The organism is Saccharopolyspora sp. SCSIO 74807 (assembly GCF_037023755.1).
Taxonomy (GTDB): domain Bacteria; phylum Actinomycetota; class Actinomycetes; order Mycobacteriales; family Pseudonocardiaceae; genus Saccharopolyspora_C; species Saccharopolyspora_C galaxeae.
In genome coordinates this window covers 1,705,156-1,933,224 of record NZ_CP146100.1, presented here as the reverse complement: position 1 = coordinate 1,933,224, position 228,069 = coordinate 1,705,156, and the positions used below count along the sequence as shown (strand labels likewise).

Genomic DNA, 228,069 nt, shown 5'->3' with positions numbered 1-228,069 from the left:
GGCCTGGATCAAGGACTTCAGCGACACCTACTTCGCCCGCACCGGGCGGTATCCGGTGATCTACACCAGCACCAGCTGGTGGAACCAGTGCACCGGCGGGGACTTCGGCGCGACGAGTCCACTGTGGATCGCGCGGTACGCGGACTCGCCCGGTGCGCTGCCCGCGGGCTGGGGCTTCCACACCTTCTGGCAGTACAGCTCGTCGCCGATCGACCAGAACTCGTTCAACGGCGCCTACGAGCAGTTGCAGGCGCTGGCCACCGGCTGAGCCCGGCGGCGCCGGGCCGCGGGCTCGGCACCGCGATTCCGCGAACCGGGCCCGCACCGGCACCGCCGGATGCGATGATCCCCGCGATGGGTGAGGACCGCGCGCGCAACCGCAGGGTGGGCTTGGCTCTCACCATCGCGCTGGCCGTGCTCTCGATGACCGGGGTGAGCACGGCGCTGCTGCTGTACGACCCGCGAGCCACCGGCGCGGACGCGCTGCGCACCGGAGGGCTCGCCGCGGGCTCGATCGTCGCGCTCTACGCGCTGTGGCTCAACGACCGCAGGCGCCGGGTGGAGGAACGCAGGCAGGAGCTGGACCAGCGCCGCCAGGAACTCGACCGGGAGCGCTACGAGCTGGAGCGGCAGCGCCAGGACCTGGAGGACCGCCGCACCGACCACGACCGCGACCGCGCCGACGACGAGCGCTTCGCCCGCGCCGTGGAACTCCTCGGGCACGAGACCGACCAGGTGCGGGTCGGCGCCATGCACGCGCTGGCCGGGCTCGCGCGGACGCGCTCCCAGTACACCCAGACCGTGCTGGACGTGCTGTGCTCCTACCTGCGGCGGCCGTTCGACCATCCGAAGTGGATGGACCCGGAGGAACTCGCCGAATTCGCGGACCTGCCGCCGATCCCGCCGGAGATGGAGCGCGAGCGGCACGCGCGCCAGACCGCGCAGCGGCTGATCATCGAGCTGCTGCCGACCCGGGACGAGCCGGACCCGCCGACCTACGACCTGGACCTGACGCGCGCCTGGCTGGAGCGGTTCAACCTGTCCGACCGCGTGGTGGGGCGCATCGCGGCGTACCGCTGCCGGTTCCGGCACAGCACGAACTTCAGCCGCGCGGTGTTCCGCGGTCACTTGGCGCTGCGGGATTCGGTGTTCCTGGGGCGGATCCGGGCGACGGAGGCGGTCTTCGAGCACGGCTTGCAATTGCGCGGCATCCGCGCGCTGGAGACGTGCGATTTCGACCGGGCGCGGTTCGAGCACGAGGTGGACTGGAAGCGGATGGATTGCGCGGCCAAGTGGTACGTGCGCGGGGCCGAGTTCGGCGCCGGCCTGGACCTGCGGCACGCGCGGTTGCACGGCGGGATCGCGCTGGGGCCGGACGAACCGGCCGGTGCGGTGCTGCTCGACGACTTCCGGGCGGGCACCGGATCCGACCTCCCGGCGTGGGCGACTCCGGAAACCCATGTGCCGCAACAGGAGAGTTCACGTGCGTAAGTTCGGACTGGCCGCGACCATCGCGTTCGCGGTGCTGGCGGTGTTCGGGGTGAGCCTGGCGCTGCTCGTCTTCGATCCCCGTGTCAACGGCGCGGACGCGCTGCGCACCGGTGGTTTCGCCGGGGGTTCGGTCGTCGCGCTGTACGCGCTGTGGCTCAACGACCGCAGGCGACGGGTGGAAGAGAACCGGCAGCTCCAGGAAGGCCGGCAGGTCCGGCTGGATCAGGAGCGGGTCAGCGACGAGCGGTTCGCCCGCGCCGTGGAATTGCTCGGGCACGAGGCCGACCAAGTGCGGGTGGGTGCGTTGCATTCACTGGCCGGGCTGGCGCGCAGCAATCCCGGACTGACGCAAACGGTTCTGGACGTGCTTTGCTCGTACTTGCGGAGACCGTTCCTGCATCCGCGGTATGACGACGGCGAGTGGCAGCGCGACGAACAGCACGAGGCGGAGCGCAAGCTCCAGGTGCGGCGCACTGCGCAGCGCCTGATCGCGACGCTGCTGCCGCAGGCGACCGACACCGCGGCGCCCGCCTACGACCTCGACCTGACCAACGCCAAGCTGGAGTACCTCGACCTGTCCGGGCGGCGCATCGGCACGTTGACGGCTCGGCACGCGCGGATCTTCCGCGACATCAACCTGAGCCGGTGCGAGATCACCGGTCCGGTGTGGTTCACCCGCGTGGTCTTCGCCGACGACGGCAAGTTCCGCTGCAAGGACACCGTTTTCCACGACCGCGCCCAGTTCTCCGGTGTCGAGTTCGGCGGGCCCGCGGCGTTCGACCGCTCCGAATTCCGCGGGCGAGCCCGCTTCGACCAGGCGAAGCTGCACTCGGGCGTGACCTTCGACGGCGCCAGGTTCGCCGGGCCGCTCGAAAGCGACGGCGCCACGGTCGCCGACGCGGACCTGGATTCGCTGCTCGCGTTGACGACGCGCGCCTGCGCCGAGACCGAGTAGGTCGGGCCCGCGGCTGCGTCGGTGCGGGCCCGGCACCGTTCGCGGGCTGCGGTCACTCGGCGCCGCCGAGGGTGATCGGGGGTGGCTGTCAGCGTCGAACCCTTGAGCACCTCGTCGGCTCGCCACGCAGCGGTCGAACCGCTCGACGAGCGGGGCGGACCGCGAAGTGAACGGACCGCTCGTCCCGACGGATCAGGCGAACGGTCCGTTCACTCGGAGCCGAGCGGTCAGCCGAACAGCGCGGGAAGAGTGCCTTCCCAGGCCTCGCGGAGTTCGGCCAGCGGGACGTCGGCGACGTCCTGGATGTCCAGTGTGGACACACCGGCGTCGGCGACGCCGATCTTCGCGCAGGGCAGGCCGCGGGCCGAGCACATCTCGGTGAACCGCAGCTCCTCGCTGCGCGGCACGGCCACCAGCACGCGGCCCGCGGACTCCGAGAACAGCTGCACGAACGGGTCCGCGTCCTCCGGCAGGACCACGCGGGCACCGCACTCACCGATCAACGCGGTCTCGACCAGCGCCTGCGCCAGGCCGCCGTCGGACAGGTCGTGCGCCGCGGAGATCATGCCGTCGCGGGAACCGGCGAGCAGCACCTCGGCGAGCAGCTTCTCCCGCGCAAGGTCGGGCTGCGGCGGGGTACCGCCGAGGTGGCCGTGCACGACCTTCGCCCACTCCGAGCCGCCGAACTCCTCGCGGGTGTCGCCGAGCAGCAGCAGCGTCTCGCCCTGCTCACCGCCGATTCCGGTGGGGATGCGGCGGGTCACGTCGTCGATCGTGCCGAGCACCCCGACGACCGGCGTGGGCAGGATCGGACGGCTGCCGGTCTGGTTGTAGAAGCTGACGTTGCCGCCGGTGACCGGGATACCGAGTTCCGCGCAGCCGTCCGCGAGCCCGCGCACCGCCTGCTGGAACTGCCACATCACACCCGGGTCCTCGGGCGAGCCGAAGTTCAGGCAGTTCGTCACCGCCATGGGGGTGGCGCCGGTGGTCGCGACGTTGCGGTACGCCTCGGCCAGCGCCAGCTGCGCGCCCGCGTACGGGTCGAGCCGGGCGTAGCGGGCGTTGCAGTCGGTGGCGACCGCGATGCCGCGCCCGGTCTCCTCGTCGACCCGCAGCACTCCGCCGTCCGAAGGCTGCGCCAGCACGGTGTTGCCGCGGACGTAGCGGTCGTACTGGCTGGTGACCCACTCGCGGGAGCACAGGTTCGGCGAGGCGGCCAGCTGCAGCAGCGCCTCCCGCAATTCGTCCGGAGTGGACGGACGCGCGAGGGTGTTCGGGTTGTCCGCGGTGATCAGGTCCTGCTCGGCGGGCCGCTCCACCGGGCGCTCGTAGACCGGACCCTGGTGCGCGACGGTGCGCGGCGGCACGTCCACCACCAGCTCGTCGTGCCAGTAGATCGCCAGGTTCTCGCCGTCGGTGACCTCGCCGATCACCGTGGCGGTCACGTCCCACTTGGCGCACACGTCCATGAACGCGTCCACGCTGGACGGTTCGACGACTGCGCACATGCGTTCCTGGGACTCGCTGGAAAGGACCTCCGCCGGGGTCATGCCCTCCGCGCGCAGCGGCACCCGGTCCAGGTCGACGCGCATCCCGCCGTCCCCGGCCGAGGCCAGTTCCGAAGTGGCGCAGGACAATCCGGCGCCGCCGAGATCCTGGATGCCCACGACCAGCCCGGAGTGGTACAGCTCCAGGCAGCACTCGATCAGCACCTTCTCGGTGAACGGGTCGCCGACCTGCACGCTGGGCAGCTTCTTGCGCCCGGAGCCGGAATCCGCCGAGTCGCCCTCGAAGGTCTCCGAAGCCAGCACGGACACGCCGCCGATGCCGTCCAGCCCGGTGCTCGCGCCGAACAGGATGATCTTGTTGCCGGTGCCGCTGGCGTGCGCCAGGTGCAGGTCCTGGGTCTTCATCACGCCCACGCACATGGCGTTGACCAGCGGATTTCCCGCGTAGGACGAGTCGAACGAGACCTCCCCGCCGATGTTCGGCAGGCCCAGGCAGTTGCCGTAGCCGCCGACCCCGGCGACCACGCCCGGCAGCACCCGGCGGGTGTCGTCCGCATCGGCGGGGCCGAACCGCAGCGGGTCGGCCACCGCGACCGGGCGCGCGCCCATCGCCATGATGTCGCGCACGATGCCGCCGACGCCGGTCGCGGCACCCTGGTACGGCTCCACGTAGGACGGGTGGTTGTGCGACTCGAGCTTGAACGTGACCGCCCAGCCGTCGCCGATGTCCACCACGCCGGCGTTCTCGCCGATGCCCGCCAGCATCTTCGAGCGCATCTCGTCGGTCGTGGTCTCGCCGAAGTACTTCAGGTGCACCTTGGAGGACTTGTAGGAGCAGTGCTCGCTCCACATCACCGAGTACATCGCCAGCTCGGCCTCGGTGGGGCGGCGGCCCAGGATCTCGCGGATCCGCTCGTACTCGTCGTCCTTGAGTCCCAGCTCGCGGTGCGGCTGCGGAGTGTCCGGAGTGGACTCCGCGGCGAGCACGGTGTCCAGCGCGGCGGCCTTCGCGGCGGGGACCTCCGCAGCGGGGGCGTCCTCGGAGAACCGCTCACCGGTGCCGGTCTCGGTCGTCGGGCCGCCTGCCACGGCGTGGGTGCCCGAACCGCTAGCGGTCACGTCTTCGGGATCGTTCGTCACGCTGCCACCAGTGCGTCGAGAGCGGACAGGAACATGCCGAGCCCGTCGTCGGTAGGCCCGGTCAGCGGGTCGATGGCGTGCTCGGGGTGCGGCATCAGGCCGGCCACCCGGCCGCGCGCGTCGGTGATCCCGGCGATCTCGCGCAGCGAACCGTTCGGGTTGTCCTCGACGTAGCGCAGCAGCACGCGGCCTTCGCCTTCGAGCTCGTCGAGCACGGACTCGTCGGCCATGTAGGCGCCCTCACCGGACTTCAGCGGCACCAGCAGCTCTGCGCCCGCGTCGTAGCGGGTGGTCCAGGCCGAGGTGTTGTTCTCCACCTTGAGCCACTGGTCGCGGCACACGAAGTGCAGCGCGCAGTTGCGGGTCAGCGCGCCCGGCAGCAGGCCGGCCTCGCAGAGGATCTGGAAGCCGTTGCAGATGCCCAGCACCGGCATCCCCTGCCCGGCGGCGCGCACCACCTCGCCCATCACGGGGGCGAACTTCGCGATCGCGCCGCAGCGCAGGTAGTCGCCGTAGGAGAACCCGCCGGGCACGATCACCGCGTCCACGCCGCGCAGGTCGGCATCGGCGTGCCAGAGCGCGACCGCCTCGGCGCCCGCGCGGCGCACGGCGCGCTGCGCGTCCACGTCGTCGAGGGTGCCGGGGAAGGTGATGACACCGATCTTCGCGCTCATGACTCCACCCGCCGAACCGTCCAGTCCTCGATCACCGGGTTCGCCAGGAACGTCTCGGCGATCTTGGCGAGGGTGGCGTCGTCGACGTCGTCGGCGACCTGAAGCTCGAACCGCTTCCCCTGGCGGACTTCCGAAACGCCCTCGAAACCGAGCCGGGGCAGCGCATTGGCCACCGCCTGACCCTGCGGGTCGAGGATCTCCTGCTTGGGCATGACGTCGACGACGACTCGGGCCACGGGCGATGCTCCCCCGGTTCGTGCAGATCCACCTGCTCGGTGCCGAGCCCCGGTGGATGTCCAGCAGTACTTCCAAAGGGTAACTGAGCTGCGAGTTCACCCGTCCGGACAGGGGCGGCGAGTGCGCTGTGGAACACACCGGTCGCGGCGGAGCGGCTCACCGGCGTCGCGGCGATACCGGTTTCGCGGGCCCGAGAGGGTTCCGCGGCGGGGCCTGTGCCACTCTGCCGGTACCTGTCGCCGCCGTGATCGAGGACCGACCAGCGCGCATGAGCAACACTGCCTTCGAGCCCACTCCGGCTGCTGAACCGTCGGCGAAGACCACGGCATCCCTGCGCCTCGCGCGGACCGTCACCGAGATCTTCGCGCCATGGGTGCTGATCACGCTGTTGCCGATCGGAGTGGCGTGGCAGGCCACCGGCTACCGCTGGTGGCCAGCGCTGGGATGGGGAGTGCTGGTGGCGGCCACCAGCGCGTTGATCCCGCAGGCGGTGATGACGGTCGGTGCCGCGCGGGGACGGTGGGACGGGCACCACGTGCGCGACCGCGCCGGGCGGCTGATCCCGTTCATCGCATTGATCGGCTCGGGCACGATCGGACTGGTGCTGCTGGTGACCGGTGGGGCACCGCGGGCGATGACCGCGCTGGACGCCGGAATGCTCGCGCTGGTGATCGTCGCCGGGGCGATCACCACCAAGTGGAAGATCTCGATGCACGCCGCGGCCGGCGGCGGCGCCACGGTCGTGCTGGCGCTGTTCTACGGACCTGCGTGGTGGCTGCTGGGCCTGGTCACGGCCGGGATCGGCTGGTCGCGGGTACGACTGGGGGACCACACGACAGCCCAGGTCGTCGCGGGCGCGCTGGCGGGAGCGTTGATCATCGGCGGTGGTTTCGCGGTCCTGGCCTGAGCGGTCCGGCCCGCTCGCGCGGTCGCTGCGCCCGCGGTCCGCGGTGGCCGGTCGTCCGGTCCGGAAGATCTTGTATTCACCGTGCGGGCTGTGCGCATACTCTCGCAGCGTGCGAGGACTGCTGTGCTGGCTGGGAACGTTGGGCGGTACCGAAGTGCCGGGTGGGCGCGCGGAGCTGCGCCGGATCCAGCAGCTCGAACGGGAATGCCGGCGGCTGCTGCGGCGGCTCGATCTGCCGGTACCGCTGGACATCGGCCAGCTGTGCACCGCGCTCGGCGAAGATCGCGGCCGCCGCATCGAGCTGATGCCGTTCGGCGCTCGCCCCGGCGGTCCGGTCGCCTCGTGGTGGCGCACCGACGAGATGGACGTGATCCTCTACCCGGACAACACCGGTCCGCTGCACACCTTCCAATGCATCGCGCACGAGCTCGGCCACTTGATCGCCGGGCACTCGACGACCACGAGCGACGTCAAACCGTCCGAGCTGCTGCACGGGCTGTTCCCCACGGTCTCGCCCGAGCTGATCGACCGGATGTTCGGCCGGCACCGGCACCAGTACCAGGACGACTTCGCCGAGTACGAGGCCGAACGGGTCGCGACGACGATCCGCTGGTGGGCCGACGTGACCGGTGATCAACCGGTTGCCCGGCTGGCCGGGCAGCACGACGCCATCGCGCGGCTGGCCTCGTCCTTCACCGAACGACGAGGCTGGGCGTAATGGCGCTGATCACCCTGCTGTATCCGGTCGTCGGCGTGTTCCTGCTGTGCACGGCCGCGTTCAAGGCGCGCGACGTCGCCCGCGATCCGGACAACCGGGCGGTTCGGGCGGTCGTGCACACCGCGCTGGCCCTGGGGCTGGTGCTCATCATGATCGCCTCGACGCCGGCGCTGCGGACGATCCCCGGCGCGGAAGCCGCCGCGAGCACGGTCTGGCACATCGGAGTGCTCTGGGCGGCGACGAGCTTCCAGGTGTTCCTGCTGTTCAGCACCCGCGACCGGCTCGCGGCCACGCGGGCCGCGCGGGTGCGCCGGGGGCTGTTCGCCGCCGCCGCGGTCGTGCTCGCGCTGGCCTGGCTCGGCGCCGACGAGCGGACGAAGGACTACGGGTTCCGGGTCATCGACAGCTCGCCGAGCGCCGCGGCCTGGCAGATCACGTTCCTGGCCCTGTGCGGCTGGGCCATGATCGACGGAGTGCTCCTGGTGGCGCGCTTCGCAGGGCACGCCCCGGCGCGCGACCTGCGGGTGGGCCTGCGGGTGATGGGCGCCGGATGCCTCGGCGGGCTCGCCTTCTGCACGGCCAAGATCGTGACCGCCGCGATCCAGACCTTCGACCTGGCGCACCGCATCGTTCCGGGTTCCGTCCTGGTGGTGCTGGTGGTCACGACATTCACCTTGCTGTTCGCCGGAGTGCTCTGGGCGGCGGTGGCGCCGCGCGTGCGCGCCGTGCCGCGCTGGTTCCGGCGGCGCCGGGCGCACCGCGACCTGTGGGCGTTGTGGAACGACCTCCGCCGGACGCCGGGCCTGCAGAGCTACGTGTTCGGCACCCGGGCGCGCTCGGCGTCCGGGGACGTCCTGCACAGCCGCCACCTGCACTGGCGGCTGTACCGGCGCGTCATCGAGGTCGAGGACATGGGCTTCCACCTGCGGCCGTGGTATTCCCAGGACGTCGCCGACACCGCGCGGCAGCGCGGGCAGGAGGCGGGCTTGGCGGGCGACGAGCTGGCCGCCCTGGTGCACGCCGCCGTGCTGGAGGCCGCGATGCGCGCCTGCCGCGCCGGGACGCCGGGCGCGGACGCGGCCACCGCTCCGGTCCTCGAAGTCTCCACGCGCGACAGCCTCGACGACGCCGCGGCGTGGCAGCAGTCGATCCAGCGGGCGCGGCGCTGCGCGCTGCTGCGCGAGGTGGTTCCCGCCTGACCTGCGGTCGTGAGCCGGCGCCCGGGCCGCGGTCGCTCGGAACGACGGCCGCTGCGAACGGATCAGGGGTCCGGCCATCGGCGACCTCGCGTGCGACGGCTACTCCGCCGGATCGTCGCGCTGCTGCTTGGACCGCAGCGCCTTGGCCACGTTGAGGAAGACCTCCAGGTCCTCGGCGGCGACCTCGTGCCCGTGCCGGAACGCCATTTCCTCCACGTTGGCGCGGCCCAGCAGTGCCAACGCCTGGACCTCCCGCACGTGCTGGCGGGCGTCGGCGCCGGTCGCGTCGAAGAACTCGAGACCGACGCCGAACAAGTCCGCCAGTGCCCGCGCGACCGGCAGCTTCGGCTCGTGGTGGCCGTTGAGCACCGCGCTCAGCGTCGCCCGCGAGACCCCCACCCGCGCCGCGGCTTCCTGGACCTCCCAGCGGCGGTCCTTGTCCGCGCCCGGCGCGGGCACGTTGTCGAACAGCCAGCGCAGCCGCTGGCTGAAGGTCTCGCCGACCTCCGCGTCGAAGCCCTCGGTCGCCACAGTCCCCACATCCCTACCGCCGACACCGACCGCACACCGGGCGGCGTGTCGATTTTCCTTGACGCGCCAGCCGGGAACCGCTTAGGTTTCCCGTACCGCGTCGAGATTACTTGACGCCGCCTGCTGGGGGTAGGTGGCATCGGTGGCACGACGGGGAAACCATCGGACCGGCGGGACGGGAGGTGATCAGCGAGCGGGCCCGGGCGGATCAGTCGTCTTGCAGGTCGTCCGGATCAGCGCCGGGGTCGTCGTCGCGGTGCTCGCGCGGGCCGTCGGGGATGTCGTCGCGGTCGTCGTGGTGCTCGTACCGGTCGTCGTCGCGGTCATCGCGCAACTCGTCGTCCCGGCGGTCGTCGAGCCGATCGTTGCGATCGTCGTCGGCATCCTCGCGGACGTCGTCGGCATCCTCGCGGACGTCGTCCACGGAGTCTCGCGGGCCGTCGTCGAGGTCGCGATGCCCCGGCAGATCGTCCCAGTCGTCGTCCCAAGCCGGCGGCAACGGCTGCGGGGCAGGTGCGGGTGCGGGCGAAGCACCGGCCAGTGCGACGCCGGTGCCGCCCACGCCGAGCGCGCCGATTACCGCGGCGGTCGCGAGCAGCTTCTTCCCGGGCCGAGTGATGCGCATGGTTCTCCTCCGTCGTGAACCCGCCGACGCCCGGCTCGCAGCTGCGCTGCTCCGGAACTCGCGGCGGTCCTGGCGTCCTGACGAGAACCAGCTTCGGACCCGCTGATGAGGTTCGGCTGAGACGGACGTGAAGTGCTCTTCACCCGCCGACCGCGGTCAGCTGGAGAGCGGGTCGAGGTTCCGCGCACGCGGCTCCTGCCGCGGCATGGGCACGCGAGCACCCGCGAACGAGTCGTACGTGGCGGGCTCGGCGCCGTGGTGCAGCGCCAGGTCGATCGCGTCGAGCACCGCCCGGCGCGGTCCCGGCCTGCTCAGGTCCGCGGAGTCCACCGCGAGCCGCACCATCCGGCCGCGCCGGGCCGCCCGGCCGACGCCGAGCACGAGGGCTCGGCACCACCACTGCTCCACTCGCGCACCAGGTCCGAGCGCGTGCACCCGTGCCCGGTGCACCTCGCCGGTACCCAGCTCGTGCACCGCGAGCGCATCCGCGCACACCGCGAACCCGCGCCTGCGCAGCGCGGTCACCGTGCCCGGCGAGCAGAGCCAGCGCGGCGGCACGAACAGGTCCGTTCGCAGGCCGAAGGCGTCCAGTGCCGCGGTCGCCGCGGACAGCCGCAGACCGGCTTCGTGCGCGGGCAGCGCGGCGAACTCGGCGCCCCGGACCGCCGCCGACGCGCGGCCCGCGCTCGCGACCCTGGGAAGCAGCCCTTGTCCCGAAGGAGCGTGGTCGAAACCGTGCAGCGCGGACACGTCGCCGCGGTGCAGCCGTCCGCGGACCCAGCCCACCGCGGGACCGTCCGGCGCGGGCCGCTCCGAACCTTGCGGGCGCGGAGCGACCAGCAGCGTCAACGGCACGTTGCGCCGGTCCAGCTCGGCGGCGAACTCGGCGCAGCGGTCCACGGCCCGGTCCCCGAGCCCGGAAAGCGACACGACCAGCGAGTTGACCACGGCTCCCCATTGGGCGGGTCGTGGATGTCCACCCCCTGACCCCGGCCTGACCCGCAGGTGACCACCGAGCACAAATCCGGCGAACCGGCCCGGCAAGAGCAGGCGAACGGGCCGTTCAACTCCGCGAGGAACGGGCGGTCAGGCCGGTTCGGGCCAGTCGGCCAGGTCGCGGCCGGTGATCCGGTGGTAGGCCTCGACGTAGCGGGAGCGGGTGGCCGCCACGATCTCGTCCGGCAACGGCGGCGGTGGCGCATCGGACGCCCGATCCCAGCCCGACGCCGGCGAGGTGAGCCAATCCCGCACGAACTGCTTGTCGAACGACGGCTGCACCCGGCCCGCTGCGTACTCCTCGGCGGGCCAGAACCGGGACGAGTCCGGCGTGAGGACCTCGTCGGCCAGCACCGGCGCGCCACCGGCGAGGCCGAACTCGAACTTGGTGTCGGCCAGCACCACGCCCCGGCCTCGTGCGTGTTCGGCGGCCCGGCGGTACACCCGCAGCGTCAGGTCCCGCAGCTGCTCGGCGCGGTCGCGGCCGACCTCGGCGGCGACGGCGTCGAAGCTGACGTTCTCGTCGTGCGCGCCGAGTTCCGCCTTGGTGGCCGGGGTGAAGATCGGTTCCGGCAGCGCCGAGGACTCCACCAGCCCGTCCGGCAGCGGGATCCCGCAGACCGCGCCGGTGCTGCGGTAATCGGCCAGGCCGGAGCCGGTGAGGTAGCCGCGCGCCACGCACTCCACCGGCAGCATCTCCAGCCTGCGCACCAGCAGCGCGCGGCCGCGCACCTCAGCCGGGATGCGCGGATCGTCGGCGGCGACGAGGTGGTTCGGCACCAGGTCGGCCAGCAGCTCGAACCAGAACACGCTCATCGCGGTCAGCACCCGGCCCTTGTCCGGGATCGGCGTGTCCAGCACGTGGTCGTAAGCCGAGATCCGGTCCGAAGCCACCATCAGCAGGTGCTCGTCGTCCACGGCGTGCAGCTGGCGAACCTTGCCCGCGGCGATCCGCGGGTAATCGGAGAGTGCGACCACGCCGGAATTCTCCCCCACCGCCCGCGCGCGGCCGCGCGCGGGCGAGGCGGTCAGCGCGAACGCGGCACCATGTGGGCACGGCGATGCGAGGAGGACTCGGTGAGCTTTACCGACTGGCTGCGCGCCCGCAGCGAACCGGACTGGACCGCGGTGATCACGCACCCGTTCACCGACGCGCTGTTCGACGGTTCGCTGCCGGACCCGGCGATGCGGTCATACCTGGTGCAGGACTACCAGTTCGTGGACGACTTCCTGGCGCTGCTCGGCGCGGCGCTGGCCAAGGCCGACCGGTACACCTCGCGGCTGGCGATCGCGGGCAGCATCGGGGTCGTCACCAGCGAGGAGAACACCTACTTCGAGCGGTCCTTCGACGCGCTGGGGGTGTCCGCGGCGGACCGCGAGCAGCCGGTGCTGGACGAGGCGACCAAGGAGTTCCGCGCGCTCATGACCGACACCAACGCGCGCGGCGACTACGCCGAGGTGCTGACCGTGCTGGCGGTCGCGGAGTGGAGCTACCTGGCGTGGGCGCAGCGGGCGCCGGAGGCCGAACCCGCGGGCGGCACCGATCCGGCGGGGAACTTCGTGCAGGCCGAATGGGTCTCGCTGCACAACAACGACGGGTTCGCCGAGTGGGTCCGCTGGCTGCGCGCCGAACTCGACCGCGTCGGAGCCGAGCTGGACGAGCGCGATCAGGCGCGCTGCCTGCGGCTGTTCCAGCGCGCCACCCGGTGCGAACGGGACTTCTTCGACGCGCACTGGCCCGGCGGGGCATCGACCGGAACGAGCTGAGCGGCACCGGCCGAACCGCACCTGGCGAAGCCGTTGCACCCGGGCCCGACACGCCGACGCGACGTCCCCTCAGCGCAGCTCCTCCGCGAGTGAACGGCCTCTTCGCCCGATCTATTCGGACGAGCGGGCCGTTCACTCCTGGAGGAACGCCGGGATCAGAGGATCGGGGAAGGGGTGTAGGCGGCCGCGTCGGGGTGGCGGGCGAGGACTTCGTCGACGGCCGCGACGACCGCGGTGACCTGGTCGGTGGCGGCGCCGGTGAACGAGAGCTCGTCCGCCAGCAGATCCGCCAGCTCCGACTTGTCCAGCGGCAGCCGCTCGTCCGCGGCGAGCCGGTCCAGCAGGTCGTTGCGCTCGATGCCCTGCTCGCGCATCGCCAGCGCCACCGCCACCGCGTTCTCCTTGATCGCCTCGTGCGCGGTCTCCCGGCCGACCCCGGCGCGCACCGCGGCCATCAGCACCTTCGTGGTGGCCAGGAACGGCAGGTATCGGTCCAGCTCGCGAGCGATCACCGCCGGGTAGGCGCCGAACTCGTCGAGCACCGTCAGGAACGTCTCCAGCAGCCCGTCCAACGCGAAGAACGCGTCCGGCAGCGCGACCCGTCGCACCACCGAGCAGGACACGTCGCCCTCGTTCCACTGGTCCCCGGCCAGCTCCCCGGACATCGACGTGTAGCCGCGCAGCACCACGGCGAGCCCGTTCACGCGCTCGCAGGAGCGGGTGTTCATCTTGTGCGGCATCGCGCTGGAACCGACCTGGCCGGGCTGGAACCCCTCGGTGACCAGCTCGTTCCCGGCCATCAGCCGGATCGTCTTGGCCACCGACGACGGCGCGGCCGCCAGCTGCGACAGCGCCGTGACCACCTCGAAGTCCAGCGAGCGCGGGTAGACCTGGCCGACGCTGGTCAGCACCCGGGCGAAACCGAGGTGATCGGCCACGCGGCGCTCCAGGTCGGCGAGCTTCTCGGCGTCGCCGAGCAGGTCCAGCATGTCCTGCGAGGTGCCGACCGGCCCCTTGATCCCGCGCAGCGGGTAGCGCGCCAGCAGGTCCTCGACCCGGCCGAACGCGACCAGCAGCTCGTCCGCGGCGCTCGCGAAGCGCTTGCCGAGCGTGGTGGCCTGCGCGGCGACGTTGTGCGAACGCCCGGCCATCACCAGCTCACCGTGCTCGGCGGCCAGCTTCGCCAACCGCGCCAGCACCGCGGCGGTGCGGTCCCGGACGTGCTCCAGGCTGCGGCGCACCTGCAGCTGCTCGACGTTCTCGGTGAGATCGCGCGAGGTCATGCCCTTGTGCACGTGCTCGTGCCCGGCCAGCGCGTTGAACTCCTCGATGCGCGCCTTCACGTCGTGCCTGGTCTGGCGCTCGCGGGCGGCGATGGAGTCCAGGTCGACCTGCTCGATGACGCGCTCGTAGTCGGCGACCGCGCCCGCGGGCACCTCGACGCCGAGGTCGGCCTGCGCGCGCAGCACCGCCAGCCACAGCTGCCGCTCCAGCACGACCTTGTGCTGCGGGGACCACAGCTCGACCAGCTCCGGCGAGGCGTAGCGGGCGGCGAGCACGTTCGGGAGGTGGGGCTTGACCGTCACGGCGGGCAACGATACTTGCGTGGGGGCGGTCACCCGTCTTCGACGTCCTCGGGAAATCGGTCGCCGCGGGACTCGGCGGCCGACTAGTTTCGGGTCTGTATGAGTCCGGATCCGCGTAGCCCCTCCCGCTTCCTGTGGTCGTTGCTGCGCGCGCGGCCGGGCCTGCTGGTGTTCGCGCCGATCACCGGCTCGCTGTGGCTGCTGCCGCCCGCCGTGCTGCCGCTGGTGCTCGGCCGGGCGCTGGACACCGGCATCGGCGGCGGGGACTTCTCCGCGCTGTTCGGCTGGATCGGCGTGGTGCTGCTGCTCGGCGTGGTGCAGGCGATCGGGGCGAGCTCGCTCGGCTGGGTGGACCACACGTTGTGGCTGCACGGCGCGGGGTCCTCGGAGCGCGCGGTGCTGCACCACGTCGCCGGGCTCGGTGGCGCGCTGACCCGCAGGGTCCGCACCGGTGAGGTGGTCGCCGTCGGCTCCTCGGACATCTACCAGGTGGGCAAGGCGTTCGAGATCCTCGGCCGCATCTCCGGTGCCCTGGTGGCGTTCCTGGTTTCCGGGACGGCGTTGCTGACGATCTCGCCGGTCATGGGTGTGATCGCGTTGGCGGGAGTGCCGCTGGCGACGCTGGGCATCGGCCCGCTGCTGCGCCCGATGCGGCACCGCGAGGAAACCCAGCGGGAGAACCTCGCCGGGTTGAGCACGCTGGCCGCCGACATCGTCTCCGGCCTGCGGGTGCTGCGCGGCATCGGCGGCGAGTCCCGCTTCCGCGCGCGGTTCACCGAGGCCAGCGCCCGCGTGCGGGAAGCGGGAGTCGCCGCCGGGCGCGTCTCGGCGTGGCTTGCCGGAGCCGAGATCCTGCTGCCGGGGCTGGTCACCGTGCTGGTCACCTGGGTCGGTGCGCGGATGGCGCTGGCCGGGACGATCAGCCCGGGCGAGCTGGTGGCGTTCTACGGGGTTTCCGGTTTCCTGGTGATCCCGGTGCGCACCGCGACCGAAGCCGCAGGCACGTGGGCCTCCGCGATCGTCTCCGCCGGGCGCGCCTGCGCGCTGCTGCGGCTGCGGCCGGAACCGGCTGAGCCCGCCGAGCCGCGGTCGCTCCCGGACGGCCCGCTGACGCTGCTGGACGAGACGACCGGCGTGCGCGCCGAAGCGGGCGAGCTGACCGTCATCGACGCGCTCGGCAAGGGCGAGGAGCTGGCCGAACGCCTCACCTGGCACACCGCGCAAGGCCGGGTGCTGGCCGGTGACGTGCCCCTCGACGAGGTCGGCACCGCGGAGCTGCGCCGCCGGATCGTGCTGGTGCACAACCAGGACCTGCTGTTCTCCGGGCCGGTGCGGGACGAACTGGACCTCGGGGGGATCGACGTGCCGAGAGCGCTGCACGCCGCGGACGCCGAGGACGTGCTCGACGCGCTCGAGGACGGCGTGCTCAGCGAGCGGGCGCGCACCCTCTCGGGCGGCCAGCGCCAACGGTTGCTGCTGGCCAGAGCGCTGTGCGCGGACGCGGACGCGCTGGTGCTGGACGAACCGACCTCCGCGGTGGACGCGCACACCGAAGCGCGCATCGTGCGGCGGGTGCGGGAACTGCGCAGCGGCCGGACCACGGTGGTGCTCAGCCAAAGCCCGCTGTGGCGGACGGTGGCCGACCGGATCCGCGCCGTCGAGGGGAGTTCCGCGTGAAGCTGCCGCTGGCGAGCACGGCCGCGGTCCGCCGGTGGATGCGGGCGACGGCCGCGGCGCACCGCAGCGAGTTCACCGCGATGATGTTGCTGTTCGGCCTGACTACGCTGGTCGGGCTGATCGGGCCGCAACTGCTCGGGCACCTGGTGGACTCGGTCACCCGCGGCACCGAGCCGTGGCGGGTGGACGTGCTGGCGCTGGTGTTCCTCGGCGTCCTCGTCGCGCACGCGCTGCTGGCCCGCGCCGCCCGCTACCGCGCGGCGGTGTTCGGCGAAGCCGTGCTGGCCGAGACGCGCGAGGACGTGATCGGCCGCGCGCTGCGGCTGCCGCTGGGCACCGTGGAAGCGGCGGGTACCGGGGAGTTGCTCAGCCGTTCCACATCGGACGTGGACCGGCTGGACTTCACCGTGCGGCACGCGGCGCCGGAACTGACCGCCGCCGTGCTCACGATCCTGCTCACCGCCGCCGCGATGATCGCGACCTCGCCGCTGCTGGCCTGCGGGATGCTGGTCGCGGTGCCGCTGCTGGTGGTCTGCTGCCGCTGGTACTTCCCGCGCGCGGGCAGGTTGCTGCCGCGGATGCTGGACGCATGGGCCGGGGTGCAGTCCAGCATCCACGAAACCGTGCAGGGCTCGCGCACGATCAACTCGCTGCAGCTGGCCGGGCGGCGCCGCGCGCACAACGACCGCGCCATCGGGCGGGCGATCGATCTGGAGCGGCGGTACCGCGGGCTGCTGTCGGTCTTCTTGCCGACGCTGGAGCTGTCCTACGTCGTGCCGATCGCGGCGATCCTGCTGATCGCCGGATGGGGGCACGCGGCCGGGATCGTCGACCTCGGCACCGCGACCACCGTCGTGCTGTACGCGGCCGCGCTGTCCTCGCCGATGGACGAGCTGTTCAGCTGGCTGGAGGAATTGCAGGTGGGGCACGCGGCGCTGCGCCGGATCCTCGGCGTGCGGGAAGTGCCCGCGCCGCGCGGTCCGGACCGCGCGGCGGGCGGTGGTTCCGGCCACGACCTGGTGATTCGCGACGTGCGGTTCGCCTACCGCGCGGACCGGCAGGTGCTGCACGGCATCGACCTGCAGGTACCTGCCGGGCAGCGGATGGTGATCGTCGGCCCGTCCGGTGCGGGCAAGTCCACGCTGGGGCTGCTGGTCGCCGGTGTGCACGCGCCCGGTTCCGGATCGGTCGCCTTCGGCGACGTGGAGATCACCACGCTGCCCACCGAGCGGGTGCGGCGGGAGGTCGTGCTGCTCACCCAGGAACACCACGTGTTCGGGTGCAGCCTGCGCGACAACCTGTCGCTGCCCGGCGAGTTCGGCGACCGGGAGCTGCTGGACGCGCTGGCGACCGTCGGTGCGCTGGAGTGGGCGCGGAGCCTGCCGGAAGGGCTGGACACCGTGCTCGGCACGGGCGGTCACCCGGTGCCCGCGGCGGTGGCGCAGCAGATCGCGCTGGCGCGGGTGGTGCTGGCGGATCCGCACACGCTGGTGCTCGACGAGGCGACTTCGCTGCTGGACGGGGACAGCTCGCGGGACGTCGAACGGTCGTTGTCGACGTTGCTGGCCGGGCGCACGGTGATCGCCATCGCGCACCGGTTGCACGCCGCGCGCAACGCCGATCGGGTCGCGGTGCTGGTGGACGGGAGGATCGTCGAGCTCGGCACGCACGCCGAGCTGCTCGCGGCCGGTGGTTCCTACGCCGAGCTGCACGCCGCCTCCGGTGCTGCGGAGTGATCGCGGCACGAGCTGCGCACTCCCGAACGATCGCTGCGCAGCGAAGGCCGGTGGACCTGATGTGACCGGGCACTCCAGCAGTTCGCGGTCGAGCACCCGGGGAATTTTGGTACGGTCGTGCCAGTAATTCTCCTTGGGAGGTGCGCACATGGCCTGGGTGGTCCTGATGATCTCCGGCGTGCTGGAGGCGGGCTGGGCGATCTCGCTGAAGCTCTCCGACGGGTTCAGCAAGCTGTGGCCGTCGGTGTCGTTCCTGGTGCTCGCGACGGCGAGCTTCGCCGGGCTGGCGTGGGCGATGCGCGAACTGCCCGCCGGACCGGCGTACGCGGTGTGGACCGGCATCGGGGCCGCGCTCACCGCTGCGATCGGGATGGTGTTCCTCGGCGACGGCGTGTCCGTGCTCAAGATCGTTTCGCTGGTGCTGATCGTGGGCGGTGTGATCGGGCTGAACCTCGCGGGCGCGCACTGATGCGCTGCATCGGCGCGTTCCCGGCCGGCCGCGGCGCTCCCGCGCGAGGGGGCGGCACCGGGCGGCACCGGATGCCTAGGATTCCGGCATGACGGCAGCCAGCACCCCGAAAGGCGAACGGCGACGGCAAGCGCTGGTCGCAGCCGCGTCCGAGCTGCTGTCCGAGGGCGGTTTCGAGGCGGTGCGGCACCGCGCCGTGGCCGACCGCGCCGGGCTGCCGCTGGCGTCCACGACGTACTACTTCTCCTCGCTGGACGACCTGGTCGCGGCCGCGGTGGAGCACGAGGGGCGTGCCGAGCTGGCCACCGGCCGCGCCCGGCTGGCCGAACTCACCGACGAGCCGCACAGCACGGCCGCCGTGATCGGATTGCTGCTGGACATGCTGCTGGGCAGCGACTCCCGCGACGGCGGGGCGGAAACGGTGCTGCTGCGCTACGAGCGGCTGGTGGGCTCGCCGCGGCGGCCGTACCTGGCGCCGCTGATGCGCGAGCTGTCGGCGGAACTGCACGGCCTGCTGGCGGAGATCCTGCAGCGCTGCGGGATGCCGGTCGGGCGGGACCGGCTGCTGGAGCTGATCGCGCTGGTCGACGGCGCCGTGGTGAACGCGCTGATCGAAAGCGATCCCGATCCGCGCGGCGCCGCCTACCGGATGCTGCACGCCCAGCTCGCGTGACCGGCGTTCCACAACGGCTCGCGGCCCCGGCGGCTGCTCCGAGCGAAACGATCCCGAGCGAACGGACCGTTAGACCAATCTAGTGGGACCAAAGTTCCGTTCACTCCGAATGCACGCGGCTGATCGCGTGGCGCGCGGGCGTGTCACCGCACCGGCCGCATCAAGATTTTCCGAGTGAACGGACCGTTCGTCCAAGCTAGTGGGACGAAAGTTCCGTTCACTCCGAACGCATCCCCCTGATCGCGTAGCGCGCGGGCGCGTCGGCCGGGGAATCAGAAGCGCGGCGCGAGGCCTTCGGCGATCGCCGAGATGCGGTCGGCGTACGGCGCCTGGGAAGCGCCGACCGGTTCGCTCAGCACCGTCACCGTGCCGCCGCTGCGCGTGGGCAGCTGCGTGATCGCCGTGCCCTTCGGCCGGTCTTCGGCCGCGTTCGCCGACCCGGGCGGCGTCACCAGCACGGCGACCTTCCCGTTGGCCGGGCCCTGCCGCACGGTCACCGCGGCGGTGCGCGCCCCGTCCGGACAAGGCGGCTTGGCACCGATCGGCTGCGTGCCTGCCGCCTCCGGGAACTCGCTGCGCAGCGCGGACGCCACGGCCTGGTCCGGCGGGCCGCACTCCGCGCCGCCGCCGGGATCGCCGAGCACGATCGGGCCCGAGCGCGGCGTGGCGGGGCTCTGCGGGTCCGGCAGCGCCATCGGCGACTGGTCCATCGGCGCGCTCGGCTCCTGCCGCGGCGGCTGCGCCACCGTGCCGGACGGCCCGAACGCACCCGTGCCGAAACCGACCCCGCCCGCCAGCAGGGCCGCGGACACCAGCGTGCCGCCCGCCAGCGCCGTGCGGCGGCGCGCGGTGACCCGGCGCGAGCCGCGCCGCACGTCCTGCTCGTCGAACGACGCCGCGGGACCGCCGTGCGCGGCCTGCCGGAAAACCTCGCTGAGCTCTGCCTCGTCCACTTCCCCGCACCTCCTCACGACGTCGACCGCAGATCGTCGAGCTGTCCGCCCAGCGCGGCCCGCAGCGCCTCCAGCCCGCGCGCGGACTGGCTCTTCACGGTGCCTTCGCTGCACTTCATGACCTCGGCGACCCCGGCGACGTCGAGCCCCTCCAGGAATCGCAGCACCAGCACGGCGCGCTGCTTGGCAGGCACCTGCCGCAGGCCCGCCACCAAGGTCTGCCTGGTCGCGATGCCGTCGTCGACCTCCGCGCCCTCGGCGGGCCGGTCCGGCAGCACATCGGTGAAGCGTTCCCGCCGCCACGGGCGGCGCGATTCGTCGATCACCGCGCGGCTGAGCGTCCGGCGCACGTAAGCGTCCAACGCGCCCTTGTCCCGCACCTTGCGCCAATGCCGGTGCAGCGAGATGAACGCGGTCTGCGCGAGGTCGTCCGCGCGGTGCCAGTCACCGCACATCATGTACGCCATTCGACGCACCGCCTCCCGCCGGGCCGCGAAATACTCCGCGAACTCCTGCTCTTCGCGCTGGTCCACGCGGACTCTCCGCTCGTCCGTGCTTGCACTGACTAGGACGGTGCGCCCGCCTCCCACCGTTGCACGAGGCCGGGTCACGGTGCTGTTCGCCACCCCGGCGGACCGCACCTCGCCCGCCGGAACCTGCCCGTCGGCACGTGCCGGGCACCTTAGTGCCGACGGGCGCACCGATGTCGCGCACCTGCCTCCGCAATGCTTGACGCTCGCGCGGGGGGCCGGGTTGGCCGCGGACGGCGCCGTTCCACGGAGCGGACCCGCGTCGCTGCGAGTTCTCCGGGAAACCGACCGGCCTGGATCACGCAGTTGCCTCTCCCCCGCACGGATGTGGTGTGATCGGTTCGTGACCAAAACGGCATCCATCGATCTGCGTTCCGACACGGTCACGCGCCCCGACGAGAAGATGGCGAAGGCGATGGCCGCCGCCGAAGTCGGGGACGACGTGCTCGACCACGACCCCACGATGCGCGCGTTGGAGGAGAAGTCCGCGCAGCTGCTCGGCACGGCCGCGGCGCTATGGGTGCCCAGCGGCACCATGGGCAACCTGATCGCGCTGTCGTTGCACCTGCACCGGGGAGATCGGTTCCTCGCGCCGCGCGGCGCGCACGTGCTCACCCACGAGCTCGGGTCCGCTGCGTGGCTCGCGGGCGGGATGCCCGAGCCGCTGGAGTGGAACGCCGGTCCGGGACGGCCCACGGCCGACGTGATCCGCGCCGAAGCGAGCGACGGGGAGCGCTACGACGCGCTGCGCACCACGCTGCTGTGCCTGGAGAACACGCACAACGGCGCAGGCGGCGCCGTGATCCCGCCGCACGAGCACGCGCAACTGGCCGCCGCGGCGCGCGACTGCGGCTTGCGGGTGCACCTGGACGGGGCGCGGTTGTGGAACGCCGCGACTTCGCTCGGCGTGCCGCCTGCGGCGCTGACCGTGGGCGTGGACACCGTGCAGGCGTGCCTGAGCAAGGGCCTCGGCGCGCCTGTCGGCTCGGTGGTGGCAGGCACCAGCGACTTCGTCCGCGAGGCGCGCCGGGTGCGCAAGATGCTCGGCGGCGGGGTGCGCCAGGGCGGGGTGCTCGCCGCGGCCGGGCTGGTCGCGCTGGGCCGGGTCGAGGCGCTGGCCGACGATCACACGCACGCGACCAGGCTCGCCGAAGGGCTGACCGAGCTGGGCTGGCAGATCACCACGCCGCAGACGAACATCGTGCTGGCCGAGGTGCCCGACGTGCGGCTCACCCTCGACCGGCTGCGCGATTGCGGGGTGCTGGCGGTGCCGATGGACGGGCACGTCCGGTTCGTCACCCACCGCAACGTCGGCAAGCGCGACATCGAGGAAGCACTCCGCCGGATCAAACGCAGCAAGCACTGAGCCGCGCGACCGGTCACGCGGAACCACGCTCCAGGCGCTCGCGCCGGTGCGCGGCCATCCGGACCGGCGCGTTGCTCTCCCCACGCCCCCGGTAGCCGCCGATGCGCTGCACCACCTCGAAGAACACCCGCGCACCCGGCACGGCCACCGAGAAGTGCAGGTATTCGCCCGCGGCGTCGCGGTCGTAGAGCACCGAGTTCGCGCGCAGCTCGGCCAGCAGCTCCGCCCGCGGCTCCAGCCGGGCGTCCAGGTCGTCGTAGTAGTTGTCCGGGATCTGCACCACCGAGGCACCCGCGTCCCGCACCGCGCGCGCCGTCGCGAAAACGTCTTCGCTGCGCAGCGCCACGTATTGCGGGTGTCGCACAGCGGGCGCCCACGGCCCGCGGCGCAGCACCGCGGAGTCCAGCGCGATCCGCACCGACTCTTCGCGGTCCACCACCATCCGGCTGCGCACCAGCCCGAACGGCGCCGCGAACTCCACCGGCGGCATCGGGTGCAGGCCGAGCACCGACCGGTAGAACAGGATCGCCTCGTCGTAGTGGTCGAACGGCTGGGTCATCGTCACGTGGTCGATCCCGGTGATCCCTGCGCTGGTCACCGGCGTGCCGGTCGGCTCGAAGTCGCCGAGCCACCCGGCTTCCTCGGACGCGCCGGTGCGGCAGAAGAACAGCGCGGTGCCGTCGGGTGCCGCGACCGAGGACAGGTCGGCCTCGTCCGGCCTGGCCGTGCGCGGCAGCACCGGCGCCAGCAGTCCTTCCGACCGGCGCACCGAATCGGTCGGCGCGTCGCTGTGCACTCCGAGCGCGGCGAGTTGCCCGCCGTCGTGCTCCGGTCCCGTGTTGACCAGCACCCGGGCGTCGCCCTGGGTCCACAGCCGCACCGGCTTGGAGCGGTGCGTGCCGGTGTGCCGGAAACCGAGTGCGGACAAGGTGCCGCTGAGCCGCTGGGCACCGGCGTCGTCCGCGCCGAGCTCCACGAATGCGGTCCCGGACAGCGCGGGCGGCGCAGGCAGCGCCGGATCTGGCCGGGGCGCGGAACCGGACAGCGGCCCGTCGACCGACTCCTCCAACGCCCGCAACGACCGCATCGCGTCCACCGCCGCGGGCCCCGGATCGGACTGCCGGAACACGTCGTTGAAGACCTCCAGCGACAACGGCCCCGCGTAGCCGGCCGCCAGCATCGTGCGCACGAATCCGGCCAGGTCGAACTCGCCCTGCCCGGGGAACAGCCGGTGGTGCCTGCTCCACTGCAGCAGGTCCATGTTCAGCCTCGGCGCGTCGGCCAGTTGCAGGAAGAACAGCTTCTCCGCCGGGATGGTGCGGATCGGGGTGAGGTCGCTGCCGCGGGACAGGATGTGGAAGCTGTCCAGGCAGACCCCCAGCGACGGGTGATCGGCCCGGCGCACGATCCGCCAGGCGTGCTCGTAGGTGTTCACGAACCGGCCCCAGGCCAGCGCCTCGTAGCAGACCCGGATGCCGCGACCGGCGGCGAGCTCGGCCAGCTCGCGCAGCTGCTCGGCGGCGAGGTCGTCGTCGTCCACCGCACCCGGCGAGGTCGATGAGCAGACCAGCACGGTGTCCGCACCCAGCTGGGCCATCAGGTCGAACTTGCGCTCGGCGCGGCGCAGGTTGGCCCGCAGCACGTCGCGCGGCACCGACTCGAAATCCCGGAACGGCTGGTACAGGTCGATCGACAGGCCGAGGTCGGCGCACTGCGCGCGGACCTGCGCGGGCGAGCAGGCCGCGGCGATCAGGTCGTTCTCGAAGATCTCCACGCCGTCGAAGCCCGCGGCCGCCGCAGCGGTGAGCTTGTCCTCCAGCGGGCCGGACAGGCAGACCGTGGCGATCGAGCGGTCGCGGTCAGCGGGCGGCGTGGACATCGGAACCTCCAGTACCGGCCACCAGGGCCTCGAAGTGGTCCAACATGCGGTCCGCGTCCGGTTCGTGCCCGGTGAACAGCCGGAACGCGTCGGCGGCTTGGAACACCGCCATGCCGCCGCCGTCCAGCACCCGGCATCCCCGCGCCCGCGCGGTGCGCACGAGCTCGGTGCGCAGCGGCCGGTAGACGACGTCGGCCACCCACAGGTCCGGGCGCAGCGCTTCTTCCGGCACCGGCAGGCCGGGATGCGCGGCCATCCCGACCGGGGTGGCGTGCACGAAACCGTCCGCAGCGCGCAGCGCCCGCACCGGCGCACCGCCGGACTCCGCGCGGTCCGCGCCGAACCGTTCGCGCAGCGCGGCGGCGAGTTCGTCGGCCCGGTGCCGCTCGAGGTCGAGCACGTGCACCGTTCCGGTTCCGACCGTGAGCAGCCCGTGCGCGACGGCGGCCCCGGCGCCTCCGGCACCCAGCAGCACGACCCGGTCCAGCGCGACGTCCGGCAGCCCGCGGCTGAGGCTGCGGGCGAACCCGGACCAGTCGGTGTTGTGCCCGACGGCCCTGCCCGCGCTGAACACGACGGTGTTCACCGCGCCGAGCGCAGCGGCGTCCGCGGACAGCTCGTCCAAGTGCTCGATCACCACCTGCTTGCAGGGGTGGGTGATGTTGAGGCCGGTGAAACCCGTCAGCCGCGCGGCGCGCAGCAACTCGCCCGCGGCCTGCGGGGGCAGTCCGAGCAGGTCCAGGTCGATCCTGCGGTACAGGCAGCCGAGCCCGAGTTCGGCGGCCTCCCGCTGGTGCATCGCGGGGCTCAGCGATGGGCCGATGCCGGCGCCGATCAGCCCGGTCAGCACGCCCTCGTCGCCGTCGTGGCCGTCGATGGGTTCCACCTCCCGGTCGGGAAAGTTATGAACGAACTAGCTAGTACATACTAGGGCGCCAGCAGCCCGCCGGGAAAGCCCGGCGGATTAGGGTGGACTCCCCGACCCGGCGACCAGGGAGTCCTCGTTGGCATCGTCCGCACCCGCCGATGGCCCGGCTGCCGCGGAGAATTCGCCGCCCCGGCAGCGGGACGCCGCGCGCACCCGCGAGGAGATCTTGGACCTCGCCACCGAGGAGTTCGCGGACAAGGGCTACGCGGGCGCCCGGGTCGACGAGATCGCGGCGCGCACCCGCACCACCAAGCGGATGATCTACTACTACTTCGGCGGCAAGGAGCAGCTCTACGTCGCCGTGCTGGAACGCGCCTACGCGGTGATCCGCAGCATCGAGCGCGAGCTCGACGTCGAGCACCTGGACCCGGTGCAGGCGATCCGCAGCCTCGCCGAGCTGACCTTCGACCACCACGAGTCGCATCCGGCGTTCATCCGGCTGGTCACCATCGAGAACATCGACCACGGCGCGCACCTGGCGAAATCCGCCGAGCTGCCCGGGCTGGCCACGCCCGCGCTGGAAGTGCTCACCGGCATCCTGGAGCGCGGCCGGGCCGAGGGCCGGTTCCGCTCGGACGCGGACGCGCTGGACGTGCACATGGTGATCAGCTCGTTCTGCGTGTTCCGCACCGCGAACCGGCACACGTTCCGAGCGATCTTCGGCCGCGACATGCTGGCGCCGCAGCGCCGCGAGCAGTACCGGCGGATGGTCGGCGATCTCGTGGTCCGCTACCTCGGCGCGGCGTGAGCGGGCGGCCGGGCCGCAGCACGGCGAAACCTTGACAGGGCGGAGATGTGGTCGCAAGGTAGCGGACTAACTAGATGGTACATAACTGCTTCGCATTGTTCTGACTGCCTGTTCTGCAACCTGTCTGGTCGCGTTCAGTGTTCTTGTTGAAGCGGCGAAGCCGCTTGCCGGCGACCACCTGAGCAACCGGCACCGCCGCGGGTTCTCAGGCGTCTGCTCGCGAGGACAGCTCCGACGCCTAGTAGGGCGCTACTTCAGGAGGAGATCCCGCAGCGAGCAGACGTCTGAGGTTCCGCCACGCAACCAGCTACGCAAAACCAGACGAGGAACAGGCACTTAGCAATGGAGCACGGATGTCAGGAGCCTCGGTGACCGAGCCTCGCAAGCCCGGGGATTCCGCCCCCGGCACCCCACGGACCGCCGCGATCGCCGCCTGGATCGGCAGCGCGCTGGAGTACTACGACTTCTTCATCTACGGCACCGCCGCGGCCCTGGTGTTCAACGACATCTTCTTCCCGGACGCCTCACCGGCCACCGGCACGCTGCTGGCGCTGGCGTCGTTCGGCGTCGGCTACGTCGCCCGCCCGGTCGGCGCGCTCGTGCTCGGGCACGTCGGCGACCGGTTCGGCCGAAAGCGCGTGCTGGTCATGACGGTGCTGCTGATGGGCTTGGCCACGGTCGGCATCGGCTGCCTGCCCAGCTACGACCAGATCGGGGTGGCCGCGCCGATCCTGCTGGTGACGCTGCGGCTGCTGCAGGGCTTCTCCGCGGCGGGGGAACAGGCGGGGGCGAACTCGATGACCCTCGAGCACTCCCCGGAGCACCGCCGCGGCTACTACACGAGCTTCACGCTCAGCGGCACCCAAGCCGGGCAGATCCTGGGTACCGCGGCGTTCCTGCCGGTCGCCGCGCTGCCGCAGGAACAGTTGATGAGCTGGGGCTGGCGCGTGCCGTTCTGGCTCAGCGCGATCGTGGTCGTCGCCGGGCTGCTGATCCGCCGCTCGCTGGACGAGACGCCGGTGTTCGAGCGGGAGACCGATCACTCGAAGCTCCCGCTCGTCGTGCTGCTGCGCGAACACTGGGGCGACGTGCTGCGAGTCGTGGTGGCCTCCGCGGTCGCCACGGTGAGCACCATGTTCACCGTGCACGCGCTGAGCTACGCGGTGAACACCGTCGGCCTGCAACGCACACCCATGCTGTGGGTGGGCGTGCTCGCGAACGTCGTGGCTCTGGCGGCGATCCCGCTGTGCGCGCTGTTGTCCGACCGGGTCGGGCGCAAACCGGTGTTCATCGGCGGGACGGCGGCCTGCGCGGTGCTGATGTTCGGCTACCTCGGGTCGATCTCCACCGGCGACTACACGCTGATCTTCGCCAGCGGCATCCTGCTGTTCGGCGTCGCCTACAGCGCCCCGAACGGGGTGTGGCCCGCCTTCTACGCCGAGATGTTCCCGCCGAAGGTGCGGCTGTCCGGGATGGCCATCGGCACCCAGATCGGCTTCGCCATCGCCGGGTTCTCACCGACCATCGCCGAGGCGATCGGTCCCGGCCACGACGGCTGGATCGCGGTTTCCGCGTTCACCGCGGGCCTGTGCCTGCTCAACATCATCGCGGTGGCCACCGGGCGCGAGACGCACCGCGTGCGCACCGCGGACCTGGGCACGCGTCCCGTCGAAAATCCCGTGCCCGCATGAGCCGACTGCGGCCGGGCCCGTCCGGCCCGGCCGCAGCGGTCCGCGCGACTACTTGGCGTCGAGCTTCTTGCCGTTCGAGCCGAGCTTGTTCTTGTCACGGGCGTAGCCGACGGCCGCCGTCGCGACGAACAGCACTCCGCCGATCACGGCGAGCCAGAACACGCCCTTGACCACGAATCCGATCACGGCCCCGGCCACGCTGAGGACCAGCCACAGCAGCAACAGGCCGCCGACAACCTTCCACCACATCTTCGCCCCACCCCGGTTCCACAGGCCCGGCAACGCTGCTTCCACCGTAGCCGCGCCGCGCCGGGCCGCGGGCCCCGATTTGCCGGACCTCCGGGAAAAATCAGGGTTGCCGCAGCCAGGAAGCCAGCCGCGCGAGCGCTTCGGCCATCTCCTCGGTGGCGCCGGCGAACGACATCCGCACGAAGCGCCGCCCCCGCTCCGGGTCGAAGTCGACGCCGGGAACGACCGCCACCCCGGTGTCCTCCAGCAGCCGGTGGCACCAATCCGCCGAGTCGTCGGTGAGGTGCCCGATGTCGGCGTAGGCGTAGAACGCACCGTCGGCGGGCGCGACCTTGTCGATGCCCAGCTCGGAGAGTCCGGACAGCAGCAGTTCCCGGTTCGTCTCGTACCGCCGGACGTGCTCGGCGACTTCGTCGTAGGCGCTCGGGGTGAACGCGGCGACCGCGCCGTGCTGCGACATCGCCGGTGGGCAGAGGTTGAAGTTCCCGGTCAGCGAGTCCACCGCGCGCAGCAGCCGCGGCGGCACCAGCATCCAGCCGAGCCGCCAGCCCGTCATGCACCAGAACTTCGAGAACGATTGCATAATCACCGGTTCGGCCGAGTACTCCCGCGCAGTGTGCGCAGGCTCGCCGAAGGTGATGCCGTGGTAGATCTCGTCGCTGATGAGCTGCACCCCGTGCCGGTCACACCAGGACACGAGCCCTGCGAGCTGGTCAGCCCGGAGCACCGTGCCCGTGGGGTTGGCCGGGCTGGCGAGTACCAGGCCCTTCACCGGCTCATCCAACTCCTCCAGCATCTCCACCGTGGGCTGAAACCGAGTAGAGGCGTCGCACGGCAGCTCCACGACCTCGCATCCCAGCGCGGACAGGATGTTCCGGTAGGCCGGGTAGCCGGGGCGTGCCAGTGCCACCCGGTCGCCTGCGTCGAAGGCCGCGAGGAAGGCGAGGAGGAAGCCGCCCGAAGCCCCAGTGGTCACCGCGACCTCGTCCCGCCGGACGGCAACCCCGTAGGTTCGCTCGTAATGAGCTGCGATCGCTTCGCGCAGTTCGGGCAAGCCGAGCTGTTCGGTGTAGCCGAGCGGGTAGCGGTGCAGGGCCTCTGTTGCCGCTTCGCGCACCGCCTTGGGTGCAGGCGCGGAGGGCTGTCCCGCAGCGAGGGAAACGACGTCACCGCGGGTGCGCTGGCGCGCGGCAGCGGCCGTCAGCACCTCCATGACCTGGAACGGCGGGATGTTCGCGCGTTTGGCTACAGCGAGTGCGCCGGGCTGCTCAACCATGCACGGGAGCGTGCCAGATGGGGTACGTCATTCCTGCGGCGCTTCCGGGGCGAACGCCCGCCAGCTGACTGCGGTCGGCCGCTCGGCGGTGCGCAAGAACTCGGTGACGACAGCGGTGAAGGTCCCCAGGGGTAGGCCCGACCCGGGCGGGAAATCGTCGTCGTCGAACTCGCAACCCTCCGACGCCGAGTCGCCCACCGGGTACGCCTTGCCGCGGGTGGCGTCTTGGTAGCTGAGGTAGCCGAACCCGTCGACGACGGCGGCGAACACGTCGTGATCGGGAAAGTTCGTTTCGGCATCCCACAAGGGTCGGCCGTTGTGCACCAACCGGGCCGAGTCCGCTTGTGGGTCGGCGAGCTGTTCTGCGAACCCGGCGATGTCCTCCGGGGTCTCCAGCGTGTTGTTCAGACCTTGGTACGAGCCGTCGAGACCGATCACGGCCCAACCTGCGGTGATGCTCATTCCTCCGCCTTCCGCCCGATGTAGGTGTTGCCCGCCGGGCTCGATCCGTCCTGCACTGTCAGTTTCCATCCTTCCGGTAGGAACCTTGATAACCACTGGTGGCAGGTATTCGGCCACTGCTGGTCTTTCGGTGTCGTACCGCAGACCGGGCGGTTGATCTCGATCTCGGCCTCAGTGATGCCCTGATCGAGCATCCGAGCGACGAACTGCGTTTCGACGTGGCGAGCAATCGCCGGTTCGGCGCTGACGTTACCTCGGATGAGCCCGTGTTCGACCGCGAGCTGCCGCGTCGCCTCGTAGTATTCGCCGCCCTTGCCGCTTTCCAGCAGCACCGCCTCACCGTCGCCGGTGATCCACCGGCCATGTGTCTTACCGGGGCGGGGTGGACGTGGTAGCTCAGATCGCCTCGCTGCTGACGAGGTGGGCCGAGCAACCGCACCGGTTCGCGGCGTGGCTGGCGTGGGATTCGGTGTTGGTTCAACTGCGGGCAAACCGATGTTCTGCCGGTAGGCGTCGATCAGTGTCGCCGCGAGCCGCATCTGTTCGCGTTGCGCCGCAAGTTGCTGCGGCACGGCCCGCTGTTGGTGTGCTGCGGCAACCGCGTCGTCGGCAGCGGCGCCCTGCAGCGCTGTCCCGAGGTGTTCGTTGGCGTCGTCGGAGTGGCTGATCGCTTGGGTGAGGTGATCGGCGGCTTCACCGATCTTGCGGATCGCTGTCGCGATCCCCTGGGCGAGTTGTTCCATGGCGGAGGCCATCGGCGCCCCTTCGACCGGGCGGAACACGGATCAGGTCACCGATCATGCCGGTGCCCCCTGACATCCTGTCCGCTCGCAGCCGCTCGGCGAGCTTCGTACTGCTGGTCCGCGCACTTTCCGGCGAACAGCGGATCAGACCGGGTCGTCGAGGTATCCGGACTTCGCCGCGGTGAGGAACGAATTCCACGCCGCTACCGGAACCACGAGCGGCGGGCCGGAGCGGTCCTTCGAGTCACGCACGCCTACGTGATCAGCGGATAACCGGACTTCCACGCAGTTGTCGCTCGCGGCAGCGCTGTAGCTGCTCTTGAACCAACCGCGGTATCGCACCTGGGACATGCTCATTCCTCCGAAATGCCTTCGATCAGCGCGAGGGATTCCGCCGTGTTCAGCGACGAACCGGTAAGCCTTTGAAAGGCCCGATGCAGCAGCTCCACGTCAGACTCTCCGTCGAAGTACATCGACGGACCGAAGGTCGCCGAGCAGAAGCCGACCGGAACGCCTCGGTCGCCGAAGTCGAACAGCGTGAAGCCGCCACCTCGGGCCGGGTTGCCGGAACCAGCGGGAAGCACCTGAAGTTGCAGCTGCGGGCGTTCCCGGACGAGACCGGCGAGATGTGCGAGCTGCCCGTTCCGGATCTTGACCGAACCGACCACTGCCCGCAGCGCTTCTTCCGTGACGATGAAGTGCATCTCCCTCGCCTCCGAAGATTCCAGGAACCGGGCTTGCCGTTCCAGCCGGGCCGCGGTTCGCTGCTCGACCTCATCGGCCGATGCCGTCCACCAGACACCGTCACCATCCGACATGACCGCGCGCACGTAATCCCGCGATTGGAGCAGGCCAGGAACGATCGATGCCTCGTAACTGCGTACCCGCAGCGCGCTGGCTTCCATGTCCGCGAAGCGCTGGAACGAGCGCGGCAGCACATCGGTATAAGGCCGCTTCGGCTGACGCTTCCGTGCTTCCGCAGCAAGGGCGAGCACGGTGGAACGTTCGTCGCTGCCGACCTCGTAGTAATCGAGCAGCGCCGCAAGATCGGTCGGAGCGATCGTGCTCTTGCCGTCTTCCAGTTCGGCGATGCGGGAGCGGACCTTGCCGAGGCGGTCAGCGGCCTCTTGTCGGGTCCGGCCGGAGTCGACGCGCAGTCGCCGCAGCGCAATGCCCAGTTGTCGACGTTCCAGAGTCTGTCGAACTCGGCCCATCAGCCGACCTCCTCGCGGGACAGCACGTCGTCATCCGATCACGGGATACCCAAGTCCGATATCTGACCAATAATCTTCAAGTCCGACATCGGATCTATAGCAACCGGGAGACTCATGGCCCTCTACGACTCATCGAAGGTGTCCGTGGAGTCCTTTGTGGACATGGCGGCGGACGTGGCGGTGCGGCAGGAGGTGGACGAGCTGAACGAAGTCGTCACGCTGTTCTTCGGCAGGGACGAGTTCATCCTGCTGCTCGGCCGGGAAGCGCTCGCCCGCATCGTCGAAGCCGGCTCGCACGCACTGGCCCGGTTCGCCGCCACCCCCGACTGATCTCGCCGAGCGAACGGACCGCTGGTCCCAATGGATCGGGCGAGCGGTCCGTTCACTGCTGGAGAAGCTGCTAAGCGGTGATCTCGCCGCGGGCGGCGCGCAGGGCGATGTCGGTGCGGTGGTGGGAGCCGGGCAGGTGGACCTCGGCGACCCGCCGGTACACCTCGGTGCGGGCCGACTCCAGGTCCTCGCCGGTCGCCACAACCGACAGCACCCGGCCACCGGCGGAGAGCACCGCGCCGTCCTCGCGCCGCCGCGTGCCGGAGTGCAGCACGCCGATGGCGTCGCCGCCGGTGAGCACGTCGTCCAGGCGCGGCCTGCCGGGGTAGCCCTCGGCGGCGAGCACGACCGTCACGGCCGTGCCCGGTTCCCACTCCAGCGGCGGCTGCTCGGCCAGCTCACCGCGGGCGACCGCGTCCAGCAGCCCTGCGAGCGGGGTGTGCAGCAGCGCGAGCACGGCCTGCGTCTCCGGGTCGCCGAAGCGGCAGTTGAACTCGATGACCTGTGGTCCGGCCGAAGTGAGCGCGAGCCCGGCGTAGAGCAGCCCGGAGAACGGCGTGCCGCGCTCGGCCAGCTCGTCGACCACCGGCTGCACGACCGTGCGGACCACGTCCGCGGCCAGTTCCGGCGGCGCCCACGGCAGCGGCGCGTAGGCGCCCATCCCGCCGGTGTTCGGCCCGGCGTCCTGGTCGCCGACCCGCTTGAAGTCCTGCGCGGGCAGCAGCGGCACCACGGTGGTGCCGTCGACCAGGCAGAACAGCGAGGCTTCCGGACCGTCCAGGAACGACTCCAGCAGCACCGGGTGCCCGTCGTCGAGCAGCGTGATCGCGTGCGCGCGGGCGGCGTCGAAATCGGAGGTGACCAGCACGCCCTTGCCGCCGGCCAGCCCGTCGTCCTTGACCACCCAGGTCGGGCCGAAGCGGGACAGCGCGGCGTCGAGCTTGGCCGGGTTGTCCACGGTCTCGCTGTGCGCGGTCGGCACGCCTGCCGCGTCCATGACGTCCTTGGCGAACGCCTTGGAACCTTCGATGCGGGCGGCCTGCTTGGACGGGCCGAAGCAGGCGATGCCCGCGGCGCGTACCGCATCGGCGGCACCGGCGACCAGCGGGGTTTCCGGGCCGAACACGACCAGGTCCGCGCCCCAGCCGGTGGCCAGCTCGGTCACCGACGCCGGGTCGGCGACGTCGACGGGGTAGGACTCGGCCAGCGCGGCGATGCCGGCGTTGCCGGGGGCGCAGGCCAGGGCGGTCACCGACGGGTCGCGGGACAGCGCGAGCACGATCGCGTGCTCCCGGCCGCCCGCGCCGATCACGAGGATTCGCACGTCCGGAAGCGTAGAACCTGCCGCGGCCGGGCGGTTCAGGACCCCGGCGGCCGGTGGCCCTCGCGACACCCGGTGTCTCCCGCTCGGTCACCTGCCTGCCGACTCGCCCGCTGCGCGCGCTGGGTATGCGTCCGGTGAAGAGCCGCGGGTGCGCGGCGTCCGACACGCGCCGACGCCGACCGATCGGGCTGGGCTGAGTCGAGTGATGGGGCCGTTCGCCCCGCTGGGCCGATGACGGGACCTGCACTCCGCTCGGGTTCGCCGAGGCGGCGTTCGGGGTGGTGTGGGCGCAGGGAGGCGGGGCGCGTGCGAACCTTCCGGGCGGCCGTGTCGCCGTCCCTTCACCTGGCGGTCGGCGCGACGTCGGGCATCGGTGCCCGGATCGTCGCTCGTGGCGGCGAAGGTCACCGTGCCCGAACCATTGGAGGTCTGATGCAGATCCGGACACGTGCCGTTGCCGTCGCGGTGATCAGCGCGGCCGCGTTGGCCACGCTCACGATCCCGGCTAGCGCTGAGCCCGCCGGCGGTCCCGGCACCGGCGAGGCCGAGGTCTTCGGCCACCGCGGCGCGTCCGGCTACCGCCCCGAGCACACGCTGGCCGCCTACGAGCTGGCCGCGCGGATGGGCGCCGACTACATCGAACCGGACCTGGTCAGCACCAAGGACGGCGTGCTGGTCTCGCGGCACGAGAACGAGATCAGCGGCACCACCGACGTCGCCGACCGCCCCGAGTTCGCCGACCGCAAGACCACGAAGGTCATCGACGGCGTCGAGCTGACCGGCTGGTTCACCGAGGACTTCACCCTCGCCGAGCTCAAGACGCTGCGCGCCAAGGAACGCATCCCGCAGCTGCGCCCGAACAACACGGCCTACGACGGCCAGTTCCAGGTCCCGACGTTCCAAGAGGTCATCGACCTGTCGAAGCGGCTGTCCAAGGAACTGCACCGGGACATCGGGGTGGCGCCGGAGACCAAGCACCCCAGCCACTTCCGCCGCATCGGGCTGCCGCTGGAGCCGGGCGTGGTGCGCGCGCTCGACGACAACGGGCTGAACCGGCCGGACGCGAGGGTGGTGGTGCAGTCCTTCGAGGTCGGCAACCTGCGCGAGCTGGATCGCTCGTTGCGCGTCGACCTCGTGCAGCTGATCAGCGACAGCGGCGCGCCGCAGGACTTCATCGAGGCCGGCGACCCGCGCACCTACGCGGACATGGTCGAACCCGGCGGGCTGCGGCAGATCGCCGAGTACGCCGACGTGCTCGGCCCGGACACCAAGGTCCTGCTGCCGGTCGACGAGAACGACCACCTCACGAAGCCGACGACGGTCACCGCCGACGCGCACGCCGCGGGGCTCGAAGTCGTGCCCTACACGGTGCGTGCGGAGAACGACTTCCTGCCCGCGGACCTGCGCTCCTCGGCCGACCCGGCGCAGCACGGCGACGTGTTCGGCTACTTCGGCCTGCTGCTGGACCAGGGCATCGACGGGATCTTCAGCGACTTCCCGGACCTGGCCGTGCAGGCGCGCGATGGAATCAACTGATCCGGGCACATCCGAGCGAATTTCCTCGACGTGTCCGATTCGACGCTGATTCGGCGATCAGCCCTTCCAGTTGTGCCACTTCGCGGACGAGTAAGGCACGACTTCCTTGTTGGCGTAATCGTTCTTGATCTGGTTCACGACGCCGGTTCCTTGGACTCCGTCGTAGACCGCGAGGAAGTCGCCGCCGTAGTCCTCGGTCTTGCCGTCCTTGGAGAACGTGATGTGGTAGCCCGCGTAGCCGGGAGCGGTGGTCGTCTTGCACTCGCCCGGCTTGGCGAAGTCGGTCGCGTGCGCACCGTCGTTCGTGACCGCCTTGGCATCGTAGCCGGAGCCTTCGTTGCAGACGGTGAGCTCGTTGTTCTCGCCCGCGCTCGCAACACCGGCCATGCCGGTGAACGCCAGCGCGCTCAACGCCAGACTCGCGCCCATCAAGCCGAGCACGGACGCGCGGCGACGCGGGCGGGACTGCGCATTCGTCGAATTCACAACATCTTCTCGCATGCCCCGAGCATCGCATCACGAGCGCGACGACGTACCCGGCCGGCGCACCGGCGGACGCCGTTTCAGGGAATTCCCCCGGTGCTTTCCGTCGACCTTTTCGGGTGTTCGACATTTCCGGTTTCAGGGAGATCCCGCACGAAGCCGGAATCGGGTCCGGGCCGAGCTGTACGGGGCCGGCCAGCAGTCCGCGGCGGGCCGGCACCATGCGCACACGCGCTCTCGAACCAGTACGCCTCCGCCGGGTGCGCCAGCGAACACGAATTCCTCGTCGACGGGATCTTCAGCGACTTCCCGGACCTGACCGTGCAGGCGCGCGAGGAGCGCGCCGCGGGCCGAGCCCGACCAGCGGCCCGACGGGCCAGGGCGATCAGCCGGTAGCCCTGACCCCGGTCACGCGCGGGCGGAAGAACCCGTTCGACGCAGGCACGAACAGCAGGACCAGACCGCCGAGCACGGCGACGACGTGCACCGCCCGCAGCGCCGCGAACGTCCAAGCCCACGCTCCCGAACCGTCCAGCCACGCGTCCGACCAGGCGACGCCCTGCGCAACGGCGAAGATCGGTTGCCCGATCATGCTCAACGTGCCGACGCCGCCGACCAGTACCGCCACGGCGAGCCGCACCGCCCGCTCACCGCGGCGCAACCGAAGGACCAGCAACAGCACCGCGGTGTAGACGAGCACTCGCATCAGAACCTGCACCGCGAGCCCGTCCGGTGGCAGCGCTCCGAGCGCGGCGCGGGCGACCTGCACCAGGGTCTCGCCGACGCCCGCCGCAACCGCGCACACCCACAGCGATATCGACCAGCGCACCGCCCTCGGCCGTGCGCCGTCCAGTCCGTAGTTCCGCTTCATCACCGCCCCCTCCACGCTCTTGCGCCCGGAGCAGACGCTATTCCGCGGCGGACGACCCGCTCGTCCGGAATCTCCCCGAACCGCCCACCGGGATCGCCCGGATCAAGAAGCGGGGGCGCGGATCAGTGGATCCGCCAGGGGGTGCGGTCGTAGTGCTCGTAGCTACCGGTGATGTCCACCCGGGTGCCCTCCTCGTAGACCTGGAACCCGTCGCCGTCCTTCTGCTGACCGTCGTCCTTGCGGAAGGTGAACTTGTAGTCGTCGCCGGCCGCGGCCTTGATGGCGGCGCTGCACTTGCCCGGCCCGACGAAGTCGCTGGCGTTCCCGCCGGGGACGAAGACCTTCACGTCGAAACCCGATCCCTTGTTGCAAACGACCAGGTCCTTGTCCGCCGCGGCGTTGGCGACGCCGGTGGTGGCGGTGAACGCGAGCGCGCTCATCGCCAGGCTCGCGCCCAGCAGTCCCAATGCGGAGCGGCGCGGGCGCGATCGCGGGGTGGCCGAGCGGCCGGTGTTGTTGATCTCCATGCTGTCATCTTGGCGGTGAATCCCTGTGCAGGGCACCGGCGTTCCACGCCGGCGCAGAATCACGAGGGATACCCCGCACAAGTGGTCGCGGACACACCGGCGCCGAACTTCCGGTGCCTGCGGGGAATTCGCCCGTCCGGCTCCGCCGCGCCGATTCGCGGCGGACGAGTCAGGAGGCCGGAGCCGGAGCACCGGCGAGCGGCCCGGCCGGCGCAGCCGCCACCTCGTTGAGCAGGCCGCGGCGGGCGAGCACCGGCCGCACGCCCTCGCCGAACCAGTACGCCTCCTCCAGGTGCGGGTAGCCGGAGAACACGAACTCCTCGACGCCGACCGCGTGGTACTCGGCCATCAGGTCCGCGACCTCCTCGTGGCTCCCGACCAGCGCGGTCCCGGCACCGCCGCGCAGCAGCCCGACGCCGGACCACAGGCCCGGATGCACCTCCAGCTTCCGCGCGTCGCCGTGCAGCACCCCGCCGTGCAGCTCGGCCATCCGGCGCTGCGCGGTGGACTCGGTCCTGGCGAACTTCGCCTGCGAGGCCGCGACCTCGGCCGGATCCATCTGCTCCAGGAACCGTTGCGCGGTGGCCCAGGCATCCGCCGAGGTGTCGCGGGTGATCGTGTGCGCGCGCAGCCCGAACCGCAGCGTGCGGCCCTCGGCGGCGGCCAGCTCGCGCAGCCGCGCGATCCGCTCGCCCACCTTCGCGGGCGGTTCGCCCCAGGTCAGGTGCACGTCGGCGCGCCGGGCCGCGATCGGCAGCGCGGCATCGGAGGAGCCGCCGAAGTACAGCGGCGGCTGCGGATCGGGCACGTCGAACGCCGTGGCGCCGCGCAGTTGGAAGTGCTCGCCGTCGAAGTCCGCGGGCTCGCCGGACCAGATCGCGCGCATCGCGGCCAGGAACTCGTCGGTGCGCTCGTAGCGCTTGTCGTGGTCCAGCCAGTCCCCGTAGCGGCGCTGCTCCACGGACTCGCCGCCGGTGACGATGTTCAGCAGCAGCCTGCCGCCGGAGACCCGCTGGTACGTCGTCGCCATCTGCGCCGCGAGCGTCGGAGTGAGCGAGCCGGGCCGGAAGGCGACCAGGAACTTGATGCGCTTGGTGCGCCCCAGCAGCGCGGCCGTGGTGACCCACGCGTCCTGGCACCAGCTGCCGGTCGGGGTGAGCATCCCGGTGAAGCCGAGGTGCTCGACGGCCTGCGCGACCTGCGCCAGGTAGTCGACATCCGGTTGCCTGGGCGTGTTCGCACCGGTGGCGGTGACGTGCGGACGGTCCACAATGGACCGCCCGTCGCCGTGGGTGGGCAGGAACCAGTGCAACGTGATGCTCATGGCGGCGTCCTCCCTGCGTTCGGAGATCAGGTCGACGAGCGGCGGCTCAGTGGAATGCGGCGAGCTGCGGCTGGAAGCGGGTGTCGACGTAGTCGGCGAACCGGAACGGGCGCGGGATCTCCTTGGCCTGCACGAACGCGTCCGCGAGTTGCTGCGAGGACCGGATCACCTCCGCGTCCAGCGGAATCGGCAGGTTCGGCCCCGCCTCGGTGGCCGGAGTCGTCACCTCGATCGGCAGTCCGGTGTCCTGCGCCCAGGCCCGCGCGCGTTCCGGCCGGTGCCGGTCCGAGAAGACCTGCGCCTTCGCCAGCCGCACCGCGAAGTCGGCCAGCGCGGTGTTGCGGGCCGGGTCGGCGAGCGCCGCGGTGCCCGCGATCAGGAAGTCGTAGCCGTTGGCGATGCCGGTGCCGTCGGTGAGCACCCGCGCGCCGGTTTCCAGCCGCACCTGCGAGAAGTACGGGTCCCAGATCGCCCAAGCGTCCACGTCGCCGCTGTTGAACGCGCCGAGCGCGTCGGCGGGTTGCAGGATCACCAGCTGCACGTCGTCCGGGCTCATGCCGATCTTGCGGAGGTTCAGCAGGACCTGGCCGTGCGCGGAACTGCCCCTGGCCACGGCGATCTTCTTGCCGCGCAGGTCCTCGACCCGCTGCAGCGGGGAGTCCTTGCGCACGACCAGCGCATCGCTGGTCACGTTGCCCCTGGACACCGAGATGGCCTTCACGTCGCGCTTCGCGGCCGCGGCGAACAGCGGCGGGGTGTTGCCGACGCCGCCCGCGTCGACGGCGTCCGCGGACACCGCCTCCAGCAGCGGAGGGCCGGAGGTGAACGTGGACCACTCGATGGCGTAAGGCGCGCGGTCCAGGCCCGCCGAGCGCAACAGGGACTGCGAATTGCCCTTCTGGTCGCCGACCCGCAGCCGCACCCTGCGGAGCTCTTCGGGTCCGACCCGGTCGGGCACCGGAACCGGTTCGTTTCCGCTCGGTGTGCTCGCGCACGCGGTGAGCGCGCCCGCGGAGGTGGTCAGTACGAGTGCGGACAGGAAGTCACGACGGCGCAAGGTCGTTCGCTTTCGTTCGGCGACGGCATCTCCCGGCGGTGCGGAACTGCTGGGCACCGGCCGGTGAGCGGGAACATGCGGCCGCCGAGCGGCGACCCTTCAACGCGGTCTTCGCCGGGAATCAGCGCATCCCGGCGCGAAGGATCAGCCGCGGTGACAGATCGCGCTGGCTTGGCGCCGGAGGTCGACGTGCAGGCGCCCGGTGAGGGCGGGGCGCTCGGACATGCGCGGAAGGTTCGCAGCAGCGCGATGGACCGTCAACGTGGTCCCAGCCAGTGATATCAAGCCGGAGTGAACGGAACTTTCGTCCCGCTAGATTGGTCAAACGGTCCGTTCACTCGGAAAGAAGTTGCGCGTCGGGGGCGACCGCGCGGCCCCGCGCGAGCACCAGCCGCTGCCGGTGCAGCGCGGCGAAGTCCGCCAGCGGATCGCCATCGAGCGCCAGCACGTCCGCCGCGCACCCGGGAGCGAGCCGACCGACCCCGGTCAGGCCGAGCGCCTGCGCCGCACCGGTGGTGGCCATGTCGAGCACCCGTTCCGCGCTCCAGCCGACCGCCTCGACGTAGTAGTTCAACGCGCCCGCGTAGTTGTCGAACACCGAGGTCGGCAGCCCGCCGTCGGTGCCGGGCACGAACCGCACGCCGAACTCGTCCATCCAACGCACCCGCTCGACCGCGGCTCGGGCACCCGCCTCGCCGGTGATCCGGGCGAAACCGGCCCAGTCCGGCGGGTAGGCGTGGCAGACGGTGATGCCGCGGCGGGCGATCTCGCGCGCGACGTCGTCGCGCAGGTCGGCTCCCTCGCCACCGGTGGCCTGCCACGAGCAGTGCTCCAGGGTGTCGACCCCGGCCTCGACCGCGGCCACGATCGCGTCGGTGCCGTGCGCGTGCGCGGCCACCGGAAGATCGAACTCGGCGGCCGTTTTGACCACCAGCGCCAGTTCGTCGCCGTCGAACTGGTTCTGCCAGGTGGGCGCCGATTCCCGGGTCATCTGGCCGCCGCTGGACATCACCTTGATCACGTCGGCGCCGAGCTCGGCGTTGCGGCGGATCCGGTCGCGGATCGCCTCCGGGCCGTCCACTTCGCCGCCGAAGAACCAGCAGTGCCCCTTCGGCGGAGTGAGCGGCGGGCCGGAACCGAGCAGGCGCGGACCGGTGATTTCCCCGCGGTCGATCGAATCGCGCACCCGCAGCACGAGCCCGCCGCGATCCCCCAGGTCCCGCAAGGTGGTGACCCCGGCGCGGAGGGCCTGCTGCGCGCGACCGGCGATGCCGAGCAGCAGCTGCTCGTCACCGGCCTCCTGATACCGGTCCAGCATTCCGAAACCGGCATCCCAAACCAGGTGCACGTGGCCGTTGATCAAGCCGGGCAGCACGGTGGCTGCGCTGTGCCGCACGGCTTCGGCACCGGCTTGCGCTTCGACCTCGGCGCGCGGGCCGACCGCGGTGATCGTGTCGTCGTCGACGAGCACCGCTCCGTCCGGGATCCGTTCCCCGGCCGGGCCTACCAGCACTTGACCTGCGGTGATGAGTCGCTGCACCGGAACCTCTCATTCCTGCTCGGGCATGGCCTGGGCGAGCCGGACGAGCTCGGCCACGTCGCTGTCCACCGTCGTGTTCGCGGCAGCCGGCGCGGCGACCAGCAGCGGCGCGTCCGAGGAGGGCGTGTGCCCGCGCTCGCGCAGCCGCAGGGCGCGGCGCACCGCGGCCGCCTGCTCGCCCGGTGGGTCCGCGCTGCTGTAACCGACGTCGCGCAGCCAGGGCGAAAGCTTCGAAAGCCCGTCCCGGCATTCCACCGACCGGCGCCAGTACTCCCGGTGCAGCTGGCCGGGGGAGAGCCGGTCGCGCCACAGCCTCCCGGGTTCGCGCCTGGCGTGGTCGTCCAGCGCGTCCTCCGGGAACGCCGCGTGCAACGGCTCCCACAGCGGCCGCAGGGCGTGGAACGCCCGCCGGTGGCGCAGCCGCACCCGCAGCGCCGCGCCGCGGGCCGCGATCCCCACGGCCAGCAGGCCCGCGATCCACAACGTCGCGCCGAGGTCGATCAGCACCGTCGCAACGTTGGTCACCGGGGCGGGCGCGGTCATCCCGAGTCCGCGCAAGCCGACGTAGAGGCCGCGGCACGCCGAGGCGACGCCGAACAGCACCATGCCCGCGGCGGCCATCCACAGTCCGATCCGCGCGCGCACGCTGGACTCGCGCCCGTAGCGGGCCGCCCACACCGCGGAGCAAGTGGCGGCGTAAGCGAAGTAGCCGACCGCGACGAGGTAGAACGCGACCACCTCGGGCCGCCCGAGCGCGGCGTCCTGCAACCGGCCGCTGCTCGGGTAGGCGCCTTCCTGCAACGGCGCGGGGGTGCGGGCCATCGCCACCGCCAGCACCGCGCACACCACCAAGACCACGGCGCTTTCCCACCACACCCGCGCAGGCAGCCGCTGCTTGTGCAGCCCGCTGTCGAACCGCGTTCCCGAAGCCGAGAGCAGGAAGAACACCATGACCGCGCAGAAGCCAACGGCCAGCGAGCAGTTCTGCACGACCTTGCCGAGCCCCGGCGTGATCAGCTCGGCGCTGAGCACGCGCAGCGCCGCGATCACGAACCCTTCGCCCAGCAGCATCGCCAGCAGCGCGATGACGATCACGCGCAGCCCGCGGTCCTGCGGACTGCGCACGAGCCGGTAGGCGAACCACGCGGTCAGCGCGAGTTCCAGGTAGTCGATGACCTTCACAGCCAGTCGACCCGATCGCCGAGGGCGCGCTGCACGCTGCGCGCCCGGTCGCTGGCCGACGGCAGCGCCACGCCGGATTGGGCAGCCGCGCTGCCGAGCAGCAGCGTCGCGATCGTCTCGGCCTCCCGCTCGATCCCGGTCGTGTAGGAGGTCCGGCGCAGCGCCCCGGCGCTGTCGTCCGGGTCGATCTCGCTGAGGTCGCGCACCGTCTTGAGCGGGTGCTTCGCCAGCACGTGCCCGAGTTCGTGGGCGATGACGTGCTCCTGGTGCAGCGCGGTCGCGACGGCTTGGTAAAGGATGTAGAACGCGCCGGGGTCGTCCGGATCGGGCGCGTAGCGGACGGTGAGCCCGAACGGGCCTGCCGCCGGGAGGTCGAACGGCGCGGCGACGATCGGCGCCTCCCAGATCTTCGAGATCCGCTCGCACACCTCGGTCATGCTGGTCGGGCTGTCGATCCGGGCGCGTCGCATGATCTGGCGCAGTTCGCGGCGCAGCCTGCTCTCCTCGCGCCTGCGCCGCCATCCGCTGGGCGAACCGTTGACCATCGTCCCTCCGCTCGCGCTCGTCCGGGGCCGGTGCCGAGCCCCCTGCTCAGCCGGATGAACCGCGCTGCTGGTGCAGGAACCGGATGAAGTCGGCGACCTGCTTGCGCTCCGGTTCCGGGAGCTCACCGGCCCGGTTGAGCAGGACCGGGAGCTCGTCGGGAACCCCTCGCCCGGAATCGCCGCGGCCGGTGAACGAGTCGGTCGTGGTGCCGAACAGGTCCGCGAGCGCGCGCACCAGGTCCCACGCGGGCGCGTGGTGCTTGTTCACCAGACCGGACAGGTGCTGGCGCGAGATCCGGTATCCGCGCTCGGTCAGCGCCGTGGCCACCGCGGGGATCGTCCACGGTTTGCCGCTGTCCTGAACTCCTGCGTCCATCAGCTCGCGCAGCCGCGCGGCGAACGCCTCGCGTGCGTCATCCGCCTCAGCCATCACGACGCCTCCCATCCGTACCCCCCGAGCTTGTGTCAAGCATGTACGACAGTACCGTCTTGAATGTTTGACACGCTAGGTGCCCGCACGTACGGTTCACACCGAGGCGCGTCAAAAATACCTGACGCGCTGCGGACGCCACAACGAGTCCGGATCCGGTGCGGGCCCCCGGAGCGACCTGGGGGTTTCCGGGGGCCCGCACCGCTGGGCGCCGGGAGGGGCGCCGCGCGACCGCGGCGGAGGCGTGCACGCCGGTCCGAGCCGGCGCGCGGAACTCAAGCCATGGTGTGCCGGACGATCGTGTGATCGCGGCCGGGACCGACGCCGATGGCGGACATCCGGGCCTCGGTGAGCTCTTCCAGCCGCAGCACGTAGTTCTGCGCGTTCACCGGCAGGTCCTCGAAGGTCCGCGCGTGGCTGATGTCCTCCCACCAGCCCGGCATCTCCTCGTAGACCGGCACCGCGTGGTGCACCCCGGTCTGCGTCATCGGCATCTCGGTGACCCGCTGCCCGTCCACGTCGTAGGCCACGCACACCGGGATCGTCTCCAGCCCGGAGAGCACGTCGAGCTTGGTCAGGAAGTAGTCGGTGATCCCGTTGACCCGCGTCGCGTAGCGCGCGATCACCGAGTCGAACCAGCCGGTGCGCCGCGAGCGGCCGGTGGTGACGCCGAACTCGCCGCCCTGCTTGCGCAGGTTCTCGCCGGCGTCGTCGGTGAGCTCGGTCGGGAACGGACCCGCGCCGACGCGGGTGGTGTAGGACTTCAGGATCCCGATCACCGCGGTGATCTTCGTCGGGCCGATGCCGGAACCGGCGCAGGCCCCGCCCGAGGTCGGGTTCGACGAGGTCACGAACGGGTAGGTGCCGTGGTCCACGTCCAGCAGCGTGCCCTGCGAACCCTCCAGCAGCACCGTCTCGCCGCGGTTGATCGCCTGGTTGACCAGCAGCTTGGTGTCCGCGATCCGGCCTGCGAAGCGCTCGGACTGCTCCAGCACCGTGTTCACGACCTCGTCCGGGTCCAGCGCGCGCCGGTTGTAGACCTTGACCAGCAGCTGGTTCTTGAACTCCAGCGCGGCCTCGACCTTCTGCCGCAGGATCTTCTCGTCCAGCAGGTCCTGCACGCGCACTCCGACGCGGGCGACCTTGTCCTGGTAGGCCGGGCCGATGCCGCGGCCGGTGGTGCCGATCTGCTTCTTGCCCAGGTAGCGCTCGGTGACGCGGTCGATCGCCACGTGGTACGGCATGATCATGTGCGCGTCGGCGGACAGCAGCAGCCGCGAGGTGTCCACGCCGCGCTGCTCCAGCCCTTCGAGCTCGTCGAGCAGCACGCCCGGGTCCACCACGACCCCGTTGCCGATCACGTTCGTCACGCCCGGGGTGAGGATGCCCGAGGGGATCAGGTGCAGCGCGTAGTCCTGACCGTCCGGCAGCACCACGGTGTGCCCGGCGTTGTTGCCGCCCTGGTACCGGACGACCCACTGCGCCTGCTCGCCGAGCAGGTCGGTCGCCTTGCCCTTGCCTTCGTCGCCCCACTGGGCTCCGATCAGCACGATCGCCGGCATGTGAAACTCCAACCTGACTGTGGGTGCGTACCGGGCGGTCCCCGCCTCGACGCGGCACCGATGCCGGTCGATCAGGATAAACCAGGAGCGGAACGTGAGTACGACTGCACTGTGCTGCGGAAACGCCGGGCACGCCACGCAATCGGCCGGTGACGGCGTGCAGTGGCAGCAGGTGCCCGAGATGCCCGGCCGGGCCGATGTCGATCCGCTGCTGCCGGACGGTCCGGGACGGGTCGTGGTGCGCGGCTCGGACGCCGACCTGGCGGCGGTCGTGCTGCGGTTGCTGCGCAAGAACCGGATCGCCGACCTGGCCGTGGGTTACGTGCCGGTGCGGAAGTCGCCGGCGACGAGGCTCTGGGGCCTGCCCGTGGGACCGGATGCGGTGCAGGTGGCGCTGCACGGAGCGGCTCGTCCGGTGCCGCTGGTGCGGGACGACTCCGGCGGACTGCTGATCGCCTCCGGGCTGATCGCCCCGATCACCGGACAGGTCTACTGCGACGACCAGCGGGTGCTCAACGGTCCGGCGGTGCGCCTGGAGGTCTCACCCGACCCGGCCGCCGAGCCGCTGGCGGAACCGACCTCCGACCCGATGTCGGCCATGCTCGAACCCGCCGCGGACGGGCTGCTGGTGACGACCGTGCGGCGCGGGCTGCTGCGGCAACGCCGCGAAACCACCAAGGCACGCGCGGTGCAGGCGGGCTTCCGGGACACGACCGTGCACCGCGACGGCGCCGAACATCCGCGGCCGGTCGGCAAGTGGGTCTGGTACCGGCACACCGAAGATCTGCAGCTCGCGCTGCGGGCGGCGCCGACCGGCAAAAGGTGAACATCGTGGCGCTTTCACGCCAAGTCACTCCATAGTCACTTTGCGGCATTGCCACGGCCACTTCGCTCCGTGAAGGTCAGGATCGACACCGCCGAGCAGCCTTGCGGAGGACTCGATGACCACGAAGCAATCCCTGCGCGCGGCGCTGACCGCGCTCCCGCTGGCCGGCGTGCTGACGCTGGGCCTGGCGACACCGGCGGGCGCCGAGCCGCCGGGCATCCCCGACCCGGCGACCGCGCAGGCCGAACTCGGCGAACTCGTCGTCGCCCCGGAAGGTTCGCTGGACGGCTACGACCGCGACAAGTTCCCGCACTGGAACGAGGGTTCCGACGGCTGCAGCACCCGCGAGGCGGTGCTCAAGCGGGACGGCGAGAACGTCGAGGTCGGCTCGGACTGCTACCCGACCTCGGGCACCTGGAACAGCCCGTACGACGGCGGATCCTGGACCAAACCGTCCGATTTGGACATCGACCACGTGGTGCCGCTGGCCGCGGCCTGGCGCTCCGGTGCCGCGCAGTGGTCCCAGGAGCAGCGCCAGGCGTTCGCCAACGACCTGGAGAGCCCGCAGCTGATCGCGGTCACCGACAACGTCAACCAGGAGAAGAGCGACCAGCCCCCGGACCAGTGGCTGCCGCCGGAGGCCGGCTACCACTGCACCTACGCGTCGATGTGGATCGGCTCGAAGCACAAGTACGAGCTGACCGTCACCGAGGCGGAGAAGGGCGCGCTGGAACAGGCGCTCGGCACCTGCTGAGCATCCCGGCGGCGGCGTTCCGCAGTGGACGCCGCCGCCGGCTCAGCTGTGCTCGCCCTCGCGGCGGGGGTGCAGCGGCGGCAGCGCCGAGATCGCTTCGGTGCGGGTGAGCCCGCTGGCCTGCAACAGGTCCACCGCGATGGATCGCACCTGCAACACCACGACCTGCATCGAGAAGTCGCCCTCGCCCAGCAGTTCCACCGATGACGCGCGGGCGACCGAACGCGCGGTCTCCCGCGCCTGCAACGGTTCCACCCCGCTGGCCAGCTCATCGCGCAGCAGCACGACCGAACCCGCCAGCTCCTCCAGCAGGCCCGGCAGCGGGTGCGGAACGGGCTCGCCATCGCGCAGCGCGGCCAGTGCGCGCCGCGCGAGCACGCGCGTGTTGCGCAGCGCCCGGTCGATCGGCGTGGCCGCCGACTCGTAGCGCTCCAGGTCGCCGCGGCGCCGCCAGCGGATCGGCGCGAACTTGGCGATCTCGCCGCCTGCCGTGAGCGCGGTGCGGAACTCGTCGACCAGCTTCTGGCTCTTGCGCGCCCCCGCCAGCGTGTCCGAAGCCAGGTCCGGGTCCCGGCGCGCGACCGCGCCCGCGACGCCGCGCAACCCGTCGGCCAGCGCGCCCAGCACCAGCCGCCCGTTGCGGTGCGCCACCGCGAGCGGGTTCGCGGGCAGCAGCACGGCGACGACGAAACCGACCATGCCGCCGATCGCGGCGTCGATCATCCGGGTCCACCCGCCCGCGCTCAGCGGCGGCAGCAACGTCGCCACCAGCACCGACGACGAGGCCGCCTGCATCACGATGACGCCGCCGCTGTCGGTGAGCACCGCCGTGCTCATCGCCAGCGCGACGACCAGCGCGATCTGCCACGGCCCGGTGCCGATCTGCGAGATCAGCACATCGCCGACGCCGATGCCGATGCTGACTCCGACCACCAGCTCCAGCGACCGCCGCATCCGCTGGCCCAGCGACACCCCCAGCGAGATCACCGCGGCGATCGGCGCGAAGAACGGCTGCGGATGCCCCGCCACGTGCTTGGCCAGCCACCAGGCGAGCCCGGCCGCGACCGCGCACTGCACGATCGGAGTGCCGGTGCGCAGCAGGCGGCGCAGCCGGCGGATCAGTTCCTGGCGAAGTCGATGCACGGGCGAGATTCTCCGTCACCCGAAAGCCGACCTGAAGTGATCAGGGCGCGCCGGATCGGCGGTTACTCGGACAGACCGGTCGCGTCGAGCGAGGCCGGGTCGCTGTCGAGGAGGAGTTGCCTGCAGCGGTCGTACTCGTCCTGCTCGCCGATCGAACCCGCCGCTTTGGCCAGCACCGCGACCGCGCGCAGCACGCCCTGGTTGGGGCGGTGCCGCCACGGCACCGGGCCGAAGCCCTTCCAGCCGGACTTGCGCAGCGCGTCCAGCCCGCGGTGGTAGCCGGTGCGGGCGTAGGCGTAGGCGGCGATCACTTCGCCCCGCTCCAGCGCGGCCTCCCCGAGCTGCGCCCACGCGGCGCTGCACGTGGGGTGCTCGGCGGCGACCTGGGCCGGGTCGTTCCCGGCGTCCAGCGCGGACTGCGCCTGAGAGTTCTCCGGCAGCAGCGTTTCCGGCGGTTCCAACAGGTTCGTCATGGCGCCATCCTGTCACCCGGCGCACGAACGCCGCCCCAGCCTCGGCCGGGGCGGCGTTTCGGATCAGCGAGCTGCTGCTCAGCCGGCCAGCATCCGGCCCGCGGACTTGAGCGTCTCGCAGCCGTTGGCGACGCGGGCGGCCATGGACTGCTCGGCGGCCTTGAGGTAGCTGCGCGGGTCGTAGACCTTCTTGTTGCCGACCTCGCCGTCGACCTTGAGCACGCCGTCGTAGTTCTTGAACATGTGCTCGGCGATCGGGCGGGTGAACGCGTACTGCGTGTCGGTGTCGATGTTCATCTTCACCACGCCGTAGGAGACCGCCTCGTGGATCTCCTCCAGCAGCGAACCGGAACCGCCGTGGAAGACCAGGTCGAACGGCTTCGAGCCGGCGGGCAGGCCCAGCTTCCGGGTGGCGACCTCCTGGCCCTGCTTGAGGATCTCCGGGCGCAGCTTCACGTTGCCCGGCTTGTAGACGCCGTGCACGTTGCCGAAGGTCGCGGCCAGCATGTAGCGGCCCTTCTCGCCGCCGCCGAGCGCGTCCACGGTGTGCTCGTAGTCGCCCGGCGCGGTGTAGAGCTTCTCGTTGATGTCGTTGCTGACACCGTCCTCCTCACCGCCGACGACACCGACCTCCAGCTCCAGCACGATCTTCGCCTTGGCCGCGTTGTCCAGCAGCTCGCTGGCGATCTGCAGGTTCTCGTGCAGCTCGATCGCGGAGCCGTCCCACATGTGCGACTGGAACAGCGGGTTCTCGCCGCGGGCGACGCGCTCCTGGCTGATCTGGATCAGCGGCCGGACGAAGCCGTCCAGCTTGTCCTTGGGGCAGTGGTCGGTGTGCAGCGCGATGTTCACCGGGTACTTCGCGGCCACCACGTGCGCGTACTCGGCGAGCGCGACGGACCCGGTGACCATGTCCTTGACCTTGGTGCCGGAGGCGAATTCCGAGCCGCCGGTGGAGACTTGGATGATGCCGTCGCTCTCGGCCTCCGCGAAGCCGCGCAGCGCCGCGTTGAGCGTCTCCGACGAGGTCACGTTGATCGCGGGGTAGGCGAACTCGCTCGCCTTGGCCCGGTCCAGCATCTCCGCGTAGACCTCGGGGGTGGCGATGGGCATCGGTCGTCCTCCTCGGGGTGGAGTGAATCTTGGCGGCGGGAGATGCGCCGAATCCTACGAGGGCGCGCTAGGTCCGCGCGGCCCTCTTTCAGACAGCGCTACCCGTTCGCGTCACAGTGAAAACAACTTGATCGGTCTGGTACTGCACCGTTGTCGGAATCCTCACACGAGCAGCGGTCCGGCCTGCCGATCGATCAAGAAACCCAGGCACCGGTGACGGTGTTCCACTCGCGGATGGTGGCCGAGGCCAGCGCGCCTTCCTTGAGGTACGGGTCCTCGTCGAGCAGGGCCTGCACTTCCGCGTCGTCGGCGGCCTCGTAGATGATCTGCGCGCCCCTGCCGTCCGCGTACGGGCCGCCGGCCAGCAGGATGCCCTTGTCCGCCAACGACTTCGAGTACTCCCGGTGCGCCGGGCGCACCGCGAGCCGGTGCTCCTCGTCGTCGCCGTAGACCATCTCGACCACGAACTTCGCCATTGCGGACCTCCCTGACTACTCCGGCGGCGCGGACCCTACCGCCCGTGGGACACGCGGGACCGCGAGCCGGGTAGCTTCATGGCCATGCTCGGGGATCATTCATCGGGGGTCGAACGCAGCGTCGAGAAGACCTTGGGCCATCTGCGCGCGATCGACACCTCGGCCACTGCGACCGACGGCCAGCCGCTCACCCTCGAAGACCTCTACCGCCAGCAGCGGATGCGCATGGTGCGCCTGGCGATCCTGCTCGTCGACGAACCCGCGACCGCCGAGGACGTCGTGCAGGAGGCGTTCACCGGCCTGTACCGCAACTGGTCCGGGCTGCGCGATGCGAACGCCGCGCTCGGCTACCTGCGCACCGCCGTGGTCAACGGCAGCCGGTCGGTGCTGCGGCGGCGCAAGACCGCGCGGGAGTACCAGCCGCCGCACCAGGCCGACGCGCGTTCCGCGGAGTCGCTGGCGATGCTCACCGCCGAGCACCAGTCGGTCGTCGCCGCGCTGTCCGGGCTGCCGCCGCGGCAGCGGGAAGTGCTCGTGCTGCGCTACTACGGCAACCTCTCGGAGGCCGAGATCGCCGAGGCCACCGGGGTCTCGAAGGGCACCGTGAAGTCCACCGCCAGCCGCGCGCTCGAAGCGCTGCAGAAGATCATGCGGACCGAGTGATCGCGGGCAACACCACATCGAGCTGGTGTAGACCACTCGCGCGCCCGTGGCGGAAGATGGACGGCACACCGTCCGCGGCGGTTCCGCCGCCGCTCCGCGCGGTGCGGCCCCGGTGAACCGGGTACGCCGGGCGCAGCGCAGAACGGAAAGTGGGTACGACCAGTGCACAGCGCGCACGACGACACCGGTGTCCGCACGATCGCCGCGAGCCGGATCGTCACGCCGCAGGGCGTGCTGGAACCCGGCTGGATCCGGCTCTCCGGTGCGAGCATCGCCGAACTCGGCAGCGGCACTCCGCCTGAGAGCACCGACCCCGGTGCGGGACCGGCGGACATCACCGACCTCGGTGCGGGCTGGCTGGTACCGGGCTTCGTCGACATCCACTGCCACGGCGGTGGCGGCGGCTCGTTCACCGGCGTGGAACTCGACCAGGCCGAGGCGGCGCTGGCCGCGCACCGCGCGCACGGCACGACGACCATGCTGGCCAGCCTGGTGTCCGCGCCGCTGGCCGACCTGACCAAGCAGATCTCGGCGCTGCGCGAACTCGTCGAGGACGGGCGGCTGGACGGGATCCACTTGGAGGGCCCGTTCCTGTCCGCGGCCCGCTGCGGCGCGCACGACCCGGCGGTGCTGCGCGCGCCGGACCAGCAGTCGGTGCGCAAGCTGCTCACCGCGGGCCGCGGCGCGGTGCGGATGGTGACGCTCGCCCCGGAGCTGGACGGCTCCGTCGAGGCGGTCCGCGAGCTGGCCGATGCGGACGTGATCGCCGCGATCGGGCACACCGACGCGGTCCGCGAAGACATCGTGCCCGCAGTGGAGGCAGGCGCGACCGTGGCCACGCACCTGTTCAACGGGATGCGCCCGCTGCACCACCGCGAACCGGGGCCGGTCGGCACGCTGCTGGCGGACGAGCGGGTGACCGTCGAGCTGATCTGCGACTTCGTGCACCTGCATCCCACGGTGGCCGGCCTGGCCGCGCGGCACGCGGGCGCGGGGCGGACGGTGCTGGTCACCGACGCGATCAGCGCGACCGACGCCGGGGACGGCACCTACGAGCTGGGCAAGCTGCCGGTCACGGTCTCCGGCGGCGAAGCCCGGCTGGCCGACGGTTCGCTCGCGGGCAGCACGCTGACCATGGACACGGCGTTGCGCAACCTGGTCACCGGCTGCGGCCTGTCCGTGCCGGAAGCGGTGGCCGCCGCCGCCACCCGGCCCGCCGAGCTGCTCGGCGCGGGCGACCGCGTGGGGGCGCTGCGCCCGGGACTGGCCGCGGACCTGGTGTTCCTGGACGAGGAGTTGACGCTGCGCCACGTGATGAAAGACGGCTCGTGGGTGAGCTGATCACCGCAGCGCCCGCGATGCGGCCACGGCCGAGCCGGACGCACCAGTGCGCGATCCTTCGTTGTCGCACTCTTTAACCTGGACTCATGGACAACCAGCCGGAGAACCCGGAGCGCGTGCTCTCGGCGGCATTGCGCGCCCAAGCGGCCGGTGGCGACCAACGGGAGCAGCCGCCGGCGCCCGCCCCGACGCCCACCGGGAAACCCGGGAAAACCGCCCGCCCCCGGCTGCCGATCGCGTCGGCGCTGGTGTTCGCCCTGCTGCTGGGGCTGGCCGCGGGAGCGATCCTCGCGTTCTTGTCCCTGCCGTGAGCCCGGTGGAGCCCCGCTGAACCGGATCCGCGCAGGTCACGTCGATGACCGGGCTGGGCACGCAGGCACACCGGGTACCGGTACCGTTGGCGGCCGTGACCACCGAACTCCCCGCGATGCTGCACGCCGCAGCCCCGGAGAACCTCGCGCTGCTGCCGTCCTGGCTGGACCCGGAGAACATCATCCGCTCGCTCGGACCGTTCGCACTGGTCGGCGTCTGCCTGATCATCTTCGCCGAGTGCGGCCTGCTCGTCGGCTTCTTCCTGCCCGGTGACTCGTTGCTGTTCGTGGCCGGCCTGTTCGTCGGCACCGGCGCCATCAGCACGCCGATCTGGCTGACCTGCCTGCTGCTTTCGCTGTGCGCCTTCATCGGCAACGTGACCGGTTACTGGATCGGCCGGAAAGTCGGCCCGGCGCTGTTCAACAAGCCGGACTCCAAGCTGTTCAAGAAGGAGCACGTGGACAAGACCCACGAGTTCTTCGAACGCTACGGCGCCCGCGCGATCATCCTCGCCCGGTTCGTGCCGATCGTGCGCACCTTCATCACCGCGGTCGCCGGCGTCGGCCAGATGGATCAGCGCAAGTTCTTCGCCTACTCCGCCATCGGCGCGGTGCTGTGGGCGGCGGGCATGACCGTGCTCGGGTTCTTCCTCGGCAACATCCCGTGGATCAAGGAGAACCTGGAGGCGATGGCGATCGTGATCGTGCTGATCTCGATCCTGCCGATCATCTTCGAGTACGTGCGCAACCGCCGCACCAAGGCCACCGACGCGGCCTGAGCCGTTGCCCGCCGAGCCTGGTCGTTACCAGGCTCGGTCCGGGTTCGCGTGTTGTGCGACCCAGGTGTGCATCGCGATCCCGGCAGCGACGCCCGCGTTGATCGAGCGGGTGGAACCGAACTGGGCGATGGACACGACGACGTCCGCGGTCCCGCGGGAGTCCTCGCGCAGCCCCGGCCCTTCCTGACCGAACAGCAGCAGGCAGCGCCGCGGCAGCGGGGTGCGCTCGATCGGGGTGGCACCGGGCGTGTTGTCCACGGCGACCACCGACAGCTGCTCGCGGGAGGCGAACTCGCGCAGCGCCGCCAGGTCCGGGTGGTGGTGGATGTGCTGGTACCGGTCGGTGACCATCGCGCCGCGCCGGTTCCAGCGGCGGCGGCCCACGATGTGCACCGCGCGGGCCGCGAACGCGTTGGCGGTGCGCACGACGGTTCCGATGTTGTGGTCGTGCTGGAAGTTCTCGATGGCCACGTGGAAGTCGTGCCTGCGGGTGTCGAGATCGGCGACGACGGCCTCGCGGCGCCAGTAGCGGTAGTGGTCGACGACGTTGCGGCGGTCGCCGCCTTCCAGCAGCTCCGGGTCGTAGCGGTCGTCCTGCGGCCACGGACCTTCCCACGGTCCGACGCCGACGCTGGTACCCCACTCGGTGGGGCCTACCTGGTCCTGGTCCTGCACTGTCCGGTCGGCTCCTCGTCAGGCCAGCCCGAGATCGGCCAGGCCCAGCAGCGAGCGGTACGGCACTCCCGCCGCTTCGATGGCTTCTTTCGCCCCGGTGGCGCGGTCCACCACGGTCGCCACCCCGGCGACCTCGGCGCCCTGTTCGCGCAGCGCATCGACAGCGGTGAGCACGCTGCCGCCGGTCGTAGAGGTGTCCTCCACCGCCAGCACCCGCTTGCCTGCGACGTCCGGGCCTTCGATGCGCCGCTGCATGCCGTGCGACTTGGCGTCCTTGCGGACGACGAAGGCGTCCAGCGGGTCGCCCCCGGCGTGCAGCATCGCGGCGGCGACCGGGTCCGCGCCCAGCGTCAGGCCGCCGACGGCGGTGTAGTCCCAGTCCGCGGTGAGCTCCCGCAACAGCGAGCCGATCAGCGGAGCAGCGGCGTGGTGCAGCGTGGCCCGGCGCAGGTCGACGTAGTAGTCGGCCTCCTTGCCGGAGGACAACGTGACCTTGCCGTGCACCACGGCGAGATCGGTGACGAGCCGGGCGAGTTCGGTGCGCTGCCGCTGGTCGAGCTGGTTCACGAACCGCCAGCATACGCACCGCGACGCACCCGCCCGGGCTGCCGGGTTCAAGTGCGGCAGGGTTCAAGTGCGGCAGGGTTCAAGTGCGGCAGGGTTCAGGTGCGGCCGGGAACGGTGCGGGTGACGATCGCGCGCTGCAAGCCGAACGGGATGAGCTTGCCGACCGTCACCAGGGCCTTGTACTGCGCGCCGGGGATCGACACCGACTTCCCGCGCCGCAGGTCGGCCAAGCCCTCGTGCACCACGTCGTCGGCGCGCAGCCAGAACAGCTTCGGCAACCGCCCCATGTCCAGCCCGGCCCGCTGGTGGAACTCGGTCCGGGTGAACCCGGCGCACAGCGCCAGCACCCGCACTCCCGAGCCGGTCAGCGAACCGGCGAGCCCGGCGGAGAAGGTCGTCACCCAGGACTTCGTGGCCGAGTAGGTGGAACCGGACACCGAGAAGAACCCGGCGACGCTGGAAACGTTGATCACGTCCCCACCGCCGCGCGCCCGCATCCCCGGCACGGCCGCGTGGGTGAGCCGCAGGACCGCCGCGACGTTGAGGTCGAGCTGCTTGCGCAGCGTTTCCGACTCGGTGTTCCAGAACGCACCGGAGGTGCCGAACCCGGCGTTGTTGACCAGCAGGTCCACCGGACGGCGCTCGTCGGCGACGCGCCGCTCCACCTCGGCGAGCTGCTCCGCGTCGGCGAGGTCGGCGGCGAGCACTTCCACCTCGACGCCGTGCCGTTCGCGCAGGCTTGCGGCCAGTTCCTCCAGCCGCGCGGCGTCCCTGGCGACCAGCACCAGGTCGTGGCCCTCTGCGGCCAGCCGCCGGGCGAAGGCGTTGCCGATCCCGGAGGTCGGGCCGGTCACGAGTGCGGTAGGCATGGGTGGCACCGTAACCGGTTCGGTCGAACGGACCGGTTTCAGGACTGGTTTTCCGAGTGCTCCCGCTGCATCTTCACGGTGTCGTTCGTGTCGGCCGGGGAGGTCGCGCCGGTGCGGCCGGTGCGCTCGGTCGGTTCATCGTCGGGCGATTCGGTGTCGTCCTCGACGTCGAGAACTTCCGTGCCGTTGTCGACGTCGAGAACGTCCTCGTCGGCCCGCTGCTCGTCCGCGGCGTGCTCCTGCTCGTTCGGATCCGTCTCGAACGGGTCGATCAAGTCCGCGAGCTCACCCAGCGAACGCAGCAGGCGTTCCAGCCGGGCCGGGTCGGCGGCGTCCGGTTCGATGGCGGCCAGCACCCAGTCCTGCTCCAGCCACACGACGGTGACGTCGCCGCCGACCTCTTCGGCCGCCTCGACCATGGCCGGGGTGACCAGCGGGCGGGCCGCGGCGACCTCGGTGACGAAGGCGTAGCGGGACCCGACCGGGCCGAGCAGGTCCAGTCCGGAGTCCTGCGGCACCGGCACGTCCGGCTGCCACAGCTCGATGGTGGTGCTGACCTTCCGGCGGCACCGCACCCCGGCGAGCACGGTGGCGACCCTGCCGCCGACGGTGAGGTCGAGGACGTAGACCTGCCTGCGACCGTCCGCGGTGAACGTCGACCCGGCGACCACGTCGGTGGCGCTGCCGCCGTGGTGCTGGGCGAGCGCGCCGCGCTCCCACCTGCTCGGCAGCACTTGGTCGGCTTCGGCGAACTGCCAGCCGCGCAGCGCGGCCCAGCGGCGGCGTTCGCGGTTGGTCGGGGCGCGGCGCGCGCGGTCGGCGATCAGCAGCGCGACACCGGCCGCGACGGCTACGACGGCGATCAGGAACCAGACCCAGGCAGGGATACCCACACGGGCAGGGTAGTCCCGAGGTCCGCCACCGCGAAGATCGCCGGGGCCCTGCGTCGCGAATTGCGCCATCCGTGCCATGTGCGCTGGGCGGACGACCCTCGGAGTGATCAATCGGACACGCACGGGCGTGCGCGCTGAGCCGTCCGGGCGGTGGCCGGGGGCGGTGCACGACCCGCTCGCGGCAGCCGGGTCAGGCGAGGTCGTCGGGCTCCCGCATCGCGTGCACCTCGCTCCAGTCCGGCTCGGCGCCCGGAAGCGCGGCACGCGCTCCGGAAGCCCGCAGGCCCTCGATCACCAGCGCCAGGTAGCGCGAGCGGAGTTCGGCACGCCGCGGCTCATCGGTCGGCAACGCCGGGTTGAGGTGTTTGAACAGCAGCACCACGTCGGCCGCCACGAAGTCGCCGCGCAGTTCGCCTGCTTCGTGCGCGGCGCGGACCAGGGCCTCGACGGCCTCGGACATCTCCTGGCGCGCCTGCCGGTACTCCGGCGAGTGCGGCTGGTCGTCCGGCGGCAGCACGGTGCCGACTCCACTGTCCTCCGCCAAGCAGCGGAACAGGAATCGGGTGAACGCACGCCACGGATCGGCTTCCGCGGCACGGGCCTCGGCGGCTTCGGTCGCGATCCGCTGCAGGCAGCTGATCCGCACTTCCTCGGCGAGCTGCGTCTTGCTCGGGTAGCGCCGGTAGATGCTGGCCACGCCGACGCCCGCGCGGGCGGCCACTTCCGAGATCGGGGCGTTGAAGCCCTGTTCGGCGAACACTTCCCGGGCCGCGGTGATGACCCGGTCGGCATAGCTGATCGGCCGCTGCGCTGTGGTCACGACCACACTCTACGCCGGAGCGGAATCATCCGTTCCGCGGGCGGGTTGCGGCGGAGCGGAGTCATCCGTTCCGCAAGGAGGAGGATCATGTCCGCTCCGCAGCTCGCGCCCGACCGTCCCGCCGCCGCACTGACTCCGCGGCGGACGCTGACCCGGCGACAGGCGTTCTGGTCCGTGGGCGGGCTGCTGGCGCTGTTCCTGATGGCCTCCACCGCGCCTTCTCCGATGTATGCGATCTACCAGCAGCGCTGGGGATTCTCGGCGACGGTGCTCACCGAGGTCTTCGCCGTGTACATGGTCGGCATCCTCGCGGCGCTGGTGCTGCTGGGCGGTTTGTCGGACCGGATCGGCAGGCGTCCGGTGCTGCTGGCCTCGGTGGCACTGGAGATCGTGTCGATGGTGGTGCTGGCGTTCGCGCCCGGCGTGGGCTGGCTGTTCCTGGGCCGCGTGCTGCAAGGGATCGCCACCGGCGCGGCGACCAGCGCGATCAGCGGTTCGCTGCTGGATTTCCAGCCCGCGGGGACGGGTCGCGGAGCGACGATCAACGCGGTGGCCGCCGGAGCGGGCATGGCGGTCGGTTCGGCCGCGGCCGGGTTGCTGGTGCAGTTCGCACCGATGCCCACGACGTTGAGCTACCTGCTGCTGATCGCCGGGTTCGCGGTCTCGCTGGCGGTGCTCTGGGCGACGCCCGAGCCGGTGCTGGTGAGCGGGTCGCTGCGCGACTCGTTGCGACCACAACGACCCACCGTGCCCGCGGGCCGCGGGAAGGTCTTCGCACTGCTCGCGACGACGATGCTGGCGACCTGGTCGGTCGGCGGGATGTTCATGTCCCTCGGGCCGTCGGTCGCCAAGGGCCTGGTCGGCGGAGGCTCTTACCTGATCGGCGGTCTCGCGGTGGGCGCGGTGACCGGCGTCGGCGCGATCGCGCAGCTGCTGCTTTCCGGATGGAGCGGGCGGCGTTCGGTCCGCGTCGCGGCTCCGCTGCTGATCGTCGGGCTCGCCGGGGTCGCGGCGTCGGTGCTCGTCGGCAGCGCCGCGATGTTCTTCGGCGGAGCCGTGGTGCTCGGGATCGGCTGGGGACTGATGTTCGTGGGCGGCTTCCGGCTGATGACGGCGCTGGCCGATCCGGACAGCCGTGCGGGCACCGCGTCGATGATCTACGTGGTGGCGTACCTGTCCTCGGCGGTACCGAGCGTGGTCCTCGGGATCCTCACCACCCACATCGGCCTGACCACCTCGACGCTGATCTTCGCGATCGCCGCCGCGCTGTTCGCCACCGTCGCCTGGACCAGCACCCACGTCCGCACCTGAGCGCGTCCGCTCCTCCCGCGGAATTTCCCGCCCGACACGCCCACACGCCGCCCGACCAGCGCAGTTCCGTTCGGAGTGAGGGACCTATTCGCCCCGATAGAACGGTCGATGGAGTCCTTCACTCGGGATCTCCGCTCCGCTTCGCACGGTTTCGTTGTGAGTGAACGGCCTGTTCGCCCAATCTATTCGGACGAACGGTCCGTTCGCTCGGGAGATCGTTCGTTGGGAGACGAGTGCGGGGGCGCGCCGGGGAGGAGTGGCGTGCCCCCGCCGGCCTCCGGTCGCGCGGCGCCGTGTCGGGGCTGGGCGTCGCGGCGGGCGGGAGGCCGTCCTCGGGCACGGGCGGAGGGGCGGGAGAGCCGCTCGGGCCCGAGGAAGTTCAAGGATCAGCCGAAGAATCCGGTGATCTTCGGGAGTTCGCTGCGCAGCACCGCGTTGCACGCTTCGCAGGTGGGGGCGCGGACCCAGTCGAGCTCGGCCACCTCGGCGGTCAACGACACGGTGCTGCCGCACACCGCGGTCGCCTCGGTCTGCCCGCACCAGCGGCGCCCGCGGAAGGCGTGCCGCACCAGATCACCGCTCGGCCGCCAGAAATGCCGCGCGGACACCTCAGACATCGCAGGCATCCAGACACTTCCGGCACGCATCGCGGTCGAATACCCCATCCGGACACTCGCCACGCCGCAGATGCAACGGCCCGTACACGAAAACCCCGCACACCGCGGGCAACACACCCCCATCCGTCCGCCGCACCACGTGCCAGAACGAATCCACCGGCCCACACGACGCCGCCCACACCGCCACTCAGCACCCCCGGGACGATCACGATTACCAACGCTTACCGATGAATGATCGGACCAAGTAAATGTCGCATCAATACCCCGATCGAGGGGTGATCTTTCCGGCGCTAGTTTCGTAGGATCATTTTCATGACCGGAAAATCGGAACACACCCCGAAGGCCCGCGCTCTCGGCGCCGAGCTTCGCGAGTGCCGGCTCGAAGCCGGCTTGATCCAACAGGAACTCGCCGATCGGATCGGCGTCAGCTACGTCTCGGTATCCCGCTACGAAACCGGCACCCGCACGCCCAAACCCGAGGACGTTGCGCAGATCCTGACCATCCTCGGCGTGACCGGCTCGCGGTACACCTCGCTCGTGGACATGGCCAAGGGTGCCGACCAGCCGAACTGGCTCGACACCGGTCAAGGAATCCGACGAGAGCTGACAAGACTAATCGAGTTCGAGCGCACCTCCACGAAAATCGTCGACGTCTCTACAAGCGTCATCCCCGGCCTATTGCAAACGGCCGATTATGCTCGCGCCATCATGGCCGACATGTCGACGGATGAAATCGAGCCTTATGTCGCGATGCGAATGGGTCGTCGTGAAATTCTGACACAGCGGGATCCGGTCACGTTCGCTGCATTCATCTCCGAGACCGCACTGCGCGACCGACTAGGAGGAAAATCGACCATGCGAGAACAACTCCGGCACCTCGGAGTCATGACAGAGCGCGAGAACGTCACCATCAACGTGCTGCCCTCCGTCTCCGAACACTGGCACCCAGCGCACGCCGGATCGTTCCGCTTCTTCGACTTCCCGAAGACCTCGCCGATCGTCCATCTGGAGCACTATGCGTCCGGCGTTTTCCTCTACGGCGACGACGAAGTCAGTCCTTATCAATCCGCGTTGGCTAGGCTGCAACTGGTGGCGATGAGCCGAGACCAATCAGCGAAGCTCATCGCCGATACCGCCCGCGACCTGGAAGGTGCAGAACCATGAAGTCGGCCCCCACGAACTGGCGCAAGTCCGGTCGTTCGCACCAGGTATCCAACTGCGTCGAAGTCGGCAGTCTCGGCACCGGCGCCGCGGTGCGCGACACCAAGAATCGCGCGGCCGGTTACCTCACCGCGGACAGCACTCAGTGGTCCGCGTTCCTCACAGCGATCAAGTCCGGCCGCTACGACCGCTGACACGCGTGCGGTGCGGGGACCGTTCACCTCGATTCGGTCCCCACACCGCACTGGCGGCGATCAGGCCGCCTGGACCGTCAGCGCGGAGTTGTCGTCGGTGACGTCCACGATCACCTTGTCGCCGTCCCGGACCTCACCCGCCAGCAGCTGCTTGGCCAGCTGATCACCGATCGCCGACTGCACCAGCCGCCGCAGCGGCCGCGCGCCGAAGATCGGGTCGAAACCGTTGATCGCCAGCCAATCGCGCGCCGCCGGGCGCACGTCCAAGGTGAGCCGCCGCTGGCCCAGCCGCTGCGCCAGCCGGTCCACCTGGATGTCCACGATGGACGTCAGCTCCTCGGTGGACAGCGAGTGGAACACCACCACGTCGTCCAGCCGGTTCAGGAACTCCGGCTTGAACTGCGAGCGCACCACCGTCATGACCGCCTCGTCCCGCTGCTGCTCGGTGAGGTTCGGATCCGCGATCGCCTGCGATCCGAGGTTCGAGGTCAGCACCAGGATCGTGTTCCGGAAATCCACCGTCCGGCCCTGCCCGTCGGTGAGCCGCCCGTCGTCGAGCGCCTGCAGCAGCACGTCGAACACGTCCGGGTGCGCCTTCTCCACCTCGTCCAGCAGCACCACCGAGTACGGCCTGCGGCGCACCGACTCGGTCAGCTGACCGCCCTGGTCGTAACCGACGTAGCCGGGCGGTGCACCGACCAGGCGAGCCACCGAGTGCTTCTCGGAGTACTCGCTCATGTCCACCCGGATCATCGCCCGCTCGTCGTCGAACAGGAACCCGGCCAGCGCCTTCGCCAGCTCGGTCTTGCCGACGCCGGTGGGTCCGAGGAACAGGAACGAACCGGTCGGCCGGTCCGGATCGGCGACCCCGGCGCGAGTGCGCCGCACCGCATCGGACACCGCGCGCACCGCCTCGGCCTGGCCGACCACGCGGGCTCCCAGCTCGTCTTCCATGCGCAGCAGCTTCGCCGTCTCGCCCTCCATCAGACGCCCGGCGGGGATGCCGGTCCAGGAGCTGACCACGCCGGCCACGTCGTCCGGAGTGACCTCCTCCTGCAACATCGCCTTCTGCTCGGTCTGCTCCTCGGTCGCCTCCGCCAGTTCCTTCTCCAGCGCCGGAATCCGGCCGTAGCGCAGCTCGGCGGCCTTGCCCAGGTCACCATCGCGCTCGGCGCGCTCGGACTCGCCGCGGAGCTGTTCGAGCTGGGTCTTGAGGTCGCGGACCTTGTCGATGGACTCCTTCTCGCCCTGCCAGCGCACGGTGAGCTCGGAGAGCTGCTCGCGCCGGTCGGCGAGCTCGCCGCGCAGCGTCGCCAGCCGATCCGCCGAAGCCGGGTCGGATTCCTTGGCCAGCGCCATCTCCTCGATCTCCAGGCGGCGCACCGCGCGCTCCACCTCGTCGATCTCCACCGGCCGCGAATCGATCTCCATCCGCAGCCGGGACGCGGCCTCGTCCACCAGGTCGATCGCCTTGTCCGGCAGGAAGCGCGCGGGGATGTAGCGGTCGGACAGCGTCGCGGCCGCCACCAGCGCGCCATCGGTGATCCGCACGCCGTGGTGCACCTCGTAGCGCTCCTTGAGCCCGCGCAGGATCGCCACGGTGTCCTGCGAGCTCGGCTCACCGACCATCACCTGCTGGAACCGCCGCTCCAGCGCGGCGTCGGTCTCGATGTGCTCGCGGTACTCGTCCAGCGTGGTCGCGCCGACCATGCGCAGCTCACCGCGCGCGAGCATCGGCTTGATCATGTTGCCCGCGTCCATCGCGCCCTCACCGGTGGCACCGGCGCCGACGATGGTGTGCAGCTCGTCGATGAACGTGATGACCTGGCCCGCGGAGTCGGTGATCTCCTTGAGCACCGCCTTGAGTCGCTCCTCGAACTCCCCGCGGTACTTCGCGCCCGCGACCATCGAACCGAGGTCGAGCGCGACGACCCGCTTGCCGCGCAGCGACTCCGGCACGTCACCGGCCACGATCCGCTGCGCCAGGCCCTCCACGATGGCGGTCTTGCCGACGCCCGGTTCGCCGATGAGCACCGGGTTGTTCTTCGTGCGCCGGGACAGCACCTGCACCACCCGGCGGATCTCCGAGTCGCGGCCGATCACCGGGTCCAGGTCGCCCTTGCGGGCGCGGTCGGTGAGGTCCTGGCCGTACTTCTCCAACGCCTGGTACGTGCCCTCCGGATCCGGGCTGGACACGCGGGCGGAACCGCGCACATCGGAGAACGCCTCGCGCAGCGCGTCCGGCGTGGCGCCGTGCCTGCGCAGCAGGTCGGCCACCTGTCCGCCCTCGGCGGCCAGGCCGACCAGCAGGTGCTCGGTGGAGACGTAGTCGTCGCCCATCTCGGTCGCGAGGTGCTGCGCGTGGGTCAGCGTCTTCACCGCGTCCCGGGACAGCTGCGGCGCCGAAACGGTCGAGCCCGAAGCGGTGGGCAGGCCGCCGATCAACCCCTCCACTTCGCTGCGCACCGCGGCCGGGTCGGCGTCCACGGCCGACAGCAGCGGCGCGGTGAGCCCGTCTCCCTGCGCCAGCAGGGCCCCGAGCAGCCGGGCCGGGACGACATCGGGATTGCCTGCGACCGTCGCGGCCTGCGCTGCCGAGGAGATCGCCTGCTGGGTCTTCGTGGTCGGGTTGAAAGCGTCCATTCCTCCACCTCGCCGGGCATCGCTCGCGGGTCACCATGCTCGCGTCGAAATGCCGCCGTGCACACCTGCCGCGCCGCTCGATGGCGCCCGATCCGAAGTCGGAACAGGAACCGCCGCGAGCGGCACCAACAGGAAAGTTGAGTCCGTTGCGCTCAATATTACACGAACATCATCGTGGCGCACCGTATTTTTCCGACACGGCGAGTTACCGTCGCCGCCTCCACCACCCGAGCTTCCGCCCCTGATCACGCACGCAAAAGGGCCGCTCGCCCGTGTTCGGCGAACGGCCCTCAGCGGTGCGAGCGCGGCGTCAGTCCTGCTGGACCGCCTGGATGTCGATGTCCACCCGCAACGTGGTGCCGATGGCGGCGATCCCGGTGCGCACAGCCTGGTTGAACGTGATCGCGAAGTCCTCGCGATGCAGCTCGGTTGTCGCCGAGGCCGACGCCCGCATCCCGCCCCACGGGTCCGGCCCGACACCGGAGTAGTGGGTGTCCAGCTTGACCTGCCTGGTCACTCCGCACAGCGTCAGATCACCGACGAGTTCCCAGCGCTCCCCGCCTGCCGGCCGCAACCCGGTGGAGGCGAAGCTGATCTCCGGGTACTTCTCTACGTGCAGGAAGTCCTCGTTGCGCAGGTGCTCATCGCGCTGCGCGTTGGCGGTGTCCACGCTGGCCGCGTCGATGCGCACGGCGACCGAGGACCGCTCCACCGAATCGGCGATCCACACGTCACCGGAGAAGTCGGTGAACCGGCCGTGGATGCTGGTGATGCCCAGGTGCCGGGCGCTGACCCGCACCGACGAGTGCACCGGGTCGATCCGCCACAACCCCTCCGCGGGCAGCTCGGCGGCCCCGGCCCGGCGCAGCTCCACCACGCCGAGGGAAGCCGGTGCGCCGTCGCGGACCATCGTGGTGCGGGCGACCGGCTCGTAGCCGAGCGCGGTGACGATCGCGGTGTAGGTGCCTGCGGCCAGTCCGCTCGCCGTCGCCGCGCCATCGGCGTCGCCCTGCACCCTGGCGATCTGCGCGCCGCCGCCGTCGATGACGGTCAGCGCCGCCTCCGGGACGGGCCAGCCGTCCCCGGTGCGCACCGTCGCCGTCACGGCCCCGGACTTGCCGTCCACCGCGTTCCCGCTCCCTTCGTGTACCGCCGTCATCCTCAGTACCCCAACTCCACGTCGTGCGTGGCGCGTTGCCCGTCCAGCCGCAGCGGGGTCGCGACCGGCGGGTACCCGGTGGCGATCACGGTGTAGTCCCCGTCCGCGAGGTCGGTGAAGGTGTAGTTGCCGTCGCCGTCGGTGGTCGTCGCCAGCACCACCTCGCCCGACGCGTCGAGCAACGTCACCCGCGCGTCCGGCACCGGCAGCCCGAGGTTCGCCGAGCGCACCACGCCGGTGAGCGCGGCCGCCGATGGCAGTGCCACGTCGATCGACGTGCGCTGGCCGTCGGCGACGGTGACCGGGGTGGCCATCGGGCGGAAGCCGTCGGCGGTGGCGGTCAGCGCGTAGGAACCGCCGACGAGGTCACCGAACCGGAAGGCTCCGTCGTCCCCGGCCCGCAGGGAGTCCACGACCTCACCGCGCACGTCGGTGAGCACCACCGTCGCTCCCGCGACCACCAGATCCCCGGACCGCACCACGCCGTCGACCGTGCCGGAGCCGAACATCCGCACGTCGTGCCGCACCGGCCGGTCGCCGACCACGACCATCGACGCGGTGGGCTGGTAGTTGCCCGCCGAGGCGATCAGCACGTAGGTGCCGCCGGTGGCGACGGTCAGCCGGTAGTCGCCGTCCGCGGTGGTGCGGGTCCGTTCGACCTGCCTGCCCTGCGCGTCGGCGAGGGTCAGCACCACACCGGTGACCGCAGCGCCAGTCGAATCCTGCGCGGTGCCGTGCACGAACAGCCCGCCGGTACCCGTTCCGGCACTCGCGAGATCACCGGAGAGATAGCTGCCGTTCGCCTCGACGCCACCGGATCGAGGTCCGGTTGACCAGGCGTGGGAATAGTTGCCCACAGAGTTGTCCACAGGCTCGTCAGCGGGCCTCGGGACCGCTGCCCGCACGCCCGCAAGCTGCGCGGAATCACTCTGGCGAGTGATCGGCGCGGTCTCCGTCCCCACGGAGTTGTCCACAACCTCGAGAGGGCTGTCCACAGCTTCGCCGCGCACGTCGTCCTGCGTTCCGATCGTCCTGCGCAGTGGAACCTCCTTGATGAAAAGCACGGCCAGCAGCGTCACCACCGAGATGCAGGCGGAGACGAAGAAGATGTCCCCGATCGCATCTCCGTAGGCCGAACGCACGATCTCCTGCATCGGGCCGGGCAGCGCACCGACGTCCAGCGAACCGCCGCCCGCGGAGGCACCACCGGCCCCCACCGGGACGCCCATCGCGGCCAGGCCCTCGTTGACGTATTCGCTGACCCGCGTGGCCAGCACCGCGCCGAGCACCGACACCCCGGCCGAGCCGCCCAGCGTGCGGAAGAACGTGACCACCGAGGTCACCGAACCCATGTCCGCGCTGGCGGTGACGTTCTGCACCGTCAGCACCAGGTTCTGCATCAGCGAGCCGACACCGATGCCCATCATCGCCAGGTACACGCCGACCAGGACCAGGTTGGTGGTGTGGTCCATGGTCGACAGCAGCCCCGTGCCCGCGATCAGCATCAGCGAGCCGAAGACCAGGAACGGCTTCACCTTGCCGCTGCCCCGCGAGATGATCTGCCCGGAGACGGTGGAGGAAACGAACAGCCCCAGCACCATCGGCAGCGTCATCAACCCGGCGTAGGTGGGCGTGTAGCTGCGCGCGATCTGGAAGTACTGGCCGAGGAACACCGAACCGCCGAACATGGCGGTGCCGACCGCGACGGTGCCGATGGTCGCCAGCGTGATCGCCCGGTTGCGGAACATGCCCAGCGGCACGATCGGCTCGCGCACCTTCGATTCGATGATCAACGCGATGATCAGCGCCAGCACGCCGCCACCGACGAAGCCCGCGGTCTCCGGCGATGCCCACGGGAACTGCTTGCCCGCCAGCGAAACCCAGATCAGCAGCAGGCTCACACCACCGACCAGGAACAACGCGCCGAACCAGTCGATGTGCACGTCGCGCTTGATCACCGGCAGCTTCAGCGTGCGGCCGAGCACGATGAACGCGATCACCGCGATCGGCACCGTCACCCAGAAGCACCAGCGCCAACCGAGCGGCGAGTCCACGATCAAGCCGCCGGCCAGCGGTCCGCTGACGGTGGCGACGGCGAACGTGGCGCCGATGTAGCCGCTGTAGCGGCCGCGTTCGCGCGGCGAGACCATCGCCGCGATCACGACCTGGATCAGCGCCTGCAGACCGCCCATGCCGATGCCCTGCACCGCGCGGAACCCGATCAGCATCGGCATCGACTGCGCGAACCCGCCCAGCACCGATCCGAGGGTGAAGATGGTGATCGCGATCTGGTACAGCAGCTTCTTGCTGAACAGGTCGGAGAGCTTGCCCCAGATCGGGGTGGAGGCCGTGGAGGTCAGCAGCATCGCGGTGACCACCCAGGTGTACTGGCTCTGGCTGCCGCCCAGGTCGGCCAGGATGCGCGGCAGGGCGTTGGACACGATCGTCGAGCTCAGGATCGCGACCAGCAGCGCGAGCATGAGCCCGGACATCGCCTCCAGGATCTGCCGATGGGTCATCGGCGAGTCGCTGGTCAGCGTGTCCTCGGCCCGCTGGTGCCGACCGCTTGGCGGTGCTGGTGAGCTCGTCGGCGCGGCTTCGCCGATCGTCGAGCGGGTCATCTGGTTCCTTTCTGCGCGGGCGGGCCGGGGTGGGTGCCGGTCTGGTGCTCGGTCGGCTGCGGTGCCGGGGTCGCCTGCGGTGCCGGCGGCAGCGCCGCGGCCCGGATGTCGGCGACGCAGCTGTCGAGCAGTCCGGCCAGCTCGCGGACCTGCTGCTCGTCCCAGTCCTGCAGGGCGGTGCTGAGCCACTCGGCGCGGCCGCGTTCGATGCGGGCCAGCGCCTGCTCGCCCTCGGGAGTCGCCCGCAGCAGCGCGACGCGGCGGTCCTGCGGGTCGGCGCGGCGGGTGATCAGGCCGGCCTGCTCGAGCTGGGACACCTGTCTGCTGACCACGGACGCGTCGACGACGCGGTGCGCGGCGAGTTCGGAAGCCCGGGATTCCCCGCAGTGCACGAGCTCTCCGAGCAGACCGGTGGCGGCGTAGGGCAGGTCGGTGTGGACGTGCTGGTTGAGCGTTTGCACCGCGATCTGCTTGAGGCCGATCAGGGCGCGCAGCGGCCGCAGCAGTGCTCCGCACGATTCAGGTGTTGGTCCCATAAACCCAGTCCTTTAGTTGCTGCACGCAACTATATGGGCCGTTAGTTGCTTTAGGCAAGTTATTTGCCAGTGGCGGTCGCCACTACGGCCAACAGGAGCAACTTGTACGGTCGTGCCGATCACCGAACCGGCCGGGTTCGGCCGTTCGGGAACAGGCGCCGCCCGCGAACGTCCGGGCGCGCCGCAGGAAGCCTCAGAACATGGTGTTGAGCTGGGAAAGCAGCCGGGACAGGTCCTTGAGGTCGGCGGTGGACCAGTGCGCGAACTCGCCGTGCAGGTGCTTGCGCCGCTGCTCGCGGACGTTCGCCAGCCGCGACCGGCCGGAGGCGGACAACTGGATGCGCCGCGCCCGGCCGTCGTCCGGATCCGGCACCCGCTCCAGCAGATCCAGCTCCACCAGCGTCGCGATCTGCCTGCTGACCGTGGACTTGTCCAGCCCGGTGCGGTCCGCGACGTCCATCCCGCGCAACGATCCGGCGTCGTCGACCATCAGCAGCAGGCTGTAGGAGGCCGGGTCCAGGTCCGGGTGCACCTGCGCCGCCACCGTCATGGAGAAGTTCCGCGCGCGCCGGAACATCATCACCAGCTCGCGCTCCACCGCTTCGGCCGCGCCGCGACGCTCGCCGTCGCCGGTCCCACCGAGGTTCTCCACCGGTGCTTCGATCCGATCGATCACGGCTGTCTCCGCCCGCCGTCCTGCACTGTCCGCAGTTCCCAAGCACCGTCAGTGTCCCGCTCGTGCTGTGTTGCACCTCGCCCGGGGGTGTCCCGACACGGGCTGTGCCGGGCTGAGCGGAACGGGCCCGCTCGGCGCTCGCACTTCGCGGCGAAGTCGGCATCCGTCGGTGCCGCAGCAGAATCAGCACGGTCGGAAAGGGGACATGCGCACAGTGCCACGAGGCGCACCAGCCCCACACCGGCAGATGCAGGATCACCCCGTTCGTCGCCGGCACGATCGACATGTCGAGTGCAAACCGCGCTGGATAAGTGCGCACGGCCACGCGTTAAGGTGCCGAGCCGGGGACGCCAAATCAGCACCGGTGCGGATAATGTCCGGATGCCTTCGGCCAACGTGGAGACCGCGACCCAATGACAGCGAACGCCGTACTGAGCCCGGGACCGCGCCCGAACCGGCCGACGGACTCCCGCGCGAGCCAGATGGTCCACCTGATCCGGGAGACCTGGGCCGTCGTGGAACCGCGTTCGGACGAGGTCGCGCAGTTCTTCTACGGGATGCTGTTCAGCCTGGCCCCGAACACCCGCGAGCTGTTCTCGGTCAACATGCAGGTGCAGCGCAGCCGGTTGATGCGGGCGCTGGTGCACATCATCCAGATGATCGACAGGCCGGACGACCTGCGGCCGTTCCTGCACCAGCTCGGCCGCGACCACCGCAAGTTCGGCGTCGTGTCCGCGCATTACGAGGCGGTGGGCACCGCACTGCTGGCGGCGATCAAGAAGTTCGCCGGGGACAGCTGGACCGAGACGGTGGAACGCGCCTGGGCCGAGGGCTACACCGTGATGGCCTCGGCGATGATCGAAGCGGCCGCCGAGGACGAGGGCCCCGCCTGGTACGAGGGGGAGGTCGTCGACCACCAGCGGCTGGGCTGGGACGTGGCGATCATCCGAGTGCGCACCGACCACCCGGTGCCGTACCAGCCTGGCCAGTACGTCAGCGTCGAGGTGCCGCAGCGGCCGCGCCTGTGGCGCTACCTCACGCCCGCCAACGCTCCGGCCGAGGACGGCGTGCTGGAGTTCCACGTCCGCGCCGTGGACGGGGGCTGGGTGAGCCGGGCGCTGGTGGGGCACGCGCAGCTCGGCGACGAGTGGCGGATCGGCGCGCCGATGGGGCAGCTGCAGGTCGACCGCGAAGAAGGACCGGACGTGCTGATGATCGCGGGCGGCACCGGGCTGGCACCGATGCGGTCGGTCATCGAGGAACTGGCGCAGTACGGGCAGAACCCGGACGTGCGGCTGTTCTACGGCGGCCGCACCCGGGACGACCTCTACGACCTGGAGAACCTGCAGCGGGTGGCGATGACGAACCCGTGGTTCTCGGTCACGCCGGTGCTGGAGGACGACCCGTCGGCGACGGGCGCCGAACACGGCACGCTGGCCGACGTGGTGGCCGGGCACGGTTCGTGGGAGGACCGCGAGGTGTTCGTCAGCGGCTCACCGGCCATGATCCGGGCAACGGTGTCGAAGCTGCTGGTCGCGGGAACGCCGCTGGACCGGATCCACTACGACCCGTTCACCCTGGACTGAGCCGGTCAGCGGCGGTTGCGCCGCTGACCGCGCAGGCTCTGCTCGCCCTGGGGTTGCCACACCACCAGCGCGGTCTCCTGCCGGACCGGGACGAGATCGCGGCGGTAGGAGGCGTGCACCTGCGCCGCGGTCTGCTCCGCGGCCGCGTAAGCCGCGGTCAGCTCGTCCATCAAGCCCTGCACCTTGTCCCGCAGCGCGTCGACCTCGTTCTCGAGCTCGATGATGCGCTTGATCCCGGCGAGGTTGACGCCTTCCTCCTGGGACAGCCGCTGCACCTCGCGCAGCAGCGCGATGTCGCGGGCCGAGTAGCGGCGCCCGCCCGCCGGGGTGCGCCCCGGCGATACCAGGCCGAGCCGGTCGTAGCTGCGCAGCGTCTGGGCATGCAGGCCGGACAGTTCGGCGGCCACGGAGATCACGAAGATCGGGCTGTCCTCGGTGGCTCCGGGCGGGAAGCCGACCGTCATGTTGAACTTCGCGCCGCGCCGACCGTCACCCATGCCTACCTCCCGAGCTGCTCGTCCCACTCCGCACGCGGCTCGTGGTCGCCGGTGGCCGCCGCGTACGACTGCAGCGCCTCGGTCGCATCATCGTCCAGTTTGGACGGAACGACGACCTGCACGGTGACCAGCAGATCACCGCTGCCGCCGGACTTCCTGCCCACACCTTTGCCGCGCACCCGCAGCGTCCGCCCGCTGGCGGTACCGGGCTGCACCTTCAGCGAGACCTTCCCGTCCAGGGTCGGCACGGTCAACGTAGTGCCGAGCGCCAGCTCGGGGAAGGTCACCGGAGCGGTGATCGTCAGATCGTCACCGGATCGTCCGAACAACTTGTGCGGCTCCACGTGCACCACCACGAACAGGTCGCCGGCCGCGGCGCCGTTGCGGCCCGGTTCGCCCTGACCGGCCAGCCGGATGCGCTGGCCGTCGTTGACGCCCTGCGGGATCCGCACGGTCAGCGTCCGGTTGCGGTTGGCCACGCCTTCGCCGCGGCAGTCCGGGCACGGGTGGTCGATGATCTGACCGCGACCGCGGCAGTCCGGGCAGGGCTCGCTGAACGCGAACGCGCCCTGGTTGCGGGTCACCAGCCCGGCACCCGAGCAGGTGCTGCAGGTGTGCGCGCGGGTCCCCGGCCTAGCGCCGGAACCGTGGCAGGTCAGGCAGGTGGCCGGGCTGGACAGCCGCAGCGGCACCGTCGCCCCGCGCACCGCTTCGGCGAAGTCGATGCGCACCTCGGTCTCCACGTCGGAACCGCGCTGCGGACGGTTCGCGGTGCCCGCACCGCCGCCGCGCCGGCTGTTGCCGAACAGCCCGCCGAACAGGTCACCGAGTCCGCCGCCCGCACCACCGCCGGGACGGCCGCCGCCGAACAGGTCACCGATGTCGAAACCGCCGGTGGTGCCGGTGCCCGCACCGGTGCCGAAGCCGCCGAAACCGCCGTGCCCGCCGCCGAGGCCGCTGCCGAACAACCTGCGGGCCTCGTCGTACTGCTTGCGCTTCTCCGGGTCGGACAGCACGCCGTACGCCTCGGAGACCGCCTTGAACTTGGTCTCGGCCTTGGTGTCGCCCGGATTGGCGTCGGGGTGGTTCTCCCGCGCCAGCTTCCGGTACGCCTTCTTGATCTCGTCTGCCGACGCATCGGACGAGACGCCCAGTTCGCCGTAGAAATCCTTGTCGAGCCATTCCCTGGCACTCACCGGGCGACCCTCCTCTCGTGTCCCATCCGGCTCCGGTCTCGCTGCGCCGAGCCGCCCCGCACCGGGCGGGGCGGAGTTCCGGCGGCCGACCGGGCGGTGCCGGGCCGACCAGCGGCCGGAGCCGGACGGACCGGCTGCGCACCGGCCCGTCCCCGGCAATTCCGTGCAAGACCGTTCATCGCGGGGATGCGCACTGCGACCCCGTCCGGTTCCGCGCGTACCGCTGCGGCCTGCGCCGCCCTGCGCGACGTAGCGCTCGACGCAGGGCGCACCGCAGCGGCAGGGCGCAGCGCAGCGCGCACGCAGAGCCGCGCGGGCTCGCCGGAGTCCCCGCCCGGCTGTTCCCGGGCGGGGACGACCGGTCGAGGTCGCGATCTCACTGCGCCGTGTCCTCGCCCGCGGCGGCGCCGTCGTCCGGCGGTGCCGCGGCCTCCGGCTCGTGGTCGGTGACCGCGACCATCGCGGGCCGCAGCACCCGTTCGCCGAACCGATACCCGCGCCGGAGCACGGTCGTCACGGTCGGCCCGGAGACCTCGGCGGAAGTGTCGTGCTGGACCGCCTCGTGCACCGAGGGGTCGAACTCGTCGCCTTCCTGGCCGAACGCCTCCAGGCCCGCGTTCGTCAGCGAACCGACGAGCTTGTCGGCCACCGACTTGAACGCGCCGGTGAGGTCGCCGTGCGCCTCGGCCCGCTCCACGTCGTCGAGCACGGTGAGCAGGTCTTCGGCCACCGACGCCTTCGCGGAGTTGATCACCGATTCCCGGTCGCGCTCGATCCGCTTGCGGTAGTTGGCGTACTCCGCCGTGACCCGCTTGACGTCCTGGGTGAGTTCGTCGACCTGCTTGCGCAGGCCGGCTTCCTCGGACCCCTCGGCCGCGGCATCCTCGGCGGCGCCGTCCTGCTCACCGGCCGCCGCCGAGTCGCCCTCGGTTGGCTCATCGGCGACCTTGGCCAGTTCCTCGTCCAGCGTGCCGGACATGCTCTCTGCCACCTGTTCCTGCTCGGTGCCGGCTCGTCGTTGCCCGGTCTGCGGATCGATCCGCCGCCGGTCCCGGACCACCACCGGCTCCTGCTCGCCGTCCTGCGGCGCCTGCTGCCGGTCGGAGTTGCCTGAGCTCTCGGAGGTCACTTCTTCTTCTTTTCGTCCTCGTCGTCGACGATCTCGGCGTCCACCACGTCGTCCGCACCGGAGCTCTGCCCGCCTGCGGTGGCACCGGCACCAGCGGCGCCCGCGGCACCGGCATCACCCGCGGCACCGGCCGCGTCCGCACCGGTGTCGGCGTAGAGGGCCTGGCCGAGCGCCTGGGACTCGGTCGCCAGCTTCTCCACCGCGGACTGGATGGCGGAGACGTCCTCACCCTTGAGCGACTCGTTGACCTCGTCGATCGCGGTCCGGACCTTGGTCTTGGTCTCGTCCGGCAACTTCTCGTCGTTGTCGGTGAGCACCTTCTCGGTCTGGTAGACGAGGGTCTCGGCCTGGTTGCGGGCGTCGGCCTCCTCGCGGCGCTTCTTGTCCTCCTCGGCGTGCGCCTCGGCGTCGGCGACCATCCGGTCGATGTCCTCCTTCGGCAGCGCCGAGCCGCCGGTGATGGTCATCGACTGTTCCTTGCCGGTGCCGTGGTCCTTGGCGTTGACGTGCACGATGCCGTTGGCGTCGATGTCGAACGAGACCTCGATCTGCGGCACGCCGCGCGGCGCCGGCGGCAGCCCGGTGAGCTCGAACATGCCGAGCTTCTTGTTGTGCGCGGCGATCTCGCGCTCACCCTGGAAGACCTGGATCTGCACCGAGGGCTGGTTGTCGTCGGCGGTGGTGAAGGTTTCCGAGCGCTTGGTCGGGATCGTGGTGTTGCGCTCGATGAGCTTGGTCATGATCCCGCCCTTGGTCTCGATGCCCAGGGACAGCGGGGTCACGTCCAGCAGCAGCACGTCCTTGACGTCGCCGCGCAGCACGCCGGCCTGCAGCGCGGCACCGACGGCCACGACCTCGTCCGGGTTGACGCCCTTGTTCGGCTCCTTGCCGCCGGTCAGCTCCTTGACCAGGTCGCTGACCGCGGGCATCCGGGTGGACCCGCCGACGAGCACCACGTGGTCGATGTCGGCGACCTTCGTGCCCGCGTCGCGCACCACGGACTCGAACGGCTTGCGGGTGCGCTCGAGCAGGTCGGAGGTGATCCGCTGGAACTCGGCGCGGGACAGCGTCTCGTCCAGGAACAGCGGGTTCTTGTCCGCGTCGACCGTGATGTAGGGCAGGTTGATGTTGGCGGTGGAGGAGCTGGACAGCTCGATCTTGGCCTTCTCCGCGGCTTCCTTGATCCGCTGCAGGGCCATCTTGTCCTTGGTCAGGTCGATGCCGTTCGAGCTCTTGAACTTCTCGACCAGCCAGTCGACGATCCGCTCGTCCCAGTCGTCGCCGCCGAGCAGGTTGTCACCGCTGGTGGCGCGGACCTCGACCACGCCTTCGCCGATCTCCAGCAGGGACACGTCGAAGGTGCCGCCACCGAGGTCGAAGACCAGGATGGTCTGCTCCTTCTCGCCCTTGTCCAGGCCGTAGGCGAGCGCGGCCGCGGTCGGCTCGTTCACGATGCGCAGCACCTCGAGCCCCGCGATCTGGCCGGCCTCCTTGGTGGCCTGCCGCTGCGCGTCCTCGAAGTAGGCCGGAACGGTGATCACCGCGTCGGTGACTTCCTCACCCAGGTACGCCTCGGCGTCGCGCTTGAGCTTCATCAGCACTCGCGCGCTGATCTCCTGCGGCGTGTACGCCTTCTCGTCGACCTCGGTCTTCCAGTCGGTGCCCATGTGCCGCTTGACCGACCGGATGGTGCGGTCAACGTTGGTCACCGCCTGGTTCTTCGCGGGCTGCCCGGTGAGGATCTCGCCGTTCTTCGCGAAGGCGACGATGGACGGCGTCGTCCGCGAGCCCTCGGAGTTGGCGATGACCGTCGATTCACCGCCTTCGAGGACGGAAACGACGGAGTTGGTCGTCCCCAGGTCGATACCGACCGCTCGCCCCATGGATGTTTCCTCCTGCTTCATGCTCATGCGCCCAGGACCGGTTAGTCCGTTGAGCCTTACCAACTCAACTTCTACCGGCCGGGTCCAACGGCCGTCAAACCGGATTTGAGCGCCGGTGGCTCAAGGTTTCTGCCTGAACAACGCGTGCGCAGCACGAAGAGTTCCCGCGGAGATCGACACTTTCGTGCGATCAGCCGGGTTCGACCTCGATGCCGCCGGTCTCGACGCGCAACGCGAGCCGCCGGTCCGAGCCGGGATCCTCGGCGACCCGGACGTCCCGCGAGCCGACACCCGCCTGCGCGTCCACCCGGTACGGCCCGTCCGGAACCCGCAGCGCGATCGTGCCGGTCCCGGTCTCGGCGCGGACGTCGCGCGGTGCCGTGAGGCCGAGGTCGATCTGGCCGGACCGGAGCTTCGCCGCGACGGTGCCCGCGGAAACGTCCTCGCCGGTGAGCTGCCCGGTGGTGCTTTCAACGTCCACGCTGCCTCGGACACCGTCCAGCTCGATCCGCCCGGTGGTGGTGCGCACCCGCACCGGACCGTCGACCCGCGCCACCTTCAGCCGCCCGGAACCGCCGGTCACGTCGACCTCGCGCATCCCGTCGACGTCCAACGCCCCGGACGTCAGCTCACCGGTGACCGGTACCGGTTCGGGAAGCGTCACGACGTACCGGATCGAACAGTCCCGCCCGCAGTCCCGGAGCCGCAGGGACGTGCCGTCCACCTGGTGCCGCGGCCGGTTCGGGTCGCCGCCCTCGTGCGTCTCGATCTCCTGGCGGACCTCCGCGCGCGCACCCGGCGCGCTGCGCACGTCGACCCCGGCGCTGCGGGCGTCGAGCCGCACCTCGGTGATGCCGTCGAGCGGCGTGGTCACCACGGCCGACTCGCTCGGCTCGGCGGAGTCGGAGCTGTTCACGACCACCCCGTCGTATCCACCGCACCCGGCGGTGACCAGCAGCAGCGCGACGCCGGTGACGGCCGCCTTGTTCGAGAGCATGAACGCTTCCCCCTCGGTCGATCCGGAACACGGTCCGCACCGTTTCCACCGGACCCGCGCGGCCGGCGCCACCTCGGACCCGGTGGGCACACCCGATCCAGCGATCCCGCAGCGTCAAGAACGCGATGCGCCGAGATGGTCCAGCGGTCGCAGGAGGAAGTACAACGCCGGCTCGAAGTCGTCGGCCTTCGGCGGCTCCTCCGCGATCAACGCCTGCATGAGCATCCCGTCGATGGCCGCGAACAGCGCTTTGACCGCCCCGGCGTCCGCCCCGCGGCTTTCGTCGATCTGCGCGGCGGCCACCTCGATCCATCGGCGCGCCGCCGGGCGCAGCGCCGGGCGGCGGGCAGCGAGCAAGTAGAGCTCGTACTCCGCGATGGTGCGCGCCCGCCGCTCATCGATCATCAGCGCCAAGTTCTCCGCGATGACGCGCGCCCACTCCCGTCCGTCCGCGGGCGCGCGCTCGCGCATGTTCGCGATATGCGCGATCAGCAGGTCGACGCTCTCCAGCAACGTCGCCACCAGCAGGTCGTCGATGCCGGTGAAGTAGTAGGCGATCGATGCCGCGGGCACTCCGGCCTCGCGGGCGATGGCGCGATGGCTGACGCCGGCTACGCCGTCGCGTTCGACCACCCGCGCCGTGGCGTCGAGGATGGCGCGTCTGCGGCGCTCGCCCTTGGCGCGGCGGCCGTCCGAAGTCGCTGACCCGGTCAATGCGCACCGCCGAGTTCCAGCGCCAGCACCCCGCCGATGATCAGCAGGAGGCCGCCGACCTGCACCGCGGTCACCTGTTCACCGAGGAACAGCACCCCGATCACGGCGATCAGCGCCACCCCGGCGCCGGACCAGATCGCGTAGACCACGCCGACCGGCAAGCCCGCCTTGAGCACCGCGCCCAGGGCCGCGAAAGCGGCGCCGTAGCCGACCACGACCAGCGCGGACGGCAGCGGCTTGCTGAACCCCTCGGAGAACTTCAGCGAGATCGTGCCGAGCACCTCCGAGCAGATCGCCAACGCCAGCAGCAGATAACCCACCGGATCTCCCAGAAAGCTGAACGGTCGTACTACTTCCGGGGTGCAGCCTACTCGAACCCGCGGCCGCACGACGATCAACGGACGGGCCCGGCAGCCGCAGCCCCAGGAAGATCAAGGCCCCGAGCAGCAGGTAAGTGGCGAAAATCGCACCTGCGCGAACAGCGGCCGGCGCGCGGCGCGAACCGCCGCGGGCAGCAGGCAGCGCTGACCGCGAGCGCGCACGGATGCACCGCGTCCAGCAGGGACGATCCGCAGAAACCCGAGCAATGGCCGCTTCTTGCCACCCGAGCGCCGACCTGCCTTCCGGGGCGAGGGCACCGCAATTTGCTGTACAGCTGACCAACTAGTTTTTCGCGTCGGGGTCTCGCAGAATCAGCCCCTGCTCCCACCACCGGAGCCCCGCTGGTTACCGATCGGTAATAAGGCGTACGCTCCCCAAACGGACTAACCCCGAACATGGAGGCCGCGAGCATGAGTGCTCTGCAGCTGGTCCTGGGCCTGATCTGCCTGGCCGTCACGGCCGTCGCGGTGGTGATGGTCGTGCGGACAGTGCGGCGGATGATCTCGTCGATCCGCCTCGGACAACCGGACCCGACCAGGCGCGGCCCGTTCGGGGCCCGGTTCGGGAACATGCTCAAAGAGATCGTGGGCCACACGAAGATGCTCAAGTGGGGGCACGTCGGCGTGGCCCACTGGTTCGTGATGGTCGGTTTCGGCGGGCTGAGCCTGAGCGTGCTGGAGGCGTACTTCGAGGTCTTCGTGCCGACCTTCGAGACGCCACTGCTGAGCTGGTTCGGCCCGTGGAACCTGATCGTCGAACTGCTGGGCATCACCACCGTGATCGGCGGGTTCTGGCTGATCGCGGTGCGCCAGCTCAACCACCCGCGCCGCGCCGGGCGGGTCTCGCGGTTCCAGGGCTCGAACTTCGGGCAGGCGTACTTCGTCGAAGCCGTGGTGGTGCTGGAAGGTTTCGGCATCATGGGCCTGCGGGCGTTCAAGGAGTCGTCCGGGCTGTTCGAGGCGCCGGTGTGGTCCTCGCCGCTGACCTACGCGATCGGCAGCGTGCTGCCCGCCAGCACCGCGGCCGTCTCGGTCTTCGCCGGGTTCAAGATCCTCTCCGCGATGATCTGGGTGATCGTGATCGCCCGGAACATCACCATGGGCGTGGCCTGGCACCGGTTCACCGCGTTCTTCAACATCTACTTCAAGCGCGAGCTCGGCGACGCCCCCGCGCTGGGCGCGCTGCAGCCGATGATGTCCGGCGGCAAGGAACTCGACTTCGAAGAAGCCGACCCGGACACCGACGTGTTCGGCGCCGGGCAGGTCGAGGACTTCAAGTGGAAGGGCTGGCTGGACTTCACCACCTGCACCGAGTGCGGCCGGTGCCAGTCGCAGTGCCCGGCGTGGAACACCGCCAAGCCGCTCTCGCCGAAGCTGCTGATCACCTCGCTGCGCGAGCACGCCTATGCGAAGGCGCCGTACCTGCAGGCCGGTGGCAAGCGGGACATGGCCGGTGACGAGGTCGGCATCACCGGCGACGGCGCGGACGAGAAGCTCGCCGGGATCGACGCGCTCGCGCTGGCCGAGGCGGACCGGCCGCTGGTCGGCGGGCCGGAAGAGGCCGGGGTGATCGACCCCGAGGTGCTGTGGGCGTGCACCAACTGCGGTGCCTGCGTGGAGCAGTGCCCGGTGGACATCGAGCACGTGGACCACATCGTCGACATGCGCCGCTACCAGGTGCTGATCGAGTCGAACTTCCCCACCGAGCTCGGCGGGATGTTCAAGAACCTGGAGAACAAGGGCAACCCGTGGGGCCAGAACGCCAAGGACCGGCTGGCCTGGACCGAGGAGCTGGACTTCGAGGTCCCGGTCTTCGACGGTGAGCTCGAAGACGACGTCGAGTACGTGTTCTGGGTCGGCTGCGCGGGCGCCTTCGAGGACCGCGCCAAGAAGACCACCCGCGCGGTCGCGGAGCTGCTGCACCTGGCCGACGTGAAGTACACCGTGCTCGGCGGCGAGGAGACCTGCACCGGTGACCCGGCGCGGCGCGCGGGCAACGAGTTCCTGTTCCAGATGCTCGCCCAGCAGAACGTCGAGACGCTGAACTCGGTGTTCGAGAACCGCGAACCGGGCAAGCGCAAGATCGTCGCGACCTGCGCGCACTGCTTCAACAGCCTCGCCAACGAGTACTCGCAGCTCGGCGGGAACTTCGAGGTCGTGCACCACACCCAGCTGCTGAACAAGCTGGTGCGGGAGAAGCGGCTCACCCCGGTGGCCCCGGTCGCCGAGGACGTCACCTACCACGACCCCTGCTTCCTGGGCAGGCACAACAAGGTCTACACCCCGCCGCGGGACCTGGTCGGCGCTTCCGGCGCGAACTTCCGGGAGATGCCGCGGCACGGCGACCGCTCGATGTGCTGCGGCGCAGGCGGTGCGCGGATGTGGATGGAAGAGCGCATCGGCAAGCGCATCAACGTCGACCGCGTGGACGAGGCGCTGGGCACCGCGCCGCAGAAGATCGCCACCGGCTGCCCGTTCTGCCGCGTCATGCTCACCGACGGGCTGACCTCCCGGCAGAACGAGCAGGCCGCCTCCGAGGACGTCGAAGTCCTCGACGTGGCGCAACTGCTGCTGTCCAGCGTCAAGCGCGGCACCGACGGCGCCTCGGCGCCGGTCACCGAGACCGACCCGGGCGCCGAGGCCGAGGCCAACGGCAAGGCCGACGTCGCCACCGACGCCGAACCCACCGGCACTCCGCTGCCGAAGGAGGACAAGGCCGACAGCTGACCGCAACAGCGAGAAGGGCAGGCCCGAGTGGCCTGCCCTTTTTGCGTTCGGCGGCACTGGCACAGCGATCGATCACTTCGCGGTGCTACGCGCCCCTGCCGAGGGGCAAGTGTGGGTTCCGGCAGAGAAGGCGTTGCTGGTCGGTGAATGCGTGTCACCGTCGAGCCGCAAGCGGGACCGCATCGACAAGCCTGCCCGCTGCGCCGAGGCGGGCAGCGAATACTTCATGCGGGTCGAGGTCTCCTACGCGCGGCAACACGCCGAGGTCGTGCTGCTGCGGCTGGACGAAGCCGGCTACCGGGTGCACGCGAAGGCGTTGGCCGGGTCGCGGTTCGAGACGGAGGTTCCGTTCCCGCTGGCGTTCGATCCTGCCGAGCTGCTGGAGGACTGACCTCCCGCCAGGGCCGGACCGCGGCAGAAAAAGAACGATCCAGCCGGGAAGTCGTCCCGGCTGGACCGTCCGCGAGTCGATCAGCTGCTGTCAGCTGCCCATCTCTTCCAGGGACCGGCCGTTGGTCTCCTTGAGGTACCGCAGCACGAAGACCAACGAGATCAGCGCGAACGCCGCGTACATGAAGTAGGTCGCGGGCAGGTTCCAGTCGCGCAGGCTCGGGAAGCTGACCGTGACCAGCCAGTTCGCGATCCAGTTGGTCATGGTGCCCACGGCCAGCGCAGCGGCGCGGATGCGCGGCGGGAACATCTCGCCGAGCAGCACCCACATCACCACGCCCCACGAGGAGGCGAAGAACAGCACGAACGCGCTCGCCGTGATCAGCGCGACGACACCCCACTCCGGCGGGAGCTTCGCGTCCTCACCGACCACCTCGGCGAAGCTGAACGCCCAGCCGGTCACCGCCAGCGAGACGGCCATGCCGATGGAACCGATGACCAGCAGCGGCTTGCGGCCGATCTTGTCGACCAGCGCGATCGCGACGAACGTGCCGAGGATGTTCACGATCGAGGTGAACAGGCTCAGCAGCAGCGAGCTGCTCTCGTCGATGCCGACGGACTGCCACAGCGACGAGGAGTAGTAGAAGATCACGTTGATGCCGACGAACTGCTGCAGCGCGGCGATGGCCATGCCGACCCAGACGATCGGCAGCACGCCGAACCGGCCGCGCAGGTCGGAGAGCTTCGGCTTGCGCTCGCCGAGCGCGTCGCGGATCTCGGAGATCTTGCCGTCCGGGTCGCCGGGCTCGATCTTGGCCAGCACCGCGCGGGCTTCGTCGGTCTTGCCCGCGGCGACCAGGTAGCGCGGCGATTCCGGAATCCGCGACGCGACGATCAGGTAGATCAGCGCCGGGACGGCGGCGACCGCGAGCATCCACTGCCACGCCTGCCACGGGCCGAGCTCGTTGGAGGCGCTGCCGCCCGCCGCAGCGGCCAGCCCGTAGTTGACCAGCTGGGACAGCGCGATCCCGAGCACGATGGCGAGCTGCTGCAACGAGGTCAGCCTGCCCCGGTACTCGGCGGGCGCGACCTCGGCGATGTAGCCGGGGGCGATCACCGAGGCGATGCCGATCGCGATGCCGCCGATGATGCGCCAGATCGCCAGGTCCCAGATGGCGAACGGGACGGCGGAACCGAGCGCGCTGATGATGAACAGCACCGCCGCGAGCTGCATCACCCGGATGCGCCCGATCCGGTCGGCGAGCCCACCGGCGATCGCGGCGCCGACGGCCGACCCGAGCAGCGCCGAGGAGACGACCAGCCCGGTCAGCGCGGACCCCACGCGGAAGTGGGCCTGGATGGCATCGACGCCACCGTTGATCACGGAGGTGTCGTAGCCGAAGAGGAAACCACCGAGCGCCGCCGCGCTCGCGATCATCAACACGTGCCCCAAGTGCCCCGAAGGGGCCTCGGAGGCGCGCGACTGCGAAACCGACATCGAAGTTCTCCTGTGCCCGCTCGCCGGTATGCCACCTTGCATCCCTGGGGAGAGCGCCGGGCTTCGGGGACTTTAGAGTCTGAACCTCAGCTTTACTTCCACGATTCAGCGTGACGATCGTCACGATCCGCTCTGGATCGTTCAGGCAGGAGTTGTGCGGACACGCCTCGTGTGCATTCAGCCGCGGCGAGTGTCCACGCGGTGGAAGCTCATGTACGCGCGCGAGGGAGTCGGCCCGCGCTGCCCCTGGTAGCGGGAACCGGCGCGCTTCGTGCCGTACGGGTGCTCGGCCGGACTGGACAACCGGAACAGGCACAGCTGCCCGATCTTCATGCCCGGCCACAACGTGATCGGCAGATTGGCCACATTGGACAGTTCGAGCGTGATGTGCCCGAAGAACCCGGGATCGATGAACCCGGCCGTGGAATGCGTGAGCAGCCCGAGCCGGCCCAGCGAGGATTTGCCCTCCAACCGGCCCGCCAGGTCCTCCGGCAGCCGCACCGCCTCGTAGGTCGACCCGAGCACGAACTCGCCGGGGTGCAGCACGAACGGATCGTCGTCGGGCACCTCCACCGGCGAAGTCAGCTCGTCCTGCTGCTGCGCCGGGTCGATGTGGGTGTACTTCGAGTTGTCGAAGACCCGGAAGAACCGGTCCAGTCGCACGTCGATGCTCGACGGCTGGATCATCGCCGACTCGAACGGGTCGAGCCGCAGCCGACCCTCGTCGAGTTCTTTACGCAGGTCCCGGTCGCTCAGTAGCACGCGGTGCAGCGTATCCGGAGGGGGTGGAACGATCTTCGACGGCCGCCGTGCTAGGCTGATGAACACCGCAGACGGCAATACGGTGCAGCCGACAATATGGGGCGCCAGCAATACGGCCGTCGAATGCGGATGTAGTTCAATGGTAGAACATCAGCTTCCCAAGCTGAGAATGCGGGTTCGATTCCCGTCATCCGCTCCGATTACGAAGGCCCAGGTCAGAAGCGTCGGTCGCTTCGCCTGGGCCTTTTTCGCCAGCTCTCCCGGGATGCTGCAACCCCGAGGGGTGATCAGTCCCTAACGGATCGGGACGAGCGCTTCGACCACGTCGAGGATCTGCTGCCAAGGCAGGTCCTCGTCCGGCGCACTGCGCGGCTCGTGCAGCGGCAAGCAACCCATGAGCAGGTGCACACCGGCGCTGCGCAAGGCCTCGACGTGCGAGTCCCACGCGGGCTGGCGCGCATGGGCGGCGTTGATTCTCGGGAACACGGCGACCGGCACGTCCTGGCCGCCGATCGCTTCGCAGACCGTGGTGAGCGCCTGGTTGTCGGACAGGCCCAGCGCGAGCTTGGCGACCGTGTTGGACGAAGCCGGGCAGACCAAGTAGCAGTCGATCGGCGGGTGCGGCCTGGCCTCGGACGGCATCCGCGGTTGCACTCGGCACGGCAACCCGGTGACGCGCTCGATCCGATCCCGCTCACCCGTGGAGTCCAGCCAGGTTCCGGCGGTCGGTGTCAGCGTTACCGCGACCCGCCAACCGCGCTCCATCGCAGGCTCGACCAGCGACGAGCGGAGCGTCTCCAGACCGCCGGCCGCCGAGCCGATCAAGCCCAGCGTGCGAGTGCTCATCGAACCGCCCTGCATCGCTCCGCCAACCCAGCAGCGGGAAGATCTGCCGCTGCTCACCGGCGAGCGACGATACATCGCCCGGACCGTGTGCCGGACCACCGCCGAGTGCGCGGAGCCGCTTCGGGCGCACGGCACGAAGGCCCAGGCCGGAAGCGTCGAGCGCTTCGCCTGGGCCATCGTCGCGTCGAGACCTACGCCGCCGTTTGCTGGTCGATCCAGTCGCGGTGGGTGGTCACGTCGGTGTAGACGCCGGTGCCGGTGCCGCACTTGGGGTCGTTGTCGCCGTCGCGGCTGGTCGCGCCGATCAGTTCCCACTCGCCCGGCTTGCCCTTCAGCTGCGGGCCGCCGGAGTCGCCGTTGCAGGCTTGGGTGCCTTCGGTCTGGCCGTCGATGCAGAGTTCGCGCTCGGCGTTGATCTCGTCGCAGCGCTCGGCGGGGACCAGGTCCATGCCCACTTCCTGCAGCCGCAGCGGCGGTTCCGGGCACTGCTGGCGGTCATCGCAGGTCGCTCCCCAGCCGATGATGCGGGTCGGAGTTCCGGCGGGACCGGCTTCCGGGGCGATCCGGATCGGTTCCTGCGGGACCGGCTTGTCGAGCTTGAGCAGCGCGACGTCGAAGCCCTTCTCGAAGTGCTGCGGGTCGAACTCGGGGTGCGGGATCGCCTCGCTGACGCCCGCCACGGTGCCGCCGGTCGTGCGGTCGGCGCTGCCGATGCGGACCTGCATCTCGCCGGGTTCCTTGCCCAGCACGCAGTGTCCGGCGGTGACCACCCAGTCCTTCTTGATCAAAGAACCGCCGCAGGAGTGTTCGCCGGTGGGGCCTTGCAGCGACACCATGAACGGATATTCCTCGGTGGAGTCGTGCCCGCCGACGACGAAGGGCTGCACCTGCGCGGCGGCGGACGGCACCAGTGCCGCCGTCAACGCGCACGCCGCCAATGCCGAGCCCAGCGCTAAGCGCGCTTTGGAGGTTCGCTTCCGGCCGCTGTCGGTCATGTTCTCCGCTCCCGATGATCGCGATGATCTCCTGCGGCACGGACGTTAGGACCTCGGCGCGAACCGCCGGATCAGCCGAAAAGCCGAGCGAACCGTACTTTCGGCCACAAACCGCCGCGCCGTGGCGCGGCCTGGAGTCGACGACCGGTCAGCGCGAAGCCGGGTTCGGATGATCGTTCTCGCGGTCCGGGTCCCGCCGCCGGAAGACGAAGGTTCGCTGGGCGACGAAGTTGAACGCGGTCGCGATCGCCTGCGAAACGGCCCAGGCGAGGGTGATCTGCCACGACGAGTCGGGCAGCAGCTGGCGCGCCAGCGCGTTGGTCACCCCGACCAGGACGAACGTGATCGCGAGGACGGTCGTCAAGGCGGCCTTCTCGCGGAAATCGCGCCGCGCGGTGAAAGTCCAGCGCCGGTTCACCAGGTAGACGGCGGTGCTGCCGATGGTGAAGCTGAGCACGCGGGCCAGGTTCGGCCACACCCCGGCCGCGAGGATCAGCTGCAGGCTGCCGAAGTCGACGACCGCTCCGCCGATGCCGACCAGGCCGAAGCGCAACGCCTGGGAGAAGAAGCCGATCCGCTCCGCCTCCCGCGGCGGGCTTGCTGAAGTCAACTTTCCCCCAGTGCCGAGTTCTCGCGCCGGAGAGTATCAACGCGGAACCGGAATCGACCGGCTCCTGTGCAACGCCGATCAGCCTCGAACGTCCAGTCGCCGGGCGGCGGCACCGCCCGGCGAACTCGGCGTCAATCCGCGGTGCCCTGGGCGGTCCAGCCACCGTCGATGGGGATCACGGTTCCGGTGATGTAGGACGACAGCGGACTGCCGAGGAAGTGCGCCAGCTCGGCGACCTCTTCGGGTTTCCCGAAGCGCCGCAACGGAACCCGGTCCAGGAAGTCCTGTTCGCGGATCACTCCGCGGCGGATGAACTCGGCGGACATCTCGGTGCGGATCGGGCCGGGCGCGATCGCGTTGACCCGCACGTCGCCGGCCGCCCACTCGGTCGCGAGGCCTTTGACCAACCCGGCGACGCCTGCTTTGGCGGCGCCGTAAGCAGTGCGGCCGGGGAAACCGACCTGGCCGTTGATGGACGAGAGCACCACGATCGACCCGCCGCCGGACATCCGGGCCGCGGCTTGCCGCGCCCCGACGAAGAAGCCGGTGAGGTGCACATCGAGCATCTTGTGCCACTGCTCCAGCGGGTAGTCCATGCTCGCGCCCGCGCGGGCGTGACCGGCGTTGGCCACGAACGCCCGCAGACCACCGGCCGCGGCGCGCTCGCAGACCTCGCCCACCGCCGCTTCGTCGGTGATGTCCGCGCAGCAGGCCACGTGCGTGCCCGGCCAGCCATCGACCCGTTCCCGCAGGGCGTCGCCGTCCAGGTCGACGCCGAAGACCTCGTAGCCTTCGCGGGCGAAGCGCTCCCCGATGGCGGCGCCGAGTCCGCGAGCCGCACCGGTGACGACGACGGCGCCCATCAGCGGAGCACGTCGGCGCGGAAGATCCGCTGGATCCGGATCCCCTTGCGGGACAACCACCAGCGCCCGTCGATGCGCCGGAACCTGTCGGCGTACTCGCCGAAGACGATGGTGCCCTGCCCGTCCTTGTCCATCGGCGCCTGGAAGTACGAGGCGACCTCGGCGGAGTCGCCGTCCACCCGCACGTCCACGTTGACGATCAGATGTTTCGACCACACCTCGGGGTCGCCGAGGAGTTGGTGGTAGACGCGCAGGAACGCCTCCTTGCCGCGGTGCACGCCGTCCTCGCGTTCGATCTCCACGTCGTCGGTGACCAGCTGCGCGAGCTTGTCGAAGTCGCGCGTGTCGCACGCGCGGGCATAGGCGTTGAGCACGTCCTGGATCTGCTGCTGCGCGGAGTCGGTCATGTTCGCCTCTCTCATACGGTTGACACAGCGTTGTGCGGTGCGGACACGGACGAACGGGTGCGCGGAAGCAGCAGCACGAACACCGCGCCGACCGCCACCGGGAGCAAGAACACGTAGAAGTTCCACTGCGCGGGCACCTGCGCGGCCACGATCCAGCCGCCGAGCAGCGGGCCGAGGATGCCGCCGAACCGGGCCACGGTCATGATCGTGCCCAGCGCCGATGCGCGTACCTGCGCGGGGAACCACGTCGCGATGAAACCGTTGAGGATCACCGCGGTGCCGTTGGCGCCGACGCCGGCCAGCGCGACCGCCACGTACAGCACCGCGGTCGGCGGGTTCAGGCTCAGCACCACCAACGCGGCGACGCCGATCAGAAAGCCGGTGAACGCCACCCGCCGCGGCCCGATCCGGTCCGCCGTCCAGGACATCACCGCTGCTCCGGCGATCGCGCCGACGCTCATCGCGGTGAGGAACTGCAACGCGGACCCGAGCGGATAGCCTGCCGAGCGCATGATCTGCGGCAGCCAGGTCCCGAGGCCGTAGATGAACAGCTGCCCGATCAGGCAGGCCGCGGCGAAAACCGCGACGACGCGCCGGAAAGGCGGCTTGAGCAGCGTGCCGATTCCGGCATCGTCGGCTGCGGAGACCGGTTCGGGCACGGTTTTGCCGTACCGCGCGGCCACTTCCCGCGCCTCGGCGAGCCTGCCCTTGGCCACCAGGAAGTCGATCGACTCCGGCAGCACGCGCCAGGCGATCGGCACGATCAGCACCAGCGGCAGCACGCCGAACGCGAACATCGGCCGGAACCCGTGGCTTTCCAGCACCGCGATTCCCAGCAGCGAAGCCACGATCGAGCCCGCGGAGAACCCGGAACTCATGACGGCGCTGAAGAAGTTCCGCCGGTTCGGCGGCGCGAACTCCACGGTCAGCGCGATCGCGGTCGGCAGGATCCCGCCGAGTCCGATCCCGGACAGCAGCCGGAACAGCGCGAACACCCAGCTGCTCGGGGCCAGCGCGCAGCCCAGCATGCACAGCGAGAACCAGGTGGCGCAGGCCAGGAAGAGCCTCCTGCGGCCCAGCAGGTCGGTGGCGAACCCGGACAGCAGCGTGCCCAGCAGCATCCCGATCATCGCGTAGCCGGCGATCACGCCGAGCTGCGCGGCGTCCAGCGACCACGGTTCGTAGGCCAGCAGGCTCGGGATGGTGGTGCCGAAGACGATCAGGTCGTAGCCGTCGAAGACGACGGTGACCAGGCAGATGACCGCGACCAGCGTGCCGCGGTGGTTCGGCCGGGATTCCGGGGTTCTCGCCACCTGAGCCCTCCGGGGTGCGGATTCGGTTGTGTCTCGCGAGCACGCACCGAATCGCTCGGCTGATCCGATGTGCGACCCGGACGGGCAACTCCCAGACTCGGATAATCATGATAATGATCCATGCCCAGCGTCGAGTCAAGGACGCGTCGCCTACCGCTCCGGCGGGCCGCTGTCAACAGTCGGCGGGCACTGGTCGATCCCCGGCCCAGGCGATTGCCTGGTGCGCACAGCGATCTCGCAACCGACCAAGAGGTGAACGGCCATGGCGGTACGGCTCAGGACCCTGGGCACCGCGGAGATCAGCGGTGAAACGACCCTGTCCGACGAGGTGCTCGCCGAGCTGCGCACCGCCTTCCGCGGCCCCCTGATCGGCCCCGATGACGACCGGTACGAGAAGGCGTGCGTGGTGCAGAACGGCATGTTCCGGCGCAGCCCCGGTTTGATCGTGCGCTGCACCGGCACCGCCGACGTCGTGGACGCGGTGCGGCTCGCCCGCGAGCACGACCTGCTGATCGCGGTGCGCGGCGGCGGGCACAGCATCGCCGGACACAGCATCCACGACGGGGCGCTGCTGATCGACCTGTCCGGGATGCGCTCGGTCACGGTGGACCCCGCGCTGCGCACGGTGCGGGTGCAGGGCGGCGCGACCTGGGGCGATGTGGACCGGGAGGCGCAGCTGTTCGGACTCGCGGTGCCCGGCGGCATCGTCTCCAGCACCGGTGTCGGCGGGCTCACGCTCGGCGGCGGCATCGGCTGGTTGCACCGCAAGTACGGGTTGACCTGCGACAACCTTCGGTCCGCCGAGGTCGTCACGGCCACCGGCAAAGTGCTGCGGGTCGACGAGGACAACCACCCCGAACTGCTTTGGGGGCTGCGCGGCGGTGGCGGCAACTTCGGCATCGTGACCGCTTTCGAGTTCGACGCGCACCCCGTCGGTCCGGTCGTGTGGAACGGCACCGCGATCTACCCGGCGGCCAACGCCGAACGGGTGCTGCGCTTCTGGCGGGACTGGACCACCGACCTGCCGGACGAGATCACCACGCGGGCGGTGCGCTGGACCACGCCCACCGCCCCGCACTTGCCGCCGGAGCTGCACGACCAGGACGTGCTGATCATCGGGGCGCTGCACGCCGGAGGCACCGCGGACGGCGAACGCGCGCTCGCACCGATGCGGCGGTTCGGGACCCCGCTGGTCGACCTCAGCGGGCCGACGCCGTACCGCGCGGTGCAGTCGATGCTCGACCCGTTCTTCCCGAAGGGCGAACTGCTCAGCTACTGGAAATCGACGTACTGCCGGGAGCTCGACGACGCCGTGCTCGACCTCGTGCTGCGCAGCGCACTGGAGCGGCCGCACCCGCGAACGATGGTGCACGTGCCGCTGCTGGGCGGCGCGGCCGGGCGGATCCCGGAAACCGCGACGGCGTTCGGCGACCGCAGCCCGCAGTACATGCTCAGCTTCGACGCGAACTGGACCGACGCGGCCGACACCGACCGCGCGGTGCGGTGGGTCCGGGACGTGCTCGCGGAGGCCGGAGCGCAGCCTTCGGCGACCGGGACTTACCTGAACTTCAGCGGGGAAGCGGTGCTCGACCCTGGTGCGCGGATGGCCGCCTACGGGCCGAACCTGGAGCGGCTGGGCCGGTTGAAAGCGACCTACGACCCGGAGAACCGTTTCCGGCTGAACAACAACATCCCACCGGCGAGCTGACTCACACCGGCGGCGCGGGGTCAGCCCCTTCGCGCACTCCACCCGGCCGCCATCGCGGGCCAGCGTCGAGACCGCGTAGCCGTCGCCGGGGAAGTTGCGCGTCCAGTAGGCTCCCACGGCCCGATCGCGTCGAGTTCTTCGACCTCGGGGAACAGCAGAACGCCGAGGTGCCGGACCATCACGCCGCCCGCAGGTGCTGTGCGGCGGTGCGCGCGGTGGCCTGCACGGCGCGGCGGTCGACGCGGGTCGGTTCGCGGTCGTGCAGCACTTCCGCACCGGCCACCCACACGTCGCGCACGCTGCGCGAACCGGCCGCCCACACCAGGTTCGACAGCAGCTGCTCGTCCGGGGTGTCCAACCCGGTCGCGAAGGCGGGGTTGTCCACGTCGAGGTGCACGACATCCGCCCAGTTGCCGGGTTCGAGCGAGCCGATGTCGTCGCGGTGCAGCGCCCTGGCGCCGCCGCGGGTGGCCGCCAGCAGCGCGGAGCGCGCGCTCAGCGCCGTCGCGTCACCCCGGGACAGCCGGGCGAGCATCCCCGCGAGCTGCACTTCCTCCCACAGGTCCAGGTCGTCGTTGCTGGACGGCCCGTCGGTGCCCAGCCCGACCGGGATGCCGGCGGCGAGCATGTCGACCAGCCGCGCGGTTCCCGAAGCCAGCTTCGCGTTCGAGCCGGGGCAGTGCGCGATCCCGGTGCCGCGGCGGGCGAACAGCGCGAGGTCCGCGTCCGACATGTGCACGCAGTGCGCGGCGAGGACCCGGCCGTCCAGCACGCCGACCTTGTCCAGCAGCGCGGGCACCGAGCCGAACCGCTCCCGCTGCTCCACGTCCTCGTCGGCGGCTTCGGCGACGTGCGTCTGCACCAGCGCGCCGCGCTGCTGCGCCGACTCGCCGATGGTCTGCAACGCCTCCGGCGGCAGCGTGTAGGCGGAGTGCGCGCCGTAGCCCAGCTCGACCCGGTCGGCCGGGCCGAACCGCAGGCCGTCCGCGTCGATCCACCGGCTGATGTCCTCGACCATGCGCTGCCAGGACCCGACGCCCTCCAGGCCCGGTGCCGCGATCACCGCGGGGCCGAGCACCAGCCGCGACCCGACCGCGAGCACCGCCTCGACCACCGACTCCCCGGAGAAGTACATCTCCGCGCTGGTGGTGACCCCGGCGCGCAGCATCTCCACGGCACCCAGCTCCATGCCCGCGCGGATGTCCGCGGGCCGCAGCCGCGCCTCGGCGGGCCAGATCACCTCCTGCAGCCAGCGCAGCAGCGGCAGATCGCCGCCCATCCCGCGCAACAACGTCATCGGGCTGTGCGCGTGCGCGTTGATCAGGCCTGGCAGCAGGATTCCGCCGCACTCCCGCACATCGCTGTCCGCGGGCCGCGGCGGGGCGTCGGTGCGCGGCCCGCAGAACAGGACCCGGCCCTGCTCGTCGACGTCGAGCACGGCATCCCGGATCACTGAGCACGCCGCGTCGCACGGGAGCGCGACCGGGGCGTGCAGGCGCAGAGCTGTGGGCATGTCCCGCATTCTCCCGAAGCCGGTCCCGCGGGACGCCGATGGCTCGGCCATCCACAAGGACACCGATGGCTCGGCCATCCATCGGACGCCGATGGCTCAGTCATCCATCAGTCCGCTGCGCCAGGCCCAGGACGCGGTTTCCACCCGGTTGCGCGCGGAGATCTTGGACTGGGCCGCGGCCAGGTGGGTCTTCACCGTGGACAGCGACATGTACAGCTCCGAGCCGATCTCGATGTTGGTGAGCCCGCGCGCGACCGCGCGGACCACGTCCAGCTCCCGCTCGGTCAGCTCGTCGTGCGGCTGCGGCACGGCGCGGCGCGGTTTCTGCTGCGGCTGCTCGAAGTGCTTCAGCAGCCGGACCGTGATCTGCGGCGACACCAACGCGTCCCCGCGCACGGCCGCGTTGATCGCTTCCACCAGCAGCGCGGGCCCGGCGTCCTTGAGCAGGAAACCGCTGGCACCGTTGGACAGCGCCGTGGCCACGTACTCGTCGAGGTCGAACGTGGTGACCACCACGACCTTGATCGGGTCGGCCACGCCGGGGCCGGTGAGCTGCTTGGTCGCCTCCAGACCGTCCAGCCCGGGCATCCGGATGTCCATCAGGCACACGTCCGGGCGCAGCTCGCGGGCGCGCTGCACCGCGTCCACGCCGTTGGCCACATCGGCGACGACCTCGATGCCCTCCTGCGAATCCAGGATCATCCGGAATCCCGCCCGCACCATTTCCTGATCGTCGGCGATCAACACCCGGATCATCCTGAAACCCGCCTCCCGGCCTGGTCGTGACATGACTTCGATTCGTCGAACGGCCCGCGCGGCGGAACCCCGGTCCCGTCTCGTCCGGCGGCCGCCGAGCGGTCCGCGGTGCTCACTCGGCCTCCTGCTCGGCCAGCGGCAACCACGCCTCCACGCGCCAGCCGGCGCGTTCCCCGGGCCCGGCGCTGAACCGGCCGCCGAGCAGCTCGATCCGCTCCCGCATCCCGACGAGACCGTAGCCGCCCGACCCGCCGACCGGGGCGGTGCTGCGCCCGGTTCCGTTGTCGGTGATCCGGACGTGCAGGTGCTCGTGCGGGGAGCGGACCAGCACGCGCACGTGCGTGACGTCGGTGCCGTGCTTCTCGGCGTTGGTCAGCGATTCCTGCACCAGCCGCAGCGCGGAGCGCGCGACCTCCTGCGGCACCTCGTTGACCAGCTCCAGGGTCAGCGCGACCTCCGGACCGGCCTTCTCGACCAGTGCGGAGAGGTCGGCGTGCAGGTCGGTGCTGGCGTGCTCGGCCGGGCTGCTTCCCGCGGGCTCCGCGCCGCGCATGCTCGCGACCAGCCTGCGCATCGCGACCAGCGCCTCGGTTCCGCTGTTGGCGATCTTGTCCAGCGCGTCGGCCGCCGCCTCCGGTTGCTTGCCCGCCACCATCTGCGCCGCCTGCGCCTGCACGACGATGCCGGTGACGTGGTGCGCGACGATGTCGTGCAGTTCCCTGGCAAGCGCCAAGCGCTCGGTCTGCTGCGCCTGCTCCACCGCGACGTGCACCGTTCGGTTCCTTTCTCCGTCCCTGGCCCGGAAGTACATCCCGGCGCCGACCGACAGCGCCAGCAGCAGCGCCCCGAGCGCGAGCAGCTGGGCGATCGTCGACAGCTCCTGCCCGCGCACCGCGAACAGCACCGCGAACAGCGCAGCGACGACCAGCGCGCCCACTGCCCAGCAGGCTTTGCGCACGTCCGGGTAGCGGGTCGCGAACGCCACCAGCAGCATCGCCGCGACCACCGCGGTCAGCGGCAGCGGCAGCGGATCCAGCAGCGCCGTGCGGCTCAGCGAGCCGCCGACCAGCCGATCGGCGACGCCCATGAACGCCAGCGCGCTCGCGCCCAGCAGCGCCGACTCCACCGGCCGCAACGGGGCGATCACCGCCAGCGCCGCCAGCACCACCGCGCCCAGCAGCATCGGCAGCCGTCCGGCCGAGCCGATGCCGCCGTTGCCGAACTCCACGAACAGCAGCACCGACAGGCCCGCCATCATCGGCCACTGGCGGCGCAGCAACTGCACCAGCGGAGTCGAGTTCAACCGCAGGCTCTGGCCGCGCAGGTAGCTACCGGTACCGACTGCGAGCACGCACTCCAGCACCCCGAAGGCCACCAGCTGCGACTCGCTCCAAGCTGCCTCGTACGGCCGCAGGTGCAGCGAGATCAGGAAGGCCGACGCGAGCAGACCGGTCACCGGCGCGGCTTTGGCCGCGGGCAACCGCCGGTGCACGTACAGCACCAGCAGCACTCCGCCGATGTTCTCGGTCGGCAGGATCGGACCGAACGGCTGCAGGTAGGGAACGGCGCCGGTCACGTTGACCACGAGCGAACTCAGCACCAGCACGCCTGCCGCGGCCGCCCCGCACAACGCCGGATACGCGCGGCCGCGCACCGCGAGCAGCGCGAACAGCGCCAGCCCCGGCACCAGGACCAGGTCCGCAGTGGAGTGCAGCGCGGAAAGCACGCTGTCGATGCAGCACAGGATCGTCAGCACGGTCGCGGGCAGCCACGGGCCGAGCACCACGCGGCGCAGGCGCCGCCGCCACGGCTGAGTCGTCGGGCTGGAGCTCACGCGGCGACCTTAGTGCCCGCCCCGGACCGGGCGGATTGGCCGATGGGCTCCGGCCACCCCGGCCGAACGGTCCGAAGACCGCTGCCGCAGCGCACCGGGCGCGCCGCGGCGGGCACCCACACGTCGCAGCGAGCCGCGAAAACCGCGCCGGAAGGCCGCCCGTACCAGCCACCCGGCCGATTCGCCGCAGCCCCGTGCCCGGCGACGCTGAGGTCACAAGCTCGAAACAGGGGAGGACGAGCCATGTTCGCCACCGCAATCAGCACCGCTGGAACCGTCGTCGCACTCGGCGTCCTGGTCTTGATGGCCGCCGGGTCCGTGCTCAACGACATCACCGAGGCCGTGCAGGACCGTCGTTACGGAACCCGCTCGTAGATCAGGTCGTGGATCACGCGGCCCTCGTCGTGCGCGCGGTTCTCGAACTTCGTGACCGGACGCCACGAAGGCCGGGGCGCCCAGCCGCCCGCCGCGTCGGCGTACCGGTTGCGCAGCGCCGGTTCGGCGTCGCAGACCTCGCGCATCTGCTCGGCGTAGTGGTCCCAGTCCGTGGCCAGGTGCAGGTAGCCGCCCGGGGCCAGCCGGGACGCGATCAGCTCGACGACGCCGGGCTGCACCAGCCGCCGCTTGTGGTGGCGCTTCTTCGGCCACGGGTCCGGGAAGAAGATCCGCACCCCCGCCAGGGCGGACGGGGCGAGGTGCTCGCGCAGCAGCACGACCGCGTCGCCGCGCAGCAACCGCAGGTTCGCGAGTTCCAGCGACTCGGCGCGCAGCAGCAGCTGTGCAAGACCGGGCTTGTAGACCTCGACGGCGAGGTGGTCGACCGCCGGGTCGGCCGCGGCCAGTCGCGCGGTCGTCTCGCCCATCCCGGAGCCGATCTCCAGCACCAGCGGAGCCGATCGGCCGAACCACGCTTCGGTGTCCAGCCCTCCCGCGGGCAGCTCACCGACATCGGCGCCCAGGTCCGCCCACTGCCGGTCCCAGGCGCGTTGCTGGCCCGCGGTCATCCGCTCGCCGCGCTGGACGTAGCTCACGACCGTGCGGCGGTGGCGTACCTGCTGGTCAGAAGTGTTCACAGGACGCCAGTATCGCAAACCGGCCGGACGCGGTGACTACCAGGACTCGACCTCGGGCAGCGCGGTGCGCAACCCGCCGGGACCGTCGACCGCGCGCGGTGCGGGCGGCTGGTCGGTGCTGGCGGGCACGACGTGCAGCCAGCCGGGGTGCTGATCGGTGAGGCTGACGGTGGTCGGCGCCTGCCTGCCGCCGCGTTCGGACGGGGCGTACTCCCAGTAGCCGGTCTCGCCGACGCCCGCCCACGGCACGAAGACCCAGCCGCTGCTGCCGGTCAGCAGGGCGTGCACGGCGTCCTCGACGGCGAAGCCCTCCGCCCGGGAGCCGAGCTCGCCGCGGTCCAGCGCCCGCAGCCACCAGGGGGCGGGAAGGCGGCCGCTCGGGCCGTTCAGCTGGCGGTAGAGCTCGAGCACCTTGCGCTGCGGTGCGGTGTGGATCCAGCTGCGCCGCAGCGCAGCCGGAGCGGCGGCTTGGGCGATCGCCGGTTGCGGGTGGGCTTCGGTGGCCAGCGACCACTCCAGCCGGGGAACGGGTTCCAGGTGCACTTCCGGGGGGAACCGCCGACTCGGCAGCGGGTTGCGCCGGTCCTCGAAGCACTCGGTCGAATGCACCATGGCCCACCTATCTGCTGTTGAGGTGACACGGCCGGGCGCGCGCCCGGCCCGCTGCTCTCAAGCGACATTGGTTCAGAGCAAACGTCCTTACCTATCCATTACCACAACGAACCGGTCAAACGGTGGTCACGGCCGAAATGTGTGCAAATTCTTATGCATCCGGCAGAGATGTCGTCGCTCGATTCGACAGCGCGGCCGCGAGCAGGTGAAGTAGGAGTGTGGCGGAGAGCACAGTACAGCGCGTGGAACTCGACGGCGGAGTAGCCGTCGGCTTGGACGGGTCGGCTTCCTCGGTGCGAGCGTTGGACGTCGCCGCGCGCGAAGCCGAACTGCGCGGCGCGACCTTGCACGTCGTGCGGGCCTGGAGCATTCGGACCGCGCGCCGTCCGGCGCACTGCCCGCCGGGCGCCGTGCCGAGCATGGACGAGTACCAGCAGGCGGTCACCGAAGCGACCCAGGAGCTGGTGAACGGCAAGCTGGGCGCCTCGCCCGCGTTCGCGGTGGAGCTGCACGTGGTGCATTCGCCGTCGCCGCAAGCGCTGCTGTCGGCCTCGCGCGGTGCCGACGTGCTCGTGGTCGGGCACCGCGGCCGCGGCGGGTTCGCGGGGCTGCTGCTCGGCTCCGTGGCCGAGCAGTGCGTCCGGCACGCGGCGTGCCCGGTGCTGGTGGTCCGGCCTGCGGTGTGAGCACCTCGCGAGTCCGATGAGGACGGACGCGGTCGCGCGCCGCCGAGAAAAGCCGGGCCTGCGGGCCGGATCCGGAAAGCCGCGAGCTGCGGAGAGCGCAGGATCCGCGGAAACCCCCGGTTCGCGGAAAGCCCCCCATTCACGGAAAGCACAGGGCCCGGGCCATCCCCCGAATGACAGCCCGGGCCCTCCCCCGTCCCGACCGCCGGCGCCCCCGAGCGCTGGTGCAGTCGGTCGCTTTTCGTTGTGCCGGATCGCGCGCGGCGTCCACTGTGTCCGGTCCCGGCGGAGTGCGAGCACCAGGAAGGATCACCACGGCTCGATCTTGCCGAGATCCTAACGGCCGGGGTGATCGACCTCTCCAGCGGGCTCGATAACGCGGCGCTGCGACTGTTGAACGCGCTGGTTCCGCTTCTCAGGCGTCCCTGCGCCGGACGACGAAGGCCGCGACGGTGAGTACCGCGACGGCTACGGCGGCGAAGTATGCCAGGGACCCCCACGGGCCCAGCGGCCCCCCGCTTTCCGCCGACCGGAAGAAACTCATGCCCACGTGGAAGGGCAACCAGTCGCCGACAGCGCTTCCGAAGCCCGGGATCGCGCTGATCAGGTTCTCCGCGAGCAGCGTCCAGATCAGCAGGAAGGTGACCGCACCCGCGGTCTGCCGCAGCAGTGCTCCGACACCGACGGCCAAGACCGCGGCGCAGGCGAACACCGGGCCGGCGCCGAGCAGTTCGCGCCACGCATCGGCGTCGTCGACCGCGAGTCCGGGACCGGGCGCCACGCCCAGCGCGATCGCCCACGACAGCAGGGCGGCGAGCTCACCGAGCACGAAGCCGAGCGCGGCGACGACGCCTGCCTTGGCGAACAGCACCGACGACCGGTTCGGCACCGCTTGGAAAGTGGTGCGGATGGTGCCGAAGCGGTATTCGCTGGTGACGCTGAGAGCGGCCAGCGCGAGCACCACGACCATCGACGTCTGCAGCCCGCTGGCGAGCCCGGTCAGGTGCATTCCGCCCGAGGAGCCGCTGTTCATGGCGCTGAGGCCGGTGAACAGCACCGCCAGCGCGACCGCAGTGCCCGCGCACCACCAGGGCGAGCGGATGGACAGCAGTTTCATCCGTTCCACGGCGAGCAGGTTCATCAGGCACTCTTCCCGGCGGTCGCCAGCGCGCCGCCCGATTCGGTCCGGTATTCCACGGCTTGGCCGGTGATCCGCATGAACGCCTCTTCCAGCGAACCGCGCTGGGGCGACAACTCGTGCAGCACCACGCCTTCGGCGGCGGCGATCTCGCCGACCTGGGCGCTGGGCACGTCGCCCAGCAGGAGCGTGTCGGGGTTCTGCGGGTCGGGGTCGCCCACCGGCAGCCCGCGCGCGCCCAGCACCTGCCGCAGCTTGGCGGCTTGCGGCGAGCGGACCTTCAGCGATGCGACCCCGGAACCGGCGACGAACTCGTCGGTGTCGCATTCCGCGATCAGCTCGCCGCGGCCGACGACCACCAGCCGATCAGCCGTCTGCGACATCTCGGACATCAGGTGGCTGGAGACGAACACGGTGCGGCCCTGTTCGGCGAGTTGCCGCATGAACCGGCGGACCCAGTGGATGCCCTCCGGGTCGAGGCCGTTCACCGGCTCGTCGAACAGCACCACCTGCGGATCCCCGAGCATCGCGGTGGCGATCCCGAGTCGTTGCGACATGCCCAGCGAGAACCCGCCCGCGCGCTTGTCGGCCACGTCGTGCAGCCCGACCATGCCGAGGACTTCGTCGACCCGGCCGGCCGGAAGGTTGTTGGACTTGGCCAGCCAGCGCAGGTGGGCGCGCGCGGACCGGTTCGGGTGCACCGCCCTGGCGTCCAGCAGCGCGCCGACCGTGCGCAGCGGCTCCTTGAGCTGCTCGTACGGCCGGCCTGCCACGCGGGCCTGGCCTGCGCTGGGACGGTCCAGCCCGAGGATCATCCGCATCGTGGTGGACTTGCCCGCTCCGTTCGGCCCCAGGAAACCGGTGACCTTGCCCGATTGGGCGGTGAACGACAGGTCGTTGACCGCGACCGTCGCTCCGTAGCGTTTGGTGAGGCCGACCGCCTCGATCATGTTCGCTCCTGTGCTGCGGTGAGCGCCGGGCTCCTTACCGCCCCGGCGGATCGAGCCTGTCGCAGCACCCGGAGCCGTCACATCAGCCGTGCGGCCTTTCGGATGGGCCGATCGGCCGGGACGGAGCAGCGCCGAGCGCGATCACCGGAACCACCGGGCGAGCGCGGACACCAGTCCGTCTTCGGCGACCGGCGCGGTCACCTCGGTCGCGGCGGTGCGCACCTCCACCGGGGCCTGCCCCATGGCGACGCTGTGCGCTGCCCAGCGCAGCATCTGGATGTCGTTGCTGCCGTCGCCCGCCGCGAAGGTGTCCTCGACGGCGAGTCCGAGTTCGGTGCGCAGCTTCTCCAGCGCGGCGCCCTTGGTTACGCCGGCGGGCACCGCGGTCACCCACGGCTCGTAGTGGTCGACGGTGATCGTGCAGTTGGGCAGTTCGACGCCGACCAGGGCCGCGGCCACCTCCTCGGGCCGCTGGCCCTCCCACTGCGCGATCATCCGCGGCACCGGCTCGGCGACCAGTTCGTCGAGGTCGGCGAGCCGTTGCGGCCCGTGCAGCTGGTATTCGCGGAACGGGCTGGTCACCAGGCTGCCGGTGCCGATCTGCTCGGCGGCGAAGATCGCTCCGGGCAACGCCGCGGCGAGCCTCGCGTGCACCGGTGCGGGGTCGAAGGTCTCCACCGCCAGCGCGTCACCGGTGGCCGCGTCCAGCGTGACCGCCCCGTTCGAGCACAGCGCCACACCGGAGTGCAGCTCGAGTTCGCGCAGCACCGGCACGGTGCCGAGCATGCTGCGACCGGTGGCGAGCACCACGTGCACACCGGAGTCCGCGATGCGGCGCACCGCGTCGCGGACCGCGGGGGAGATGGTCTGGGTTTCGGGGTCGAGCAGCGTTCCGTCCACGTCCAGCGCGGCGAGCTGCGGTTTCGATGCGGGGTCGGACACCGGTCCAGGCTAACCGGTCACCTGTGCCGAGGTGCCGGTTCGCCGGGCCCGCGGCCTCCGGCCCCGCCTGTTCCGGCCACTGTGGACCCGGCGTGGGGCACCGGACGCTGGGAGCGCCTCACGCCGTGCCCGCCTCCGGCTTGGCGTCGAAGTGCTCGCTGGTCCGGCTGGTGATCTCCTCCTGCAGCACCTTGTCCCGCTGCCTGGAACGCATCCGGGCCAGGATCAAGATGGTGACGCCGTGCGCGGCCGCCAGCACCAGGAACAACGCGCCGAGCCTGCTGACCATCGCGGTGAACGGATCCCCGCCGCCCATCGGCAACGTCGAGACCAGCGCGACGACCCCGAGGGTCGTCAGGTGGAACAACACGGTGACCAGCTGGTTCACCGAGTCCGCGACCTTCCCGTCCGGGTAGACCGCGGAGAGGTAGGTCGTGCCGCTGCGGCGCAGCAGCCAGCCGTCGACGAACACCAGCACGGCGCCGATGACGAGGAACGCGAACGTGTAGCCGGTTCCCATTGGAATCACCGAACTCCTTTCCGTCGCGGAGTGCGCATGTCCGTGCACTCGACGGTGTTCCCGGCAAGATCCCCGGACAAACCGGGTGATCGGGCCGCGGCTCGGCCGCATGGCAAGATGTCGGCGTTCGGTTCCACGTACGCAGGGGGAACAGGCACCCGGACCGGACAGGCACACAGGGGGCAGGGGTGAGCTCGCCGGTCGAACAGCAGAACTGGCCCGGTCCGCTCTCGGCCGCGGTCGCCCGGATGTGCACCGGCCTGCGGCCGGAGGTTTCGCAGCGCACCGCGGAAGGTTTCGACGAAGTGCTGCGCAGGCTGGCCGCGCCGTTGCAGGTCGCCGTGGCCGGCCGGATCAAATCCGGCAAGTCCACGCTGGTCAACGCGCTGATCGGACGACGCGTCGCGCCGACGGACGTGGGCGAGTGCACCCGGCTGGTGACCCGCTTCCAGTACGGCACGGTGGACCGGGTCGAGGTGGTCTTCCACGACGGCGAGAAGCAGGCGCTGCCGTTCGACGCCGACGGCGGCATCCCGGCCGATCTCGGCGTCGAACCGGAGCGGGTCTCGCACCTGGAGGCGTACCTGACCAACGCGGTGCTGCGCGATCTCACCGTCATCGACACGCCTGGACTGGGTTCGCTGGACGCGGCCTCGGTGGCCCGGACCGAGCAGCTGCTCGGTGCCCTGGACCCGGATCCCGACTCGGAGTCGGACTCGGACGAGCTGGACCCGGTCTCGCGCAACGCGGTCGCAGGGGCCGAGGCGGTGCTCTACGTGGTCACCCAGGCGGTGCGCGCCGACGACCAGCAGGCGCTGGCCGCGTTCACCGCCGCGACCGCGGGCCGGGAGGCCGGACCGGTGAACGCGATCGCGGTGCTGAACAAGGCCGACACGGTCGAACCGGACTCGGTGCCCGATTCCGGCGGGGACACCTGGCGGGCCGCGGAGCTGCTGGCTGCCGAGCAGGCCGGCCTGCTGGGTCCGCGGGTGGCCGACGTGCTGCCGGTGATCGGGCTGCTCGCGGAGACCGCGGAGGCGGGCGGGTTCAGCTCGGCCGACGCGGACGTGCTGCACCGGCTCGCCGCGCTGGACGCGGAGACCCGGCAGACCCTGCTGCTGTCGGCCGACCTGTTCACCGGCTGGGAGTGCGAGATCCCCGCGGACGAGCGGGAAGGGCTGCTGGCGCGGCTGGACCTGCACGGGATCCGGCGGGCGCTGGCCGCGGTGGACGACGATCCGGAGATCACCGCGGGCGCGTTGCGGCGGACGCTGCGCGACGCCTGCGGGCTGGACGGGGTGCTGCACCGGTTGGACGACGTGTTCCGCGCCCGCGCGGACGGGATCAAGGCCGCTGCCGGGCTCGCGTCGCTGACCGCGCTGGCGCACGCCTCCGACGACCAGGCAAGGGTGCACGACGCGATCGAACTGCTGCTGTCCCGCCCGGAAGCGCACCAGCTGCAGCTGCTGGAGGCGTTGACGCTGGTCAGCTCGGGCGCGGTGACGTTGCCGGAAGATCTGGCCGAAGAAGTGCTGCGGGTCGGCGGGAGCTCCGGCACCGCGGAGCGGCTGGGCCTGGCCGGGAAGGAACGGCAGGCGCTGGTCGACTACGCGATGGAGCGCGCGACCTGGTGGCGCTCGTTCACCTCGTTCGGAGCGACTCCGGCGCAGGCCCGCGTCGGCTACGTGGTGCACCGGGCTTACTTCTTGATCTGGCAGGAACTGCGCAACGGCTGAGCTTCCTCGGCACGGCGGCGCGCCGACCGGATCCGCCTGCGCAGAGCTCGCGCGGCCGCGCCCACTCCCCGAACGGAGGCGTGGGAACCGGCCGCGCGCGGCGCCGTCGCGGGTACATTCACGCCCGCGCGGAACCAGCGCGAGGCGACCCAGCGACAGGAGTGCCAGCAGATGACTTCGGCCGGCCCGGCGACCGGGGTGCCCGCAGCGGCGACCGCGCTGCCGCAGCAGGTCAAGCAGACCCGGGACAAGCTGTTCGCGCTGCTTCGCCAGGCCGCCCCGGACGCGGCGGAATGGGCCGAGGAGGTGCGCCGCTCGCGCCCGGACGTGCCCAGCGTGGTCGTGGTCGGCGAGACCAATCGCGGCAAGAGCTCCTTGGTGAACGCGCTGCTCGGGCACCCCGATCTGTCCCCTGTGGACGCCGCGGTGGCCACTTCGACCTACCTGGAGTTCCGGCACGGGCAGCGGTGGTGCGGATCCGCGCACTACCCGGCGCAGTCCGAACCGGTGGAGTTCGACGTGGCCGAACTGCCCGCTTGGGCCTCGGTGCGCCACGAACTCCCGGAGGGCAGGCTGCCGCCGCGGCACCTGAGCGTGCACGCGCCGCTGGACACGCTCACCGAGCTGACCATTGTGGACACTCCAGGGGTCGGCGGGCTGGACTCGGTGCACGGCGAGCTCGCCGCGGAGGCGGCCTCGGCGGGAACCGCGCTGCTGTTCGTCATCGACGCCGCCGCCCCGTTCACCCGCGGAGAGCTCGAATTCCTGCACCGCGCCGCCGACCGGGTGGAGACCGTGGTGTTCGCGCTGGCCAAGACCGACCAGCACCGCAGCTGGCGGCAGGTGCTGGAGCAGGACCGCAAGCTGCTGGCCGAACACGCCCCGCGGTTCGCCGAAGTGCCGATCCACCCGGTCTCCGCGCGGATGCTGCAGCTGGCCGCGCAAGCGCCGAGCGAGCAGGCGGCCGAGCTGCTGCGCGAGCGCTCCGGTGTCGCCGAGCTGCGTTCCGCGCTGGTGCAGCTCGTCGGCGGTCGCGCCGCGATGCTCGGCGAGGCCAACACGATGCGCGCGCTGTCCACTGTGCTCGGAGAGCTGATCGCGCGGCTGGAGGCGGAGAAGCGCGCGCTGACCGTCGGCGCGGACGAGGCCGAGTCGCTGCGCGCGCGCCGCGACGAACTCGCCGCCACCCGCCGCTCCGCCACCCGCGGCTGGCAGGTGAAGCTGCGCGGCGAGATCCAGCGCACCCGGGTGGAAGCAGGTCACGAGGTGACCCGGCAGATGCGCGAGGTGCAGAGCTGGTTCCGCCGCACCATCGACGGCGCCGACCGGGTCACCCTCGGCGAACTGCCCGCGCAGGTCGACGCGGCGCTGCAGATGGTGTCCTCGCGGGTCTCGGCGCTGCTGTCCGCGCGGCTGGCGAAGGTCGCCGAGGTCGCGCTGGCGGAGCTGTTCTCCGCGGAGGAGCTGGACGTGATCCGCTCCCAGTTCGCCCGCGGCGCGCAGTCGCCGATCGCGCTGCGCCCACCGGACAAGCGACCGCCGACCGCGGAGGACAAGCTGCTGGTGTTCATGGGCGTGTCCGGCGGGCTGGGGCTCGGCCGGGCCGCGGCGATGCCGCTGGCCGGGGTCGGGGTGGCGGTGCTGAACCCGGTGGTGCTGCCGGTGACGATCGTGCTCGGGCTCGGCGCCGGGTGGTGGATGGCGCGCACCCGCAAGCACGCGGCGGACAAGCAGCACTTCAAGCAGTGGCTCACCGAGGCGATCGCGGACGCGCGTTCCGCGCTGGACCAATTGGTCTCCGAGCAGCTCATCGACGCCGAGCAGCAGTTGTCGCTGGCCCTGGACGACGCGCTGAGCAGGCGCATCGAGTCGATCGACGAGCAGGTTCGGGAGGTCGACAAGGCGCTGAAGATGGACGCCGCCGAACGCGGCGACCGGCTGCGGACCGCGAACCGCAGGCTCCAGGAGGCCCAGGCGGGCCGCGACCGCGCCGAGCAACTGCTGCGCTCCGTGCGCGCCTTGCGCGACCACGCCGAATGACGCGCGGTGCGCACGGCCCGGGCGGACCGCGCGCACCGGAAGCGGATCAGGGCAGCAGCACGAGCTTTCCGCCGGGGTGGCCGTCGATCGAGAGCCGATGCGCCTCGGCCGCCTCGGTGAGCGGGAACGTCCGCGCGATCGGCAACTCCAGCCGCCCCTGCGCGGCGAGCTGGAACAGTCGCCGCCACGCGTTGCCGCGGACCTCGGTGCCCGGGTCCGCGCCGGGGCCGCCACCCACCGGCTTGATCCCGTCGTCGGCCCGGTGGAACGCGGCCGCGGTGACGATCCGCTCCGGATCCACCAGTTCCAGCGAGGTGTCGATCGCCTCGTCGGTACCGACCGCGTCGACCACGCCGACGACCTCGGACGGTGCCGCGGCGCGCACCCGATCGGTCAGTCCGGGACCGTAGGCGACCGGCGTGATCCCGCGCTCGCGCAGCGCGGCGTGCCGCGACTCGCCCGCGGTGCCGACCACTTCGGACCCCGCTTCCAGCGCCAGCTGCGCGGCCAGCAGCCCGACCGCGCCGGAAACACCGTGCACCAGCAGCGTCTTGCCGTGCGGCGTGCCGGTCAGCGAAAGCATGTGCACCGCGGTCGAGCCGGCCAGCAGCAGCCCGGCGGCGTCTTCCCAGGACACCTCCGCGGGCTTGGACACGGCGTTCGCCGCCGAGACGGTCACCGCGCTCGCGTACGCACCGGGAGCCGGGTGCACCACCACCTCGTCGCCGACCGCGAGCGGCCCGTCCTTGCCGTGGGCGTCCGGCCCGGCGGCGGTGACCACACCGGCCAGTTCGTGCCCGAGCCGCATCGGCAGCTTGCCGGGGTCCTCCCCGAACGCGCCGCTGTAGAGCTTGAAGTCGATCGGGTTCACCCCGATCGCCCGGGGCTCGACCGTCACCTGCCCCGGTCCCGGGTCGGGCACGTCGACGTCGACGACGGACAGATTCTCTGGGCCACCGAAGCCGGTGGCGACAACAGCCTTGGCCATGTCATGGCGAACACCGCCGGACACCGGGTGGATTCCCGCCGTCACCGGCTCGATCGCGCCGATCGGGTGTCGCGATGGAACCGCCGCGCTCTACGCTGCGTCGCAGGAGTTGAACGCACGGTGGCAGCTAGCCGAATCGAGGGGCGCATGTACATCGAGGAGACCGGTGCGGGCGACGGCGACATCAAGGTCACCGTCGAAGGGCAGGAGTACACCGCAGAGGCGAACTACGACCTCGATGGCGACGGCGTGGACGACACCGTGACCGTGCTGACCGACGACGGCCACGTCGCCTACATCGACGAGAACGCCGACGGCGATGCCGACGTCATGCAGACCGTGCGCGCCGACGGCACCGTCGTGGGTCAAGCCCGGTTCGATCCGGCCTCCGGCGACTGGGTCGCCGAACGGCCCGAACAACACCCCGCCCCGCCGCAGGACGAGCAGTCGATGGTGATCGACACGCCGCACGGCGACCGGCCGATCGGCCCGGCCACCGAGGACACCGACAACGACGGGAACCCGGACACCGCGGTGGTCACCACCGGCACCGCGACGCTGCTGGCCACCGACGTGGACGGAGATGGCTCGGCCGACCAGCTGGTGGAGATCGGCGACGCGGGCGAGGTCACCATCACCCAGCACACCGGCGACGGGCAGTGGACGCTCGTCGAGCAGGGCCACCTGGACCACAACGGCCGCTACACCGCCGAACCGCATCCGCCTGCCGTCGCGACCGACGACGCGACCTGGACCTTCGATCCGCCGCCCGCGCCTGCCGACGGACCCGCCGCGCGGCCCGCTCCGGGCACCGCCTGGGCCTGACGCCGCGCGCCCGCGGCGACGGCTCGCCCGGCCACGTCATCCCGATCGCGCCGTTCCCGATCGCGGCGAGCGCGAGTCGCCCGCGAATCGCTCGGCACTTACGCTGCGGCCGTGGCCTGGCTACGGCGCGCACGGTCCTCGCTGGTGCGACGGGTCCACCTGCTGGTCGCCGTCCTCGTGTTGCTGATCGGCGTCGTAGCCGCGTCGACCCTCGGGTTCTGGCAGCAGGCCGGAGCCGCGACCACCCGGCTGACCACCGTCATCCTCCCGGCCGAAACGGCCGTCACCGAGCTGAGCACTGCCTACTCGGACCAGTCCAACGCACTGGGCGGCTACCTGCTCACCCGTGATCCGTCGTTCCTGCGCACCTACCGCGATGCGCAGGCGGACGCGGCGCGGCTGACCGGGATCATCGATCTGCAGCTCGCCGACGACCCGACGACGATGCAGCTGCTGGACAGCGTCCAGGCGGCCGCCCGCGCATGGCGCGAGCAGTCCGCACGACCGCAAGTCGAGGGCAGGCCCAGTCCGGGCGGGCCGGAGCAGTCGCCGCACCAGTTCGACACGCTGCGCACCGAACTGGCCGAGCTGCACACCCGGATCGGCCGGCTGGCCTCGGACGAATCCGCCAAGGCATCGGCCGCGCGCGCCACGGCCACCTGGTTGACCACGGCCACGGTGCTGGTCGCCTTCGTCGTCGCCGCCGTAGTGGTCCTGATGCTGCGCAGATCGCTCACGAGACCGCTGCGCGCGCTGGTGTCCGACGTCGACCAGGTGGCCGAAGGGGACCTCGACCGGCAGGTCCGCGAGACGGGACCGTCGGAGCTGACCACGCTCGCCCGCGCCGTCGAGACGATGCGCGCCCGGATACTGAGCGAATCCCGCCGGATCGCGCAGATGCAGCAGGACCTGGCCCGGCACGAGGAAGCGGAGCGGCGGCGGGCCGAACAGGACTTCGCCACCGTCGTCGCAGCGCTCGACGAGGGCGTGCTCGTGGTCGGCCAGACCGGCACCATCGAGTCGGCCAACCCGGCGGCGCAGCAGGTCTTCGGCGCGTCCGAGTCCGAGATCGTCGGCTCATCGCCCGCGGCCTGGCCGGTGCACGACGAGTCCGGGGCGGTGCTGCGGCGCAACCACCTGGCGATGCCGACGCAGCAGACCGGGGAGCCGGTGAACTCCCGCGTCGTGTGCTTCGAGCGGGCCGACGGTCGCAACGTGTGGCTCGCGGTCACCTCGCGAGCGCTGAACCCGCAGGAAACGGCTCCGCACGCGGTGGTCGTCTCGTTCACCGACGTCACCGAGACCCGGGCCGCGCGGGAGCGCTTGGAGTACCAGGCCACCCACGACCCGCTCACCGACCTGGCCAACCGCACGCAGGTGCTGCGCCACTGGGCGGACGACTCGCGGACGCACCCGATCGCCGTGCTGTTCGTCGACCTGGACAACTTCAAGCTCATCAACGATTCGCTCGGGCACGCTGCCGGTGACGAAGTGCTGCGCACCGTCGGGGCACGGCTGGTGCGGGCGGTGCCGGAAGGGGCTCAGGTCGGCAGGCTGGGCGGGGACGAGTTCGTGGTGCTGGTCCTGGACGAACCCGACCACGGCGCGCTCGCCGCGCTCAGCGACCGCCTGCTGCGGGAACTGACCCGGCCGATCCACGTGGAGGGCAGGCCGCTGCACGTGAACGGCAGCATCGGAGTGCTGGTCTCGCTGCCGGACGACGGGCGGGACGGTCCGGACGTGCTGCGGGACGCGGACGTCGCCATGTACCGGGCCAAGGCGCGGGGCGGCGGTGGCCACGCGTTCTTCGACGTCGAACTCCGGGAACGGGTGCAGCGGCACATGATCTTGGAGCAGGACCTGCGGCACGCCGTTGCGCAGGACCAGCTCTGGGTCGCCTACCAACCGATCGTCGACCTGCGCACCGAAGGCACCGTCGCCGTGGAGGGACTGTTGCGCTGGCAGCACCCGGACCACGGCACGGTTTCCCCGGCCGAGTTCATCCCGCTGGCCGAACAGAGCGAGCTGATCAACTCGATCGGCGCGCACATGCTGCGCACCGCACTGCGCCAGCTCGCCGCCGAACGCGAGCGCCGCGGCGGCGAGCTGCGGCTGAACGCGAACCTCTCGCCGCGCCAGCTCAAAGACCCGCACCTGCCCGCGCTCGTCCGGCAGTCGCTCGCGGAGACCGGCCTGCCCGCGCACACGCTGTGCCTGGAGATCACCGAGAACGTGATCATGCAGGATCCCGCGGGGGCCGCGGGAATCCTGACCGGGTTGCGCGATCTGGGAGTGCACCTGGCGATCGACGACTTCGGGACCGGGTACTCCTCGCTGGCCCAGCTGCGGCGGCTGCCGCTGGACAGCCTCAAGGTCGACCGCTCGTTCGTCACCGACCTCGCCGGTTCGCACGAGCTGCACACCATCGTCAGCAGCATCATCGCGATGGCGCACTCGCTGGGCGTGGTCGTGGTCGCGGAAGGCGTCGAGACGGCTGCGCAGCTCGAGGTGCTGCGCGCGCTCGACTGCGACGAGGCGCAAGGTTTCTACTTCGGCAAACCCGGCCCGGTGGAACGACTTCGCGTTCCACCGGGCGGTTGAGCGCGGCGCCCGCGGGCGTGCGCGGCCCGGGCAACCGCCATCCGGTGGTCGATCCCGCGTCACCCGTCGTTCGCACGACTGTCCGCTTCGCCGGAAATCCTTGGTCATCATCGGCTCGGCACGGCCGAATTTTCGTCTAGACCTATGCGTCGAAGTGGTTCTGAATCGATCCCCTTATCGTTCCTGTGAGAGAACCGACACAGCTGATCTCCATTGCGAGCGCCCGGCACCGTTAGCCTCGATGCATCCCTTTTCCGCACCGCCCGTTCTCCGCGGGCGGGGCGGAGCATTCTCTGAACACGCCGGTGGCACCGTCGCCGCCGGTCCGGATTCCGGGCTGTGGCGCCCAGTCAGGAGACACGAAGCGATGACCGCATTGACCATCCCCGGTCTCGACCAGGCACCGACCACGCACGAGCGCCTGCTGTCGTGGGTGCGCGAGGTCGCCGAGCTGACCACGCCCGACCGTGTGGTGTGGTGCGACGGCTCGCAAGAGGAGTGGAACCGGCTGACCGACGAGCTGGTCGCGGCGGGCACCTTCGAACGGCTGGAGAAGAAGCCGAATTCCTTCTGGGCCGCATCGGACCCCAGCGACGTGGCGCGCGTCGAGGAGCGCACGTTCATCTGCTCCCGGGAACGCAAGGACTCGGGCGTGACGAACAACTGGATGCAGCCCGACGAGATGAAGGCGATCATGACCGAGCTCTACCGGGGCTCGATGCGCGGTCGCACCATGTACGTCATCCCGTTCTGCATGGGCCCGCTGGACGCCGACGAGCCGAAGCTGGGCGTGGAGATCACCGACACCGCCTACGTCGTCACCTCGATGCACATCATGACCCGGATGGGCTCGAAGGTGCTGGACAAGCTGGGCACCGACGGTGACTTCGTACCGGCGCTGCACTCGGTGGGCGCCCCGTTGGAGCCGGGCCAGCAGGACGTGCCGTGGCCCTGCAACGACACCAAGTACATCACGCACTTCCCCGAGGAGCGGATGATCTGGAGCTTCGGCTCCGGCTACGGCGGCAACGCGCTGCTGGGCAAGAAGTGCTACTCGCTGCGGATCGCCTCGGCGATGGCCCGGGACGAGGGCTGGCTCGCCGAGCACATGCTGATCCTCAAGCTGATCTCCCCGGAGAACAAGGTCCACTACGTCGCCGCGGCGTTCCCGTCGGCCTGCGGCAAGACGAACCTGGCGATGCTGGAACCGACCATCCCGGGCTGGAAGGTCGAGACCCTCGGCGACGACATCGCGTGGATGCGCTTCGGCGACGACGGCAGGCTGTACGCGGTGAACCCGGAGGCCGGCTTCTTCGGCGTCGCGCCCGGCACCAACTGGAAGACCAACCCGAACGCGATGCGCACCATCGAGAAGGGCAACTCGCTGTTCACCAACGTCGCGCTCACCGACGACGGCGACGTGTGGTGGGAGGACCACGAGGGCGAGCCCCAGCACCTCACCGACTGGAAGCAGCGGGACTGGACGCCGGACTCCGAGGAGAAGGCCGCGCACCCGAACTCCCGCTACTGCACGCCGATGTCGCAGTGCCCGATCCTGGCGCCGGAGTGGGACGACCCGCAGGGCGTGCCGATCTCGGCGATCCTGTTCGGTGGCCGCCGCAAGACCACGGTTCCGCTGGTCAACGAGGCGTTCGACTGGCAGCACGGCGTTTTCATGGGCGCCACGCTGTCCTCGGAGAAGACCGCCGCGGCCGCCGGCAAGGTCGGCGAGGTGCGCCGCGACCCGATGGCCATGCTGCCGTTCATCGGCTACAACGTCGGCGACTACTTCCAGCACTGGGTCAACGTGGGCAAGGAGGCCGACGCCTCCAAGCTGCCGCGGATCTTCTACGTGAACTGGTTCCGCCGCGACGAGTCCGGCAAGAAGATCGTGTGGCCCGGTTTCGGGGAGAACTCCCGGGTGCTCAAGTGGATCGTCGACCGGATCGAGGGCAACGCGGCCGCGGAGGACACCGCGATCGGGCGGGTGCCCGCGGGCGACCAGATCGACCTGTCCGGGCTGGACACCCCGCGCGCGGACGTGGACACCGCGCTGCACGTCGACGTCGAGGAGTGGAAGTCCGAGCTGCCGCTGATCGAGGAGTGGTTCGACACCATCGGTGACGACCTGCCGACCTCGATGCGCGACGAGTTCGAGGCGCTCAAGCAGCGCCTCGGCGCCTGACCTGACCAACCGGCGACAGGGCCGTCCGCGGATTCCGCGGGCGGCCCTGTCGCATTTTTTTGCGATTAATCGGAACGATTCCGCACCTGTGCGCAATGCGCGCGGCCGAATCGGTCTGGAATGCAGGTGGGTCGCGGCGCCGGCGCGGACGCCACCGCAGGCGCCGCGGCCCGCTTTGGGGGTGTGGAGCACCGGGGTCCGCACCGGCCGAACACGGTGCGGACCTCGGTGCGCGGCGGGCCGCGCTGGGCGCCGCGAAGGAAAAAGTTCGACGGAGTGGAACCGGAAGGGCACGCTGTGCGTCTTACGGAGACCGGAAAGGCCGATGCGAATGGAAAGGAGGTGATCGAAATGGCTGCTAGTGCGGCGATGATGGTGCTGGCACTGGTCGCGGTCGTGGCGGTGTGGCTGGTGCTGCGCCGAGACGACGAGGTCGTCCCCGCGCGATGCCACGGGAACGAGGCTGACAACGACACGAAGCCCATCGAGAACAAGGGACGGGCCTGATGAGGGACGGTCACGCGGTGTCGCGGGGCGGTGAGCGGAAACCCGGCTCACCGCCCCTTTCACATCGCGAGGTTCGTCCGAAGTGGACTCACTTGATGGCCCCGGTGAGCGCGAAGGCGCCGCCGAGCGAGCGCGAGACCACCAGGTACAGCGCGATCACCGGCGCGGTGTAGAGGATCGAGTAAGCCGCGAGCTGCCCGTAAGCGATCAGCCCGCCCTGCCCGAAGAAGGTGTACACGCCCACCGAGGCGGGCTGCTTGGCCGGATCCAGCAGCAGCACGAACGGCACGAAGAAGTTCCCCCACGCGGTGATGAACGTGAAGATCCCGACCACGCCCATACCGGGCGCGATCAGCGGCAGCACCACCGAACGCAACGCCTGCGCGGGCGAGGCTCCGTCCACCCACGCCGCCTCTTCCAGGCTCAGCGGCACGCCGTCCATGAAGTTCTTCGTCATCCAGATCGCGATCGGCAGCGACGTCGCGGCCAGGAACAGCATGGTGCCCGCCATCGAATCCACCAGGCCGAACCGCACGAACATGCTGTAGACCGGCACCATCACGGCGGTGATCGGCAGTCCGGTCGCGAACAGCACGGTGTAGAGGAACGGCCGCCGGAACCGCAGCTGGTAGCGGGACAGCGGGTAGGCGCACAGCACCGCGGTCAGCACCGAGACCACGGCCGCACCACCGGAGAGCAGCAGTCCGTTCCACAGTGGACGAACACTGGTCTCCCAGTTGAGCACCTGCGCGAAGTTGTCCAAGGTGAACCGTTCCGGGACCGACGCGGAAAGCGGCGCCTCCGCGTCGAACGCCGCGGTCACCAGCCACAGCAGCGGAGCCGCGAACAGCAGCGCGATCACCGCGAGCACCAGGGTGACCACAGTGGACTCGACCCGCGCACGGCTCATACTTCCTCCCGCAAACTGCGCGCGTACACCACGGCGAACAACGCGCCGACCGCCAGCAGCACCAGGGAGATCGACGCGCCGTAGCCGATCTCGTCGAGCTCGAACGCCTCGTCGTACATCAGCAGCGGCAGCGTCCGCGTCGCCGAACCCGGGCCGCCGGCGGTGAGCACGTAGATCAGCGTGAACATGCCGAGCGTCTGCAACGTGACCAGCATCAGGTTGGTCAGCACCGAACGCCGGATCACCGGCAGCGTCACGTGCCAGAACCGGCGCAGCGCACCGGCACCGTCCACTTCGGCCGCCTCGGCCAGCTCGGTCGGCACCTCGGACAGCGCGGCCTGGTAGACCAGCATCGAAAAGGCCGTGCCACGCCAGATGTTGCCCAGCACCACGGCGAGCATCGGCACGCTGTAGAGCCAATTCGCGCCCGCCCAGCCGAACGCGCCGAGGACCCCGTTCAGCGTGCCCGCCGGATTCAGGAACGCGTAGAGCGCGAACGCCGCGACCAGCTCCGGCAGCACCCACGCCGCGACCACGGCGATGCCGACGGTGTTGCGCAGCAACCGGTTCCGGTGCCGGGTCAGCACGGCGATCAGCAGTCCCACCACGTTCTGCCCGAGCACCGCGGAACCGACCGTGAACACCACGGTCAACCAAGCCGAGCGCCACGTGTCCGGGTCGCTGAACAGGCGGCGGAAGTTCTCCAGCCCCACGAACTCCGGCGAGGTCGCGGCCGCGCCGGTCAACGCGGCGTTGGTGAACGAGACGTAGAAGCTCCACAGGATCGGGCCGGCGACGAACAACCCGAGCAGCACGAACGCGGGCGCCATGGGGAGCAACCACCGCGCCGCGCGCGGCCGCCCGAGTCGTCGCTCCGTCAGGACGGCCATCAGCCGCCTCGCGTGTTCGCGGGCTCGACGATCCGCCGCACCGACTGCGTCCACTCCCGCGAGGCTTCCGCCGGATCGGTGCCGCCGACGACGTCCTGCACGGCCTGCTGGATCTCCTCGGAGATCTTCGGGTATTCCGGCAGCGTCGGGCGGAAGTGCGTGTTGTCCAGCAGTCCCAGCCAGAACCCGGCCAGCGGGTTGGCGCCGGTGAGCCGGGGATCCTGCGCTGAGTCCTCGCGGGACGGCAGGTTCCCCGAAGCGACCGCGTAGTCGGCGATGTTGTCCCGGGACAGCGCCAGCTTCACGAACTCGAAGGCATCGTCCTGCTTGCGCCCGGACGCGCTCAGCGCCAGCGTCCAGCCGCCGGAGAGCGTCACCGTGCCCGGCGGCTGCCCGTACTGCGTCGGCATCGGCGCCGCCGACATCGTCTCGGCCCAATCGCGCCAGCCCGAGCCTTCCCACTGCCCGGCGGCGAAGCTGCCGTCCAGCCGGATCGCGACCTTGCCCTGCCTGGTGAGGTCGTCGCGCAGCTTCTTGTCGTACTGTGCGTCGGCGATCTGCGCCTTGCTCTGGGTGCGGCCTTCGCCGACGGCGGTGGACAGGAACCGCATCGCGTCGGTGAAACCGCGGTTCGGCGCTACCCACTTGCCGTCGTGCAGGGTGCCGGTCGGCGTGCCCTGGAGCAGCATTCCGACCGTCTGCATGCTCACCGCCTCGCCTTCCGCCTTGCCCAGCGGCAGGTCCAGCCCGATCACGTCGGGGAAGCGCTGCTGCACCTGACGAGCGGCGTCGAGCACGTCCTGCCAGGTGCGCGGGCGCCAGTCGGCGGGCAGCCCGGCACGCGCGAACAGGTCGCGGTTGAACCAGAGCCCGCGGGTGTCGGTGTCCAGCGGAACGCCGTAGACGCGGCCGTCGGTGGCGCGGCCGGCCTGCTTGGTCACGTCGATGAACGACGACCACTCCGGCCAGCGCGCGAGCCGGTCGTCCAGCGGCGCCAAGTAGCCGGCCGCGACGTCGGAATTGACCGAGAAGCTGTCCTCGTAGAGCACGTCCGGCGCGGTCGAGGGCGAGCGCATCCGCAGTTGCAGCTTCGAGAGGTACTCGCCCTCCGGCGCGACCACCGGGTCCAGCGCGACCTCCTTGCCCGGGAAAGCCCGCTCGTACTGCTGCTCGACCCGCTGCATCAGGCGGTCGACCTGCACGACGTTGCCGTAGCGGTGGTAGGCGACGGTGATGGTGTTCGGGTCGTCGGTGGCTCCGCCGCCGCAGCCGGTCAGCACCAGCAGCGCGGCGGCAAGAGCGACGGGTAATCGCCTGCGGCGCATCGATCCTCCCCGGGCTATGTGCCCGGCGGCCGGTGCGGGAACTGAACCGGACTGCCGGTGCGGGCGAGCCGAGCGCCGAGTGCTTGCGCCCGATGTGAGATCAGGATCACACTGCACCGTAATTCCATTCGATGAAGCAAGTCAACGAATCCACCCACCTCCAGGGAGCGCCCCTAGATGCCGCAGGAGTTCTGGCAAGGCACCAACCTGCCGAAGGTGGGCGGGTTCAACCGCGCCGTCGTGCTCGACGCGATCCGCGCCAACGGCGGCGTGAGCCGCGTGGAACTGGCCCGCACGACCGGGCTCACCGCGCAGACGATGTCCAACATCGTGCGCGCGCTGATGGACGACGGACTGGTCATCGAGGACGGGCACGCGCCGTCCACCGGCGGCAAACGGCGGGTGATGCTGCGGGTCGTGCCGGACGCCTACTCGTCGGTGGGGCTGCACCTCGACCCGGAGCGGATCACCGGAGTGCTGCTGGACCTGGACGGGCGGGTGCGGCTGCGCAGCCAGCGCCGGGTGCCGCCGGGCGCGTCGCCGGAAGCCGTGGTCGGCGCGCTCGCCCGCACCTTCCACCACCTCGTGCAACGTTCCGGGATCGACGGCGGCCGAGTGCTCGGCGCGGGCCTTGCGGTGCCGGGCCCGCTGGACCGCACGCACCGGCGGCTGTTCGGGCCGCCGAACCTGCCCGGCTGGACCGAGGTGGCGCTGGCGGACCTGCTGGAGGACCGCACCGGGCTGCCGGTGGTGATGGACAACGACGCGACCGCCGCGGCCATCGGCGAGCGCTGGGCGGGCGGGGCGGACCGGGCGGGTTCGTTCGTCTACGTCTACGTCGGTACCGGCGTCGGAATCGGCGTCGTGCTGGGAGATCAGGTCTATCGGGGGACCAGCAGCAACGCGGGCGAGGTCGGGCACGTGCCGGGCGCGGGCAAGGAATGCACCTGCGGCAAGCGGGGCTGCCTGGAGGCGTACTGCTCGATGCGGGCCGTGGTGGCCGAGTGGGCGGCCGCGGGCGGCGCAGCCGACGGCTCGGTGTCCGCGGCGTACCAGCGGATCTGCCGCGAAGCCGCGGACGGCGACGACGGCGCGGTGAAGATCCTGCGCGTCGCCGCGAACCGGCTCGGTCAGACGCTGGCCACGGTCGTCAGCGTGCTCGACGTGGACCGGGTGGTGCTCGGCGGACCCGCGTTGCGGCACGCGGGCGAGCTGATCCGCGCGCGGGTCGGGAAGGTGCTCAAGGCTCAGGTGTGGGCGCCGCACGTGCGTCCGGTGCGGGTGCAGGCGGCGCTGATCGGGGAGGACGCAGGGGCGGTGGGCGCGGCCTGCCTGGTGCTCGACCACGCCTACTCGCCGCGGCTGGCGACGTTGCTCGGCGGCTGACGCGCAGCAGCAGGAGCGAACGGGCCGCTGGTCCGACCAGGTCGGACGAACGGCCCGTCGCTCGTCGCCGCTTGCCCCGCTTCGTCGAGCGGAGCGTCCGGTTCAGGCGGAAGAGGACTCGACGGCGTCGGCGACGGCGTCGCCGAAAGCGGCCATGCCGCGGGCGTTCGGGTGCAGCGGAGCGGCCACCGAGGTCGGCAGCACGCCTTCCAGGTACTTCTCATCGGGCGCGGCGCACACGTCGTGGCCCTCGCTGACCGCGGCGATGTCCACGAACTCCGCGCCGTGCGCACTGGCCTGCTCCGCCAGCACCGCGTTCATCTTGTCCACACTGGACTGCAGGTAGTCGGCGTCGCGCGCCCAGATCGGCTCCTTCGGATGGCAACCGCCCGGCCGGATGTAGGTGCCGTACCCGGCGACCACGACCTCCGCGTCGGGCGCGCGCTGCGCGATGCCGTCCAAGGCCGCGGCGAAGTCGTCGGTGACGGCGTCGATCCGCTCGGCCAGTTCGTCGCCGTGCTCGGTGAACCGGTCCGCGCAGGAGATCCCGACCGGTTCGGGCAGCGCGTTGAGGCAGCTCACCGCCGCCTGCACCAGCTGCGCGTCGTTGCCGCCGATGGTGAGGGTGACCAGGTCGGTGGTCTCCTCGAGCGCGTCGAACTGCGGCGGCAGGAAACCGTGCTGGCGACCGGTGAAGTCCTCGATCTCGGCGCCGGAGCAGGTTACGTCGGTGAGTTCGGCGCCGAGCCGCTCGGCCGCGACGCGCGGGTAGTTCATCGTGGAACGCAGGCAGGCGAGGTTCGGGTCCGGCCCCGGCACCAGCGGCCCGGCGGCCGCCGAGTCGCCCAGCGCGACGTAGTCGATGCGCTCCGCGGACTGCGCGGGGGCGGGCAGCAGCGCGCAGGACGCCGAAACCGCGAGCAACGCGGCGCAGCGCCGCAGCGCCCACTTCTTGTCCACAGTGGAGTTGGGTCGGGTGCGGGTAGCGGATCTGCGACGGCCGGGTCGATCGGGCTGGACGTCCACGGTGACCTCCGATGCTCGGTGTCTACTTGATGTAGCACGTACCGAGCTCGATTCCCGCCGCCGTTCGCGGGTTGTTCCGCGTCACCAGCATTTCGGGTGACGACCGGGAAGCGCGATCCGCCTGCCGCCGCGCCCGCTCAATGCTCCCGGCGCAGCGCCCTGGTGATGCCCGCCGCCACCGTGGTCGCCAGGATCCATCCTGCGGCGATGAGCACCACGGTGATCCACTGCGAATTGCCCTCGGCCCGCCACATCACGTCGTGCCCCAGGTTGATGATCGGTACCAGCTGGTCGACGGTGTACAGGAACGGGTTCCAGATCGGGTGGTCCTCTTCGTTGATCGGCTCCAGCCGGTGGTAGCTGAACCAGACCGTGCCGCCCACCGCGAAGGCCAGCAGCCACAGCAACGCCCGCAGCGGCCGGTACCCGTAGGCGACCGTGCTGCGCTGCAACATGCTCCACAACCGGACCGAAGGCCGCAGCAGCCGCGGGGAGGCACCGGCCAGCGCCTGGTAGCGGCGGCGCTGCTTCTCGATCAGCACCGTGACCGCGTGCTCCTCGTTGCCGTTGTTGCGGAACACCTCGGCCAGCTGGTCGTACGGACCGGGCTGGTAGCGGCCGGTGGTCGCGCGCAGCCACGACAACCGTTCCCGCACGCGCGCCGCGTCGGTGGGTTCGATCGGGTGGCTGAGGTTGTAGTACGTGAAGTCCTCGACGTCGACGCCGCGAGTCGCCGACCACGTCAAGGCGTTGTCGTCGAGCAGTTCGCACTGCGCCTGGCGCAGCACGACCCGGCCCTGCGGGGGCTGCGCGGGCAGCAGCATGATCTCCTGCGCCACCAGCCCGAACGCGTTGAAGGCGTTCGTCGAGCTCCCGTCGCCGAGCACGCAGCCCCAGAAGTTCGCCTGCCTGCCGATCACCGCCCGGCGCAGCTGCACCTCGCCTTCGGCGCGGAAGAACTGCTTGCCTTCCGCGCACACCAGGTCCCGGCCGATGCTCGCCGCACGCAGGTCCAAGGAGGACTTGTACGCCCTGCGGTGCCGGTGCCAGGCGGGTTTGAGCAGCTGCGCGGCCCGCAGATCCACGTTCGCGCCGATGTTCGCGCCCTGCAGCTGCAACGTGCCGGTGATGTCGGCTTCGCGGCAGTCGAAGTTGCTGCCCACCTGGATCCGGTTGGCCTGCACGGTGTCGGTGCGCGGCCCGGCCAGGGACGCGCGGGTCAGTTGGAAGCTGCCGTGCACGCGCACGTCGACCATCCGCATCTGGCCGTGCAGCGTCGCTCCCACGGCTTCCAGGTTGCCGAGGACTTCCGTGCCGTCGAGGTGCAGCGCGCGCATCGGCTGGTCCACCGACGCCGCCGGGGAGCGCGCCCAGCTCAGGTCGATCTGCGCGCCCGCCATCCGCAGGTCGCCGCCGATCTTGCTGCTGACCAGGCGGATCGTGCCGCCGCTGCGGAAGTTCTGGTCGAGCTGCACGTCGCCGCGGACCTCGCCGCGGTCCAGCAGCAGCGTGCTGATCGGGTCGTCGTACTGGGACTCGCCGCGCTTGGGCGGGCTGACACCGGGTTCCAGCACCGCGTCGCGCAGCCGCAGGTCGCCCTGCAGGTGCGCGCTGGGCAAGTACAGCAGCCCGGCCACGGTGAACGGCGCGCCGCTGATCCGGTCCACGTCGCCGCGCAGGCTGCCGCCGATCTGGATGCCGTTGGCGTTGAGCGCGTTGCGCCCGCGGTTGCGCAGCGCGCCACCGGAGAAGTTCAGGTTGCCGCCGATCTTCGCCCCGGGGATGCGCACCTCGCCGGAGACCTTGATCCGCTGGCCGAGCATCGCGCCCGCCACCGCCAGCCGGTCGGCGTAGATCGCGCGACCGCCGGGGTTGCGCAGCTCCGAATCGTCGAGCTGCAGCGAGCCGCCGAGTTCGGCGTCGGCCAGGTCCACCGTGCCGCCGACGCTGGTGCAGTTGCGCAGCACCGTGTCGTGGCTGGTGTGCAGGTTCCGGCCGTTGAGCCCGGGGAACCGGCAGTGCCACAGCACCAGGCCGGTCAACGTGGCCTGCCGCAGGTCCGGCCGCATGTCGAAGCGGCAGCGCACGAACTCCAGCAGGTAGGGCAGTTCGGCCGCGCGCAGGTCCAGCCTGCCGGTGATCACGGCGTCCTCGATGCGCACCACCGGCTGCTGCCCGCCGCGGCGCCAGAACGCGCGCCAACCCTGCTCGTCGGGGGATTCGACGAGTTTGCGGGTCAGGTACTCGCCGCGGATCTCCCGCTCCGGGTCGTACATGTCGGCGTGCACGTCGAGCGGGATCACCGGCGTGTCCTGGCGGCGGCCCCACGCCCTGCCCTGCCCGAGCAGGTCGTCGAGCCGCTGCTCGGCGGTCGTCGGCGCCCCGGCGTTGTCCCACGGCCTGTTCGGCACGGTCCTCCCCGACTTCGGTCCGGCACAGCTGTTGATCCGGCACAGCTGTTGATCCGGCGAATCGCCGGAACAGTAGTAGATCAACTACCACCGACAGTTCAGACGCTCGAGTTCAGCCTGAGGTTGTGACCCCCGCGGGCGACACCGCCGAGGGAGCGGTATGCCGCCGCACGGCGCAGGATCCATGCCGTCGAATGTCCGATGAGGACTCGTCGATCTCGCGTAATCTCGATATTCGCGAGAATCGATCGCCGAGTCCGATGATTTTCACGCGTGGCTGCGCGTCGGATCGAGCACCCTGGCCAGGAACGCGCGGGTGCGCTCCTCCTTCGGCGAGCCGATCACCTCGGACGGCGGCCCCTGCTCGACGATCCCGCCGCCGTCCATGAACAGCACCCGGTCGGCGACCTCCCTGGCGAACTGCATCTCGTGGGTGACCACCAGCATCGTCATGCCCTCGTCGGCGAGCCCGCGCATCACGCCCAGCACGTCGCCGACCAGCTCGGGGTCCAGAGCCGATGTCGGCTCGTCGAACAGCATCACGTTCGGATCCATCGACAGCGCCCGCGCGATCGCCACCCGCTGCTGCTGCCCGCCGGACAGCTGCGCGGGCATCGCCTCCGCCTTCTCCGCGAGCCCGACCCTGCCGAGGTTCTCGCGCGCGATCCGCTCGGCATCGGCCCGCTGCCTGCGCAGCACCTTCCGCTGCGCCACCGCGAGGTTGTCCAGCACGTCGAGGTGCGTGAACAGGTTGAAGCCCTGGAAGACCATGCCGATGTGCCTGCGCGCGGCGTCGATGTCCGCGTCCGGGTCGGTCAGCTCCACCCCGTCCACCGAGACCTGCCCCGAGGTCGGCTGCTCCAGCAGGTTCACACAGCGCAGCAACGTGGACTTGCCCGAGCCGGACGGCCCGATCACGCACACCACCTCGCCGCGCTGCACCCGCACATCGACGCCGCGCAGCACCTCCAGCGAGCCGAACGACTTGCCCAGACCGGAGATCTCGATCATCGCGTGCATCCGGTGCTCCTGTTCCGACGTGCCGGTGCTCATTGGGTACCCGACGGGACCCGGCCGCCGTAGCGGCGCTCCAGCCGGTTCGACAACCGCGACAGCGGGATCGTGATGATCAGGTAGCACAGCCCGGCCAGCAGGATCGGGGTCAGCGACTGGTACTGGGTCAACGCGGCGCGGCCGAACTTCGCGAGCTCGTACTGCGCGGTGGACAACCCGAGCAGGTAGATCAGCGACGAGTCCTTGGTGAGCAGGATCAGCTCGTTCGTCAGCGGCGGCAGGATGATCCGGAACGCCTGCGGCATCACCACCGTGACCATCGCGCGGGCGCTGGACATGCCCAGCGAGCGCGCCGCCTCGACCTGCCCGGCGGGCACCGCCTGCACCCCGGCGCGGATCGTCTCGGCCATGTAGGCCGCGCCGACCAGGCCCAGGCTCGACATCACCGTGGAGTAGATGTCGAAGACCAGCTGGAACGCGATCGGCACCCCGTAGCCCAGCGCGATGAACACCAGCAGCGCGGGCACGCCGCGGAAGAACTCGACGTAGACCGCGGCGATCCACCGGTACGGCGCCACCGAGGACAACCGCATCAGCGCGAGCACCACGCCCAGCACCAGCCCGAAACCGAAGCCGAGCGCGGTGTAGACGACGGTGTTCAGCAGCGCGCTGATGATGATCGCCGGGAATTGCGCGGCGGCGACTTCGACGTCGAAGAACGCCGAAGCGATCCGCCCCCAGTCGGCGAAGATCGCCAGCAGCACGGCCGCGAGCACCAGGATCGCGTACTGCACGCCGCGGGTGATCTTGCTGCGCTGCCGCTTGCTCATCCGCGGCGCCGTCGCGGTGTCGGTCGTGGTCATCGCCGTCCCCGGCCTCGTCCCGTGGTTCCGCCGCTCATGGCCGGTCCGGCGGCTTGCCGATCCACTTCTGGTAGATCCGGTCGTACTCGCCGTCGGCCTTGGCCTTGGCCAACGACTCGTTGACCTTCGCCAGCAGCGGCCCGTTGCCCTGCTGCACGCCGATGCCGTACTTCTCCCCGGTGGGGATCTCGGTGCTCACTTCGGTGTCCGGGTTGTTCTTGGCGAAGTGCAGCAGCACGCCGTTGTCGTTGATCGCCGCGTCGACGCTGCCGTTCTGCACGCTGGACTCCAGCAGCGCTACGTCCTCGTACTGGCGGACCTGGTAGCCGAACTCGGCCCGGTGCTCGTTGGCGTACTCCTCGCCGGTGGTGCCGAGCTGCACGCCCAGCACCTTGCCGCGCAGCGCTGCCAGCTCCTTGTCCGCGGCGCCCTTCTTGACCAGCAGCGCCTGGTCGGCGTCGAAGTACGGGTCGGAGAAGTTCATGTTCTGCTGCCGGGTGGGCGTGATCGTGATCGCCGCGGCGGCCACGTCGCACTTGCGGGTGTTGAGCGCCTCGCCGGACTGGATGCCCTCGAACGGCGTGTCGAACAGTTCCTGCTGCAGGCCCAGGTCGCGGGCGATGTAGTCCACCAGTTCCACGTCGAAGCCGACCTTCTTGCCGTCCTGGACGAACTGGAACGGCTCGTACGGCAGGTGCGTGCAGGTGGTGAGCTTGCCGGGGCGGGTGAACCGCAGCTGCCCGTCCTCGCCGACCGGGGCGATGGACTTCGCGCAGCCCGCCGCGGTGAGCAGCAGAACGGGCAGCAGGGCGAGCGCTTTCCAAGTTCTCCGACGCGCCACGACGTCTCCTAAGTGGGTCTCCTGGTGGGCGAGAACGCGAGTGCTCCGGATCCTGCCACTCGAAATGATCGGATTCTCCCGCGCGATGTTTCGAATCAGTCAATTTTTCGGCTTGCTGGGCGAAAACGCCGGTGCCGCCGGAACCGAACCGCGCGGTTCGCCGAGAACGCGCGCCGCCCGCCTTGCTGTTGCACGTCGTAGTTGCGTCCCGACCGAGATCGCGGCTGTAGTTTCATGCGCCGATCGTGGCCGGTCAACAGAAAGTTCACCACGCGGAGCTAAACTCGTGCGCTGCAAGATCACCTCCGCAGCTACGAGGTTGCTCCATTCGGACCGTCCCGCTGCACCGGTCGGAGCCGTCCGCCGTGATCACTTTTTCCGGCCGATTCCCACTTTTGCGGAAATGTGTGGGAAAGACGAACACCGCAATGGCCGATTCGGCCGCTGTCGAACGACCGTGAGCTTCGGCAGACTGCGCCGTCGACAGGGGAACGACACCGCCGAGACGAGAACAAGGAGATCAGGTCGATGACCGACGGCCACTTATCCAGCGGAGTAGCCCGGCGGCTCTCGCTCGCGGGCGCGTTGCTCGCCTGCGTGGGCTTCGCCGTACCGGCCGCCGCGGACACCGCGACGGCCGCGCCCGCAGCCGGGTTCGATGTGCTGCAGCTCAACGTTTGCCACAGCGGTTCCGCGGAGTGCCCCTCGACGGGCAACGCGGTCGAGTCCGGGATCGCAGCCGTGCGGGAGCGCGCCCCGAGGATCGTCACGATCAACGAGGTCTGCGCGCACGACGTCACGAAGATGACCCGCGAAACCGGTTACCACGCCGAATTCACCCCGGCGCGTGCCGCCGACGGCGCGCCGGCGGCCTGCACCGACGGCCGCGGCGACTACGGCATCGCGGTGCTCGCCCACCCCGACCTCGGAGCGGTCAGCGGCGCGGTCACCGAGCAGGTCTTCACCGCGCAGGACGGCACCGGGCAGCAGCGGGTCGCGCTGTGCGCACCGTTCTCCTCGTTCGCGGCCTGCACCTCGCAGCTTTCGGCGGCCGATCCGCAGGTCGCCGCGCAGCAGTGCGCGGAGCTCAGCGAGGTGGCCACCGGCCTGGGCAGGCCGACGGTGCTCGGCGGCGATTTGAACCTGCGCCACGGCGCGGCACCGGACGTGCAGGACTGCGTGCCCAGCGGTTGGGTGCGGACCGGCGACGGCTCGGTGCAGCACGTGTTCAACAGCGCCGACTTCGCCTTCGAGCGGACCGAGAACCTCCCGCTCGACGGGACCGACTACCCGGGCTTGGTCGTCGAGCTCTCGCACTGAGCGGCGAACGGGTCGGGCTGCCGCGCGTTGTACTGGACGGCCCCGCGCGGTCTCCGGGTGGCCCCCGATGCGGCAGGTCGTCGCAATCTTGCACGATTACCGCAAACGATCACCGAAGCAGGAGGAGACGATGAGCAGCCTGACCCGACCCAAGCACGGCACTTTGATCGCGGGGGTGTGCGCCGGGCTGGCCGACCGGTTCGGCATGAAGACCGGCCTGGTGCGGTTCCTGTTCATCCTGTCGTGCCTGCTGCCGGGCCCGCAGTTCGTGCTCTACATCGTGCTGTGGATCGTGATGCCCAAGAACTCCTACTGATCGAGCGGCTCAGCGCCGGGCGTGCGCGTCCAGTGCGTAGGCGATCGCGGTGCTGACCTTGGCCGCGTAGGCGAGGTCCAGCGATTCGTCCGGCACGTGGGCGTTGCTGCCCGGCCCCAGCGCCCCGGTCACCACGAACTGGGCGTCCGGGTAGGCGTCCTGCAGGATGCCCATCAGCGGGATGGATCCGCCGACGCCCATGGTGCGCCAGCCGCCCTCGAACACGTCGTCGCTGACCTCGTCCAGCGCCTCGGACAGCCACGGCTCGACTTCCGGGGCGTTCCAGCCCGCGGCGCCGTCGGAGAGCGGGAAGGTCACTTCGGCGCCGTAGGGCACGTCCGTGGACAGCGCCTTGCGCAGCGCCTCCAGCGCGGTCTCCGGGTCCGTGGTCGGCGGAGTGCGCACGCTCAGCGCGAGCGTGGTGAACGGGCGCAGCACGTTGCCCGCGTCCGCCAGCGCCGGTAGCCCCTCCGCGCCGATGACCGACACCGCGGGGCGCCAGGTGTTGTTCAACGCGAGTTCGACCTCGTCCTCGCTGACCGGGCGCATCCCTTCCCTGGTGGGCACCGAGTCACGGGTCATGCCGGGCACGGCTTCGATCGCCGCGCGAGCCTCGGCGACGCGGTTGGGCGGGATCTGCACGTTCAGCTCCGGCAGCAGCACTTCGCCGGTAGCGGAGTCCTCGACCCGGTCCAGCAGGCTGCGCAGGACGCGGAACGAGCTCGGCACGATTCCGCTGGCCATGCCGGAGTGCTGGCCGCTGTCGAGCACCCGCACCTGCACGCCCACCCGCACGTCCCCGCGCAGCGAGGTCGTCAGCCACAACCGCCGGTAGTCCGCCGCACCGGAATCCAGGCACACCACCAGCGACACGTGCCCGAGCCGGTCGGCCAGGTGCGCCACGTAGGCGGGCATGTCCGGGCTGCCGGACTCCTCACCGGTCTCCAGCACCAGCACGCATCGCGCGTGCGAGCCGCCGTGCGCGCGCACGGCTTCGATGGCGCTGATCGCGGCGTAGGGCGCATAGCCGTCGTCGACGCTGCCGCGCCCGTAGAGGCGGCCGTCGCGCACCACCGGCGTCCACGGGTCCAGGCCCTCCGACCAGCCTCCGACCGGCGGCTGCTTGTCCAGGTGGCCGTAGAGCAGCACGGTCTCCTGCACGGCTCCGGCACTGGCCGGGATGTCCACCAGCAGCAGCGGGGTGCGCCCGGGCAACCGGACTTCTTCGAGGTGCGCGCCGGGGATCCCGCGCGCCGCGATCCCGTCGCGCACGTGCGCGATCGCGGCGTCGAGGCGGCCGCCGGCCGCCCAGTCCGCGTCGTAGGCCGGCGATACCGCCGGAATCCGGACGAGGTCGCTGAGGCTGGGCAGCACCGAGTCCTGCCACGCCTGCTGCACGGTCTTGCGCACGGCGGAACGATCCATGTTCGCGATCGTATGCCCGCAGCACGCGCAGCAGGCCCGGCGCTCGCCGCGACCGGAACGCCGGGCACGACCGGCAACGTTGGCAATTTCCAACGGAGGTCGATGATCATTCGCCCGCAGTGTCGGTACCGCGATCGTTCCAAGCACGTCATTCGGACGCCCATTGCTTTGATGACCTGGCGTTTTGGCCTCGCCGACCGCGAACTACGGTGCGCCGCGGGACGATCTCCGGGCGCGTCGCGCGCGGCGTTCGCCCCTGTGGCAGGGCTCACTGATCCGGGGATTTCCGTGCCAGGATTGGCCCAGAGCGATCCAACCGCTCCCGGTCGAGAACCCGCGCGGCCCCAACCCCGGTCGCACGGTCCCGGCCGGGGTTGCCGGGCAGCGTCGCCACAAGCGGCCGCCCGGCGTGACATATAGGAGATCCGCATGTCCCCGGAACACTGGACGCGACCGCTCCGACCAGGAGACGAGCACGACAACGACGTCGCCACCGGCCCCCCTGCCGCTACCGCAGCGAAACCCACACGGGAGCAGGTGATCGCGGGCTTGCGCGCGACGAGCGAAGGTGGAGCCGACCTGGTTCAGCTCCTCACCCCGGAAGGCCAGCGGGTGCACCACCCCGACTTCGGCCTGGACATCGGCGACGAGCAGCTGCGCGGGCTGTACCGCGACATGGTGCTGGTGCGCCGCTTCGACCGCGAAGGCAATGCGCTGCAGCGCCAGGGCCAGCTGGGCATCTGGGTGCCGCTGCTGGGCCAGGAGGCCGCGCAGATCGGCGCGGGCCGCGCGCTGCGCCCGCGGGACATGGCCTTCCCCAGCTACCGCGAGCACGGGATCGCGTGGTGCCGCGGGCTGGACCCGACCGAGCTGCTGGGCATCTTCCGCGGCACCGACCACGGCAGCTGGGACCCGGTGGCCACCGGGATGCACCTGTACACGATCGTCATCGGCAACCAGGCGCTGAACGCGGCCGGCTACGCGATGGGCCAGAAGTTCGAGGGCAAGGTCGGCGACGACGACGGCGAGGCCACCATGTGCTTCTTCGGCGACGGCGCGACCAGCCAGGGCGACGTGCACGAGGCGATGGTCTGGGGTTCGGTCTACGACGCGCCGCTGGTGCTGTTCTGCCAGAACAACCAGTGGGCGATCTCCGAGCCGGTGGAGCGCCAGACCCGCAGCCCGCTGTACGAGCGCGCGGGCGGCTACGGCTTCCCCGGCATCCGCGTCGACGGCAACGACGTGCTGGCCAGCCTCGCGGTCTCGCGCTGGGCGCTGGACGAGTGCAGGCACGGCAACGGGCCGGTGCTGGTCGAAGCGTTCACCTACCGGATGGACGCGCACACCAGCAGCGACGACCCGACCCGCTACCGGCTCGCCGACGAGCTCGAGGCGTGGAAGCTCAAGGACCCGATCGAGCGGCTGCGGGTGCACCTGGTGCGCGAGCAGCTCGCGGATCAGGACTTCTTCGACGGCGTGCAGGCCGAGTCCGACGAACTGGCCGCCCGGTTCCGCGAGTTCTGCTTCGCCATGCCCGAGCCGGATCCGGAACGGATCTTCTCCGAGGTCTACGCCCAGCCCAGTCCCGAACTGGACGCCCAGCGGGAGGGCTACCTGAACTACTTGGACGGCTTCGCCGACCAACCGCGAGGAGGTGTGCGCTGATGGCCGCGCCCGCGATGGAACGCGCCGGCAACGGCGCCCGCACCGACCAGACCGCGCGGACGGCGACGCTGGCGAAGAGCCTGAACATGGGCCTGCGCGCCGCGCTGGAGAGCGACCCGAAAGTCCTGATCATGGGCGAGGACGTGGGCAAGCTCGGCGGTGTCTTCCGGGTCACCGACGGCCTGCAGAAGGACTTCGGGCAGCACCGCGTGCTGGACACCCCGCTGGCCGAGGCCGGGATCATCGGCACCGCGGTCGGACTGGCCATCCGCGGCTTCCGCCCGGTCTGCGAGATCCAGTTCGACGGGTTCATCTTCCCCGGCTTCGACCAGATCGTCTCGCAGCTGGCGAAGCTGCACTACCGCAGCCAGGGCAAGGTCAAGATGCCGGTCGTGGTGCGGGTGCCGTTCGGCGGCGGCATCGGCGGGGTGGAGCACCACTCGGAGTCGCCGGAGTCGCTGTTCGCGCACGTCGGCGGGCTGCGAGTGGTCGCCTGCTCGAACCCGGCCGACGCCTACTGGATGTTGCAGCAGGCGATCGCCAGCGACGATCCGGTGCTGTTCTTCGAGCCGAAGCGGCGCTACTACGAGAAGGCCGAGCTGGACGTGGCCGCCGAGCCACCGCCGCTGTTCAGCTCGCGCGTGCTGCGCCGGGGCACGTCGGCGACGCTGGCCGCGTACGGGCCGCTGGTGTCGACCTGCCTCACGGCGGCGGACGCCGCCGCCGAGGAGGGCACCGAGCTGGAGGTAATCGACCTGCGCACGCTGTCTCCGCTGGACCTGGGCCCGGTGTTCGAGTCGGTGCGCCGCACCGGCAGGCTGGTGCTGGCCAGCGAGGCGCCGCCGGAGTCGTCGATCACCTCGGAGATCACCACCCGCGTGCAGCAGGAGTGCTTCTACTCGCTGGAGGCGCCGGTGCTGCGGGCGACCGGCTTCGACTCCCCGTACCCGCCGAGCAAGCTGGAGAAGCACTACCTGCCCGATCTCGACCGGGTGCTCGACGCCGTCGACCGCTCGCTGGCGTTCTGAGGGGAGCGTTCGATGCCGCAGCTCAAGCACTTCCCGCTACCGGACGTCGGGGAAGGGCTCACCGAGGCCGAGATCCTCGGCTGGAAGGTGGCGCCCGGCGACGCGGTCGCGGTGAACCAGGTGTTCGTGGAGATCGAGACGGCCAAGGCGGCGGTCGAGCTGCCGTGCGCCTACTCCGGCAAGGTGGTCGAACTGCTCGCCGAGCCGGGGCAGACCGTCGAGGTCGGCACGCCGATCATCTCGATCGACCTGGACCCCGACGGCGCCGACGCGCCTGCGGCGCCGCCCGCGAACGGTGCACCGCAGCGGACCGACCAGGACGCCACGCCGAACCTGGTCGGTTACGGGCCGCAGGCCACCAGTTCCAAGCGCCGCCCGCGCAAGGCGCCCGCCAGCGCGGACACCGCGCAGGAGGCGTTGCAGGGCGCGATGCAGGGCGCCCCGGTGGCGTTGCAGGAGGAACCGGCCGCGAGCTGGTCCCCGCCGTCCAAGCGGGTCGAGCCGGAATCCGGCTCGGTTCCGCAGGCGAAGCCGCCGGTGCGCAAGCTCGCCAAGGACCTGGGCGTGGACCTGCGCGCGCTGACCGGGTCCGGCGCGGGCGGAGTGATCACCCGCGAGGACGTCGAAACGGCCGCGCGACCGGCACCCGCCGAACCCGCGACCGGAGCCCGGGAGCACCGGGTACCGATCAAGGGCGTCCGCAAGGCCACCGCCCAGGCAATGGTGCAGAGCGCCTTCACCGCACCGCACGTCACGGAGTTCCTCACGGTCGACGTGACGCCGATGATGCAGCTGCGCGAGCGGCTCAAGTCGGACCCGGAGTTCCGGGACGTGAAGATCACTCCGCTGGCGTTCGCCGCGAAGGCGCTGTGCCTGGCCGTGCGCCGGACTCCGGACGTCAACGCGACCTGGGACGAAGCCGCCGGTGAGATCGTCTACAAGGACTACGTGCACCTCGGGGTCGCGGCGGCCACGCCGCGCGGCCTGGTGGTGCCGAAGGTCCGCGACGCCGACGGCATGTCGCTGCGATCGCTCGCGGCTGCGCTGCAGGAGTTGACCACGACCGCGCGCGACGGCAAGACCGCTCCGGCGGACCTGGTCGGCGGCACGATCACGATCACCAACGTCGGCGTGTTCGGCGTGGACACCGGTACCCCGATCCTGAATCCGGGGGAGTCGGCGATCCTCGCGTTCGGCGCGGTCCGGGACCTGCCGTGGGTCGTCGACGGCCAGGTCGTGCCGCGCAAGGTGTGCCAGCTGGCGCTGAGCTTCGACCACCGGGTGGTCGACGGCCAGCAGGGCTCGCGGTTCCTCGCCGACGTCGGCGCGCTGCTCGCCGACCCGGGGATGGCGCTGACCTACTGACGCCGAAGGCCGGGTCCGCGCCGTTCGCGCGGGCCCGGCCCTGGTCAGCGGGGAGAGCTCAGTCCTCCTTGCGGCGGCGCCCGCCGGAGCGGGTGGCGCTCTTGGTCTGCGCTGCTTGACCGGACTGCGTCGCGGCCGCGGTGTCCTGCTGTTCGGACTCACCGGACTCGCCGCCGAAGTCGAAGCTGTGCGAGTCGAACTCGTGCACGTCGATCTCGGGCAGACCGCCGAGCTCGTTGTTCAGCTCGCCGAAGATCGGTGTACCTGGATCGGGCTTGTTCACCGCTTCGCCCTCCCATTTCGTTCTCGAAGCCGTGTTGCCGGTGCGGACGGCCGCCGCGCGGCGACGGCACAGGGCGCGAGGGGCTTCAGCAGCCAACGGCACGGCGCGGACCCACGCGTCCACTGTGCCGATCGAACGCGAACTGGTCCGTTCGCCTCGCGTCGACCACCGGCATTCATCCCTACGGGTGATGGTGATGAACCCTGCCATGATGCCTTCCATTCCGGCCGGAAGTCAGGCACCCCCGGGATCTTGCACTCTCAAGTGCAACACCGCCCGGTGTTCGCCGATTCCCGGGAGTGGCGATCGCCACTGCTGCCAACCGGCCGACCGAGCCGCCGCGCATGCCGTTTCCTAGGGCATTTCCGCAGGTCGGATCGAAAGAAGTGTTCCACGTCACAGCGAGTCAACGTCGAGCACCCTCCGCGCATCACACGAATGTGTGGCGGTGCGGGGCACCGCCCCCAACTGACTTGAGGAGTGTGAGCGGAATGTTCAACAACAAGCGCAGCAGCACCGGCCGGATCGCCGCGATCGCCGGATCGGCGGTGCTCGCCGGCCTGCTGCTCGGCGGCACGGCGCAGGCCATGCCCGACGACCACCCGGGCTACGACCGCTACTGCACCGCGGACCAGGTCGACGTCGGCATCACGCCGCTCGACCACAGCACGATGCAGGCCGGCGCGGACGTGCAGTTCACCGCGAAGCCGGGCCAGAGCTGCCAGCTCGGCGGCGCGCCCGGGCTGACCTTCCTGGACGGGCAGGGCAAGCCGCTCGGCATCAGCACCGAGCGGGCGGGCGGCGACGCCGCGGACCACGTCGTCGACGGGCAGCACGCGGTGAACGCGAGCTTCCACTACCAGGTCACCGACCCGAACACCGGCGACGCGCTGCCCGGCCCGACGCCGGCGTCGGTGGACGTCGCCTTCCCCGGCCCGGTCGCGCCCTACACCGTGAACGTGCCCTGGAACGGCACTTCCGTGCCCGGCCCGGTCTCGATCAGCGACGTCGCCCCGGCGCAGGGCTGACCGGCACCGGCGCGGACCCGACCCGCACCGCCTGAGCCGGGTACCAGTCTCAGGCGCGGCGGGCAGCGGGCACCCCGGCCGGCGGCGAGCCGGCGGACCGGACCGGCAAGATCCGGGAACCGTTCGGCGCCTACTGGATGTGCCTGCCCGAGATGGAGCGGGCGACCACCAGCTGCTGGATCTGCTCGGTGCCCTCGAAGATGTCGTAGATCTTGGCGTCCCGGTGCATCCGCTCGACGGGGAACTCGCGGGTGTAGCCGTTGCCGCCGAGGATCTGGATCGCGCGTTCGGTCGCCCAGGTGGCGACCCGCCCGGCCTTGAGCTTCGACATCGAGCCCTCACCGGCGGTGAACGGCTCGTCGTTGCGGCCCATCCAGGCCGCCCGCCAGACCAGCAGCCGCGCCGCGTCGATCTCGGTGCGCATGTCGGCGAGGGTGAACGCGATCGACTGGTTGTCGATGATCGGCCGCCCGAAGGTCTCCCGCTGCTTGGCGTATTCCAAGGCGTGCTCGTAGGCGGCGCGCGCGATGCCGAGGGCCTGCGAGCCGACGGTGGGCCGGGACAGCTCGAAGGTCTTCATCGCGGCCTGCCCGCCACCTGCGGCCTTGCCGCCTTCGCGGGCGCGGGCGAGCTTCTCGTCGAGCTTGTCCTTGCCGCCGAGCAGGCAACTGCCGGGCACCCGCACGTCGTCCAGGAAGACGTCGGCGGTGTGCGAGGCGCGCAGGCCGTGCTTCTTGATCTTGCTGGGGGACTCCAGCCCCTTGGTGCCGGGCGGGATCACGAACGCGGCCTGCCCGCGCGAGCCCAGCTCGGAGTCGACGACCGCCTGCACCACGTGCACGTTCGCGATGCCGCCGTTGGTGGCCCACGCCTTCTGGCCGTTGAGCACCCATTCGTCCTTGGCCTCGTCGTAGACCGCGCGGGTGCGCATCGCCGAGACGTCGGAACCGGCGGCGGGCTCGGACGAGCAGAACGCGGCGACCTTCGGGTCGTCGGCGTCGCCGTAGCACTGCGGCACCCACTCGGCCATCTGGTCCGGAGTGCCCGCGGCGAAGATGCCCGCCACCGCCAGCGTGGTGCCGAAGATCGCCATGCCGATGCCGCCGTCGCCCCAGAACAGCTCCTCGTTGGCGATCGGCAGCGACAGACCGGTGTCGTCGGCCCAGAACGTGGCGACCGTCTCGAAGCCGTAGAGGCCGATCTTGGCGGCTTCCTGGATGACCGGCCACGGGGTCTGCTCCCGCTCGTCCCACTCGGCGGCCGCGGGGCGGATGACCTTCTCCGCGAATCCGTGCACCCATTCCCGCAGGTCGCGGTGTTCCTCGCTCAGTTCAAGGGAGAAGCTCATCGATTTCCTTCGCGCGTCGGGCCGGTGGTGTGCGGGTCAGGCCTTGGGGATCTGGAAGAGTTTGGTGAGCCCGGCGGCGAAGCCGACGTCCCCGGCGACCTTCAGCTTGCCGGTCATGAACTGCACCGGAGCGGAGGCGTTGCCGGAGACCAGTTTCAGGAACTCCACCGGCGTGATCATGATCGTGACCCGCGGGTCGTCGTGCTGCGGCTCCTTGTTGACCGTGCAGGTGCCGCCGGTGAGCACGGTTTCGTAGCGCACGGTGTCCGCGTCCTCGGTACCGATGCGCCACCGCACCACCGCCTCGGTGGAGCGCGCCTTCTCGGCCTTGTAGTGCTCGCCCATCCGCCGGAACACCTCGTCGAGCACCTGCACGCGCAGCTCCGGGCGCGCCATGACGGCCTCGACCTGGGCCGCGGAGGCGCGGGAGATGAGCTTGGCGAACTGCTCCGGCCGCAGCGCGCTGAGGTCGGCGGTGCCCTGCTTGGCGTGCTCGGAGGCGGCTGCCAGGAGTTCCACGAACTCCTCGTTGCCGACCTTCTTCGGGTCTGCCTCGGCGAGCGCGCCGATCGGGTCCGGCTGGGACATGGTGACCTCCATTTACCTACTCGCTAGTAAGACTACGCGCGAGTAGGTTAGTGGGCAAGGCATGCGCGTGATCGTTGCTGTTCTAGCCTGATCGGCGCGCGCACGGGCGGTTTTCGGCCGGAACGGCCCGGATGGCCGGTTGGAACGGCCCGAACAGGAGGTGGGATGCAGGCAGCCGGTGGGAGCCAGGCCGACGAGGACGACGGCGACGGGCCGCGGCGCCCGCGCAGCCGGCGGCTGCCGCGGTCGGTGCGGGAACGCCAAATCCTCGACGCCGCCGTCGAGTCCTTCGCGGCGCGCGGCTTCCACCTCGCGTCGATGGACGAGATCTCGGAGTTCGCGGGCATCTCGAAACCGATGATCTACGCGTACCTCGGTTCCAAGGAAGAGCTGTTCATCGCCTGCATCCAGCGCGAGGCGAACCGGTTGATCGAAGCCATCGGCACGGCGGTCGAACCGGACCTGCGCCCGGACGAGCAGCTCTGGCGCGGGCTGCGGGTGTTCTTCGACTACGTGCAGCGGAACCGGGCGAGCTGGACGATCCTGCACCGCCAGGCCGCGACCGGTGGCGAGCCGTTCTCCTCCGAGTTCGCCCAGTGGCGGCAGCAGGCGATGGCGCTGATCTCGACGTTGCTGGCACGTGCGACCGAATCCGCCGCGCAGCCGATGCAGCCGCAGCAGATGGAGCCGTTCGCCGCGGCCCTGGTCGGTGCGGGGGAGTCGCTGCTGGACTGGTGGGTGGAGCATCCCGAGCACACCGCCGACGGCCTGGCCATGCGCCTGATGAACCTGGCGTGGATGGGCTTCGGCGACCTGGTCGAAGGACGTTCCTGGAGCCCGCGGGTCCCGGACCAGCCGGAGTGAGCCGCCGGGCACCGCGGCAAGCCCCGCCCGCAGCCGAGCGGGGCTTGCGCGCCCGCGAAATCAGCGCAACCGGCCCTGCAGGTGCGGCTTGCCGGAGCGGGAGTGCACGGCGAACCGGGCGTCCCGGCCGGGCCGTGCGGTTCCCGTGCCCGGGCCGACCCCCGTGCCTGGGCCGGCCTCGGTGAACTCGACGGTCGAGGGCAGCAGCAGCGGTTTCACGAAGTCGACGTCCACGGTGAACGACTCCGGCAGCCTGCCGTCGAACGCCGCCAGCGCCCGCGCCTTCGTCCACATGCCGTGCGCGATCGCGCGCGGGAAGCCCAGCACCTTCGCCGACCACGGGTGCAGGTGGATCGGGTTGCGATCCCCGGACACCGCCGCATAACGGCGCCCCTGATCGCCGGGGACCCGCCAGGTCGCGGTCGGCGCGCCCGGTTCGACCTCGGCGGCCCGCTCGGCGTGCGGCGCGGAGTCGTCGGGCTTGCCGCGGCGCAGGTAGGTGCTGGTCTCGCTCCACACCAGCTCGCCGCCGACGCTGGTCTCGGCGATCACGTCGAGCTGCTTGCCCTTCGGGTGCGCGCGCAGGTTCGCCACCCGCACCCGCTGGTCGAGCACGTCGGTGACCCGCAACGGCCGGTGCACCGTGATGCTGTTGGCCACGTGCACCAGTCCGACCAGCGGAAACGGGAATCCGGGGTCGGTCATCAACCGCACCGACAGACCGAACGAGAGCACGTGCGGGTAGGTCGGCGGCAGCTCGTCGCGCAGCCCGAACCCGCAGACCCGGTTGTACTCGGCGAGGTGCGCCTGGTCGATCTCGATGCCGCGGCGCACGTACTCGGTCTGCGGCAGTTCCCCGCCGCGCCGCAGCGGGCCGGAGGTGACCGCCTTCAGGTACAGCGCCGAGAGATTCGGGGCGGAGTCGACTTCGGTGCTCATCTCACGCCCCCAACAGGCTCTGGCCGCAGACCCGCACGACGTTGCCGTTCACGCCCGCCGATGCGGGGCTGGCGTACCAGGCGATCGTTTCGGCGACGTCGACCGGCAGCCCGCCCTGCTGCAGGCTGCTCATCAACCGCCCGGCCTCGCGGATGAACAGCGGCACGGCCGCGGTCATCTTGGTCTCGATGAACCCGGGCGCGACGGCGTTGATCGTGACGCCGCGGCGGGCCGCGGTCGGCGCCGACGCCTGCACCAGGCCGATCACGCCCGCCTTCGACGTCGAGTAGTTCGCCTGCCCGACGTTGCCCGCGATGCCGCTGATCGAAGCGACACCGATCAGCCGGCCGCCGGAGCGCAGCGGCGAGTCCTCCCGCAGCAGCGCCTCGTTGATGCGTTCCTGGGCGGTGAGGTTCACCGCCAGCACCGAGTCCCACTTGCCCTCGTCCATGCGCCCGAGCGTCTTGTCCCGGGTGATGCCCGCGTTGTGCACCACGATGTCGAGCCCGTCGTGGCGTTCGGTGAAGTGCTCGGCGATGCGCTGCGGCGCGTCCTCGGCGGTGATGTCGAGCTGCAGGGTGGACCCGCCGATGCGGTTGGCGACCCTGGCCAGGTCCTCGCCTTGGGCGGGCACGTCCAGGCAGACCACGTGCGCGCCGTCGCGGGCGAGGGTTTCCGCGATCGACTCGCCGATGCCCCGCGAGGCGCCGGTGACCAGCGCGACCTTGTCCCGCAGCGGGTGCTGCCGGTCGACCTTGGGCGCGTCCGCGGAACCGACCCGGATGACCTGGCCGGACACGAACGCGGACTTCGGCGAGAGCAGGAAGCTCAGCGTCGAGTCCAGCGCGGCCTCGGCACCTTCGGAGACGTAGACCAGCTGCGCGGTGGCGCCGCGCTTGAGCTCCTTGCCGACGGTGCGCATGAAGCCTTCCAGCGCGCGTTGCGCGACCCGCTCACCGGCGGAGGTGGTCTCCTCCGGCGGGGTGCCGAGCACGATGACGCGGCCGCAGCCGCCGACCTGCCGGATCAGCGGGCCGAAGAAGTCGCGCAGCTGGTGCAGCTGGTCGCTGCCGGTGATGCCGGTGGCGTCGAAGATCAGCGCGGCGTACCGCGCGTCCTCCTGCGGCTCACCGGACTCGACCTCGGCGTGCGCGCCGGTGAGCGTTGCCGCCACGGAATCGGTCAGCCGCGAACCCTTCGCCGCCCCGGTGCGCACCGTGCCGCTGACGACGGGATCACCGGACCGGTGCCTTCGCAGCGGGGCAGGCGTGGGCAGGCCGAGGCGCTTTGCGAGCGAGCGGCCGAACGCGGTCGAGGTGAACTGCTGGTACCGATCGGGCATGCGTACTCCCGTGCAGGCAGGTTGTCGGATGGATTCGTGCGCGGAAACGGGCCAGGGGCCGTCGCGCGGTGATCCTGCTCGACGACTAACCTACCCGCGGGTAGGTTAGTGCGTCACCGGGGTGCGCACCAGACCCGCGATCCCGGAATCCCAGTACAGCGGCCGACCCCAGCCGCACGCCGGACCGACGGTCCTCGAACGCACCCGGACCGACGGTCCTCGAAACGAACCCGGACCGACGGTCCTCAAACGAAGGAGTCCAGCATGTCCACCACTCGCCGCGTAGCGATCGTCGGCGGCAACCGGATCCCCTTCGCGCGTTCCGGCGGCCGCTACACGCGGGCCTCCAACCAGGACATGCTCACCGCAGCGCTGGACGGGCTGCTGGCCCGCTTCGGACTGCAGGGCGAGCAGCTGGGCGAGTTCGTCGCGGGCGCGGTGCTCAAGCACAGCCGCGACTTCAACCTCGCCCGCGAAACCGTGCTCGGCTCCCGGCTCGACCCGCGCACCCCCGCCCACGACGTGCAGATGGCGTGCGCGACCGGGCTGGAGTCGGTGGTCTCGGTGGCCAACAAGATCGCGCTGGGCCAGCTCGAGTCGGGCATCGCAGGTGGCGTGGACTCGGCCAGCGACGCGCCGATCGCGCTCAACGACGACCTGCGCCGGGTGCTGCTGGCGGCCAACCACGCGAAGAGCTTCGGCGGCAGGCTCAAGGCGCTGACCGGCGTGCGCCCGCAGCACGTGGTGCCGGAGATCCCGCAGAACTCCGAGCCGCGCACCGGACTTTCCATGGGAGAGCACGCCGCGAAGACCGCGCTGGCCTGGGAGATCTCCCGGGAGGCGCAGGACGAGCTGGCCGCGCGCAGCCACCAGCGGCTCGCCGCCGCCTACGAGCGCGGGTTCTTCGACGACCTGGTCACGCCGTTCCAGGGCGTGGCCGAGGACCAGAACATGCGTGCCGACAGCACCCCGGAAAAGCTGGCGAAGCTGAAGCCGGTGTTCGGCAAGGGCGAGGGCGCGACCATGACGGCGGGCAACTCGACCCCGCTCACCGACGGCGCCTCCACCGTGCTGCTGGCCAGCGAGGAGTGGGCGAAGGCGCACAAGCTGCCGGTGCTGGCCTACCTCAGCGACGTGCTGCCCGCCGCGGTGGACCACGTCAGCGGCGACGAGGGCCTGCTGATGGCGCCCGCCTACGCGGTGCCGAAGTTGTTGCAGCGCAACGGCATCGGCCTGGGCGAGTTCGACTTCTACGAGGTGCACGAGGCGTTCGCCTCGCAGGTGCTGGCCACGCTGCAGGCGTGGCAGGACCCGGAGTTCTGCAAGAACCGCCTCGGCCTGGACGCGCCGCTGGGCGGCGTGGACACCGCGAAGCTGAACGTGAACGGCTCGTCGCTGGCCGCCGGGCACCCGTTCGCCGCGACCGGCGGGCGGATCGTGGCGACGCTGTCGAAGCTGCTGTCCGAGCAGGGCTCGGGCCGCGGGCTGATCTCCATCTGCGCCGCCGGCGGGCAGGGCGTCACCGCGATCCTGGAGCGCTGATCCCGGTTCGCTCGAGGGTGAGCGGACCGCTGGACCGCCAAGAACGGTCCGCTCACTCGCCGGATCACTCGGGGATGCAGCTGACCGGGACGGTGTGCACCAGGTTGTTGCCGAAGCCGCCGCGGTTCCAGGACTGGCCGGTCGGCTGGACGTTCCCGTCGGCGTCGGTCGCGCGGGCGGCCAGCACGTGCGAGCCGGGCTCGGCCCGCCACCTGCTGCGCCAGCCGCGCCACGACCAGCGCGGCCGGTCGGCGTCGAGTTCGGCTTCCGCCCAGTTGCGGCCGCCGTCGGTGCTGACCTCCACCCGGTCGATCGGCGCGTGCCCGGACCAGGCGCGACCGCGCAGCTCGAGCTCACCTGGGCGCACCACCCGCGCGCGGGACATGAAGTCCGGGAAGCCCGGCGGCTCGATCAGCGAGCGCGGCACCATGCGGGTCGCGGGCTCGCCGGGATCGTCCGGGGACTGCCGGTAGCGGTACGCGCGGTGCTGGAAACCGCGGAACGGCTCCTCGACCACCGAGATCTCCTGCAACCACTTCACGTTCGTCATGCCGTACCAGCCGGGAACGACCAGGCGCACCGGATGACCGTGCTGCGGCGGCAACGGCTGCCCGTTCATCTCGTAGGCCAGCAGCACCTCTTCGCCCAGCGCCTCGTCGAGCGGCAGGCCGCGCTGGTAGTCCTGCTCCACACCGCGCTCCACGCCGTGATCGGCACCGGTGAACACGACCTCGGCCGCCGAAGGCCGCACGCCCGCGGATTCCAGCACGTCGCGCAGCGGCACCCCGGTCCACTCCGCGGTGCCGACCGCCTCCACCAGCCACGGCTGGCTGATCGGGCGCGGGTGCATCCGGGCGCGGCCGTTGCCCGCGCACTCCATCGTGACCCGCACCGTGCGGGCGGGCCGCGAGCGCAGCTCGTCGAGGGTGAGCTCGAGCCTTCGGGAGACCGCCCCGGTCACCGCCAGCCGCCACGTCGCCGGGTCCAGCGCGGGCATGTCGTAGTGCGTGAGCAGGTAGTGCAGGCCGATCGGGGTGACGTCGTAGCGCAGCGCCTCGAGCATGATGCCGTGGTTGCGCGCGGCCAGCGCGAGTTCCTCCTGGCTGATGCCTTCGTCCTGATCGGCGAGCCGGGAAGGCAAGCTGACATCGGCAAGCTGTGCGTCCATGGCTACCAGGATGCGGTTCGCGCGCGGGTGGGAACACTCGTCCACTCGGCGGCACGCGGGTGAGGTCGCCGCGGCCGCGCCGTTCGGCCGAAGCCGCGGCGATTCCGATGTGATGACGATATGTGCTGGTCAGCAGCCCACATCCACACGCGCGGAGGCCCGTTTCGTCACCCACCCGCGGTGACTTAAAGCACAGTGCGGGCGGTGTGTAACAACGCCCGGGGGCCCGGCGATATGCATGGTGACCCCGCGGTGCTGTCGGACCCCCGACCTGGCAGCACCGCGGGGATTTCCAATTTCCGGGCCGTTCCCGCTGGTCTTGCGCAGCGGGATGATCTATCAACGACTCCTGCCCTCGAAGCGCAGGAGGTCCCATGCCCCGGCCGCGGCACGCCCTCGCCTTGGCGGTTCTCGTCGCAGCGGCGGCGACCCCCACCCACGCGGCACCGGCGGACGCGCAGGCACCCCGGCGGGCGCAACATCCGAGCGCGGACAAGAGCATCGCCTTCTACGTGGGCAAGAACCGCACCGAGAGCGGCTCGACGCTGCTCGGCGGTTTCGGGCACGAGCCGTCCAGCCACTGGCTGGAGATCGTGCCGCACCGGAGGCACCCGCCGGGCTCGACGATCACCGTCGGCGCCACCGCGGAGGCCGACCTGCCCGGCAGGCTCACCCGGATCCCGCAGGCGACCGAGACCGCGAAGTACCTCACCTCGAACTACTCCGAGTTCTCCGGTTTCCCCGCCCCGCTGACCAACGGCGGTCTGAACGAGCACGGCGTGGCCGCTCGCGACGTCTGGTCGGACTCCCGCCCGGAGCTGGTGGCGATGACCCCGCCCGGCCAGACCGGCCCGAACTACAGCGACCTGTCCCGGATCGCGATGGAGCGGGCGCACTCGGCGCGCGAAGCGGTCGACATCCTCGGGCGGTTGATCGACGAGCACGGCTACACCACCTACGGCGGCAACTCGCACCTGTTCGCCGACGCGAACGAGGGCTGGGTGTTCGTCGAGTACGCAGGCGGTCAGGGCCTGTGGGCCGCGGAACGGCTCGGGCCGGACGACGTCCGGGTGTCCTACCCGGGCTACATCGGCGATTTCCCGGCCGCACCCGGGAACCCGGACTTCCGCGGCTCGCCGAACCTGGTGGACTTCGCGGTGCGGCAGGGCTGGTGGAACCCGGCGAGCGGGAAGCCGTTCAACCTGCAAGAGGTCTACGGCACGCCGTTCCCCGGCCACCCCGGCAAGTCCGCGCCGCGCGACGAGGCGCCGTGGCGGCATCCGCCGACGCTGGAGTCCGAGCTGCGCAGGCTCGGCGACGTGTCCCTGGTGGACATGCAGCGCATGGTGCGGGATCCGCGGTGGTCCGACGACCGCTCCGGCTACGGGCAGGTGGCGCAGCTGCGCGCGGACCTGCCGAACCCGGAGCTGGCGACGCTGTGGGTGGCGAACACGGCTGCGGTGACCGCGCCGTACATCCCGTTCCACATCGGCGCGACGGCGGTGCCGCCGGAGTACGCCCAGCACCGCTACCTCACCGCTGGTGCGGCGCAGGACTACCTGAACCCGGAGTTCGCGGCGCAGGAGGCGACCCGCTCGGCGACCCACCTGTCCAAGCGCCTCATGTACTACACCTGCGATCGGCCGGAGGTGTTCCTGGACCGGGTCACCAAGACCTACGAGGGGTTCGAGGCCGAGACGCTCCACGAGATCGGTGACGTGCAGCGGCGCGCCGCCGACGCCTACCGCGCCGGGCGCGCCGAGCAGGCTCGGGCGCTGCTGACCGGCTGGAGCAACCGCCGGGCGCTGCGGGGCGTGGATCTCACCGAGCACCTGCTCGACGAGGTGGAAGCCGAGACGAAGGCCCGGTTCGGCATCCGCCCGCCGCGCGTCGACGTACCGCCGGGAACCACCGCGGGACCGGGCAGCATGGACATGTCGCTGCCCGCGGATGCCGTCGCGGCCCGGGACCGGATCACCTGCGACATGGGCAACGGCTGGGCCGACGGCACGACGGTCGACCGGAAAGGCCAGGTGGGCGATCCGGCGAACGTGCCGGACCTCCGCGCGCAACCTTCCGCCGAGGGCCGCTTCGGGTGGCTGCCGCTCGCGGGCGCCGCGCTGGGCGGGCTGCTCGCAGGCGTGCTGATCACGCTGTTCGCCCGGCGCTGGAGATGACTTCGCGCCGCGCGGCATCCCGTGAAGTGGGAAGCGCCTCGGATCACCGGCGAGCGGGAACAGCTTCATCGAGCGGTGTTGTTGCCCGGGCGTGAGCATCGCGCAGCAGAAGCCCAGAACCCGTGTCCGCGCGCCGGAGCTGACCGGCCGGGAGTGGTTGAACACCGGCGGCCGGGAGGTCCAGCTCGGCGAGCTGCGCGGGAAGGTCGTGCTGCTGGACTTCTGGACCTTCTGCTGCATCAACTGCCTGCACGTGATCGACGAGCTGCGGCCGCTGGAGGAGGAGTTCGGCGACGAGCTGGTCGTGGTCGGCGTGCACTCGCCGAAGTTCGAGCACGAGGCGGACCCGGACGCGCTGGCCGCGGCCGTGGAGCGCTACGAGGTACGGCACCCGGTGCTCGACGACCCGGAGCTGAGCACCTGGCGCAACTACGCGGTCAAGGCGTGGCCGACGCTGGCCGTGATCGACCCCGAAGGCTACCTCGTGCACGTCGCCGCAGGTGAGGGGCACGTCGAGGCGTTGCGCAGCGTCATCGGCGAAATCGTGGCCGAACACGACGAGAAGGGCACGCTGCACCGCGGCGACGGCCCGTACGTGCCGCCGCGGACCGCGGCGACGACGTTGCGGTTCCCGGCGAAGGCGGTGTCCGGACCGGGCACGATCCTGGTCGCCGACTCGGCCAACCATTCGCTGGTGGAGTTCGCCGAGGACGGTGAGACGGTGCTGCGGCGCATCGGCAGTGGTGCTCGAGGCCGTGCCGATGGCGAAGCGCAGGACGCTTCGTTCGCCGAGCCGTCCGGGCTCGCGGTGCTGCCGAAGGACGTCGCCGCCGCGGCGGGCTACGACCTGGTGGTGGCCGACACCGCCAACCACCTGCTGCGCGGGGTGCGGCTCGCGGACGGCGCGGTGACCACCATCGCGGGCACGGGACAGCAGTGGCGCGACGGCGAGGACGGCGGACCTGCGCTGGACATCCCCCTCACCAGCCCGTGGGACGTCGCTTGGTGGGAGCCCGCAGGCGGTGTGGTGATCGCGATGGCGGGCAACCACACGCTCGGCCTGTTCGACCCGACCGGCGGGAAGCTGCGCAGGCTGGCGGGCACCACCGTCGAAGGGCTGCGGGACGGCGCGGCGCCGGAGGCGTTCTTCGCCCAGCCGTCCGGGCTCGCCGACGGCGGTGAGCGGCTGTGGCTGGCCGACTCGGAGACCTCGGCGCTGCGCTGGATCGAGCCGGACGGGGACGGGTTCGCGGTGCGCACCGCGGTCGGCCGCGGGCTGTTCGACTTCGGGCACGCGGACGGTCCCGCCGATGGCGCGTTGTTCCAGCACCCGCTGGGCGTCGCGGCGCTGCCGGACGGTTCGGTCGCGGTCTGCGACACCTACAACGGCGCGGTGCGACGTTACGATCCGGCATCGGACGAGGTCTCCACGTTGGCCACGCACCTGGCCGAACCTTCCGGGGCGACGCTGGTCGACGGCGAGCTCGTGGTGGTCGCCTCGGCCGCGCACAAGCTGGAGCGCCCGGTGCCGCCCGGCGTCTCCGATCGGCTCATCGAAGGCGCGTCGCAGCAGGTCACGCGCCCCGCGACCGATGTCGCGCCGGGCTCGGTGGAGCTGGCGGTGGTGTTCACCCCGCCGCCGGGCAGCAAGCTCGACGAGCGCTACGGCCCGTCCACCCGGCTGGAGATCACCGCGTCACCGGCGGAGCTGCTGGTCGAAGGCGCGGGCACGGGGACGGACCTGACCCGGCGGCTGGTGCTCGCCGACGACGTCGAGCACGGCGTGCTGCACGTCGTCGCGCAGGCCGCCAGTTGCACCGACGATCCGGGGGTGGAGCACCCGACCTGCCACCTGACCAGGCAGGACTGGGGAGTTCCGGTGCGGGTCGGCGGCTCCGGCCCGGACCGGCTGCCATTGATCATGGGCGGGATGGACGCCGGTTCCTGGGGGGCTCCCCGCTCGGAAGGCTTCGGTGGGCCGGGTCGTAAACTTTTCGAGTGACCGATGCCAAGCTTGAGATCCAGATGCTGCATGACCGGGTCATGGTGCGGGTCTCTGCGGAATCCGGGGAACGTCGCAGCAGCGGCGGCATCGTGATTCCGGCGACCGCCCAGATGGCCAAGCGGCTCCTCTGGGGCGAGGTCTTCGGGGTGGGCAGCCACGTGCGGGCCGTCAAGGTCGGCGACCAGGTGCTGTTCAACCCCGAGGAGCAGTTCGAGGTCGAGGTGCAGGGCCAGTCCTACCTGGTGATGCGGGAGCGAGACCTGCACGCCGTGGCCAGCGAGCAGACCGAGCAGGGCACCGGCCTGTACCTGTGATCGCGCGCTGACCTCGGCCCTGCTTCGGGGTCACCGGGAGGCCCGGTGGCTGGGAGTCCGGTGGCTGGGAGTCCCGGTGGCCGCGACCGGTCCGGTGCGCCGACCGGCGTTCTTGACGGGCTGGCGTTCTTGACGGGCTGGGCGTTCTTGACGGGCTGGGCCCGACGCCTGTTCGCTGTGCATCCCGCCGCACGACCAGACGATGAAGGGGAAGCGGTGCCGGAAAACTACGACGTCCCGCCGGACGACGACCCGCATCGGGGTTCGGACCGGCCGGGCCCGGCCGAGAAGGAATCCGGCTCCGGCGACACGACCGGCACCGACCGGGAAGCGACCTCGCCGGAGTCCGCGGGCGAGCGGACCACCCGCATCTCGGCGGGGAGGCTCGCCGCCGAGCAGTCCGGCCAAGCGGAGCAATCGGGCCGGACCGGACAAACCGGCACGGCTGAAGCCGATCACGCCGAATCCGCCCAGGCTCCGCCGACCGGATCAACCACCGCGGAATCGCAGCACGGGCAGCTCGCGGGCGAGCTGACCGAGCAGGGCACCCGCCCCATCTCGCAGTCCGGCGCGCAGTCCGAGGGCACGGAACGGATCGACGGCACCGGGACGACCGCGGCTTCCGGCGCCTCCGGTGAGCAACCGCCGGAGTCCGACGCCGAGCGCACCGCGACGATCCCTCCGGTGCCCGGCACCGAACCGGCCGCGGCCACCGAGCAGACCTACGCCTCACCGACGGACTTCATCGGCATCATCGGCGGAAGCTCGCAGCAGCAGACCGCGCGGTTCCCCGAGCACGACACCGAACGCACCGACACCATCCCGCGGGTCCAGCCGCAGGAGCAGCCGACCTGGTCGTTCGCCGGCGGCGTCGGCGGTTTCTCCGCGGACCCACCGGAAGGCCCGAAGCCGCGCCCGCAGAACCGCAGCCGCTTGGTGCGCGCGGGCATCGGCGCGGGCATCGCGGTCGGTGCGCTGGCACTGCTCTACCTCGGTGATCTGTTCTTCAGCAGCGGCAGCGTGCCGCGCGGCACCACCGTCGCCGACGTGCAGATCGGCGGGATGAGCAAGACCGCCGCCGAGCGCAAGCTCAAGAACCAGCTGGAAGCCGGCCTGCACGAACCGATCCGGCTGACCACCGGGGAGACCCAGGCGAGCCTTTCGCCGGACGACGCCGGGCTGCGGATGGACTGGGGCGAGACCGTCGAACGCGCCGGTTCGCAGCCGCTGAACCCGATCACCCGGATCACCTCGCTGTTCACCGAACGCGAGATCACCCCCGCCAGCTCGGCCGACCGCGCTCAGGTCCGCCAGGCCCTGGAACAGGTGAAACCGCAGCTGGACCGCGCGCCCGCGGAGGGCACCATCCGCTTCGAGGGCGCGACTCCGGTGCCGGTGGACCCGGTCACGGGCCGCACGGTCGACCTCTCGTCGGCGACCGACGTGGTGCTGTCGAAGTGGGCGATCAACGGCCCGGTGCGGATCCCGTACTCCGAGCAGCCGGTGACCACCACCAAGGAAGGTGTGCAGCAGGCGCTGCGCGAGGTCGCGCAGCCCGCGGTGTCCGGTCCGGTGACCGTTCGCGGTGAGGGGCACGACGCCGCGATCTCCCCGGAGACCATCGCCGCCTCGCTGCGCTTCGAACCGGACGGCGACGGCGGCCTGCGCGCCGGCGTGGACGTTCCGGCCGTGGTCGGCGGGGTGGAACCGCAGCTGCGCGACACGATCAAGCCAGGCCAGGACGCCCAGATCGTGCTCGAAGGCGGCAAACCGGTGGTCCGCCCGTCCGCGGAGGGCCGCGGGGTGGACTGGAACAAGAGCTTCGAGAAGCTGCTGGAGGTCTACAAGAAGCGGGACGGTCGCAGCGTCCAGGCGATCTACCAGCAGCAGCCGCCGCCGTTCACCACCGAGCAGGCCAACGGGCTCGGCATCCGCGAGGTCATCAGCGAGTTCGAGACCGGCGGGTTCGAGCCTGCGTCCGGGGCGAACATCCGACGGGTCGCCGAGCAGGTCAACGGCGCGGTCATCAAACCGGGCGAGACGTTCAGCCTGAACGGCCACACCGGCCCGCGCGGCGTTCCGCAGGGTTACGTCGAGTCCGGGATCATCGAGGACGGCCGCCCGGCGAAGGCCGTCGGCGGCGGGATCTCGCAGTTCGCCACCACGCTCTACAACGCCTCCTACTTCGCAGGCGTGAAGGACGTGGAGCACAAGGAGCACAGCTACTACATCAGCCGCTACCCCCCGGGTCGCGAGGCGACGGTGTTCCAGAACCCGGACGGCAGCAGCGTCATCGACGTGAAGTTCAAGAACACCCTCAACAGCGGGGTCATGATCACGACGCAGTGGACGCCGTCCTCGATCAAGATCCAGTTCTGGGGCACCAAGCAGTACGACGTGACCTCGCAGACCGGTCCGCGCACGGATGAGAAGCCGCCGCACGAGAAGGTCGTCCCGCCGGGGCAGCCGTGCAGCACCAGCAAGGGCACCGGCGGGTTCACCGTCACCGACACCCGCACCCTGCGAGACGTCAAGACGGGCAAGGTGACCACCGAGAAGCCCAGCAAGACGGTGTACAACCCGCAGCCGATCATCCACTGCGGGCCGCCACCGCCCAAGCCCTGACCGGCGCGAACCGACCTGGCCGGCCCTCTTCCCGCGCGGAAGGGGGCCGGCCTTTTCGCGCTGCGGTGAGTCTTCCCACATGCCCGGATCGAAATACGTGCATCCGCTCCGGACGTCGAACCAGGGGAAGACGAATCGATTCCGGAGGTGTCCGAATGCGTGCCACCGTGATCCACGGTGCGGGGGACGTGCGCGTGGAGCAGGTCGCCGACGCGGCGCTGCTCGAGCCGACCGACGCCATCGTGCGGGTGAGCCTGACCTGCGTGTGCGGCAGCGACCTGTGGCCGTACAAGAGCATGGGCGCCGACGAGCAGGGCCAGCGGATCGGCCACGAGTTCATCGGCGTCGTCGAGGAGACCGGCTCCGCGGTGACCGGTCTGCAACGGGGCGACCTGGTCGTTTCCCCGTTCACCTACTCCGACGGCGAATGCGAGTTCTGCCGGGATTCGCTGCACACCTCGTGCGTGCAGGGCGGTATCTGGGGCTCGCCCGGCAACGACGGGGCGCAGGGCGAGGCGGTCCGCGTACCGGTCGCGGACGGCACGCTGGTGAAGCTGCCGGTGGAGCCGGACGACGCGCTGCTGCCCTCGCTGCTGACGCTCGCCGACGTGTTCCCGACCGGGCACCACGCCGCGGTTTCCGCCGGGGTGCGCAAGGGCGACACGGTGGCCGTCGTCGGTGACGGCGCCGTCGGTGTCAGCGGGGTGCTGGCCGCGTCCCGGCTCGGTGCCGAGCGGATCGTCATCATGGGCAGGCACACCGACCGCACCGATCTGGCCCGCGAGTTCGGCGCCACCGACGTGATCCCGGAACGCGGCGCCGAGGGCGTCGAGCGGCTGCGCGAGCTGACCGGCGGACAGGGCGCGCACGCGGTGCTGGAGTGCGTCGGAACCGGCGACTCGCTGAGCATGGCGCTGCGCTTGGCCCGGGACGGCGGCGGCGTCGGCTACGTCGGCGTGCCGCAGGACGGCGAGGGCGTCGACGTGCGCGAGATCTTCATGCGCAACGTCGCGCTCGGCGGCGGCGTGTGCCCCGCCCGCGCCTACATCGAGGAGCTGATGCCGGACGTGCTCTCCGGCAAGATCCAGCCGGGCCGGGTGTTCGACCACACCACCGACCTGGACGGCGTCCCGGAGGGCTACCGCAGGATGGCCGACCGCGAGTCGCTCAAGACGCTCGTGCGGCCCTGACCCGCACCGACGAGAAAGGCGGGCGCCCCGGTGTGGGGCGCCCGCCTCGTTTCGTCCGGGACGATCAGAAAGCGGCCTCGTCCAGGTCCATGATCGCGTTGTCGGCGGACTCGACGATCTTGCGCCGGGAGGCCAGCTCCGGCAGCACGTTCTTGCTGAAGAACCGCGCCACCGCGACCTTGCCCTGGTAGTAGGGCTGGTCCTTGGCGGAGGCGCCGCCGTCCAGCGCGGCCTGGGCCACCTCGGCCTGGCGCAGCAGCAGCCAGCCGATCAGCAGGTCGCCCATGCTCATCAGCACGGTCACCGCGTGCTGGCCGACCTTGTAGACGTTGTTGACGTCCTCCTGCGCGGAGGTCAGGAACCCGAACACCGCGCCGAGGGTGGCCTGCGCGTCGTCCAGCGCCTGCGCGACCAGCGCCCGCTCTTCCTTCAGCCGGTCGTCGGCGCCGTCGGCCTGCAGCGTCTGCTGCACCTGCTCGGCGATGTGCCCGAGCGCCGCGCCGTTGTTCTTCACGATCTTGCGGAAGAAGAAGTCCTGCGCCTGGATCGCCGTGGTGCCCTCGTACAGGCTGTCGATCTTGGCGTCCCGGATGTACTGCTCGATGGGGTAGTCCTGCAGGTAGCCGGAGCCGCCGAGGGTCTGCAGCGACAGCGTCAGCATCTCGTAGGCCCGCTCCGAGCCCACGCCCTTGACGATCGGCAGCAGCAGGTCGTTGACCTGCTCGGCCAGCGCGACGTCCGCACCGGTGGCCTTGCCCTGCGCGATCTGGTCCTGGTAGGTCGAGGTGTACAGGTACACCGCGCGCAGCCCCTCCGCGTACGCCTTCTGCAGCATCAGGATCCGGCGCACGTCGGGGTGGTTGGTGATCGTGACCCGCGGGGCGGTCTTGTCCGTGGTGCGGGTCAGGTCGGCGCTTTGCACCCGCTCCTTGGCGTACTCCAGCGCGTTGAGGTAGCCGGTGGACAACGTGCCGATGGCCTTGGTGCCGACCATCATCCGCGCGTACTCGATGACCTGGAACATCTGGGCGATGCCGTCGTGCACCTCGCCGAGCAGCCAGCCCTTGGCCGGGACGTCGTGCTGGCCGAAGGTCAGCTCGCAGGTCGCCGAGGCGTTCAGGCCCATCTTGTGCTCGACGTTGGTGACGTAGGCGCCGTTGCGCGCACCGGACTCGCCGGTCTGGTCGTCGAAGTGGAACTTCGGCACCAGGAACAGGCTCAGGCCCTTGGTGCCGGGCTTGTTCTCGATGCCTTCGCCTTCGGGGCGGGCCAGCACCAGGTGCATGATGTTCTCGGTCATGTCCTGGTCGGCGGAGGTGATGAACCGCTTCACGCCCTCCAGGTGCCACGAGCCGTCGTCCTGCTGCACGGCCTTGGTGCGACCGGCGCCCACGTCGGAGCCCGCGTCCGGCTCGGTCAGCACCATCGTGGCGCCCCAGCCGCGCTCGATCATCAGCTCAGCCCAGCGGCGCTGCTGCTCGGTGCCGTTGTTCCACAGGATCGTCGCGAAGTTCGGCCCGGCCATGTACATGAAGATCGCCGGGTTGGCGCCGAGCATCAGCTCGGCCGAGGCCCACTGGACGGTGGGCGGGATGCCGTAGCCGCCGAGCTCGTCGGGCAGCCCGAGCCGCCACCACTCGCCGTCCATGACCTGCTGGTAGGACTTCTTGAACGCCTCGGGCAGCGTCACCGAGTGGGTCTTGGGGTCGAACTGGGCCGGGGTGCGGTCACCCTCTTCGAAGGACTCCGCGAGCGGGCCGGTGGCCAGCGTGTTCAGCTCGGTGAGCACACCGCGGACGGTGTCCTCATCGGACTGCTCGAAGGCGCCGGTGCCGAGCCGGTCCTGCACCTTGAACACCTCGAACAAGTTGAATTCGAGGTCGCGGATGTTGCTCTTGTAGTGGCCCATTCGAGGCTCCCTCTGCGCGCACTGGTGGTCCGAGCCGGCCCCGCTTGTGTCGGACATGGCCTTACTCGTCGGTAACCCGAGCGTATTACTTAGCAGTAACTTCTGTCGAGGCGGGGAGGCGAAATCGGTTCACGTTCGATCGCGGACATCACACGTTCGCGTTGCGCTGGGTCGCTCGACCTGCTCAACCGGACCGCTCGGAATGGAATGGAGCACACCCCGCTCGCCGGGCGGTCCGGGTCCGTGGCACGGGGCCACCGGTCGGACGACGCGCCGGCGGAACGTCCGGCGAGCTCCCGACAGCGGAGGTTGGCATGGACCGAATCAAAGCCACGAACGCCGTCGCCGGAATCGCTTTCGCCGCGGCGCTGGTGGCCGGGTGCTCCGGCGGACAGCAGCAGGGCCAAGGGGGCCAAGAGGGCGAGGTGCCACCCGCAGCACCGGCGCCCGAGCAGCAGCAACAGCAGCAGCCCCCGAAGCCTGACCCGGCAGCAGCGAAGGCGGCGCTGCAGCAGCAGATCGATCAGGCGCTGCAGCAGCGCCCGATCACCTTCGAACCGGACACCGCGAACCTGACCGAGCAGGGCAAGCAGACCGCCACCAAGGCGGCCGAGCTGGCCAAGTCGGCCCCGCAGGAGCTGCGGTTCACCATCGCCGGGTTCATCGCCAACACCGGCACACCGAAGCCGCAGGACCAGGAATTGTCCCAGCAGCGGGCGCAAGCCGTCGCCGACAAGTTCAAGGAGGCCGGAGTGCCCGCGGAGCGCCTCGAAGCCGTCGGACGAGGTGCCGCGCAAGGGAACCAGGAAAGCGATCGCCGGGTCGAGATTCAGGTCATGTAGCCGCTGCGCAGCGAAAAGGGAGGGCGCCCCTGGCACCCTCCCTTTTTCATGCGCTCATGCGGTAGCGCCGATGAATAGGCGTGAGTATCGACTGCTCGCTATTACGAGCGAGAAGTGCTCAGGACGGGCGGACGACGATCTCGGTGAGGTGCGCGTCGCGGGAGGCGTGCACCGCGGAAACGACCGGGGCGGCGACGGACTCCGGGCGCAGGTAGTGCTCCGGCTGGTACTCGCCGCCTTCGGAAACGCGCACCTCGCGCTGCATGTCGGTGTCCACCCGGCCCGGGAAGACCGAGGTCACCCGCACGTCCGCTTCCTCGGCGCGCAGGGTGTCCGCGAACGCCCGCAGCGCGAACTTGCTGGCGGCGTAGGAGCCCCAGTTTGGCTTCGCGGACAGTCCGGATCCCGAGTTGACCAGCACGACGTGGCCCTCCGCCGCCCGCAGCGCGGGCAGCAGCAGCCGGGTCAGCTCGGTGACCGCGAACAGGTTCAGCTCGAACGTGCGACGCCACGAATCCACCGGCAGATCGGAGACCGGGCCGAGCTCGACCAAGCCCGCGCTGTGCACCAGCACGTCCAGCCGATCGATGCCGGAGACCGCGTCGGCCACCGACGCGGAATCGGTCAGCTCCACCGGCCACGGCTTCGCCCCTTCGACCTGGCTCGCCAGGGTCCGCAACGCCCCGCCGTCCCGGCCACCCAGCAGCACGTCGTGGGTCTCGGCCAGGGAGCGTGCGACGGCGGCCCCGATTCCACGGGACGCGCCTGTGACCAGGGCAATCGGACGTTGTGCCATGTTCTGAATCGTATCGGTCGCACGTTCGCGCACACTGTGCCGGGGACCTCTTCGCGGGCGGCGGGCTTGACCCGCGTCAGCGGTGCGGAATAGGACGTTCCGGTGAACAGCACCGATGCCGCCGCCGGCAACCGGGTCCTGCGCAAGGTCTCGCTCCGGCTGATGCCCTTCCTGTGCCTGCTGTACTTCGTCAACTACCTGGACCGGGTCAACATCGGGTTCGCCGGTCCGAACGGCATGAACGACGAACTCGGCATGACCGCCACCGCGTTCGGGCTCGCCTCGGGCATCTTCTTCCTCGGCTACCTGGTGCTGGAAGTGCCGAGCAACCTGGCGTTGCACCGGTTCGGCGCGCGCCGCTGGCTGGCCCGGATCATGATCACCTGGGGTGTGCTGGCCACGATCATGGCGTTCGTGCCGAGCGCGACCGGGCTGATCGTGCTGCGGTTCCTGCTGGGCATCGCCGAGGCCGGGTTCTTCCCCGGCATCATCCTGTACCTGACCTACTGGTTCCCGGCCGCGCAGCGGGCGAAGGCGGTCGCGCTGTTCATGACCGCGGTGCCGGTCTCCAGCGCCATCGGCGCGACCGTGTCCAGCCTGCTGATCGACGCCGGGCACGGGGTGTTCGGGTTGTCCGGCTGGCGGTTCATGTTCCTGGTCGAAGGCGTGCCCGCGATGCTGCTGGCCGTGGCGACCTGGTTCTACCTGACCGACCGCCCGGAGCAGGCCAAGTGGCTCACCGCGGGCGAACGGGAATGGCTCGGCGAACAGCTGGCGGCCGAGCGGCGCGAAACGGAGCAGGCGCACCACTGGCCGCTGCGCAAGGCGCTGACGCACCCGCGGATCCCGGCGCTGGCGTTCGTCTACTTCGGGATCTCCTACGGGCTCTACGCGCTCGGGTTCTTCCTGCCGACGATCATCGACGGCTTCGAGCAGCAGTACGGCACCAAGCTCTCCACCGTGCAGTCCGGCCTGGTCACAGCGGTGCCGTACGTGATCGGCGCGGTGGCGATGGTGTTCTGGGCCGCCCACGGCGACCGCACCCGCGAGCGCGTCTGGCACGTGGCGCTGCCGATGCTGCTCGGCGGGGTGTGCATTCCCATCGCGCTGTACCTGGGCAACCCGATCCTGGCGATGATCGCGGTGACGGTGTGCGCGGTGGGGGTGTGCGCGGCGCTTCCGACGTTCTGGGCGTTGCCGAGCACGTTCCTTTCCGGGGCCGCTGCCGCGGGCGGTATCGCGCTGATCAACTCGCTGGGCAACATCAGCGGGTTCGCCGCGCCGTACGTCACCGGTGCGCTGCGCGACGTGACGGGATCGCAGCGGGCCGGGTTGTGGGTCGTCGGCCTGGTCATGATCGCGGCGGCGTTCGTGGCGGTCGCGCTGCGCGCGACGCCCGCGCAGACCGGGCGGGGCGCGGAGAAGGAATCGCCGGCGGAGAGCTAGCCCGCGCCCGACGAGCCGGGCCGTCTCGGAGAGCCGGCCCGCTGCCGACGTGCCGACCCGCACGCGGCGAGTTGGCCGCTCAGCCCGTATTCGGGGACCAACCAGAGCGCAACGGGGGCCTCCCGGGTTCGGAAGGCCCCCGCGCTCGCCGGGCCGGATCAGCGCACGCCGATCCGGCCTCCGTCTTCGCGGTAGACGACCGCCACCGCGGGCCGGGGCGCCGAAGTGCCGCCGTCCGGCCAGTGCGAGGTCGGGTGCTGCGGGTCCTCCGCGTCCTCACCGGGGTGCTGCACGTTGACCGTGATCAGGTCTTCGAGGATCACCGGGCCGCAGGTCTCGGCCCCGACCGGAACGGTCAGGAACTGCTTGACCTGCCCGCGCTCCGGGCCTTCCACCGGCACCGCGAACAACCCGTCGTTGGAGCCGAGCTCGTTGCCGTCGGTGGTGATCCACAGGTTGCCGAACCGGTCGAAGGCGACGTTGTCCGGGCAGGAGATCGGGCTGACGGCGCTCTTGTCGAAGCCGCCGAAGTAGGTGCCCGGATCGTTCGGGTCGCCGCAGACCAGCAGCAGGTTCCAGCCGAACCGGGTACCGGTGGTGTCGTCGTCGACCTCCAGCACGTGCCCGTGCTTGTTCTCCACGCGCGGATTCGCCTCGTCCGGCCCGGCGTTGCCCGCCGAGCCGCGGTTGGAGTTGTTCGTCAGCGCGCAGTAGATGCGGCCGTTGACCGGGTTCGGCTCCATGTCCTCGGGCCGGTCCATCTTGGTGGCACCGGCCGCGTCGGCGGCGAGCCGGGTGAACACGTAGACCTCTTCGGCGGTGAACCCGGGCACGAACGACTCGTCGCCGCTGGCCAGCTTGATCCACTCGCCCGCACCGTCGAAGTGGCCGTCGGCGGGCAGCTTGCCGGAGCCGTCGATCTCGGACTCCGGGCTGTTGCCGGTGAACTTGGCGACGTAGAGCGTGCCGTCGTCGAGCAGCGCGGAGTTGTGCCTGCGCGCGTGCGCGCTGCGGCCCGGTTTGATCCGGCCGTTCGAGACGAACTTGTAGACGTACTCGAACCGCTCGTCATCGCCCAGGTAGGCCGCGACCCGGCCGTCGTCGGCGACCTGGATGGTCGCGGCCTCGTGCTTGAACCGGCCCAGCGCGGTGTGCTTGATCGGGGTGGACTCCGGGTCGTTCGGGTCGATCTCCACGATCCAGCCGAACCGGTTCGGCTCGTTCGGCTCCCGCGGGACGTCCCAGCGCTTGTCGAACCGCTCCCACTTGCGCTCCGAGACGCCGGTGCCGATCGCGTAGCGCTCGTAGCGCTGCTTGGCGACCGGGTCGGTGACCTTGTCCGAGTTGGCGAAGTACTGGTGGATGTTCTCCTCGCCGGACAGGATCGTGCCCCACGGAGTGACCCCGCCCGAGCAGTTGTTCTGAGTGCCGAAGACCTTGGTGGCGGTCGGGTCCGCGGAGGTCTTCAGGTGCTCGCTGCCCGCGGCCGGGCCGCGAACCTCGAACTCGGTGTTCAGCGTGATCCGGCGGTTGTACTTGCCGATCTTCGGGGTGAGCCCCTTGCCGGGTTCGCGGGTCACCTCGACCACGGAAAGACCGTGCGCGGCCCACGCGATCCGGGCGTGCTCCTCGGTGGGGTTCTCGGCGTCGTAGTCCGGGAACATGTGCGGCTCGGTGCTGTACTCGTGGTTCACCACGAGCAGGCCGCGCTCGCCGGTGCTGTCCAGCGGGACGAACCCGGCGAAGTCGTTGTTGTAGCCGAACTGCTTTTCCTGCGCCGCGGAGTTCTGGTGGTGGAAGTCGAACTCGGGCGCGCCGGGCAGCACCGGGTCTCCCCAGCGGATCACGATGTCCTGCCGGTAGCCCTCGGGGACGGTGACCCGGTCGTCCTTGTTCGGCGCGACGGGGGTGAAGTCGGTACCGGGCACGCCGCGGCCTGCGAACTCGCCCGGTGCCGCTGCCGCGGTGCCGGACAGCGCGCCGGCCGACCCGGACAGCGCGGTGCCGCCGACCGCGAGCGCCAGCACGCCGCCTGCTTTGAGGGCGCCGCGGCGGTTGAGCACCCGTTCCACGACGTCACCGAAGTAGCCGTTGTCCGAAGTGTTCGGCGCCTCGTGCGCGCAAGCGTTGCCGCAGCGGTACTTGCAGGTCACGGCGGAACGCCGCGCGGAGTGGTGGGACAGGAGTGGGAGCGGGACGACCCGCCCGCTGTCCGATCGGGGAGTCAAGCGGCCCTCCAGGGGTCAGTCGGGAACATCCGAACGCTATGCCGGGCAGGCGAGAAATCCTGGACCGTCAGGTGAACAGCGCCCGAACTCATGACGCGCGGTGCGCATTCGAATCCGCAATCGGCCGATCCGGTAGCTCCGACGCTCCCGGCCGGACACGCAGTGCGAGCAAAATTCGTTCGCGCCGGTGTCCGGGCTCGGCTAGCTTGCCCGGCATGGCATGTGCAGCGTTCGTCATCCGGCCGCGGAACAGCTGAGCGACCACCGGACTTCCGCTTTCCGGTGAGCCGCCACGCGCCCGGGTCCGTCCCCGGGGCGTGTTCCGCCGCCTCGTACCCGCGCGGCGCAGCTGAGCCGCTCAGCACGGCCGCCGCGGGCCTATCGGCATCCGCCGCGCGCGCAGCCACACGTCCCGGCCGACGCGAGACCCGGTGTTCCCCGGTCCCGCGAACGCTGGAGCACCCATGCCTTCCCGCACGTCCCGTGCGAGCCGCGAACTCGGCCAGAACTTCCTCATCGACCCGCAGGTGCCCGCGCGCGTGCTGGAACTGCTGGATCCGCGCGACGGGCGTCCGCTGGTCGAACTCGGCGCCGGCGGCGGCGCGCTGACCGGTCGGCTCGCCGCGACCGGGCACCCGGTGACCGCCGTAGAACTCGACCCGCGCTGGGCGGCCCGACTGCGCGGCAAGTGGTCCCGAGTCCGCGTCGTGCGCTGCGACATGCTGCGGTTCCGCTTTCCGGCAGGCCCGTTCGACGTCGTCGGCAACCTGCCTTACGGGCTCACCACCGCCATGACGCGGCGGCTGCTCGACACCCCGGCCTGGCGACGCGCGGTATTGCTGGTGCAGTGGGACGTGGCGCGAAAGCGCGGCGTCGGCGGCTCGATGCTCAACGCCCAGTGGGCGCCGTGGTACGAGTTCCGGCTGCACGACCGGATTCCGGCGCGTGCCTTCCACCCGAGGCCCGCGGTCGACGGTGGTCTGCTGCGCATCGACCGCAGGCCGGACCCCGCGCTGCCGTTCGCCGAACGCGGACCGTTCCAGGACTTCGTGGAAGCGGTGTTCACCGGACGTGGGCACGGCATCGGCGAGATCGTCCGCCGCAACCACGGCCGGGTGCCGCGCTGGCTCCCGGCCGCGTCGTTGCCGCGAGATCTAACACCGGAGTCGTGGAGCCGTCTCTACCTGGAGCTGCGACGGGCCTCCTGAGCGTCCGCGGGTCAGAACTCCTCGCCGACCAGAGCGGCCTCGCTGGGCACCTGGTGCGGATCGCGCCGCTTGCGCAGGTCGACCGCCAGCAGCGCGGCCGCGACCAGGCAGGACACCGCGGCGACCGCGAACGGGGCGTGCGGCGAACCCAGCCACTCCGCGACGTGGCCGACCAGCGTCGCCGCGAGGGCACCGCCGAGCCAGCGGCAGAAGTTGTAGCCCGCGCTGGCCACCGGCCGCGGCGCGTTGCTGATGCTCATCGCCGTGCCGGTGAACAGGGTGTTCAACAGCCCGGACGCGATACCGCTGAGGATCACCGCGACCACCACGACCGGCTTGGTGCCGATCGCCATCGCGAACAGCAGCACCGCGTAGATCAGCACCGCGATCACGGTGCCGCCGGCCTCGCCGAACCGCGCTGCCAGCCGCGGCGCCAGCGTCACCCCGGCCACCGCCACGCACAGCCCCCAGCCGAAGAACACCAGCCCGACCGCGATCGCGCCGAACTCCAGCACGAACGGCGCCCAAGCCAGCACGATGAAGAACGCCGCGGTGTAGAACGCCGAGCCGACCGCGGTGCGCAGCAGGCCGCCGTGCCCGAGCGCGCGCAACGGGTCGAGCAGCCGGATCCGCTGCCGCTTCGACGGGTCCTTGTCGTCGGCGGGCAGGAACCCGGCCGAGAGGATCAGCGCGATCGCCATCAGCACCGCGGTGCCCGCGAACGGTCCGCGCCACGAGATGTTGCCGAGCAGCGCTCCCAGCAGCGGGCCGGTGGACAGGCCGATGCCGAGCGCGGCCTCGTAGAGCAGGACCGCGGCCTGCTGCCCGCCGCTGGCCGCACCGACGATCACCGACAGCGCCGTCGCGATGAAGAAGGCGTTGCCCAGTCCCCACACCGCGCGCAGCGCGACGAGCTGCCCGATCGAACCGGCGACCGCGCACGCGATGGTGGCGAGCACGATCAGCACCAGGCCGGTCACGACGGTGCGCTTGGCACCGAACCGGGCGCTGAACGCCCCGGTGATCAGCATCGCGATGACCTGCACGCCCAGGTAGGAGGAGAACAGCAGGGTCACCTGCTCCGGCCCGGCGTGCAGCGCCTCGGCGATGGACAGCAGGATCGGATCGACCAGCCCGATTCCCATGAAGGCGATCACCGCGGCGAACGCGGTGACCCACACGGCCTTGGGCTGGCCTTTGAAGACGTCCAGCAGCCGGACGTCGTGCGCGCCGCTCATCGGCCGCGCCTCCTCGCCAGGTCGATGTGGGTGGAACGGACATCCACCACAATTTCGTTCGCCATGCTAACTTTTAGGTGGCTGCGGAACCAGCGGGCATGAGCAGGCACACATTGCGCGAATCGCCCGACGCAGCAACGGTGTTCGAGACCGGCGGTGTCAGCTGGTCGCTCGAACAGCGGTGTCCGTGCTGCGTCGGGGGCAGCACGGACATCCCTCGCCGAAGCACCGGTCGTGCAGCGCGGCTCTTATGATCGAGGTGTGCAACCTGCTGCTGTGCTGTTCGACCTCGACGGCGTGCTCGTCGACTCCGAACACCTCTGGGATCGGATTCGCCGCGAAACCGTCGACGCCCACGGTGGTCGATGGGCCGAAGGCGCGACCGAGGCCATGATGGGCATGAGCACTCCGGAATGGTCCCGCTACCTGGTGGCGGAACTGGGGGCGCAGCTCACGCCGGAGCAAGCCGCCGAGACCGTCATCGACGGGATGGCCGAGGTCTACCGCAACGATCCCCCGGTACTGCCGGGCGCGGCGGAAACCCTGCGCACGGTCGCGGCCGAGTACCGGACCGCGATCGCGAGCTCCGCACCACCGCGCATCATCCGGGCCTTCCTGGAAAGCGCCGGGGCCACGGTCGGCTACACGATCTCCAGCGAAGAGGTCGGCGCAGGCAAACCGGCCCCGGACGTCTACCTGGAAGCTGCGCGAGGGCTCGACGTCTCGGCGGCGGAGTCCGTCGCCGTCGAAGACTCCAGCAACGGCTTGCGCGCGGCCGCCGCTTCCGGCGCCACCGTGTTCGCGGTGCCGAACGCGCACTTCCCGCCCGCCGAGGACGCCCTGGCCGGCGCGTACCGGGTGCTCGGAGACATCAGCGAACTCCCCGAAGCCCTCCGCGACCTCGCCCGCGGCTGACGCCGGCAGCAACGGCGTGCGCATAGCCGGTCACATCGCCGCTTCGCGCTCTACCGCCGCGACGGTGTCCGCGATCCCGGAGAGCATGTACCGCCGCCACAACGGAGCCAGCCCGATCAGCCCGATCAGCCCGAGCGCCCACTGCGCTCGGGTTCGTGCGCATCGACCGCGCTCGGTCAAACCGTGCGCTCGGGTATACCGGCCCGCTGTTCAGGCGGGTTCGTCGGCGGTGCGGTGGGCGAGATGGCGGCGGGCAGCGGCGGAGACCTGGTGGTCCGGATGTTGCTGGGCGAGCAGGCCGAGCAGCAGGTCCGCGCGGGCGTGCCGGGTGCGGGCGAGCTCGTCGACGAAGGCGAGCTGGTCCGGGCGGGCCTGGAAATCCGCGAGGAACGCGGCCGGATCCTCCTGCGCGGTGACCACCATGGCGTCCAGCGAGACCGCCAGTTCGTCGCCGTGCTGCAACGCCACCTCGGTCTCCACCGGCCGAACCCGCAGCCACATCCGCGCAGCCGCGCCGCACAACGGATCCTCGCGCAGGCCGAGCACTTCCGCGACGCCCTCCTGGCCGGTGTGCTCCAGCAGCCACAGCGCCCCCAGCCGCAGTTCCGGGTCGTCCACCCGGCGCAGCACCTCGGCCAGTTCGGCACTGGCCGCGGCCCGCCCGCGCCGGGCGACCCAGTCGCCCACGACCTCCTCGACCACGTCCGCGGGACTGCCCGGCAACGCGAGCACGACGACTTCCGCAGGCAGCGCCGCCATTCCGGCGACCGTCGGCACGACGAAACCGAACTCCTCCAGCGAACCGTGCGCGGCCCGCACGCCCAGCGGCGTCAGCTCCACGACGGTCCGGTCCGGCTCGCCTTCCGGGGCGAGCTCGGCGATGCGCTCCAGGCGCTCCGGCAGCTCGGTCGGCTCGCAGCGCACCACGCCGAGCACGGCCCACTGGTCGAGTACGCGGCCGACCGCGCGGTGCACCGCGCGGCGATATTCCGGGGTCAACTCGTCCTCGTCCGCCAGCGCATGAACGGCCAGGCTCACCACCTGCTCCACCGGCACCGCCTCGGTCTCCGAATACAGCGCGGTCAGCACCGCCTGCACCAGATCCAGCAGCAAGCCGGCATCGCCGGCGGGGAACTCCGGTTCATCACCGAGAACGTCCTCCAACTGCAGGAAGAGCTCCCACAGCCGGGACCACAGCACCCCGGGTTCCGCCAGCAACGCGGCACTGATCTCGGTGCGCACCAGGCGGTCGCCGGTCGTTCGCACCAGGTGCGCCCGCTTCGCCCACTCCAGCGTCAGGCCCGCCGTGAACCGGTCGGTGCCGAGCGCGCCCGCCAGCTCATCGAGGCCGTCCTCCGAACCTGCGATCAGCGCCCGGCCCGCGCCGACCCACTCGTGCAGCAGCTTCATGCGTTCCAGGACGGGAGCCCGCTCCGCCTCAGCACCCGGCGTGTTCGAGTCCGGGACCCGTACCGGCGGCAACCAGTACGCGGGCGCGTCCGCCGGCTCCGGCTTCTCTTCGATCGCGTGCAGCAGGTCGTGATCAAGTCCCGCGGCACCGTCCCGCGCCTCGGCGACGAACCGCTCGAACTCCACCGGATCGTCCGGGTCCACACCGCGCTCGCGCGCTTCGGACGCCCAGAACTTGCCCGCTCCCCACTTCGCGGGACGGGCCATCGCATCGAGGTAATCGGGAGTCGCGGCATCAACCGCCGCGTGCAGCGCGCGCAGCGAGCCGCTGCCGGGTAGCAGCAATCCCGCGGCAGCGAGGAAGTCGAACCACTCGTGCAGCACCCGCGGCACCGCCGACCAGTTCGGCAGCACCATCCGGCGCGGCACGACGTCGGCGAGGAAACGGGTCACGTCCGCCTCGGTCCACCGGGTGAGCAGGCCGTCCTGCACGCCCTTCTCGTGCAGCATCGCCGTGATCAGACCGGGTGCCTCGGCGCGCGGCCCGAACCGCTCGGACAGCGCGGCAGCCGCCTCCGAGCAGCGGTCCGCCTCGCCGTGCAGGAAAACGGTGCGCATCGCCGACCCTTCGTCGCAGTGCATTCGTGATCGAGGGTAGGCATCGCGCAGTGATCACTCGGGCACAAGATGCATCGGCGTGTCGGCCGCACCCACCACCTGCCGCGTGCTAACCGGATCGAGTCATCGGCGGCCACGACGTGCAGCACGGCGGGCGAACGAACCGCTGCTCCGACGAGTCAGCGGCGGCGCATGCCCGTCCGGGGTGCTGCACGCAAGGAAAACGGGCCACGGCAAGCCGACCGCGGCTCTACGCAGGCCGGCTCATTCCTGCGCCATGTCCACGAAACGGCTGTAGTGCAGCTGGTGCGCGACGGTCACGGTGGAGGTCGGACCGGCGCGGTGCTTGGCCAGGATCAGGTCCGCCTCACCCATCCGCGGATCGTCCCGCTCGAACGCGTCCGGGCGATGAATCAAGATCACCATATCCGCGTCCTGCTCCAGCGAGCCACTTTCACGCAGGTCAGCAAGTTGTGGCCGCTTGTCGTTGCGCTGCTCGGGGCCGCGGTTGAGCTGGGAGATCGCCACCACGGGCACTTCCAGTTCCTTGGCGAGCAGCTTCAGGTTCCGGGAGAACTCCGAAACCTCCTGCTGGCGCGACTCGACCCGCTTGCCGGAGGTCATCAGCTGCATGTAGTCGACCACGACGAGCTGGATGTCGGAGCGCTGCTTGAGCCGCCGGGCCTTCGCCCGGATCTCCATCATCGTCAGGTTCGGCGAGTCGTCCACGAACAGCGGCGCTTCGCTGACCTCGCTCATCCGCCGGGCCAGCCGGGTCCAGTCGTCGTCGGTCATCCGGCCGCCGCGCATGTCGCCGAGCCGGATGCGGGCCTCCGCGGACAGCATCCGCATCACGATCTCGGTGCGGCCCATCTCCAGCGAGAAGATCACGCTGCCCATGCCGTGCTTGATCGAGGCCGCGCGGGCGAAGTCCAGGCCCAGCGTGGAGTTGTGCGTCGGCACCATGCCGCGCCCGGCCAGGTAGAGGTGGTCCGGTGCGTCGACCTCCACGCAGCGCACCGGCACGCCTGCGACCTCGCGGACGGCGACGATGGCGCGCGCGGCCGGGGTCCGCTCCAGGCGGTGGGTCTTGTGCTCGGCGTTCTTCGCGGGGAGCCGGAAGACCTCGTCCGCACCGCTGTCAAAGACCAGCACCACCTGGTCGAAACGGTCCGCCGCGGAGTCCGCGAGCCGCGCCCCGCAGGCGTAGCCGAGGCTGAGCACGAGTTCCCGGACGCGCACCGACATCGGCTCGCTGACCTCGAGCCGCAGCGCGCCGTCCGCGGAGACCGAACCCGCCGCGTCGAGCAGGCCCGCCAGCAGCGCACGCCGCTGTTCCGGGCCTGCGCGCAAGTAGCGGAGCGGGACGTCGTGGTCGTCCCACACGCCGAGCCGGGCGAGCGCACCGGCGATGTCCGAGTCGAAGTTCGCGCTGGGCGACTCGACCGGCCCGTCCGTCCGAAGTGGACTGCTCTCGTCGCCCTGCGCAGGCTCGGCGGATTCGGGCGCTTCGGCGTCGTCGCCGGACGACTCGGCCTCGGCGGACGACTCAGGCTCGGCGGGCTGCTCGGCCTCGGCGTGCTGCTCGGGCTCGGCCTGCTCCGGCTCACCGGCCTGCTCGGCCGCGACCCGCGGCTGCAGACCGGCCTGCTCGAGCAGCTCCGGTTCCGCGTGCACCACACCGGAACGATCCCCGGCGGCCAGCCACACGCCGAGCGTGTAAGGCGACACCGGCAGCTCCCGCTCCGGCAGCTCGAACGCGGCGTGGGCGGGCAGCGCCGGACGCGAACCCGACTGCGCCAACTCGCCGGTGGTGCGCACGCTGCCGTCGGCGAGGCGCCACTGGTGCTCGGCGTCGGCGACGATCAACGCGCCGTCGGAGAACTCCACCTCGAAGCAGCGCCGGTCGTCGAGCACCTCGGTCGCGCGCAGCACCCGCACCGGCTTGCCGTGCGCGCCGATCAGCTCGTCACCGGCGGCGACCTCGCCCATCGTGGTCCAGCCGCCCGGTGTGGGCAGCGGCGTGTCCAGCGCGAGCGCTTTGCCGACACCGGGACGGGCGGCGACGATGACCATCTGGCCCGGGTGCAGCCCGTTGGTGACCTCGTCGAGGTCGGTGAAGCCGGTGGGGATGCCCTGGGACTCGCCGCCGCGCGAAGCGATGGCGTCGATCTCGTCCATCGTCGGCTGGAGCAGGTCTTCGAGCGCCGCGTAGTCCTCGCTGGTGCGGCGTTCGGTCACGTCGTAGATCGCGGCCTGCGCGCGGTCCACGACCTCCTCGATCTCCGAGCCCTCCGAACCGTGGTAGCCGAGCTGCACGATGCGCGTGCCCGCCTCGACCAGCCGCCGCAGCACCGCCTTCTCGGAGACGATTTCCGCGTAGTAGCCCGCGTTCGCGGCGGTGGGCACGCTCGCGATCAGCGTGTGCATGTAGGGCGCGCCGCCGATGCGCAGCAGTTCCTGGCGGCGCTCCAGCTCGGCCGAGACGGTGATCGCGTCGGCGGGCTCACCGCGGCCGTAGAGGTCCAGCACGCAGTCGTAGATCTTCTGGTGCGCCGGCTTGTAGAAGTCGTTCGGGCTGAGCACCTCGACGACGTCCGCGATCGCGTCCTTGCTCAGCATCATGCCGCCGAGCACGGACTGCTCGGCGGCGAGGTCCTGCGGCGGCTGGCGCTCGAAGCTGTCGCTGTAGTCGCCGGGCTCGACACCGCGCTCGTCTGCTAACGCCACCGGTACCCGTCACCTCCGAGCCGTCGCCACCGACACCGGTGGCATTGCTGATCGGGCAACCCGCGCCGGGTGCCGCTGCTGCGCGGCGCCGGGTACGGCGCACGCGCGATCCCGGGCCGACGGCCGCGGCATGATCACCCACCGTTGCGCACGAGTGCGCTCGCGAAGCTAGATCGCCCGCTTGGAGCAGGCAAACCGAGCTGTGGACAAGCCTCGGGACAACCTGTGGACAACTGGGGACAGGTCGGTGGACAGCTGTGCACAACTCGGGTGGATAGCTGGGGACAACCTGGGGACAACCGACGAAGATCATCTAAACACCGCAGGTCAGAGCTTGTGCATGCGGTGTGGAAGAAATTCGTGGAAAAGCCTCGGCGTGTCGCGCCAACTGCGCACATCGGCGTGTCGGGCACAGCGCCCGGCGACCGCGCGTTGCTCACGGTCAAGCGGCCGATCGAGTGGGGAGCACTGTCCAAACCAGACTCGAACGGCGCAACGCACGTTGCCGACCCGAGTCCGGGAGCGAGTGCTCCCGGACCGGTCGAGGCGCCCCGCGGCGACCGGGCGCAACCGCCTCGGCCGCCGGGGGTCCGTGGTTCAGTCCGCGGCCGCGACCTGCACGTCGACCGACGCCTTCACGTCGGGGTGCAGCCGCACGTCGACGCCGTGCTTGCCCAGCGCCTTGATGTGCCCGCGCAGGTCCACCGAGCGCTTGTCCAGGTTCGGGCCACCGGCCTTGCGCACCGCGGCGACCACGTCGGCCGGGGTGATCGAACCGAACAGCTTGCCCTGCTTGGACACCTTCGCGGTCAGCGTCACCGAGCCGAGCTCCTGCAGCTGCTGCTTGAGCTCCTGGGCGTGCTCCAGGTTCCGGACCCGGCGCGCCTCCTGGGTGCGGCGGATGGTCTCGACCTGCTTCTGCGCGCCCTTGGTGGCGACGATCGCCAGGTTGCGCGGCAGCAGGTAGTTGCGGCCGTAGCCGTCCCGGACCTCGACGATGTCACCCGACTCGCCCAGGCCGGTCACGTCCGCAGTCAGAATGATCTTCACGACGTGTCTCCTTCTAGCGTTCCTAACGGGACCGCACCGCGTCCGCCGCCCTGCGGCACCCGCCGCGGGGCGGACGAGCGGTCCCGGATCAGCGGGCGGTCGAGGTGTAGGGCAGCAGCGCCATCTCGCGGGCGTTCTTCACCGCGATGGCGACGTCGCGCTGGTGCTGGCTGCAGTTGCCGGTCACCCGACGAGCGCGGATCTTGCCGCGGTCGGAGATGTACTTGCGCAGCAGCGTCGTGTCCTTGTAGTCGATGCTCTGCGCGGCGCGGTCCTTGCAGAACGCGCAGACCTTCTTCTTCGGCTTGCGCACCGGCGCCTTGGCCATGGTCTTCCTCCTGAAAAGCTATCTCGAGTCTGGTGCGCCGCGGGCGGTCAGAACGGCGGCTCGTCGTTGAACCCGCCGCCGGAACCGGCGGGCGGGGCCGAGCCCCACGGGTCGTCGGCGGGCGCGGAAGAACCGCCGCCACCGCCGAAACCACCGCCACCGCCGCCGCGGCTGATCTTGTTCACCTTGGCGGTCGCGTACTTCAGCGACGGCCCGATCTCGTCGACCTCCAGCTCCACGACCGTGCGCTTCTCGCCTTCCTTCGTCTCGAAGGAGCGCTGGCGCAACCGGCCCTGCGCGACGACCCGCATCCCGCGGGTCAGCGTCTCGGCCACGTTCTCCGCCGCCTGCCGCCAGATGTTGCAGCGCATGAACAGCGCTTCCTGGTCCTTCCACTCGCCGCTCTGGCGGTCGAAGGTCCGCGGTGTGGAGGCGATCGTGAAGTTCGCGACCGCGGCACCGGAGGGCGTGAAGCGCAGTTCCGGATCGGCGGTGAGGTTGCCGACCACCGTGATTACCGTTTCACCGGCCATCGCCTGGACTCCGTCCTTGAGGTGCGGGAACTGTCTTGCCGTGCGGATTCAGCGAGGCGCGAACCGCCTGCCGCCGGGGCGGGAGGTCCGATCGGGTGCTCAGGCCGAGGCGGTCTGCTTGTTCGCCTTCGCCGCGGCGCGGGCGACGCGGGCGGCCTTGCGCGGCTCGACCACGCGCCGCAGCACCTTGGTGCGCAGCACGTTCTCGTTCAGGTTGAGCTGGCGGTCCAGCTCCTTGATCGAGGCGGACTCGCTGTTGATGTCCAGCACGACGTAGATGCCCTCGGCGTGCTTGTCGATCTCGTAGGAGAGCCGGCGACGGCCCCAGACTTCGAGCTTCTCGATGCTGCCGCCATCGTTGCGGATGACCTTGAGGAAGTTCTCCAGGGACTGCGGCACGTTGCGCTCGTCCAGGCTCGGGTCGAGGATGACCATGAGCTCGTAATGACGCATGAGGACCACTCACCTCCTGTGGACTCACGGCCACGGACTTTCCGTGGCAGGAGGGTCGTTCGCGTCCACGAACGTCGACCAGGCTAGCAACCTGCCCCGACAGGACCGCGTGGCGGGTGCGCCGCGCGCCGGTCCGGTGGGTACGAGTGCCTCAAGGTTTCCGGGCCGGTCGGCGAGGCGGCCGGCCGCAAGCAATTCCGCATCAGGCGCGGCGCAGCACCCAGGTGCGCACCAGCGCGGCGGTCACCCCGGCCAGCGAGATCGCGGCGATGAGCACCGGCAGCGCGACTCGGTTGTCCTGCCCGGCCGGCAGTGTCTCGGCCTTGCCCGCGGCGCGGACCTCTTGCTGCGCGGCGTTATCCCGCTGCTCGCGCTGCTTCGCGGCGGCTTGTTCGCGCAGGTCACCCACGTTCGGGGCGAATCCGGGTGCCGCGCCGAACTGCGACTGCGCCCACGGCGGCAGTGTTCCGGGCGCGGCCGAGCCGTAGTTCGGCGGCACCACGACGACCGGCGCGGAAGTCCCGACGCGCGGGTCGGCGCGCGGCGTGCCCGGCGCCGCGACCGGCGCGGAAGTCTCGTCGTCCGCAGGAACGCCGGGTTCGGCCGACGGTGGTGCGGGTTGCTCGCTGGGTTCCTCGGGTTCGGGCGCGGGCTCCGGTGGCGGCGGTGGCGGCTGCTCCTGACCCGGCACCCGCGCGCCGCCGATGCAGCCGAGCGCGGCGAGGTTGCGGACGTGGGTGCTCACCTCGGAGCCCTTGTCCTGCAGCCCGGAGAGACCTTCGATCTGCCCGGCGAAAGCGTCCGCGAGGTTCTGACCGGAGAAGGTCCGGGTCTCCTCGCCGACGGTGCCGAGGCCGACCGACCCGCTGCCGCTGAACTCCTCCTTCGCCTGCTTGGCGAGGTCGAACTGCAGCGGGAACGCCAGCAGCACGGCCTGCTCCACCTTCGCGTCCAGCGCGGCCGGGCTGGCCACGATGCGCTGGCCGAACTCGCTGCTGTCGGTGCTTCCGGTGCACTGCTCGATCACCGCGGAGCCGGCGGCGTTCGCGGTACCCGCGCCGAGCAGGGTGCTCGCGGTGACCAACGCTCCTGCCGCGCCCGCGGCGAGCACCCGGCCCATCGCCCTGCTCGGCGGACGTTCGCTGACCAGTGGGTTCACCTGCGCGTTCGACTGCTGATCGGCGGCCAGGCCGTCGCTCATGGTTCCTCCCCGAAGATCACCGCCGCGTGACAGCGATTAACACCCTCCGGTGAAAATAACGTGGATCAGCGCGCTGAGTGACGGCCAGTGCAGTGAAAAACCGGCGGAATCCGCATCCTGGGAATCCGGCGCCGGGTCCGGCCGCCGCGCTGTCCGGGCTCGCTCGTAAGCTGCGGCCATGCGCATCGGGGCCCACGTCCGCGACGACGACCCGCTGACCGCCGCCACCGAGCGGGGTGCGGAGGTCGTGCAGTTCTTCCTGTCCGAGCCGCAGGGCTGGAAAGCCCCGAAGCCGCACCCGCAGGCCGCCCAGCTGCGGGACAGCGAACTCGCGGTGTTCGTGCACTCCCCGTACGTCATCAACGTCGCCTCGCTGAACAACCGCATCCGCATCCCGTCCCGCAAGGCGGTCACCCAGCAGGCCAAGGCAGCGGCCGAAGTCGGCGCGCAGGGCCTGGTCGTGCACGGCGGGCACGTGACCAAGGACGACGACCCGGCCGAAGGCATCGCGAACTGGCGCAAGCTGTTCGAGCGGCAGGCCGCCGAAGGCGGGTTCGAAGTCCCGGTGCTGATCGAGAACACCGCGGGCGGGGCGAACGCGATGGCCCGCCGGTTCGACGTGCTGGCCCGGTTGTGGGACGCCGTCGGCGAGTTCGGCGCCGGGTTCTGCCTGGACACCTGCCACGCGCACGCGGCGGGGGAGGACCTGCCCGGCATCGTCGAGCGGGTCAAGGCGATCACCGGGCGGATCGACCTGGTGCACCTGAACGACTCGCGGGACGGTTTCGGCTCCTCGCGGGACCGGCACGCGAACATCGGTGCGGGCGAGATCGACCCGGACGTGCTGGCCGAGGTGTGCCGCAGCGCCGGTGCGCCGGTCGTGGTGGAGACGCCGGGCGAGGGGCAGGCCGCGGACATCGAGTTCCTGCGGAGCAAGGTCGGCGGCTGATCGTCCCGATCGCCCGTTAGGGTCGGTTCCGCGGGCGCGCCCCCGACCGCCCGGAGCCGAAGCGGCGGGAAGGACATCGATGCGCGAGCAGCTCCCGACCGCCCCGATCTTCGACGTCCCCGATCCCAGCCGCACCGCGCGGCGGCTCACCTTCGCAGCGCTGGCCCTGCTGTGCTTGCTGACCGCGTTGACGATGGCGGCCGGGTACGCGAACAAGGCGCGCTGCACCGGGCCGGAGTTCGACGAGTGGGGCCGTTCCGAACCGTCCTACCAGGAGCGTTCCTACCGGGACGGCTGCTACTCGGACATCCAGAACCTGTGGATCGGCCGGGACATCGACCGGCACACCTTCCCGTACGTGCACGGCGGAATCGACGAGGACGGTTCGCTGCACGGCGGTGTCGTCGAATACCCGGTGCTGTCCGGGCTGTTGATCTGGCTCGGGGCGTTGCTGGTGCACACCGATGCCGGCTTCCTGGCCGCATCGGCGCTGCTCATGGCCCCGTTCGGGCTGGCGGTCGCCTGGTGGCTGGGGCGGTTGAGCCGGTGGCGCGCGCTGCTGTGGGCGCTGGGTCCGCCACTGGTGCTGTACGCGTTCCACAACTGGGACCTGCCTGCGGTCGGGTGCGCGACCGCGGCGGTGTTCGTCGTGCACCGGTGCACGACGATGCCGTTGCGCAAGCGCGCGTTCTGGGCGTCGGTGCTGCTCGGAGCGGGGTTCGCGTGCAAGATCTACCCGGGCTTGTTCGTGCTGCCGCTCGCGCTGTACGTGCTCACCGGTGGCCGCCGCGGCGCTGAGCTGCCATCCGGGCTGCCGCCGGGCAAGCGCTACGACGTGCGCGGTGCGCTCGCCGTGGTCGCCGCCGCGGCGGGAACGGTGCTGCTGGTCAACCTCCCGTTCGCGCTGGCCGGCTTCCGCGGCTGGCTGGCGTCGTTCCAGTTCCAGTCGCAGCGCGAGGTGGACCTGAGCACGAACTCCATCTGGTACTGGGGTTTCCGCTCGTTCGCCGACGCCGACGGGTTCCAGGCCGCGGTCAGCGTGGCGTCCCCGCTGCTGATGCTCGGCTCGTTCGCCGCGGCTTGCCTGGTCGGACGGCGGATGCAGCTGCGGGCGGGGACGTTCCCCTGGCTGCAGGTGTCGGCGGCGATGCTGTGCGGATTCCTGCTGCTGCACAAGGTGCACTCGCCGCAGTACACGCTGTGGCTGTTGCCGTTCTTCGTGCTGGTCCGGGTGCGCTGGGGCTGGATCGTCGGCTACCTGCTGGCGGACCTGGCGATGGGGTTGAGCATCTTCCCGTGGATGTACTCGCCGACCGGGATCAACGACGGGTTCACCGCGCAAGCCCTGATGATCGGGGTGTGGGGCCGGGCCGTGTTGCTGGCCGGATTGTTCGTGGCATTCCTCGGCGCGCGGAACTCGGTGGACGAGCCGCTCACTTGAACGGCGCGGGACCGCCGACGGCGGCGCGCGCCCCTTCGGACAGCCGCTTCGTCAGGCGATGCGGCCACGGCAGCGTGAACCGGTCCGGTGCGTCGTCGAGCACGCCACCGGACGGGTCGTGCACGGCCGGACGCTCGTGCGCGCCCGCGGGTTCGAGCGAGGTACGCACCCGATCCGTCTTCGGGCGCAGGATCTCCCGCACCACCAGCACGCACAGCGCGATCACCAGCGCGTCCCGCACCAGCACGGCGCCGAGGAACCAGCCTTCCGGCAGTCCCTTGTTGCCGGTGCCGAGGTAGTAGTACATCCGCGGTGCCCACAGCGCCGCATCGGCGATCATCCAGCTCAGCAGCCACCGCCAGCGCGGCACCGCCAGCACCGCCAGCGGCACCAGCCACAGCGAGTACTGCGGGCTCCACACCTTGTTGGTCAGCAGGAACACCGCCACGACCAGGAAGCACAGCTGCACCAGCCGCGGGCGCACCGGCGCGGCCAGCGCGAGCCAGGCGATTCCCGCGCAGGCGAGGGCGAACACGCCGAGCGAGACCGCGTTGAGCACCACCGGCACCTGGCCGGCGGCCAGCGGACCGTCGAACCCGGCCCAGCCGGTGTAGTGGTACAGCACGTTGTACAGCGAGTCCGGGTCCGCAGACCTGCTGCCGTTGAGCCGGTAGAACTCGCTCCAGCCCCTCGGGTACAGCGCCAAGATCGGCACGTTCACGATCAGCCAGGCCACCGCGGTCGAGAGCAGCACTCGTCCGCCGTCCCGCAACCTCCCGGAACGCAGGCACAGCACCAGCAGCGGCCCGAGCAGCAGGAGCGGATAGAGCTTCGCCGCGGCGCCCAGCCCGATCAGCGCCCCGGCCCAACCCGGTCGTCGCCGCGACCACGCGAGCAACCCGCCGGTCGCGAGCGCGACGGCGAGCGCGTCGAAGTTGGTGAAGGCGTGCACGAACGCCAGCGGTGACAACGCCACCAGCGCCGAATCCCACGGTCGTCGCCCGCCCAGCAGCAGCACCGCCCACGCCGTGCTCAGCCACGCCGCGGTGAGCCAGAACGCGGTGACGTTGAAGTACACGACGGTGATCAGCGCGGAAGGCAGCCAGCCGAGTCCGGCCAGCGTCGACCAGCCGTCGGCGATCTTCGCGTTGACCCACTGGAAGACGCCGGTGACCACCGGGTACTCCATGTACCGGTCCGGCTGGGTCGCCCCGGGGCTCTGCGTCCACGGCGTCTTGTACGGGAACACCCCGTCCGGGGCGAGATCGCCCATGCCGAACCGGGGGATGACGTCCGAATAGCACATCGCCGTGTACTGCTTGCCGTGCCGCCAGTCCAGCTGCGGACCCTGCGACGTGTCGTAAGTCTGCAGGCACGGCGCTTTGAACAGGTAGGCCGCCGAGAGCGTCACCATCGCCAGCAGCAGCACCACCCGCAGCGGCGTCCAGAACCACTGCCTGCCGACCTGCGCGTGCCTGCCCATCCGGCCGCCGAACGGCCGCGCGGCCGCGGCCGCGACGGGTTCGGTCCAACTCGGCGCGACCCGGTCCGCGGCGTCCAGCGACTCGCCGTCCACGGCCGCGCTCACCTTTACGGGCTCCTCAAGCTCGGTGCCGGCGTGCTCGGGCTTCGTGGACACGCCCGGATGCTACGTCCCGGGCGAGCCCGCGCCCGCGCCCGCACCGGGTGGCGCCGGAAGCGCCACCCGGTGCGGATCGACGGTTCATTCGCCGTCGCGTCCCCGGGTCGGGGCCACGCCGTTCGGCATCCCCGCGCCGCCGTCGTCGCCGCCCGGGCTGTCGTTCCCGCCACCGGGGCAGCCGAACAGGCCGCAGCCGGAGCCGGGACCGGGCCGCGACGACTCGGTCTCGCTCTCCGACGTCTCGCTCTCGCTGCTCGTGGGCGGCAGCGAAGACGTTGTCGGCGGCAACGAGGACGTGGTCGGCGGCGGTGCCGTGGTGGACGGCGCCGGCGGCGGTGGCGGCGGCTTCACCTGGTACTGGCCGATCGGCGTCGGCTTCGGGAACTGCTCCACCGGCAGGTTCTTGTGGTAGGCGTTCATGAACTCCTGCCAGACGTCACCTGGCAGTCCGCTGCCGTAGAACGACTTGCCGGTCTTGTCCCGCACCGCAACGGGCTTGCCGTTCTCGTCCGCGAGCATCCCGACCGCGGTGGACAACTGCGGCGTGGTGCCGATCATCCACGCGTTCTGGTTGTCACCGGTCTCGGCGAACTGGTGGGTACCGGTCTTCGACGCCACCGGCCGGTTGCGGTCCAGCGGCAGCTTGGAGTGCTCGGCCACCCCGAGCATCGACTCGATGACGTTCGCGGCGATGTTCTTGGACTTCTCGCCGTCCTTGTCGAACGCGGGCTGCGGCGGCGGGGACGAGAAGGTCTCCGACTTCACGGAGTTCTCGACCTTCTGCACGAACCTCGGCTGCACCCGTTTGCCGTCGTTGGCGAAGGTGCCATATGCGGAGGCCATGTCGATGGTGCGCACCGGGTAGGCACCCAGGGCGATACCGGAGTCGATGGTGCCGTCCGCGTTCTGCAGGCTCGGCTTGCCGCTGAACTGGGCCGGGATGCCCGCGTCGATCGCGGCTTCGCGGACCGAGGGCGGTCCGAACCGCACCGCCATGTTGACGAACACGGTGTTCACCGACTCGTTCATCGCTTCGCGGACGCCGCAGTTCTTGGGGTCGTCGCAGGTCGAGCCTTCGGCGTTGGAGAACTTCGTACCGGCGATCATCTGGTTGTTGCTGCCGTCGTAGGTCTCGCCCAGGCCGTAGCCCTTCTTCAGGCCCGCGGCCGCGACGAACGGCTTGAACGACGAACCCGGCGGCTGCGGCGAACCGGCGTAGTCGAAGAAGACGTTGTCACCGCCGCCGTAGTAGGCGCGCACGTTGCCGGTCTTCGGCTCGACCGCTGCGAGCGTGGTGTGCAGGTTCTGGGGCTGGCCCTGCAAGGTGCGCTGGACGGCTTCCTCCGCGGCCCGCTGCGCGTTGGGATCGATGTTCGTGGTGATCGTGTAGCCGCCGAGGGACAGCGCCTGCTGGTCGTAACCCTCCCGTTCGAGCTCCGCGAGGACCTGCTTGCGGACGTGCAGGTGGGAGCTGCCGTCGCCCTTGCTGGTCCACGCGTCGCGCGGACGGGTCTCGGGCAATTGCATCGCGTCGCGTTCGGCCTTGCTGACGAACTTGTTCGCCAGCATCTGCCCGGCCACGTACTCCCAGCGGCTCTGCGCCTGTTCCTTGTCCGCGCGCGGGTCGTTGTCGTAAGGACGCTGCACCATGCCGGCGAGCACTGCGGCCTCACTCGGATTGAGCTCCGAGGGCAGCTTGCCGAAGTACGCCTCAGCAGCGTCGTGGATGCCCCGCGCGCCCCGCCCGTAGTAGGCGGTGTTCATGTAAGCCTTGAGGATGTCGTCCTTGCTCTGCTGGTTCGTCACCTTGTAGGCGATGACGACTTCCTTCACCTTGCGCGTGATCGAGTACTCGTCCTGGTCCAGCGCGAGCTTGACGTACTGCTGAGTCAGCGTGGAACCGCCGCCCTGGCCACCGACGAACTGGTTGAACACCGCGCCGGCGATCCCCCTGATGGAGAACCCGGGGTTGCTGTAGAAGGACGCGTCCTCGGCTGCGACGGTGGCGTCGAGCATCGGTTTCGCCACTTCTTTGCGCAGGTCGCGGATCATCGTCGTCCCGCCGCCCTCGGGCTCCACGCGGGTCATCTCTTGGCCGTTGGCGTAATTGATCGTGATGGTCTGCTGGGTCTCACTGGCGATCTTCTCCGGGTTCGGGACCTCCCACATGGTGTAGCCCCAGGCGAAGGTGCCGATGCCAAGCAGCAGCATCGCGGCCGCGGCCACGTAGCAGCCGCGGCGTATCCGGCGCCAGATCACCTTGCGCTTGGCCTTGCTGGCGCTCATCTCGTCGTCCGGGAAGAGACCGTCCGGATCGTCGTCGTACGGGCCGTCCGCGTAGGCGCCATCCGAATACCCGTCGTCGAAGTCGTCGTAGTCGTCGTAGCGCCCGCCGTCCGAATAAGAGCTGTCCGAGTAGTAGTTGTACCCGGCGGCACGGGATTCGTGGGTGAGCAGCTCCGGCTCGCGCATGGAACCGCCCGCGCCGCCCGCCGCGCCCGCTGCACCGGCCGCACCGCCCGCCGCGCCGGAGCCCGCACCGGCTGCGGCCGCGGCACCGCCGGCCGCAGCGGCGCCGGCTACTCCACCGACGACGCCACCGGCGGCTGCGGCACCACCCCGCGATCCCCGGTTCGAACCGCCGTCCCGGGCGTTGCCGGGAGTTTGCGGAATGTTCGCGGTTGGCCGTTCGCCCGGATCCTGCGGCGGCCTACCGGTCGGCGGCACCTGGCGGGTGCCCTGCTGGCCGCCCGGGGGCGGAGGGGGGCCCTGCCGGGTCGGCTGCTGACCGGGGCGCTGCTGCGGACCCACCTGCTGAGTGCCCTGCTCGCCGGGCTGCTGCGGGGGCTGCTGCGGATTCGGCTGCTGGGCGTTCGGCGGCTGCTGGGGCGGCTGCGGACGCTGACCCGCACCGGGCGGCGCCTGCCTGCCACCGGCCTGCTCCCGCGGAGGCGGCGGCTGCTGGGCGAACGACGTCGGTAAGTCGAGCTTGCGCCCCTCCGCCGAATCGCCGCGCGAACCCGAGGCGCCATCGTCGTCGTCATCGTCGAACGACGGAGTCCACGCGCCGGTCGTCTCCTGCGGCGACTCCGGAGCCGAACCCGAGCGCTGCTGGCCGGACGGACCGTTGCGCACGGTGTCCGGCCCGGACTGCGCTCCTTCACCGGGCCACTGCGGCTGTTCGCCCTGCCGGGAACGGCCCGCACCATCTCCTGCGCGCGGCCCTTGCCCCGGCGGCGGTCCGGGCGGCGGTCCTTGCTGACCGGCTCCCTGCTGACCGGGCCCCTGCTGACCGGGCCGCTGCGGCTGGCCTTGCTGCGGGCCCTGCTGCCCAGCAGGCGGACCCTGCGGCGGACGCTGCGGAGCGCCGCCCTGCCCGGGCGGCGGACCGGCGGGCCTGCCGGACTGCGGCGGCTGCTGGTTCGGCGGCGGCCCCTGCGGCGCACCACCCTGCCCGGGGGGCGGCCCCGGCGGTGGTCCTTGCGACCGCGGACCCTGCTGCCGGGCCGTGGGGGGCGTGTCCCGGTCTTCGGGGGGACCGGGGTTGCGACCTTCGGGCTGCCGGGAGTGGCGGCCACGAGCCGGGTCGTCACGCTCGTCGTTCACGAGTTGGCCTCCAGGACAGGCGTCGGTCGACGCCAGGTGATGCATTCAAGTCGGGGTACGCCCGCTGAGCGGCGCTGCTGGGGTGTCACGGCCCGGTTCACTCCGCCGCAGTCTTGCGCCGGTGGCGGCGGTCGTTCAAGTCACCGGTGCCCAGCACGTACGACTGCACCAGGTGGTTCCACCGACAGGTGCGGCACACCTCGACGACGTGCACGGTGAATTCCTTGAACACGGCCGCGAACCGTTCCAGCTCTTCGGGGCCGCGGGCGGAGCCCGAAGCGTGCTTGAGCTCCTCGCCGAAGATCCACGAAACCATCGTGAGCGACTCCTTGCGGCAGACCGGGCAGGTCACGTCGCTGGGCTGGCCGTGGTACTTCGCCGCCCGCAGCAGGTACGGGTTGGCATCGCAGACCTCATCAACCCCGACTCGGCCCGCGTGGACCCGCGCGAGCAGCGCCCGGCGCTGCAACGCGTAATCCACCACTTGCCGTTGGGTCCGCACGAGGGACAGGGTACGTGTCCGCTGCTGCGGCTCCATGCGCCGTTCAGGGCAGGACCGGTTTGTGCGGTCTGCCCGGCCTGCCGGTAGCGGCGCCGTAGCGCCCGACCTGCGATTTTCCGAGATCCCGGACGGATATACTGCTTCGGCGAGCAAGTGCCGCGGGTGGTCCGGTGGCCCCGGGACGCACCGGGGGCCGCGGTTCGCGCGCCTTTCGAGGGGGGAGCCGGCTCAGCGGGAACAGCCCGGGCCGGGCCGCGGTTGTCAGGTTCAGCGGCGCAGCGCGCGGACCGGTCGGGGTCCGGAGGCGGCCGCGCACCAGGTCGGTCGATGCGCGCCGCCCGCGCTGCGCGCCGGACCGCCAGGGAAAGGGAGACGAATGATCAACAAGGAGAACCCTGCCATGAGCACAGACCGCCGCGAGGGTGCGGTTCGAGTGGCGATCGCAGGCGTCGGCAATTGCGCCGCTTCGCTGGTGCAGGGCGTCCACTACTACGCCGACGCCGACCCGGACGCCCGCGTACCCGGACTCATGCACGTGCAGTTCGGCGAGTACCACGTGCGCGACGTGCAGTTCGTGGCCGCGTTCGACGTGGACGCCAAGAAGGTCGGCAGGGACCTCTCCGAAGCGATCGTGGCCAGCGAGAACAACACCATCAAGATCGCCGACGTGCCGCCGCTGGGCGTGCCGGTGCAGCGCGGGCGAACCCTCGACGGCCTCGGGCAGTTCTACCGCGAAACGATCACCGAGGCCGAGGAGCAGCCGGTCGACGTGGCGCAGGCACTGCGCGACGCCGAGGTGGACGTGCTGGTGTCCTACCTCCCGGTGGGCTCGGAAGACGCGGGCAAGTTCTACGCGCAGGCCGCGCTGGACGCCGGGGTGGCGTTCGTCAACGCGCTGCCGGTGTTCATCGCCTCCGACCCGGAGTGGGCGCGGAAGTTCACCGACGCCGGGGTGCCGATCGTCGGCGACGACATCAAGTCGCAGGTCGGCGCGACGATCACGCACCGGGTGCTGGCCAAGCTGTTCGAGGACCGGGGCGTGCACCTGGACCGCACGATGCAGCTCAACGTCGGCGGCAACATGGACTTCCTGAACATGAAGGAATCCCAGCGCTTGGAGTCGAAGAAGACCTCCAAGACCCAGTCGGTCACCTCGCAGGTGCAGCGCGACCTGGACAAGCGCAACGTGCACATCGGCCCGTCGGACTACGTGCCGTGGCTGGACGACCGCAAGTGGGCCTACATCCGGCTGGAAGGCCGCGCGTTCGGCGACGTGCCGCTGAACCTGGAGTACAAGCTGGAGGTGTGGGACTCGCCGAACTCGGCGGGGATCATCATCGACGCGCTGCGCGCCGCGAAGATCGCCAAGGACCGCGGCGTCGGCGGACCGGTGCTGTCCGCTTCGTCGTACTTCATGAAATCGCCGCCGGAGCAGTACGCGGACTCCGACGCCTACCAGGCGGTCGAGGACTTCATCACCAGCTGAGGAACTCCCCGCCGCCCGCGCGGATCAATGCTGCAGCTGCTGCTCGGCGCGGGAGAGCACCGCGTGCGCGGTGGCGTTGCCGTTGGTGGTGACCCAGGAGACCCGCAACCCCGGCCGCACCCGGGAGCGGCCGATCCGCATCGGCCAGGTCGCCACCCGGCGCGCCTGCTGGGCGATCGCCGCACCGGTGCCGTGCGGGTGGTCGGCGACCAGTGCGAACTCGTCGCCGCCGTAGCGGGCCACGGTGTGCTCGTCGGGCAGACCTTGCCGGAGCCTGCCCGCGAGGGTGCTGAGCAGTTCGTCGCCGCGGTCGAAACCGTGCTCGGTGTTGAACGCGGCCAGCTGCTGCACGTCGATCAGCACCAGGGTGGTGAGCATGCCGCGGGTGCGCGCCCGCACCAGGGACTGCTCCAGCCGGTCCAGCAGCAGCGCGCGCCCCGGCAGGCCGGTCAGCGGGTCGAGCAGGCCGCGGGCGTGACCGACGTCGGTCTGCACGGCCTGCAGCAGGATCAGCACCCGGCGCTTGCCCTGTGCGCGGACCGCGTGGAAATCGCCCCACAGCCGCGTCGGGTGGCCGCCGCGCTCGACCACCATCGGGGTGGACAGCGGGGAACCGGCGCGCAGCACCTGGCCGGCCAGTTCGGACCAGTCCGGCATGGCCGCGCCGGTGTCGTCGCGCACCGTCCAGCCGCTGGGGCGGGCGCCGGTGAGCAGATCGGACTTGGTCAGCTGCATGAGGTCCGCGGCGACGTCGTTGGTGGCGAGCACCTGGCCGCGCTCGTCGGTGAGCAGCACACCAACGGTCAGCCCGGTGATCAGCTCGTCCCAGATCGGCGGCAACTGGGACGGTGCTGTCACGTCGAGGACACTCATTCGGCCCCTCCTCCCCACCAAACGGAGCAGTCCTCTGGACTCTCCTCCGCGGAGAGGGGCTAATTCAAGAGCATCACTACCACCCGTAATGGTGGTATTCACGGAACGCTAATAACGCTGGGTCAGCAAGTATCGTTGCTGTCGATCAGGCGCCACCCGATGCGGGAATCGACCTGTCCGGACGGTTGACGGTAACCGACTCCGGTCCGCCCGGCCGCCCGCGACGCGGCGACGCGCTCCGAGCGCGATCAAGGCGGCCTCTAGGCTGGGCAAGGTCGCCGGATCGGCGACGGCACCCGCACTACGACCTGGACGGTGAACCGTGGCGGTGAGCGGACCGGCGACGAGACCCGCACTGCGCCAGCTGATGCACGAGCACCGAGGACTGCTGCTGGCGATCGGGATCGCCGAGCTGGTCGCCGTGCTCATGGTCTCCACGATCAGCCCGCACGACCACATCGACGGCGAGGTCTACCGGCTCGGCGCGCGCGCCTGGCTCGCGGGCCAGGACGTCTACGGACCGCTGCCCGCCACCGAGTCGGGCCTCAAGCTGCCGTTCATCTACCCGCCGTTCGCGGCGATCCTGTTCAGCCCGCTCGGGCTGGTGCCCAAGACCGCCGCGGTGGCGGTCATCATGCTCGTCTCGCACCTGTCGCTGCTGATCACGCTGTACGTGGTGCTCGGCACCGCGAAGTTCCTGCGCGGGCAGCGCGAGCGGCTGCTGCTGGGCACCGCGGTCGCGCTGCCGCTGGCGACGTTGTCCGAGCCGGTGATGGAGACCATCACCTACGCGCAGATCAACCTCGTGCTGATGGCGATGGTCGCGGTGGACTGCCTGTGGCGCACCGAACCGGGCCGCAAGCTGCCCTACCCGCGCGGGCTGCTGATCGGGATCGCCGCAGGGATCAAGCTCACCCCGGCCGCCTTCCTGCTGTTCTTCGTGCTGCGCAAGGACTTCCGGCCGGTCCTGATGGCGGTGCTGGGCTTCCTCGGCACCGTGCTGGCCGGAGTCGTGCTGGCCTTCGACGACGCGCGCGAGTTCTGGCTGCACCAGGTGCTGGCCACCGGCAACGTCTCGTTCGGGCCGACGTTCACCGGCGACGCCTCGGTTTACGCGGGCAACCAGTCGCTGCGCTCGGCGCTGACCAAGCTCGGCGTCGGGCACGTGTCGATCGTGTTCCTCGTGCTGGCGGTGCTGGTGCTGGCGCTGGCCGTGGTGGGCATGGTGCACGCGATCCGGCAGCAGGACCTGCCGATGGCGGTGACGCTCAACGGCGTCCTGTCGCTGCTGGTGTCGCCGATCTCCTGGTCGCACCACTGGGTGTGGGCGATTCCGGGGCTGGTGCTGCTGGCGGGGGCCGCGTGGAGCAGGCGGAACTGGCCGCTGCTGGTGATCACCGCGCTGGCCGCGTCCTTCTTCATGATCGGACCGCACTGGAAGGTGCCGCAGGGCTACGGCCGCGAGCTGCGCTGGAACCTCTTCGAGCACCTGATCGGCAACGCTTACGTCTACTTCGGACTCGCGCTGCTGGTTTACGCCGGGCTCGCTTGGTGGCGGGCGCGGCGGACCGGCGCGGGCCGGGACATCGCGGAAACCACCGAGCCGGTCACCGCGGCTTCCTGAGCGAGCGACGAAAACGGCCGCCGGATGTCCGGCGGCCGTTTTGCGCGGCAGGGCTCAGATGCGCTGCAACTCGACGGTGTCCTCGATGCTGCGTCCCGGGGCGGGGCCCGGCGATGGCGAACCCCTCCCCGGCACGACCAGCGACGGCAGCGGGCCGCCGAGCACCGGCAGCGCCATCTCGACCGGCGCCGCACGCGGCATCGGGAACGGGTTGCGGGCCACCACGTCCCGTTCCGCCAGTACTGCGTCGAGCGCGTCGAGCGGTTTGACCTGCACCGGCAGCTTCAGCGGGTCGCTGGTGAAGCGGGCGGCCAGCAGCGGCGTGGTCGGCAGGTCGCCGGTCCGCATCGCTCGATCGAACGCAGCACCCACCCGCTCGGGAGCGGGCGCGGAGACGCGGTCGGCGCCGAAGGCGTTGAGCTCGCCCAGCGGCGGCAGCGGTGCCTGCACACCGGGCCGCTCCGCCGCGCGCGGCTCGGCCACCAACGGGTGCTGAAGAGCCGGCGCCTCGTTCGCGGCGACCAGGTACTCGCCCGGCAGTTGCGACGACACGGAGTCCCGCTGGCCGATCGCGTGCGCGGGCTCGTCCAGCGCCACCGCGAGCAGCGACGGCGGCAGCGTGTGCAGCCGGTACTCCGGCGCTGGGAGCACGCCGGAAGTGAGGTCGACCGACTCGGCGTCGAGCAGCGCGGCCGTGGGCGGCGCCTGGCGATGAACCTCCTGCCGCCGAGCCTCCTGCGGCTGGGTCTCCTGCCGCTGGGACTGCTGCCACAGCGACACCAGCCCCTCGCCCGCCGGAGCCGCGGCGCGCGGTTGCTCGCGAACCACCTCGCCGATCGCTCCCGCCCAGCTCAGCGACCGGTGGAACCCCTCAGCCGGAGTGCGCAGCGCGTGCCGGGAGGGCGCGGCACCGGGCTCCATGCTGTGCCTGCCCGCGCTCGGCGCCGGGCGCGCGGTGGCCGGGTCGGCCACCCAGCCCGCGAGTTCCATCCGCGGCACCCGCGACGCGAGCCAGCCCTGCTCGCTCAGCGCGGGGATCTCCCGCGTGGGCGCGTCTTCGACGGCAGGAAGCAGGTCCCGCACCGGGTCGATCCGGCCGGTGAGCACCAGCGCCCGGTAGCGCCCGTCTCCACCGGAACGCAGGTGCGCGGGGAACAGCTCGCCGTCCATCCGCACGGCTGCGTCGCGCGCGGGGAATATCGGCTGGGTGTCCTCCGCGCTGTGCAGCGGCCGGTGCTGGTCCGCGCTCGACGCGCGATGCGCGCCGTTGCCTGCGGGGGAGTCGCCGGAATGCCGCGCGGCGTTCGCGTCTTCGGTGGCGGCCATGGTCGTTCCCACGGCCAGCACACCGCCGGTCACCAGCGCGGCGCGGACGCCTCGCTTCGCCCAGGTCTGCATGGGGTCTCCTTCGGATGTGTCCCGCGCGGGCGGGGAAGAGCAGTGGTTCGGGGGAGCGCCGCATCGGATCTCCGGGGCGCGTCGCGGTTGATCGCCGACCTAGTCGGGCGTGGTGCCGGGTGCCGAGCCTTCGGCGCCGAGCAGGGCGCGCGCGGCCGGATGTTCGACGCGTTGCGCGGCCGTGGGCAGCGGTGTGGACGACGGCGGTTGCCCGGTGATGCCGAGCCCGCCGCCGTGGCCGAGTCCGTCGGCCGGGCAACCACATCCGGCGGCGGGCGGCGCGGGCAGCAGACCCGGGTGGCGCGGTGGCCAGGGCAGTGGCGGCGCGGGACTGTCCGGGCTCTCGCTTGTGATCACGGCGCCGCCGTCGGCTGCCGGCTCGGGTGCGGTGCGCGGTTCGTCGAGGTGGTGCGGAAGCGGTGCCGCAGCGGAGGGCGGAGGTCGCGCGGCGAGCGGCGCGGGCGGCGCCTCCGGTGTCCACGATGGCGGTTCGGGTTCGGCCGCGGGCGGGGCGGGCTCCGTCGGGGCCGGATCGCCGGAGTGCCCGTCGCTCAGCGGGTCCAGCAGCGAGTGCGCACCGGGCACCAGGTCCGCGGCCGACTCGGCCGTGCCGACGAGGCGCTGCGGGTCCAGGTCGTGCAGCGCGAACTCGCCGGCTTCCGCGGAGTCCGGCTCGGGCTGCGGCGCGGGCACGAGCCCGCGAGCGGTGTCGGTAGCTAAGGACAGCAGCGAGGGCGCGGAATCGTCCGCCGCGGGCCGGGAATCCGCGGCCTGCGCGCCGTCGTCGATCATCGCACGGCCTTGCTGGGCAGCGGCCCCGTCCGCGTGGCCGACCGCAGCGGCGGCGACCTGTTCGGCTGGGCCAGGCACGGTGATCTCGGGCAGGACGGGCTCCGCCGCGTGCGCCAGCCAGCCCACCGAGGTGCCCGCGGCCGTCGCGCCCGCGACGACCAGCGTCCGGGCCAGCAGCCGCCATCCGCGGCCGCCGCCCGTCCTCCGGAGGCTGTCCGACATCTGCTGTTCCGGTCCCGTGCTCGGCGTTGTCGCCCCGGGCGCCGCACTCGCTCACCCGCGAGATTGCGCCATCCGGCGGCTTGATCCGCATTGCCGACGGGAACTTTGTCAGCGCAGCGGCCGCGGAGGTACCCGGTCACCACCAACATCGCCGGATCGAGTTACAAGAAAATCTCCGCGGAAACCGCGTCAAGATCGCTCCGGGCGCCCGGGCACGCAACCGGCACGGCTACGGTTGCAGGGTGAGCGACGCGAAGATCACTCCGGCCGACGCCGCCTCCGACGTGCCGCGCGTGCTGCGGGTATCGGCAGCGGTGTCCTGGCGGATCCTGGTGGTGCTCGGCCTGTTCTACGTGCTGGGGATGGCGATCGGCCGGCTGTACGTCGTGGTGATCCCGGTGGCCATCGCCCTGCTGCTGGCCGCGCTGCTGGCACCCGCGGTGTCCTGGGTGACGCGGCTGCGGATGCCGGAGCGGGTCAGCACCGCGGTTCCGTGGCTGGGCCGAATCCGGGTGCCGCGGGCGCTGGCGACCGCGGTCGTGCTGATCGGCGGGCTGGCGCTGGTCGGCAGCGTGCTCAGCTTCGTGATCAACGCTTTCATCAGCGGTTTTCCGGCGTTGCAGCGGCAGATCCTGCGCAGCTTCGACCAGATCCGGGGCTGGCTGCTGCAGGGGCCGCTGCACCTGCGCGAGGAGCAGATCGACCAGTACATCGGGCAGGCCGCCGGCTGGCTGCAGGAGAACCAGGCCGCGCTGACCAGCGGGGCGCTGTCCACCGCCTCCACGTTCGGCAACCTGCTCACCGGCCTGGTGCTGGCACTGTTCACGCTGATCTTCTTCCTGCACGACGGGCGGCAGGTGTGGACGTTCCTGCTGAAGCTGGTGCCGAGCGCGGCGCGGGACCGGGTGGACGTGGCCGGGGTGCGCGGGTTCGCCTCGCTGGTCGGCTACGTGCGGGCGACAGCGCTGGTCGCCGTGGCCGATGCGATCGGCATCGGGATCGGGCTGACGGCCATCGGGGTGCCGCTGGCGCTGCCGCTGTCCGCCCTGGTGTTCCTCGGCGGGTTCGTGCCGATCGTCGGCGCGGTGGCTTCCGGCGCGGTGGCGGTGCTGGTCGCGCTGGTGACCAGCGGCCCGGTGGACGCCCTGCTGGTGGTCGCGGTGGTGCTGGCGGTGCAGCAGCTCGAAGGCAACGTGCTGCAGCCGATGCTGCTGGGACGTGCGGTGCGGATCCACGCGCTGGCGGTGGTGCTGGCGATCAGCGCAGGCGTGGTGGTCGCGGGCATCGTGGGGGCGCTGCTGTCGGTGCCGCTGGTCGCGGTGCTGAACTCGGCGATCCGCTCGCTGGCGGCCGGGGAGACCTCGGCGTCGCTGGTGGATCCGGACGACCCGCGGCAGGCGGAGCCGGACGCGGATTCCGACGGGGAATCGGTCGCGCGGGAAACGGATTCGGACGACGCTCGGTGACCGCACGCCGGGATTCCACCGAACACGAAATCTATTCAGGAATTGTCGCCTGCGCGGTCCGGAAAGGCGGCTACGCCACGGTGACCGCATTCCGCCCCGCCGACTTCGCCTGCATCAGCGCCGCGTCCGCGGCGGCCAGCAGATCCCCGAGCTCGTAGCCGAACCGCACCGAGGTCGCCACCCCGGCGCTCACCGTCACCCCGCACAGCTCGCGCGGCTCGCCGAGGGTGTCCCGCGTGGGCACGGAAAGCGCAGCGATCGCCAATCGGATGCGGTCGGCGACCACGCGGGCCACCTCCGGTGCGGCCGTCGGCAGCAGCACCACGAACTCCTCGCCGCCGAACCTGCCGACCACGTCGTCCTTGCGGACGCTGCCGCGCAGCGTCAGCGCCACGGCCGCGAGCACCGCGTCACCGGCCATGTGCCCCACCTCGTCGTTGACCCGCTTGAAGTGGTCCAAGTCCAGCAGCAGCACCGCGGTCGGCTGCTGCCGCGCGCACGCCCGGCGCAGCTCGGCCCGGGCGAGGCGGTCCCAGTGCAGCGCATTGGCCAGCCCGGTCTTGCCGTCGCGCTGCGCCGAGCGGCGCCAGTGCGGCAGCTGCCCGGCCAGATCGAGCAACGCCAGCACCGGAGCTCCCAGCAGCGCCACGCCCGGCTCCCGCAGCACCGCCATGCCCAGCACACCGCCGAAGCACGCCGCCACGATGCCCAGCAGCACGTCGGCGGACTCGCCCAGCACTTCCGAACCGCGCGCGTCCGGGTCCCGCAGCCGCAGGCCGATGGCGACGAGCGCGGCCCGGACCAGCAACAACACGGTGCCCGCGAGCACGATCAGCACCGGATTCCACGCCGGGTCCCGCCAGCCGATCACCCACCGGGCGGCGAACACGGCCCAGACCGTCGCGGCGCTGACGAACAGCCACCGGTGCGGCTCCGGGCGCCGCTCCAGCGCGGCGTGCAGACCGGGCCCGACCAGCAGCAGGACCAGCAGATCCGGCGGCAGCGTCAGCCCGCCCGCCGCGAGGTAGGCGGTGTGCACCGTCCACGGGTCGCGCCGCACCTCGCTGCGCACCCGGATCGACACCGAGGTCGCGATGATGACCACGCCCGCGGTGGCCGCAAGCATGCTGAAGCGCAGCCATTCGCCCGGGCTCGGCGGCGAGCTGCCCAGCACCACCGGGAGCACCACGGCGAGGGCCGCGGTTTCGACCAGCAGCCCGTAGATCAAGGCGGGCGCCCGGAGCCTCGGCCACAGCGCCATGAATCCTCGCGTCTCTTCGCCACCCGCATGGACCAGGGCGATTGGTCCGTTCGCAATTCCCGATCCGCACGAATGGCGTCGTTGTCGCACAACCGATCAACGGATCGATCACTGCTCCAGAGACTCGCATAACCCGATCAAGCGGTGATAGCCGGGACGGCCTCCCATTCGATTGATCCATTCGGTGACAACAAACACCCAGCGTGTTCACCGATCGCCGGGTTACGAGATCGTCGCCGTACGGCAGGATGGGCCGCCGGGAAGGAGCAACCGTGGCCACACCGCACGCCAGCCAGCCAGCGCAACGACCGCGCGTCGCCGACGGCCGGACACCGCTGTGGCGCACGCACAACTTCTTCCGCTCCGTGGGGCTGTGCTACGCGATCCTGTGCTTCGCGATCCAGTTCCGGGACTACCGGTACCCGGCGCTGGCGGCGGCCGAACTGCTGATCATGATCGGCTGGACGGTGTTCACGGTCCGGCGGTTCCGGGTGCGCGAGCACCGCACGAACCGCCTCGTGCTGATCGACCAGGTGCTGGTCTCGGTGCTGTTCCTGAGCAACGAGCTGATCATGACCGAGCAGCAGATGACCGACGACCTGCCGTCGGTGGTGACCCTGTGGCAACCGTCGATGGTGACGCTGGCGGCGGTGCAGTGGGGTTGGCTCGGCGGCGGCGTGTCCGGCGTGCTCTCCGCGGGGATCAACTTCCTGATCCGCGGCCACTCCAACTCCGTGATGCTGCAGGAGGCCGTGCTGCTGGTCGGTACCGGCGTGCTGTTCGGGCTGGCCGCGGACACCGCGCGCCGGTCGACCGAGCGGCTCAGCCAGGCGTTGCGCGCGGAGGCGGCCACCGCCGAGCGCGAACGCCTGGCCCGGTCGATCCACGACAGCGTGCTCCAAGTGCTGGCCAGGGTGCGCAGGCGCGGCACCGAACTCGGCGGGGAAGCCGCCGAACTCGCCCAGCTCGCGGGGGAGCAGGAGATCGCGTTGCGCTCGCTGGTGGCGACCGCCCCGGTCGAACCGACCGCCGGGGGCGAGACGGACCTGGTGGCCCGGCTGCAGGTGTTGCGCAGCGGACGAGTGCAGGTATCGGTGCCCGCCACGAGCGTGCTGCTGCCGGAACCGCTGTGCTCGGACCTGTTCTCGGTGGTGCGGGAAGCGTTGGAGAACGTCGAACGGCACGCGGGCTCCGAGGCGCGGGCATGGGTGCTGCTGGAGGAACTGCCGGACGAGATCGTGCTCAGCGTCCGCGACGACGGGCCCGGCATCCCCGAAGGGCGGCTCGACGAGGCCGCCGCCGAGGGGCGGATGGGCGTGGCCCAGTCGATCCGCGGTCGCGTCGCCACGCTGGACGGAACGGTCGCGCTGGACACCTCGCCGGGGGAAGGCACCGAGTGGGAGCTGCGCGTGCCGCGCCCCTCGACGACCGACGGGACCGCTGACACGGCGCCCCTGGGCGAACGGGCGAAACGCCCGGACGGGAAGATCTCCGGCAGGCGTACCGCCGCGGGCACCGGAACCGAGCAGGACGCCGCCGGGCGCCGGTCGCCGGACTCCGCGGACGAGGTTTCCGCAGCCGAGGCACGTCGCATAGGAGGAGACGGATGACCGAGCCGCAGGTCTCGGTGATGGTTGTCGACGATCACCCCATTTGGCGCGACGGCGTGTCCAGGGATCTCTCCGAACGCGGCTTCGAGGTGCGGGCCACCAGCGCGGACGCGGTCTCCGCGCTGCGCATCGCCCGTACCGTGCGCCCGGACGTGGTGCTGATGGACATCAACCTCGGCGACACCTCCGGGGTGGACGCGTCCCGGCAGATCACCCAGGAGATCCCCGGCACCCGGGTGCTGGTGCTCTCGGCCAGCGGCGAGCACAGCGACGTGCTGGAAGCGGTCAAGGCCGGTGCCTCCGGCTACCTGGTGAAGTCCGCCTCGGTGGACGAGCTGGTCGACGCGGTGCAGCGCACCGCGGCCGGGGATGCGGTGTTCAACGCGGGGCTGGCCGGGCTGGTGCTCGGCGAGTACCGGCGGATGGCCGTCACCCCCGGCGGGGAGTCGCAGGCTCCGCAGCTCAGCGACCGGGAGACCGAGGTGCTGCGGCAGGTGGCGAAGGGCCTGACCGCGCGCCAGATCGCGAACAAGCTGGTCATCTCGCACCGCACGGTGGAGAACCACGTGCAGTCCACGCTGCGCAAGCTCCAGCTGCACAACCGCGTGGAGCTGGCCCGCTACGCCATCGAGCACGGCTTGGACGCCGACGGCGAAACCGAGTGATCCGCCCAGCCCTCCGCAAGATCTTTCCCGGTTCACCCGACCCGGTCACCGAGCACGGTGGCCGGGTCGTCGCTCGTCCGGACCCGACCGGATTTCCCCCAGGTCACACCGCTTCTCACCGCCGGTGAGCAGCGCGTCGGCGCTCGTCGTCCGGGCGGGTGCCGCGGATTCGCCGTGACGCGCGCGTGACGAGTCGGTGACGGCGTGTTTGGCGTACTCGCGGCCAGCGGCAAGAGGGCCGCGGTTCGCAAGTTCGTCAACACGATGAGGAGCACGACCGTGAGCGTTTTCGAGATCTCCGAGTTGGAACTGTCCGCCGAGCTGCTGCCTGCGCGTGAGGCGCTGGGCGGGCTGAACCTGAACGTCGCCGACATCACCGCCGAGAACACCGCCGTGGCCATCAACGGTGGATTCGGCGACGCCGTGGCGACCGCCGAGCAGGACCTCGACGTCGGCCAGCACAGCGGCTGGTGAACCGTTCCCTGCACCGCAGGGGCCCGGTTCTGCACCGTTCGGTGACTCCGGGGCGGTGGTCCCGGAGCACCACCAGCGGCCAGCGGCCGCGACCGATTCCCACTTTGATTCCAGGAGCACATCGTGAACTTCGACATTTCCGCGGAAGCCTCGGCCGAGCTGCTGCCTGCGCGTGAGGCGCTGGGCGGGCTGAACCTGAACGTCGCCGACATCACCGCCGAGAACACCGCAGTGGCCCTCAACGGACCGTTCGGCGACGCCGTGGCGACCGCCGAGCAGGACCTCGACGTCGGCCAGAAGTAATCGAGTTCCCGGCCGCGTGCTGAGCACCGGCGCGCGGCCGGGTCACCACCCACCAGGAGGAGCACATGCACGAATTCGAGCTGGCCGAGCAGTCGGCCGAACTGCTGCCGCAGCGAGAGGCAACCGGCCTCGTCGACGTCACCAACGCCGTGGGCGTCAACGTCGGCGTCGCGGTCAGCATCGGCGGCGACGCCGCGGCGATTCTCGACCAAGGCATCAGCGCGAAGTAGCAGCGAACATCGGACGTGCCGGCCGGCCGGGGACGGGTCTTCCCGTCCCCGGCCGGTTTGCCAAGAGGGGAACCCCATGTCAGAAGCCACCGAGGCCGGGCAGTCCGGGACCGCGTCCGTCCAGCGCCCCGGAACCGATCCCGCGGGTTCCGCGGGCGGTGCCGATCCCACCGACGAGCACGCGGTACCGGTAAGGGCCGAGGGCATTTCGCTGTGCGGGCGGTACGAAGGTGCCGGTTACGCCGAACCGCGCTACCTGCTCTCCCGCGCCGACGGCCAGATGGTCCTGGTGTCCGAACTCCTGTACCGGGTGACCGAGCAGATCGACGGGCACCGGACGCTGCGCCAGATCGCCGATCGGATCACCGCCGACTGCGGCAAGCAGGTGTCCGTTCCCGGCGTCGAGTACCTGATCAACGACAAGTTGCACGAACTCGGCGTGGCCACCCTGGCCGAGCCGGTGGCGAAAGCACCGCGGGCCGACCCGCTGATCGCGCTCGCGATGCGCGGCGTGCTGCTGCCCGCGCGGTTCGTGCGTCCGCTGGCCGCCGTGCTGGCGCCGCTGTTCCAGCCCGCGCTGGTGGTGGCGGTGCTGTGCGCGCTGGTGGTCGTCGACGTCGCGCTGGTGAGTTCGGGCGCGCTGGATCCGGCGTTCCACCGCGCGGTCGGCGATCCGGCTCAGGTGCTGACGGTGATGGCGCTGGTGATCGGTTCCACGTTCTTCCACGAGACCGGGCACGCCGCCGCCTGCCGCTACGGGGGAGCGCGGCCGGGCTCCATCGGCGTCGGGATCCTGCTGGTGATCCCGGCCTTCTACACCAATGTCACGGACGCCTACCGGCTGGACCGAGCGGGCAGGCTGCGCACCGACCTCGGTGGGCTGTACTTCAACGCGATCTTCATCCTGGGCGCCGCGGGGCTCTTCTGGGCCACGCACTTCCCGCCGCTGATGGTGTTCATCGTGCTCAGCCACATACAGATGCTCCAGCAGCTGCTGCCGCTGATCCGGCTGGACGGGTACTACATCCTCGGCGACCTGGTCGGCGTGCCGAACCTGTTCGCGCACGTGCGGCCGTTCCTGCAGCGGCTCGCGGGCAAGCACCGGCTGGCCGGACAGCCCGCCGGCGGGGCACTGCGTCCGCGGGTGCGCATGATCGTGACGGCCTGGGTGATGGTGGTCGTACCGGTGCTGGGCCTGGCCATGGTGTCGCTGCTGGTACGGGTGCCGCGCTACCTGGAGACCGCGTTGACGCGGGGGCGGAGCTTCTGGGACGCGGGAGTCGCCGGTCTCGGACAGGGCCAGACGCTGGCCGGAGTGCTGGCGATCGTCTCGCTGGTGGTGGTGCTGCTGCCGTGGCTCGGCGCGACGGCGTTCCTGCTCCGCACCGGCCGCAAGGTGTTCCTCTGGCACCGCCGCAAGCACCCCAGGCACCAGCCGCGGCATCGTGCGCAACTCGCGCATCGTGGCGCGGCCAAAACGCCCTGACCTGCACAGACATCACGCTGGGTAGTGGTGTAACGGCTTGCCGTCGCGTCCCCGACGGCACCGGTGACGGGTCCCGCCCGCGGGCGCGGCCGGTCTTGCTCGGCAGAAGGGGGAGTCATGAACGAGGGACCTGTGCGTCCGATCCCGCAGCCCTTGCGACTGGATCTGCTCGGCGGATGGTCGCTGCACCGGGACGGTGCCGGGGTGGCGATGTCCAGCAGCGGGCAGCGGCTGCTGGCGTTGCTGGCGCTGCGGGGGCGGACTCAGCGGGACTTCGTCGCGGGGGTGCTGTGGCCGGACAACGACGACCAGAGCGCGCTGGCGAACCTGCGCACCACGCTGTGGCGAGTGCGCAGGCGGGTGCAGGGGGCCATCGAAGGCAGCGGTGCGGAGATCGAGCTCGGCCCGCAGGTGGTGGTGGACGTGCACGAACTGATCACCACGGGGGAGCGGTTGTTGCAGCAGGACGCCGCGGAGCCGATCTCGGACTGGGCCGGGATCGGGCACGCCCTCGCGCGGCACGACCCGCTGCTGCCGGGCTGGTACGAGGACTGGGTGCTGGCCGAGCGGGAGCGGTTGCAGCAGGTCCAGGTGCACGCGCTGGAGATCGCCGCGGAACGGCTCGTGCAGTCCCGCCAGCTGGCGACCGCGCTGGAAGTGGCGCAGGCCGCCACGGTCGTCGAGCCGTTCCGGGAGACCGCGCACTGCGCGGTGGTGCGGGTGCTGCTCAAGCAGTCCAATCCCGCGCAGGCGCTGCGCCACTACCGCCGCTACGCGCAATTGCTGGATCGGGAGCTGGGCATCGAACCGTCGCCGGACCTGCGCGAACTGGTGCGGCCGGTGCTCGGGGACCACGTGCGCGCCTGACCCGGGTGCCACAGGGCACCCGTGGACGACGGGCTCCCCTGGGGATGGGGCCTGCCGTCCGCTGCCGGTCGCGTCCCGGTACTGCCCCGCCGGGGCGCGGCCGGTGGCCGGGGTGGGGGCGCGCCATGAGCCCCCACCCCGGTCCGCTGCTCCGCCGATATCGCGCCACCACCGAGCGGGCCGCGCGGAGCGCGACCCGGCAGGCGGAGCCTGCGGTGCCGATCGGCGCGGAACCACCGATCAGGCGGGCCGGATCCGGCTAGCGGATCCGGCCGGGAACCCCCTCCCGCGGGATGTGACGGCCGGGACCCCGGCGCATTACGCGAATCGCGGAATCAAGCTTGCAGCGAAGTCACCGCGGCTTCCCGCGCGCGAGCCGCGCTCGGCGCGTTCTGCGCCGCGTCCGCCGCGACCTGGTAGGCGGCCAACGGGTGAGCGGCCAGCGCCGAGCCGACGGCGGGCACGGCAGCGGCGGTCATCGAGAGGCTCGTCACTCCCAAGCCGGTGAGCACCCCGGCCAGCAGCGGGTCGGCCGCCGCCTCGCCACACACGCCGACCGGTTTGCCCAGCTTCTGGCCTGCCTGGCCGGCCTGCGCGATCAGCCGCAGCAACGCCGGCTGCCACGGGTCGTTGAGGCTCGCCAGCGCACCGGACATCCGGTCGGCGGCGAACACGTACTGCGCGAGGTCGTTGGTGCCGATGCTGACGAAATCGACCGCGTCCAAGATCTCGTGCGCGGCCAGCGCGGCTGCGGGCACCTCGATCATCACGCCGGCCCGGCCCAGCCCGGCGGCCCGCACCCGTTCGGCGAACCAGGAGGCTTCGTCGGCGGTGGCGACCATCGGGGCCATCACCGCGACCTGCGCGCCGGATTCCTCCGCGGCCGCGACGATCGCTTCCAACTGGCGGTCCAGCACGCCGGGCCGCTCGAAGCAGATCCGCAACCCGCGAACGCCCAGCGCGGGGTTCGGCTCCACGCCCATGTCCAGGAACGACAGCGGCTTGTCCGCGCCCGCGTCCAGGGTCCGCACCACGACCGGCCGTTCCGCGAACGGCGTGAGCACGCCGGCGTAGGCGGCGCGCTGGGTGGGCACGTCGGGTTCGTCGTCGGTGGCGAGGTAGCAGAACTCGGTGCGGAACAGTCCGACGCCTTGCGCTCCGGCCTCCACCGCCAGGTGCGCGTCGGCGACCGAGCCGACGTTGGCGAGGATCGAGACGCTGTGCCCGTCCGAGGTGCCGCCGGTGCCGGTCCAGTTCACCTCGGTCGGCCGCTGCGCGGCCTGGGTGCGCACCGCCTCGGACGAAGTGTCGACGGCACCGGTGTCGCCGTCGACGGTCGCCCCGACCACCGGCGCCGCGGCGAGCACTCCGCGGGCGGCGACGACCGCGGGGATGCCCAGCGAACGCGCCAGGATCGCGGTGTGGCTGGTCGGCCCGCCTTCTTCGGTCACCAGCGCGAGCACCAGCCGCGGATCCAGGTCGGCGGTGTCGGCCGGGGCCAGGTCGCGGGCCAGCAGCACGCTCGGGCGTTCCAGGTCCGGCACGCCCGGCGGGGTCGCGCCGAGCAGTTCGGCGATGATCCGGTCCCGCACGTCGTGGATGTCCCGGACCCGTTCGGCCAGGTAGCCGCCCGCGCTGCGCAGCGCTTCGGCGAAGCCGTTCGCGGCTTCGTGCACGGCACGGGCCGCAGGCAGCGAGTTGCCGGTGACCAGTTGCTCGGCCTGGGACAGCAGCGCCGGGTCGAGCGCCATCGCCGCGGTGGTCTCCAGCAGCGCCTTGGCTTCGCCGCCGACCGCGCCCGCCCGCTCGGACAACCGGTCGGCGACGGCTTCGGCGGCCGGTCGGATGCGTCGCGCCTCGGCGGCGGGATCGGTTGGCGCCGGCGCGGCGGCAGGCTCGGGGAGGGCTTCGGCGACCCTGGCGACGGGGCCGGATGCGCGGCCGGAACTGACTCCGACACCACTGAACGACGACATGGTCTAGACCATACCTTTCTCTTGCGGCCTCTCCTCGATCGTAGGCACCGCTCATCCGATCGGCCCGGATGCGCGCAGGTACGACGGCCACCGCGAGCACCGGCTACGTACCCGCACGGAGCAGCGATTGCGCTGACCGATGAGTAACCGATGAGTAGCCGTACGGATCCCGGCGAACCCCTTCGGCCGACAGAGTGTGCTCATGGCAACACAGCAGACGGCACGGAACATGGTCGCAGGCCCGACTCCGGACCTCGGCAAGCTCGCCGACCCGATCGAACGACTCGCGGGAATCTTCGCCGACCTGGGCGGCGAACTCGGCGAATTCGGAGCGCAGCTCCGCGAGCTCCGTGCGGACGCCGAGAAACCTGGGGAGAAGGCCACTACTGGGGAAGGCAACGACATGACCGGGCAAGACACCCAGCCGGAGCGCACCGGGACGCCACCGGAGCACCCGCCGAAACAACGACAACCCGTCCCGGACAAGCTACCGCCGCCGACAGCAACGGTGGACACCGGACCAGCACCGCTACCAGGTGAACCGGTGGACACCAGCTTCGCCGAACCGACGCAGACCCCGGCCGCTCAGGCGGCCGGGGCTGCCCCGTATCAGGGGGCCGATGCGGAGCGGGGACGAATCGGCGGCGAAGGATCGACCGAGCACCGAGCGCCCGCCGGGGACCAGCTGCCCGCAGCATCCGCTGCCCAAGACGGACCCACCGGCGACCACGTCCTCGCCGACGCACCGGCACGGGCTGACGACCGGGCGTTCTCCGACGAATGGTTGCCCGAAAACCGCGCGCCGTCGCTCGATCCCGTCCCGCAGCGCGCCGGGGTGCTCGACGTGATCGCGAACTGGACCGCTCGCCAAGGCACCCGCGTGCTCGCATGGGCGGGAGCCGCGATCACGCTGCTCGGCGTCGTGCTGCTGATGGTGATGGCGGTGCAGCAGGGCTGGATCGGCCCGCTCGGCCGGGTCGCCGCCGGCGGCGGCCTCGGGCTCGCGCTGCTCGCCAGCGGCGTGTGGGTGCGCCGCCGCTCCGCGCCCGCGGCCGCGTTCTCGCTGGCCGCGACCGGTATCGCCGCGCTTTACCTGGACGTGCTCGCGGCCACCGCGCTCTACCGCTTCCTGCCTGCCCCGGCCGGTCTGGGGGCCGCGCTGGCGCTGTCGGTGGCCGGGCTCTGGCTCGCCGACCGCTGGCGTTCGCAGGCCTTGGCGGTCGGCGTCGTGCTCGGGTGCGCGTTGTGCGCGCCGTTGCTGTGCGCACCGCTGCTGTTCGGGCCGGTGCCGGCTGCTACCGCGCTGCTGACCGGATTCCTGGTCGTGCTCAAGATCGCCGCAACGCCGGTGCAGCTGCGCCGGGGCTGGCGCGGGCTCACGGCCGCCTCCGCCTTCCCCGCGATCCTCGCCGCGCTGATCAGCGACGGACTCGCGCTGAGCGCCCGCGAGCCGTGGACGGCCGCGTGGGCCGCCCTCGCCGTCTCCGTCACCGGCCTCGCGCTCGCCGCCGCCACTGCGCACCGCCGCGGCAAGGACCCGATCGGCATCGCGCTGCTGATCAGCGCCGCCGCACCGACCGCGCTGGTCGCCCCGATGCTGGGACGCTGGCCCGCGTTCGGATTCCTCGCGCTGCTCGGCGCGCTGTACTTCGCGGTGTGGTGCGCCGGCCGAGTCGGTCGACTGCCCGCTGCGTTCGGCGTCGTCGCAGGCGGGGTGAGCGCCATGCTGCTGTTCCAGCTGACGGTGCTGTGCACCGGCGCCTCGGCCCGTTCGGTCAGCGTCCTCGCGGAAGCACTGCTGCTGGCAATGCTGGCATTCCGGCTGCGCGGCAAGGGACTGCTGCTGAGCGCCGCCCTTTTCGGTTCGGCGGGAACCCTGCTGGCGCTGCTGATCGACGTGCCGCCGAGCCTGTTCACCGGCTTCCCCGCTCAGCCGTACTTCGACGACGGCCGCGCGCTGACGCCCGCGATGCTCGGCGGGCTGGCGGCCTTCTTGCTCATAGCCGGCGCCACCACCGCCACTACCTGGGCCGCGGTCCGGATGAACGTGCTACCGCGAACTCCGCAAGCGTTGACGCCCGCAGCCGTCGGACTTCTCTACGGCTGCGGTGGTGCCGTGCTCACCGCGAGCCTCCTGGTGCTGCCGACTACCTCGGGCTTCCTGGCCGGGCACGCGCTGATCACCGTCTCGTGGATGGTGCTGGCTTTCCTGCTGCTGTTGCGCGGCATCGGTTCGGTGCCGCCGCGGGTCGCGGGATTCGCGCTGGTCGGCGTCGCGCTGGCGAAACTGCTGCTGTTCGACCTCGCCGCGCTGTCCGGCCTGGCCCGAGTGCTGGCGTTCCTGGCCGCCGGGCTCATCCTGCTGGCGGGCGGCACCCGGTACGCGCGGCTGATCGGCGGCAGGGAGGCCCGCGCGGGCATCGCGTCGTGACCCCGCACCGACGCGGGTTCCACCCGTTCGGGCGTAGTTGGGAACGAAGATGCATCCTCGCGGGGAGGCTGAACGTCAAACTGGATGAGTTGCTGCTCGCCGGTATCGCGCCACCGACGATCGCAACCCCCAGGTGCCGGTCGCAACGCCCCCCGTGCGGCCGGCCCTGGTTCATCCCGGCCCGTGCGGTTGCGCGACCGGGTCGGCCGCGGCCCGCGCTGCTCAGCCGTTGCGCCGCAGGCCCAGCGCGTTCAGCGTGCCTTGCACCGGACCCGGCTTCTGCTCCGGCAGCAGCTCCGGCGCGTGCTCGCCGAGCGCCGCGACGACCTCGGACGCCGACGGGTTCACCGCCGAGAACTCACCGACCACGACCGTCGGGACCGTCTCGTTGCCGTCCGCGATCGACCGCACGACGGCCCTGGCTTCGTCGTCCTGCCAGATGTCGAGCTCCCGGAAGGCCACCCCCTGCTTGCGCAGGCCCGCCCGCAGCGATGTGCAGAACGGGCAGCCGGGCCTGGTGTAGACGACGAGTTCCCGCGCCGCCGCGTCGTTCGTTCCCGCTGGGTCGTTCGTTCCTGCCGCGTCCATCGAGTACACCTTTCCGCCCCGGAGGCCACCGACCGGCCGTCTTCGGCAGCGCCAACACATGCCGACAAGTCGATATTCCTGATCGGCGTTCGGTGGTGGCGACCGGAACGGAACCGATAACGTGCACCGCAAGTAATTGATCGCCGTCCGATCGGTGAGCTGCGCAGCGGTCGAACCCGCCGCGCGGCACCGGCGGAACACGCCATGGAGTCGGTCAGATGAGCGAGGGCACTCGGCGCGAACGCATCCGTGCTGCCACCGAGATGGAGATCCGCCAGCACGCCCGGACGCTGCTCATCGAACAGGGCCGGGACGCGGTCACGTTGCGCGCGATCGCCCGCGAGCTGGGCATCACCGCACCCGCGCTGTACCGCTACTACGACTCGCGCGAAGACCTGCTGCGCCAACTCGGCGAGGACATCTGCGGCGACCTGGTCGACGAGCTGAGCGAGCGGTTGCGCGAGATCGACCAGCGCGACTTCCACGGGAAACTGCGGTCGGTGTGCCACGGTTTTCGGCGCTGGGCGCTGGCGCATCCCAAGGAGTTCGGGCTGGTTTTCGCCACCCGCGCGGACGAGACCGCGGAACCCGGCGCGGACGGCGCCGGTCCGGAAGGCGCCCGGGACCAGTTCGCCGGGGTCTTCCTGCGGCTCATCGGCCCGCTGATGGCCGAGAGCACGCACGTGGTGGACCGCGAGTCGGCGCCGGCGAGCCTGCAATCGGAACTGTCCCCGAACCAGCTCGCGCTGGCCGAGGCGTTCTCGCAGCACGGGATCGACCTGCCCGCGGAAGCGCAGGACACCGACGCGGTCTACTTCCTGCTGCGCTGGTGGGTCCGGATCTACGGGCACGTGGCGCTGGAGGTGTTCGGGCGGTTCCCGTTCACGTTGGCGCACTCCGACCGGCTCTACGAGTCGCTGCTCGACGAGCTGGCCCACGAGCTCGGGCTGACCACCGGATGACACGTGCGGCCAGGGCCCCTCGGCGAACCGGGAGCCCTGGCCGCACGCCGATCGGGCCGCGATGCTCGCTGCGCCCGTGCAGCGGAGTCGCGGTCCGGGGGGATCAGTAGCCGAAGTCCTGCGTCCAGTTCCAGCCGCTGGTCTCGACTCCGACGCCGATCTTGTTCAGCTTGCAGTTCAGGATGTTCTTCTTGTGCCCTGGCGATTTCATCCAGGCGTTCATCACCTGCTCGGGGCTGCTCTGGCCGGCGGCGATGTTCTCCGCGCCCGGGGACGGGTAGCCCGCGTTCTTGATCCGCTTGTCGAACGACACGCCTTCCGGGGTGTCGTGCGAGAAGTAGTTCCGGTTGGCCATGTCGGAGCTGTGCCCGTTGGCCGCTTGGGTGAGCCGCTTGTCGACCTTCACCGGTCCGCAGCCGGCACCGGCGCGCTGCTGGTTGACGAGTTCGACGACGCGGTTCTGCTGCCCGGCGTCGGCGGCGAGCGCCTGCGCGGGCATGGCGGCGCCCGCACCGAGCGCCGCGGCTACGAGTCCGGATGCGATTACAGTGCGTTTAAAATTGGTCCGTGCCATGCGGCGAGAAACTACCCATTCGCATGAAGCAGTTTCCGCCATGTGTGCATATCGGCACAGATCAAGCGACGGTGAGCATTCGGTCCATATCGTTTCGAATTCGTCGATCTTCCATTATTCCTGCACAGCGTCATATCGGAAAGATCTGGTTCCGTAAAAACAGGCGATTTCGCACGCCCTTCCGAACAATTCCCGATCAGTTCGGGTTCGCGACAAAAAGCGCGGCCCGCCCGTCGGCAGATCGCCACGAGCGGGCCGCCCGGCAGAATGCGGATCAGACGTCTCGGCGGTCGTGCTCCCGCTGGACCTCCTGGCGCTGCTGCTCCGCACCGTTCGCGATCGGCGCGGTGAGCCACTGGCGCGGCAGGCCGAACGCCGCCACCAAGTCCACCGCGTGCGGGCGCAACGCCTGGCACAACCCGTTCACCGCCTCGGTCACGGCCTTCGCCCGCCGCGGGGTGATCCGCTCGTGCTCCAGGAACCAGCCCCGGTCCTCCTCGACCGTGGACAGCACGTACAGATCGCACAGGCGCTCCAGCACCAGCGCGGTGTCCGGATCCTGGCAGCGCTCGACACCGGCGACGAACGCCTCGAGCACGACCCGGTCGATGTGCACCCGCGCCGCGCGCAGCACGTGGTCCTGCGCGTCGTTGAACACCTCGAACGGGTCCGCGGAACCGCCGGTGGCGCGCCGCAGGCGGCGGGCGAGGCCGTCGAGCACGTGCCGCTCGCGGTCGTCGAACAGCTTCACCTGCCAGCCGCGCTCGAACACCGCCTCCTCGTCGTCCGGCACCGCGGCGTCGACCAGGCGCTGCACCAGCGACTTCGCCGCCGTGCGTTCGATCACCGCGCCCACGAACTGGTCGGCGACGAACCTGGCCATCCCCATCGTGCCGAGCTCGTCGAACTGGCCCTTGTAGTTCGTCAGCAGGCCCTTGGCGACCAGCTGCAGCAGCACCGTGTTGTCGCCCTCGAAGGTCGTGAACACGTCGGTGTCCGCCTTGAGCTGCGGCAACTGGTTCTCCGCGAGGTAGCCGGCGCCGCCGCACGCCTCGCGCGCGATCTGGATGGTCCGGGTGGCGTGCCAGGTGGTGACGGCTTTGATCCCCGCGGTGCGCGACTCCAGTTCCCGCTGTGCGCGTTCGTCCCCGGAGCCCTGCACCTCGTGCAGCGTCGATACCAGCTGTTCCTGCGCGAAGTGCAGCGCGAACGTCTTCGCCAGCGCGGGCAGCAGCTTGCGCTGGTGCCCGAGGTAGTCCAGCACGACGGTTTCCTCGTCGGTGCCGGGCCGGTCGAACTGCCTGCGCGCCGAGCCGTAGCGCAGCGCGATCTCCAGGGCCAGCTTCGTGGCGCTGCCCGCCGTGCCCGCCACCGAGATCCGGCCGCGGATCAGCGTGCCCAGCATGGTGAAGAACCGCTTGCCGGTGCTGTCGATCGGACTGCTGTAGGTGCCGTCCGCGGCCACGTCGCCGTAGCGGTTGAGCAGCGCTTCGCGCGGGACTCGCACGTTGTCGAAGGTGATGCGCCCGTTGTCCACGCCGTTGAGCCCGGCCTTGCGGCCGCAGTCCTCGATGTGCACGCCGGGCAGGACCGCACCCGCGGAGTCGCGGATCGGAACCATGAACGCGTGCACGCCGTGCCCCTGGCCGCCGGTGAACAGCTGGGCGAACACCACCGCCATCCGGCCGTCGCGGGCGGCGTTGCCGATGTACTCCTTGCGCGCCGACTCGTGCGGGGTGTGCACGACGAACTCTTCGGTCGCCGGGTCGTAGGCGGCGGTGCTGCGCAGGCGCTGCACGTCCGAGCCGTGCCCGGTCTCGGTCATCGCGAAGCAACCCGGCAGGTCCAGGTTGATGATCGACGGCAGGTAGCGCTCGTGGTGCCGTTCGGTGCCCAGCGCCTGCACCGCACCGCCGAACAGGCCCCACTGGACCCCGGACTTGACCATCAGCGAGAGGTTCCCGGCCAGCATCTCCAGGGACACCACCGAACCGCCGGTGTCGCCCTGCCCGCCTTGCGCGACCGGGAAGCCGATCTCCGGGATGCCGCTTTTGACCAGCAGGTGCAGCTGCTCCAGGGTCAGCGCGCGGTGCGCCTCGGTGTCCAGGTGATCGCCGGGTGGCAGCTCGGTGCCCTCCAGCGCGCTGCGGACCTGCGCGCGGACGTCAGCCCAGCGCCCGTCCAGCAGAGCCGCCAGCTCACCCGCGTCGAATCCGGCCGGTGTCCTCGGGATATCCATGCCAGCCTCCGCACTTGGAGTTCCGTCGCCGCCGAGCGTAGTTACTCGTGAGTAACCAGCGCTACGTGACCTGCCTCGCCACCTCGGCCTACCCGTTCCGGAACCGGTTCGACGCGAAAACGGCCCGCTCGCGCGGAGCGGGCCGTTCGCCGCAGGGCGGCTCAGGCCACCACGTTGACCAGCTTGCCGGGCACGACGATGACCTTGCGCGGCTCGTTGCCCTCCAGCGCGGCCACCACCTTCTCGTCCGCCAGCGCCGCCGCACGCACCTCGTCCTGCTCGGCCGATGCGGGCACGACCACCCGGGAGCGCACCTTGCCGTTGATCTGGATCGGGTACTCCGCGGTGTCCTCGACCAGGTACTCGGGATCCGCCACCGGGAACGGGCCGTGCGCCAGGCTGGTGTCGTGGCCCAGCCGCGCCCACAGCTCCTCGGCCAGGTGCGGGGTCAGCGGGGCGACCATCAGCACCAGCGGCTCGACGACCTGCCGCGGCGTGCGCTGCTGCGCCGAGTAGGTCTTGGTGACGCGGTTGTTCAGCTCGATCAGCTTCGCCACCGCGGTGTTGAACCGCAGCGCGTCCAAGTCCTCCCGGACACCCGCGATGGTCTTGTGCAGCGCACGCAGCATCTCTTCGTCCGGGCGCTCGTCGGCGACCCGCAGCTGCCCGGTGTGCTCGTCGATGACGTTGCGCCACAGCCGCTGCAGGAACCGTTGCGAGCCGACGACGTCCTTGGTCGCCCACGGACGCGAGGTGTCCAGCGGGCCCATCGCCATCTCGTAGAGCCGCAGCGTGTCCGCGCCGTAGCTGTCGGCCATGTCGTCCGGGGACACGGAGTTCTTCAGGCTCTTGCCCATCTTCCCGTACTCGCGGCGGACCGGTTCGCCGTGGAAGAAGTACTCGCCGCCGCTTTCCTCGACCTCCTCGGCGGGCACGTACACGCCGCGCGAGTCGGTGAAGGCGAACGCCTGGATGTAGCCCTGGTTGTACAGCCGCCGGTACGGCTCCTCCGAGCTCACGTAGCCCAGGTCGTACAGCACCTTGTGCCAGAACCGGGAGTACAGCAGGTGCAGCACCGCGTGCTCCACGCCGCCGACGTACAGGTCCAGCCCGCCCGGGTCGCTCGCGCCGTGCTGCTGCGGGCGCGGGCCCATCCAGTACCGCTCGTTGACCGGGTCGACGAACGCCTCGTCGTTGACCGGGTCGATGTAGCGCAGCTGGTACCAGCAGGAACCGGCCCACTGCGGCATCACGTTGGTGTCCCGGCTGTAGTGCTTGAGCCCGTCGCCCAGGTCCAGCTCGACCTCGGCCCAGTCGGTGGCCTTGGCCAGCGGCGGCTCCGGGCGGCTGTCGGCGTCCTCCGGGTCGAAGGTGCGCGGCGAGTAGTCCGCGACCTCCGGCAGCACCACCGGCAGTTCGCCGTCCGGCACGCCCAGCGGCACGCCGTCTTCGTCGTAGACGATCGGGAACGGCTCGCCCCAGTAGCGCTGCCGCGCGAACAGCCAGTCGCGCAGCTTGTACTCCACGGTCCCCGCGCCGTGCCCGCGCTGCTCGAGCCACTCGGTGACGGTGCTCTTGGCGTCCTCCAGGCCCAGCCCGTTCAGGTCCAGACCGGCTTGCGGATTCGCGGAGTTGATCCGCGGCCCGTCACCGGTGTAGGCGCCGCCCGGGTGCTCGGCGGAGGGCTGCACGGTGCGCACCACCGGCAGCTCGAAGACGTGCGCGAAGTCCCAGTCGCGGAGGTCCTCACCGGGCACCGCCATGATCGCGCCGGTGCCGTAGCCCATCAGCACGTAGTCCGCCACGAACACCGGGATCTGGGCGCCGTTGACCGGGTTCGTCGCCCACGCACCGGTGAACACGCCGGTCTTGTCCTTGTTCTCCTGGCGGTCCAGGTCGGACTTCATCGAAGCGGTGCGCCGGTAGTCGGCGACCGCTTCGGCGGGCGTCGCCGCGCCGCCGGTCCACACCTCGTGGGTGCCCTCGGGCCACTCGGTGGTGGTCAGCTCGTCGACCAGCGGGTGCTCCGGGGCCAGCACCAGGTAGGTCACGCCGAACAACGTGTCCGGGCGGGTGGTGAACACCTGCACCTCGCCCGCGGAACCGTCCAGCCGGAAGGTCACGTTCGCGCCGTGCGAGCGGCCGATCCAGTTCCGCTGCATGCTCTTGACCTTGTCCGGCCAGTCCAGCCGGTCCAGGTCGTCGACCAGGCGGTCGGCGTAAGCGGTGATCCGCATCATCCACTGCTTCAGATTGCGGCGGAACACCGGGAAGTTGCCGCGCTCGGTCAGGCCGTCCGCGGTGACCTCCTCGTTCGCCACGACGGTGCCCAGACCGGGCGCCCAGTTCACCGGGGCCTCGGACAGGTAGGCCAGCCGGTAGGTGTCGATCAGCCGGCGCTGCTCGGTGCGGGACAGCTCGGTCCACGCCCTGCCGTCCGGGGTGGCGCGCTCACCGGCGGCGAACTGCTCCTCCAGCTCGGCGATCGGCCGCGCCCGGCCGCGGCCGCCGTCGGCGGCGGTGTCGTACCAGGCGTTGAAGATCTGCAGGAAGATCCACTGCGTCCACTTGTAGAACTCGATGTCGGTGGTGGCGATCCGCCTGCGCTCGTCGTGGCCCAGCCCCAGCCTGCGGATCTGGTTGAGGTACCGCTCGATGTTCTGCTCGGTCGTGGTGCGCGGGTGCGTGCCGGTCTGCGCCGCGTACTGCTCGGCGGGCAGCCCGAAGGCGTCGAAACCCATCGTGTGCAGCACGTTGCGGCCCAGCATCCGGTGGAAGCGGGCGTAGACGTCGGTGCCGATGAAGCCCAGCGGATGTCCGACGTGCAGCCCGGAGCCCGACGGGTACGGGAACATGTCCTGGATGAACAGCTTCTCGGCGGATTCCGGGTCGCCGCCTGCCGGGTCGTCGGCCGATTCGGCGCGCAGCTTGCCGACCGGGTTCGGGGCGTGGAAGGTGCCGAGCTCCTCCCAGCGCCGCTGCCAGCGCTGTTCGACCTCGGCCGCGATCTCCGCCGTGTAGCGGAACCGGGGCGCCTCCTCACTCCCGTTCGGGCCCCCCGTCGCCGGGCCTCCCGTCACCGGGGTCTCCGTCGGCTCGCCCGTCACGCCTGCTGCCTGGCCGCTCATCGCCTGTGCTTCCTTCCCTGCTCATCACGCGGATCGCACACCCCTAGTGTGCCGCCCGCCGCCAACGCGTTTCCCGCAGGCCCGCCCGGGGCGCCGGCGGGCGGGCTGATCGTCGGCGACGACCCGGCCTCACCGCACGGCGAGCGCGATCAGCTGGGTCGTCTGGGCTGGGGAGAAATTGTTGTCGCTGACCAGGGCCAGGGTGTGTTCGCCGGTGGGCAGGCGCGGTCCCCAGGCGATCCCTTCGACGTTGTCCACGGTGCTGAGCCCGAGGCCGGAGAGGTCCGCGAGCAGCCGCTTGCGCATCGGCGCGACCTCGGTGCCGCGCAAGGAGCCGAGGTGCCGCACGTCGGTCGCTCCGCGCGGATCCGCCTCGTAGACGCGGACCGAGTTGCCCGCGCCCGGCACGTAGGCGCGCTCCAGCACCAGCAATCGGGACGGGTCGCGCTCGTCGGCGAGGATCGACGCGATCCCGTTGTCACCGCCGCCCCGGGCGAAGACCGGGTCGACGGGGTAGGCGTGCTGCGCCGACACCCGGCCTGCCCGGTCCTGCACGGTGACCCGGCTGAGCGCGCCGCGTTCCGGATCCGGTGGTTCGCCGTCCTGCAGCAGCGTCGACTCCACCGCGCTGATCAGCAGCGATCCGCCGGCGGCGAAGGTCAGCGACTCCAGCGACTCGTTGTCCCGCGGACCGCTGCCGGGGCGCATCGCCAGGTTCGGCGGCAGCGGGAGCTCGCCGCGGAACCCGCCGTCGGGCGCCGCCGAACGGATCGACGGGTCGGCCGGCCGGTCGCGATCACCTTCGGCGGTCCACCGCAGCTCGTGCGACCGCGGATCGAAGCGGACCTCCTCCGGATCGACCGCGTCCTCCGGATACGGCTTCCCGTCCGGACGCAGCAGCGGATGCGTGCCGGTGAGCCGCCAGTCGCCGAGCCCGTCCGCCCGCACGTCGATCTGCGCGGTGTAGGTGCGGGAAGGCTGGTGCTGCGAGCGATCATCGCTGATGAACACCCACTGCCCGGAACGGGCGTCGTAGTCCAGCCCGGACAATCCGCCCACGGTGGTGTTCTGGAACGTCGTGCCCCAAGGCAACGTCCGCTCGCCGAGCACGCGCACGCCCTCCGGCGGGGTCGTCGGCTGCGCGCAGGCGGAGGAGAGCAGCCCGGCAGCGAGGGCGACGGCAATCCGGGCTGCGGGCGAGCGTGCTGCGATCATGTGACCCAGTGAACCCCAGCCGGGTAGCGCGCGGATGACCCGCGAGCGGCCGCCGTACGCTGGGCCGGTGATAGCTGTGCAGGTGATCTTGTCCGCGCTGCTCGTGGTGCTCGGGGCGGCGCTGTTGTTCATCGGCTGGCGCGGGCTGCGCAGCCAGCTCCCGCCGAACCGCTACGTCGGGGTTCGCACGCCGGCGACGCTGCGCAGCGAGGAAGCCTTCGAGCTCGGCAACCGGGCGGCGGCGCCCGCGATGCTGGCAGGCGGCGCGATCGCCGTGCTCGCCGGAGTTTCGGAGCCGCTGCTGGGCACGATGTTCAGCGCCGTGCTGGTCGCCGTGCTGGGCATCGCGGGCGCGTTCGCGCTCATGGTGATCGGCGGAGTGTTCGGCGACCGGGCCGCGGAAGCCCTGCCCGAACCGGTCGCGGCCGGCGGCTGCACCGGCTGCCCCGGTGGCTGTTGCGGCTGAGCGGGGTCAGTTCAGCTTCACATCGCCAGGGTGCGTGGCCAGGAACGACACCGGAGTGCGCTGCCGCCGCAGCACCCGGCCCCACAAGTCCGCGCCGGGTGCGGCGATGACGTCGTCCGGCAGCGCGGGCACCACGAGCCAGTCACCGCGTTCGATCTCACCGGCGAGCTGGCGCGCCTCCCACCCCGCGTAGCCGGCGAAGAACCGCAGCCCGCGGGTGCGCGGGACCAGCTGCTCCGGATCTCCGTCGAGGTCGACCAGGCCGACCGGGCCGCGCACGCCGACCACGCCGCCGAGAGTTCCGACGTCCTCGCCGGTGCGCAGGGCGGCCAGGCAGATCGCCGTGCGCTGTTCCACCGGTCCGCCGACGAACAGCGACTGCGGTTCGCTGGCGTGCGGTGCCCAATGCGGCAGCACGTCGCTGATCGCCACCTCGCTGGGCCGGTTCAGGATGACGCCGAGGGTGCCTTCGCCGCGGTGGTGGATCACGTACACCACCGAGCGGCGGAAGTTCTCATCGAGTAGCTGCGGAGCAGCCACCAGCAGCGTCCCCGGCTCCACCTCCGCGTCAGATTCCACCTCCGCATGATCGCAGAGGTGGCCGGTTCGCGGCGCGTCCGTCTCCCGACGAATGCGGTTGGCCGCAGTCGATGGTCAGCCTTCGCTGCTGATTGTTCACCGAAACGCCTGAGTATTTGCACTTCAGTAATATTATGAAGCTTTGACCTGCGATGATCAGAGCAGGGAAACTGGGGGAGAAGCCGGAACCCGTACAGCGCGAGACCGCGCACCGACGGATCAGCTCTCGCCGGGAACCTCGATGCCCTGGTCGGCCGCCCACCGGTACAGCTCGGCGACGGCCTCCGCGCGATCCACCGGACCGCGGTCGAGCCGGACGTCCTTCAGGTGCTTCCACGCCTTGCCGACGATCGGGCCCGGCGGGACGCCGAGCAGCCGCATGATCTCGTTGCCGTCCAGGTCCGGCCGGACCTTCGCCAGGTCCTCCTCGGCGGCGATCCGGGCGATCCGCTCCTCGAGGTCGTCGTAGGAGCGCTGCAGCGCGTTGGCCTTGCGCCGGTTGCGGGTGGTGCAGTCCGCGCGCACCAGCTTGTGCAGCCGCGGCAGCAAGTGCCCGGCGTCGGTGACGTAGCGGCGCACCGCGGAGTCCGTCCAGTTCCCCTCGCCGTAACCGTGGAACCGCAGGTGCAGGTACACCAGGTCGGACACGTCGTGCACGATCTCCTTGGAGTAGCGCAGCGCGCGCAGCCGCTTGCGCGTCATCTTCGCGCCGACCACCTCGTGGTGGTGGAAGCTCACCCCGCCGCCCGGCTCGAACCGCCGCGTGTCCGGCTTGCCGATGTCGTGCAGCAGCGCCGCCAGCCGCAGCACCAGGTCCGGCTCGCCGTCCGGGTCGGCGGCCCGCTCCAGGTCGATCGCCTGCTGCAGGACCACCAGCGAGTGCTCGTAGACGTCCTTGTGCTGGTGGTGCTCGTCGATCTCCAGCCGCATCGCGGGCACCTCGGGCAGGACGTGCTCGGCCAGCCCGGTGTGCACCAGCAGCTGCACGCCCTCGCGCGGGTACCGGCCGCACAGCAGCTTCGACAGCTCCGCCTGCACCCGCTCCGGAGTGATCCGGGCGATCTGCTCCGCCATGCCGCGCATCGCCTCGACCACCCGCGGCGCGGGCTCGAAACCGAGCTGGGCTGCGAACCGCGCGGCCCGCAGCATCCGCAGCGGGTCGTCGGCGAACGACTCCTGCGGAGTCGCAGGCGTGTCCAACCGGCGCCGCGCCACGTCCTCCAGACCGCCGTGCAGGTCGACGAACTCGCGCGAACCCAGCTCGATCGCCATGGCGTTCACGGTGAAGTCGCGGCGCAGCACGTCGCCCTCGATGGAGTCGCCGAAGTCGACCTGCGGGTTCCGGCTCACCCGGTCGTAGCTGTCCGCGCGGAACGTGGTGATCTCCACGGTGGTGCCGCGCTTGTAGGCGCCGAGGGTGCCGAAGTCGATCCCGGTGTCCCAGACGGTCTCCGCCCAGCCGTCCAACAGCTCGCGGACCCGGTCCGGGCGTGCCTCGGTGGTGAAGTCCAGGTCGGCGCCCAGCCGCCCGAGCAACGCGTCGCGCACGCTGCCGCCCACCAGGTACAGGCGGTGGCCCGCGGCGGCGAACCGGTCGGCCAGTTCCTGCGCGACCGGGGCCACCTTCACGAGCTCGACCACGGCGTTGCGTTGCGCCTCCCGCTCACGGGAACGCAGGTCGGTCTCGTCGGAGGCGTCACGGGTCGAAGGGGCCACGACACGAGGGTATCGGCTGCTCAACCGGTGATCAGCAGGCGGCGGCAGGCCGCGCTACGAGGCCCGGACCCGCAGCTGATCGCATTACCATCGGCGCCATGCCCCCGTCGCCCCACCGCTCCGGCGGTCCGCAGCCGGGGCGTCGCAACCGGCGCCGCCGCAAGCGGCTGCGGACCGTGGACGAGACCTCGGCCGGGGGGCTGGTGGTCGACGACGCCGAACGCCTCGCTGCGATCATCGGGCGGACCGACCGCAGGGGACGACTGCTGTGGTCGCTGCCGAAAGGCCACATCGAGCCTGGTGAGAGACCGGAACAGACCGCGGTGCGCGAGGTCGCGGAAGAGACCGGGATCATCGGACGGGTGACGGTGGCGATCGGCACGATCGACTACTGGTTCGTCGCCGGCAACCGGCGGGTGCACAAGACGGTGCACCACTTCCTGCTGGATGCGGTCGGCGGAGAGCTTTCCGACGAAGACGTGGAGGTCACCGAGGTGGCTTGGGTGCCGCTAGGTGAACTGGACGGCGTGCTGGCCTACGCCGACGAACGGCGGCTGGTGCGGCACGCGGTCGCGCTGCTGGACGGGACCGACCCGGGCGGCGCGCCAAGGCCGGGGACCGGGAACCGGCCGCGGAGCACGGGAACGGAGCCGGGTTGAGGTGTCTGGTAGCCGTCGTGGTGGCGGTCCTGCTGATCGGCGGGATCCCGATCACCTCGGCAGGCACGGCGAATGCGCAGGACTCGTCGCTGGCCCAGCTCGAAGTGACCAAGGTCACTCCGTCGGTGGTATCCGGACCGGGCGAAGTGACGATCAGCGGGCGGCTGACCAACACCTCCGGCCGCACGCTGCACGACATCGAGGCCCGCGTGCAGCGCGGCGCCCCGACCTCCACCGTTCCGGCCACCCAGGACGCGGTGCGCGGCAACGCCTCGACCGTCACGGGCCCCGAGTTCCAACCGCAGGTGGGCAGCCTCGCGCCGGGGCAGCAGGCGCCGTTCGAGCTGCGCATCCCGATCAACGGCGGTCCGCAGTCGCTGCAGATCGACCAGCCCGGGACGTTCCCGCTGCTGGTCAACGTCAACGGCAAACCCGACGACGGCGGCCGGGCGCGGGTCGGTGAGGCGAGCTTCCTGCTGCCGGTGCTCAACACGCCCGGCGCGCCGCCCGCGAAACCTCCGCAGCCCACGCCGATGACGATGCTGGTGCCGATCGTCGACTACCCGCGGATGCAGCGGGAGGGCACCCAGGGGCAGCGTCCGGTGCTCGCCGACGACTCGCTGGCCAGTTCGCTCACCCCTGGCGGCCGGCTCTACGACCTCGTGCAGTCCGTGGTGGAAAACGCAGGACCGGGGTCCCCGCTGGGCAACGGCCTGTGCTTCGCCGTCGACCCGGACCTGCTGGCGACGGTGAACGCCATGCAGGGCGGTTACCAGGTGCGCCAGCCCGACGGCGGGCTCATCGAAGGCACCGGGGCGGCGTCGGCGCAGCTGTGGATGAACAAGCTGCGGCAGGCCACCGAAGGCCGTTGCGTGATCTCGCTGCCCTACGCCGACTCCGACGTGGTGGCGCTGGGCCGGGCCGGGCTGCCGGACCTGATCCAGGGCGCGCTGGACGGCGCGCTGGTCGTGCGCCAGACGCTGCGCCAGGAACCGCAGCGCAACGTGCTGTGGCCGATCGAAGGCGCGCTGGACGAGCCCGCCGCCAGCGAACTCAGCCGCTTCGGCATCGACACGATGCTCATGGAGCCCTCGTCGCTGTCCACGCCCGATGGCTCGCTGGAGCCGGTGCGGCTGCGCGCCAAAGGCTCACCGACCGCGGTGCCGGTCGACCCGCTGCTGTCCGAAGCGCTGGACCCGCTGCACGGCACGCCGCAGGAGTCGACCGCGCTGTCCCCGCCGGACAGCGGGGCGTTGAGCGCGCAGAACGCGCTCGGTGCGATGGCGTTCCGCGCGACCGGCGGCTACCAGGACGGGGCGACTTCGGTGCTGGCGCCGCCACGGCGCTGGAACCTCAGCGGCTCGGACCTGCGTTCCCTGCTGCAGGGCATGGAACAGCTCACCGGCGCCGGGTACGTGCGACCGACCGGGTTGCCGCAGGACGGCGGGCAGGCGCAGCAGGCCGCCACGCCGCCTCCCGAAGCGCGGTTGGCCTACCCGCCGGAACACGCGGGCGAGGAGATCCCGCAGCCGGTGCTGGACCAGCTCGCGCGGCAGAACTACAAGGTCGGCGACCTGTTCCGCTCCAGCAGCCGGGACCCCGCGGCCAACCTGGAACCGGCCGCGCTGACGAACCCGCTGCGCAACGGGCTGCTGCGCGGGGCTTCCAGCGCGTGGCGCGGTGATCCGGACACCGCCCGGCACTGGGTCCGGGTCGCCTCGGACACGCTGGGCGGGGTGCTCTCGCGGGTCCGGCTGGACGAGTTCTCCGGGAAGATCACGCTGACCGCCTCGAACGCGCCGATTCCGATGACGGTCACCAACGACCTGCCGGTGACGGTCTCGGTGGTGCTGCGCATCCCCGACACGGCCGGGATCAAGACGAAGGACCTCGGCGTGATCCGGGTTCCCGCGCAGGGCCGCAGGCACTTCCGGCTGGAGACCGAGGTGCACCGGGCGGGCCAGTTCACCGTCGACGTGGACGTGACCACCGAGTCCGGCACCGAACTCGGGCCCGCGAAGCGGCTGCAGCTGCAGTCCTACGCCTACGACCCGTTCACCGTGGGATTCACCGCGATCGCCAGCGCGCTGCTGGTCGTGCTCTCGGCCCGGCGGATCCTGCGCCGGTTGCGCGCCCGCCGGGGCAGGCAGGGCGAGCAGCCGCACTCGGACTCCGAGTCGACCGCGCCGAACCCGGTCGTCCGGGACGATCCCGCGGCCGAAACCATGCCCGGCGTGACCGGCCCGCCGCCCGCTGGGCCCGGCAACACCACCGAAAGTGACCGCGACCGGGGCTGACATCCTGGTCCAGGCCACACGCCGGGGTGACATGCTGCTGCGGCGCAGGCGGCGAGTGAAGGGCGCGAGAGGTGAACCGAGACAGCGACGCGCAGACGCGGCGGAACGTGCCCGGTCCGGGCCAGCCGCCGCCGGGGCGTGGCGCCGACGCCGAATCGACCCGGCCGATCCCGCGCGTGCCCGCGCACCCGTCGCAGCCGCGCCCCGCGCACCCGTCGCAGCCACGCCCCGCTCAGCCGCAGCCGCCCGGACCCGTGCCGCACAGCGGCGCTCGCCAGCCGGGATGGCACGCCGCCGACACCCAGCCGATCCCGGCGGTGCTACCCGAGCCGGGGCTGGACCAGGCCGCCGAGCGCGCCGACGAGCAGACCCAAGTGCTGCGCACGACCTCCTCCGGCGGCAAGAAGTCGCTGCTGCGCGCGAGCGGCTCGATGGCCGTCGCGACGCTGATCAGCCGGATCACCGGCTTCGGCTGGAAGCTGCTGCTAGCGCTGGTGATCGGGTTCGGGGTGAAGAACGACTCGTTCACCGTCGCCAACAACCTGCCCAACAGCGTCTTCGAGTTCCTCATCGGCGGCGTGCTGACCAGCGTGATCGTGCCGGTGCTGGTGCGGGCGCAGAAGTCGGATTCCGACGGCGGTGAGGCCTACATCCAGCGGCTGCTGACGATGTCGGTCGCGCTGCTGGTGGTCGGCACCGTGGTCGCCGTCGTGGCCGCACCCGGCTTGGTGTGGCTCTACGTGCGCGACGGGGGCAAGGCCAGCCCGGAACTGGCCACCGCGCTCGCCTACCTGCTGCTGCCGCAGATCCTCTTCTACGGGATCAGCGCGCTGGTGAGCGCGATCCTGCAGGCGAAGCAGATCTTCAGCCCACCGGCGTGGGCACCGGTCGTGAACAACCTCGTGGTGATCACCACGATCTTCGTGTTCTGGGCGATCCCCGGCGAACTCACGATCAACCCGGTGCGGATGACCAACGTGCACCTGCTGGTGCTGGGGATCGGCGTGACCCTCGGCGTGGCGGCGCAGGCGTTCATCCAGGTGCCCGCGCTGCGCCGCACCGGCTTCCGGTTCCGCTGGCGCTGGGGCTGGGACTCGCGGCTCAACGAGTTCGGCGGGCTGGCGCTGTGGATGCTGGCCTACGTGGGGATCAGCCAGGTCGGGCTCATGGTGATGAGCGGCGTCGGCACCCGCGCCGTCGTGTGGTCGATGTACAACTACGTGTGGATGCTGCTGCAGCTGCCGTACGGCGTCATCGGCTTCTCCGTGATGACCGCCATCCTGCCGCGGATGAGCGCGGCGGCAGCCGACCACGACTACCCGCGCCTGGTCTCGGATCTCTCGCTGGGCAACCGGCTGTCCACCGTCGCGCTGCTGCCGATCAGCGGGATCATGAGCGCCATCGGCTTGCCGCTGGCGCTGGCGCTGTTCTCGATCGGCAAGAGCAGCGGGGACGCCGACCAGATCGGCATCGCGCTGGCGGTCTCGGCGTTCGGCGTGCTGCCGTACGCGCTCACCATGCTGCAGATGCGGGTGTTCTACGCGCTCAAGGACGCCCGCACGCCCACCTTGATCATGGTGGTGATGACCGTCGTCAAGGTCGTGCTCACCTTGCTGTGCGGTGCGATCGAAGACCCGCAGATGGTGCTGTACGCGCTGGTGTTCATCAACTCGTTCGGCTTCGTCGTCGGCTGGCTGGTGGGCGAGGTGTGGCTGCGGCACCGGCTCGGCCCGCTCGACGGACGGCGGTTCGCCGCCACCCTCGGCAAGACCTTCGCGGCTTCGGTGCTGGGCGCGCTGGTGACCTGGCTGGTCGTGCTCGGCGTCGACGGCGTGGTCCCCGGAGCGGCGGGCGCCGGTACCGGCTGGCTGCAACTCCTGCTCGGGTCGGTGCTCGGGTTCGCGGCCACCTTCGGGCTGATGACGCTGTTCCGGGTGAGCGAGATCGAACCAGCCGTCGCCCGGGTCACCGCGATGGTCCGCCGCGGCTGATGTCCGCGGATCGGTGCTCCAGCGGCCCGTTGCGCTGCCGCACTGCTCCGGCTGCGGGAACCGCGGCGTGCGATCGGGCGGCGCACCGATCTGCTGCGTCGTAGTTGCCGTGAGCGTCACGTACCCTCGATCCGGAAGTCTTCTCCCGTGGGGAGGGGGTGGCCAGTGCCCCCCGGCTGGAGCGGGAGGAGCGGGAGAGGGAAGGTGAGCAGCAAACCGACCAGGCAAGCAATGCCGGAACACGACGCGGTCGAGGGCTCGGCGGAGAACGCGGAGCAAGCGCTGACCCCCGGAGCGGTGCTCGACCACGGCCGATACCGCCTGCTGGCGAAGGTCGGCTCGGACCCGCGGTGCGACGCGGAGCTATGGCGGGCCAAGGACGGTGTGCTCGGGCGCGACGTCGCGCTGACGATCCTGACCGGGGACCGCTCGGACTCGCAGTCGGCGTCCAGCGCGCGGCGCACGCTGGAGCGGGCGATGCACGCCAGCACCTTCAACCACGTCGGCGTCGCGCGAGTGCTGGACGTCGTCACGCCGGCGCCCGGTGATCCGGACGGCGTGCTCGGTGTGGTCATCGCCGAATGGACCCACGGCACCGACCTGCTGGACCTGGTCTCCGAGGGACCGCTGCCGCCCGGCACGGCCGCGCGGCTGCTGCAACCGCTGGCCGCCGCCGTCGAGGCGGCGCACCACGCAGGTCTGGTCCTCGGTGCGGATCATCCGCAGCGCATCCGGGTGACGCCGGAGGGCGAGGTCCGGATGGCGTTCCCCGGCCCGCTTTCAGCGGCCAGTTCCACCGACGACGTGCGCGGGCTGGGTGCCGCGCTGTACCTGCTGCTGACCGGCCGATGGGCGCTGGACGGGGCTCCGGAGGGCCTTGCGCTGGCCCCGACCGGCCCGGACGGCACCATCGTCGCGCCGCGCACGCTGCGCCCGACCGTGCCGCTGGAGCTGTCCACGGTCGCGCTGCGCGCGCTCGGCAGCCAGGACGGCAACGGCACCACCGGCGGCGTCCGCACGGGCGCCGCGGTGCTCCGGGTGCTGGAGCAGCACGCCACGTTCGACGGCCCGACCTCGGTGGTGCAGCAGCCGCCGACCAGCGGCGACACCCACGAGGTGTGGAGCACCCAGGACCCGAAGCCGGACAAGGTCAAGCGCAAGAAGCTCGCGATCAGCGTGGGCGCGCTGGCGGTGGCCACCCTGCTGGTCATCGGCTGGATCGCGGCCAACCTGATCGGCATCTTCGCGGGCGGCGACCAGGCCGAAGGCCCCTCGAAGACGCTGGGGGAGCCGGACCAGCAGGCCCGTCCGGTACCGGTGCAGGTCACCGGCGGCACGCCGATCATCAAGGAGCAGACGCCGGACAGCCCGGACAAGATCCCGAACCTCTACGACGGCGATCCGTCGACCTCGTGGGCCACCGACTCCTACAACGACCAGTTCGGCAGCGGGTTCAAGTCGGGCACCGGGACGCTGCTGACGCTGCAGCGGCCGACGAGCGTGCGCGAAGTCGTGATCGATTCGCCCAGCGCGGGCACCGTGGTCGAGGTCCGCGCGGCGAACGGGCCGAACCCGAACGTGGACGCCAGTCCGCTGCTCGGCCAGCAGACGCTCAACGCGGGCCAGACGACGATCCCGATCGCCCAGGGCCAGCCGACGCAGAACCTGATCGTGTGGGTCAAGCAGCTCGCCCCGTCCGGCGGCAAGTACCAGTCCCGGATCAACGAGATCACGGTGCAGGGCAGCGCGTCCTGACCGGCCGCGGTCACCGGTGCGCAGCGGGCGTACCGGTGGCCGAGATCACGGTCAGTAGAGTGCTGATCCGTGTCTGCCCCCGCCAGATCGGACGCCGACCTCATCGCGGCGCACACCAGTGGCGATCCGGATGCGTTCGCCGAACTCTTCCGCCGGCACCGCGACCGGTTGTGGGCGGTCGCGCTGCGCACCATGCGCGACCAGGAGGACGCGGCGGACGCGTTGCAGGACGCGATGATCTCAGCGTTCCGCAACGCCGCATCGTTCCGCGCGGAATCCCAGGTCACCACGTGGTTGCACCGGATCGTGGTGAACGCCTGCCTGGACCGGATCCGGCGCAGGCAAGCCCGGCCGACGGTGCCCTTACCGGAGGCCGGGCCCGCTGAACCGGCGGCTCCGCGGGACGCGATCGCGGAGCAGGACACCCGGATGGCCGTGCAGGACGCGCTGGGCGAGCTGCCGGAGGAGCAACGCGCGGCGATCGTGCTCGTTGACGTCGAGGGCCGTTCGGTGACCGAAGCGGCCGCCATGCTCGGCGTCGCCGAAGGCACCGTGAAGAGCCGGTGCGCCCGCGGGCGAGTCCGGTTGGCGAAACTTCTGGGGCACCTCCGGAACCCGAGTGCGGATGCGAACGTCCCAGATGACGCCAGCGACAAGCGTCGACGGGAGGGACGATGAGCGGCGAACAACGGCGCCCGGACGCGCCGCGGAGCGGCGCTCCGTGGTCTCCCGAGCTGGTGGCCGAGCTGCACGCGGGGATGCTGGATCAGGCCACGGTCGACGAGCTGCTGCCGCGCATCGAGGCCGACCCGGAAGCCCGCGAGCTGCTCGCCGCGCTGGAAGCGACCACGTCCGATCTCGCGGCGCTGCCCGACGTGACCATGCCCGGCGATGTTGCTGCCCGGCTGGACACCGCCCTCGACGAGGAGATCCGGACCAGGTCCGCCCAGCAGGGTGCACCGCAGCCGCCGACCGCGGACGGAGCCGCTACGGATCCGCACGGCGGACAGGTCGTGGACTTCGCCGCCGCCCGCAGCCGCCGGCGCAGGCGGTACGGCCGCAGCGCCGCGATGGTGACCGCGGCGGCCGCGGTCACCGGCGTCGTCGTGCTCGCCTCCACGCTGTTCGGTGCCGGTGGCGGACAGCAGGCCGCGAACGCGCCCGAACCCGCGCAGGGGCCGCCGCCGCTGGCCCTCAGCGGTGACCGGCCCACGCTCGCGCCCGACCAGCTCGGCGAAGTGCTCGGAACCAAGCGCTACGGCGCGCTGACCGACCCGGGCCGGTTGCTCGGCTGCCTGCAAGCCAATGGCGTGCGCAGCGGAAACCCGCTCGGCGCCCGGGAAGTGACGATCAACGGCGAACCCGCGCAGCTGCTCGTGCTGCAAGGCGGCGGGATCGGCCGCTTCCGGCTGCTGGTGGTCGGCCCGGAGTGCGGACCGGACCGCCCCGCGACGATCTCCGACAGCACCCTGGGAAGCTGAGCGGGGTCCGGCCCGTCACGGCGCGGCGGATTCGGGAACACACCTGCCTAGGATCGCGTTGACCCGGATGCGCTCGCGCTTCGGAGCACGGCGGGCAGCACGCGACAACGGAAGGGGCGCGGTGACTGGCGACGTCCGCAACCTCATCATCGTGGGCTCCGGCCCCGCTGGGTACACCGCTGCGGTGTATGCCGCGCGGGCGGAGCTGCAGCCACTGATCTTCGAGGGCACGCAGTTCGGTGGGGCGCTCATGACCACCACCGACGTGGAGAACTACCCCGGTTTCCGGGACGGCATCATGGGTCCCGAACTCATGGAGCAGATGCGCGAGCAGGCCAAGCGCTTCGGCGGGGAGCTGCGCACCGAGGACGTGGAGAGCATCGACCTCGAAGGCGATGTGAAGACGGTCGTCGCGAACGGGGTGGAGTACCGCGCGAAGGCGATCGTGCTCGCGATGGGCGCCGCCGCCCGCTACCTCGGCGTACCGGGCGAGGAGAAGCTGCTCGGGCACGGGGTCTCGGCCTGCGCGACCTGCGACGGCTTCTTCTTCCGCGAGCAGCACATCGCCGTGATCGGTGGCGGTGACTCGGCGATGGAGGAGGCCACGTTCCTCACCAAGTTCGCCGACACGGTCACGATCATCCACCGGCGCGACGAGTTCCGCGCGTCCAAGATCATGCTGGAGCGGGCCAAGGCCAACGAGAAGATCCGCTGGCGCACCAACGCCGCGGTCGACGAGGTCCTCGGCGACACCGCCGTGACCGGCCTGAAGCTGCGCGACACGGTCAGCGACGAGGAATCCGAGCTGGACGTCACCGGCATGTTCGTGGCGATCGGGCACGACCCGCGCAGCGAGCTCGTCCGGGACCAGCTGCAGCTCGACGAAGAGGGCTACGTGGCCGTCCAGCAGCCCACCACGCACACCGGCATCCCCGGGGTGTTCGCCGCGGGCGATCTGGTCGACCGGACCTACCGGCAGGCCGTCACCGCGGCCGGCTCCGGCTGCTCCGCGGCGATGGACGCCGAACGCTGGCTGGCCGAGCAGGAGGTCTCCGGCGCGGCCCACGTCGCGCCCGAACACGCAGGCGGTGGCTACGCGCCGACCTCCGAAACCGCCGCCGCGCGCTGACCAGCGCACGACGACCCGACGACACACGCACGAGGGAGATGAACATGGCCGGCAACACCGTGACCGTCGACGCCAACTCGTTCAAGTCCGACGTACTGGGCAGCGACAAGCCCGTACTGGTCGACTTCTGGGCGACCTGGTGCGGCCCCTGCAAGATGGTCGCCCCGGTGCTGGAGGAGATCGCCGACGAGAACCCGGACAAGATCACCGTGGCGAAGCTGGACATCGACCAGAACCCGTCGGTCGCCCGCGACTACCAGGTGATGAGCGTGCCCACGCTGCTGCTGTTCAAGGACGGCGAGCCGGTCAAGCAGATCGTCGGCGCGAAGCCGAAGGCGGCGCTGCTGTCCGACCTGGAGGACTACCTGTGATCCGTTCCTGACCGGGACGTTTCCTCGTTCGCCGACCCCGCTGAGCTCCGGCTCGGCGGGGTCGGCGTCGTTCGCACCGACTGCGTCGGCCTGTGCGCGGGCCGCAGCGCCGGTGCGAGTCGGGCAAGGCACAATGAACTGATTGGGTTCGCATCTGAACTCGTTTTCCACCAAAAGTGGATATCGGGGGAGAACGACCGTCCTTCGCGCCGGCTCCGCACCGGCGCCTGAATCGAGCGAGGAGTGCATGCAGCTGCTCCACCGCGGTGACGTCGGTCCGGCCGTTGCCGAGATCAGGAACACCCTTGCTGCGCTGGGTCTGCTTCCCGCCCCCGAAGGTGCGGCCGCCCCCGGGCCCGCGACTTTCGACGCAGCGGTGGAACACGCGGTGCACGTCTTCCAGCAGCGCCGCGGCCTGATCACCGACGGCGTCGTCGGCCCCGCCACCTACCGCGCGCTGACCGATGCGCGCTGGCAGCTCGGCGACCGCTCGCTGGCCTACCTGGTGTCCAAACCGGTCAGCGGGGACGACGTGTTCGCGCTGCAGGAACGGCTGCTCGAGCTCGGTTTCGACGCGGGGCGCCCGGACGGCATCTTCGGCTGGCAGACCGAGCACGCGCTGCGCAGCTTCCAACGCGACTACGGGCTCAACTCGGACGGCATCTGCGGCCCGGGAACGCTGCGCGCGCTCAAGCAACTCGCCCCCAAGGTGCGCGGCGGACGCCCCGTCTACCTGCGCGAACAAGAGAAGGTCCGGCGTTCCGGCCCGCTGCTGCGCGGTAAGCGGATCGTGCTCGACCCGGGGCACGGCGGCACCGACCGCGGTGTGACGGTCGGCGGCGTCAGCGAGGCCGATCTCGCCTGGGACCTGGTGCGCCGCCTCGAAGGCCGGATGGTGGCCACCGGGATGGAAGCGTTGATCTCCCGCGGCCCGCACGCCTGCCCGCCCGAGGCCGATCGCGCCGACTTCGCCAACCAGGCCGGCGCGGACCTGTTCGTGTCGCTGCACATGGACGCGAACTCCGCGCCCGCCGCGCAGGGCGTGGCCAGCTTCCACTTCGGCACCGGCAACGGCACGACCTCCACGGTCGGGGAGGCGCTGGGCGGTTTCATCCAGCGGGAGATCGCCGCTCGCACCGGCATGCTGGACGGCCGGCTGCACCCGAAGACCTGGGAAGTCCTGCGGCTGACCCGGATGCCCGCAGTGCGCACCGAGATCGGCTACCTCACCAACGCCGAGGACCGGCGGCGGCTGCTCGACCCGGCGTTCCGGGACGTCATCGCGGAGGGACTGCTGGTGGCGGTGAAGCGGCTCTACCTGCTCGGCCAGGACGACCAGCCGACGGGGACGTTCACCTTCGACGACCTGCTCCGGCACGAACTCGCCCGCGCCGAAGGCGCCTGAGCGCCCTCAGCCGAGCGCGGGCTCCGCGGTCCGCACCGACACCGTGCCGAGCAGGCGTTCCAGCGCTGCCTCCACATCTTCCTTCCACGAGATCGCGGTGCGCAGCTCCAGCCGCAGCCGCGGCCACTTCGGGTGCTGCTGGACCGTCTTGAAGCCGACCTGCTGCAAGAACCCGGCCGGGATCACGCATCCACCGGCGTCCTCATGCAGGTCACCGAAGGCTTCGATCGCACGCACACCGCGCCGGGTGAGGTCCTTGGCGACGTTCTGCACCAGCACCCGTCCGAGTCCGCCGTGCTCGAAATCGCCGACGACCCGCAGCGCCGTCAGCAGCACCGCGTCCGCGCTGATCGGCCCGCTCGGAAAGGCGGCCGCGCGCGGTACCACCGCGGGCGGCGCGTAGAGCGCGTACCCGGCGGGAACGTTGTCGATGTAGAGGATGCGGCCGCAGGATCCCCAGTCGAGCAGTACGTTCGAGACCCACGCTTCCTTCTCGAACTCGGTCTCACCGAACTCCTCCGCCTGCTCCCGGATGTGCGGAGCCAGCTCCCAGAACACGCAGCGTCGGCACGTCCGAGGCAGGTGGTCGAGGTTGTCCAGCGTGACGCCCACAACGCGTCGCGACACCTGACCTCCTGCGAAACCCGCGAGAACCCGCGCTCAGGCAGGTGGGGACGTGGTCAGGATATGCCGCCACGACCGGCCGCCGGAAGTTCCCCACCCTTCCCAGCGTCCCCCGCACTGGTGAGATGGGTTACCGTCGATCCGGTTTCAGCGAGGCGCCCGTTACACGAACGGTCCCCGGGCGCGATAGCACAGATAGAATCGCGCGACCGTCGCCTAGCGGTAACAGGAGACGAGCTCCCCAGCGCACACCCGAACCCCGGAGCGCGGAATGTCCGACCACGGCAGCACCCCGAACGATCCTCAGCCGGAGCAGCGAACGGAAGCCGCTCCGCAGCAGGCAGGCACGGCGCGCAACCTCGACGCGCACCGCGACCGGTACGCCGCGCGCACCGCGGGCATGACCGCGTCCGAGATCCGCGCACTGTTCGCCGTGGCCAGCCGCCCCGAGGTCGTCTCGCTCGCCGGGGGGATGCCGAACCTCGCCGCGCTCCCGCTGGACTCGCTGGCCTCCGAGGTCGGCCGGTTGATCGCGGATGACGGCCAGGCCGCCTTGCAGTACGGCTCCGCGCACGGCGTGCCGGAACTGCGCGAGCAGATCTGCGAGATCATGGCGCTGGAGGGCGTCTCCGGGCACCCGGACGACGTCATGGTCACGGTCGGATCCCAGATGGCGCTGGACATGGTCACCAGGCTGTTCTGCGACCCCGGGGACGTGGTCCTCGCCGAGGGCCCCTCCTACGTCGGTGCGCTCGGCTCCTTCGCCGCTTACGAGGCGAAAGTCGTGCACGTGGCGATGGACGACGACGGGCTGCAGCCGGAGGCGCTGCGGCACGCCATCGCCGAAGTCACCAGTCGCGGGGAGCGGATCAAGTTCCTCTACACGATCCCGAACTTCCACAACCCCGGTGGCGTGACGCTCGCCGTGCAGCGCCGCGCCGAGATCCTGGAGATCTGCAGGCAGCACGACATCCTGGTGCTGGAGGACAACCCGTACGGACTGCTCGGGTTCAGCGGGCAGACCTACCCGGCGCTGCGCAGCTTGGACCCGGAGAACGTGGTCTACCTCGGTTCGTTCTCCAAGACCTTCGCTTCCGGCCTGCGGGTCGGCTGGGTGCTGGCCCCGCACGCGGTGCGCGAGAAGCTCGTGCTGGCCGCCGAATCGGCGACGTTGTGCCCGCCCACGCTGAACCAGATGATCGTCTCGCGGTACCTGAGCACGCACGACTGGGAAGGCCAGATCAAAACGTTCCGCGAGCAGTACCGCGAGCGCCGCGATGCGATGCTCGGCGCGCTGGAGCAGCACATGCCTGATGGCTGTTCCTGGACCAAGCCGGACGGCGGCTTCTACGTGTGGCTGACCGCGCCGGAAGGCGTTGACACGAAGGCGATGCTGCCGCGGGCGGTCACCCAGCGGGTGGCCTACGCCTCCGGTACCGGCTTCTACGCCGACTCGCTCGGCGGCAGGCAGATGCGGCTGTCCTACTGCTTCCCGACGCCGGAACGAATCCGGGAAGGCGTCCGCAGGCTGGCGAACACGCTCACCGAAGAGCGGGAGCTCGTGCAGACCTTCGGCACGGTTCCGCAGCGGGAGGTCTCCGGCCCCGAAGCTCCGTCGCCGGACACCGCGTAACCTCGTTCCGGCCGCACGATCCGATCGGTCCACTGCGCACCTCGTGCGCAGTGGACGCTTACTTTCAGGGGTGTTTCGACTAGTGTCCGATCGTTGGGTCGCCGTGCTCTCCGGTGGGCTTTCGCACGAGCGTGAGGTTTCGCTGCGTTCGGGGCGACGCCTGTCCACCGCGCTGCGCTCGGTCGGGATGACCGTGGGGGAGTGGGACGCCGATTCCCGCCTGGTCGCACGCGTCCAGGACGAGCGGCCGGATGCCGTGGTGATCGCCCTGCACGGTGGCGAAGGTGAGAACGGCGCCGTGCAGTCGGTGCTGGACATGCTCGGCGTGCCGTACGTGGGCACCGACCCGCGCGCGTGCCGCCGCGCCTGGGACAAGCCGACCGCCAAGGCCGAACTCGCCCGCGCCGGGTTGAGCACTCCGGACTGGGTCGTACTTCCGCACGCCACCTTCCGCGAGCTCGGCGCGCAGTCCGTGTTGGACGCGCTGGTCGCGAAGCTGGGTCTGCCGCTGATGCTCAAGCCGGACCAGGGTGGTTCGGCACTCGGCGCGCGGGTCGTCCGCGAGGCATCGGAGCTGCCGTCGGCGATGGTCGGTGCGCTTTCGTACGGGGACACCGTGCTGGTCGAGCAGTTCGTCGAAGGCGTCGAGGTGGCGATCGGCGTCGTGGACACCGCGGACGGACCGGAAGCGCTGCCTGCGGTACGGATCGAGACCACCGACGGGGTCTACGACTACACCGCGCGCTACACCGCCGGACTCGCGAGCTACGAGGCGCCGGCCGATCTGGATCCGGAAGTAGCTGCGCGGGCAGGGGAGTTGGCGGTGTCCGCGCACAAGCTGCTCGGGCTGCGCGACGTCTCCCGCACCGACGCGATCATCGACCGGGATGGCACGGTCCACTTCCTCGAGGTGAACGTCTCGCCCGGGCTGACCGAGACCTCGCTGCTGCCGATGGCCGTCGAGGCCGCGGGGCACTCGCTCGGGAACGTGTTCGCCGATCTGGTCGAGAAGGCGATCAACCGCGCGAGCTGATCGGTTTCACGTGAAACCACGATCGGCGCTCGGCCGAGCTTCACCTCGCCGCCCGGCGAACCCTTCGCCGCGCCGCCTGCTGATCCCGATCGACCGGATCCCCGAAGATCCGGTCGATCCACGTTCCATCAGCAACGGACACTCGGGGAGTCGCGAACCCGGCGAACCTCTGCGCAGAAGCGGACATTCAGCGCGAATTTCCTAACGTCACCGTGACGGAAGACCCGCGAGTCATCCTTCATCGATCTCGCGGGTCTGCGAACCGCCATCGGGCAACAACAGCGCCGCCAGCCGCTCCAAGTCACCGACCGACCCGAACTCGATCACGATCCGGCCCTTCCGCTTGCCCAGATCCACCTTGACCTTCGTGTCGAAGTGATCGGAGAGCTTGTCCGCGAGCCCCTCCAAGCCGGGGGCCTGCAGCTGCTTGCGCGCGGTCGACTTCTGCTTCGCGGGGGACTCGCCCTTCTTCAGCGTGACCGCCTCTTCGGTCGCGCGAACCGACAGGCCCTCCGCGATGATCCGGGACGCCAGCTCCTCCTGACCCTCCGGCTCGTCCAACGTGAGCAACGCCCGCGCGTGTCCCGCGGACAGCACACCGGCCGCGACCCGGCGCTGCACCGGCATGGGGAGCCGCAGCAAGCGGATCGTGTTCGTGATGACCGGGCGGCTCCGGCCGATCCGATCCGCCAGCTCGTCGTGCGTCACGTCGAACTCCTCCAGCAGCTGCTGGTACGCCGACGCTTCCTCCAACGGATTCAGCTGCACCCGGTGGATGTTCTCCAGCAACGCATCGCGCAGCAGCGCGTCGTCCTGGGTCTCCCGGACGATCGCCGGAAGCACTTCGAGGCCGGCTCGCTGCGAAGCCCGCCAGCGGCGTTCGCCCATGATGAGCTCGAACTGCCCGGACTCCACCTGGCGCACGACGATCGGCTGCATCAGGCCGAACTCGCGGATCGAGTGCTGCAGCTCGCTCAGCGCCTCTTCGTCGAAGACCTGGCGTGGCTGCCGCGGGTTCGGCGTGATCGCGGAGGTCGGGATCTCCCGGTAAACCGCACCGGCGACGGACCCGCTCTCGGTTTCACGTGAAACCGGCTCCGGGACGTCCGGCTCGTCGGCGGGGGAGGAGGGTGCACTGAATCCGGCTCCCCGGACGGTTACCCCGTCCGGCGAACCGTCCTCTGCGGGCGGACCGCTCGGGATGAGCGCGGCCAGCCCACGACCCAGTCCACCCTTGCGTTCGGTCATGCCGTCTTCCTCTCCACACCTCGTTCGGCGATCTCCTTCGCCGCATCCAGGTAACTCATCGACCCCCGTGAACCAGGATCGTAGGTCAGCACCGTCCTACCGAATCCGGGCGCCTCCGAGATCTTCACGCTGCGCGGGATGACCGTTCGCAGGGTCAGGTCCCCGAAGTGACCGCGTACCTCGTTGGTCACCTGATCCGCCAGCTTGGTCCGGCCGTCGTACATCGTCAGCACGATCGTCGAGACCCAGAGCGCGGGGTTCAGGTGCGCCTGCACCAGTTCGATGTTGCGGAGCAACTGGCCGAGGCCCTCCAGCGCGTAGTACTCGCACTGGATCGGAATCAGCACCTCGTGGGCTGCCACCATCGCGTTCACCGTGAGCAGGCCCAGCGACGGCGGGCAGTCGATGAGCACGTAGTCCGGTGCCACCTGATCCACCGCATCCGACTTAAGCGCTTCCTTCAGCCTGCCTTCGCGGGCGACCATGGTCACCAACTCGATTTCCGAGCCGGCCAGATCGATCGTCGCCGGGATGCAGTACAGGTTCGGCGACTCGGCGCTCTGCGCCGCCGCGTCCGCAACGCTGATCTCCCCGAGCAGCACCTCGTACACCGAAGGAACACCGGACCGGTGGTCCACGCCCAACGCGGTGCTGGCGTTCCCCTGCGGGTCGAGGTCGATCACGAGGACCTTGAGTCCTTGCAGGGCGAGCGCGGCTGCCAGGTTCACCGTGCTGGTCGTCTTGCCGACACCGCCCTTCTGATTGGCGACCGTCAGGATTCGACGCCGATCCGGCTGCGGAAGCTGCATCGTCTCCGGGTGCAGCACCCGCGTCGCCCGCTCGGCCTCCTCCATGATCGGAGTCCAGCCCACACCGTCCGCGGAGAAGTTGGAGTTCACCGACTGCTCGTTCTCTCCGCCGCCGGCCGGGAAGCGCATACCGCCCACAGCGCGCCCCTTGGTTTCACGTGAAACACGCTCCGCTCCGTTCGACTCCGTCACCGTCCACGATCCTTCCTCGCTCGACGACCACCGTCACGACGCCGACCGGGCGTCTTCTGAGGCCGCGCCTCGCTCACCCGGTCCACGACCACGACGGTCGTCGGCACATCGAGCACTTCGTAACCACACGACACCAATTCACAGCGACCGCCACCGGCCGCACGGATCGCCTCCGCGTCACGGTCCAGTTCTTCCGCCGCAGTGGATCCCTTCAACGCGAGCAACCGACCACCCGGACGCAATAAGGGGAGGCACCACGCCGCGAGCCGAGCCATCGGCGCCACCGCCCGAGCGGTCACGGCATCACAACCGGCGAGGTGCTCCCGCGCCGAAGCTTCCTCCGCGCGCCCGCGGACCACCTCGACGGCGAGGTCCAGTTCCGTGACGACTTCCCGCAACCACGCCACCCGTCGAGCCATCGGTTCCAGCAGAACCAACTCGACGTCGGGACGAGCGATCGCCAGCGGGATCCCCGGCAACCCTGCTCCTGAGCCTACGTCGACAACCCGGGATTCCGGTGTCAGCAACTCCGCGAGTACCGCGGAGTTCAGCAGATGGCGTTCCCAGATTCGGCTCACCTCCCGCGGGCCGATCAGCCCGCGTCGCACTCCCTGCTCGGTGAGCATCGCGGTGAACCGCTCGGCTGTTGGCAGGCGATCACCGAACACCGCTCGCGCGGCTTCCGGAACCGGAGTCGGATCACCTTCTGCTGCGGCCACAGTCTTCCACCCTGTTGTCGTTGTTTCACGTGAAACGGTCCGCAATTCGACGAACCGGTACGGAGTTGTTTCCCGCGAGGCGCGGATCCGCTGCCGCACGCGGAACGTGGCGCGGCCGGAGCAGCCGGCGCGCGGATCTACGTCATCATCTCAGCTCGAAGTCGGTCTTGCTCCCGCACCTCGTTTCACGTGAAACACAAAAGCCCCGCGGCCCATCGGGACCGCGGGGCTGGGAACGCCGGGGGAGGGGAGAGGTCAGCTCGACTTGTAGACGACGACCTTCCGGCTCGGCTCCTCACCTTCGCTCTCGCTGTGCACGCCGTCGACGCTCGCGACCGCATCGTGAATGATCTTCCGCTCGAACGGCGTCATCGGACGGAGCCTGGTTTCCTCGCCGGTCTCCAGCACGGTCTTCGCCGTGTCCTTGCCGAGCGTGCTGAGCTCGTCGCGACGACCGGCCCGCCAGCCGCTGACGTCCAACATCAGCCTGCTGCGGACACCGCTGTTCTGCTGCACGGCCAGCCGGGTCAACTCCTGGAGCGCCTCGAGGACCTGGCCGCGCGAGCCGACCAGCTTCTCCAGATCGCTGCCGCCATCGATGCTCACCACCGCGCGGCCGGCTTCGACATCCAGGTCGATGTCCCCGTCGTAGTCGAGCAGGTCCAGCAGCCGCTCCAAGTAGTCCCCGGCGACGTCGCCCTCCTGGACGAGCAGCGTTTCGGTGTTGCTCCGCTCTTGGCCGGCTTCCAGCGGCTCTTCCGCGGACTGTCCCGCCTCCGTCGGCTCCTGCACGGTTTCAGACACTGGGTCTCCTCTCCAGGGGTTCGCGACGCTCAACGGCTCTCGCCGGACTGCTCGTCGCGGGAACGGTTTTCGATCACCCCGGGGGCGTCACCGGGTTGGTCTGCGGCGGTGGCCGATCGGCCGGTCGCTTCCGCGGCATCGGAGGACACGGATTCCGACTCCACCACGGCCGGCGGGGACGAGTCCGCGGAGCCGTCGCCTGTCGTGCCGTCGGCGACCGCGGCTTCGGCCTCCTCGCGGTCGATCCGGCGGTAGACGATCCGCTGCTGCACCAGCGTCCAGCAGTTGTTCGCCAGCCAGTAGACCAGGATCGCCAGCGGCAGGAACGGCCCGCCGATGATCGCGAACATCGGGAACACCCACAGCACCATGCGATTCATGACCGCCGTCTGCGGGTTGGCCGCGGCGTCGGTCGTCTGGCGCTGCACCGAGTGCCGCGAAGTGAAGTGGGTGGCGATCGCCGCGACGATCATCAGCGGCACACCGATCGCCAGCATCGAGGGCCGGTCGGTACCGAAGTTCGCCAGCACGTCCGCGGGCTGGCCCATCGTGTTCGACAACTTCGCGCCGAACAGGTCGGCTTCCACGAACGAAGTCACGTCGTCCCGGCTGAACACGAAGTTCGACTGAGCGCCGGGGTGGAAGCCGTGCAGCACTTGGAACAACCCGATGAACACCGGGGCCTGCACCAGCACGGGCAGGCAACCGCCGACGGGGTTGAACCCCTTCTCCAGCTGCAGCTTCTGCATCTCCTGGGCGAGCCGCTGCCGGTCGTTGCCGTACTTCTCCTGCAGCTCGCGGATCTGCGGGGTGAACTCCTGCATCTTCTTCATCGACCGCACCTGGTGCAGGAACGGCTTGAACAGCAACGTGCGCAAGGTGAACACCAGGAACACCACCGACAGCGCCCAGGCATAACCGCTGGCCGGGTCAAGCACGAAACCGAAGATCGAGTGCCAGAACCAGAGGATCGCCGAGACGGGGTAGTTGATGAAGTCGAGCACTACTCCTCCGCGGGGGTTCGGTGGGGGCCGGATCGCCCGGCGTCGACGCGGTCCCGCCGGGGTGGAACGGGGTCGAGGCCACCCGGGTGCCAAGGGCCGCACCGCAACAGCCGGCGCGCGGTGAGCCAACCGCCGCGCAGCGCGCCGTGCACGGTCAGTGCCTCGACCGCGTAGGCGCTGCAACTCGGGTAGAACCGGCAGGTCGGTGGCAGCAAGGGCGAGATGATCTTGCGGTAGGCGTGCACCGGCAACAGCAGCAACCAGGCGGCCGGACTCGGGCGCCGAGTCGATTCACCGGGGTCGAACTCGTCCGGCATCCGGGGCCTCCCCGTCACCTGGGACCTGCCGCCGGACCGCCCGTCCGCGGAGTCCGGAGCTTGCGCAGCGCCGCGTCGAGGTCCGCGCCGAGTTCGCGGCTGGAGGCGGTTGCGGCGGGTGGAAGCGCGCGAACCACCACCAGTGTGCCAGCGGGCAGAACACCCAGGCGGTCGCGCATGAGGTGCCGCAGTCGTCGCGTCACCCGGTGCCGGATCACCGCGTTGCCGACGGCTTTGCTCACGACGAAACCCACACGGGACGGTTCGGGAACGTCCCGCGTGGGTTCAGTGTGCGTGCCGGGCCCGGAGGTCGACGCCGCGTGCGGTGGGCCGGGCTCGTGCTGTTCCCGGCTTCGGTGATCAGCGGAGTCCGGCTGCTCGGCGGCTCCGGACGAAACAGGTCGCCTCGCACCGTCGGCCTGGGCCGCGGAACTCGCGAGCAGCAGATGTACCACCAGCCGGGCGCGCCCGGCACGGCGGCCACGACGGACCACCAGGCGGAACTCCTGGCTCCTGGTCAGCCGGGCGGCCGCGGGAAGCACGGCCCGCGATCAGGCGGTCAGACGGCTGCGACCCCGGCGCCGGCGCGCGGAAACGATCGCGCGGCCCGCGCGCGTACGCATGCGCAGCCGGAACCCGTGCTTGCGGGAACGTCGACGGTTGTTCGGCTGGAAGGTGCGCTTGCCCTTGCTCACGGTGGATCTCCCCGTTACTTCAGGCCCGTTGTTGACAGGCTCGTGCTCGGCCCCGATGGCTCGGTCAAGATGTCCCCGCCCGCCGTGGCGGTCGCCATGTCGGCCGCACCCCTGCCGCGGCGAGAGGAGTCTGCGCGCGGCGATCGGTTCAGCCGCACGCCGCGCTCGGTTCCCTGCGCGAAAATCAAGCGCGGCGACATACCCGCTCGTGCAGCGGGGGACTGCACGAGACTACGCGGTCGGACGCGCCCATCGGTCACCGGGGGTATCCACCGGCGTCAGGCCGCGGGGAGCCCGCCTTGTGAGGCGTTCATGACCTTGTTACGTTGTCCCTCCTGCGACGCGCGCCCCCGGTGTGGGAGCCGAGGGTCAGTGCTGGCGACCTGGACCGCAGGCACCGGTGGGGCCCCGGGGGGAAGACCTAAGTCCCCTGCCGTACCTTCGTGCACAGTTGTGGACAACTCTGTGGACACGTGCCCCGGGCGCCCCGCGGAGCCGGTTCACCATCACCCCGCGCTGGCGAAGCCGCCCTGGCCCAGGTGTGGGAGTCACGGCGCGGGAAACGTGCCTGCGAGGGGAGGGGAGCGCTGCGGTGTCCGACCATCAATCCGAGCTTGGTCGGGTCTGGGACGAAGTGGTGCACGAGCTGTCGTCGGGCACGCTCTCGCCGCAACAACGCGCCTGGATGCGGGTGACCCGGCCGATCGGCCTGCTGGACGGCACGGCGCTATTGGCGGCTCCCAGTGACTTCGCCAAGGAAGCGATCGAGCGGGCGCTGCGCGATCCGATCACGGACGCGTTGTCGCGCAGGCTCGGCCGCGAGGTATCGCTCGCGGTGAAGGTGGACACCGCCGTTCCGGCACCCACCCGACCGCTGGCCGCGCCGGAGGCGCGCCAGGAGGCACCTGCCCGCAGCGGTCCGGAAGAGGCCGCCGAGCAGTCCGGCGGTTACGGGATCACCTTCGACAATTCGGCTTATGCCGCCACCGCCTCGGCGGGGCATTACTCCGCGGCGCCTCCGCGCCCGGAGACGTTCAGCTCCGCGCAGACCGGGACGATCAGCGGATCTCTCCCGGAGACGCAGGCGAACGGTGCTCGCACGCAGCACTACTCCGAATCTTCTTACTCCGAGGCTTCTTACCCGGGCACCGACGAGGAACCGGAGCCCGAGCAGCACTCGCCCAAGCAGCAGTGGCCGGCTGCCGCGGACTCCGCGACCGAACCGGAGCCGAGCGGCGAAGACGACACCGACCACGAAGGGCCGGACGAGCAGTCCGATTCGGAGATCTGGCCGACCTTCGGCCGCGGCCAGCACAACGACCAGCCGCAGCAGCAAGGCCAGCCGTTCACCGCGCCGAAGAACGGCCCGCCGACCTCGCAGACGCGGTTGAACGGGAAGTACACCTTCGACACGTTCGTGATCGGGGCGTCGAACCGGTTCGCCCACGCCGCGGCCGTGGCCGCCGCGGAGGCGCCGGCCCGCGCGTACAACCCGCTGTTCATCTGGGGCGAGTCCGGGCTGGGCAAGACGCACCTGCTGCACGCGGTGGGGCACTACACGCAGCGGCTGTTCCCGGGGATGCGGGTGCGCTACGTGTCCACCGAGGAGTTCACCAACGACTTCATCAACTCGCTGCGCGACGACCGGCAGGTCGCGTTCCAGCGCCGCTACCGCGACGTGGACGTGCTGCTGGTCGACGACATCCAGTTCCTGGAGGGCAAGGAAGGAACTCAGGAGGAGTTCTTCCACACCTTCAACACGCTGCACAACTCGAACAAGCAGATCGTGGTCTCCTCCGACCGGCCGCCGAAGGGGTTGCGCACGCTGGAGGACCGGCTGCGGACGCGGTTCGAGTGGGGGTTGATCACCGACATCCAGCCGCCGGAGCTGGAGACCCGGATCGCGATCTTGCGCAAGAAGGCCGCGCAGGACCGGATGGCCGCGCCCGCCGAGGTGCTGGAGTTCATCGCGGCCCGCATCGAGCGCAACATCCGCGAGCTGGAGGGTGCGCTGATCCGGGTCACCGCGTTCGCCTCGTTGAACCGGCAGCCGGTCGACGTGCAACTCGCCGAGATCGTGCTGCGGGATCTGATCCCGGACCAGCAGACCCCGGAGATCACCGCACCGACGATCATGGGCGTTACCGCGGAGTTCTTCGGCGTGACGATCGACGACCTGTGCGGGCCGGGCAAGACGAAGGCGCTGGCGCAGGCACGGCAGATCGCGATGTACCTGTGCCGGGAGCTCACCGACTCCTCGCTGCCGAAGATCGGGCAGAGCTTCGGCGGCCGGGACCACACGACGGTGATGCACGCGGACAAGAAGATCCGCAAGGAGATGGCGGAGCGGCGCCGGGTCTACGACCAGGTTCAGGAGCTGACTTCGCGGATCAAGCAGCAGTCGCGCGGTTAGCGCCTGGCTGAGGTTTTCGGCGTGCGGGCCGGGTCGGCGTTCTCGGCCCGGCCCGCGCTCATGCAAGGCATCTGACCTGCATTGAAGCGCTCTCCACATGGACCTGGGGAACTCTGAGGACTAGTACGAAATAGTATTAGTGAGTTTTTCTCGTTCAGCGTTGACCAGCCGTTTGTGTTCGGTCGGCGAGCTGGTGAGCTCCGCTGGTGGTTGAGCACGGGCGTCCGCCCGGCAAGTTTTCTGTTGGGCCCCGCAGGTGCAGGCTCCCCGCCCGGTCAGAAACTTCTCGCGCCGCGTCCCGGCGCCGTGCGGCCCGGCGGCTGCGGTGAGTCGCGCGGAGTGCGTCCCCAGCCGAGCCGTCACGAATCTTTCTGGTCGGCCACCTGGCTCCGAGCTCGGCGCCGCACAGAAACATCCGGCGCCGCAGCGACGGGTGGCAGGACGTCTCCAGCGGCGCCATCCACCGCGGCCCATCACGGAACGGCCCTGCACGGATGCGCGTCGCGCACGGATGGTCGCGGTGGACCGGAACTTTTCTGTGGATCCGGGGTGACGTCAGCCGCACCGCTCAACAAAAAGTCCCGCCGTGGCGCGCTGTTGTCCACATCTTCCACATCCCCAGGGCTGAGCTGGAGTTCTCCCCAATCCACCCACAGCTTGTGCACAACCTTCCACCGGTTACCCACAGGCCGGGAGCGGGTTGGCCACAAGAAGCACACAGATTCGCCCACAACCCGATCGGTGGAGACGGAAATCGGGCCGCCTTTCCGCAAGGGCTGGGTACAACTACGGGGACAACTGTGGATGGCGGTGTGGACTACGAGCGGCTGCTGTGGACAACCTCCGGGGAGGCCGAAGTTGTCCACGACCCGTTCAGCCCATCCACCGATCACTCCCAGTGCTCCTCCACAGTTGGGGAAGCACTCTGACCAGCCAGGAAGGCGGTTGTCCCCACAACCCACAACCCTTACTACTACGGCTGTCTTTTTCTTTCTCTTGAAATGAAGAACAAAAGAAGAGAAGGGGCGGTGGACAAGTGGACAACTCGCGGCCGCCGCGGGTTCGCAGCCGCTTCACCGAGCCCGGACCCGGATGCAGCGATCGCGATGAACGCTCTACGGTGGAACTCCCGCGAAGGCCGCCCAGCCGGACTCCGTGCTCGCGGCGGTCTCGTGGGGGACGAGTCGCGATGCGCCCCGGCTCAGCACGCAACCGGCGGCAACGCACCTCGGGTGGCCCGCAGAACCGGGCGGCGCGGCGCGACCGGTACTCCCGGACAACCGCGAGCCCGAACCAGCAACCTCCGAGCTGGCCGCACCAGCAGCGATCTCCCGGCAGCCGGCCTCGGCCGAAACCGAAAGGACATCGATGAAGATCCGCGTGGAACGTGACGGCCTAGCCGACGCCGTCGCCTGGGTCGCGCGCAGCCTGCCTTCGCGGCCTCCGGTACCCGTGCTGGGCGGAGTGCTGCTGGATGCGAGCTCCGGCGAGGCGCTGACCATCTCCGGTTTCGACTACGAGGTTTCCGCCCAGGTCACCACCGAGGCGTCCATCGACTCCACCGGCAAGACCCTGGTCTCCGGGCGGTTGCTGGCCGACATCACCAAGTCGCTGCCGAACCGGCCGGTGGAGATCACCGTCGACGGTCCGCGGGTCACGATCACCTGCGGCAGCTCCAAGTTCAGCCTGCCGACCATGCCGGTCGAGGACTACCCGGAACTGCCCGCGATGCCGCAGCGCGCAGGCGCGGTCCCAGGCGACCTGTTCGCCGAAGCGGTCGCCCAAGTCGCGGTGGCAGCGGGCAAGGACGACACGCTGCCGATGCTCACCGGCGTCCGGATGGAGATCAACGCCGATCAGCTGACGATCGTGGCCACCGACCGGTTCCGGCTGGCCATGCGGGAGTTCACCTGGGAGCCGGACGAGTCGATCGAGGACACCTCGGTGCTGGTGCCCGCGCGCACGCTCGCCGAGTCGGCGAAGACGATCGGCGGGGCAGGCAGCAAGGTCGAGATCTCGCTGGCCTCCGGCGATGGTCTGCTGGGGCTGACCGGCACGACGCGGCGCAACACCACGCGCCTGCTGGACGCGGAATTCCCGAAGTACCGCCAGCTGCTGCCTTCCGAGACCGCGGCCACCGCCATCGTCAACGTGGCCCCGCTGGTCGAGGCGATCAAGCGCGTGTCCCTGGTCGCCGAGCGCGGCACGCAGGTGCGGCTGGAGATCTCCGACTCGGGGCTGCGGCTGACCGCGGGCGGCGACGACGAGGGCAGCGCCGAGGAAGAACTCCCGGTGGAGCTGTCCGGCGAGTCGCTGACGATCGCCTTCAACCCGGCCTACCTGCAGGACGGCCTCGGTGCGTTGAAGACCGACCGCGCGCAGATGCTGTTCACCACATCCAACCGGCCCGCGTTGCTCAAACCGGTCGGGGAAGATGGTGAAGTGGTTCCGGGCTACCTCTACCTGCTGATGCCGGTGCGCTTGCCGGGCTGAGGCCGCCTCGGCGGCCCGCCCGGTGACGAGCGGGCCGGAAGATCACAGCGATGCCGGGCCGCGGAAATCGGGCGAGTCCGGGCGAAGGTTCGTCTCGAAGGGAATAACCGTTGCAACTGGGACTTGTCGGTCTCGGCCGAATGGGTTTCAACATGCGCGAGCGGCTGCGGACCGCCGGGCACGAGGTGGTCGGCTACGACCGCAACCAAGACGTCAGCGACGTTCCCTCGCTCGCCGAGCTGGCAGGCAAGCTGACCGGCCCGCGGATCGTGTGGATCATGGTGCCGCACGGTGAGCCGACCAGGCAGACCATCGAGGAGCTCGCAGGCGTGCTCGCCGCGGGCGACCTGATCATCGAGGGCGGGAACTCCCGGTTCACCGACGACCAGGACAACGCCGCGCTGCTGGCCGAACACGGCATCAAGTACGTCGACGTCGGCGTGTCCGGCGGGGTGTGGGGCGCGAAGAACGGTTACGGGCTGATGGCCGGCGGCGACACCGCGGACATCGAGCGGGCGCTGCCGATCTTCGACGCGCTGCGCCCGGAAGGCCCGCGCGAGGAAGGCTTCGCGCACGCGGGCCCGGTCGGTGCCGGGCACTACGCGAAGATGGTGCACAACGGCATCGAGTACGGGTTGATGCAGGCGTACGCCGAGGGCTTCGAGCTGCTGGCCGCTTCCGAGGTGGTCACCGACGTGCCCGCGACGGTCAAGGCGTGGAGCCGGGGCACCGTGGTGCGGTCCTGGCTGCTGGACCTGCTGGTGCGCGCGCTGGAGGAAGACCCGGACCTGGAGCGGCTGCGCGGCTACGTCTCGGACTCCGGCGAGGGGCGTTGGACCGTCGAGGAGTCGGTGCGCAATTCCGTGCCGGCCCCGGTGATGACGGCCGCGCTCTACGCCAGGTTCGCTTCCCGGCAGGATGACTCGCCCGCGATGAAGGCCGTCGCCGCGCTGCGCAACCAGTTCGGCGGGCACGCCGTGGAGACGAACGAGGGCTGAGCTCCTCGCTGCCGGACCCTCCGCGTCCGGTCGATTTGTCGACACGGCGACATGTCGGTGCGGCGATCCGAGGCGGTCTCCGCACCTGCCCGGCGCGTCCCCGCGCACCGCGCGACTCCGAACCCGACTCCCCTCGGGAGCGTTTTGTACGTCCGCCATCTCCAAGTGACCGATTTCCGCTCCTGGCAGCACGCGGACCTGGCCTTCGAGCCGGGGGCCTCGGTGCTGATCGGCGCGAACGGCCAGGGCAAGACGAACCTGGTCGAGGCGCTGGGCTACGTCGCCACGCTCGGTTCGCACCGCGTGCCGAACGACGCACCGCTGGTCCGCGACGGTGCGCAGCGCGCGTTCGTGCGCGCGGCCGTCGTCAACGGTGGCCGCGAGCTGCTGGTCGAGCTGGAGATCACGCCCGGCAAGGCGAACCGGGCGCGGATCAACCGAGGCGCGCCCGGCAAACCCCGCGACGTGCTGGGTGTGCTGCGCACCGTCTTGTTCGCGCCCGAGGATCTCGCGGTGGTCCGCGGGGATCCGGGGGAGCGGCGCCGGTTCCTGGATGACCTGCTGGTGTCCCGGGCACCCCGCTATGCCGGGGTGCGCTCGGACTACGAGCGGGTGTTGCGCCAGCGCAGCGCGCTGCTGAAGTCGGCGGGCGCGGCGCGCAAGGGCGGTCCCGCCGCGGATTTGCGGACCCTGGAGGTCTGGGACGGGCACCTGGCGCGGCACGGTGCGGACCTGCTGGCCGGGCGGCTGGACCTGGTCGCCGACCTCGCACCGCACGTGACCAGCGCTTACGCCAGCGTCGCGGCGACCGGTGGGGACAGCGCGCCCGCGGGCCGGGTCGCCGACGTGCGGTATCGCAGCAGCCTCGGCGACTCGTTGCCGGAGGGCTTCGGGGTGCCGATGGGGCGGCGCGCGGATCCCGCGGAGCTGGAGCAGGTGCTGCTCGCCGAGTTGGAGCAGGTGCGCGGTCAGGAGCTGGAGCGCGGGGTTTCCCTGATCGGGCCGCACCGGGACGACCTCGAGCTGGTGCTGGGCGAGCTGCCCGCGAAGGGTTACGCGAGCCACGGTGAATCGTGGTCGTTCGTGCTGGCGTTGCGGCTGGCCTCGTACCACCTGCTCGCCGAGGATGGCGCGGAACCGGTCTTGATCCTCGACGACGTGTTCGCGGAGCTGGACCGCAGGCGGCGGTCCCGGCTGGCGGAGCTGGTCGCCGGTGCCGAGCAGGTGCTGGTGACCGCCGCGGTGCCGGAAGACGTGCCGGAGGAACTAGCGGGCACCCGCTTCGAGGTCCGCGATGGGGAGGTCAGCCGTGTCGGATGAACGGTCCGGGCACGCTCCGCAAGGATCGACACGCACTGTGCAGGACTCGTCTCCACAGTTACCCACAACTGGGGATAACGCTGTGGATGGTGTGGAGAACTCGGTGACATCGGGCGAGCACAGCGCGTCCGCGGCCGG

At 70.9% G+C, this 228,069-nt stretch carries 206 protein-coding genes and 1 tRNA gene (2 of these 207 cut by a window edge); 87 read left to right on the top strand and 120 right to left on the bottom strand.

All coding sequences use genetic code 11. The features are described 5' to 3' along the window. The 3 genes from V1457_RS08670 to V1457_RS08660 all read left to right on the top strand — a co-directional run. On the top strand, positions 1–268 hold the final stretch of the coding sequence (locus tag V1457_RS08670) for a lysozyme (RefSeq protein ID WP_200068798.1). Its footprint begins 440 nt before the window's first position; only the last 268 of its 708 coding nucleotides appear in the window; its start codon lies beyond the left edge, outside the window; its stop codon occupies positions 266–268. Between the two features lie 86 nt (positions 269–354). Then, a complete protein-coding gene (locus tag V1457_RS08665; RefSeq protein ID WP_338602258.1) occupies positions 355–1,491 on the top strand; it encodes a pentapeptide repeat-containing protein in 1,137 nt (378 codons plus the stop codon). Beyond that, complete coding sequence (locus V1457_RS08660; RefSeq protein WP_407074758.1) at positions 1,484–2,446, top strand: pentapeptide repeat-containing protein; 963 nt, start codon at positions 1,484–1,486, stop codon at positions 2,444–2,446. The genes V1457_RS08665 and V1457_RS08660 overlap by 8 nt, the downstream gene beginning before the upstream one ends. A 227-nt stretch (positions 2,447–2,673) precedes the next feature. Here the strand turns inward: V1457_RS08660 and purL are convergent, their stop codons facing one another. From purL to purS, 3 genes are all read right to left on the bottom strand, one after another. After that, positions 2,674–4,950 (bottom strand): phosphoribosylformylglycinamidine synthase subunit PurL, encoded by a 2,277-nt coding sequence (purL, locus tag V1457_RS08655; protein ID WP_338604903.1) that lies wholly within the window; start codon positions 4,948–4,950, stop codon positions 2,674–2,676. Between the two features lie 140 nt (positions 4,951–5,090). Continuing rightward, a complete protein-coding gene (purQ, locus tag V1457_RS08650; RefSeq protein ID WP_200068795.1) occupies positions 5,091–5,768 on the bottom strand; it encodes a phosphoribosylformylglycinamidine synthase subunit PurQ in 678 nt (225 codons plus the stop codon). After that, entirely contained in the window at positions 5,765–6,004 is a 240-nt protein-coding gene (purS, locus tag V1457_RS08645) for a phosphoribosylformylglycinamidine synthase subunit PurS (protein WP_200068794.1), read from the bottom strand. Before purS ends, purQ begins: the two co-directional genes overlap by 4 nt. 269 nt (positions 6,005–6,273) lie before the next feature. Here purS and V1457_RS08640 point away from each other — a divergent pair, with 269 nt between their 5' ends. From V1457_RS08640 to V1457_RS08630, 3 genes are all read left to right on the top strand, one after another. Then, entirely contained in the window at positions 6,274–6,912 is a 639-nt protein-coding gene (locus V1457_RS08640; RefSeq protein ID WP_295143778.1) for a phosphatase PAP2 family protein, read from the top strand. A 109-nt stretch (positions 6,913–7,021) separates the two neighbouring features. Beyond that, on the top strand, positions 7,022–7,630 hold the full coding sequence (locus tag V1457_RS08635; RefSeq protein WP_338602248.1) for a hypothetical protein: 609 nt from the start codon (positions 7,022–7,024) through the stop codon (positions 7,628–7,630). Beyond that, complete coding sequence (locus V1457_RS08630) at positions 7,630–8,829, top strand: MAB_1171c family putative transporter (protein WP_338602245.1); 1,200 nt, start codon at positions 7,630–7,632, stop codon at positions 8,827–8,829. Before V1457_RS08635 ends, V1457_RS08630 begins: the two co-directional genes overlap by 1 nt. A gap of 99 nt (positions 8,830–8,928) precedes the next feature. On the opposite strand, the gene V1457_RS08625 is transcribed toward V1457_RS08630, so the two are convergent. The 4 genes from V1457_RS08625 to V1457_RS08610 all read right to left on the bottom strand — a co-directional run bounded on the left by V1457_RS08625 (position 8,929) and on the right by V1457_RS08610 (position 11,959). Then, on the bottom strand, positions 8,929–9,360 hold the full coding sequence (locus V1457_RS08625; protein ID WP_295139007.1) for a helix-turn-helix transcriptional regulator: 432 nt from the start codon (positions 9,358–9,360) through the stop codon (positions 8,929–8,931). Positions 9,361–9,568: 208 nt separating this feature from the next. Continuing rightward, entirely contained in the window at positions 9,569–9,985 is a 417-nt protein-coding gene (locus V1457_RS08620; protein ID WP_338602239.1) for a hypothetical protein, read from the bottom strand. 156 nt (positions 9,986–10,141) lie between these two features. Next, entirely contained in the window at positions 10,142–10,933 is a 792-nt protein-coding gene (locus V1457_RS08615; protein WP_338602236.1) for a DUF2334 domain-containing protein, read from the bottom strand. 138 nt (positions 10,934–11,071) lie between these two features. Continuing rightward, positions 11,072–11,959 carry a phosphoribosylaminoimidazolesuccinocarboxamide synthase gene (locus V1457_RS08610; RefSeq protein ID WP_200068787.1) on the bottom strand — a complete coding sequence of 296 codons (888 nt, stop codon included), beginning with the start codon at positions 11,957–11,959 and terminating at the stop codon, positions 11,072–11,074. A gap of 99 nt (positions 11,960–12,058) precedes the next feature. On the opposite strand from V1457_RS08610, the gene V1457_RS08605 reads away from it, so the two are divergent. After that, a complete protein-coding gene (locus V1457_RS08605; RefSeq protein WP_338602232.1) occupies positions 12,059–12,748 on the top strand; it encodes a TenA family protein in 690 nt (229 codons plus the stop codon). 155 nt (positions 12,749–12,903) lie between these two features. Here the strand turns inward: V1457_RS08605 and purB are convergent, their stop codons facing one another. Then, a complete protein-coding gene (purB, locus tag V1457_RS08600; protein WP_338602229.1) occupies positions 12,904–14,334 on the bottom strand; it encodes an adenylosuccinate lyase in 1,431 nt (476 codons plus the stop codon). Positions 14,335–14,433: 99 nt separating this feature from the next. Between purB and V1457_RS08595 the strand changes: the two genes are divergently transcribed. From V1457_RS08595 to V1457_RS08580, 4 genes are all read left to right on the top strand, one after another. Continuing rightward, entirely contained in the window at positions 14,434–16,011 is a 1,578-nt protein-coding gene (locus V1457_RS08595) for an ABC transporter ATP-binding protein (RefSeq protein WP_338602226.1), read from the top strand. A 38-nt stretch (positions 16,012–16,049) separates the two neighbouring features. After that, the gene (locus V1457_RS08590; RefSeq protein ID WP_200069337.1) at positions 16,050–17,747 is read left to right on the top strand and encodes an ABC transporter ATP-binding protein; all 1,698 of its coding nucleotides are present in this window, start codon (positions 16,050–16,052) and stop codon (positions 17,745–17,747) included. Positions 17,748–17,895: 148 nt separating this feature from the next. Then, positions 17,896–18,216: a multidrug efflux SMR transporter gene (locus V1457_RS08585; protein WP_200068783.1), complete on the top strand. Its 321-nt coding sequence runs from the start codon at positions 17,896–17,898 to the stop codon at positions 18,214–18,216. Between the two features lie 88 nt (positions 18,217–18,304). After that, on the top strand, positions 18,305–18,889 hold the full coding sequence (locus tag V1457_RS08580; protein ID WP_200068782.1) for a TetR/AcrR family transcriptional regulator: 585 nt from the start codon (positions 18,305–18,307) through the stop codon (positions 18,887–18,889). Between the two features lie 272 nt (positions 18,890–19,161). Here V1457_RS08580 and V1457_RS08575 read toward each other — a convergent pair whose 3' ends face one another. Together V1457_RS08575 and V1457_RS08570 are read right to left on the bottom strand one after the other, a co-directional pair. Next, positions 19,162–19,842 carry a hypothetical protein gene (locus V1457_RS08575; protein WP_200068781.1) on the bottom strand — a complete coding sequence of 227 codons (681 nt, stop codon included), beginning with the start codon at positions 19,840–19,842 and terminating at the stop codon, positions 19,162–19,164. 14 nt (positions 19,843–19,856) lie between these two features. Then, a complete protein-coding gene (locus tag V1457_RS08570; RefSeq protein WP_200068780.1) occupies positions 19,857–20,375 on the bottom strand; it encodes a SigE family RNA polymerase sigma factor in 519 nt (172 codons plus the stop codon). Between the two features lie 322 nt (positions 20,376–20,697). Here V1457_RS08570 and V1457_RS08565 point away from each other — a divergent pair, with 322 nt between their 5' ends. After that, entirely contained in the window at positions 20,698–21,738 is a 1,041-nt protein-coding gene (locus V1457_RS08565) for a GntG family PLP-dependent aldolase (protein ID WP_200068779.1), read from the top strand. A gap of 13 nt (positions 21,739–21,751) precedes the next feature. Here V1457_RS08565 and V1457_RS08560 read toward each other — a convergent pair whose 3' ends face one another. Then, on the bottom strand, positions 21,752–23,617 hold the full coding sequence (locus V1457_RS08560; RefSeq protein ID WP_200068778.1) for a bifunctional sugar phosphate isomerase/epimerase/4-hydroxyphenylpyruvate dioxygenase family protein: 1,866 nt from the start codon (positions 23,615–23,617) through the stop codon (positions 21,752–21,754). Next, positions 23,598–24,503, bottom strand: coding sequence for a shikimate dehydrogenase (locus V1457_RS08555; protein ID WP_307849905.1), 906 nt, complete (start codon positions 24,501–24,503; stop codon positions 23,598–23,600). Before V1457_RS08555 ends, V1457_RS08560 begins: the two co-directional genes overlap by 20 nt. Before the next feature lie 118 nt (positions 24,504–24,621). On the opposite strand from V1457_RS08555, the gene V1457_RS08550 reads away from it, so the two are divergent. Together V1457_RS08550 and V1457_RS08545 are read left to right on the top strand one after the other, a co-directional pair. Beyond that, entirely contained in the window at positions 24,622–25,293 is a 672-nt protein-coding gene (locus V1457_RS08550) for a TetR/AcrR family transcriptional regulator (RefSeq protein WP_338602214.1), read from the top strand. Between the two features lie 368 nt (positions 25,294–25,661). Beyond that, positions 25,662–26,984: an MFS transporter gene (locus V1457_RS08545; RefSeq protein ID WP_338602211.1), complete on the top strand. Its 1,323-nt coding sequence runs from the start codon at positions 25,662–25,664 to the stop codon at positions 26,982–26,984. A gap of 48 nt (positions 26,985–27,032) precedes the next feature. Here V1457_RS08545 and V1457_RS08540 read toward each other — a convergent pair whose 3' ends face one another. The 6 genes from V1457_RS08540 to V1457_RS08515 form a co-directional block, all read right to left on the bottom strand. Then, positions 27,033–27,233 carry a hypothetical protein gene (locus tag V1457_RS08540; RefSeq protein ID WP_338602208.1) on the bottom strand — a complete coding sequence of 67 codons (201 nt, stop codon included), beginning with the start codon at positions 27,231–27,233 and terminating at the stop codon, positions 27,033–27,035. A gap of 100 nt (positions 27,234–27,333) precedes the next feature. Continuing rightward, on the bottom strand, positions 27,334–28,509 hold the full coding sequence (locus tag V1457_RS08535) for a pyridoxal phosphate-dependent aminotransferase (RefSeq protein ID WP_295139072.1): 1,176 nt from the start codon (positions 28,507–28,509) through the stop codon (positions 27,334–27,336). A gap of 27 nt (positions 28,510–28,536) precedes the next feature. Next, entirely contained in the window at positions 28,537–28,971 is a 435-nt protein-coding gene (locus V1457_RS08530; RefSeq protein ID WP_338602203.1) for an Imm1 family immunity protein, read from the bottom strand. After that, on the bottom strand, positions 28,968–29,726 hold the full coding sequence (locus tag V1457_RS08525) for a DddA-like double-stranded DNA deaminase toxin (RefSeq protein WP_338602200.1): 759 nt from the start codon (positions 29,724–29,726) through the stop codon (positions 28,968–28,970). The genes V1457_RS08530 and V1457_RS08525 overlap by 4 nt, the downstream gene beginning before the upstream one ends. Positions 29,727–29,858: 132 nt before the next feature. Continuing rightward, a complete protein-coding gene (locus tag V1457_RS08520; RefSeq protein WP_295139063.1) occupies positions 29,859–30,065 on the bottom strand; it encodes a DUF397 domain-containing protein in 207 nt (68 codons plus the stop codon). A 2-nt stretch (positions 30,066–30,067) separates the two neighbouring features. Next, positions 30,068–30,928 (bottom strand): helix-turn-helix transcriptional regulator, encoded by an 861-nt coding sequence (locus tag V1457_RS08515; protein ID WP_338602196.1) that lies wholly within the window; start codon positions 30,926–30,928, stop codon positions 30,068–30,070. A gap of 114 nt (positions 30,929–31,042) precedes the next feature. On the opposite strand from V1457_RS08515, the gene V1457_RS08510 reads away from it, so the two are divergent. Next, positions 31,043–31,258, top strand: coding sequence for a hypothetical protein (locus V1457_RS08510; RefSeq protein ID WP_295139057.1), 216 nt, complete (start codon positions 31,043–31,045; stop codon positions 31,256–31,258). 70 nt (positions 31,259–31,328) lie between these two features. On the opposite strand, the gene purD is transcribed toward V1457_RS08510, so the two are convergent. Further along, entirely contained in the window at positions 31,329–32,582 is a 1,254-nt protein-coding gene (gene purD / locus V1457_RS08505; protein ID WP_338602190.1) for a phosphoribosylamine--glycine ligase, read from the bottom strand. 432 nt (positions 32,583–33,014) lie between these two features. Between purD and V1457_RS08500 the strand changes: the two genes are divergently transcribed. Then, entirely contained in the window at positions 33,015–34,118 is a 1,104-nt protein-coding gene (locus V1457_RS08500) for a glycerophosphodiester phosphodiesterase (RefSeq protein ID WP_338602187.1), read from the top strand. A 57-nt stretch (positions 34,119–34,175) separates the two neighbouring features. On the opposite strand, the gene V1457_RS08495 is transcribed toward V1457_RS08500, so the two are convergent. The 11 genes from V1457_RS08495 to V1457_RS08445 form a co-directional block, all read right to left on the bottom strand. Next, entirely contained in the window at positions 34,176–34,604 is a 429-nt protein-coding gene (locus tag V1457_RS08495; protein ID WP_295149409.1) for a hypothetical protein, read from the bottom strand. A 382-nt stretch (positions 34,605–34,986) separates the two neighbouring features. Then, a complete protein-coding gene (locus V1457_RS08490) occupies positions 34,987–35,472 on the bottom strand; it encodes a hypothetical protein (RefSeq protein ID WP_338602183.1) in 486 nt (161 codons plus the stop codon). A gap of 122 nt (positions 35,473–35,594) precedes the next feature. Then, positions 35,595–35,999, bottom strand: coding sequence for a hypothetical protein (locus tag V1457_RS08485; RefSeq protein ID WP_295149401.1), 405 nt, complete (start codon positions 35,997–35,999; stop codon positions 35,595–35,597). Positions 36,000–36,168: 169 nt separating this feature from the next. Next, complete coding sequence (locus tag V1457_RS08480; protein ID WP_338602178.1) at positions 36,169–37,323, bottom strand: LLM class flavin-dependent oxidoreductase; 1,155 nt, start codon at positions 37,321–37,323, stop codon at positions 36,169–36,171. A 46-nt stretch (positions 37,324–37,369) separates the two neighbouring features. Then, entirely contained in the window at positions 37,370–38,380 is a 1,011-nt protein-coding gene (locus tag V1457_RS08475) for an ABC transporter substrate-binding protein (protein ID WP_338602175.1), read from the bottom strand. 144 nt (positions 38,381–38,524) lie between these two features. Next, positions 38,525–38,605 (bottom strand): putative leader peptide, encoded by an 81-nt coding sequence (locus V1457_RS30565; protein ID WP_367269018.1) that lies wholly within the window; start codon positions 38,603–38,605, stop codon positions 38,525–38,527. Positions 38,606–38,714: 109 nt separating this feature from the next. Next, positions 38,715–39,920, bottom strand: coding sequence for an amidohydrolase family protein (locus tag V1457_RS08465; RefSeq protein ID WP_338602172.1), 1,206 nt, complete (start codon positions 39,918–39,920; stop codon positions 38,715–38,717). 9 nt (positions 39,921–39,929) lie between these two features. Continuing rightward, the gene (locus V1457_RS08460; protein WP_200068763.1) at positions 39,930–41,102 is read right to left on the bottom strand and encodes an MAB_1171c family putative transporter; all 1,173 of its coding nucleotides are present in this window, start codon (positions 41,100–41,102) and stop codon (positions 39,930–39,932) included. After that, the gene (locus V1457_RS08455; RefSeq protein ID WP_233626915.1) at positions 41,099–41,647 is read right to left on the bottom strand and encodes a hypothetical protein; all 549 of its coding nucleotides are present in this window, start codon (positions 41,645–41,647) and stop codon (positions 41,099–41,101) included. Before V1457_RS08455 ends, V1457_RS08460 begins: the two co-directional genes overlap by 4 nt. A gap of 46 nt (positions 41,648–41,693) precedes the next feature. After that, positions 41,694–42,077 (bottom strand): hypothetical protein, encoded by a 384-nt coding sequence (locus V1457_RS08450; protein ID WP_200068762.1) that lies wholly within the window; start codon positions 42,075–42,077, stop codon positions 41,694–41,696. Positions 42,078–42,352: 275 nt separating this feature from the next. Further along, positions 42,353–43,639 carry an adenylosuccinate synthase gene (locus V1457_RS08445; protein WP_200068761.1) on the bottom strand — a complete coding sequence of 429 codons (1,287 nt, stop codon included), beginning with the start codon at positions 43,637–43,639 and terminating at the stop codon, positions 42,353–42,355. Positions 43,640–43,733: 94 nt separating this feature from the next. Between V1457_RS08445 and V1457_RS08440 the strand changes: the two genes are divergently transcribed. Together V1457_RS08440 and V1457_RS08435 are read left to right on the top strand one after the other, a co-directional pair. Then, positions 43,734–44,465: a hypothetical protein gene (locus V1457_RS08440; RefSeq protein WP_307849903.1), complete on the top strand. Its 732-nt coding sequence runs from the start codon at positions 43,734–43,736 to the stop codon at positions 44,463–44,465. A gap of 115 nt (positions 44,466–44,580) precedes the next feature. Continuing rightward, entirely contained in the window at positions 44,581–45,219 is a 639-nt protein-coding gene (locus V1457_RS08435; protein WP_200068760.1) for an HNH endonuclease family protein, read from the top strand. Positions 45,220–45,261: 42 nt separating this feature from the next. Here the strand turns inward: V1457_RS08435 and V1457_RS08430 are convergent, their stop codons facing one another. The 4 genes from V1457_RS08430 to V1457_RS08415 all read right to left on the bottom strand — a co-directional run bounded on the left by V1457_RS08430 (position 45,262) and on the right by V1457_RS08415 (position 48,424). After that, positions 45,262–46,362 carry an FUSC family protein gene (locus V1457_RS08430; RefSeq protein WP_307849902.1) on the bottom strand — a complete coding sequence of 367 codons (1,101 nt, stop codon included), beginning with the start codon at positions 46,360–46,362 and terminating at the stop codon, positions 45,262–45,264. A gap of 62 nt (positions 46,363–46,424) precedes the next feature. Then, complete coding sequence (locus V1457_RS08425; RefSeq protein WP_338602158.1) at positions 46,425–46,835, bottom strand: DUF3151 domain-containing protein; 411 nt, start codon at positions 46,833–46,835, stop codon at positions 46,425–46,427. 78 nt (positions 46,836–46,913) lie between these two features. Then, positions 46,914–47,948, bottom strand: a complete 1,035-nt coding sequence (gene fbaA, locus V1457_RS08420; RefSeq protein WP_200068758.1) for a class II fructose-bisphosphate aldolase — start codon at positions 47,946–47,948, stop codon at positions 46,914–46,916. A 194-nt stretch (positions 47,949–48,142) separates the two neighbouring features. Further along, entirely contained in the window at positions 48,143–48,424 is a 282-nt protein-coding gene (locus V1457_RS08415; protein ID WP_200068757.1) for a YciI family protein, read from the bottom strand. 84 nt (positions 48,425–48,508) lie between these two features. On the opposite strand from V1457_RS08415, the gene V1457_RS08410 reads away from it, so the two are divergent. From V1457_RS08410 to V1457_RS08395, 4 genes are all read left to right on the top strand, one after another. Continuing rightward, a complete protein-coding gene (locus V1457_RS08410) occupies positions 48,509–49,087 on the top strand; it encodes a SigE family RNA polymerase sigma factor (protein WP_374220912.1) in 579 nt (192 codons plus the stop codon). A gap of 162 nt (positions 49,088–49,249) precedes the next feature. After that, positions 49,250–50,428, top strand: coding sequence for an N-acetylglucosamine-6-phosphate deacetylase (nagA, locus tag V1457_RS08405; protein ID WP_338602150.1), 1,179 nt, complete (start codon positions 49,250–49,252; stop codon positions 50,426–50,428). Between the two features lie 86 nt (positions 50,429–50,514). Continuing rightward, positions 50,515–50,739 (top strand): hypothetical protein, encoded by a 225-nt coding sequence (locus V1457_RS08400; protein WP_200068754.1) that lies wholly within the window; start codon positions 50,515–50,517, stop codon positions 50,737–50,739. Between the two features lie 116 nt (positions 50,740–50,855). Beyond that, positions 50,856–51,518 carry a DedA family protein gene (locus V1457_RS08395; protein ID WP_200069331.1) on the top strand — a complete coding sequence of 221 codons (663 nt, stop codon included), beginning with the start codon at positions 50,856–50,858 and terminating at the stop codon, positions 51,516–51,518. A gap of 24 nt (positions 51,519–51,542) precedes the next feature. Here V1457_RS08395 and V1457_RS08390 read toward each other — a convergent pair whose 3' ends face one another. The 5 genes from V1457_RS08390 to V1457_RS08370 all read right to left on the bottom strand — a co-directional run bounded on the left by V1457_RS08390 (position 51,543) and on the right by V1457_RS08370 (position 55,342). Next, on the bottom strand, positions 51,543–52,193 hold the full coding sequence (locus V1457_RS08390; protein ID WP_200068753.1) for an RNA methyltransferase: 651 nt from the start codon (positions 52,191–52,193) through the stop codon (positions 51,543–51,545). 18 nt (positions 52,194–52,211) lie between these two features. After that, positions 52,212–52,760, bottom strand: a complete 549-nt coding sequence (gene pyrE / locus V1457_RS08385) for an orotate phosphoribosyltransferase (protein WP_200068752.1) — start codon at positions 52,758–52,760, stop codon at positions 52,212–52,214. A 95-nt stretch (positions 52,761–52,855) separates the two neighbouring features. Beyond that, entirely contained in the window at positions 52,856–53,629 is a 774-nt protein-coding gene (locus tag V1457_RS08380) for an SDR family oxidoreductase (protein WP_200068751.1), read from the bottom strand. A 38-nt stretch (positions 53,630–53,667) separates the two neighbouring features. Next, positions 53,668–54,522 carry a hypothetical protein gene (locus tag V1457_RS08375; RefSeq protein WP_338602142.1) on the bottom strand — a complete coding sequence of 285 codons (855 nt, stop codon included), beginning with the start codon at positions 54,520–54,522 and terminating at the stop codon, positions 53,668–53,670. Positions 54,523–54,712: 190 nt separating this feature from the next. Continuing rightward, positions 54,713–55,342 (bottom strand): TetR/AcrR family transcriptional regulator, encoded by a 630-nt coding sequence (locus V1457_RS08370; RefSeq protein WP_295146325.1) that lies wholly within the window; start codon positions 55,340–55,342, stop codon positions 54,713–54,715. A gap of 87 nt (positions 55,343–55,429) precedes the next feature. Here V1457_RS08370 and V1457_RS08365 point away from each other — a divergent pair, with 87 nt between their 5' ends. Next, a complete protein-coding gene (locus V1457_RS08365; RefSeq protein WP_338602137.1) occupies positions 55,430–56,653 on the top strand; it encodes an MFS transporter in 1,224 nt (407 codons plus the stop codon). Positions 56,654–57,039: 386 nt separating this feature from the next. Here V1457_RS08365 and V1457_RS08360 read toward each other — a convergent pair whose 3' ends face one another. Continuing rightward, positions 57,040–57,270, bottom strand: a complete 231-nt coding sequence (locus V1457_RS08360; RefSeq protein WP_338602134.1) for a hypothetical protein — start codon at positions 57,268–57,270, stop codon at positions 57,040–57,042. 312 nt (positions 57,271–57,582) lie between these two features. Between V1457_RS08360 and V1457_RS08355 the strand changes: the two genes are divergently transcribed. Next, the gene (locus V1457_RS08355) at positions 57,583–58,434 is read left to right on the top strand and encodes a helix-turn-helix transcriptional regulator (RefSeq protein ID WP_338602131.1); all 852 of its coding nucleotides are present in this window, start codon (positions 57,583–57,585) and stop codon (positions 58,432–58,434) included. Beyond that, positions 58,431–58,625 (top strand): DUF397 domain-containing protein, encoded by a 195-nt coding sequence (locus V1457_RS08350; protein WP_338602128.1) that lies wholly within the window; start codon positions 58,431–58,433, stop codon positions 58,623–58,625. Before V1457_RS08355 ends, V1457_RS08350 begins: the two co-directional genes overlap by 4 nt. Positions 58,626–58,685: 60 nt before the next feature. On the opposite strand, the gene clpB is transcribed toward V1457_RS08350, so the two are convergent. From clpB to V1457_RS08325, 5 genes are all read right to left on the bottom strand, one after another. After that, positions 58,686–61,268 (bottom strand): ATP-dependent chaperone ClpB, encoded by a 2,583-nt coding sequence (gene clpB, locus V1457_RS08345; RefSeq protein ID WP_200068746.1) that lies wholly within the window; start codon positions 61,266–61,268, stop codon positions 58,686–58,688. Between the two features lie 310 nt (positions 61,269–61,578). After that, positions 61,579–62,427 carry a YceI family protein gene (locus V1457_RS08340; protein ID WP_338602123.1) on the bottom strand — a complete coding sequence of 283 codons (849 nt, stop codon included), beginning with the start codon at positions 62,425–62,427 and terminating at the stop codon, positions 61,579–61,581. Between the two features lie 2 nt (positions 62,428–62,429). Next, complete coding sequence (locus V1457_RS08335; RefSeq protein ID WP_407074757.1) at positions 62,430–65,048, bottom strand: MFS transporter; 2,619 nt, start codon at positions 65,046–65,048, stop codon at positions 62,430–62,432. Further along, complete coding sequence (locus V1457_RS08330; RefSeq protein ID WP_200068743.1) at positions 65,045–65,584, bottom strand: MarR family winged helix-turn-helix transcriptional regulator; 540 nt, start codon at positions 65,582–65,584, stop codon at positions 65,045–65,047. Before V1457_RS08330 ends, V1457_RS08335 begins: the two co-directional genes overlap by 4 nt. 193 nt (positions 65,585–65,777) lie before the next feature. Then, the gene (locus tag V1457_RS08325; RefSeq protein WP_295139633.1) at positions 65,778–66,260 is read right to left on the bottom strand and encodes a MarR family winged helix-turn-helix transcriptional regulator; all 483 of its coding nucleotides are present in this window, start codon (positions 66,258–66,260) and stop codon (positions 65,778–65,780) included. Between the two features lie 482 nt (positions 66,261–66,742). Between V1457_RS08325 and V1457_RS08320 the strand changes: the two genes are divergently transcribed. Next, positions 66,743–67,846, top strand: coding sequence for an FAD-binding oxidoreductase (locus tag V1457_RS08320; protein WP_200069328.1), 1,104 nt, complete (start codon positions 66,743–66,745; stop codon positions 67,844–67,846). Positions 67,847–67,851: 5 nt separating this feature from the next. Here V1457_RS08320 and V1457_RS08315 read toward each other — a convergent pair whose 3' ends face one another. The 7 genes from V1457_RS08315 to V1457_RS08285 form a co-directional block, all read right to left on the bottom strand. Then, complete coding sequence (locus tag V1457_RS08315) at positions 67,852–68,343, bottom strand: heat shock protein transcriptional repressor HspR (RefSeq protein ID WP_295139631.1); 492 nt, start codon at positions 68,341–68,343, stop codon at positions 67,852–67,854. A 2-nt stretch (positions 68,344–68,345) separates the two neighbouring features. Further along, positions 68,346–69,539: a molecular chaperone DnaJ gene (dnaJ, locus tag V1457_RS08310; protein WP_200068742.1), complete on the bottom strand. Its 1,194-nt coding sequence runs from the start codon at positions 69,537–69,539 to the stop codon at positions 68,346–68,348. A gap of 376 nt (positions 69,540–69,915) precedes the next feature. Further along, on the bottom strand, positions 69,916–70,668 hold the full coding sequence (gene grpE / locus V1457_RS08305; protein WP_295139627.1) for a nucleotide exchange factor GrpE: 753 nt from the start codon (positions 70,666–70,668) through the stop codon (positions 69,916–69,918). Next, positions 70,665–72,551, bottom strand: a complete 1,887-nt coding sequence (gene dnaK / locus V1457_RS08300; protein ID WP_200068741.1) for a molecular chaperone DnaK — start codon at positions 72,549–72,551, stop codon at positions 70,665–70,667. The genes grpE and dnaK overlap by 4 nt, the downstream gene beginning before the upstream one ends. 190 nt (positions 72,552–72,741) lie before the next feature. Then, the gene (locus tag V1457_RS08295) at positions 72,742–73,548 is read right to left on the bottom strand and encodes a DUF4097 family beta strand repeat-containing protein (protein ID WP_200068740.1); all 807 of its coding nucleotides are present in this window, start codon (positions 73,546–73,548) and stop codon (positions 72,742–72,744) included. Positions 73,549–73,662: 114 nt separating this feature from the next. Beyond that, the gene (locus V1457_RS08290; protein ID WP_338602111.1) at positions 73,663–74,262 is read right to left on the bottom strand and encodes a TetR family transcriptional regulator; all 600 of its coding nucleotides are present in this window, start codon (positions 74,260–74,262) and stop codon (positions 73,663–73,665) included. Further along, complete coding sequence (locus V1457_RS08285) at positions 74,259–74,582, bottom strand: multidrug efflux SMR transporter (protein WP_200068738.1); 324 nt, start codon at positions 74,580–74,582, stop codon at positions 74,259–74,261. The genes V1457_RS08290 and V1457_RS08285 overlap by 4 nt, the downstream gene beginning before the upstream one ends. Positions 74,583–75,053: 471 nt before the next feature. Between V1457_RS08285 and V1457_RS08280 the strand changes: the two genes are divergently transcribed. Both V1457_RS08280 and V1457_RS08275 read left to right on the top strand, forming a co-directional pair. Next, positions 75,054–77,369, top strand: coding sequence for a (Fe-S)-binding protein (locus V1457_RS08280; RefSeq protein WP_295150278.1), 2,316 nt, complete (start codon positions 75,054–75,056; stop codon positions 77,367–77,369). 151 nt (positions 77,370–77,520) lie between these two features. Continuing rightward, positions 77,521–77,760, top strand: a complete 240-nt coding sequence (locus tag V1457_RS08275) for a hypothetical protein (RefSeq protein ID WP_338602106.1) — start codon at positions 77,521–77,523, stop codon at positions 77,758–77,760. Between the two features lie 90 nt (positions 77,761–77,850). Here the strand turns inward: V1457_RS08275 and V1457_RS08270 are convergent, their stop codons facing one another. After that, the gene (locus tag V1457_RS08270; RefSeq protein WP_200067927.1) at positions 77,851–79,257 is read right to left on the bottom strand and encodes a sugar porter family MFS transporter; all 1,407 of its coding nucleotides are present in this window, start codon (positions 79,255–79,257) and stop codon (positions 77,851–77,853) included. A gap of 177 nt (positions 79,258–79,434) precedes the next feature. Further along, entirely contained in the window at positions 79,435–80,019 is a 585-nt protein-coding gene (gene dcd / locus V1457_RS08265; RefSeq protein WP_200067928.1) for a dCTP deaminase, read from the bottom strand. A 125-nt stretch (positions 80,020–80,144) separates the two neighbouring features. Between dcd and V1457_RS08260 the strand changes: the two genes are divergently transcribed. Further along, positions 80,145–80,215: transfer RNA gene (locus V1457_RS08260), tRNA-Gly, on the top strand. Positions 80,216–80,313: 98 nt separating this feature from the next. On the opposite strand, the gene V1457_RS08255 is transcribed toward V1457_RS08260, so the two are convergent. The 6 genes from V1457_RS08255 to V1457_RS08230 all read right to left on the bottom strand — a co-directional run bounded on the left by V1457_RS08255 (position 80,314) and on the right by V1457_RS08230 (position 85,053). Further along, a complete protein-coding gene (locus V1457_RS08255; protein WP_338602099.1) occupies positions 80,314–80,865 on the bottom strand; it encodes a flavoprotein in 552 nt (183 codons plus the stop codon). A 191-nt stretch (positions 80,866–81,056) separates the two neighbouring features. Continuing rightward, positions 81,057–81,860, bottom strand: coding sequence for a serine protease (locus V1457_RS08250; RefSeq protein WP_338602096.1), 804 nt, complete (start codon positions 81,858–81,860; stop codon positions 81,057–81,059). 148 nt (positions 81,861–82,008) lie between these two features. Beyond that, on the bottom strand, positions 82,009–82,470 hold the full coding sequence (locus tag V1457_RS08245) for a GtrA family protein (RefSeq protein ID WP_200067931.1): 462 nt from the start codon (positions 82,468–82,470) through the stop codon (positions 82,009–82,011). 131 nt (positions 82,471–82,601) lie between these two features. Then, entirely contained in the window at positions 82,602–83,333 is a 732-nt protein-coding gene (locus V1457_RS08240; RefSeq protein ID WP_295150262.1) for an SDR family NAD(P)-dependent oxidoreductase, read from the bottom strand. Continuing rightward, entirely contained in the window at positions 83,333–83,740 is a 408-nt protein-coding gene (locus V1457_RS08235; protein ID WP_295150259.1) for a nuclear transport factor 2 family protein, read from the bottom strand. The genes V1457_RS08240 and V1457_RS08235 overlap by 1 nt, the downstream gene beginning before the upstream one ends. Positions 83,741–83,751: 11 nt before the next feature. Further along, complete coding sequence (locus V1457_RS08230; protein ID WP_338602089.1) at positions 83,752–85,053, bottom strand: aromatic acid/H+ symport family MFS transporter; 1,302 nt, start codon at positions 85,051–85,053, stop codon at positions 83,752–83,754. A gap of 262 nt (positions 85,054–85,315) precedes the next feature. On the opposite strand from V1457_RS08230, the gene V1457_RS08225 reads away from it, so the two are divergent. Continuing rightward, positions 85,316–86,761 (top strand): FAD-binding oxidoreductase, encoded by a 1,446-nt coding sequence (locus V1457_RS08225; protein ID WP_338602086.1) that lies wholly within the window; start codon positions 85,316–85,318, stop codon positions 86,759–86,761. A gap of 178 nt (positions 86,762–86,939) precedes the next feature. On the opposite strand, the gene V1457_RS08220 is transcribed toward V1457_RS08225, so the two are convergent. The 3 genes from V1457_RS08220 to V1457_RS08210 form a co-directional block, all read right to left on the bottom strand. Beyond that, entirely contained in the window at positions 86,940–88,283 is a 1,344-nt protein-coding gene (locus V1457_RS08220) for an amidohydrolase family protein (RefSeq protein WP_407074776.1), read from the bottom strand. An 87-nt stretch (positions 88,284–88,370) separates the two neighbouring features. Next, positions 88,371–89,030 (bottom strand): response regulator transcription factor, encoded by a 660-nt coding sequence (locus V1457_RS08215; protein WP_200067937.1) that lies wholly within the window; start codon positions 89,028–89,030, stop codon positions 88,371–88,373. Between the two features lie 112 nt (positions 89,031–89,142). Then, positions 89,143–90,864 carry a histidine kinase gene (locus V1457_RS08210; RefSeq protein WP_200067938.1) on the bottom strand — a complete coding sequence of 574 codons (1,722 nt, stop codon included), beginning with the start codon at positions 90,862–90,864 and terminating at the stop codon, positions 89,143–89,145. Between the two features lie 243 nt (positions 90,865–91,107). Here V1457_RS08210 and V1457_RS08205 point away from each other — a divergent pair, with 243 nt between their 5' ends. Further along, positions 91,108–91,239 carry a hypothetical protein gene (locus V1457_RS08205; protein WP_255520687.1) on the top strand — a complete coding sequence of 44 codons (132 nt, stop codon included), beginning with the start codon at positions 91,108–91,110 and terminating at the stop codon, positions 91,237–91,239. On the opposite strand, the gene trmB is transcribed toward V1457_RS08205, so the two are convergent. Both trmB and V1457_RS08195 read right to left on the bottom strand, forming a co-directional pair. Beyond that, complete coding sequence (gene trmB / locus V1457_RS08200; RefSeq protein ID WP_233626627.1) at positions 91,221–91,868, bottom strand: tRNA (guanosine(46)-N7)-methyltransferase TrmB; 648 nt, start codon at positions 91,866–91,868, stop codon at positions 91,221–91,223. The genes V1457_RS08205 and trmB overlap by 19 nt on opposite strands. A 105-nt stretch (positions 91,869–91,973) precedes the next feature. Further along, a complete protein-coding gene (locus V1457_RS08195) occupies positions 91,974–92,549 on the bottom strand; it encodes a hypothetical protein (RefSeq protein ID WP_233626521.1) in 576 nt (191 codons plus the stop codon). 242 nt (positions 92,550–92,791) lie between these two features. Here V1457_RS08195 and V1457_RS08190 point away from each other — a divergent pair, with 242 nt between their 5' ends. Further along, on the top strand, positions 92,792–93,235 hold the full coding sequence (locus tag V1457_RS08190; RefSeq protein WP_200067940.1) for a universal stress protein: 444 nt from the start codon (positions 92,792–92,794) through the stop codon (positions 93,233–93,235). A 415-nt stretch (positions 93,236–93,650) separates the two neighbouring features. On the opposite strand, the gene V1457_RS08185 is transcribed toward V1457_RS08190, so the two are convergent. The 4 genes from V1457_RS08185 to V1457_RS08170 form a co-directional block, all read right to left on the bottom strand. After that, complete coding sequence (locus V1457_RS08185) at positions 93,651–94,376, bottom strand: hypothetical protein (RefSeq protein WP_200067941.1); 726 nt, start codon at positions 94,374–94,376, stop codon at positions 93,651–93,653. Then, positions 94,376–95,323, bottom strand: coding sequence for an ATP-binding cassette domain-containing protein (locus tag V1457_RS08180; RefSeq protein ID WP_338602068.1), 948 nt, complete (start codon positions 95,321–95,323; stop codon positions 94,376–94,378). The genes V1457_RS08185 and V1457_RS08180 overlap by 1 nt, the downstream gene beginning before the upstream one ends. 141 nt (positions 95,324–95,464) lie before the next feature. After that, complete coding sequence (locus V1457_RS08175; RefSeq protein ID WP_200067943.1) at positions 95,465–96,265, bottom strand: HAD family hydrolase; 801 nt, start codon at positions 96,263–96,265, stop codon at positions 95,465–95,467. A gap of 118 nt (positions 96,266–96,383) precedes the next feature. Next, positions 96,384–96,785: a hypothetical protein gene (locus V1457_RS08170; RefSeq protein WP_200067944.1), complete on the bottom strand. Its 402-nt coding sequence runs from the start codon at positions 96,783–96,785 to the stop codon at positions 96,384–96,386. A gap of 248 nt (positions 96,786–97,033) precedes the next feature. Between V1457_RS08170 and V1457_RS08165 the strand changes: the two genes are divergently transcribed. Next, a complete protein-coding gene (locus V1457_RS08165) occupies positions 97,034–98,521 on the top strand; it encodes a dynamin family protein (RefSeq protein WP_338604893.1) in 1,488 nt (495 codons plus the stop codon). Positions 98,522–98,692: 171 nt separating this feature from the next. Further along, positions 98,693–100,561, top strand: coding sequence for a dynamin family protein (locus tag V1457_RS08160; protein WP_338602061.1), 1,869 nt, complete (start codon positions 98,693–98,695; stop codon positions 100,559–100,561). A gap of 46 nt (positions 100,562–100,607) precedes the next feature. Here the strand turns inward: V1457_RS08160 and V1457_RS08155 are convergent, their stop codons facing one another. Continuing rightward, positions 100,608–101,549: an NADP-dependent oxidoreductase gene (locus V1457_RS08155; protein ID WP_338602058.1), complete on the bottom strand. Its 942-nt coding sequence runs from the start codon at positions 101,547–101,549 to the stop codon at positions 100,608–100,610. A gap of 120 nt (positions 101,550–101,669) precedes the next feature. On the opposite strand from V1457_RS08155, the gene V1457_RS08150 reads away from it, so the two are divergent. From V1457_RS08150 to V1457_RS08135, 4 genes are all read left to right on the top strand, one after another. Continuing rightward, positions 101,670–102,374 (top strand): DUF6802 family protein, encoded by a 705-nt coding sequence (locus V1457_RS08150; RefSeq protein ID WP_338602055.1) that lies wholly within the window; start codon positions 101,670–101,672, stop codon positions 102,372–102,374. Between the two features lie 111 nt (positions 102,375–102,485). After that, positions 102,486–104,975, top strand: a complete 2,490-nt coding sequence (locus V1457_RS08145; RefSeq protein ID WP_338602052.1) for an EAL domain-containing protein — start codon at positions 102,486–102,488, stop codon at positions 104,973–104,975. 367 nt (positions 104,976–105,342) lie between these two features. Further along, positions 105,343–107,160, top strand: coding sequence for a phosphoenolpyruvate carboxykinase (GTP) (locus V1457_RS08140; protein ID WP_200067949.1), 1,818 nt, complete (start codon positions 105,343–105,345; stop codon positions 107,158–107,160). Positions 107,161–107,511: 351 nt separating this feature from the next. Beyond that, the gene (locus V1457_RS08135) at positions 107,512–107,667 is read left to right on the top strand and encodes a hypothetical protein (RefSeq protein ID WP_200067950.1); all 156 of its coding nucleotides are present in this window, start codon (positions 107,512–107,514) and stop codon (positions 107,665–107,667) included. Between the two features lie 88 nt (positions 107,668–107,755). On the opposite strand, the gene V1457_RS08130 is transcribed toward V1457_RS08135, so the two are convergent. From V1457_RS08130 to V1457_RS08120, 3 genes are read right to left on the bottom strand one after another with little or no spacing between them, the layout of a single operon-like run. Continuing rightward, positions 107,756–108,577 carry a carbohydrate ABC transporter permease gene (locus V1457_RS08130; protein WP_200067951.1) on the bottom strand — a complete coding sequence of 274 codons (822 nt, stop codon included), beginning with the start codon at positions 108,575–108,577 and terminating at the stop codon, positions 107,756–107,758. Next, positions 108,574–109,467 (bottom strand): sugar ABC transporter permease, encoded by an 894-nt coding sequence (locus tag V1457_RS08125; RefSeq protein WP_338602048.1) that lies wholly within the window; start codon positions 109,465–109,467, stop codon positions 108,574–108,576. The genes V1457_RS08130 and V1457_RS08125 overlap by 4 nt, the downstream gene beginning before the upstream one ends. Next, positions 109,467–110,792 carry an extracellular solute-binding protein gene (locus tag V1457_RS08120; protein ID WP_338602044.1) on the bottom strand — a complete coding sequence of 442 codons (1,326 nt, stop codon included), beginning with the start codon at positions 110,790–110,792 and terminating at the stop codon, positions 109,467–109,469. The genes V1457_RS08125 and V1457_RS08120 overlap by 1 nt, the downstream gene beginning before the upstream one ends. Before the next feature lie 177 nt (positions 110,793–110,969). Here V1457_RS08120 and V1457_RS08115 point away from each other — a divergent pair, with 177 nt between their 5' ends. Beyond that, on the top strand, positions 110,970–112,178 hold the full coding sequence (locus V1457_RS08115; protein ID WP_200067954.1) for an ROK family transcriptional regulator: 1,209 nt from the start codon (positions 110,970–110,972) through the stop codon (positions 112,176–112,178). 102 nt (positions 112,179–112,280) lie between these two features. Here the strand turns inward: V1457_RS08115 and V1457_RS08110 are convergent, their stop codons facing one another. The 5 genes from V1457_RS08110 to V1457_RS08090 form a co-directional block, all read right to left on the bottom strand. Continuing rightward, positions 112,281–113,204: an SGNH/GDSL hydrolase family protein gene (locus V1457_RS08110; protein ID WP_338602039.1), complete on the bottom strand. Its 924-nt coding sequence runs from the start codon at positions 113,202–113,204 to the stop codon at positions 112,281–112,283. Between the two features lie 137 nt (positions 113,205–113,341). Beyond that, the gene (locus V1457_RS08105; RefSeq protein ID WP_338602035.1) at positions 113,342–115,615 is read right to left on the bottom strand and encodes an oxidoreductase; all 2,274 of its coding nucleotides are present in this window, start codon (positions 115,613–115,615) and stop codon (positions 113,342–113,344) included. Positions 115,616–115,882: 267 nt separating this feature from the next. Continuing rightward, on the bottom strand, positions 115,883–116,635 hold the full coding sequence (locus tag V1457_RS08100; protein ID WP_304611125.1) for an amino acid ABC transporter ATP-binding protein: 753 nt from the start codon (positions 116,633–116,635) through the stop codon (positions 115,883–115,885). A gap of 29 nt (positions 116,636–116,664) precedes the next feature. After that, on the bottom strand, positions 116,665–117,459 hold the full coding sequence (locus V1457_RS08095) for an amino acid ABC transporter permease (RefSeq protein ID WP_338604890.1): 795 nt from the start codon (positions 117,457–117,459) through the stop codon (positions 116,665–116,667). 67 nt (positions 117,460–117,526) lie between these two features. Next, complete coding sequence (locus tag V1457_RS08090) at positions 117,527–118,333, bottom strand: basic amino acid ABC transporter substrate-binding protein (protein ID WP_200067956.1); 807 nt, start codon at positions 118,331–118,333, stop codon at positions 117,527–117,529. Positions 118,334–118,861: 528 nt separating this feature from the next. Between V1457_RS08090 and V1457_RS08085 the strand changes: the two genes are divergently transcribed. Continuing rightward, positions 118,862–119,653 (top strand): endonuclease/exonuclease/phosphatase family protein, encoded by a 792-nt coding sequence (locus tag V1457_RS08085; protein WP_200067957.1) that lies wholly within the window; start codon positions 118,862–118,864, stop codon positions 119,651–119,653. Positions 119,654–119,783: 130 nt separating this feature from the next. After that, positions 119,784–119,969: a PspC domain-containing protein gene (locus tag V1457_RS08080; protein ID WP_200067958.1), complete on the top strand. Its 186-nt coding sequence runs from the start codon at positions 119,784–119,786 to the stop codon at positions 119,967–119,969. A gap of 9 nt (positions 119,970–119,978) precedes the next feature. Here the strand turns inward: V1457_RS08080 and V1457_RS08075 are convergent, their stop codons facing one another. Further along, positions 119,979–121,394, bottom strand: a complete 1,416-nt coding sequence (locus V1457_RS08075) for a M20/M25/M40 family metallo-hydrolase (RefSeq protein ID WP_338602026.1) — start codon at positions 121,392–121,394, stop codon at positions 119,979–119,981. A 429-nt stretch (positions 121,395–121,823) separates the two neighbouring features. On the opposite strand from V1457_RS08075, the gene pdhA reads away from it, so the two are divergent. From pdhA to V1457_RS08060, 3 genes are read left to right on the top strand one after another with little or no spacing between them, the layout of a single operon-like run. Beyond that, positions 121,824–123,059: a pyruvate dehydrogenase (acetyl-transferring) E1 component subunit alpha gene (gene pdhA / locus V1457_RS08070; protein WP_200067960.1), complete on the top strand. Its 1,236-nt coding sequence runs from the start codon at positions 121,824–121,826 to the stop codon at positions 123,057–123,059. After that, a complete protein-coding gene (locus tag V1457_RS08065) occupies positions 123,059–124,087 on the top strand; it encodes an alpha-ketoacid dehydrogenase subunit beta (RefSeq protein ID WP_200067961.1) in 1,029 nt (342 codons plus the stop codon). Before pdhA ends, V1457_RS08065 begins: the two co-directional genes overlap by 1 nt. A 12-nt stretch (positions 124,088–124,099) precedes the next feature. After that, complete coding sequence (locus tag V1457_RS08060; protein WP_338602021.1) at positions 124,100–125,452, top strand: dihydrolipoamide acetyltransferase family protein; 1,353 nt, start codon at positions 124,100–124,102, stop codon at positions 125,450–125,452. A gap of 58 nt (positions 125,453–125,510) precedes the next feature. On the opposite strand, the gene V1457_RS08055 is transcribed toward V1457_RS08060, so the two are convergent. Beyond that, entirely contained in the window at positions 125,511–125,735 is a 225-nt protein-coding gene (locus tag V1457_RS08055) for a hypothetical protein (RefSeq protein ID WP_200067963.1), read from the bottom strand. A gap of 491 nt (positions 125,736–126,226) precedes the next feature. Here V1457_RS08055 and V1457_RS08050 point away from each other — a divergent pair, with 491 nt between their 5' ends. Continuing rightward, a complete protein-coding gene (locus V1457_RS08050) occupies positions 126,227–126,763 on the top strand; it encodes a DUF4232 domain-containing protein (protein WP_200067964.1) in 537 nt (178 codons plus the stop codon). 130 nt (positions 126,764–126,893) lie between these two features. Here V1457_RS08050 and V1457_RS08045 read toward each other — a convergent pair whose 3' ends face one another. Together V1457_RS08045 and V1457_RS08040 are read right to left on the bottom strand one after the other, a co-directional pair. Further along, on the bottom strand, positions 126,894–128,111 hold the full coding sequence (locus V1457_RS08045; RefSeq protein ID WP_295148665.1) for an acyl-CoA dehydrogenase family protein: 1,218 nt from the start codon (positions 128,109–128,111) through the stop codon (positions 126,894–126,896). 36 nt (positions 128,112–128,147) lie between these two features. Next, the gene (locus tag V1457_RS08040; RefSeq protein ID WP_233626524.1) at positions 128,148–128,699 is read right to left on the bottom strand and encodes an SCP2 sterol-binding domain-containing protein; all 552 of its coding nucleotides are present in this window, start codon (positions 128,697–128,699) and stop codon (positions 128,148–128,150) included. Positions 128,700–128,864: 165 nt separating this feature from the next. Between V1457_RS08040 and V1457_RS08035 the strand changes: the two genes are divergently transcribed. Next, positions 128,865–129,563: a TetR/AcrR family transcriptional regulator gene (locus V1457_RS08035; protein WP_200067967.1), complete on the top strand. Its 699-nt coding sequence runs from the start codon at positions 128,865–128,867 to the stop codon at positions 129,561–129,563. A gap of 60 nt (positions 129,564–129,623) precedes the next feature. Here the strand turns inward: V1457_RS08035 and V1457_RS08030 are convergent, their stop codons facing one another. Together V1457_RS08030 and V1457_RS08025 are read right to left on the bottom strand one after the other, a co-directional pair. Beyond that, entirely contained in the window at positions 129,624–130,502 is an 879-nt protein-coding gene (locus tag V1457_RS08030; protein WP_338602010.1) for a MaoC/PaaZ C-terminal domain-containing protein, read from the bottom strand. A 1-nt stretch (position 130,503) separates the two neighbouring features. Beyond that, positions 130,504–131,844: a 3-oxoacyl-ACP reductase gene (locus tag V1457_RS08025; RefSeq protein WP_200067969.1), complete on the bottom strand. Its 1,341-nt coding sequence runs from the start codon at positions 131,842–131,844 to the stop codon at positions 130,504–130,506. 264 nt (positions 131,845–132,108) lie between these two features. On the opposite strand from V1457_RS08025, the gene V1457_RS08020 reads away from it, so the two are divergent. Next, positions 132,109–133,386 carry an acetyl-CoA C-acetyltransferase gene (locus V1457_RS08020; RefSeq protein WP_200067970.1) on the top strand — a complete coding sequence of 426 codons (1,278 nt, stop codon included), beginning with the start codon at positions 132,109–132,111 and terminating at the stop codon, positions 133,384–133,386. 64 nt (positions 133,387–133,450) lie between these two features. Here V1457_RS08020 and V1457_RS08015 read toward each other — a convergent pair whose 3' ends face one another. Beyond that, entirely contained in the window at positions 133,451–134,554 is a 1,104-nt protein-coding gene (locus V1457_RS08015; protein WP_200067971.1) for a sulfite oxidase, read from the bottom strand. Between the two features lie 374 nt (positions 134,555–134,928). Between V1457_RS08015 and V1457_RS08010 the strand changes: the two genes are divergently transcribed. From V1457_RS08010 to V1457_RS07990, 5 genes are all read left to right on the top strand, one after another. Then, positions 134,929–136,731 (top strand): C69 family dipeptidase, encoded by a 1,803-nt coding sequence (locus V1457_RS08010; RefSeq protein ID WP_338602004.1) that lies wholly within the window; start codon positions 134,929–134,931, stop codon positions 136,729–136,731. Between the two features lie 91 nt (positions 136,732–136,822). Continuing rightward, the gene (locus tag V1457_RS08005; protein ID WP_338602001.1) at positions 136,823–138,733 is read left to right on the top strand and encodes an NHL domain-containing thioredoxin family protein; all 1,911 of its coding nucleotides are present in this window, start codon (positions 136,823–136,825) and stop codon (positions 138,731–138,733) included. Continuing rightward, positions 138,730–139,050: a co-chaperone GroES gene (locus tag V1457_RS08000; RefSeq protein WP_200067974.1), complete on the top strand. Its 321-nt coding sequence runs from the start codon at positions 138,730–138,732 to the stop codon at positions 139,048–139,050. The genes V1457_RS08005 and V1457_RS08000 overlap by 4 nt, the downstream gene beginning before the upstream one ends. Positions 139,051–139,266: 216 nt before the next feature. Next, positions 139,267–141,675: a VanW family protein gene (locus tag V1457_RS07995; protein WP_338601996.1), complete on the top strand. Its 2,409-nt coding sequence runs from the start codon at positions 139,267–139,269 to the stop codon at positions 141,673–141,675. Between the two features lie 155 nt (positions 141,676–141,830). Further along, complete coding sequence (locus V1457_RS07990; RefSeq protein ID WP_200067975.1) at positions 141,831–142,865, top strand: zinc-dependent alcohol dehydrogenase family protein; 1,035 nt, start codon at positions 141,831–141,833, stop codon at positions 142,863–142,865. Between the two features lie 64 nt (positions 142,866–142,929). Here V1457_RS07990 and V1457_RS07985 read toward each other — a convergent pair whose 3' ends face one another. Continuing rightward, entirely contained in the window at positions 142,930–144,774 is a 1,845-nt protein-coding gene (locus V1457_RS07985; RefSeq protein WP_295148976.1) for an acyl-CoA dehydrogenase, read from the bottom strand. Between the two features lie 314 nt (positions 144,775–145,088). Between V1457_RS07985 and V1457_RS07980 the strand changes: the two genes are divergently transcribed. Further along, positions 145,089–145,616, top strand: coding sequence for an OmpA family protein (locus V1457_RS07980; RefSeq protein ID WP_295148973.1), 528 nt, complete (start codon positions 145,089–145,091; stop codon positions 145,614–145,616). A gap of 118 nt (positions 145,617–145,734) precedes the next feature. Here V1457_RS07980 and V1457_RS07975 read toward each other — a convergent pair whose 3' ends face one another. Next, entirely contained in the window at positions 145,735–146,412 is a 678-nt protein-coding gene (locus tag V1457_RS07975) for an SDR family oxidoreductase (RefSeq protein WP_200067978.1), read from the bottom strand. 102 nt (positions 146,413–146,514) lie between these two features. Here V1457_RS07975 and V1457_RS07970 point away from each other — a divergent pair, with 102 nt between their 5' ends. After that, on the top strand, positions 146,515–147,858 hold the full coding sequence (locus V1457_RS07970) for an MFS transporter (protein WP_200067979.1): 1,344 nt from the start codon (positions 146,515–146,517) through the stop codon (positions 147,856–147,858). A 158-nt stretch (positions 147,859–148,016) separates the two neighbouring features. Here the strand turns inward: V1457_RS07970 and V1457_RS07965 are convergent, their stop codons facing one another. Then, positions 148,017–150,011 carry a PhoX family phosphatase gene (locus V1457_RS07965; protein WP_200067980.1) on the bottom strand — a complete coding sequence of 665 codons (1,995 nt, stop codon included), beginning with the start codon at positions 150,009–150,011 and terminating at the stop codon, positions 148,017–148,019. A 539-nt stretch (positions 150,012–150,550) separates the two neighbouring features. Between V1457_RS07965 and erm the strand changes: the two genes are divergently transcribed. Beyond that, positions 150,551–151,294 (top strand): 23S ribosomal RNA methyltransferase Erm, encoded by a 744-nt coding sequence (gene erm, locus V1457_RS07960; RefSeq protein ID WP_338601985.1) that lies wholly within the window; start codon positions 150,551–150,553, stop codon positions 151,292–151,294. An 11-nt stretch (positions 151,295–151,305) separates the two neighbouring features. On the opposite strand, the gene V1457_RS07955 is transcribed toward erm, so the two are convergent. Continuing rightward, on the bottom strand, positions 151,306–152,532 hold the full coding sequence (locus tag V1457_RS07955; RefSeq protein ID WP_338601982.1) for an MFS transporter: 1,227 nt from the start codon (positions 152,530–152,532) through the stop codon (positions 151,306–151,308). Positions 152,533–152,793: 261 nt separating this feature from the next. Between V1457_RS07955 and V1457_RS07950 the strand changes: the two genes are divergently transcribed. After that, positions 152,794–153,447, top strand: a complete 654-nt coding sequence (locus V1457_RS07950; protein ID WP_338601979.1) for an HAD family phosphatase — start codon at positions 152,794–152,796, stop codon at positions 153,445–153,447. A gap of 210 nt (positions 153,448–153,657) precedes the next feature. On the opposite strand, the gene V1457_RS07945 is transcribed toward V1457_RS07950, so the two are convergent. The 7 genes from V1457_RS07945 to V1457_RS07915 form a co-directional block, all read right to left on the bottom strand. Then, complete coding sequence (locus tag V1457_RS07945; protein WP_200067985.1) at positions 153,658–155,499, bottom strand: hypothetical protein; 1,842 nt, start codon at positions 155,497–155,499, stop codon at positions 153,658–153,660. 240 nt (positions 155,500–155,739) lie between these two features. Further along, positions 155,740–158,205, bottom strand: coding sequence for a replicative DNA helicase (dnaB, locus tag V1457_RS07940; RefSeq protein ID WP_338601974.1), 2,466 nt, complete (start codon positions 158,203–158,205; stop codon positions 155,740–155,742). 597 nt (positions 158,206–158,802) lie between these two features. Beyond that, the gene (gene rplI / locus V1457_RS07935; RefSeq protein WP_200067987.1) at positions 158,803–159,255 is read right to left on the bottom strand and encodes a 50S ribosomal protein L9; all 453 of its coding nucleotides are present in this window, start codon (positions 159,253–159,255) and stop codon (positions 158,803–158,805) included. Positions 159,256–159,343: 88 nt separating this feature from the next. Continuing rightward, positions 159,344–159,583, bottom strand: coding sequence for a 30S ribosomal protein S18 (rpsR, locus tag V1457_RS07930; RefSeq protein ID WP_200067988.1), 240 nt, complete (start codon positions 159,581–159,583; stop codon positions 159,344–159,346). Positions 159,584–159,630: 47 nt separating this feature from the next. Next, the gene (locus V1457_RS07925) at positions 159,631–160,116 is read right to left on the bottom strand and encodes a single-stranded DNA-binding protein (protein ID WP_200067989.1); all 486 of its coding nucleotides are present in this window, start codon (positions 160,114–160,116) and stop codon (positions 159,631–159,633) included. Positions 160,117–160,215: 99 nt separating this feature from the next. Beyond that, positions 160,216–160,569 (bottom strand): 30S ribosomal protein S6, encoded by a 354-nt coding sequence (gene rpsF / locus V1457_RS07920; protein WP_200067990.1) that lies wholly within the window; start codon positions 160,567–160,569, stop codon positions 160,216–160,218. A 202-nt stretch (positions 160,570–160,771) separates the two neighbouring features. Further along, positions 160,772–161,770 (bottom strand): hypothetical protein, encoded by a 999-nt coding sequence (locus tag V1457_RS07915; protein ID WP_338601967.1) that lies wholly within the window; start codon positions 161,768–161,770, stop codon positions 160,772–160,774. A gap of 178 nt (positions 161,771–161,948) precedes the next feature. On the opposite strand from V1457_RS07915, the gene V1457_RS07910 reads away from it, so the two are divergent. Next, positions 161,949–162,719 (top strand): deoxyribonuclease IV, encoded by a 771-nt coding sequence (locus tag V1457_RS07910; RefSeq protein WP_295141541.1) that lies wholly within the window; start codon positions 161,949–161,951, stop codon positions 162,717–162,719. Positions 162,720–162,798: 79 nt separating this feature from the next. Further along, positions 162,799–164,160 (top strand): hypothetical protein, encoded by a 1,362-nt coding sequence (locus tag V1457_RS07905; RefSeq protein ID WP_338601962.1) that lies wholly within the window; start codon positions 162,799–162,801, stop codon positions 164,158–164,160. On the opposite strand, the gene V1457_RS07900 is transcribed toward V1457_RS07905, so the two are convergent. The 3 genes from V1457_RS07900 to V1457_RS07890 all read right to left on the bottom strand — a co-directional run bounded on the left by V1457_RS07900 (position 164,153) and on the right by V1457_RS07890 (position 169,910). Next, positions 164,153–165,799, bottom strand: coding sequence for a glycosyltransferase 87 family protein (locus tag V1457_RS07900; protein WP_307849824.1), 1,647 nt, complete (start codon positions 165,797–165,799; stop codon positions 164,153–164,155). The two genes, V1457_RS07905 and V1457_RS07900, sit on opposite strands and share 8 nt — an antisense overlap. Before the next feature lie 84 nt (positions 165,800–165,883). After that, positions 165,884–169,408, bottom strand: coding sequence for a transglycosylase domain-containing protein (locus V1457_RS07895; RefSeq protein WP_338601956.1), 3,525 nt, complete (start codon positions 169,406–169,408; stop codon positions 165,884–165,886). Between the two features lie 97 nt (positions 169,409–169,505). Next, positions 169,506–169,910, bottom strand: a complete 405-nt coding sequence (locus V1457_RS07890; RefSeq protein WP_200067994.1) for a DUF5318 domain-containing protein — start codon at positions 169,908–169,910, stop codon at positions 169,506–169,508. A gap of 400 nt (positions 169,911–170,310) precedes the next feature. Between V1457_RS07890 and V1457_RS07885 the strand changes: the two genes are divergently transcribed. Continuing rightward, positions 170,311–171,396 (top strand): inositol-3-phosphate synthase, encoded by a 1,086-nt coding sequence (locus tag V1457_RS07885; RefSeq protein ID WP_200067995.1) that lies wholly within the window; start codon positions 170,311–170,313, stop codon positions 171,394–171,396. A gap of 24 nt (positions 171,397–171,420) precedes the next feature. On the opposite strand, the gene V1457_RS07880 is transcribed toward V1457_RS07885, so the two are convergent. Next, complete coding sequence (locus V1457_RS07880) at positions 171,421–172,269, bottom strand: GGDEF domain-containing protein (protein WP_338601951.1); 849 nt, start codon at positions 172,267–172,269, stop codon at positions 171,421–171,423. A gap of 328 nt (positions 172,270–172,597) precedes the next feature. On the opposite strand from V1457_RS07880, the gene V1457_RS07875 reads away from it, so the two are divergent. Continuing rightward, positions 172,598–173,893 carry a glycosyltransferase 87 family protein gene (locus tag V1457_RS07875; RefSeq protein WP_338601948.1) on the top strand — a complete coding sequence of 432 codons (1,296 nt, stop codon included), beginning with the start codon at positions 172,598–172,600 and terminating at the stop codon, positions 173,891–173,893. Between the two features lie 54 nt (positions 173,894–173,947). Here the strand turns inward: V1457_RS07875 and V1457_RS07870 are convergent, their stop codons facing one another. Next, positions 173,948–175,291, bottom strand: a complete 1,344-nt coding sequence (locus V1457_RS07870; protein WP_338601945.1) for a hypothetical protein — start codon at positions 175,289–175,291, stop codon at positions 173,948–173,950. 99 nt (positions 175,292–175,390) lie between these two features. Next, positions 175,391–176,305, bottom strand: coding sequence for a hypothetical protein (locus V1457_RS07865; RefSeq protein ID WP_338601942.1), 915 nt, complete (start codon positions 176,303–176,305; stop codon positions 175,391–175,393). Between the two features lie 242 nt (positions 176,306–176,547). On the opposite strand from V1457_RS07865, the gene V1457_RS07860 reads away from it, so the two are divergent. Next, positions 176,548–177,771: an AI-2E family transporter gene (locus tag V1457_RS07860; RefSeq protein ID WP_200068000.1), complete on the top strand. Its 1,224-nt coding sequence runs from the start codon at positions 176,548–176,550 to the stop codon at positions 177,769–177,771. Between the two features lie 70 nt (positions 177,772–177,841). On the opposite strand, the gene V1457_RS07855 is transcribed toward V1457_RS07860, so the two are convergent. Continuing rightward, on the bottom strand, positions 177,842–179,032 hold the full coding sequence (locus tag V1457_RS07855) for a diguanylate cyclase (RefSeq protein ID WP_295138641.1): 1,191 nt from the start codon (positions 179,030–179,032) through the stop codon (positions 177,842–177,844). A gap of 272 nt (positions 179,033–179,304) precedes the next feature. On the opposite strand from V1457_RS07855, the gene macS reads away from it, so the two are divergent. The 7 genes from macS to V1457_RS07820 all read left to right on the top strand — a co-directional run bounded on the left by macS (position 179,305) and on the right by V1457_RS07820 (position 184,667). Continuing rightward, entirely contained in the window at positions 179,305–180,642 is a 1,338-nt protein-coding gene (gene macS, locus V1457_RS07850; RefSeq protein ID WP_295138638.1) for a MacS family sensor histidine kinase, read from the top strand. Beyond that, positions 180,639–181,307, top strand: coding sequence for a response regulator transcription factor (locus tag V1457_RS07845; protein ID WP_200068002.1), 669 nt, complete (start codon positions 180,639–180,641; stop codon positions 181,305–181,307). Before macS ends, V1457_RS07845 begins: the two co-directional genes overlap by 4 nt. Before the next feature lie 279 nt (positions 181,308–181,586). Then, complete coding sequence (locus V1457_RS07840; RefSeq protein ID WP_200068003.1) at positions 181,587–181,781, top strand: hypothetical protein; 195 nt, start codon at positions 181,587–181,589, stop codon at positions 181,779–181,781. Between the two features lie 123 nt (positions 181,782–181,904). Beyond that, positions 181,905–182,084 carry a hypothetical protein gene (locus V1457_RS07835; protein WP_295138631.1) on the top strand — a complete coding sequence of 60 codons (180 nt, stop codon included), beginning with the start codon at positions 181,905–181,907 and terminating at the stop codon, positions 182,082–182,084. A 65-nt stretch (positions 182,085–182,149) separates the two neighbouring features. Further along, positions 182,150–182,314, top strand: coding sequence for a hypothetical protein (locus V1457_RS07830; protein ID WP_338601928.1), 165 nt, complete (start codon positions 182,150–182,152; stop codon positions 182,312–182,314). 76 nt (positions 182,315–182,390) lie between these two features. Beyond that, positions 182,391–183,800 (top strand): hypothetical protein, encoded by a 1,410-nt coding sequence (locus tag V1457_RS07825; RefSeq protein WP_338601925.1) that lies wholly within the window; start codon positions 182,391–182,393, stop codon positions 183,798–183,800. A 117-nt stretch (positions 183,801–183,917) separates the two neighbouring features. Next, positions 183,918–184,667, top strand: coding sequence for a BTAD domain-containing putative transcriptional regulator (locus V1457_RS07820; protein ID WP_200068006.1), 750 nt, complete (start codon positions 183,918–183,920; stop codon positions 184,665–184,667). Between the two features lie 335 nt (positions 184,668–185,002). On the opposite strand, the gene ptsP is transcribed toward V1457_RS07820, so the two are convergent. After that, positions 185,003–186,643, bottom strand: a complete 1,641-nt coding sequence (gene ptsP, locus V1457_RS07815; RefSeq protein ID WP_338601919.1) for a phosphoenolpyruvate--protein phosphotransferase — start codon at positions 186,641–186,643, stop codon at positions 185,003–185,005. Between the two features lie 202 nt (positions 186,644–186,845). Here ptsP and V1457_RS07810 point away from each other — a divergent pair, with 202 nt between their 5' ends. After that, a complete protein-coding gene (locus V1457_RS07810; protein WP_338601916.1) occupies positions 186,846–189,074 on the top strand; it encodes a DUF2339 domain-containing protein in 2,229 nt (742 codons plus the stop codon). A 222-nt stretch (positions 189,075–189,296) separates the two neighbouring features. Here V1457_RS07810 and V1457_RS07805 read toward each other — a convergent pair whose 3' ends face one another. Then, positions 189,297–189,662, bottom strand: a complete 366-nt coding sequence (locus V1457_RS07805; protein ID WP_200068009.1) for a glutaredoxin domain-containing protein — start codon at positions 189,660–189,662, stop codon at positions 189,297–189,299. A gap of 218 nt (positions 189,663–189,880) precedes the next feature. On the opposite strand from V1457_RS07805, the gene V1457_RS07800 reads away from it, so the two are divergent. Continuing rightward, positions 189,881–190,624 (top strand): TetR/AcrR family transcriptional regulator, encoded by a 744-nt coding sequence (locus tag V1457_RS07800; RefSeq protein WP_200068010.1) that lies wholly within the window; start codon positions 189,881–189,883, stop codon positions 190,622–190,624. A gap of 103 nt (positions 190,625–190,727) precedes the next feature. On the opposite strand, the gene V1457_RS07795 is transcribed toward V1457_RS07800, so the two are convergent. From V1457_RS07795 to V1457_RS07780, 4 genes are all read right to left on the bottom strand, one after another. Continuing rightward, positions 190,728–191,123: a CAP domain-containing protein gene (locus V1457_RS07795; protein ID WP_338601909.1), complete on the bottom strand. Its 396-nt coding sequence runs from the start codon at positions 191,121–191,123 to the stop codon at positions 190,728–190,730. A 349-nt stretch (positions 191,124–191,472) separates the two neighbouring features. Continuing rightward, positions 191,473–193,437 (bottom strand): acyl-CoA dehydrogenase, encoded by a 1,965-nt coding sequence (locus V1457_RS07790; protein ID WP_338601906.1) that lies wholly within the window; start codon positions 193,435–193,437, stop codon positions 191,473–191,475. 161 nt (positions 193,438–193,598) lie between these two features. After that, positions 193,599–196,565: a leucine--tRNA ligase gene (gene leuS, locus V1457_RS07785; protein ID WP_338601903.1), complete on the bottom strand. Its 2,967-nt coding sequence runs from the start codon at positions 196,563–196,565 to the stop codon at positions 193,599–193,601. A gap of 129 nt (positions 196,566–196,694) precedes the next feature. Continuing rightward, positions 196,695–197,780, bottom strand: coding sequence for an esterase-like activity of phytase family protein (locus V1457_RS07780; RefSeq protein ID WP_338601900.1), 1,086 nt, complete (start codon positions 197,778–197,780; stop codon positions 196,695–196,697). A gap of 67 nt (positions 197,781–197,847) precedes the next feature. Between V1457_RS07780 and V1457_RS07775 the strand changes: the two genes are divergently transcribed. Then, a complete protein-coding gene (locus V1457_RS07775; protein WP_307849826.1) occupies positions 197,848–198,246 on the top strand; it encodes an SdpI family protein in 399 nt (132 codons plus the stop codon). A gap of 6 nt (positions 198,247–198,252) precedes the next feature. On the opposite strand, the gene V1457_RS07770 is transcribed toward V1457_RS07775, so the two are convergent. Then, a complete protein-coding gene (locus V1457_RS07770; RefSeq protein ID WP_200068016.1) occupies positions 198,253–198,825 on the bottom strand; it encodes a YqgE/AlgH family protein in 573 nt (190 codons plus the stop codon). A gap of 219 nt (positions 198,826–199,044) precedes the next feature. Then, entirely contained in the window at positions 199,045–200,541 is a 1,497-nt protein-coding gene (locus V1457_RS07765) for a CCA tRNA nucleotidyltransferase (protein ID WP_338601894.1), read from the bottom strand. A gap of 98 nt (positions 200,542–200,639) precedes the next feature. Here V1457_RS07765 and V1457_RS07760 point away from each other — a divergent pair, with 98 nt between their 5' ends. The 9 genes from V1457_RS07760 to V1457_RS07720 all read left to right on the top strand — a co-directional run bounded on the left by V1457_RS07760 (position 200,640) and on the right by V1457_RS07720 (position 211,629). After that, positions 200,640–201,200, top strand: coding sequence for an NUDIX hydrolase (locus V1457_RS07760; protein WP_338601891.1), 561 nt, complete (start codon positions 200,640–200,642; stop codon positions 201,198–201,200). After that, positions 201,197–203,497: a DUF6049 family protein gene (locus tag V1457_RS07755; protein WP_200068019.1), complete on the top strand. Its 2,301-nt coding sequence runs from the start codon at positions 201,197–201,199 to the stop codon at positions 203,495–203,497. The genes V1457_RS07760 and V1457_RS07755 overlap by 4 nt, the downstream gene beginning before the upstream one ends. A 71-nt stretch (positions 203,498–203,568) precedes the next feature. After that, entirely contained in the window at positions 203,569–205,488 is a 1,920-nt protein-coding gene (gene murJ, locus V1457_RS07750) for a murein biosynthesis integral membrane protein MurJ (RefSeq protein ID WP_338601886.1), read from the top strand. 204 nt (positions 205,489–205,692) lie between these two features. Then, entirely contained in the window at positions 205,693–207,243 is a 1,551-nt protein-coding gene (locus V1457_RS07745) for a protein kinase family protein (protein ID WP_338601883.1), read from the top strand. Positions 207,244–207,312: 69 nt separating this feature from the next. Further along, the gene (sigM, locus tag V1457_RS07740; RefSeq protein WP_200068021.1) at positions 207,313–207,921 is read left to right on the top strand and encodes an RNA polymerase sigma factor SigM; all 609 of its coding nucleotides are present in this window, start codon (positions 207,313–207,315) and stop codon (positions 207,919–207,921) included. Next, the gene (locus V1457_RS07735) at positions 207,918–208,724 is read left to right on the top strand and encodes a hypothetical protein (protein WP_338601878.1); all 807 of its coding nucleotides are present in this window, start codon (positions 207,918–207,920) and stop codon (positions 208,722–208,724) included. The genes sigM and V1457_RS07735 overlap by 4 nt, the downstream gene beginning before the upstream one ends. Positions 208,725–208,845: 121 nt before the next feature. After that, positions 208,846–209,853 (top strand): thioredoxin-disulfide reductase, encoded by a 1,008-nt coding sequence (trxB, locus tag V1457_RS07730; protein ID WP_338601875.1) that lies wholly within the window; start codon positions 208,846–208,848, stop codon positions 209,851–209,853. A gap of 38 nt (positions 209,854–209,891) precedes the next feature. Further along, positions 209,892–210,224 (top strand): thioredoxin, encoded by a 333-nt coding sequence (trxA, locus tag V1457_RS07725; RefSeq protein WP_374220898.1) that lies wholly within the window; start codon positions 209,892–209,894, stop codon positions 210,222–210,224. A gap of 247 nt (positions 210,225–210,471) precedes the next feature. Beyond that, positions 210,472–211,629 (top strand): N-acetylmuramoyl-L-alanine amidase, encoded by a 1,158-nt coding sequence (locus V1457_RS07720; protein WP_200068025.1) that lies wholly within the window; start codon positions 210,472–210,474, stop codon positions 211,627–211,629. 6 nt (positions 211,630–211,635) lie between these two features. Here the strand turns inward: V1457_RS07720 and V1457_RS07715 are convergent, their stop codons facing one another. Beyond that, complete coding sequence (locus tag V1457_RS07715; protein ID WP_338601870.1) at positions 211,636–212,256, bottom strand: GNAT family N-acetyltransferase; 621 nt, start codon at positions 212,254–212,256, stop codon at positions 211,636–211,638. Positions 212,257–212,524: 268 nt separating this feature from the next. On the opposite strand from V1457_RS07715, the gene V1457_RS07710 reads away from it, so the two are divergent. Continuing rightward, positions 212,525–213,886 (top strand): PLP-dependent aminotransferase family protein, encoded by a 1,362-nt coding sequence (locus V1457_RS07710; protein WP_200068027.1) that lies wholly within the window; start codon positions 212,525–212,527, stop codon positions 213,884–213,886. Positions 213,887–213,968: 82 nt separating this feature from the next. After that, complete coding sequence (locus V1457_RS07705) at positions 213,969–214,919, top strand: D-alanine--D-alanine ligase (protein ID WP_200068028.1); 951 nt, start codon at positions 213,969–213,971, stop codon at positions 214,917–214,919. Positions 214,920–215,150: 231 nt separating this feature from the next. Here V1457_RS07705 and V1457_RS07700 read toward each other — a convergent pair whose 3' ends face one another. From V1457_RS07700 to rpmH, 8 genes are all read right to left on the bottom strand, one after another. Further along, a complete protein-coding gene (locus tag V1457_RS07700) occupies positions 215,151–216,167 on the bottom strand; it encodes a ParB/RepB/Spo0J family partition protein (protein ID WP_295148262.1) in 1,017 nt (338 codons plus the stop codon). After that, positions 216,164–217,021 (bottom strand): ParA family protein, encoded by an 858-nt coding sequence (locus V1457_RS07695; protein ID WP_295148279.1) that lies wholly within the window; start codon positions 217,019–217,021, stop codon positions 216,164–216,166. Before V1457_RS07695 ends, V1457_RS07700 begins: the two co-directional genes overlap by 4 nt. Before the next feature lie 143 nt (positions 217,022–217,164). Continuing rightward, entirely contained in the window at positions 217,165–217,887 is a 723-nt protein-coding gene (gene rsmG / locus V1457_RS07690) for a 16S rRNA (guanine(527)-N(7))-methyltransferase RsmG (protein WP_200068636.1), read from the bottom strand. Positions 217,888–218,142: 255 nt separating this feature from the next. Continuing rightward, positions 218,143–218,691 (bottom strand): R3H domain-containing nucleic acid-binding protein, encoded by a 549-nt coding sequence (locus tag V1457_RS07685; protein WP_200068030.1) that lies wholly within the window; start codon positions 218,689–218,691, stop codon positions 218,143–218,145. Between the two features lie 29 nt (positions 218,692–218,720). Beyond that, on the bottom strand, positions 218,721–219,695 hold the full coding sequence (yidC, locus tag V1457_RS07680) for a membrane protein insertase YidC (RefSeq protein ID WP_200068031.1): 975 nt from the start codon (positions 219,693–219,695) through the stop codon (positions 218,721–218,723). After that, positions 219,695–220,012 carry a membrane protein insertion efficiency factor YidD gene (gene yidD, locus V1457_RS07675; RefSeq protein WP_200068032.1) on the bottom strand — a complete coding sequence of 106 codons (318 nt, stop codon included), beginning with the start codon at positions 220,010–220,012 and terminating at the stop codon, positions 219,695–219,697. Before yidD ends, yidC begins: the two co-directional genes overlap by 1 nt. 14 nt (positions 220,013–220,026) lie before the next feature. Then, positions 220,027–220,506 (bottom strand): ribonuclease P protein component, encoded by a 480-nt coding sequence (gene rnpA / locus V1457_RS07670; RefSeq protein WP_407074756.1) that lies wholly within the window; start codon positions 220,504–220,506, stop codon positions 220,027–220,029. A gap of 57 nt (positions 220,507–220,563) precedes the next feature. After that, the gene (gene rpmH / locus V1457_RS07665; RefSeq protein ID WP_200068034.1) at positions 220,564–220,707 is read right to left on the bottom strand and encodes a 50S ribosomal protein L34; all 144 of its coding nucleotides are present in this window, start codon (positions 220,705–220,707) and stop codon (positions 220,564–220,566) included. Positions 220,708–221,299: 592 nt separating this feature from the next. On the opposite strand from rpmH, the gene dnaA reads away from it, so the two are divergent. The 5 genes from dnaA to V1457_RS07640 form a co-directional block, all read left to right on the top strand. Continuing rightward, entirely contained in the window at positions 221,300–223,120 is a 1,821-nt protein-coding gene (dnaA, locus tag V1457_RS07660) for a chromosomal replication initiator protein DnaA (protein ID WP_295151225.1), read from the top strand. A 1,368-nt stretch (positions 223,121–224,488) separates the two neighbouring features. Beyond that, positions 224,489–225,613, top strand: a complete 1,125-nt coding sequence (dnaN, locus tag V1457_RS07655; protein WP_338601857.1) for a DNA polymerase III subunit beta — start codon at positions 224,489–224,491, stop codon at positions 225,611–225,613. A 110-nt stretch (positions 225,614–225,723) separates the two neighbouring features. Then, positions 225,724–226,611: a phosphogluconate dehydrogenase (NAD(+)-dependent, decarboxylating) gene (gene gnd / locus V1457_RS07650; RefSeq protein WP_295151229.1), complete on the top strand. Its 888-nt coding sequence runs from the start codon at positions 225,724–225,726 to the stop codon at positions 226,609–226,611. A gap of 144 nt (positions 226,612–226,755) precedes the next feature. After that, positions 226,756–227,931, top strand: a complete 1,176-nt coding sequence (gene recF, locus V1457_RS07645; protein ID WP_200068038.1) for a DNA replication/repair protein RecF — start codon at positions 226,756–226,758, stop codon at positions 227,929–227,931. 103 nt (positions 227,932–228,034) lie between these two features. Continuing rightward, positions 228,035–228,069 carry the 5' portion of a DciA family protein gene (locus V1457_RS07640; protein ID WP_295151233.1) on the top strand. Its footprint extends 511 nt past the window's final position, so 35 of the gene's 546 nt are visible here — the first part of the coding sequence; it begins with the start codon at positions 228,035–228,037; the stop codon falls past the right edge of the window.

What these genes read in the sequence shown, in the direction of transcription:
- erm (WP_338601985.1), top strand. Translation starts at nt 150,551, where the DNA reads ATGCCTTCCCGCACGTCCCGTGCGAGCCGCGAACTCGGCCAGAACTTC.
- V1457_RS08525 (WP_338602200.1), bottom strand. Translation starts at nt 29,726, where the DNA reads ATGGCCTCCGCCATGGAACAACTCGCCCAGGGGATCGCGACAGCGATC.
- V1457_RS08195 (WP_233626521.1), bottom strand. Translation starts at nt 92,549, where the DNA reads ATGGTGCATTCGACCGAGTGCTTCGAGGACCGGCGCAACCCGCTGCCG.
- V1457_RS08140 (WP_200067949.1), top strand. Translation starts at nt 105,343, where the DNA reads ATGACCGCATTGACCATCCCCGGTCTCGACCAGGCACCGACCACGCAC.
- V1457_RS07925 (WP_200067989.1), bottom strand. Translation starts at nt 160,116, where the DNA reads ATGGCCGGTGAAACGGTAATCACGGTGGTCGGCAACCTCACCGCCGAT.
- V1457_RS08450 (WP_200068762.1), bottom strand. Translation starts at nt 42,077, where the DNA reads ATGGCTGAGGCGGATGACGCACGCGAGGCGTTCGCCGCGCGGCTGCGC.
- V1457_RS08340 (WP_338602123.1), bottom strand. Translation starts at nt 62,427, where the DNA reads ATGACGGCGGTACACGAAGGGAGCGGGAACGCGGTGGACGGCAAGTCC.
- V1457_RS08320 (WP_200069328.1), top strand. Translation starts at nt 66,743, where the DNA reads ATGGTCCACCTGATCCGGGAGACCTGGGCCGTCGTGGAACCGCGTTCG.
- V1457_RS08215 (WP_200067937.1), bottom strand. Translation starts at nt 89,030, where the DNA reads ATGATCCGGGTGTTGATCGCCGACGATCAGGAAATGGTGCGGGCGGGA.
- V1457_RS07800 (WP_200068010.1), top strand. Translation starts at nt 189,881, where the DNA reads ATGAGCGAGGGCACTCGGCGCGAACGCATCCGTGCTGCCACCGAGATG.
- V1457_RS08330 (WP_200068743.1), bottom strand. Translation starts at nt 65,584, where the DNA reads ATGGGACCAACACCTGAATCGTGCGGAGCACTGCTGCGGCCGCTGCGC.
- dnaK (WP_200068741.1), bottom strand. Translation starts at nt 72,551, where the DNA reads ATGGGGCGAGCGGTCGGTATCGACCTGGGGACGACCAACTCCGTCGTT.
- V1457_RS08395 (WP_200069331.1), top strand. Translation starts at nt 50,856, where the DNA reads ATGCTGCACGCCGCAGCCCCGGAGAACCTCGCGCTGCTGCCGTCCTGG.
- V1457_RS07985 (WP_295148976.1), bottom strand. Translation starts at nt 144,774, where the DNA reads ATGGGCCACTACAAGAGCAACATCCGCGACCTCGAATTCAACTTGTTC.
- V1457_RS07980 (WP_295148973.1), top strand. Translation starts at nt 145,089, where the DNA reads ATGGACCGAATCAAAGCCACGAACGCCGTCGCCGGAATCGCTTTCGCC.
- V1457_RS08535 (WP_295139072.1), bottom strand. Translation starts at nt 28,509, where the DNA reads ATGGTTGAGCAGCCCGGCGCACTCGCTGTAGCCAAACGCGCGAACATC.
- V1457_RS08540 (WP_338602208.1), bottom strand. Translation starts at nt 27,233, where the DNA reads ATGTGGTGGAAGGTTGTCGGCGGCCTGTTGCTGCTGTGGCTGGTCCTC.
- V1457_RS07975 (WP_200067978.1), bottom strand. Translation starts at nt 146,412, where the DNA reads ATGGCACAACGTCCGATTGCCCTGGTCACAGGCGCGTCCCGTGGAATC.
- V1457_RS08220 (WP_407074776.1), bottom strand. Translation starts at nt 88,283, where the DNA reads ATGCGGGACATGCCCACAGCTCTGCGCCTGCACGCCCCGGTCGCGCTC.
- V1457_RS08295 (WP_200068740.1), bottom strand. Translation starts at nt 73,548, where the DNA reads ATGCTCTCGAACAAGGCGGCCGTCACCGGCGTCGCGCTGCTGCTGGTC.
- V1457_RS08565 (WP_200068779.1), top strand. Translation starts at nt 20,698, where the DNA reads ATGTGGTGTGATCGGTTCGTGACCAAAACGGCATCCATCGATCTGCGT.
- V1457_RS07855 (WP_295138641.1), bottom strand. Translation starts at nt 179,032, where the DNA reads ATGGCGCTGTGGCCGAGGCTCCGGGCGCCCGCCTTGATCTACGGGCTG.
- V1457_RS08165 (WP_338604893.1), top strand. Translation starts at nt 97,034, where the DNA reads ATGTGCACCGGCCTGCGGCCGGAGGTTTCGCAGCGCACCGCGGAAGGT.
- V1457_RS08595 (WP_338602226.1), top strand. Translation starts at nt 14,434, where the DNA reads ATGAGTCCGGATCCGCGTAGCCCCTCCCGCTTCCTGTGGTCGTTGCTG.
- V1457_RS08100 (WP_304611125.1), bottom strand. Translation starts at nt 116,635, where the DNA reads ATGCACGCGATGATCGAGATCTCCGGTCTGGGCAAGTCGTTCGGCTCG.
- V1457_RS08050 (WP_200067964.1), top strand. Translation starts at nt 126,227, where the DNA reads ATGTTCAACAACAAGCGCAGCAGCACCGGCCGGATCGCCGCGATCGCC.
- V1457_RS08400 (WP_200068754.1), top strand. Translation starts at nt 50,515, where the DNA reads ATGGACAACCAGCCGGAGAACCCGGAGCGCGTGCTCTCGGCGGCATTG.
- V1457_RS08155 (WP_338602058.1), bottom strand. Translation starts at nt 101,549, where the DNA reads ATGGCCAAGGCTGTTGTCGCCACCGGCTTCGGTGGCCCAGAGAATCTG.
- V1457_RS07695 (WP_295148279.1), bottom strand. Translation starts at nt 217,021, where the DNA reads ATGGAGGAGGCCGAGCGGGCGACGCGGGTGCTGCACCCGGAGACGATG.
- V1457_RS08015 (WP_200067971.1), bottom strand. Translation starts at nt 134,554, where the DNA reads ATGGACGCACAGCTTGCCGATGTCAGCTTGCCTTCCCGGCTCGCCGAT.
- V1457_RS08590 (WP_200069337.1), top strand. Translation starts at nt 16,050, where the DNA reads ATGCGGGCGACGGCCGCGGCGCACCGCAGCGAGTTCACCGCGATGATG.
- rpsF (WP_200067990.1), bottom strand. Translation starts at nt 160,569, where the DNA reads ATGCGTCATTACGAGCTCATGGTCATCCTCGACCCGAGCCTGGACGAG.
- V1457_RS07945 (WP_200067985.1), bottom strand. Translation starts at nt 155,499, where the DNA reads ATGCACTGCGACGAAGGGTCGGCGATGCGCACCGTTTTCCTGCACGGC.
- V1457_RS08335 (WP_407074757.1), bottom strand. Translation starts at nt 65,048, where the DNA reads ATGACCCGCTCGACGATCGGCGAAGCCGCGCCGACGAGCTCACCAGCA.
- V1457_RS08045 (WP_295148665.1), bottom strand. Translation starts at nt 128,111, where the DNA reads ATGAGCTTCTCCCTTGAACTGAGCGAGGAACACCGCGACCTGCGGGAA.
- V1457_RS08160 (WP_338602061.1), top strand. Translation starts at nt 98,693, where the DNA reads ATGACTTCGGCCGGCCCGGCGACCGGGGTGCCCGCAGCGGCGACCGCG.
- V1457_RS08135 (WP_200067950.1), top strand. Translation starts at nt 107,512, where the DNA reads ATGGCTGCTAGTGCGGCGATGATGGTGCTGGCACTGGTCGCGGTCGTG.
- V1457_RS08060 (WP_338602021.1), top strand. Translation starts at nt 124,100, where the DNA reads ATGCCGCAGCTCAAGCACTTCCCGCTACCGGACGTCGGGGAAGGGCTC.
- rpsR (WP_200067988.1), bottom strand. Translation starts at nt 159,583, where the DNA reads ATGGCCAAGGCGCCGGTGCGCAAGCCGAAGAAGAAGGTCTGCGCGTTC.
- V1457_RS08065 (WP_200067961.1), top strand. Translation starts at nt 123,059, where the DNA reads ATGGCCGCGCCCGCGATGGAACGCGCCGGCAACGGCGCCCGCACCGAC.
- V1457_RS08515 (WP_338602196.1), bottom strand. Translation starts at nt 30,928, where the DNA reads ATGGGCCGAGTTCGACAGACTCTGGAACGTCGACAACTGGGCATTGCG.
- V1457_RS08500 (WP_338602187.1), top strand. Translation starts at nt 33,015, where the DNA reads ATGCAGATCCGGACACGTGCCGTTGCCGTCGCGGTGATCAGCGCGGCC.
- ptsP (WP_338601919.1), bottom strand. Translation starts at nt 186,643, where the DNA reads ATGTCGTCGTTCAGTGGTGTCGGAGTCAGTTCCGGCCGCGCATCCGGC.
- V1457_RS08075 (WP_338602026.1), bottom strand. Translation starts at nt 121,394, where the DNA reads ATGGATCGTTCCGCCGTGCGCAAGACCGTGCAGCAGGCGTGGCAGGAC.
- V1457_RS07870 (WP_338601945.1), bottom strand. Translation starts at nt 175,291, where the DNA reads ATGCAGACCTGGGCGAAGCGAGGCGTCCGCGCCGCGCTGGTGACCGGC.
- V1457_RS08115 (WP_200067954.1), top strand. Translation starts at nt 110,970, where the DNA reads ATGCCGCAGGAGTTCTGGCAAGGCACCAACCTGCCGAAGGTGGGCGGG.
- V1457_RS07880 (WP_338601951.1), bottom strand. Translation starts at nt 172,269, where the DNA reads ATGAGTGTCCTCGACGTGACAGCACCGTCCCAGTTGCCGCCGATCTGG.
- V1457_RS08350 (WP_338602128.1), top strand. Translation starts at nt 58,431, where the DNA reads ATGAAGTCGGCCCCCACGAACTGGCGCAAGTCCGGTCGTTCGCACCAG.
- V1457_RS07760 (WP_338601891.1), top strand. Translation starts at nt 200,640, where the DNA reads ATGCCCCCGTCGCCCCACCGCTCCGGCGGTCCGCAGCCGGGGCGTCGC.
- V1457_RS08255 (WP_338602099.1), bottom strand. Translation starts at nt 80,865, where the DNA reads ATGAGCACTCGCACGCTGGGCTTGATCGGCTCGGCGGCCGGCGGTCTG.
- V1457_RS07820 (WP_200068006.1), top strand. Translation starts at nt 183,918, where the DNA reads ATGAACGAGGGACCTGTGCGTCCGATCCCGCAGCCCTTGCGACTGGAT.
- V1457_RS08520 (WP_295139063.1), bottom strand. Translation starts at nt 30,065, where the DNA reads ATGTCCCAGGTGCGATACCGCGGTTGGTTCAAGAGCAGCTACAGCGCT.
- V1457_RS08425 (WP_338602158.1), bottom strand. Translation starts at nt 46,835, where the DNA reads ATGACGAACCTGTTGGAACCGCCGGAAACGCTGCTGCCGGAGAACTCT.
- V1457_RS08665 (WP_338602258.1), top strand. Translation starts at nt 355, where the DNA reads ATGGGTGAGGACCGCGCGCGCAACCGCAGGGTGGGCTTGGCTCTCACC.
- V1457_RS08225 (WP_338602086.1), top strand. Translation starts at nt 85,316, where the DNA reads ATGGCGGTACGGCTCAGGACCCTGGGCACCGCGGAGATCAGCGGTGAA.
- V1457_RS08280 (WP_295150278.1), top strand. Translation starts at nt 75,054, where the DNA reads ATGAGTGCTCTGCAGCTGGTCCTGGGCCTGATCTGCCTGGCCGTCACG.
- V1457_RS08080 (WP_200067958.1), top strand. Translation starts at nt 119,784, where the DNA reads ATGAGCAGCCTGACCCGACCCAAGCACGGCACTTTGATCGCGGGGGTG.
- yidD (WP_200068032.1), bottom strand. Translation starts at nt 220,012, where the DNA reads ATGCCGGACGAGTTCGACCCCGGTGAATCGACTCGGCGCCCGAGTCCG.
- V1457_RS07865 (WP_338601942.1), bottom strand. Translation starts at nt 176,305, where the DNA reads ATGTCGGACAGCCTCCGGAGGACGGGCGGCGGCCGCGGATGGCGGCTG.
- V1457_RS08040 (WP_233626524.1), bottom strand. Translation starts at nt 128,699, where the DNA reads ATGTCCCAGCCGGACCCGATCGGCGCGCTCGCCGAGGCAGACCCGAAG.
- V1457_RS07910 (WP_295141541.1), top strand. Translation starts at nt 161,949, where the DNA reads ATGCGCATCGGGGCCCACGTCCGCGACGACGACCCGCTGACCGCCGCC.
- V1457_RS07700 (WP_295148262.1), bottom strand. Translation starts at nt 216,167, where the DNA reads ATGACCGAACGCAAGGGTGGACTGGGTCGTGGGCTGGCCGCGCTCATC.
- V1457_RS08170 (WP_200067944.1), bottom strand. Translation starts at nt 96,785, where the DNA reads ATGGGAACCGGCTACACGTTCGCGTTCCTCGTCATCGGCGCCGTGCTG.
- V1457_RS07780 (WP_338601900.1), bottom strand. Translation starts at nt 197,780, where the DNA reads ATGATCGCAGCACGCTCGCCCGCAGCCCGGATTGCCGTCGCCCTCGCT.
- V1457_RS07845 (WP_200068002.1), top strand. Translation starts at nt 180,639, where the DNA reads ATGACCGAGCCGCAGGTCTCGGTGATGGTTGTCGACGATCACCCCATT.
- V1457_RS08640 (WP_295143778.1), top strand. Translation starts at nt 6,274, where the DNA reads ATGAGCAACACTGCCTTCGAGCCCACTCCGGCTGCTGAACCGTCGGCG.
- V1457_RS30565 (WP_367269018.1), bottom strand. Translation starts at nt 38,605, where the DNA reads ATGTCCGAGCGCCCCGCCCTCACCGGGCGCCTGCACGTCGACCTCCGG.
- V1457_RS07720 (WP_200068025.1), top strand. Translation starts at nt 210,472, where the DNA reads ATGCAGCTGCTCCACCGCGGTGACGTCGGTCCGGCCGTTGCCGAGATC.
- V1457_RS08250 (WP_338602096.1), bottom strand. Translation starts at nt 81,860, where the DNA reads ATGACCGACAGCGGCCGGAAGCGAACCTCCAAAGCGCGCTTAGCGCTG.
- trmB (WP_233626627.1), bottom strand. Translation starts at nt 91,868, where the DNA reads ATGACCGCGGGCCAGCAACGCGCCTGGGACCGGCAGTGGGCGGACCTG.
- V1457_RS08510 (WP_295139057.1), top strand. Translation starts at nt 31,043, where the DNA reads ATGGCCCTCTACGACTCATCGAAGGTGTCCGTGGAGTCCTTTGTGGAC.
- V1457_RS08270 (WP_200067927.1), bottom strand. Translation starts at nt 79,257, where the DNA reads ATGTCGGTTTCGCAGTCGCGCGCCTCCGAGGCCCCTTCGGGGCACTTG.
- clpB (WP_200068746.1), bottom strand. Translation starts at nt 61,268, where the DNA reads ATGGACGCTTTCAACCCGACCACGAAGACCCAGCAGGCGATCTCCTCG.
- V1457_RS08010 (WP_338602004.1), top strand. Translation starts at nt 134,929, where the DNA reads ATGCCCCGGCCGCGGCACGCCCTCGCCTTGGCGGTTCTCGTCGCAGCG.
- V1457_RS08120 (WP_338602044.1), bottom strand. Translation starts at nt 110,792, where the DNA reads ATGCGCCGCAGGCGATTACCCGTCGCTCTTGCCGCCGCGCTGCTGGTG.
- V1457_RS08380 (WP_200068751.1), bottom strand. Translation starts at nt 53,629, where the DNA reads ATGCCTACCGCACTCGTGACCGGCCCGACCTCCGGGATCGGCAACGCC.
- V1457_RS08355 (WP_338602131.1), top strand. Translation starts at nt 57,583, where the DNA reads ATGACCGGAAAATCGGAACACACCCCGAAGGCCCGCGCTCTCGGCGCC.
- V1457_RS07955 (WP_338601982.1), bottom strand. Translation starts at nt 152,532, where the DNA reads ATGAGCGGCGCGCACGACGTCCGGCTGCTGGACGTCTTCAAAGGCCAG.
- trxA (WP_374220898.1), top strand. Translation starts at nt 209,892, where the DNA reads ATGAACATGGCCGGCAACACCGTGACCGTCGACGCCAACTCGTTCAAG.
- V1457_RS08445 (WP_200068761.1), bottom strand. Translation starts at nt 43,639, where the DNA reads ATGCCGGCGATCGTGCTGATCGGAGCCCAGTGGGGCGACGAAGGCAAG.
- V1457_RS07810 (WP_338601916.1), top strand. Translation starts at nt 186,846, where the DNA reads ATGGCAACACAGCAGACGGCACGGAACATGGTCGCAGGCCCGACTCCG.
- V1457_RS08125 (WP_338602048.1), bottom strand. Translation starts at nt 109,467, where the DNA reads ATGGCCGTCCTGACGGAGCGACGACTCGGGCGGCCGCGCGCGGCGCGG.
- V1457_RS08490 (WP_338602183.1), bottom strand. Translation starts at nt 35,472, where the DNA reads ATGAAGCGGAACTACGGACTGGACGGCGCACGGCCGAGGGCGGTGCGC.
- V1457_RS07710 (WP_200068027.1), top strand. Translation starts at nt 212,525, where the DNA reads ATGTCCGACCACGGCAGCACCCCGAACGATCCTCAGCCGGAGCAGCGA.
- pdhA (WP_200067960.1), top strand. Translation starts at nt 121,824, where the DNA reads ATGTCCCCGGAACACTGGACGCGACCGCTCCGACCAGGAGACGAGCAC.
- V1457_RS08180 (WP_338602068.1), bottom strand. Translation starts at nt 95,323, where the DNA reads ATGATCGAGGCGGTCGGCCTCACCAAACGCTACGGAGCGACGGTCGCG.
- dnaN (WP_338601857.1), top strand. Translation starts at nt 224,489, where the DNA reads ATGAAGATCCGCGTGGAACGTGACGGCCTAGCCGACGCCGTCGCCTGG.
- V1457_RS07830 (WP_338601928.1), top strand. Translation starts at nt 182,150, where the DNA reads ATGCACGAATTCGAGCTGGCCGAGCAGTCGGCCGAACTGCTGCCGCAG.
- V1457_RS08585 (WP_200068783.1), top strand. Translation starts at nt 17,896, where the DNA reads ATGGCCTGGGTGGTCCTGATGATCTCCGGCGTGCTGGAGGCGGGCTGG.
- V1457_RS07795 (WP_338601909.1), bottom strand. Translation starts at nt 191,123, where the DNA reads ATGCCCGCGCAGGCGCTCGCCGCCGACGCCGGGCAGCAGAACCGCGTC.
- V1457_RS07990 (WP_200067975.1), top strand. Translation starts at nt 141,831, where the DNA reads ATGCGTGCCACCGTGATCCACGGTGCGGGGGACGTGCGCGTGGAGCAG.
- V1457_RS08315 (WP_295139631.1), bottom strand. Translation starts at nt 68,343, where the DNA reads ATGGGTGACGGTCGGCGCGGCGCGAAGTTCAACATGACGGTCGGCTTC.
- V1457_RS08085 (WP_200067957.1), top strand. Translation starts at nt 118,862, where the DNA reads ATGACCGACGGCCACTTATCCAGCGGAGTAGCCCGGCGGCTCTCGCTC.
- V1457_RS08580 (WP_200068782.1), top strand. Translation starts at nt 18,305, where the DNA reads ATGACGGCAGCCAGCACCCCGAAAGGCGAACGGCGACGGCAAGCGCTG.
- V1457_RS08410 (WP_374220912.1), top strand. Translation starts at nt 48,509, where the DNA reads ATGCTCGGGGATCATTCATCGGGGGTCGAACGCAGCGTCGAGAAGACC.
- V1457_RS07825 (WP_338601925.1), top strand. Translation starts at nt 182,391, where the DNA reads ATGTCAGAAGCCACCGAGGCCGGGCAGTCCGGGACCGCGTCCGTCCAG.
- V1457_RS08560 (WP_200068778.1), bottom strand. Translation starts at nt 23,617, where the DNA reads ATGTCCACGCCGCCCGCTGACCGCGACCGCTCGATCGCCACGGTCTGC.
- V1457_RS07735 (WP_338601878.1), top strand. Translation starts at nt 207,918, where the DNA reads ATGAGCGGCGAACAACGGCGCCCGGACGCGCCGCGGAGCGGCGCTCCG.
- V1457_RS07905 (WP_338601962.1), top strand. Translation starts at nt 162,799, where the DNA reads ATGCGCGAGCAGCTCCCGACCGCCCCGATCTTCGACGTCCCCGATCCC.
- V1457_RS08630 (WP_338602245.1), top strand. Translation starts at nt 7,630, where the DNA reads ATGGCGCTGATCACCCTGCTGTATCCGGTCGTCGGCGTGTTCCTGCTG.
- V1457_RS07790 (WP_338601906.1), bottom strand. Translation starts at nt 193,437, where the DNA reads ATGGATATCCCGAGGACACCGGCCGGATTCGACGCGGGTGAGCTGGCG.
- V1457_RS08415 (WP_200068757.1), bottom strand. Translation starts at nt 48,424, where the DNA reads ATGGCGAAGTTCGTGGTCGAGATGGTCTACGGCGACGACGAGGAGCAC.
- V1457_RS08030 (WP_338602010.1), bottom strand. Translation starts at nt 130,502, where the DNA reads ATGAGCACCGAAGTCGACTCCGCCCCGAATCTCTCGGCGCTGTACCTG.
- V1457_RS08360 (WP_338602134.1), bottom strand. Translation starts at nt 57,270, where the DNA reads ATGTCTGAGGTGTCCGCGCGGCATTTCTGGCGGCCGAGCGGTGATCTG.
- leuS (WP_338601903.1), bottom strand. Translation starts at nt 196,565, where the DNA reads ATGAGCGGCCAGGCAGCAGGCGTGACGGGCGAGCCGACGGAGACCCCG.
- V1457_RS08620 (WP_338602239.1), bottom strand. Translation starts at nt 9,985, where the DNA reads ATGCGCATCACTCGGCCCGGGAAGAAGCTGCTCGCGACCGCCGCGGTA.
- V1457_RS08455 (WP_233626915.1), bottom strand. Translation starts at nt 41,647, where the DNA reads ATGGTCAACGGTTCGCCCAGCGGATGGCGGCGCAGGCGCGAGGAGAGC.
- V1457_RS08020 (WP_200067970.1), top strand. Translation starts at nt 132,109, where the DNA reads ATGTCCACCACTCGCCGCGTAGCGATCGTCGGCGGCAACCGGATCCCC.
- V1457_RS08485 (WP_295149401.1), bottom strand. Translation starts at nt 35,999, where the DNA reads ATGGAGATCAACAACACCGGCCGCTCGGCCACCCCGCGATCGCGCCCG.
- V1457_RS08530 (WP_338602203.1), bottom strand. Translation starts at nt 28,971, where the DNA reads ATGAGCATCACCGCAGGTTGGGCCGTGATCGGTCTCGACGGCTCGTAC.
- V1457_RS08235 (WP_295150259.1), bottom strand. Translation starts at nt 83,740, where the DNA reads ATGACCGACTCCGCGCAGCAGCAGATCCAGGACGTGCTCAACGCCTAT.
- V1457_RS07805 (WP_200068009.1), bottom strand. Translation starts at nt 189,662, where the DNA reads ATGGACGCGGCAGGAACGAACGACCCAGCGGGAACGAACGACGCGGCG.
- V1457_RS08240 (WP_295150262.1), bottom strand. Translation starts at nt 83,333, where the DNA reads ATGGGCGCCGTCGTCGTCACCGGTGCGGCTCGCGGACTCGGCGCCGCC.
- V1457_RS07885 (WP_200067995.1), top strand. Translation starts at nt 170,311, where the DNA reads ATGAGCACAGACCGCCGCGAGGGTGCGGTTCGAGTGGCGATCGCAGGC.
- V1457_RS07915 (WP_338601967.1), bottom strand. Translation starts at nt 161,770, where the DNA reads ATGAGCGACGGCCTGGCCGCCGATCAGCAGTCGAACGCGCAGGTGAAC.
- V1457_RS08095 (WP_338604890.1), bottom strand. Translation starts at nt 117,459, where the DNA reads ATGAGCAAGCGGCAGCGCAGCAAGATCACCCGCGGCGTGCAGTACGCG.
- V1457_RS08035 (WP_200067967.1), top strand. Translation starts at nt 128,865, where the DNA reads ATGCAGGCAGCCGGTGGGAGCCAGGCCGACGAGGACGACGGCGACGGG.
- purQ (WP_200068795.1), bottom strand. Translation starts at nt 5,768, where the DNA reads ATGAGCGCGAAGATCGGTGTCATCACCTTCCCCGGCACCCTCGACGAC.
- V1457_RS08185 (WP_200067941.1), bottom strand. Translation starts at nt 94,376, where the DNA reads ATGAACCTGCTCGCCGTGGAACGGATGAAACTGCTGTCCATCCGCTCG.
- V1457_RS08365 (WP_338602137.1), top strand. Translation starts at nt 55,430, where the DNA reads ATGTCCGCTCCGCAGCTCGCGCCCGACCGTCCCGCCGCCGCACTGACT.
- V1457_RS08205 (WP_255520687.1), top strand. Translation starts at nt 91,108, where the DNA reads ATGTTCGCCACCGCAATCAGCACCGCTGGAACCGTCGTCGCACTCGGC.
- V1457_RS08480 (WP_338602178.1), bottom strand. Translation starts at nt 37,323, where the DNA reads ATGAGCATCACGTTGCACTGGTTCCTGCCCACCCACGGCGACGGGCGG.
- V1457_RS08025 (WP_200067969.1), bottom strand. Translation starts at nt 131,844, where the DNA reads ATGCCCGATCGGTACCAGCAGTTCACCTCGACCGCGTTCGGCCGCTCG.
- fbaA (WP_200068758.1), bottom strand. Translation starts at nt 47,948, where the DNA reads ATGCCCATCGCCACCCCCGAGGTCTACGCGGAGATGCTGGACCGGGCC.
- V1457_RS08130 (WP_200067951.1), bottom strand. Translation starts at nt 108,577, where the DNA reads ATGAGCCGTGCGCGGGTCGAGTCCACTGTGGTCACCCTGGTGCTCGCG.
- V1457_RS08435 (WP_200068760.1), top strand. Translation starts at nt 44,581, where the DNA reads ATGACCACGAAGCAATCCCTGCGCGCGGCGCTGACCGCGCTCCCGCTG.